This is a genomic window from Streptomyces sp. NPDC045967 (genome assembly GCF_056430495.1).
Genome location: NZ_JBWKLE010000004.1, coordinates 55662 through 282884 on the forward strand (window position 1 = coordinate 55662; position 227223 = coordinate 282884).

Here is a 227223-nt window from a genome sequence, read left to right on the forward strand (position 1 = left end):
ACGCGCGCCAGGTGCGGCCCGAGAGCTTCGGCCAGAACCAGACCGTCGCGGCGAAGAGCAGCACACCGGCGAGGACGGCCAGCGCCAGAACCGTATTACTGGTGAGACCCATGAGCAGTCAGTCGACTTTCTGATGGCAGGACCGGAAATTTCCGACGGAAGAGTGAACCCGCTCCCCGTCGATGTCGTCCTAATGGACGCACCACACCCGGAGGCTGTCGCAGCCTTCGGCCACATGATCTCTCGCGGAGCAACGGGAAGCGATGTCTAGCAGGATAGATGGCGATAAGTCCGGACAGGTTCCGAAGCGGGTCCGCCGAATCCTCCGCGGACCACGACCGGAAGCCGTGCCCGGCCTCGTAGGTACGGCCGTCATGATCGTCGGCCTTCTGGACATCGCGGCGGGCGTCTTCCCGCGGTTCCGGCACAGCCGGATCCACGCCGTCACCGAAGTGCTGCCCGGCTCCCTGGGGCCCTTCGCCGCCGCGCTGTCCATCAGCGCGGGCGTCCTGCTCCTGCTGCTCGCCCACGGCCTCAAGCGCCACAAGCGGCGGGCCTGGCGCGCCGCCGTGGTCCTGCTTCCCGCGGGCGCCGCGGCGCAGTTCATCCACCGGAGCTCGGTCATCGGCGTGGTCATCGCGGCGGTGCTCCTCGCGCTGCTGCTGCGCCACCAGGGCGAGTTCAAGGCCCTGCCCGACCCGCGCAGCCGCTGGAAGGCGCTCGCCAACTTCGTCCTGATGAGCGCCGGTTCCATCGGGCTCGGCCTGGTCATCGTGAACGTCCACCCGGGCAAGGTCGTCGGCGAGCCGGGCCTGTACGAGCAGCTCCAGCACGTGGTCTTCGGGCTGTTCGGCTTCGAGGGCCCCGTGGACTACGCCGGCCGGGTGTCCTGGACCGTCGGCTACTCCCTCGGCGCCCTCGGCATGCTGACCGCGCTGACCACCATCTACCTGGCCTTCCGCCCCGAGCACCCGGCCGCCCGGCTCACCGCGGACGACGAGGCCAAGCTGCGCGGGCTGCTCGCCCGGCACGGCGGCCGCGACTCCCTGGGCCACTTCGCGCTCCGCCGCGACAAGGCCGTCGTCTTCTCCCCCAGCGGCAAGGCCGCCGTGACCTACCGGGTCGTCTCCGGTGTGATGCTCGCCTCCGGCGACCCCATCGGCGACGTCGAGGCGTGGCCCGGCGCCATCGAGCGGTTCATGGAGGAGGCCAAGGCGCACTCGTGGACCCCGGCCGTCATGGGGTGCAGCGAGACCGGCGGCGAGGTCTGGACCCGCGAGACCGGCCTGGACGCGCTGGAGCTGGGTGACGAGGCGATTGTCGATGTCAAAGACTTCTCCCTCTCGGGGCGGGCCATGCGCAATGTCCGCCAGATGGTGAAGCGCATCGAACGCAACGGCTACACCACCAAGGTCCGCCGGGTGAGCGAGCTGACCGAGACCGAGCTCGCACAGGTACGCGGCGCGGCCGAGGCGTGGCGCGGCACCGACACCGAGCGCGGCTTCTCCATGGCCCTGGGCCGCGTCGGCGACCCGGGCGACGGCGACTGCTTCATCGCCACCGCGCACCGCGTCGAGGAGGGTGACACCAGCCCCTTCGGCGACCTCAAGGCCATCCAGCACTTCGTGCCGTGGGGCCGGGACGGCATGTCCCTGGAGCTGATGCGGCGCGACCGCGCGGCCGACCCCGGCATGAACGAGCTGCTGATCGTCGCCTCGCTGGAAGCCGCCCCGGCCCTCGGCATCGAGAAGGTCTCCCTGAACTTCGCGATGTTCCGCTCGGCCCTGGCCCGCGGCGAGAAGATCGGCGCCGGCCCGGTGCTGCGGATGTGGCGCAACCTGCTGGTCTTCCTCTCCCGCTGGTTCCAGATCGAGTCTCTGTACAAGTTCAACGCCAAGTTCCGCCCCCGCTGGGAGCCCCGCTTCGTGGTCTTCCGCACCACCCGCGACCTGCCGCGCATCGGTTTCGCCGCCATGCAGGCCGAGGGCTTCGTGACGCTGGCGCTGCCCCGGCTCTTCGCCGGCCGCCGGCGCCCCAAGCCCGTCCGCACCTGCGCGCACCACCACGTGACGGCGGTCGCCAAGCAGCCGGAGCGCGAGGTCCAGGCAGCCTGACCCCGGCCCGGGCCCCCCGGGGTCCGGCCCGGGCCCCCGGGAGCGGTCCCGGGAACGGCTGAAGGGCGGTCGTGGCCGTCGTGGCGGGGAACCCCCCGCGGCCCGGGGCACCGCCCCCGCCCCTCCGCCGCCGCGGGCGGGGGGCTCTACCCTGAAGCCATGAACAGCAACCGCGGCCCGGCCCCCCGGGGCCAGGTGACAGGCCTGCCCGACTGGGACCGCTGTGCGGTCATGGGCGTCGTCAACGTCACCCCCGACTCCTTCTCCGACGGCGGCCGCTGGTTCGACACCACCGCGGCCGTCAAGCGCGGCCTCGACCTCGCCGCCCAGGGCGCCGACCTCATCGACGTCGGCGGCGAGTCCACCCGGCCCGGAGCCTCCCGCGTGGACGAGGAGGAGGAGCTGCGCCGGGTCGTCCCCGTCGTGCGGGGCCTGGCCTCCGAGGGCGTCACCGTATCCGTCGACACCATGCGCGCGAGCGTCGCCGCCCGGGCCGTCGCGGCCGGCGCGCTGCTGGTCAACGACGTCAGCGGCGGCCTCGCCGACCCCGGCATGATCCCGGCCGTCGCCGCCGCCGAGGTCCCCTTCGTCGTCATGCACTGGCGCGGCTTCAGCGATGGCATGAACAGCCTCGCCGTCTACGACGACGTGCTGGCCGAGGTGACCGCCGAGCTGCGCGCCCGCATCGACGCCGTCGTCACCGGCGGGATCGCCCCCGAGCGGCTCGTCGTCGACCCCGGACTCGGCTTCGCCAAGCACGCCGAACACGACCTCGCCCTCGTCGCGCACCTGCCCGAGCTGCGCGCCCTCGGCTTCCCGCTGCTGGTCGCCGCCTCGCGCAAGCGTTTCCTCGGCCGGGTCCTGGCCGGCGGGGAAGGCGCCGCCCCGCCCCCGGCCCGCGAACGCGACGCCGCCACCGCCGCCGTCTCCGCCCTCGCGGCCCACCAGGGCGCCTGGGCCGTACGGGTCCATGAGGTACGGGCGACGGCCGACGCGGTTCGGGTGGCCCGGGCCGTGGAAGGAGCGCTGTGACCACCGACCGAGAAGGAGCCCTGTGAGCAGAACCGACGTCGAAGCGGTCGAAGAGGTCAACACGGCCTTCTACGAGGCCATGGAGCGGGGGGACTTCGACGCGCTGTCGGCGCTCTGGCTCGAGGACGAGATCTCCTGCGTGCACCCGGGCTGGCCGGTGCTCTCGGGCCGCGGCGAGGTACTGCGCTCCTACGCGCTGATCATGTCCCACACGGAGTACATCCAGTTCTTCCTCACCGACACCAAGGTGACGCTGATCGGCGACACCGCGCTCGTGACGTGTACCGAGAACATCCTCAGCGGCGGCCCCGCCGAGGACGGCGGGGAACTGGGCCCGCTCGTCGGGCAGCTGGTCGTCGCCACGAATGTGTTCCGACGCACATCCGAGGGCTGGCGCCTGTGGTCCCACCACGGTTCACCGGTGCTCACGGAGTCCGACGAGGACGAGGAGGAGGACGTCTCCTGACCCCTTCGGCGGGGCCCGGGGTGTTTCGCAGGTAAATTCGAAGTCGGACGACGCCGACCGCACTCGGCGTAGGCCCATGGCCCCCGGGAGTCCCGGGGCCGGAAGAACCTACGAAAGCAGGAGTGATTCGCGTGGATCGTGTCGCGCTGCGCGGCCTCAAGGCTCGCGGGCACCACGGCGTCTTCCCCCGGGAGCGCGAGGAGGGGCAGACCTTCATCGTCGACCTGGTGCTGCACCTCGACACCCGCCCCGCGGCGGCCGGGGACGACCTGGCGAAGACCGTGCACTACGGGGTGGTGGCCGAGGAGGTCGTCGACGTGGTCCAAGGTGAGCCCGTCGACCTGATCGAGACCCTCGCCGAGCGGATCGCCCAGCAGTGCCTCAAGCACGAAGCGGTGGCTCAGGTGGAGGTCGTCGTCCACAAGCCCGACGCGCCCATCACCGTCCCCTTCGACGACGTGACCGTCACGATCACCCGGAGCCGCGCATGAACAACGGACTGAACGCACAGAGCGACCCCACGGTCCAGCCGGTGCCCGCCTCGGTCGTCGCGACCGTCGACGCGGCGGACACCACGCTGTCGAACCCGAAGTGGGCCGTGATCGCGCTCGGCGCGAACCTCGGCAACCGGCTGGAGACCCTGCAGGGCGCCATCGACGCCCTGGGTGACACCCCCGGCCTGCGGGTCAAGGCCGTCTCCCCCGTCTACGAGACCGAGCCGTGGGGCGTCGAGCCCGGCTCGCAGCCCGCGTACTTCAACGCGGTGGTCAAGGTGCGCACCACGCTGCCCCCGTCCTCGCTCCTGGAGCGCGGCCACGCCATCGAAGAGGCCTTCGACCGCGTCCGCGAGGAGCGCTGGGGCCCTCGCACGATCGACGTCGACATCGTCGCGTACGCCGACGTGGTCTCCGAGGACCCGCTCCTGACCCTGCCGCACCCGAGGGCCCACCAGCGCGCCTTCGTACTGGCCCCGTGGCACGACATCGACCCGGAGGCCCAGATCCCCGGCCACGGGGGCGTCGGCGGCCTCCTGGCCGGAATCGGCCTCACCGGCGTCACGCCGCGCCCCGACCTGGAACTCCGCCTTCCCGAGTAGTCGTTACCCTGTGGACTGCCGCGACCGGCGCGGCGCGGAACGGGGAGCGGGCAAGTGAAGCAACTGAGGCCGGGCGTCCTGGCGGGCATCTTCGCCGTGGCCGGGGTCCTGTCCTGGGCGGGCGCCCGGCTGTGGAACGCGTACGGCACGCTGCCGGGCGTTCCGCTGGCCGCCCCCGTCGTCCTCGGCGTCATCGCCGTCGTCCTGCTCGCCACGGCCCTGTCGCTGCGCGCCCGCCTGAAGGCGCAGCGCGAGCGACGGCCGGGCGCCAAGGGTGTGGAGCCGCTGATGGCCGCCCGCGCGGTGGTCTTCGCCCAGGCCAGCGCGCTGGTCGCGGCGCTCGTCGCGGGCATGTACGGCGGCGTGGGCGCCTTCCTGCTGATGGACGCCCTGGACGTCCCCGCCCGCCGCGACCAGGCCTGGTACGCCGGCTTCTCGGTCCTGGCGGGCGTGGCGGTCGTCGCCGCCGCCCTCTTCGTGGAGCACGTCCTGAAGCTCCCGGAGGACGACGACCAGGACGGGACCCGCCCCGCCGCCGCCTGAGCCCCTCGCCCTAGGCCCTGGCGTCAAAGTCCCGCCTGGCCCGCGCCACTTTGACGACAGGACCTAGCGGGCGATGATGAGGCTCATCGCCTCGTTGCGGGTCGCGGGGTCGCGGAGCTGGCCGCGGACGGCCGAGGTGATGGTCTTGGCGCCAGGCTTGCGGACCCCGCGCATGGTCATGCACATGTGCTCGCACTCGATGACCACGATGCAGCCGCGCGGGTCCAGGATCTCCATCAGGGAGTCCGCTATCTGCGTGGTCAGCCGCTCCTGCACCTGCGGGCGGCGGGCGAACACGTCCACCAGGCGGGCCAGCTTCGACAGCCCGGTGATCTTGCCGTCCGTGGACGGTATGTAGCCGACGTGCGCCACGCCGTGGAAGGGCACCAGGTGGTGCTCGCACGAGCTCATGACTTCGATGTCCTTCACCAGGACCATCTCGTCGTGGCCCAGGTCGAACGTCGTCGTCAGGACCTCCTCCGGCTTCTGGTAGAGGCCCGCGAATATCTCCTTGTACGCCCGCGCCACGCGTGCCGGGGTCTCCCGCAGGCCCTCGCGGTCCGGGTCCTCCCCGACCGCCGTCAGCAGCTCACGGACCGCCGCCTCGGCGCGCTTCTCGTCGAACACGCCGATCGTGCCCTCGTCGCCGGTCAGGGTCACTGGGTCCGTCATTGCTTCCTCGTTCCTGTGAAAGTGCCGCGCCCCCCAGGCTAGAACCTGGGGGGCGCGGCTTCCATTCGGGGTGGACCCGTCCGCCGGCTACTCCGGGCGGTCCTCCGGGGCGACCTCGATGCCCTTCTCCGTGGAGACCGGCGCGGCGGCGGTGCCCGCCGACGTGCCGTTCGCCGCGTTCGTCAGCTGGAGCTCCTTGGGCGAGAGCACCGGCGGGCGGGTGGAAGGGGTGCGGCGGGAGGAGCCGGTCCACGCGGGGCGGGCCGGACGCTTCACGATCGTCGAGAAGATCTCGGCGATCTGCTCCTTGTTCAGCGTCTCCTTCTCCAGCAGCGCGAGGACCAGGTTGTCGAGGACGTCGCGGTTCTCGACCAGGATCTCCCAGGCCTCGTTGTGCGCGGTCTCGATGAGCTTCTTGACCTCTTCGTCGACCAGCGCCGCGACCTCCTCCGAGTAGTCCCGCGGGTGCGACATCTCGCGGCCCAGGAACGGCTCGGTGTTGTCGCCGCCGAACTTGATCGCGCCGAGGCGCTCGGTCATGCCGTACTGCGTGACCATCGCGCGGGCCGTCGCCGTGGCCTTCTCGATGTCGTTCGCCGCGCCCGTGGTCGGGTCGTGGAAGACCAGCTCCTCGGCCGCGCGCCCGCCCAGCATGTACGCGAGCTGGTCGAGCATCTCGTTGCGCGTGGTCGAGTACTTGTCCTCGTCGGGCAGGACCATGGTGTAGCCCAGTGCCCGGCCGCGGGACAGAATCGTGATCTTGTGGACCGGGTCGGAGTTCGGGGAGGCCGCCGCGACCAGGGCGTGTCCGCCCTCGTGGTACGCGGTGATCTTCTTCTCCTTGTCCGACATGATCCGGGTCCGCTTCTGCGGGCCCGCCACGACGCGGTCGATCGCCTCGTCCAGCGAGTGGTTGTCGATCAGCTTCTTGTCCGAGCGGGCCGTGAGCAGCGCGGCCTCGTTCAGGACGTTGGAGAGATCGGCACCCGTGAAGCCGGGCGTGCGCCGGGCGACCGCGCCCAGGTCCACGTCCGGGGCGACCGGCTTGCCCTTCTGGTGGACCTTGAGGATCTCCAGACGGCCCTGCATGTCCGGACGGTCGACCGCGATCTGCCGGTCGAAGCGGCCGGGGCGCAGCAGGGCCGGGTCGAGGATGTCGGGACGGTTCGTGGCGGCGATCAGGATGACCCCGCCCTTCACGTCGAAGCCGTCCATCTCGACCAGCAGCTGGTTGAGGGTCTGCTCGCGCTCGTCGTGACCGCCGCCCAGACCCGCACCGCGGTGCCGGCCGACGGCGTCGATCTCGTCGACGAAGACGATCGCCGGGGCGTTGGCCTTGGCCTGCTCGAACAGGTCACGGACACGCGAGGCACCGACACCGACGAACATCTCGACGAAGTCGGAACCGGAGATCGAGTAGAAGGGGACACCGGCCTCGCCCGCGACGGCGCGCGCGAGCAGGGTCTTACCGGTGCCGGGCGGGCCGTACAGCAGCACGCCCTTGGGGATCTTGGCGCCGACGGCCTGGAACTTCGCCGGCTCCTGGAGGAACTCCTTGATCTCGTGGAGTTCCTCGACGGCCTCGTCCGAACCCGCGACGTCCGCGAACGTGGTCTTCGGGGTGTCCTTGGTGATGAGCTTCGCCTTGGACTTGCCGAAGTTCATGACCCGGGAGCCGCCGCCCTGCATCTGGTTCATCAGGAACAGGAAGACCACGACGATGAGGACGAAGGGCAGGAGCGAGAGCAGCACGCTCAGGAACGGGCTGGTCTTGTCCGGAGTGACGGAGTAGCCGTCCGGGATCTGACCGGCTTCGTACTTGGTCTGGAGGTTCTGGGCGAGCTGTACGCCCTGATCCCCGATGTAGTTGGCCTGGAACTTGGTGCCGTCGTGCTTGCCGAGCTTCTGGCCGTCGCTCAGCTCGATCTTGATCATCTGGCTGTCGCCGGTGGTCAGCTTCGCTGTCTCCACCTGGCCACTGTTGATCGCCTTGATGACCTCGCTGGTGTCCACCGACTTGTAGCCGCCGCCGGAGCCGACGACATTCATCAACACGACCACGGCGAGGACGGCCAGCACGATCCACATGACCGGCCCACGGAAGTATCGCTTCACGTCCATCCATACGGGGCGCAAGGCACCCCGTCCCTCCTGCCCGTAGGTAAATGCTGCTGTGAGTAAAGACTGTTCTTCGGAATGTACCCCTGTATTGTCACCCGCTGCCCCGTGGGACGGCTGACAGACCCGCCTTCCCCTGCTCCAACGGCGGGAATCGCCCCCAGGTTCCCCGGAGCTTCCGGGACCTCCCGGGGGCGCGCTCGGGAGCCGGGTCAGCCGCCGTAGACGTGCGGGGCGAGCGTGCCGACGAACGGCAGGTTGCGGTACTTCTCCGCGTAGTCGAGGCCGTAGCCCACGACGAACTCGTTCGGGATGTCGAAACCGACCCACTTGACGTCGATCGCGACCTTCGCGGCGTCGGGCTTGCGCAGCAGCGTGACGACCTCGAGGGAGGCCGGCTGGCGCGAGCCCAGGTTCGACAGCAGCCAGGACAGCGTGAGGCCGGAGTCGATGATGTCCTCGACGATCAGGACGTGCTTGTCCTTGATGTCGGTGTCCAGGTCCTTGAGGATCCGCACCACGCCGGAGGACTGGGTCCCGGCGCCGTAGGAGGACACCGCCATCCAGTCCATCGTGAGCGGGGTGGACAAGGCACGCGCCAGGTCCGCCATCACCATCACCGCGCCCTTGAGCACGCCGACGATGAGCAGGTCCTTGCCCGCGTACTCCGCGTCGATCTTCGCGGCCAGCTCGGCCAGCTTCGCGTCGATCTCTTCCTTGGTGATGAGCACCGACTGGAGGTCGTTGCCCATGTCCTTCTCGTCCACCCGCATCACTTTCGTTGTCGGCCGGGGCTCCGGGGGTGCCCCCGGAGGACTCAGCCGTGTTTCAGCACCAATCAGCCCTGCCGGATGACAAGTCTGCCACCCTGCCGCTGGGCCTCGACCCGGCCGGGCAGGTTGATGGCGCCCTGACCGCGCCATCCGGTGATGAGGCGGTCGACTTCCTCGATGTGGCGGGCGAAGAGGGATCCCGCGGGCGAGCCGGCGGCGACCACGGCCCTGCGCAGCACCCGGCGGCGGACGGCCGGGGGCAGGGCGTACAGCTTCGCGCACTCCAGCCGGCCGTCCTCGTCCCGTACGCCGCTCTCCGCCTCGGCGGCCCAGGCGTCCAGCGCGTCGGCGTCGTCACGGGAGAGCTGGGCGGTGCGGGCCAGCGCTTCGACGACCCCCTTGCCCAGCGCCTTCTCCAGGGCGGGCAGTCCCTCGTGGCGCAGCCGGGAGCGGGTGTAGGCGGGGTCGATGTTGTGCGGGTCGTCCCAGACGGGGAGGGACTGGACCATGCAGGCCTTGCGGGCGGTCTGCCGGTCGACCTGGAGGAACGGGCGGCGGTAGCGGTGGCCGCGGCCCACTCCCCCGCTGACCTCGGCCATGCCGGACAGCGAGCGGATGCCGGAGCCGCGGGCGAGTCCCAGCAGGACGGTTTCGGCTTGATCGTCCCGGGTGTGGCCGAGGAGCACGGCGGAAGCGCCCAGCCGGTCGGCGGCCTCGTCCAGGGCGCCGTAGCGGGCGTCGCGGGCCGCGGCCTCGGGGCCGCCCTCGCGGCCGACGCGCACGGCGACGGACTCCACCGGGTCGAGGCCGAGGGCGGTCATGCGGACGACGACCTCGGCGGCGCGCAGGTCGGAGCCGGGCTGCAGTCCGTGGTCGACGGTGACGCCGCCGGCCCGGATGCCGAGCTTGGGCGCCTCGAACGCCAGGGCGGAGGCGAGCGCCATGGAGTCGGCCCCGCCGGAGCAGGCGACGAGGACGAGGGGCGGGGCCCCGGTCACGGTGCCGGTACCGGTACCGGTACCCGTGCGGGAGCGCCCGGCGGCCGGGATGCGGGCGTGGCCGGTCAGATCGGTGAGGACGTCGTGGAGTGCGCGGCGGACCGCCAGGCGTATCGCCGCGACCGCAGGATGGGGACCCATGTCCGGTGCCCTTCGATGGAGTTCGGATGCCTCGGAGGCTTCGGGGTGTGGAGCGTCGGGGTGGAGCGGCGGGGTGCTGCCGGGGGCGGCGCCCCGCGGGGCGGGTATGTCACTCAGAGTGCGTCGATGGTGACAGAGCCGAGCCGTTCCCCGAGCATCGCACGCCCTTCCACGGGCCACGGTCCCTCGGACGGGTGATGCTGCTTCCCCCGGAGAGACATGTTCACGCCCCTCGGGTCATCCTTGTTCGCTCCCTTCGCTCCCCTTGCGGTGCACCCGGGTCACCCACTCCGCCGGCCTGGCGATCTCCGACTTCGTCGGCAATGTGTTCGGCGAGGTCCAGACGCGGTTGAAGCCGTCCATCCCGACCTGGTCGACGACGGCGCGGACGAAGCGCTCGCCGTCGCGGTACTGGCGCAGCTTGGCGTCGAGCCCGAGGAGCTTGCGCAGCGTGGCGTCGAGCCGGCCGGCGCCGCTGGCCCGGCGCTGCTGGAACTTCTCCCGGATCTCGGCGACGGAGGGCACCACCTGGGGGCCGACCCCGTCCATGACGAAGTCGGCGTGGCCCTCCAGCAGGGACATGACGGCGGTGAGCCGGCCCAGCACCTCGCGCTGCTCGGGGCTCTGCACGAGCTCGACCAGGGAACGGCCCTCGTCGCCCCGCTCGGCGTCGGGACGGGCGCCGGCGAAGGACTGCGCGGCCTCCCGCAGGCGTTCCAGGATGGTGGCCGGGTCCATGTCGGTGGCCCCGAGGAACGTCTGGATCTCGCCCTCGAGGTGGTCGCGGAGCCACGGGACGGCCGTGAACTGGGTACGGTGCGTCTCCTCGTGCAGGCACACCCACAGCCGGAAGTCGTGCGGGTGCACCTCCAGCTCGCGCTCGACGTGCACGATGTTGGGGGCCACGAGCAGCAGCCGGCCGCCGCCCGTGCCGGAGCCCGGCAGGTCGCGGGTGACCGGCGCGAAGGTCTCGTACTGGCCGAGGACCCGCGAGGCCAGGAAGCTCAGCAGCATGCCCACCTCGACGCCGGTGACCTTGCCGCCGACCGCGCCGAGCACGGCCGCTCCCGGAGTGCCGGCGCGCCGCTCCTGCATCTTTCCGAGGAGCGGGCCGAGCAGTTCGCGGAAGCCCGCCACGTTGGCCTTGACCCAGCCGGCCCGGTCGACGACCAGCACGGGCGTGTCGGGGACGGGCGCCCCTCCGGGTAGGGCGTGGATCATCCGGGTGAACTCGCGCACGTGCCGTTCCGAGGCCCTGGCGTGCTCGCGCAGTTCCGCGACGACGGCCCGTGCCTCGTCCCGGCTGACCTCCGGGCCGGGCCGCACGAGCCGGGTCGCGGTCGCCACCGCGAGGTTCCAGTCGACCATCTCCGCACCACCGATGCTCGTCATGCGTCAACCGTACGTGGACCGGGGCGCGGGCGGACCCCCTACGGCGCGGCCGCGACCGCCGCGGCCAGCTTGTCGAGGCCCTTCTCGGCGGCCGGGCCGTCGGGGCTGTTCGCGGTCAGGAAGGCGAAGGCGAGGAGCCGGCCGGAGCGGTCGACGACGGTGCCGGCGAGGGAGTTCACGCCGGTCAGGGTGCCGGTCTTGGCGCGGAGCAGTCCGGCGGCCGGTGAGCCGCCGGCGTTGCGGGCGCGCAGGGTGCCGGTGAACCCGGCGACGGGCAGGCCGGTGAGGACGGGCCGCAGCTCCGGCCGCTGCGGGTCGGCGGCCTTGGCGAGCAGGCCCGTCAGCAGGCCGGCGGTGACCTTGTCGGCGCGGCTGAGCCCGCTGCCGTCGGCGAAGCGGGAGCCGGAGACCTCGACGCCGAGGGCGGCGAGCCGGTCGGTGACGGCCTTCTCCCCGCCTTCGAAGCTGGCGGGGAGGCCGGAGGCGAGGGCGGTCTGCCGGGCGAGGGCCTCGGCGATGTCGTTGTCGCTGTTGGTCAGCATCCGCTCGACGAGCCCGGCCAGCGGGGTGGAGAGGGTGGCCGCCAGCGGCTGGGCGCCTGCCGGGGCCTTGGCCCGGGCGGGTTCGCCGGTGACCGTGACGCCGCGCTCGGTCAGCAGGGCGGCGAAGGCGCGGGCGGCGTCCCGCGACGGGTCGCCGGTGCGCTGCACCGGCCCGGACACGGAGTCGTCGGGGCGGCCCTCGTCGGCCATCAGGGCGGTGACGGGCGCGATGTTGGGGTTGTCGCCGATGGGGTGGCGCACCGGGCCCGTGTAGAGGCCGTCGTCGTAGCCGAGGGCGACGCTGCCGGTGCCGGCGGCCTTGAGGGCCCGGGCGGCGTCGGCGGCGAGGGCGACGAGGCTGCCGCCCGATCCGGCGGGGCTCTTCTTCCGGGCGGTGAGGGAGGGGTCGCCGCCGCCGACGAGCACCACCTGGCCGGGGGCGGCCCCGGGCACGACGGCGGTCCGGATCCGGTGCTCGGGCCCCAGGGCGGCCAGTGCCGCCGCCGCGGTGGCGATCTTGACGGTGGAGGCGGGGGTCATCGCCTCCCGCGCCCCCGACTCGTACAGCACCTCCCCGGTCGCGGTGTCGACGACGGAGGCGGCGCGGACGGTGCCGAGGGCGGGGTCGGCGAGCAGCGGCCGCAGGGCCGCGGCGAGGCCCTCGGGGGCGGCCGCGGCGGCCTGCCGCGGGACGCCGGGGCCGATGGCTCCGAGCACCCCGGGCGCGCTGGGAGCGGCCTGCGGGAAGGTGCCGGAACCGGGTCTTCCACCGTGATCTGCGCCACCCGTGAGGCCCCAGGAGGCGACCCTGTCCCGCTCGGCCTTACGCTGGCCGGAGTCCCAGGGACCGGAGGCGGTCACCGCTGCCACCGACAGGGCGAGGCCGGCGACGGCCGAACCCGCGATGAGCTGCCACGTCCTGATGAACGGCACCTCGGACCAGCCCCTTTCGCGATCACACATGTGCGTGAGGGACACTTAACCATTGCGTCTTGCCGCGAGCATGGCACCCCACCCGGCTGGGGGTACCACCCGGCGGTGGCTGGGGACGGCTGGGCCGGACGCGCCATTACTCGAAGCGTTTCAGTCTGCTGAAGCTGATCATGGAGGAGCAGGACGTGGAGTTCGACGTCACCATCGAGATCCCCAAGGGTTCGCGGAACAAGTACGAGGTGGACCACGAGACCGGCCGGATCCGTCTGGACCGTCGCCTCTTCACCTCGACCAGCTACCCGGCCGACTACGGCTTCGTCGAGAACACCCTCGGTGAGGACGGCGACCCGCTGGACGCGCTGGTCATCCTGGACGAGCCGACCTTCCCGGGCTGCCTGATCAAGTGCCGCGCCATCGGCATGTTCCGCATGACGGACGAGGCGGGCGGCGACGACAAGCTGCTGTGCGTGCCGGCCTCCGACCCGCGTGTCGAGCACCTGCGCGACATCCACCACGTCTCCGAGTTCGACCGCCTGGAGATCCAGCACTTCTTCGAGGTCTACAAGGACCTGGAGCCGGGCAAGTCGGTCGAGGGCGCCAACTGGGTGGGCCGCACCGAGGCGGAGGCCGAGATCGAGGCCTCCTACAAGCGTCTGGAAGCCTCCGGCGGCCACCACTGACCTCGCGTCGCCGACGCACGGCGGGCGGTATCCCTTCGGGGGTGCCGCCCGCCGTCGTGTCTGCGGGGGCGCTCCCGCCCCGGAAGGGGGCGCGGCGTCGCCGAGGAGGGAACCGTTCCGCATACTGATACCGCAAGTGATCACGGAGCGGGAGGGCGTGTGGCGGAAGCCGATGGGGCGGAGGACCGCAAGCCCCAGTCCGACGAGGCGCACAGCGCCTTCGCACCGCCGCCCGGGATGGAGCCCGAGGTCCCGGAGGACGAACAGCCCACCTCGGAGTTCGCGATGCCGGCGGGCACCGAACCCGCGCGGCCCGGGCCCGAGGGCTCGGCCTTCGCGACCCCGGCCACCTACAGCGCCGCGCACTCCCCGCCCGCCTACACCCCCGGCCAGGGCTTCCCCGTCGCCCGGCTGAAGGAGTCCCCCTGGCAGGACCGGATGCGCACGATGCTGCGCATGCCGGTGGACGTGCGGCCCGTGCCGGACCTGGTGCAGCGCCCGACCGAGGCCGGCCCGGCCGTCGGCCGCGTGCTCGACCTGACCCTGCGCATCGGGGAGCTCCTGCTCGCCGGCGGCGAGGGCGCCGAGGACGTGGAGGCCGCCATGTTCGCGGTGGCCCGCTCCTACGGGCTCGACCGCTGCGAGCCCACCGTCACCTTCACCATGCTGTCGATCACTCACCAGCCCTCGTTGGTGGACGACCCGGTGTCGGCGAACCGGACCGTCCGCCGCCGCGGCACCGACTACAACCGCCTCGCCGCGGTCTTCCGGCTGGTCGACGACATCAGCGCCCACGAGATCGACGTGTCGCTGGAGGAGGCCTACCGGCGCCTCGCCGAGATCCGCCGCAACCGCCACCCCTACCCCGGGTGGATGCTCACGTCCGCGGCGGGACTGCTCGCCGGGGCGGCTTCCACGCTGGTGGGCGGCGGGGTGCTGGTCTTCATCGCGGCGGCCCTCGGGGCGGTCCTGGGCGACCGGCTGGCCTGGCTGTGCGCGGGGCGCGGACTGCCGGAGTTCTACCAGTTCGTGGTCGCCGCGATGCCGCCGGCCGCGATCGGGGTGGCGCTCAACATGACGGGGATCGACGTCAGGGCCTCCGCCGTGATCACCGGCGGGCTCTTCGCGCTGCTGCCCGGACGGGCCCTGGTCGCGGCCGTGCAGGACGGGCTGACCGGCTACTACATCACCGCCTCGGCCCGGCTGCTGGAGGTCATGTACCTCTTCATCGGCATCATCATGGGCGTGCTGGCCGTGCTCTACGTCGGCCTGCAGTTCGACTCCTCCCCGCGGCCGGAGGAGGTCCTGCAGATCCAGCAGCGGCCGCTGATCCAGATCGCCGCCTCGATGGTGCTGGTCTTCACCTTCGCGGTGCTGCTCCAGCAGGAGCGGTCCACCGTGTGGATCGTGACGCTGAACGGCGGGGTGGCGTGGGTGACCTTCGGGGCCCTGCACTACGCGGGCGGTATCCCGCCGGTGCCGTCGACCGCCATCGCCGCCGGTCTGGTCGGCCTGTTCGGGCAGCTCTTCTCCCGCTACCGCTTCGCCTCCGCCCTGCCGTACACGACCGCGGCCATCGGGCCGCTGCTGCCGGGTTCGGCGACGTACTACGGGCTGCTGCTGATCGCCGAGAACCGGCTGAACGAGGGCCTGGCCTCCCTGGTGAACGCCGCGGCCATCGCCCTCGCCATCGCGATCGGGGTCAACCTGGGCTCGGAGGCCTCCCGCCTGTTCATGCGGATCCCGGGCGCGGCCAGCGCCGCCAAGCGCCGCGCCGCCAAGCGCACCCGCGGCTTCTGAGGCGGTGTGACGACGCCCCGGGACCCCCGCACGGGGTTCCGGGGCGTCGAGACGCGTACGCGGCCTTCAGGCGGCTCAGCGCTTGGCGTGGCGGCCGCGCTGGCCCGGGGTCTGGCTGTCGGAGGCGAGCGGGGGCTGCGCGGCGGCCGCCGCCTTGTTCTCCCGGCGCGCCTTCAGCACCTCGAAGACCACGGGGATCACCGAGATCAGGACGATGCCGATGAGGATCGGCTCGATGTTCGTCTTGATGAACTCGATCTGGCCGAGCCAGTAGCCCGCGATGGTGACACCGGCACCCCAGCCGATGCCGCCGATGACGTTGAAGGTCAGGAAGGTGCGGTACTTCATCGAGCCGGCGCCCGCGACCATCGGCGCGAAGGTGCGGATGATCGGCACGAAGCGGGCCAGCACGATGGCCTTGGGGCCGTGCCGGTCCATGAACTCGTGTGCCTTGTCGAGGTTCTCCCGCTTGAACAGCTTGGAGTTCGGGCGGTTGAAGAGCTTGGGCCCGAAGAACTTGCCGATCATGTAGCCGACCTGGTCGCCGATGATCGCGGCGGCCACGATCAGCGTGCAGACCAGCCACAGCGGCTGCTTGATGTACTGGCCGTCCGCGACCAGCAGGCCCGCGGTGAACAGCAGCGAGTCGCCGGGCAGGAACGCGAAGAGTCCCGATTCGGCGAAGACGATGACCAGGATGCCGATCAGGCCGAAGTGCGAGATCAGATAGTCCGGGGACAGCCACTCAGGGCCGAGCGCAATCGTGTACACGGTTTCCGGACTCTCCTGGATCGGGGGGCGTGCCGGGGGCAGGCGGTTGCGGGCAGGGTAAAGGCAGTCTCAATTATCAACGCACGCGACCCCCGCCCGGTTCCAGGGACCGGGCGGGGGTCGCGCAGGGGGGGTCCGCGCTACGCGTTGCGCACCGCGTTGGCCAGGATCGCGTCCCGCAGGTGCGCGGCCAGGCCCGGCCGCAGCGTGTCGTAGAACGCCGTGAAGCGCTCGTCGGCGACGTACATCTCACCGAGGCAGATGTGCGTCTCGTAGGGGCACGCGTAGAACCAGCGGCTGATGTGGAGCCGGTGCTCCTCGGCCAGGTCCATCGCGCGCTCGCCGTCGGCGGGCTCGCCGGCCTCCATCAGGGCGGCGTAGCGGCTGCCCCAGGCGGCGGACTCGTCCTGGATCCGCTGCCAGTCGTCCTTCGTGTACGAGGCGGCCCGGGCCTGCGACTGCGCGTAGGCGTCGGTGTCGCCCCAGCGCTCCCGCACCTCCTGCTCGTACTGCTCGGGGTCGTGGTCCCCGAAGACCTCGAACTTCTCCTCGGGCGTGAGGTTGATGCCCATCTTCTTCGCCTCCATGGCGTGCTCGACGGCCGCGGCCATCTGCTGGAGCCGGGCGATCCGGTCGGTCAGCAGGGCGTGCTGCCGGCGCAGGTGCTCCCGCGGATCCGATTCCGGGTCGTCCAGCAGGACCGCGACCTCTTCGAGGGGGAAGCCGAGCTCCCGGTAGAACAGGATCCGCTGCAGCCGGTCCAGGTCGGCGTCGTCGTAGCGACGGTGACCCGCGTGGCTGCGGCCGCTCGGCGCGAGCAGACCGATCTCGTCGTAGTGGTGCAGGGTGCGCACCGTCACACCGGCGAGACCGGCGACCCGGCCCACGGAATAGCCCATGACCTTCCCTCCTCGCTTCCGGTCCGTTACGCCCCTCACTGTGGAGCCTCACGCCACGTGAGGTGCAAGCCCGGCCGCCTGCCCGCCTCAGCCCATGGCCTTGGTCCCGTCCAGGCTCTCGCGGATCACGTCGGCGTGGCCCGCGTGCCGGGCGAACTCCTCGACCAGGTGCAGCAGCATCCAGCGCATCGAGACCTTGGCGTCCTTGGGGAACCAGGGCGCCGGCGGCAGCGGGAACAGCCCGTCGAGGGAGGGCAGGTCCCGCACGAAGTCCTCCAGCTCCCGCGTGACCCCGTCCCAGAAGGCCAGCACGGACGGGACGGACTCGCCCTCGAGCAGCCGGAAGCCGTCACTCCAGTCGGTCCGTGCGTCGTGCTGCGGGTCGGGCCGCTGCTGCGCCAGCCGCAGCCAGTTCAGCTCGACCTCCGCCGCGTGCTTGAGCAGACCCGACAGGGACAGCTCGCTGGCGCTGGGGCGGCTCGCCGCCTGCTCCTCGCTCAACCCGCGCGCCGCTTCGCGCAGGGCCGCGCGCTGGGCCTCGACGAAGGCGAGGAGCGTGCCGCGCTCGTCGCCGGGGATCTCGGTGGAAATCTGGGTCATGGTCTGCCGCCTCTGGTTCCGCGCCGGTGTACGCCTTGCTGACGAGAACCACGCTACGGACCCTTGCGGTCAGTTCCTGTCCGCTATCGGGCCCTACTTCGGAGCGGACACCTCGTCCGGCCGCAGCACGGGCAGCGCCGTGGCCGGCTTCGGCAGCAGGGCCTTGGAGAGGTCCTGCTTCCCCGTCGGGTCGAGCCCGTACATCGCCTCGTAGATCTTGCGGACCGCCGGTCCCGAGGCGCCCGAGCCGGTGCCGCCCTGGGAGATGGTCATGACGATCGTGTAGTCCTCGGTGTAGGAGGCGAACCAGGAGGTCGTCTGCTTGCCCTGGACCTCGGCGGTACCGGTCTTGGCGTGCATCGGGATCTGCTTCTGCGGCCAGCCGCCGAATCGCCAGGCGGCGCTTCCGTCGGTGGCGACGCCGGCGAGGGCCTGGTCGATGTTGTTCCTGGTCCTGGCGTCCATCGGGAGCTTGCCGCGCTCCTTCGGCGCGATCTCCTGCACCGTGGTCCCGTCGGCGCTGACGATCGCCTTGCCGACGCTGGGCTGGTGGAGCGTGCCGCCGTTGGCGATGGCCGCGTAGACGGAGGCCATCTGGACCGGGGTGACCAGGGTGTCTCCCTGCCCGATCGAGTAGTTGATCGCGTCGCCCTCGCGCATCTGGTTGCCCTGGCGGCAGTTCTCGTAGGCGATCTTCTCGGCGAAGCTGCCGTTCTTCTTGCCGTCGCGGCACCAGGCGTCCTTGTTCGCCTCGAAGAAGTCCTGCTTCCACTTCCGGTCCGGGACCCGGCCGGGGACCTCGTTCGGCAGGTCGATGCCGGTGCGCTTGCCCAGCCCGAACTCGTGGGCCGTTTTGAAGAACCAGTCGTTCGGGTTCTTCTTCGGGTTGATCCCGCCGTCCTTCTTCCACTCCTGGTCGGCGAGCAGGTAGTAGACGGTGTCGCAGGACACCTCCAGGGCCCGGCCGATCGTGATGTCGCCGTGGCCCTGCGACTCGAAGTTCGTGAAGGTCTGGTTGCCGACCGAGTACGAACTGGGGCAGGGATAGCGGTTGTTGAACGGATAGCCAGCGTTGACCGCCGCCGTCGAGGTGACCACCTTGAAGATCGAACCGGGCGCGGCCTGGGCCTGGATCGCCCGGTTCAGCAACGGGTAGTTGGAGTCCTTGGCGGTCAGCGCCGCGTAGTCCTTGGCGGAGATGCCGCCCACCCAGGCGTTCGGGTCGTAGGTCGGGTTCGAGGCCATCGCCACGATGCGGCCCGTCTTGGACTCCATCACCACCACGGCGCCCGAGTCGGCCTCGTAGTTCCTGCGGGTGTTCTTGTCGTAGCCCTTGCGGGCCTCGATCATCGCGCTGTTCAGCTCGCGCTCGGCGACCGCCTGCACCCGGGAGTCGATCGAGGTCACGACGTTCGAGCCGGGCAGCGCCTTGTCGGTCTCGCCCTGGCCGATGACCCGGCCGAGGTTGTCGACCTCGTAGCGGGTGATGCCCGCCTTGCCGCGCAGCTCCTTGTCGTACGTGCGCTCCAGGCCGGAGCGGCCGACCTGGTCGGAGCGCAGGTAGGGGGAGTCGGAGTTCTTGGCCTTGGCGATCTCCTCGTCGGTGACCGGCGAGAGGTAGCCGAGCACCTGGGAGGTGTTGGCCTGGTCGGGTCCGGCGTAGCGGCGCATGGCGGTGGGCTCGGCGGTGATGCCCGGGAAGTCCTCGGCGTGCTCGTGTATCTGCAGCGCCTGCTCGGTGGTGGCCCCGGTGCTGACCGGGATCGGCTGGTAGGGCGAGCCGTTCCAGCAGGGCTGCGGGGTCTTGGCGTCGCAGAGCCGGACCTTGTCGACGACCTCCTGGGGATCCATGCCCAGGACGCCCGCGAGCCGCGTGAGGACGGCCTTGCCGCGGTCCTTCATGGTCAGCAGCTCGGTGCGGTTGGCGGACACCACCAGGTGGGTCGCGTTGTCGGCGAGCGGCACCCCGCGCGCGTCCAGGATCGCCCCGCGCACGGCGGGCTGGACGACCCGCTGGACGTGGTTGTTCTTGGCCTCGTCGGTGTACTCCTGGCCATTGCGTATCTGCAGGTACCAGAGGCGTCCGCCCAGGGTGAGCAGCAGCGAGAAGACCACGATCTGGATGACGACGAGCCGGTTCTGGACCCGAGGGGTCCGGCCGGTCTCCGGTATGTTGCTCAACTTGCACTCCCCCGGGCGGCTCCACGTACGCCCGGCCGAGTCTAGGTCCTGGACCGCGGGAGGTCAGAAGGGGAACCGGCTGCGCCCGTGCTGCACGGAAATCCACTTCTGGGTGGTGAACGCCTCCACCGTGGCCTCGCCGCCCAGGCGGCCCAGGCCCGAGGCCTTCTCCCCGCCGAAGGCGGCCAGGGGCTCGTCCCCGATCGTCGAGTCGTTGACGTGGATCATCCCCGTCTCGATCCGCCGGGCGAAGCGGACGCCGCGCTCCACGTCCCGCGTGTGCACGGCCCCGCTCAGGCCGTAGGGAGTCGCGTTGGTCAGGCGTACGGCCTCGTCCTCGCCGTCGAAGACGACCAGCAGGGCCACCGGGCCGAAGATCTCCTGGCCCATCAGCGGGGAGTCCTCGGGCACGCCGGTCAGCACGGTCGGCTCGACCAGGTTGCCGCGCGTGGATCCCCGCACGAGCGCCTGCGCGCCGGATTCCAGGGCCTGGTCCACCAGCGCGGTCAGGGCGTCGGCCTGGAAGGAGTTGATCAGCGGGCCGATGTGGGTGTCGGCCTCGTGCGGGTCGCCCGTCTTCAGCGCGCGCACGCGGGCCGTGAACTTCTCCGTGAACTCCTCCGCGACGCGGGCGTCCACCAGGATGCGGTTCGCGGCCATGCAGACCTGGCCCTGGTAGACGAAGCGGCTGAAGACGGCCGCGTCCACCGCGTAGTCGACATCGGCGTCGTCCAGGACGACCAGGGCGCTGTTGCCGCTGAGCTCCAGGACGGTCCGCTTGAAGTGGCGGGCGGCGACCGCCCCGACGTGCCGGCCGACCCGGTCGGAGCCGGCGAAGGAGATCACCTTGGGGACGGGGTGGGTCAGGAGCGCGTCGCCGATCTCGGCTATGTCGGTGACCAGGACGTTCAGCAGTCCCGGCGGCAGTCCCGCGTCCTCAAAGATCTTGGCGATGACCCCGCCGCCGACCACGGGAGCATTCTGGTTCGGCTTGATCACCACGGCGTTGCCCAGCGCCAGGGCCGGGGCGGCCGACTTCAGGGCGACCAGGAAGGGGAAGTTGAAGGGGCTGATCACGGTGATCACGCCGACCGGGAGTCTGAGGACCCGGTTCTCCTTGCCCTCGACGGGCGAGGAGAGGATGCGGCCCTCGGGGCGGACGGCGAGCTGCATCGCCTCGCGCAGGAACTCCTTGGCGAGGTGGATCTCGTACTCGGCCTTGGGACGGGTCCCGCCGAGCTCGTCGATCATCGCCTCGACGATCTCCTTCTCGCGCTCCTCGGTGATCCGCAGGGCGCGCTCCAGGACGGCGCGTCTGGTGTAGGGGCTGGTGGCGGCCCACTCGCGCTGGGCGCGCTCGGCGCCGCGGTAGGCCCGGTCCACCTGCTCGACGGTGGCCACCGTGATGGCCGCGAGCTTCTCCCCGTTGTAGGGGTTGACGTCGATGATGTCCCACGAACCGGTACCGGCCAGCCATTCGCCGTCGATGTACTGGTGAGCCAGGTCGCTGAATATGGACATGCCATCCCTTACTGCGAGCGCGCACCCTTGCGCTGCACCGGAGACCGATCGGTCGTCACGCACTGATCAGACGTCATACTACGTACGAATCAAGACAGTTGAAGCAGGCCGCGCAGAAGATCACGGGTCCGGTCCGGGTCGGGGCTGTCGGCCTGCAGTCGCTCCATCGCCCGCTCGTACTGCCCCACTTCCTCGTCCTTGTCCAGGTAGAGGGCGCTGGTGAGCTGTTCCAGATAGACGATGTCCTGCAGGTCGGACTCGGGGAAGCGCAGCAGGGTGAAGGCTCCGCTCTCGCCCGCGTGCCCGCCGAAGGAGAAGGGCATCACCTGGAGTTGGACGTTCGGGCGCTGGGAGAGCTCGATGAGGTGCTCCAACTGGCCGCGCATGACGTCCCGGTCGCCGTACGGGCGGCGCAGGGCGGCCTCGTCGAGGACCGCGTGGAAGACCGGGGCGCTCTCGGAGACCAGGACCTTCTGGCGCTCCAGGCGCAGCGCCACGCGGCGGTCGATCTCGGCGGCGGTGGCGTCGGGCATGCCCCGGCTGACGACGGCGTGGGCGTACGCCTCGGTCTGCAACAGGCCGTGGACGAACTGCACTTCGTAGATGCGGATGAGCGAGGCGGCGCCCTCCAGGCCGATGTAGGTCTGGAACCAGCCGGGCAGCACGTCGCCGTAACTGTGCCACCAGCCGGTCGCGTTGGCCTCGCGGACCAGCCCCAGGAGCGACTCGCGCTCGGCGTTGTCCGTGACCCCGTAGAGCGTGAGGAGATCCTCCACGTCCCTGGCCTTGAAGCTCACCCTTCCCAACTCCAAGCGGCTGATCTTCGATTCGGATGCGCGGATCGAGTAGCCGGCCGCCTCACGGGTGATGCCGCGGGATTCTCGGAGTCGCCTGAGCTGTGAGCCCAGGAGGATGCGGCGCACCACGGAACCGCTCGCTTCTGCGGTCACTAGTACTGCCCTCCCCATCGCAATCGGCATGCGTGCGCGTCGAGGGCCCCCGCACCCCCAGGGCCCGCAGTCTGCCACCAAAACGCATCGGGCCGTACTCGTTCTGTAACGGAATCCCGGCTCGCGGAAAAGAAGTCCGGTACGGCGGGGGAGGAAGAAATGACCAAGAATCGGCACGGGAGGGGACAGGTCCGGCGCGTGCACGTGCATCTGCCCTTGCATCCGGCTGCCCCATTCGGAACGATGGTCCCCGCGCACCTGCGTGCACTTCGCGCCGGCGCCGGACCCACCCCGCAGTTCTCTTTGGACGAGGCCACCACCGCGTCCGCGAATCCCGGGAGTGCCTCGCATGGGGACGAATGGATCGACCATGCTCGAGCCGTTACGGCAGGGGCTTCCCCCGGTCGACCCCGCAGCTGTGTCCGGGTCCGCGTCCTGCGCTCTGCCCGCCCGCCTCGAGGCGGTCCGGGGGGCACGTTCCTTCTGCCGTTCCACGCTGTCGCAGTGGGGCCTCGACGAGCGGTTCGACGACGTCGCGCTGGTCGTCTCCGAGCTGGTCACCAACGCGCTGCGGCACGCCCTGCCCGACGATCCGCGCTGCGCGCGGGGCGGCGAGGCGGAGCCGCCGGTGCGGCTGCACCTGATGCGGTGGAGCACCCGCCTGGTGTGCGCGGTGCGCGACCCGAGCGAGGACCGGCCCGGGGGCACTTTCTCCCCGGAGCGGACGGAGGAGAACTGCGACCTGGAGTCGGGGCGCGGGCTGTTCCTGGTGGACTCCTACAGCGACAGCTGGGGTTGGCACCCGCTCGCGGGCCGGTTGACCGGCAAGGTGGTCTGGGCGCTGTTCCGGCTGCCCGACTGAGCCGGGCGACCGCCCCCGTACACGCCGACCGGCCGGGACCGATCAAGCGATCGGTCCCGGCCGGTGCACGTGCATGGCTGGAAGAGGGGGGCTTCGTCCAGGCGCCCGAGTCAGCCGATCAGTTGATCAGATGGTCGAACTCGCCGTCCTTGACGCCCAGGAGCAGGGCCTGGATCTCGGCCGGCGTGTAGACGAGCGCGGGACCGTCCGGGAAGCGCGAATTGCGCATGGCGACATCGCCGCCGGGCAGCCGCGCGAACTCCACGCAGGACCCCTGGGAGTTGCTGTGTCTGCTCTTCTGCCAGGTCAGCTCAAACAAGGAAGCGAGTTCTGCAGCTGCCATCCCGTTGTACGCGTGGTCCACAGGAAGCCCCCGATAGTGCAGATGTCAACTGCACCGGATCATAGCTGTGTTCATGACCGCATGCATGGGCAGATGCACGTGCACGGGCGGTGTCCCCCTGATCACGGAGTGGTCCGGCCCGGGCGGCTCCCTCAGGTGCGCAGGGCCCGTGACACCTCGTCCAGGGCGCGCAGGAGCTGCTCGCCGGCCTCCCGCAGCAGCCCGGGGCCCAGGCGGCAGCGGCAGCGCCCGGCCGATCACCAGACCCGCGGGCCACGGCGGTGACGCGGACGGCGTGCCGCAGCACCGGCGAACCCGGCCGCAGTTCGGCCCGCACGGCCCGCAGGGCCACCGGCAGCAGCCCCGGCAGGGTGGGCCGGAGCATCGCCTCGGCCGCATCGGCGGTGCGCCCTGATCCGGGCTCCGTCGTCTCCAGTGCGTCGTCCAGCAGGGCGGCGAGCCGGCGCGCGGGACGGCCGCACCCGACCCCGCCCAGCCGGCGTTCCAGGCGCGGGGGTGCGGGTCTGGGGCGGGGCCCCGGCTGCCGTGGTAGCGGGGTGCCTCGCGGAGCCTCGGTTGACGCAGCGGTTAGCGCGGTAGCGGGGCTCGGCGGCCGCCGACGTGGGCGGCGTCCGCCGCTGCCGTGCCGTCCTCCCACCCCGCGTGGTCGCTGGCGCCCCGCAGCCGCGTCGTCGTGGTCCGCGGGAACATCTCCTCCGCCCGGGAGGTCACCGCCACGTCCCGGGCGACCAGCGCCGGCAGGAGATCGGCGCTCCCGCCCACCGCCTGCTCGGCCGTCTCCGCGAGCCGGCGCCCGAACCGGCTGGCGTACGCGAGCAGGAAGGATTGCCTGAAGGTCTTCGTCCGCTTGCGCCCTCCCGCCCGCTGCGCCGCCTCCGCGCGGGTCATCGCCGCCGTGCCCTGCACCAGCAGCGAGGTGTACAGCAGTTCCACCGCCTCCAGGTCGCTCTCGAATCCGACCACCGTCGAGAACTCGAAGTCGCTGTTCCACACCGCCCGGCAGCGGTTGGCGCCGGCCACCGCGTCGAGCAGCACGGCCTTGGCCTCCTCGTACGGCGCCTCGACGCCGATCCGGCAGGCGCCGGGCACCTGCGCCGGGCCCTTCCCGCCGGCGGCGAGCAGCGCCTCGTCCACGGTGTGCCGGGCCATCAGCTCCTGGGCCTTGGCGCTGAGCGCCTCCGCCTCCTCCGGGTAGGTGGTGGCCTCGGCCTTCGCGAGCAGCGCGCGGATCCGGCCGAGCATGCGCGGCTCGATGTGCGCGTGCGCGGCGAGCGCGTCGGACGGATCACCCGGCAGGGGGCCCACCGGTTCGACCGACGGCAGCCGGATCAGCAGCCGGAACACCTCCAGGAAGGCGGTGGCCAGCGTGAACCGGTCCGTCCGCTCCCGCTGCGCGAGTCGCTCGGCGTACGCCCCGTCCTCGCCCCACCACACCTCGGCGTCGGTCCAGCGCTCCGGGAGCCGTGTGTAGCGGCGCGCCTCGGCGGCGATCACGTCCCCGGCGATCCGCAGGTGCCGCTCCTGGAGGTCCCGGCGGACCAGCCGGAGCACGTCGGCGGGCCGCCAGCCCCGCTCCCAGCCCTGCCGTGCGTACGCCTCCCCGCGCGCCAGCAGCTCACGGCCGATCCCGGCCCACCGCTCACCCTCGGCGACCAGCAGGGAGGCGCCGGTGTCCAGCCCGGTGTCGTCCTCGGCGTACAGCGCGGCGGCGAAGGCACGGTCGACGGTCTCGGCAAGCTCTCTCACAGCTCCAGCTTGGCATGTCCGCCGCGCCGCCCGACCGGCCCGCCCGCGCTCCAGGCCGCCGGGCCCGGGAGCCGGACCGCGGGAGCCGGACCGCGGGAGCCGGACCACGGGAGCCGGACCACGGGAGCCGGACCACGGGAGCCGCTGGCCGGGCCCGGGACACGGGCCGCCGGCAACGGCGCACTGTCGGACCCCGGTGGGACACTCGCACCCGTGAGCGAGAACGCCGGCCGCTGGGCCCTGACGGAGGACACCGACGGCCAATGGCACGCCGCCCCCGTGCCGCCCGCCCCCGGCCGCCGGATCACCGTGCGGGACCCGGCGGACGCCATCCGCTCCGCGCCGCCCGCCACCCGCTGGGTCTGGCGGTCCACCGCGGCCGTGTACCCCCGTCTGCTCGCCGCCGGGGTCCGCGTCGAGCGCTGCCACGACATCGAGGACGCCGAGCTGCTGCTCCTCGGCCACGAGGGCCGCTTCGGCGAACCCCGCTCGGCGGCGGCGGCCTGGGCCCGCCTCAGCGACGCCCCCGTACCGCCCGACCCCCCGCAGCGCGCCGCCGTGCCCGCCGCCCAGGACTCCCTGTTCGATCCGCGCCCCGCCACCACCGTCTCCCTCGACGCCCTGCTCGCCGTCCACGCCGACCAGCTGGAACGCCTCGACGCCACGGCCCACCCCGACCGCATGCGCCTGCTCACCGCCGCCGAGTCCGCCGCCTTCCTCGTCGCCGCCGAGATGAACCGCGCGGGACTGCCCTGGCGGGCCGACGTGCACCGCGCCCTGCTGACCGAGCTGCTCGGCGAGAGGTACGCGGGCGGCGGGGAGCCGCGGCGCCTCGCCGAGCTGGCCGACCGGATCTCCGACGCCTTCGGCCGGCGCGTGCGGCCGGACCTGCCGGCCGACGTCATCAAGGCCTTCGCCGAGGCCGGGATCAAGCTGGGGTCCACCCGCCGCTGGGCGATCCAGGAGGTGGACCATCCCGCCGTCGAGCCGCTGCTCGCGTACAAGAAGCTGTACCGGATCTACACCGCGCACGGCTGGAGCTGGCTCGCGGACTGGGTCCGCGACGGCCGGTTCCGCCCGGAGTTCATCCCCGCCGGCACCCTCACCGGCCGCTGGGTGACCAACGGCGGCGGGGCCCTGCAGATCCCCAAGGTGATCCGCCGGGCCGTCGTGGCCGACCCCGGCTGGCGGCTGGTGGTGGCCGACGCCGACCAGATGGAGCCCCGGGTGCTCGCCGCGATCTCCCGCGACCCGGCCTTCATGGAGGTCGCCGGGCGCCCCGAGGACCTCTACACCGCCGTCTCCCGCCAGGGCTTCTCCGGCGACCGGGACAAGGCCAAGATCGCCGTCCTGGGCGCCGTCTACGGCCAGACCTCCGGGGACGGCCTGAAGAACCTGGCCGCCCTGCGCCGCCGCTTCCCCCGGGCCGTGGCGTACGTGGACGACGCGGCCCGGGCCGGGGAGGAGGGCCGGCTCGTACGGACCTGGCTCGGCCGCACCTGCCCGCCTCCGGCCGGTGTCCCCGAGGAGGGCGAAGCCGGCATCCCCCAGGACCGGGAGGACTCCTGGACCCCGAGCTACGCCTCGACCAGCACCCGGGCCCGCGGCCGGTTCACCCGCAACTTCGTCGTGCAGGGCAGCGCCGCCGACTGGGCCCTGCTGCTGCTCGCAGGCCTGCGCCAGACCCTGGCCGGCATGCGGGCGGAGCTGGTGTTCTTCCAGCACGACGAGGTGATCGTGCACTGCCCGGCCGAGGAGGCCGGGGCCGTCGCCGAGGCGATCCGCGCCGCCGGCGACCGGGCCGGCCGGATCGCCTTCGGCGACACCCCGGTCCGGTTCCCGTTCACCACCGCGGTCGTGGAGTGCTACGCCGACGCCAAGGAGCCGGCGGGTCCGCGCACGGAGCCGGCCCCACGGCATTAGTGCTGTGGCTGTGGCGGGGTGAGCAGGTCCTTCAGCGCCACGTCGGCCTCGCGGTCCCGCAGCGCGATCCCGGCCTGCGGACCAACGGCCCCGCCCGGCCCCGCGGCCGGATCCGGCTCGGCGGCGGGCAGGTCCTCCAGCGCCGGGTGCCACTTCTCCGAGGCCACCAGCTCCTTCAACTGGGCCATGGTCAGCGGCGGGTCGGTCCGGCTGACCGGCGCCCCCTTCTCGGCCGGGGCGTTCCACTCCGACGCGTGGATTTCGAAGCCCCCCGGCGTCACGAGCACGGCCCGCCACAGCTTGGTGTCCACCCGGCGGTCCGCGTACTCGTACCCCTGGTGGAGCAGCAGCCTGGAGCCGTCCGGGAGCTGCTCGGTCGTGCAGTCGTCGTACTCCTGGACGTTCTTGTCCCCGCACCCGGTCAGCTCGCGCGCGGTGCTGCCGTGCGGGTCCACGCGGGCGAGGTTCACGCTGACGACCGCCTTGCCCCTGCCGTCGTCGTACACGCCGGAGACGTACGGGGGCTCCTCGGTGCCGCGCGCCGCGGTGCCGGTGAGCTCCCCGGGAGGCAGCAGCTCCCGAAGCACCGCCAGCAGTTGGTCGCCGGTCCCGGCGCCGGGCATCGCGGGGGTCCGGCCGGAACCGCCGCCGGGCGTGGGCGGCGCGACGACGAGCACCGGCCGGGCGCCGTCCCCGGAGCCGCCCGGCAGTCCGCCGGTGTAGGCGCCGGCCGCCGCCGCATCCGGTTCGGGGCACTCCCCGATCGGGCGCTCATGCGCCGACCTGCGGCGCTGGTGCGTCAGGAAGGCCCGCACCAGCTCCGTCTGCGCGTAGGCCGAGGGGTTGTCGATCCGGGAGATCCGCCCCCAGACCAGGTACATCCGCCCCAGGGTCTCCTGCACCAGGTCCTCCGCGAGGTGCGTGTCCCCGCTCGTCAGCAGGCAGGCCGACCGGTAGAGGTGTCCGGACCGCCCTGCCGCGAACTCGCGGAACCCGTCCCTGCGACCCTGCCGCATGCACTCCCCCTCGCGCGCCGCCCCACCCCCGTGACGCGGCGGGGGCGGGAAGATGTTTCAGCCCAGCTCGTGGAAGTAGACGTGGAAACCCTCCCGGACAAAGCCCTCCGCCTCGTACAACCCCTGCGCGACCGCGTTGTCGTACGCCGTCTCCAGCTGCACCCCGGCCACCCCGGCCGCACGGGCCCGGCGCAGCACCTCGCGCAGCAGGGCCCGGCCCGCGCCGGTGCGGCGGCCGGCGGGGGCGACGAACAGGTCGCCCAGGATCCAGATGGGCCGCATGGAGAGCGAGGAGAAGGTCCGGTAGACCTGCGCGAACCCCACCGTCCCGACGCCGGGGGCGTCGGCGAGCAGGACGGTGGACTCCCCCTTCGCGAGGCGCTCGGCCAGGAAGGCACGCGGACGCTCCCCGTCCTGCACGTCCACCCCGTAGAACTCCAGGTAGCCGCGGAAGAGTTCCGCGGCCACCCCCAGGTCCCCCTCGCCCGCGGTGCGTACGGCGACACCGGACTGTGCTGCCTGACCGTTCATTCACATCTCCCTTGATCCACTGGCGCGCGCCGGGACCATTGTGCGGGCAGCGGGCGGCGGCGGCCGGGCCGGCCGAAGTGGTCTCAAAATCTCTTCTGGAAGCGTCTCGCTTCCGGCCAGACTCTTGGCATGGACCAGAGACCGGCCGGCTTCGGGCCGCCACCCGAACCGTTCGAGCCGCGACCCGAGAACGCCGCCACCGGTGGCCGCGGCCCGGTCGGGGGCCGGACGCGAGTCCTCGTGGCGGCGCTGGTCGGCGTCCTGCTCGTCATCGGCGGCGGCGCCTACGTCACGTTCGGCGGCGGCCGGGGCGCCGGCGCCGCGGACCGGGACACCGGGAAGGCGGCGGCGCCGAGCGGCTCCCCGTCCGTCGACCAGGGCGACGGCAAGGGCCCCGGCACCGGGCCCGACGCCTACGACCCCAACGCCGGCATCCGGCCCGGCGAGGCCCGGGTCTGGCTGCGGGACAACCAGACCGAGCTCGCCGGGTCCGGCGCCGCCCAGTACGGCCCGTGGCGGGTGGGCGACGTCGTGGTCAAGGCGATGTACAAGGAGGTCACCGGCTATGCGGTGGCCGACGGCCAAGAGAAGTGGAAGCTTTCGCTCCAGACACCGCTGTGCGGGGTGCCGCGGCACCCCTCCGCCACCGGCAAGCTCGTCGTGGGCGTCAAGGAGAGCGACTCGGACACGGCGCACTGCACCCAGCTCCAGCAGATCGACCTCGCCACGGGGGCGGCGGGCTGGAAGGTTCCGGTGCCGCAGGAGAACCGCTACGACACGGCGCTGGAGTTCGAGATGGCCGTCACCGGCGACACCGTGGCCGTCGCCCGGTCGGCCGTCATGAGCGGTTTCTCGGTCACCGACGGCCGGAAGCTCTTCGGTACGTCCAAGACGAACGGCTGCTCCCCGACCGCGTTCGCCGGGGGCTCGCGGCTGATCGGCCTGCGCACCTGCTTCCCGCCGAAGGAACCCTCCTCGGCCGCGCAGTCGATGGTCGAGGAGCTGGATCCGGCCACCGGCGGCTCCAAGTGGAGCCACACGTTCGACAAGGGCTGGCGCGTCGGCCGGGTGCTGTCCGTGGACCCGCTGGTGGTCGCCGGCTACGACAAGGCCAAGAAGACCTGGGCCGTCACGGCGTTCACGGCCGACGGCAAGCTCCGCTCGCACGGCGAGGCCGCGTTCGGGGTCACCGGCCGGTGCAACGGGTGGGGCAACGCGAGCGGCTACCAGGAGTGCTACGCGGCCGTGGCCGACGCCGACACGCTGTACATCGGCGGCGGCCGGCCCGGCAAGGAGCTGGGCATCGAGGACACCCTCCAGGTGGTCGCCGTCGACCTGAACACGGGCAAGGAGAAGTGGCGTACCGCCGAGCAGCCGGCGGGGCGCACCGTGTGGCCGCTCGCCGTCGAGAACGGCAGGGTCGTCGTCTACGTGGCGCCCGGCGGCGGCACGGCCGGCTCCGTCGTCTCCCTCGCCCCCGCCGACGGCTCGGCCCAGCCCCTGCTGCAGAGCCCGGCGGCGGCGGCCGGGGCGGAGGAGGTCTTCTACGACCACGGGGTCCGCATCGGCTGGGCGGGCGGGCGGCTGTTCCTCCTCAACGGCAGGGTGAACGGCCCGGAGCCCAAGGTCGCGAGCCGCGCGATCCTTTCCTTCGGCCCGTAGTCACGTAGGCACGTAGGCACACAGGGGGAGACGTGCAGGACCCGTACCGGCAGGACCAGAACCCGTACCGGCAGGAGGAGAACCCCTACCGGCAGGCCCCGTTCGGATCGCCGGACCGGCCGCCGCAGGGGCCGCCGCCACCGGCTCGGGCTCCGCGGTCGCACCCGGGAGCCCAGCCCCCGCCCCGCCCCCGCGACGGGCGGCGGCGGACCGTCGTCGGCATCTGCGTGCTGAGTGTCGTGGCGGTCGCCGCCGCCGCCACCGCCGTCGTGTACGGGTACCGCGGCGAGGACCGGCCCGTGGCCGCCGACCCGGCGAAGCCGCTCATCCCGGGCTGGAAGACCGTGGTCAACCCCCGGCACGGCACCGCGTTCGACGTCCCGCCGGACTGGGAGGTCGCCGCCCCCACCGTCTTCAGCGGCTACACCGACCGCAAGAACCCGGACCCCGGCAACGTCCTCATCGGGCACACGGCCCCCGCCTTCCACAAGTCCCAGTGGTGCAGCGTCGACGCGAACGGCGACGGCCGGATCGAGGACGTGAAGCTCGCCTCCACCGGCACCAAGGGCGCCGAAGGCGCCGCGACCACCGCCGAGGTCGCCGAGAAGAACGCCCCGACGTGGGTCTACGCCGCGCACACCCAGCCCGACAAGTCCCTGGTGACCTGGGACAAGCCGGTGCGCTACCGCACGAAGGCCGGCGTCGAGGGCAGCTATGTCAAGGCCCGCTCCGCCGGCGCCCCGCAGCCCAACCGCTGCGCCGGCGACGGCCAGGCCGTGGTCTTCGGCTTCCGCAATTCCAAGGGCGGCTTCGTCGCATGGGACTTCCACGGCCGCACGGGCGTGCCCGGAGCCGTCGGAGACGACGTGATCATGCGCATCCTCAGCACCGTCCGCCTCGCCGGCGACCCGGAGGAGACCGACCCCGCCGCTCCCTGAGCCCGTCGCGGCGACGGCTCGCCCTCCGGTCCGGGTGTGCCGGATTCGGACGCATGCTCTATGTTGCAGGGGCAAAACACGGGGGACTTCGCATGGCGCACGCGCGGGAGCCGCGCCCCGGAGCGGTGGTTGGCGCTCGACGAGCCGAGACTGAGGCAACGGACGACGAATGGCACGGGACTACGACAGCCAGCTTCTGGAATCGGTGGCGGTACGCCGACGCCGGATGAGGGACGCCCTGCTCTTCGGCGCGCAGCGGGCGCGGCGCACGGCGGACGAGCGGCTCGGGAAGCTCTTCGCGGGCATCGCCATCGCGGCCGTCCTGTGCGCGGGCTGCGTCGGCTGGTCCTTCATCCAGCACACGCTCGCGAAGCAGAAGGCCGAACAGCACAGGCAACAGCAGCGCCAGACACAGCCGCTCGGGCAGCCGTCCCCGCAGCAGCCGCCGGCGCAGCAGCCCTCCGGCCCTTCGGGTGCTTCCCCCTCGAAGTCGCCGAAGCCGTCCAAGTCCCCGGCGGCGAAACAGCCCACGCCCACCTCCGCGTCCACGTCCGCGTCCTCGGTGAAGTCGCCGAAACCGACGCCGTCCTAGGCACCGCCGCCGCCCCGGTCGTCCGTGGAAGAAGCAGAGGCGTACGCGTCACGAGGAGTCCACGGTCCGGCGGCGCCACCCCGTCCCCCTTGGCCCGAAAGGTCGCAGACCCGCGATGATAGGTTCCCGTAAGTGGTGAGCACAGCAACGACTTCCCGGGCGCAATTGAGCCGGGTGACCCTGGTCGGAGAGCGGCGCCGGGCCGATGTGGTCCTGCCCTCCGACACTCCCATCGGGCAGCTCCTGCCGGACGTGCTCCACCTCCTCGACGACCGGGTGGCCACCCGTCCGCTGACCCGTCAGCTGATCACGTCGGACGGTTCAGCGCTGCCGCACGAGAGCACGCTCGCGTCGGCCGGCATAGCCGACGGCGCCGTCCTGCGGCTCGTGCGGAGCCACTCCGCGCCGCCCGCCCCGGTGGTCCACGACGTCACCGACCTGGTGGCCGACGATCTCGACCTGCAGGCCTGGCGCTGGCGTCCCGCCGCCCGGCGGGGCAGCGCGGGCGTGGCGACCGTCGCCTTCACCGTGACCGCCGCGCTGCTCGCCCGGCGGGAGTTCGGACTCGAAGCGCTGGCCGGCGCGCTGACCGCGGTCACGATCGCCCTGATGGCGGCCGGGGCCCTCGTCTCCCGGGTCGGGCAGGGCAACCGGGGCCTGGCCACGGCCCTGCTGCTGGCCTCCGGCAGCCTCGGCCTGCTGACCGCGTGGACCGCCGCCGACGCCTACCGGTGGTCGGGCAGCGCGCGGCTCGCCGCCGTCGCCGGGGCCCTCGTCCTCACCCTGGCCCTGCTCGGCTACTTCTCGCCGCTCGGCCGCGGCGGACTCTTCGGCGCCGTGGCCACCGCCGTCATCACGGCCCTGTGGGAAGCGGTCGCGGCCGTCCAGGACGACCCGGCCAAGCTCGGCGCGGTCATGGCCCTGGTCTCCGTGGTGCTGCTCGGCCTGCTGCCGCGGCTCGCCCTGATGGCCTCGGGGCTCACCGCCCTCGACGACCGCCGCTCCGGCGGCGCCTCCGTCAGCCGCCACGACGTGGGCAACGCGCTGGCCGCCACGCACCGCGGGCTCGCCCTCGCCACGATCGCCACGGCCGTCTCGGCCGCGGCCGCCGGCTGGCTGCTGACGCTGGCGCAGAAGCCCTCGGTGTGGACGGTGGCGCTCCCCGCGCTCGTCGCCGTGGTGCTCCTGTCGCGGGCGCGGGCCTTCCCGCTGGTGGCCGAGGTCGTGGCGCTGATCACCGCCGCCGCACTGCTCGTCGTCCGCCTGGTGATGCTGTGGACCGGGCACGGCGGCGGCGCCGGACCGCTCGCCGTCCTGGCCGTGGCGGGGCTGCTGCCCCTGCTCGTGCTCGCGGTGCAGCCGCCCGAGCACGTGCAGGTCCGGCTGCGGCGCACGGCCGACCTCGTCGAGTCGGTGGGCATGGTGGGGCTCTTCCCGCTCGCCGTCGGGGTGTTCGGCGTGTACGGGCAGCTGCTCAACAAGTTCTGAGGAAGAGGGCAGGGGCAGACATGCGACACGGAGACAACTGGCAGGGCGACGTCCTGCGCGACCTCAGGGGCGGGGCGCAGCCTCCCGCCGAGGTTCGGGGCGGCCCGAACCAGCCGGCGCCCGCCCCCGGCGACCCGCACCGGCCGGGCCCCCCTCCCGGTGGCCCGCAGCTGCCGGGCCCCGGTGCGCAGGCCCCCGCCCCGGGCCCCTTCCCGGGCTCCGCCCCGGGCGCACCGGCCGCTCCGGGCGCTCCGGACCCCGGCTACGGCTACCCGCCCCGGGCCGCCGCCCCGGGCGCGCCCGATCCCGCGTACGGGTACCCGCCGCAGGGCCCGGCCGGAGCGGTTCCGCACCCGGCCGGCGCCGTACCGCAGGGCCACCCCCAGCCGCACGCCCCCCAGCCGCACGCCCCTCAGCCGCACGCGCAGGCGCATTCGGGGCCCGCGTACGCCCCCCAGCCGCACGCGCAGACGCACCCCGGGCCCGCGTACGCCCCGGCGGGGCCCCGGCGGTCGGCGCCCGCCCCCGAGTCCCGGCCCGCCGTGGACCGGAAGCTCGCCGGTGCCGGGCGCAGGCCCCGGCACGGTGAGCCGTTCGGCGCCCGCGCCCTGCGCGCCGTACGCAGAACCGTTTCCTCCTCCGCCGCCCGCGAGGTGGCCGAGGCCACCCGGGCCGCCGAGCTGCTCCAGCAGCCCGTGACCACCGGCCGCCAGATCGCCGTCACCTCCATCCGCGGCGGCGCCGGCAAGTCCACGGTCGCCGCCCTGCTCGGCACCACGTACGCGCACTACCGGCAGGACCCCGTCCTCTTCGTCGAGGCCGACCCCGCCCTCGGCTCCCTGCCGATCCGCCTCGGCGCCGAGTCCCTGCGCTGGACCACCGGCGACGTCGCGGACATCGTCGAACCCCAGATGTCGCTGCTCGACGTCACCGGCTACCTGGTGCAGCTGCGCGACAACGCATGGCTTCTGCCCGGCAGCCAGGGCCAGATCGGCGCGATGCTCGACACCCGCTCCTACGAGCGGGCCATGGTCGCGCTCCGCCGCTACTTCGGCGTCACCGTCGTCGACTGCGAGACGCTGCCCGCCGAGGTGGCCCGCGTCGCGCTCTCCGCCTCGCAGGCCCGCGTCCTGGCCGCCCCCGCCACCCTGGACGGGGTCACCAGCACCTACGCGGTCCTCCAGTGGATGCAGGGGCTGCCCCAGCACGTCATGGCGAGCACCGTCGTCGTGCTCACCGAGCAGGCCCCGCACTCCGGGATCGACCTGGCCGAGGCGGCCCGCACCCTCCAGGCGGCCGGGCCGAGCGTCCACGTCCTGCCGTACGACCGGCACCTGGCCGACGGCGGCCGGATCCGTACCGACCTGCTCGCCCACTCGACCCGGCAGACCGCCGCCCGGCTCGCCGCGGACGTCTTCCAGCTCTCCCAGAAGCGCCACTGACGATGAGTACCCGACTGATCCACCGCCCCGCGCGGACCGTCCGCCCCCCGGCGGCGCCCGCGGCCCGCACCATCGAGGCCCCGCCCAACCTCCCCGAGGGGAAGGCGGGCAACATCGCCATGTCGCTGCTGCCCGTGGCCGGGGTCATGTCGTCCGTGGTGATGATGACGGTCGTGCGCAACAGCCAGTTCGCCGCGCTCGGCGCGCTCATCCTGGTCGTCACCATCGTCGGCTCCCTCGCGCTCGTCTTCTCCCAGCGCGGCAAGGCGCAGCGCACCCGCCGCACCCAGCGCGAGGCGTACCTCGCCTACCTGGAGGACCTGCGCGAGGAACTCGCCGCCGAGGAACGCGAACGCGGCGAGCACGCGGACGTGCTCAACCCGCCGCCGCACGCCCTGTACGACATCGTCCGCGACCCCGCCCGGCTGTGGGAGCGCCGCCGCGTCGACGGCGACTTCCTGCGGGTGCGCGTCGGCACCGGCCAGATGCCCGTACGCGACCTGCAGATCGGGCAGCAGGGATCGACCGTCCTGACCCCGCCCGACCAGTTCATGCTCAACGAGGCGTCGGCGCTCACCGCCCGCTTCCGCAACGGCACCGAACTCCCGCTCACCGTCCCACTCGACCGCGTCGGCAACGTCAGCGTCATCGGCCCCCGCGAGGACTGCCTGCGCGTCGCGCGCGCCCTGCTGGTCCAGGCCGCCGCCCTGCACGCGCCCGACGACGTGGCCATCGCCCTCGCCGTGCCCGGCGACCGGCTCGAGGACTGGGAGTGGGCCAAGTGGATGCCGCACCTCCTGGACACCGAGCAGCTCGACGGCCCCGTCGCCGCCCGCCGCATCGCCGCCTCCCCGGCCCAGCTCGCCCGCCAGGTCGGGCCGGAGCTGCGCCGCCGGGCCTCCTACGCCGCCGAAGTGCGCCGGGGACTGTCCGGCAAGGACGCTCTGGCCATGACCTCCCGGCTGCTCGTCGTGACCGACGGGCACGGCGAGGACGCCGTCGAACTGCCCCGCCCCGACGACGCGGTGGGCCTGCGCGACATGGGCGTCACCGTCCTGCACCTGCTGGAGAAGCGGGTGCAGGAGCCCGGACACGTCGGCGTACGGATCACCGTCGACGGCGACCAGGTCCTCATCGAGGACCTCCGCCAGGACGAGCCCATCAGCGCCCACGGCACCGTGGACGAGGTCGGCATCCCCTTCGCCGAGGGCCTGGCCCGGATGCTCGCCCCGCTGCGCCTGTCCGCCGAGTCCCTCATCGACGCCCCGCTCTCCGGACCCGTCGACTTCGCCGACCTGCTCGGCATCGACGACGTGGCCCGCCTCGACCTGCCGGAGCTGTGGGCCCCGCGCGGCGAACGGGCCTTCCTGCGCGTGCCCATCGGCATCAGCGACTCCCGCGAGCCGGTGCTGCTGGACCTGAAGGAGTCCTCCGAACTGGGCATGGGCCCCCACGGCCTGTGCGTCGGCGCCACCGGATCCGGCAAATCGGAACTGCTGCGCACGCTCGTCCTCGCCCTGGTCGCCACCCACCCGCCGGAGGACCTCGCGCTCGTCCTCGTCGACTACAAGGGCGGCGCCACCTTCGCGCCGTTCGCGGACCTGCCGCACGTCGCCGGCGTCATCACCAACCTGGAGAACCAGGCCGGTCTGGTCGAGCGCGTCCACGCCTCGCTCGCCGGCGAGGTCAAGCGCCGCCAGCAGGTCCTCAAGGACGCCGGCAACGTCGCCGACATCGGTGACTACGCCGCGCTGCGCGCCGAACGCCGCCCCGAGCTCGACCCGCTCCCGCACCTGTTCGTCGTCATCGACGAGTTCGGCGAACTCCTCACCGCCAAGCCGGACTTCATCGACCTGTTCCTGTCCATCGGCCGCATCGGCCGCTCCATCGGCGTGCACCTGCTGCTGTCCAGCCAGCGCATCGAGGGCGGCAAGCTCAAGGGCCTGGACACCTACCTCTCCTACCGCCTGGGCCTGCGCACCTTCTCCGCCGACGAGTCCCGCACCGTCCTGGACACCACGGACGCCTTCCACCTCCCGCCGCTGCCCGGGTTCGGCTACCTCAAGGTCGACACCAGCCACTACGAGCGGTTCAAGGCGAGCTACGTCTCCGGCGCCTACCGGGGGCCCGTACAGCGCTCCGAGGAGGACGACAGCGGCCCCCTCGCCCTGGAGTACGAGGCCTTCAACACCCTCTCCAAGCCGGAGGCCACCGGCGCCCAGGAGCCCTCCGCGCGGCGCCGCGAGACCGGCCCGACCGAGATGGGCGTCATCGTCGACCAGCTGCGGGGCGCCGCCGCCCCGGTCCGCCGCATCTGGCTGCCCCCGCTGCCCGACGCGGTCTCCCTGGACGCGGTCGCCGGCCCCCTCGACGTGGGCGCCCGCGGCATGCAGCTCGCCAAGCGGCGCGGCCGGCTCGTCGTCCCCCTCGGCCTGCTCGACGACCCGACGAAGCAGTGGCAGGGCGAGTGGTACCTCGACCTCACCGTCGCGGGCGGCCACGCCGCCGTCATCGGCGGCCCGCAGTCCGGCAAGACCACCCTGCTGCGCACCCTGGTCCTCTCCCTCGCGCTGACCCACACCCCGCAGGAGGTCGGCGTCTACGGCCTCGACCTGGTCGGCGGCGGCCTCCAGGCCCTGTCGGGCCTGCCGCACGTCGGCGGGATCGCCGGGCGCGCCGACCGCGAGCGGGCGGCCCGGACCGTCGAAGAGGTGCGCACCATGCTCGCCCTGCGCGAGGAGGTCTTCCGCGAGCACGGCATCGACTCCGTCGAGCAGCTGCGCACCCTGCACGCGGCCGGGCGGCTGCCCCAGCTGGCCTCCGCCGAGATCGTCCTGGTCATCGACGGCTTCGGTGCGCTGCGCGACGACTTCGAGGAGCTCGACGACGCCGTCGTCGACATCCTCAAGCGCGGTGGCGGCTACGGCATCCACGTCGTGGCGGGCATGCTTCGCTGGAACGACGTCCGCATCGCCACCCAGTCCAACTTCGGCACCCGGGTGGAACTGCGGCTCAACGACCCCAGCGAGTCGAGCATCGAGCGCAAGCTTGCCGAGACCCTGTCGCCCGACGAGCCCGGCCGCGTCCTCACCGACGGCAAGCTCTTCGCACAGGTGGCCCTCCCCCGCACGGACGGGTTGCGCGACACCGCCGAACTGGGCTCGGTGCTGGAGCGCACGGCCCGCACGATCCGCGCCACGTGGAGCGGCGAGGCCGCCCAGCCGGTACGGGTGCTGCCGCACCTGCTGGAGCCGCACCTGCTGCCGGGCCCGGTCGGCGAGCCGAAGCGGGTGCCCATCGGCCTCGACCAGAGCGCCCTGGCGCCCGTCCTGCTGGACCTGTTCCACCACGACCAGCACCTGCTGGTCATGGGCGACAGCGAGTGCGGGAAGACGAACCTGCTGAAGACGATCGCCGGCGGCCTCGTCGAGCGCTACGGCGAGGACGAGCTGGTCTTCGCCGTCATGGACCCCCGGCGCAGCCTGCGCGGGGTGGTCCCGGAGGAGTTCAACGGCGGCTACGCCTACAACACCAAGATGTGCGCCGGGCTGGCCGCGGGCATCGCCACCGAGCTGGAGCGGCGGCTGCCCGACGACAGCGCTCCGCTGGAGGACCTGGAGCCCGGCAGCTGGGGCGGCGGACCGCGCATCGTCGTCCTCGTCGACGACTACGACGTGCTCACCACGGCGGGGCAGTCGCCGCTCGCCCCGTTCGTGCCGTACGTCCCGTCGGCGATGGACATCGGCCTGCACTTCGTCCTGACGCGCCGCGTCGCGGGCGCCTCGCGCGGCATGTACGAGCCGCTGGTGCAGGGCCTGCGCGAGTCGGGGGCCTCGGCCGTCGTCATGGCGGGCGACCGGGGCGAGGGCCAGCTGTTCCCGGGGGTGTACGCCTCCCAGCATCCCGCCGGGCGCGGTGTGCTGATCCGCAGGGGCCAGTCCAACCGCCTGATCCAGACCGTGTACACGCCCGAGTAGGGCCCGCGCCCGCGCAGGGCCTGCATCCGGCCCGTCCCCGACCCGACCCCTCCCTGACACCGGACTGCGAAGGACCGTAGGACCCCATGACCAAGGACGTCATAGCCCTCACGCCGAAGATGCCCGATCCGTGGGCGGTCCTCGCCGGCCTCCTGTCCGGCGGTCCGGACAAGCTGGTGGACACGACGGGCGAGGGGGCGGTCGTGCAGCTCTGCGACGAGCAGGGCCGGCCGCTGGTCTCGGTCGAGGCGCCGCTGCTGGTGCAGGTCGAGGGCGAGGCGGAGCGGCTGCTCGGGGCCACCCCGCCGCGCGTTCCGTTCTGGTGGACCGAGGCAAGGGCCACCACCGGAGTCCCCGACGCCGAGCGGCTCGCGGGGACCTTCGCGGCCCGCCTCGCCGACCTGGCGGGCGGCACCGCCTGGCCTCCGGAGGCGGCGCGCTCGCTGGCCGTGGTCCGCAGCGACGGCGTCAGCGTCGCGCCCACGCCCGCCGCGGCGCAGCCCGCCGTCGACGTGCTGACCCCCCACGTCGCCGTGGTCATCATGGACCGCCCGGTCGTGGCCATGACGGCCTGGCTCTCCGACGCCTTCCGGGCCGCCGCAGCGGCCGAGCGGGGCCTGCAGGTCGTCACCCCGCCCGGCACCCTGCTGTCCCCCGCGGTGCTGGCCACCATGCCGGAGTGGCCCTCGCGGTGGGTCGTGCAGGACGAGCGGGAGGGCTATTACGACGGGCTCTCGGGCGCGGTGCTGCGCTGGCAGGAGGGCATGTTCGCCACCGTGGTGGCCGAGGACGCCACCGCGGACGACCCGCGGACGCCGGTCGCCGCCTCCTATCAGGAGGTCGCGGAGACGGCCGAGCGGCAACTGGCCGTCACCTTCCGCACCATCCACCCCGCGGACGACCGGCTGGTCCTCGGCGGCGCCCTGGAGACGGTGTGGCGCGAGCTGACCGGCGAGCCCCCGGCCGGCTGGGGCACGGCCGAGCCGGCCAACCTTCCCTGGTCCCCCGGCCGGCTGACCGACGTGGCCTTCGCCCGGGCCCCCGAGCCGACGTGGTTCGTCGTGGTGGGCAGCCCCGGGCGGCCGGGCCTGGCGACGGTGCGGATCAGCCGTACGAAGGCGGGCGTCGAGGAGACCGTGACGCTGGCGCTCGGCTACGGCGCCGGCGAGGAACCGCCGCTGGACGCCCTGCCCCGGACCGCCGAGGCCCTGGTCACCCGCCACCGGCTCCAGTCGATGCTCGTACAGCTCCGCAAAGCCCGCCGCGACCTGCTGGTACCGCCCCGTTTCGAGGGTCCGGGCGTGCCGCTGGCCTTCGTACTGGGCGCGGAGGAGGTCCGGGCCATGCCGGACGACCGCGCCCGGCGCACCCCGCTGGCCGAGCAGCCGGTGCGACTGGGGCCGAAGAACCGCCCGGGCTACTACTACCCGCTGCCGGGGGACCCGTCGGACCTGTCGGGGTGGGCGGTCTACGAGCAGCTGACGCGCCATCTGAAGGGTTCGTGAAGGGCTCTGGTGGATGTCATGGGTGCGTCACAACCCGCTCGTGGGCCGTCAGTGCCGCACGGTAACTTGATAGGACTGGACATACTTACGATCGTTCGGTTGTACGGGGGTGTGCTGTGAAGTTCGACATGGGGACGCAGGTCCTGACGAACCTGATGTCGGGGTCGCGTAACTCGAATACGGACCTGGGTTCGCTGATCAAGCAGTTGGTGGCGGCGGCGCAGCCGCTGGAGGGCAAGTTCCAGGGTCAGGGCAAGGTCGCGTTCGACTCGTTCAAGTTGCGTGCGGACGGGATCGCGAAGGAGCTGAACGCCTCGCTGGCGGCGATCCTGGGTGGTCAGTCGGGCATGGAGCAGGCGTTCGGGTCGGGTGACCAGGAGCAGGGCGAGAACGCGCGTCAGACGCAGGGTGCGGCGAACTTCGACGCGGCCCGTTTCCGGGGCCGCTAGGTCTGCTGCTGCGTCTGCTTCTTCTGTTTGGTCTTCTTTCGTCACGTTCACGGGGAGTGTGGTTGTGGTGGCTGGTGGGACGGACCGTCGTGCGTACGACGTGGGTGCCTCGACGGAGGTGCAGGGCGGTATCAAGGCCGTGATCGGCCAGCTGGAGCAGGTGATCGCGGCGCGTGAGGCGCAGGTCGCGGCGGCGATGACGGACTTCGCGGCGGATGGTGTGGCGGATGACTACCACGCCAAGGAGCTGCGGTGGAAGAACGCCTCGCAGGAGGTCAAGAACATCATCCAGCTGCTGAACACGACGTTGGAGAAGAACGACGCGACGGCGCGGCAGACGTTGCAGCGGGCGAAGGCCGCGGTCGACAACATCGGCTGAACAGGCGGCTGAAGTAGCACGGTTGGTTGCTGGTACGGGGGTTGGTTGATGACGTCGTGGGACATCAAGCCGCAGGGCGTGCAAAGCCAGTTGAAGACGGTGGGTACGAACGCCGGTGAGCTGGAGAAGGCGCTGAACGCCCTGCTCACGGCCATGTCGGAGGCGGCGCAGGCGGCGGGGACGGCCGTGCCGGGTTCGGCGTCGGGAATGACTGCGCAGGGCCCGCTGGCCCCGGGTGCGTCATCGGCCCCCAGCGGTGTGCCGTATCTGGCGCCGCAGAAGGCGATGGGCCCGGTCGCGGCAGCGCTGGGCGAGTACCTCACCGCCCGCAAGCCGGAGTTCAAGTCGATGGCGGAGCGGATCGAGGCGTGCATCCTCGGTGCGGTGAAGGCGACGAACGAGTATCTGGAAGGCGACCTCGATCAGGCCAAGGCGGCGCAGGACGCGGCCAGGGCCGTGAATCTCGAGGTGCTGCGCGAGAAGCCGGGGGGCAGGAAGTGAGCGGGGACGCGCCGGTCGATCCGGCGGAGATACCGGTCTTCACCGGGGATCTGGCGACGCTGGACGAGAAGGTCAAGACGATCTCGGCGGGCGGTGCCGCGGTCGCGACGAAGACCTCGGACGTGCACACCAGCTTCGGCGGTCTCCAGGCGTTCTACCAGGCCCCGGAGGCGGACCAGCTGTTCGCGACGACGAAGCCGGTCTCCGATCTGGGGTTGAAGCTCAGCTCCGACATGTGCACCATCGCCGGCGCGCTGGGGACGTACTCCCGTGACGCGGCGCCGGTCATCAAGAAGCTGGAGTCCCTCAAGGCCGAAGCGGTCGCGTTCCGCGAGAAGACCGACAAGGACGACAAGTGGCGTGAAGACGGCGACCTGATCGACGAGAACCTCGAGCGCCGCAACAAGATCGCCGAGGTGTGGGCCGAGTTCCAGGAAGTCGAGCGCGCCGCCTACGGGAAGATCGTCGCCCTGGTCGGCGGCAAGCCGCTGAAGGTCAACGACGGCTCCAACGCCAAGGACATGTACGGCTACGACGCCGAGGCGATGAAGCAGTCCAAGTCCCTGCCCTGGGGTGACGCCGTCGAGGAGTCCATCCCCGCCTGGCAGGTGTGGGAACACGCGTGGGAGTTCGGCAAGGGCGTCGTCGTGGACGGCGTCTGGGGCACCCTCAAGGGCCTCGGCGGCCTGGTCGGCCTCCAGGGCTGGGACGTGTTCAAGCAGTCCTGGACGGGCCTGGCGAAGCTGGGCACCGGCCTGGCCATCACGGCGATCCCGGGTGTCGGCCCGCTCTTCCTCGCCGCCCCCGACGACAAGCTCCCCTCCTGGCTCCGCGACTCGCGCACCGCCATGAAGGAGACCGGCAAGGCGCTGCTCGCCTGGGACCAGTGGGGCTCCAACCCCTCCCGTGCCGCGGGCGCGGTCACCTTCAACGTCGTCACCACGGTGTTCACCGGCGGCGCCGGCGGCGCGGTCTCGGGCGCGGGCAAGGCCGGTGCGGTCGCCAAGACCCTGTCGTTCGCGGGCAAGGCCGGCCGGGCCATCGACCCGATGACCTACATGTTCAAGGGCGCCGGTGCGGGCCTGTCCAAGATCGGCGACGTCATGGCCGGTCTCAAGGGCATGGGCAACATCGAGATCCCGAAGATCGACACGGACGGCGCGTTCGCCCTCCCCGAAGGCTCCCTCAAGCTCTCGGACGGCACGATCCAACTCCCCAAGGGCACGCCGACCCCGGACGGAGCGATCAAGCTCGCGGACGGCACCGTCAAACTCCCGGAGGGCACGACCACGTTCCCGCCCGGCACGGTCAAGCTGCCGGTGGACGGGCCGCCGCGGTTCATGGACATCGAAGGCAACATCTACAAGGCCGACGGCTCCCTCGATCAGAGCGGAACGGCCGCCAGGCAGGAGCCCTCGCCGGAGACGGGCGCGAACGTACCGCGCACCGATGCCCCGAAGGCGGACTCCCCGGCCACGGCCAAGGTCCCGGAGCGCGAACTGGTCGGCGCTGGCGTCCGCGGCGGTGACAACGCCATCCACCTCGGCTCGGACATCTCCGATCCGCTCCACGCCCTGGACAACGGCCCGCGCGGCGTCGACACCACCCCGACGGGCCGAGCCGGCGACGGCACCCCGGGCGGCCACGCCCCGGAGAACATGCCGCGCAACGACCTGAACCCGCCCTCCCGCGGCGGCGACACCCCGTCCCCGTCCGTCCACCCGGACACTCCGAGCACCGGCGCCACCCACCCGGACGGCCCGGGCGGAGGCGGCCGCGAGCCGGGCGGTTCGGGTGGTTCGGGCCACCCGGACGGCCCGACCGCAGGTGGCGCCCATCCCGAAACCCCGGGGGCCGGCGGCCCCGACGACCTCGGCCACAGCGCGGACGATGCCACCACACCCAGCGGCCACGCGGACGACGCCGCAGGCAACGGCACGCGCAACGGCGATGGGGAACCGCTGACGGCGGAGCGGCGCAAGGAGCTCCAGGACGAGCACGTCCGGCTCGCGAACGAAGACCCGGCCTGGTTCCAGAAGCACTACAGGGACGACGGCCACCGCTGGTCCAAGTCCGCAAAGGTGGACGGTGTCGAGCTGCCCATCCTGAAAAAGAACGCCGATGACCAGTGGATCGCCAAGTACGACATGCCCCATGGGCCGAGTGAGATCCGGTACAACCCGAAACCCATGGACACGGGCTCGGTCCCTCCCGTACATCAGGCGGATCTCAACACCGCTGCGGCCAACCGACGGGTGTCAGTGGACCTTTCCAACGCCGAGAAGGCGTTCAAGGAGGATCCGTCTCCGGCGAACCAGGACGCCCTCACAGCGGCCAAGAACGCTTATGACGCGCAGCTTCCCGGAGTTGCGAACAACAGCAAGATCGCGGAGGCGTTGGGCGAGAAAGCGGCAGAGCTGCATGTGGTCCCACGCGAGTTCACGGTCATCGAGCCCATCACGCTCCCGAAGACGCCCAACGGCGCCAACATGTTCGACGCTGCCTACCGGCTCGAAGGCGGCGAATACCTGATCGTGGAGGCCAAGGCACCCAAGGGTGACCTCGACTGGCGGAATGGGCGTGCCGACCCGGAGGACCCCCTCAATCCGCATGTCGGAGATGACGGCGGCGCCCAGGGCATGAGGGTCAAGCAAGGGACCCGGCCGTACATCCGCACGATCCTGGCCGAGATGACCCTTCGAGGCGGGGACGACGCCACGATCGCCGCGGAGCTCCGCACGGCTCTGAAGGAAGGAAAACTGAAATATGTCCTCGTGAAGGCGAACGAACATGGCGCCACCTACGCTGGTGCCAAGCTTGAGTACTTGAAGGTTTAGCGAGAGGAGGGCTTGTGGTCACCCGCATTCCCCGCCACGAGTTCCGTACGGACAACGCCGCCGAGGCCATGGCACCTGTCACCGCCAGCGCCGAGGAAGCGCTGGCAGGGCTCGAGACGTCGGAGGACGACCGCTACGACGCCCTGACACTCGCACTGGCCGCGGCCAAGTGGCACTGTCTGGCGGACCCCGTTGCGGACCGGTTCACGACGTGGGAGGCATGGGTGAAGGCCATGCAGGTGGGCACCGCGCTCTTCACGTCGGGTACGGCTGCGGCCGGTCCGGTCCCCTGCCGCATCGGGGTCAATGGCGAGGTGAAGAATCTGCCGGCGTCGGGACCGCAGGAATATTTGCATGCCGGAAACTGGCTCACCGCCTTCTATCTGGTCGCGATCTGCCGGGAGAACGATCGGGCGAACCAGCTGGCGCAGATCCCGCTCTCGTTCCTCCGGGAGTCCGGCGCCGAGTTCGACGAGTACCTCTACCCATGGGTGGAGACGCTTCAGAACCGGTGGTTCGGGCGGCAGGAGACATGGGACACCCTGGTCCGCGCTGTCAATGGCACGGACCCCGCACACGTGCGCATCGCCGACAAAGAGCTGATGCTCAAAATCCTGTATCCCCCGCTGAATCTCTTCCACCGCTACTTGAGCCAGGAGACCGCGCTCTTCAACGAGGCATTGGTCGAGGCCCTCACCTGGCACAAGGAGTACTGGACCGCGAACGAGGCCCGTTCACGAAGCGGTGAAGGTCTGGTCGCTCTCGGTCCGCTCGCCATCGCCTGTATGGCCCGCGACGCCGGCATGCCGATCGAGGTCGAGTCCGAGTACCTCCCGAAGGAGTTGCTGGAGTTCGGCTGGGCCGGCGAGGTCGACGCCTGAAAGCGAAGGACAAGTGGCATCGCCTCCAAACCCGTGGGGGGCGGGCCTGAGAGCCGGGAGTCGCGGGTCCTGGCCAGTTACTCCCGGCGCTGCGTATGAAAAATGTCCAGCAGGTGATGGTTCAGCCCAGGAACACGCCGGAAACTCTGCTGTGCGAACCGACTTCCTTCGATCTCTGCCCGGGAGGACGCTGATGGCACTTTCTGTTCCGCGTCATGAGTTCCTCCGTGACGACCTCCCGGGCCGTGACCCCGTCCTCAGCGAGGGTGTCGTGTGGGCGGTCGAAGACCTGCGGGAGGCACCCGAAGCGATCGCCGACGCCATGTCCGATGCCCTGCTCCTGGCGCAGGAGCGGAGCGTCCCGGACCCTGCGGCGGCGTGGTGGGAGACGTGGGAGGCATGGGTGGTCGCCATGCAGTGCGGTGCCGCCATGTTCGCGGCGGCGGCCACGACCGACGAGAGCGTCGAATGCCTCATCCACCACGAGAGGCGGTCCCTCCCCGCTTCCGGGCCCCGGTCCTGGGCGCACGCCGGGACCGGGATCAACGTCTTCTTCCTTTCGGTGATCTGCGGCGACAAGGCACGGCTGGACGCGCTCTGCGAGATCCCGCCGCCCCTGCTGCAGGCATCCGAAGCCGAGCTCGACCCGTACGTCCACCCGTGGATGGAGACGCTCCGGTCGTACTGGCTGACCCGTCCGAACCTCGGCGACCAGCTCCTCCAAGCCGCAGAAGGACTGGCGCCGCAGGCCGCTCCGATCGCCGGACCCGAAGTGACCACGCGGATCCTGTGGCCGGTGGTGGACCTCTTCCACCGCTTCGCCACCGCCGACCACGACCAGTTCAACCTTTCGCTCGCCCACGCCCTCACCCTGCACAAGCAGTACTGGACCGCTGACGCAGACCGCGCGCGCGATGCCCACGGGCCGGTCGCGGTCGGCCCGCTCGCGATGGCCTGCCTCGCCCATGACGCGGGCTTCCCCGTCGACGTCGAGTCCGAGTACCTACCGAAACACCTGCTCCAGCGCACGTGGGTCGGCGAGTTCACCACCTGACGAGCCAGGGAGTCCGATCCAGTGATCACAACCATGTGCCGCCAGGACTATCACAAGGACAAGATGGCGGCGGTGGTTCCCGTCATGGAGGAATCACTGGCCGAATCGCTGGAGAGGATCGAGACCTCGCACCAATCCAGGGCGGATGCCGTCATGGAGTCGCTGAACGTCGCCCTCGTTCGCGCCGTCGGGGACCCCGGCGCCGTCATGCTGGAGACCTGGGAGTCCTGGCTGCTGGCCATGCAGGTGCACTCGGCGGTCTTCGCCGCCACCGCTTCCGGCCTGGAAACGGTCACCTGCAAGATCCGCCAGGAGGAGCGCCACCTCCCTACCGCCGGGCCGCAGACCTACCTCAACGCGGAGACCTGGCTCGACGCCTTCCACCTCGCAGTCATCTGCCGTGAGTCAGCGCGCCTCGACATGCTGGCCCGGATCCCGGTGCCCCTGCTGCGCGACTTCGGCGGCGCCCTGGACGAGTACACCTATGCCTGGGTGGAGACCCTCCAGAGCTTCTGGCTCAACCGGGACGACCTGCGCACGCACCTGATCCGCGTCGTGGACCTGAGCGCTCCCGAGCAGGCGCGCGTCGTCGGCGCGGAGGAAATGAGCAAGCTCCGCTACCCGCCGATCATGATGCTCTACCGCTACCTGCGGGGCGATGTCGCCGGTTTCAACGAGGACCTGGCCGACGCCGTCCGCCGGCACAAGGAGTACTGGACCGCCGACGAGGACCGCGCGCACAACATCCTGGGCGTCGTAGCCCTCGCCCCCCTGGCGATCGCCTGCATGGCCAAGTCCAATGGCCTCGCGGTCGAGGTCCAGACCGACTACCTCCCCCAAGCACTCCTCGACTACGCCTGGCGCGGCGAGTTCGACGCATAACGCCGCCCCGCTCGACCACCGGCGACGTGCGGGACGCTCGCACGTGGCCGACACGAAGAGCCGCGCGCTCGCATCACCGGATGACGGCAAGGACGGCAAGGACGGCAAGGACGACGGCAGGCTACCGCCACGGCCGTCGACGACGGGACTCCTCCCTACGCCCTGGTTCAGGCTGTGGGAAACCGGCACATAGGCTGGCGTCGAGCTTGCGTTCCCCAAGACATACCAAGGACACGTGCGTTGGCCCCGATCATCCCCCGTCATCCCTTTCCCACGGAGCACGCGGAAGAGGGCCTCGCCTTTCTCGAGGAGAGCGCGGAGGCATGGACCGGCCGCCTGGAAGGACGCTCCACCAGTCTCGGCTCGGCCCTGAACAGCACGTTCATGGTTGCCCAGGCACGCTGCCTGATGGATCCGCGGGGTGCGATCCATCCCACCTGGGATGCCTGGGTGACCGCGATGCAGGTCGGCTCTGCCGTGTTCGCCGCGGCGACCACGACCGAGACCCACGTCCAGTGCCGCATCGCACACAAGGACCGCACCCTCGAAGCCACCGGCCCGCAGCCCTACGTGACCCCGGCCTCCTGGCTCACCGCGTTCTATCTGGCCGTGGTGTGCCGCGAGCGTGATCGGATCACCGCCCTGTGCCGGGTCCCGCTGTCACTGCTGCGGGAGAACGGCGGCGTTACCCAGGAATTCGAGTACGCCTGGATCGACACCCTCCAGACCTACTGGCTCGGTGGCCCGGACCTCGGTCAGAAGCTGGTGACCGCGATCGACGGGGCCGACCCGGAGACGGTGTCGGACCCGGAGACGGTGGGCCGGTTGTTCTACCCGCCGATGGAGATGTTCCACCGCGTCATCCGCAACGACGAGGCGGGGTTCAACCGTGCCCTCACGGCCGCTCTGCAGTGGCACCAGGAGTACTGGTCCCAGGAGGAACGGTCACACCTGATCTCGGGTCTCGTCGCGCTCGCGCCGCTCGCCATGACCTGCTTCGCCCGAGAAGCCGGCATCTCGATCGAGGTCGAGTCCGACTACATTCCCGCGGTACTGCTGAGCGGCAACTGGCTCGGCGAATTCCCCACGTGACGGACTTTTCCCGGGGTTGAGCAGCACAGGGCACTGAACGTCATGCGGCGCGTGGTGGGAGACGTGGGAGGCATGGGTGGTCGCCATGCAGTGCGGTTCCGCGATGTTCGCGGCGGCGGCCACGACCGACGAGAGCGTCGAATGCCTCATCCACCACGAGAGGCGGTCCCTCCCCGCTTCCGGGCCCCGGTCCTGGGCGCACGCCGGGACCTGGATCAACGTCTTCTTCCTGTCGGTGATCTGCGGCGACAAGGCACGGCTGGACGCGCTCTGCGAGATCCCGCCGTCCCTGCTGCAGGCATCCGGAGCCGAGCTCGACCCGTACGTCCACCCGTGGATGGAGACGCTCCGGTCGTACTGGCTGACCCGTCCGGACCTCGGCGACCAGCTCCTCCAAGCCGCAGAAGCCGGGCCTGGCCGACGCCGTCCGCCGGCACAAGGCGTGCTGGACCGCTGGCAAGGACCGCGGCCACGCATCCTGGCACCGTGGCACTCGCCCCTGGACATCGCCTGAGCGGCGAGTTCGACGCATAGCACCGCAAGCGCACGAAAGGGAGGCCGCGACCAACCGGCTGAAGCCCTGCAATGGCAGACGCCCTGCCGCTTCTGCCTGGCAGTCTCACGTCTCAAGGAAGCGCATCAGCCCTGGGCGGACGGCATCCACCGACACGAGGAAGCCCCTCCCCGGTGATCGCGGAGGGGCCTCCACAGAGCCGCTTCCGGCGGGCCCGGCCCGGTCCTCGGTGTCGGTCGAGTGCGCTCACTCCGCCGATTCGGTGGTTCCGTCCGGGTGGATCAGGAGGCGGATCGCACCGCCGTAGCGGTCGTCGCTGATCGTCGCCCAGGCCGGGCCGCCCATCTGCTGGGCGCGCTGCTGGAGGATGGAGATGATGATCTCTTGAATGTCGACGTAGGGCGGAGCGGTCACGGGTACGCCGTCGATCAGGCCCGCGCTGTGGGAGAAGACGCGGACTTCGGCGGGCGCGTGTGTGGGCTGCATGGTTCGGAACCCTTCAGGAGCCTGCGGCGAACACGCCGCCGGACGGGGAGACCACGGCGTACGTGCCGCGGGAGAGGCGCAGCAGGCTGCCCGACCTGGCCAAGGCGGACAGGGCGTTGCTGACCGACTTCGCCGGGTCCTGGTACGCCCCCCGGGGCAGGGCCAACAGCACGTCCCGGGCGGTGAACGGCCCCGGGAAGGAGGTCACGGCTTCTTCCACGGCCCGCCGCAGGCTGAGCGCGGGCAGCGGGGCGAACGGCGGCACGCCCCCCGAGGCGAGGTCCGGCACGGACCGCAGCTGCGTGTCACGGGACCCTCCGGCACGGAGCCGGTCGGGAGCCGGGGACCGCGGCGCCTCGACGGCGTACTGGTCGATGTGCGCGCTGAGTTCGCCCAGGCAGGCGTGGACGGCGGCCAGTTCCGGTCCGTGCAGGATGTCGGAGCCCGGGGCGCCGCCGTCCGGCGCGGTGCTCAGCACGGCCGTGAGCACCTCGATCCGGCGAATCGATTCGGCAAGCCGGTGCAGCAGGGGCTCGAATATCTCCTGGCGCAGCGCGGACAACGGGTCGTCTGCCGCGAGCTCGACGCTCACCGAACCCGTGAGCCCGTTGGTCGCCGGCCGGTCGGCCAGGTCCTCACCCGCGGCAGTACGCCAGGCCTCCAGGCACCGGCGCAACTCCCCGAGGACGTGGCAGAGTTCCGGCTTGATCCCGGAGGAGGGGATGCGGACCAGGATCGCCGCGATCCGCTCGGTGACCTCCAGCGTCGGGAGGGCTGAGCTGAGCAGGGGACCGAGTACGGCCTTCTGTATGGCTCGGGCCGGATCGTCGAGCGAGAATGTGATCCGTTCGCCTGCCGGGGCCGCCATCGATACCTCGTGTGTGTTGACTCGCTGTTGACCGACCTGCGGCCCTGCCGCCGACCGGTGTGCCTTGCCGTTCACCTGGACGCCCGGCGGATCCGTACGCGTACCCGTGCCCGCCGCCGAGAGGGCGGGCCGTCTCGCCCGGTACCCCTGGAGCGCGTGGAACGCCTGGAGGACGACATCGTCGCCGACGTCCTCCGGGCGCCTCCCACGGTCCGGCCAGGGGGACAGTCGCCCCTGCCCGTCGCCGATGCCGATGCGCCGCCGGATCCACCGCCGGTCCTGCCGGGTGGTGGCCGCCACGTAGCCGCCGGGATCGTCCCGGGCGACCGCTTCCCGCAGGCATTCCGCCCACAGCGGGCAGGAGGAGCAGAGCTGACGGGCCGCATGCGTGAGCGCCTGGCGCCTGCGCGTCTGGAGCGGAGGTCCGGCGACCCGGCCAGCGGGAGTGCTCGTGAGCAGTGGCTGATCGAAGATGTCCGGCCGTCGCTGGCAGGGCAGAAGGGTGGATGCGCCGGCCGCCTGTACGGATGTGGGCGGCGCTGAGCGTGCTGTCGTGACCATAAAAAGTCTCCCCCGAGGTGATCATGACTCGGGGCGACTCTAGAGCAGGCCGATCGTTCAGCCCAAAGTTGTCTCATAGGCGCTGATGTGTATACCGGATAAGGCCATTGATGGTCCATCAGTCAACTAATTATCCGCGTCGACCGCCGGTACTCCGCGTCGGGAAAAGCGCTTCATTCGCCCGATCCGGCGCCGCACCGCGGCGATTCCACCACCCCGGGCGACCAGCACCAGGGTCAGGCCGAGGAAGCCCATCGGAATAGAGGCGGCCGGAAGAACCGTGCCGGCCGCGGACGTGACGAGGAGGACCATGTCCGCGAGCACGACGGTGACGCCACGGCGCCCGGGGTGGGTCTTGGGTATCCAGGCCCCCATCAGGACCATCCCTGCCAGCGCCCAGTACCCGAACACGGTCTGCCCGCCGAACAGCCCGGCCGCCGAGCCGCCGGCGATCTCCGCGGCGGCTGCGAAGTAGCCGGCCACGGCGGCGGTGAACAGCGTCGACGTGAGCGCGAGCAGCAGCTGCCCGCGGCGGCGCATCAGCCAGAGCAGCCCGGCGAGAACGAACATCGCGCATATCGTGATGAACGAGGACATGCTGGTCGAGGCGAGCGCGAAGATGGTGTACCCGCCGGCCAGCGCGAAGACGATCCGGCGGAGCAGCCGCACGGCCCACGCGTCGTCGCGCTCCTGGCGGAGGAAACGACGGACGGAGTCGAGGGAAGGGCGAGGGATCATGCCGGACCGTCCATACCTGGGGCGAGGGGGCGGGTGTCGAGATGCGGACCGGCCGCGGGGCCGGCAACGGAAGCCGGCGCGGGGGTCACGGCCCGAGTGGTCTTGAGTGGCTGCTTGAAACCCACCTGCCAGAGCGGGGTGTGCACGCTCTTCGGCGGGGCCTGCGACTGGGGCGCCTTGACGGCCTCGGCCTCGGCCTGCCCCGGGGCGAATGCCTCGGTGATCTCGTCGATCTGCGCCTTGCGGGCCTCGGGTGATTCGGCCGCGAAGCCCTGCGGATCGATGTAGCGCGGGAGCGTCGGGTCGTTGAACTGCGCGACGGCACGCACCGCGTCGGTCCCGGCCTCGGCCCGGGTCACCTCCGGCCACGCCTGATCGGGCTCGTAGGCGAAGTGGATGTTGCGCAGGCCGACGTTGGGGTTCTTGCAGAGTTCCCCCAGCTCCTGCTGGTGGAGGATCGACCGGGTGTCGGCGCTCTGCCCGAAGACGACGACCCGTCCTTCGGCCAGCCCGGCGTACGTCTTGGAGATGGTGGCCCAGGTTTCTTTGGCGTATCCGGGCTTGAAGCCCGCTTCCTCACCACCCAGGGCCTCGATGACTTCGTCTTCCCAAAGGAACATGTCGTCGAGTTCACGACCGCCTTGCGTCGTCTCCAGCGTCTGTGCCGCCCCGGGATGGGTCTTGCTCTGCTCGGCCGCCCACTCCTCCGCGATGAAGCGCTGCGACAGGAACGAAACCTTCCAGTCGTTCTCCGGCGCGTCCGGGTGCTCGATGCCGTACGACCAGAAAGCGCTGATCGGCTTCGTCCCGTCGGGTGGAGTGAGCTTCTTCGCGTCCCTGGCCAAGGTATCGATGTACTGTCTTTCCTTGGAAATCCAGGACACCCCGTCCTCCGCCGGCATGTCCTCCAGCCCGGCCGCCTCGGCGGCGGCCGAGATGCGCGTCACCACGGAGTCCGGATCGCTTCGCGCCATCAAGGTTGCCTGGTGCCGGGCATTCGCCCTGTGGAGGGCGCCTTCCTCTATGTGCTTCGGTATCGGTTCCGTGCTCACGGCCGTCCGGCCTTCAGGGGACGGGGATAGACCCTCAGCGTCATGTTGGCCACTCCCATGCGAGATCCGTCAGCGGTGCCCGTCGCGGGTGTGATGGTCAGGCTGGCGAGGGCGCCCTCCGGGGCGGCGAGCTCCCAGTAGGCGATGCGATAGGGGCGCTTCTGCTTACGCCGGGTTTCCAATGGCGGGACGACGAAATCTCCGAGCTCCTCCGGGAACGACGGCGAGTCCCAGGCTCCTTCCCAAGCCGGTTCGCCGAGGACCGACGACACGGCGTCGCGATAGAGGGGCCATGCCCGGTCGGCCTCGTCCAGCACCTGCGCATTGCCTTCCCGGCTGTCTGCCGCCTTACCCCACACCCAATGACGCAGGCTCTGCACGGGCGCCCAGCTGCCGCCCTGCGCGTTCAGCGTCATCTCGCCCCCGGTGTCGGTCAGCACGTTGAGCACGTACTCGAACTGGGTCGGCGTCCACCCGAACTGGGCGCACCACATGTCCAGGCCCTTTCCGGGCAGGGGCGGGCCGTTCCAGACCGTCTCCCACTGCACGTCGGCCAGCCCGCGCAGCTCGGTGATGAGTTCCTGCGGGGTCCGGTTCACCGGGGGTTCGAAGGACATGCGGTGGTCTCTCTTTCTCGCGTCTCGTACGTCACAGCCGCCAGCCGGGGCCACCGATCGGACGGGGGTCGGCCGGGCCGTGGAAGGTGAGGGTGATCGTCCCACCCCCCGGGCCCCGGCCCGTCCGGCAGTGCAGGTCAAGCACGATCACCGGGGCGAGCGGGTTGGAGTATCTCCACTGGGCCAGCCGGTAAGGCGCCCGGTGCTCCAGCCGCTCCTCGGCCTCACCCCACCGGCCGGGAGCGGGCGGCTCCGGGAAGTCGGGGCTGTCCCAGGCGCCCGCCCAGCCGGGCGGTCCCAGTGCGGTGGCCATCTGGGCGAGGTGGGCCGCGTAGCGGTCGAGGGCGATCGCCATGACGCCCGAGTCGTCGGACGTCGAGTCCGTCCTGACCCTCCAGGCGGTGTACGACGCCCGGGTGACGGGCCCGCCGGGGATGCCGGAGGAGGCCAGGTGCAGGCGGCCGCCCCGGAGCGTACGCACCCACAGGCCCGACTGGGCCCACAGCGGCTGCCAGTGGAAGCCCGCACACCATGCGGCGCGCTCGGCATCTCCCTCGGGCATCCCGGTCCACACGGCGCGCCAGTCCACCCGCAGGAGCTCGCCGAGTTCGGCGGCGAGCTCCTGCGGCGCGTGGTCGCTGATGACACTTGCCATGTTCGGCACTTCCTAGTGGGATACCCGCCCGCCACCGTCGCGCGGCGGCGGGGGCTGGAACGGCGGCCTCGGCTGAGGCGGCGGCCCCGGCGGGGAGGGCGGCCTCGGCTGGGACGGCGGCCCCGGCTGGGACGGCGGTGTCGGGGGACGCGGGTCGGCCGGCCGCACCACGGGCCCGTCCACGATGGCGACCCGCCCGGTCGGACGCGGTGCCGGCTGGAGTGTCGGGGCCGGGGCCGGCTGAGGTCCGGGCGCGGGCTGCGGCGCGGGCGGGTTTGCCTGCTGAGGCACTGGCGCTTGGGAGCCGCTGACCCGACCACTGCGGCGCCGGGACGGCTCGGCGGGGGGCGTGTCCCCGGACTCCGCGGCCTCGGCCGCCTTCCGCTTCTGCATCTGCTCGTACGCGTCCTGCTGCAGCTCACCGGCCTTCTGCTGGCCCTTGCGCTGGCCCCGCTTGGTGCTGCTCGGAGCGATCCAGCCGCCCTTCTGCAGCCTTCCGCCGAGCGCGACCTTGTCCATGCCGCGGCCGACGTTCCCGCCGATCCGTCCGGCGGTCCGCCCGGTCGCCCGGCCCGCCACCCTGGCCGTGCCGGCGGCGGCATTGCCCGCGAGGCGCTGGCCCTGCGCGCCCAGCTTGCTGCTCACCGAGTTCGCCATGTCGCCGGCGCCGAGGCCGTCCTCCGCGCCCGCAATCTTCGGGCTGTACGTGCCCGAGAGCAGCTTCTTCAGCATCATCACGACGGAGATCGTGACCAGCAGGAGCATCAGCAACTGCATGCCGAGGGATATGCGCGCGGGCAGGATCATCTGGTAGAGCACGAGCAGCACGGTGAGCACGACACCGAATCCGGCGCGCAGCACGAAGCTGTGGATGAACGTCTCCAGCCAGCCCTTGAGGAGCTTCTGCTGGGACGGGTGGATGCCCAGGGTCGCGATCAGTGGCAGCATGATGATCATGATGAGGGTCACGGCGTGCCACAGCAGCGTGAGCGCACTGAGCACGATCACCATGAGACCGACGATCAGTGCGGCGAACACCGAGTAGAAGGAGATCGCGAGCCGGTCACCGGCGTTGTGGCCGGCCCATTCCTCGAAGGAGACCGGGTAGATGAAGTGGTCGCCGCTATCTTTGTTGGCATTCCGGCCACCCGCCATTTCGTAGCGAATGGGGATCCATTTATCCTCGTACTTTTTGAGGGACTTGCCGATCTCCTTGTTGGTCCGGGCCTGGGCCACCAACTGGCGCACCCGGAGGTCCTCACAGCGCGCGCTCCCCTTGACGCCCCAATCACACTCCTTGGTGGAACCCTTCGGGGCGCAGTCCCGGCTCAGGCCGCCTTCGTCGTTCTTGAAGATGCAGTTGTTGCCCGGCTCACCGAACTGGCCCAGAGCCCACGGACGAAAGAGCAGTGTGTCGTACATGGCACAGCTGTTGACGCGCACACCTCGGTTGCGCGCGTTCTCGGGCAGGTCGCACGGGGGCGGCATCGTTCCGGAGAGGCCGCCCAGCACTGCCTCACCGAGCAGGGAATTAGCCTGCGAGATACCGGAATCCGCCTCGTCGATGAACTTGTTGTAGTTGCCGCCGGTGAGCATGACCACTACGGCGACCGTGGTCAACGACGCCCAGCCGACGCCCGACCATGCCTCTCGCATCTCATTCTTGCGCCACTTGCCGAACACCCAGATCCCGGTGAGCGTGATCATGAGGGGTACGGCGGGTATGAAGAGCTTCGTCTTGAGCGTCTCCACGGCGTTGTCGCGCCCCGTGTACAGACCAGAGAGCGGGCTGGGGTTGGAGGCGTACTCCTTGATGGAGATGGCCGTGCGGGTCAGCATCTTGGTGAGGTCGAAGACCGTGTCCGCGATGCCGTTGTTGATGTAGTCCATGATGGAGCAGTTGTCGGCACCATTGCCGTTCAAGCCCAGCCACCCCTCGTCCTGGGAGGCATCTCCGAGACCGCGCATGGTCATGGACCAGTTGAGCCCACGCACGCCGGCGAGCTCGTACATCGTGTAGTTCTCGGCGCCCAGCGGCATGTCGGAGGGCCCGTCGAGGAAGCCCGTCGTGTCGTTGAGGTTCTTGCCGCGTTTGTCTTCCCACTGCTTGACGGCCGGCATGATCGATTCGATCTGGCCGGGGTTGTCCATCTGGTAGTTGTCGTCGCCCGTGAAGGAGCACGAGAAACTGATGGCGTTGGCCGAGTTGGGCACCGCCATGGTCAGGGCGAGCAGCGCGAACACCAGGAACGCGCCGACGCGCACTGCACGCCCGGCCGCCTTCACCCGTTGACGGGGCGAGCGTCGGGCGGAGACATCTCCGCGTGACTTGGCGCTTCGGCGCACGGACATCAACTTCCTTCTGGAGTTGCGCAACGGACGAGTGGCGGGCGGCGATGGGGACTACACGGGGAAGTAGTCCGTCATGAGGCAGCCTTGGACGAGGCCCTCACGCTTGATGTATCCACTCGGGACCTTGCTGTTGAACTCGGCCTTGCACGACGTGATGAGCAGGCCTGAAGCCTTCATTCCCTTTGCGGTGTCGGAGTCGCTGGGTACGACGGCGAAGTCCGCCCCGACCATGGCCATCCCGTCCTCCCCCGCTTCCTCCTTGGCCTTGAGGCCCGCGACGAACTTCTTCATGTCAGAGACGGTCAGCAAGGCAATCGGCTTGCCCCTCTCGGACTCGCAGAACGCCCGCTCCTTCACACCGCCCCCGGATCCCTCGGGCAGTTTCGCGAAAGCCTCCTTGGCGGCCCCGCCCGCCGTCGCCTCCGTCTCCAGGTCCTTGCACACGGCGTACTGGTTGACGAAGCGCTCCATCGAGGCGACGTCCTTCGCCTTCGGCAGGCTCTTTCCGTTGGTTCCCGTGGCCGCCTCCCCCTCCCCGCCGCAGCCCGTCAGGGACACGAGCGCCACGAGAGCGGCTCCGGCGGTGAGGGTCCTGGACATACGCATGGTGTCTCCTTTGGTACGGCGTACGAAAAAATGTCTGCGTGCGGCTGGATCACACCGCGGCAGTCCTCGCCGCCGCCTCCGCCGCGGCGTCCGCGGCCTGCCCGGCCTCCTGCATGAAGGTCCAGTCCCACACGCTGAGCGGCGGGTCGATGCCCTGCCGGGAGGGGCGGGTCGTGCCGTTGGTGTCCGTGGCGGCGAGGATCTCCTTGAAGACCAGGTCCACGGCGACGGTGCCCACCCGCTTGTCGACGTCGCGCTGCAGGCAGACACCGGTACGGAGCTCCTGCAGGGCGGAGACGACCTTGGCGTCGTTCTCCGGGCGTCCCAGCAGCGGCGCCACCAGCGAGGCCTCCTGAGCGGACTTCTGCTTGAACGCGAAGACCGTGTGGATCTGGTTGGCGCCACCGCTGCGGGCCTCGGAGTCCTCGATCTGGACGAGGTCGATGGCCTGCTGCGTGATCAGGACGGTGACCGCCAGGTACGAACGGCCCTGCTTCAGGGCGCGCCGCATCAGGTCGCGGCCGCTCTCGGTCGCGGTGACGACGTACGCCTCGTCGACGAAGAGCGCCTTGGGGCGCAGGCCGATCTCGCCCGTCACCGGGTTCTTCTCGTAGCCGACGTCGAGCATCTGGCTGCCGAGCTCCACGACCGCCATCAGCGCGGTCGCGGCGAGGCGCTCCGCCGGGTTCCAGTTCCGCGGATCCGGGGAGGACGGGGACTGGAAGCCGCGCAGGGTGATGACGGTGCGGCGCTTGCGCATCGCGGACAGGGTCTGCGGGCGCTCGGCGAAGGCCAGTCGCGCGTACGGCAGGGTGCGCAGCTCGGTGAGGAGCATCTGGGCGAGCTTGAGTTCCTTGATGGCTTCGCGGTCACCCGTGGACACCGCGTGGTCGTACGCGTTCACGACCTCGTCGACGACCTGCCACAGCGTCGGCCGCGGCACCTTCTGCTCGGCCTCGCGCGCGGTCAGGCCCTGCTCGGTGGCCTGGCGCATCGCGGAGTTGTACCAGCCGACCACGGTGGCCATGCCCTCGATGACGGGCAGCCGGACGCGCTGGTAGTCCTCGTCGCCGAGGAACCCGCGAAGCATCGACTCGGCGAGCAGCCGGCCCGAGGGGACGTCACGGGCGACCACCCACGGGTCGAGCACGCCGGCCTGGCCCTTGAGGAGGTCGACGACCTCGGTCTCCGCCCAGAACTCCGGGTTGACCGGCTGGAAGCGGCTGTGCTCCGTGCCGAGGAGGCCCGCGTCGGCGTCGTGCGCGAAGGCCGGGTCGTTCACCTGGGAGCCGAAGGCCAGGTAGTAGCAGAGCTGCGCGAAGTCGGTCTTGGGGTCGATGACCAGGCAGCGCACGCCCGACTCCGACTCCTCGTAGAACTTCTGCAGCGCGAGCGAGGACTTTCCGCCGCCGGACGCGCCGACGATGGCCAGGCCACCGCCGTCGTTGCGGGCCGGGCCGACGTGCAGGGAGTAGTGGACGGGCATCTTGCCGGCCCAGCCGACGAGGTTGCCGACCCAGCCGAGCTGCTTGCCCGACCGGTGCTCCGGGTTGTCGCCGAGCTCGGTGCCCGCCGTGGGCAGCCCGGCGCCGAGCTGCTCGACCTCCTGCAGGCGCAGGTACGGCGCGATGGGCAGCTTCGGCGCGTCGCCCGGCAGCTGGGACTGCAGCAGACGCCACTGCTGGCGGGTCGGGCGCAGCAAGGTGACCTTCAGGTCCTGCTTGAACTGCATCTCCAGGATGCGGCGCCGGCGCTCCAGCTCGCCCAGGTCGGGCGCGGAGATGGTGAAGCGGATCTGCGCCTCCATGCCCGGCATCTTGTGCTCGTCGACGTCGTCCAGGAGGTTCTGCGCACGCGTGACCTGGTTGGCGAGCTGGGTACCGGGCGACCGGCCGGAGTTGGCCATGTCGTTCATCTCGTCGACGAGGTTGCCGCTGATCTTCTTCGCCCGGTCCTTGAACTTCAGGTACGGGATCAGGGTGAACCGCATGTCGATCTCGACCGGGAAGTCGACGTGCTGCGACGTGTAGCGCGCCCAGGCGGTGGACTGCCGGAAGCGCGTCTCGGTCGGCCAGCTCGCGGCCACCAGGGTCGTCGTGTAGCTGGTGTGCTGCTCGCCGGTGACCTCGTCGTACTGGTGCAGCACGATGTGCGTCTTGTGGTTCTCGCCGGCGAAGTCGACGACCAGGTCGAACTGGTCCGGCCCCCAGGCGCGGGATCCGAGCACCGGCTCCGGCGGCACGGCGAGGTCGCCGTGGAGCGGCTTGCGGATCAGCCAGACCAGCTCCTCGCGGGCCAGCGGCACACCGTTCAGTCCTTCGAGGCTTTCGTGGACCTCGCGCGCGACCTGGGTCCACTGGGCCAGCAGGCCCGGCGACAGGTACTCGTCGTGGACGCCGGTGGCGGCCGCGGCCGCCTTGTCCGCGGTGCCGCGCAGGCCGGCCGTCAGGCCCGGCTCCTCGACCGGGTCGTCGCCGCCGGGCAGGACCCCGGTGCCGTTCGAGCCGCGCTTCAGGGAGCCCAGCTTGACCAGCAGGATGTTGCGCTCGCGGGTCGCCCCGATGCGCTCCTGGTACTCCGCCTTGCGGAGGTTGTAGGCCTTGTAGTTCTCCGTCGGGTCCCAGGCGACCGTGTTGAGCTGGTCCGCCCACTCCAGGGCGGTGATCGGCCGGTACACCTTGCGGTAGTGGCACTCGACGTTGCGGTCGCCGCGGGCGAGGTTGAGCAGGCCGCGGGCGGGGCCCTCGGCCATCGCCTGGAGTTCGGTGGCGTTGAGGTACTCGTCGATGGCGGTGGGCAGCACGAGGCCGGTCCACACCGATTCCCCGTGGACGAAGACCATGTCGTCGGCGTAGCGGTAGGGCAGCCGCATCTCCTCGCGGCGCGTGGCCTGGCCGCCCTTGTTCCGGGAGCCGCCCGAGTTCTGTGAACCGCCTGAACCCTGGCCGTCCTTGCCCTTTTTGGAGCCGACGGACGCGATGATCATGGCGATCACGAAGAAGGCGACCGCCCCGCCCAGAAGCATCATCATGATCATGAAGGACTCATCCTGCGGTCTCGGAGTGTGCGGTTGCGGCGTGGCCGCGGTACTGCCGCGCGGAGTGCGCCTGGGCCGCGAAAGAGGAACCGTGCTGCGCCGCCGTGGCCAGCGCCTCCTCGTATTGCCGTTGCCAGCGCTGCGAGCCGGGCTGCCAGAGGATCACCTGCCAGCGCAGTAGCTCGGGTTCACGGTCGGCTGCCAGCCCCTGCAGACGCTTGGGCTGGAACCAGTAGTCGCCCAGGACCACCAGCTGCTGGCTGAGGGTGAGGGCCGAGGGCAGCGGCCGGCCCCATACGAAGTAGACGCCGACCGGCGGCCCGATGTAGAGCACCGACGTCACCACCGAAATGCCCAGGAAGGGCAGGAAGGCGGAGAGCGAGAGCAGCAGCACCAGCCACAGGACGGCGAAGCCGAACGCCGCTCCCAGGGCCGGCAGCAGCAGGCCGGGGAGCGGGATGTTGCCCCAGTTCCAGATGCGCTTGGGCCGGTTGAGCAGATCCGTGTGGTCGTAGGCGATCATCGGCTCGGGTGCGTCCGGTGTGTCCTGTGCCATCAGCCGGTCCCCCTCTCTGACTGGTTGCGGGCCGCGAGTCACGGGTGCGGGCCGGACGGTGCCGGCCGCTCCCGGGCTCAGCTCTTGGCGCCGCCGCCACCGCCACCGTTGCCGATCTGGCCACCGAGGGAGATGAGCAGACCGGCGATACCGGTCGCGCCACCGATGATCAGGGCGGCGAGCGCGATCATGCCGAAGCCCTGGAATGCCTCGCGCATGCCGTCGCCGCGCTTCATCGAGAGCAGCATCCGGATGCCGAGGATGAGCAGGGCGCAGATCGCCACGGTGGTGCCGATGCCCATGAGGATCTTCTGGATCTCTCCGAACATGCCGTTGAGGGTGGTGGCCGCCAGGTTCATGGCGCTGTCCTTTCACTGAGGTGCGTGGGAGGGGTGTGGATGTACGTCGGTGGGGCGTGGTCAGGGGGACTTGGGCGCACCGGAGGCGGCGGGTGCGGCGGGGGTGCCTTCACCGGCCGCCGGTTCCTCGGGGGCCGGGGCGGCGGGGCCCGTCGCCCCGGCGTCCGCGCTGCCGCCCGTCGGGTCGAGAACCCCGCCGCGGATGTCCTTGATGAACCAGCCCTGGGCGGTGTTCACCACCGTCAGCCGGTAGGAGCGCTTGACGACCGTGGAGGCGGGGGCGCCCTTCCCCGGGGCCGCCGCGCCGCCCCAGGTGACCGTCACCCGCGCCTGGACCGTCTGGCCCTGCCCATAGGTGATGTCGGCGTTGGGTTCGCTGCCGGCCGGGGCGAGCGCCGCGACCTCCTGCACCTCGGGCGAGGTCAGCACACCGGCGAGGCCCGTGGTCGCCGGCAGACTCGCGTCGGTGGTCGTGAAGCGGGTGAGGCCGGTCGCGTCGGACGCGGCCCATGCCTTGAAGAAGCCCGGCAGGACCTTCACCTTGAGCTGGTCGGAGAGCGTCTGGTCGACGACCTCGTCGTCCTGCTTGACGACCGGCACGGTCCCGCGCGAGGCGAGCGGCATCTCGCCGACGTTGCCCGCGATGCGCAGACCCGATCCGCCGACGGGGTCCTTCACGTACACCGGCACGGAGAGGGTGGTGATGCGGCCGGTCGACAACTTGACCTGGATGCCCAGGTAGCGGCCGTTCGCCCCGTACTCGGGGAGTTCCTCGATCGTCCCGTCCCACTTGGCCTGGCGGACGCTCTGGGTGCCCTGGCCGGTGATGCCGCAGTCGCGGTCCACGCCCGACGAGGTGTAGCGGGTCAGGGATTCGCGGCGCTTGTCGGCGTTCTGCGGCGAGTACGTCATGCAGAGCGTGGCGTACTCCTCCGCGAAGGTCGCCGCGGCGGCGACCGGGAACTCGGTCAGCCGGTAGCGCTGCCGGTCTTCCGCGGACAGGTCGGCGCTCTGCACCGCGACGGACGACTTGCCGATGACCAGGCCCGCGACGCCGCAGGAACCCAGGGCGAAGACGCACGTGGTGATCAGCACGGACGCGCGGACCGCCACATGGGTCCGCCGGCCCTGCGCGGGCAACCGACCGCCGGGGCGCGGCACGTCGAAACCCGCGCCGGCCGCGGTGCGCGCGGGGGTCTTGGACTGCGGTGCGGCGGGGGCGGTGGGACCTGAAGCGGCGGGGGCGGCGGAGGAAGCGGCGACGGGATCGGCAGCCGCCGGCGCGGGCGCGGCGGCCGCGTTGCCGCGCCCCTTCTTGCGGCCTTCGCGCTCGGCCTTCTTCTGCTCGTACGCGGCCTTGCGCTCCGCCCGCTTGGCGTCCTGGGCGGCCTTGCGCTGGTCCTTCTTCGACCCCGCGGACCGCCGGTCCACCTGCGGCGGCAGGACCGGCACGGCCGCTTCGCCGGGCGGAACGGGGCCGGGCCGCGCAGTGCGCACCCAGGCCGCGGCCACCTGCGCGCGGGCATCCGGCGAAGGCTGCTGCTGCGGCGCACCAGCGCCGCCCGGATAGCCGTAGGGAGTGGACGCCTGCGGCTGAGGCTGGGACTGCTGGGACTGCGGAGCCTGCCGCGACTGGCCTTGGTGCGGCTGCTGCGACCGCTGTGCGCCAGCGGGCCATCCGGGGCCGAACTGCCCTTGCTGCCCGGAAGGCTGGCCCCCGTCGACCCCGCCAGCAGAGCTGTTGTGGTCCGTCATCGAGTCCGTCTCTCCCACGCGTGTGATCCCCCTCCGCCGGCCAACGGTTGGCGGGCCCCTGGTGAGGCCAGGTGCGGAACGGCAGTGTGGCAAACGCAGACGACAACGCCTCTCCCCTTTTCCCCGTCGGGAAAGAGTGAGGAAAGCCGAGGAAAGAACGAGGAATCCCCGGAGGCGATTCCCGGAGCCCTGGGACGGACCGGGCCGCCGGGCCCTCCGCCAGAATGGGCGCTCGCGCCCGGGCCACGGGCGACGAGCCGTCCCCCACCCTGCGAAGGACGAGAGTTGAGCGAGCAGTCCGCCCTCCCCCAGGCAACCGCCGACGCGGCGCCCGGACCCGTGACCGAAGCCCGGGATGCCTGGATCGACGGTTACGAGCCCGGCAACCCCTGGCTGTCGAAGCTCTGCCTGCGCACCCCGCAGGGCGTCGTCTCGTACCCCCTGACCCCGCACACGATGCCCGAGCTCTTGGAGGGGCTGGTCATGGTGGCGCAGGCCCAGCAGGGCACGACGGGGATACCCGTGGAGGACGAGCCGGCCGACGACCCCGACGGCAACGGCGGCGGCCAGGACCAGGACCAGGGCGCGAGCATCCACGACGGCCGCGCCGCCCGCATCACGGGCTGGGCCGTGGTCCACGACCTGTGGGAGGAAGGCGACTCCCGGGTCCGCTTCATCATGGGTGCGGTGGTCGTCTGCCTGCTGATACTCGGGTTCGTCCTGTCCTGACCCCATGCCACGATGCCCACACGTGAACCGAGCGAGGAGCTTCAGACGATGCTGACGGAGACATCGGGCCGCACGGCCCAGGACCTGGCCGCCGAGCTGGAGGGCCTGCGCGGCGTGGACTGGGCCGCGGTGTGGGCGGGCCCGCCGCAGGGCGGGTCGCCGGAATGCCGCGCGTGGTGCGCACGCTACGGCTGGGAGCCGAAGACGGCCGATCGCAACCTCGTGGTGCGCAGCGCGGCCGGCGGCAGGTGGACGTTCGAAGCGAACGGCAACTGGCACCCGGTCAGGCGCCTCACCCACTGGGCGTGGCACCTCAATGCCGACGATGCCTCCGAGAACCCCGGTCTCCTGGCCCGCGCTGCCGACGAATGGCCCGAGTTCCTCAAGGCAGCCGAAAGCGTGCTGGGACCTGCCGTATGGCACGGCGCCTGGGACGCACCGGACTTCCCGGAGCCGCCGGAACCGGGGTTCTGGGAGAACCGTGCGTACCGCCTCGAGACCCGTACCCCCTACCGGATGGCTTACTGGAAGCCGGTGGGCGAACACCCCGGTCAGGCACTCATCGTGCTGGTGCAGTCGGTGTCGTTCACGGCGTGGACCGCTGACACGCCTGGTGGTTCACGGATCCGGCTCACCGTGAATGCCCCTGAGGGGTCACGGAGGAGCCGGTGAGACCGGACGCTCCCCCGACCCTGGCAGAGGTGGCCAGGGCGTTCGCCTTCCAAGAGGAACATGCCGCAGCAGAACCGCGCGACCAGCAGGCCGGGGCCGCGATAGCCGGCAGGCTCTACAGCGACTACCTGTCGACGATCGACCCCGAAGCCGAAGGGCCGAAGCCGAGCCTTCTGCAATACATCGAGAATCTCGCGGAGACCGACTCGGTCACCCATGAGGACCGGGGCCCTCACCGTGCGTTCTGGTCCTACCAGTCCGAACTCGAGGGCGTGGACACACCCGTGCCCAACCGCTTCCTGGCACGGGCGTGTGGAGAGTCGCGCGGGCTGCAGGTGCTGGAGGACACCCCCGCCGGGCACCGGCTCAACGGTTACTTCCTCGGCAACGAATACGTGGTGGATGCGCTCGCCCAGCACTTCAACTTCGACCCCGAGGAACTGGACACCGCCCACGGCGCGGCCTGGGACACCCTCTCGGAACGTTTTGCCGAGGCCACCCAGGGTTTGGCGGTCCCCTTCGCCGCCGGGATCGAGCACTGACCGTCGGGTCCGCCACGATACGGACACACCGACCTCACCCATGTACCGAGCAAGGAGCACACGAGGATGCTGACCGAGACGACGGGCCGCACGGCCCAGGACCTGGCCGCCGAGCTGGAGGGCCTGCGCGGCGTGGACTGGGCCGCGGTGTGGGCGGGCCCGCCGCAGGGCGGGTCGCCGGAATGCCGCGCGTGGTGCGCACGCTACGGCTGGGAGCCGAAGACGGCCGATCGCAACCTCGTGGTGCGCAGCGCGGCCGGCGGCAGGTGGACGTTCGAAGCGAACGGCAACTGGGACCCGGTGTTCCGCCTGACCCACTGGGCATGGCGCGTCGCGGCTACTGATGCATCCGAGAACCACGGTCTGCTGGCCCACGCGGCCGAGGAGTGGTCGCAGTTCCTGAGGTCGGCCGAGAGCGCGCTGGGACAGGCGGCCTGGAACGGCAGTTGGGACGCGCAGGACTTCCCGGAGCCGCCGGAGCAGGACTTCTGGCCGGACCGGGCTTACCGCCTCGAGACCCGGACTCCCTATCGGATGGCGTTCTGGAAGCCGGTGGGCGAACACCCCGGACAGGCGTTCTTCGTCCTGAGGCAGTCCGTTTCCTTCACGGCCTGGACCGCCGATGCACCAGGCACCTCCCAGATCCGGTTGTCCGTGCATGCCCCTGACGGCTCGCGGAGGAACCCGTGAGACCGGACGCTCCCCCCACGCGTGACGAGATAGCCCGGGCGATCGTCTTCGAACAAGAGCAGCGTGACGTGGAGCCGGCCACCGAGGCCGCCGGACGGGAGGTGGCGAGCCGTTTCTACCGGGACTGCCAGTCAGCCCAACCGGGTCGGGCCACACCGGATCTGCTGGGGTTCATCAAGCATCTCTCGGAGCAGGAATCCGTCACCAATGAGGACCGGGGCCCCGATCGGGCCTTCTGGTCCTTCAAGTCCCAGCCCGAGGGGGCGGACAGGGCAATCCCGCATCGGTTTCTGGCGCGGGCGTACGGAGAATCACGTGGCCTCCAAGTACTGGAGGACACTCCGGCGGGGAACCAGCTGAATGCCTATTGCCTCGGCAATCCCAACGTGGTGGACGCGCTCGTCGAACACTACGGCGTCGATGCCGACGAACTGGGCACCACCCACGGCATGGCCTGGGACACACTCTCGGACCGGTATGCCGAGGCAACGGAAGGGCTGGTCATCACCTTCGCTGCGGATATCACCGAAGACTCAGTACTCGGCAAGACCGAGATGCCCCAGCTTCTCCGGAACCCCAACGTCGGCATGGAGGGCATCAGGTTCGCGGTCCCGATGCCGCGGCATGAGCACCTGCCACCGGATATCGATGCGTTCATCGCCAACGACCCCGTCCGCTGCCAGCTGCTCATGGGGGACTACGACGCCGCGAAGTCCCCCGAGACATTCGCCATGAAGCTGAACTCCATCGACGTCCCCGAGGACCAGGAGGAGGCGCACGCGGAGATCATCGACCGGCTGTCGACGGCCGACACCTATGAGGAGCTGAACCCGGCGACCCCCGAGGCGAAGCGGCAGAGCGTCCGCACCCATTCCTTCCTTCCCGGCGTGAACGTGAGCCACGGCGTCATCCCCGCCCCCCGCAGCGGCGGCCTCACCAGCCACGGAGCCATCGAGCCGGTGGCCCCGCACATCGCCCCGAAACCCGCCGGGATCGAGCACTGACCGCCCTGCCTGCCACGATGCGGGCGTCTGCACGCATGTACCGAGCAAGGAGCAGAAGAGGATGTTGACCGAGACGACGGGCCGCACCGCCCAGGACCTCGCCGCCGAGCTGGAAGGGCTCCGGGCGATTGACTGGGCATCGGTGTGGGCGGGACCGCCGCAGGGCGGTTCTCCGGAGTTCCGGGCGTGGTGCGAGCGCTACGGCTGGGAACCTCAGACGTTCGACCGCCAGCTGGTGGTGCGGACGCCCACGGGCGGCCGGCTGACCTTCGAATCCGGTGGCTTCTGGAATCCGGTCGAGAGCCTGTCCCACTACGGGTGGCAGGTGAAGGCCGGTACCGCGGAGGAGAACCGCGCCGTCCTCGACCTGGCCGCCGAGACCTGGCCGGAGTACGTGGCAGCGGCCGCCGGGGTCATGAAGGCACCCGCCTGGGCCGGTTCCTGGGACGCCGCCGACTTCCCGGAGCCTCCCGCCCCCGGCTACTGGCCCGACCGGGAGTTCCGGTTGAAGAGCCGCCGCCCGTACCGGTTCGCGTACTGGGGCGGTACGGGGAACGGCGGTGCGGCCGAGCCGTTCATCGTGCTGAGCCAGTCCATCGCGTTCCCCACCTGGGCCGCGGACATGCCGGGCGCGTCGGCGATCTCCCTGGAGGTCCGCCCGCCCGTCGAAGTCCTGCGAGCCCTTCGATGACGGACTCGGCGCCCCCGACCCCTGAGGAGATCACCCGCGCGATCGCCCTCCAGGAGGCGGACCGCGCGGGCAAACCGCGCACCGCGGCCGAGGCCGAAGCGGTGACCGCCCGCATCTACGCGGACTGGCGGACGGCGCACAGCGAGGGCCGCCCCACCCCCGACATCGCCTCGTTCATACGGGACGTCGCCGCGAACCGGTCCGTCACCAACAAGGACCGCGGCGTCACGCGTGCGTTCTGGTCGTGGAAGTCCCAGCCCGAGGGCGCGCCCCGGGTCGTGGACCACCGCTTCCTGGCGCAGGCGTGCGGCGAGAGCCGGTCGTACCAGGTGCTGGAGGACAGCCCCGCGGGGCGGCAACTGGACTCGTACCAGCTGTGGGAGCCCTCCGTGAAGGAGGCCCTGGTCAACGACTTCGCCCTGGACGCGGCGGAGGTCGACGCCCTTGCCCCGGAGGTGTGGGCCACCATTTCGGGGCGCTACGCCGAAGCGGCCGAAGGGCCGGTGGTCGCCTTCTGCGCCGACATCGGGGCCGGCTCGATCCTCGGGAAGGACGAGCTGCCGCGGCTGCTCGCGCACGAGAAGGTCGGCAAGGAGAACGTCGGGTTCCCGCTGCCCGCACCCCGTCACGACCACCTCCCGCCCGAGGTGGACGAGTTGATCGCCAACGATTCACTGCGCTGCCAGGTGCGGATGGAGGACTTCGACGCGCAGAACACCTCGCCGAAGGACTTCGCCGCGCGGCTCGGCGCCCTCGACGTACCCGAGAACCTGCGGGAGGCGCACACGTCCGTGCTCTCCCGGCTCTCCTCGGCCAACAGCTACGACGAGCTGGCCGCACCGGCCGCACCGGAGACGAAACAGCACACCGCGTCCGCGCGGGCCGGTGCCTTCCTGCCCGGTGTGACCGTCCGGCCCACCGCCGCACTGCCCACCCCGCGCGGGCCCTCCACCCACGGTGTGAGCAATCCCCTGGCCGCCGAGGTGGCGCCGAAGCCCCTCGGCATCGCGCACTGACCGGCACCCGGCACCCGGCACCCGCCACCCGCCACCCGTCGAACTTGCAGGACAGTCCCACATGGAGGACCCACCCATGAGCACCACCGCCGACGCGCAGCAGGCGTCCGAGGAAGAGGTGGAGTTCTACTTCGCCGACGTCTTCGTCTTCGTCACCGAATACCTTTCACAGATGGTGCGGCGCCGCGTAAACGGCTCGACCGCCACCTGGTGTCCGCGCTGGTGGGAGCACCCCGAGGCCGGCGCCCGGCTCTCCGCGCTGTGGCTGGCCTGGGAGCACCTGCGGCACGATCCGGCCCTGGGCATGTCCACCTGGTGGCTGCACCACGCCGACCCGCATCTGCGGGTGCTGATGGACGCGGACATGGGCCCCTTCGCGGCCTGCTCGCCCAAGGACGGGCACACGGCCTATCCCTTCGAGCCGCTGCCGGTCGACCCCCACCCCGATGACGCCTGACGCCTGACGCGTCACACCGGCTCACGCATGGCTCCGGCCGAGGACGGCAAAGGCGGCGCACCCGCCCCATGAGCGCGGCCGGTGAGGATTCCGGGAACTTCTTCACCGAGCCTTCGCATGGATGCGCGGACACGACCCGGCCCGAACCAGCGCCGTTTTCCTCACCCTTTCCTCGCCTTTCCTCGCGAGGAAAAGACATGCGTCATCCGCCGTCCCTCCCCCTACCGTGTCCGGGCGACCTGACTGAGGGAGGCCCGGGACGGTGGAGTCACCTGCCGAGAACAAGCGAAGCGCGGCACTTGCCCTGGTGGTACTGGGTGTTCTACTGATCGCCTCGCTGGTGGTGTTCACCGTCTTCGACGGCGAGGACGACACCGAGAACCCTTCCGACGGCAAGGCCCCCGCCACATCAGGGCAGGGCAAGGACGCCGGGGCGACCGGTGGCGGCGGGGGAACCGGCGGTACGGGGCAGCAGGCCGGTGCCAAGGGCGCCGACGGCGTACCGCCCATCATCACGCCGGAGGAACTGGGCGAGGCCCACCGCACCATGGCCGCCTACATGGCCGGCCTGAGCACGTACAAGCACACCGACCAAAACGACAGCTGGGCCAAGCCGTTGCTCGAACTGACGGTCGGCGACAAGCAGATGAAGTCGCTGACCGCCCTTCCCACGGCGAAGGACTGGGGCACCTGCCAGGCCACCCGCTGCTCCTCCGTCGGGAAGGCGACCGTGGTCCGCGACGGCATGATCGCCCAGGATCTCGTCAACGGCGGCGGCAGCCTGGTGTCCAGCGTCGTCTCGCTCACCTCGACCCGTTCCGAGAACGGCAAGCAGACCCGTACGGAGACCAACTCCTGGCTGGTGAGCTCCCGCAAGGAAGCCGGCTCCTGGAAGGTGTCCGCGTTCAACCTGCAGGGCCTGGGCAACGTGGGCGCGTCCGACGAAGCGGGGGAGTGAGACTCGATGGTGGCTCCTGCCGTACTGGCGGCCGCGTCGAAGGCCGCCAGGGTGGCGAAGACGGCCAAGATGGCCGCCCAGGTGGCCGGAGGCCAGGGCGGCGGTGGCGGCGGCAAGAAGAAGGACAACGGCAGGATGCTGCTGCTCGCCGGCCTCGGCGGGCTCCTGCCGATCGGCGCCATCGGCTTCGTCGTGTTCCTCATGCTCGGAGCCCTGATCGGCGGCATCGGGGGCGGCGCCGCCCAGGCGGCCTGCGGCAACTACGCGCAGAACGCGGGCGGGGGCAACACCAGCGACCAGGCGGCCACCAACCCGATCATGCCCGCGGGCAAGATCTACCTGCCCAGCGAGACGGCCCGCAACGAGATACCCCCGCGGATGATGCTCGCGGCGATGCGGGCCTCGGCCCGCTACGAGGGCCTCGACTGGACGATCCTCGCCGGTCAGATGTACCAGGAGACCAAGTACGGCCAGGACCCGTCCGCCGCGCCCGGGGGCAAGAACAGCGCGGGCTACATGGGCCTGCTGCAGTTCGGCCCTCCCGCCTGGAAGGACTACGGCGACGACGGCAACGGTGACGGCAAGAAGGACCTGTACAACATCGATGACGCGGCCTTCGCCGGCGCCAACTTCATCCACGCGCTGAAGGTCGAGACGAAGCCGTGGGAGGCGCTGCTCGGCTACTCCGGGTCGCTGGCGAACAACACCGTCTACCCCCGCGTGGTCCTCACCCAGGCGGCCCGCTACCGCGGCAACCTCACCGGCGACAAGAAGCTGATCGAGGGCTGGTACGCGCACCTGAAGGCCACCGTCGACAAGAACCCCGACTTCCCCACGCTCGGCCGGCAGTCGGACATACCCGCGCCCGTCGACAACAACGCGCAGCCGACCGAGGCGCTGAGCATCGCGACGTCCCCGCCGCGCTCCTGGTCCACCCCGCCCTACCCGGGTGACACCGCACGGACGGACCGGGCCTCGGCACCCCGGAGCGGCCAGGGCGGCGGGGGCAACGTGGCGAGCGCGAACCTGAGCGACCGGATGCAGACCGTCGCCCTCTCCCGTCCGCTGCTCAAACCGGCCGAACCGCCGGCCTCGAACGGCAAGGACTGGCAGTGGCCGTTGAAGGAAGGCTCGTACACGGTCGGCACCCCGTACCACCAGAGCGGCCCCAGCTGGAGCCTCGGCTACCACACCGGACTCGACCTCCAGGCTCCCGCCGGCACCCCGATCTACGCGCCCGCCGACGGCAAGGTCATCAAGGTGACCAGCGGCGGCTCGTACGGCAACGAGACGCACATCGAGCACGCGAACGGGGTCGTCACCCTGTACGCGCACCAGACCAAGGCCATGGTGACCCAGGGCGCCTCCGTCAAGCGCGGCGACCAGATCGGCACCGTCGGCAGCACGGGCAACTCCACCGGCCCGCACCTGCACTGGGAGGTCCGCCTCCCCGGCGTCGACAACCCGTTCGTCCCCGGCCAGGACAACGGCCCCGGCATGATCGACCCGAAGGGCTGGCTGGAGGGCAAGGTCTCGGCCGATCCGGACTACGGCACGGTGCCCGGCGGCGACGGGAGCAAGGGCAAGGACGCCACGTACGCCTCGTGTGCCAAGGACGGCAAGGGCACCGCGGTTCCCCCGGACGGCGCGGGCGTCACCGGCGTACTGCCGGGCGCCGACGACCCGGTGGTGCGTGCCGCGCTCCGCTGGGCGCAGCGCGGCATCGGCCAGCCGTACGTCTGGGGCGCACCGCGGTTGCAGGGTGACAACCCCGTCTCCTTCGACTGCTCCAGCTTCACGCAGTGGATGTACTACCAGGCCAGCGGCGGCAAGATCAACATCGGCTCGGTCACGTACGACCAGGAGGACAACCTCCACGCGTCCAAGGTGGAGCTCAACCAGGCGCAGCCCGGCGACATCATCTTCTTCCGGCCCGGCCCGAACGGTTCCGAGCACGTCGGCGTCGTGTGGGACCCGGCCGGCAAGAAGATCCTCCACGCCCCTCGCAAGGACAAGAACGTCGAGTTCAGCAGCTGGGAATGGCAGGGCCAGATCACCGGCGTGTACCGAGTCCCGATCCCGGCCGGCACCAACCCCGTCGAGGGCGGCGGCGAGCACGCGTAGCGGTCGGCGCAGGACGCCCGACGTCCCGGAATGCACCAGCAGCAACGGAGCGGATACCTCTTCCGTCCCACATCCGCTCCAGCGGAAGGAAAGTCCTGACCATGGCCTCACCCCAGCAGAAGAAGCCCCGCTCCGACGAGGACTGGACGATCGAGATCGCCTGCCTCGTCGGGGGGCTCCTGGCCCTCTTGTGCGGCGCCTGGTTCGCCGCCCGCCTCGGCGCGTCCTTCGGCGGTGAACCGGCGCCGCCGGGCGACCCGTTCTCCTTCGCCGTGGCCCTGGTCACGGGTGACTACTCCTGGCCGCACGGCGCGGCGAACGCCGCCGCGGCCGGCGAGGCCCTGCTGCTCGCCGGCGCCGCCACCGCCGTGTACCGGATCCGCCAGCGCATGCGCAACAAGCCGGACGTCGACGCGGCGGCACGCCACCTGGCCCAGGGCGAGGAGCTCGGCAAGCTCACGATGAAGGGCGCCGCCGCCACCGCCGAGCGTCTGGGCGTGGACAGCCGCTCGCCGGGCGTATTCATCGGCCGCTCCCTGCGGGGACGGCAGCCCCTCTACGGCTCCTTCGAGGACATGCACGTCGACATCTGGGGTCCCCGTACGGGCAAGACGACCCGGCGCGCCATCCCCGCGATCCTCGACGCCCCCGGCGCGGTGCTCGTCACCTCCAACAAGCGCGACATCGTCGACGCCACCCGCGGGCCGCGCGAGGCGCGCGGCCAGGTCTGGGTCTTCGACCCGCAGCAGGTGGCCCAGGAGCCGCCCGCGTGGTTCTGGAACCCGCTGTCGTACGTGACGGACGTCGCCAAGGCCCGCAAGCTGGCCGACCACTTCGCTTCGGGCTCGCGGGACGCCGACGCCTCCACGGACGCGTTCTTCGACCCGGCCGGACAGGACCTGCTCGCCAACCTCCTGCTCGCGGCGGCCACCGCCAAGGCCCCCATCACGCAGATCTACACCTGGCTGGCCAACCCGAAGGACGACACCCCGGAGCGCATCCTGCGCGCCGCGGGACACCTCATGCCGGCCGACTCCCTGTCGGGCGTCATCACCGCCCCGGACAAGCAGCGCAGCGGCATCTACGGCGTCGCCCAGCAGATGGCGTCCTGCCTGGTCAACCCCGAGGTCAACAAGTGGGTGACGCCGCTTGCGGCCACCGACGACCGTCCGGAGTTCGACCCCCGCGCGTTCGTCCGCACCGACTCCACCCTCTTCTCGCTCTCCCGCGAGGGCAGTGACTCGGCGGGCCCGCTGGTGACCGCGTTGACCGTCGCGGTCGTCGAGGCCGCCGAGGAGTACGCCACCACCCAGCGGGGCGGCCGGCTGTCGCGCCCGCTGGTCGGGGTACTGGACGAGGCGGCGAACGTCTGCCGCTGGCGCGCCCTGCCCGATCTCTACTCGCACTACGGCTCGCGCGGCATCATCCTGATGACGATCCTCCAGTCCTGGGCCCAGGGCATCGAAGTGTGGGGCGAGCGGGGCATGGAGAAGCTCTGGTCGGCCGCGAACGTCCGGGTCTACGGCGGCGGCGTCTCCGACACCCGCTTCCTCGGCGACCTTTCCGAGCTGGCGGGCGAGTACGACCTGCGCGAGTTCAGCACGACCCGTGAGTCGGAGTCGTACGGCTGGTCCGGCAACCGCAGCATGAACGAGTCCGTACGCCGCGACCGCGTCCTGAAGGTCTCCGACCTGGGCGCGATGCCCCCCGGCCGGGCCCTCGTCCTGGCCTCCGGCACCAAGCCGGTCCTGGTCGAGACGATCCCGTGGTGGCAGGGCCCGTATGCCAACGCGGTCAAGGCATCCCTGACCAAGCACGACCCCGGCGCCCGCGCCTGACACCGGCGCTGATCACCCGCCTGCTGCCGGGCCGTCCCACTGCATCCTGTTCCCCGGGTCAGTGAGGTACGACCCGGCCGCGCGTGACACCTGGCCGCGAAATAGCAAAACCCCCAGGTCACGGCGAGTGAGTCCTGGGGGTTCTACAGAGCCGCCTTCGGGATTCGAACCCGAGACCTACGCATTACGAGTGCGTTGCTCTGGCCAACTGAGCTAAGGCGGCACCGCTGGTCAGACAAGTATTCCCTCGAAGAGGTGCTCTCATCAGCAGCGGCGCCAAGTCTACAGGCTCCTGAGCGGTGCCCCGAACCACTTTGTTCGAGGGTGGGGGGATGGGTTCGTAGCGGGACAAAGGGGGCGGTCCCGGCTCAGCACTTCCTGCCGTCCTCCGGGGCCTTGCCCTCCAGCAGGTAGCGGTTGATCGCCGTGTCGATGCAGTCGCTGCCGCGGCCGTAGGCCGTGTGGCCGTCGCCGTCGTAGGTCAGCAGGGTGCCCGACTCCAACTGGCCCGCCAGCGCCTGCGCCCACTTGTACGGGGTCGCCGGGTCGCGCGTGGTGCCGACCACGAGGATCGGGGGGGCACCCTTCGCGGCCAGGGGCTTCGCCGTGCCCGTGGCCTTGACCGGCCAGTACGTGCAGTTCAGCGAGGCCCAGGCCAGGCCCGTGCCGAAGACGGGGGACGCCTTCTCGAAGGAGGGCAGGGCCGATCGCACCGCGTCCGGGCCGGTGAACGCAGGGGGCTGGTCCAGGCAGTTGACGGCGGCGTTCGCGGACATCAGGTTGGCGTACGTGCCGTCCGGCGAGCGCTCGTAGTAGCTGTCGGCCAGACTCAGCAGGCTCGCCCCGTCGCCGTCCATCGCCGCGGTCAGCGCCTCCCGCAGCTGCGGCCAGGCGCTCTCGTCGTACAGGGCCGCGATCGCTCCGGTCGTCGCCAGGGCCTCGCCCAGCGGCCGGGCGTCGTCACCCGAGGGCACGGGCTGGGCGTCGAGCTTGCGGAAGAACTCCTTCAGGCGCGCCGCCATCGCCTCCGGCCCGCCCGTGCCCAGCGGGCACTCGGCCTGCTGGGCGCAGTCCTTCGCGAAGGCGGTGAAGGCCGTTTCGAATCCGGCCGTCTGGTCGCGGTTCAGGTCGAGCGCGGGGCGGGAGGGGTCCATCGCGCCGTCCAGCACCAGCCGCCCGACGCGGCCGGGGAAGAGCTCCGCGTACGTGGCCCCCAGGAAGGTGCCGTACGAGGCGCCGACGTAGGTGAGCTTCTCGTCGCCGAGCACCGCGCGCAGCAGGTCCATGTCGCGGGCCGCTTCGACCGTGGAGACGTGCGGCAGGACGGCTCCCGAGCGCGCCTGGCAGCCGGCGGCGAACTCCTTGAAGGCCGCCACCAGCAGCGCCTGCTCGGCCGCGTCGTCCGGGGTCTGGTCCACCTGCGTGTACTTGTCCATCGCCGGTCCGGTCAGGCACTCGACGGGACTGCTGCGGTCCACCCCGCGCGGGTCGAAGGAGACCATGTCGTACCGGGCGCGGACCGGCGCGGGATAACCGATCCCCGCGTATGCCTGCAGGTAGCCGATGCCGGATCCGCCGGGCCCGCCCGGATTGACCACCAGGGAGCCGAGCCGCTTGCCCGGTCCGGTGGCCGGGCGGCGGGCGACGGCGATGTCGACGTCCCGGCCGGAGCCGGGGTCGGCGTAGTCCAGCGGGGCCTTCATCGTGGCGCACTGGAACCCGGGGACACCGCAGTCGCGCCAGGTCAGCTTCTGCTCGTAGTACGGGCGCAGCGCCGCCGGGTCGGCGGACGGCTGCGCCGACCGCGGACCGGCGGACGCGGAGGCCCGCGGTCCCGCCGAGGACCCGCCGGAGGTGCATCCGACGAGCAGCAGCCCGACGGCCGCCATCACGGTCCCGGTGGTACGCAGCACGCGACTGGTGTCCATGCCCGGAGACTACGTCCTGCCGACCGGTGGCAGCCCGCGGCCGACACCCGGGCGGCGGCGCCCCTCGGCGCGGCCCCTGCCGGGCAGGGCAGGGACCGGGAACGGGCCGGGACCGCCTCGAGCCGGGCACCCGGTCCGCCCGTTCGGGTGAGCCGGTCAACCCGGTGTGGACGCGGGGAGCCGGGGGCGGGTGCCGGGGCGGGTCAGCCCGCGCGCAGGGACATGGTCATCGCCTCGACCGCGAGCAGGGGGGCCACATTGCGGTCCAGGGCTTCCCGGCAGGCGATGATCGCCTCGATCCGCCGCAGGGTCCGCTCGGGACCCGAGGCGCGGGCGATCCGGTCGAGGTCCGGCCGTATCTCCTCGTTGGCGATGGCCACGGACGAGCCGAGCTGAAGGGCCAGTACATCGCGGTAGAAACCGGTGAGGTCGGTCAGCGCCAGGTCCAGGCTGTCGCGCTGGGTCCGGGTGCGGCGGCGCTTCTGCCGGTCCTCCAGTTCCTTCATCACGCCCGCCGTGCCGCGGGGCATCCGGCTGCCGGCGCCCGCCTGGGCGCCGAGTGCGGCGCGCAGCTCCTCGGTCTCCTTGCCGTCGACCTCCTCCGCGACCTGCTTGGCGTCCTCCGCGGCGGCGTCGACCAGCTCCTGCGCGGCCTTGAGGCAGCCACCCACGTCGTCGATGCGCAGCGGGACCTTCAGCACGGTGGCGCGGCGGGAGCGGGCGTCCTCGTCGGTCGCGAGCCGGCGGGCCCGGCCGATGTGCCCCTGGGTGGCGCGGGCGGCGGCGGCGGCCACGGCGGGATCGATGCCGTCGCGCCGGACCAGCACCTCGGCCACGGCCGCGACCGACGGAGTGCGCAGGGTCAGGTGCCGGCAGCGGGAGCGGATCGTGGGCAGCACGTCCTCCAGGGAGGGCGCGCAGAGCAGCCACACCGTGCGCGGAGCGGGTTCCTCCACAGCCTTGAGGATCACATTGCCCGCGCCTTCGGTGAGCCGGTCGGCGTCCTCCAGCACGATGACCTGCCAGCGGCCCACCGCCGGGGAGAGCTGGGCCCGGCGGACCAGCTCGCGGGTCTCCTTGACACCGATCGACAGCAGGTCGGTGCGGACGATCTCCACATCCGCATGCGTGCCGATCACGGTCGTGTGGCAGCCGTCGCAGAACCCGCAGCCCGGCTCGCCCCCGAGGGCGCGGTCGGGACTGGTGCACTGCAGGGCGGCCGCGAAGGCACGGGCGGCGGTGGATCGACCCGAACCGGGCGGCCCGGTGAACAGCCACGCGTGGGTCATTCTGGAGGCCTCGGGCAGCGCCTCCCGGTCCGCGACCGCCGTGACCAGGGCGTCGGCATCGCGGGCGGCAGCGGCCAGCTGCTGCTGGACCCGCTCCTGTCCCACCAGGTCGTCCCACACGGGCATCCCGCCCCACCACCTCTCACTTCACTCTGCGTGCACCCATTGTGGCGCGCGGCACTGACAATCCGGTCGCCCCGGCTCAGCGCCGCCGGCGTCGGCCCCGCCCGTCGTCGTCACCCTGCTCGTCCTCCCGGCCGGGGCCCAGCAGCTCGTCCGCCAGCGTCGGCAGATCGTCCAGCGGGGTCTCCTCGGCCCAGTCCGGCCGCGGTCGGCGCGGGCGGCCGTCCTCGTCGAGGACGGGGAGCTCGCGCGTCCGGTCGTCGCCCGCGGAACCGGCGCTTCCGGAGTCGCGGAAGATGCCCGGCGGCACCCGGTCGGCCGGGCTCTCCTCGGGGCGCCGCGCGGTTGGCCGCGAGGCCTGGGGGCGTACGGGGGGCAGCACGGCGGTCTCGTCCGTCGGGCGGGCCGGGCGGACCGGCGGCAGGACGGCCGTCTCGTCCATCGGCTGGACCGGCGGCTTCGACACGTCGACCTTCGGGACGGGGACGGTCTGCGTGATGTCGTCGGGCTGGACCACCCGCCGCAGCGCCGGGGTCTCCAGCGTGACGGCGTCGTCCGGATGCGGACCGTCCGTATCGGCAGCCGGAGCCGCCGGATGGGCAGGAGCCGACGGCGCCGCAGCAGTCATCTCCTGAGACTGAGACTGAGCCGGAGCGGGCGTCGGCGCCGGAGCGGCCGCGGCGGCCGAAGCCGCCGCAGCAGCCGAGGCCCGCGCCGCCGCCTCGGCGGCCGCTGCCGCCGCCAGCCTGCGCGCCTCCTCGGCCTTCAGCAGGGCCTCTTCCGCCCGCCGCTGCTTCTCCAGCCGGCGTTCCTCGGCCTCGGCCCGCAGCCGGGCCTCCTCCTCCGCCTGCCGGCGCCGTCGCTCCTCCTCGGCCGCCCGAGCCTTCTCCTCGGCCTCCGCGCGCAGCCGCTCGGCCTCGGCCCGGGCCCGGGCCTCCTCCTCGGCGCGGAGCCGCTCCTCCTCCGCCAGGCGCGCGGCCTCCGCCTCGGCCTTGATCCGGGCCTCCTCGGCCTCCCGCGCGAGGCGGGCCTCCTCCTCGGCCTTCAGCCGGGCCTCCTCCGCCTTGCGCGCGGCTTCTTCCTCCGCCCTGCGCCGGGCCTCCTCCTCGGCGAGCCGCCGGGCCTCCGCCTGGGCGGCCACCTCCGCCTCGGAGAGCGGGAGCATCCGGTCCAGCCGGTGCCGGACGACGGTGGTCACCGAGTCCGGGTCCTGACCGGCGTCGACCACCAGATAGCGCCCGGGATCGGACGCGGCCAGGGTCAGGAATCCGGACCGCACCCGCTGGTGGAACTCCGCCGGCTCCGACTCCAGCCGGTCCGGGGCCTCCGTGAACCGCTCCCGCGCCGCCTCCGGCGACACGTCGAGCAGCACGGTCAGGTTCGGGACGAGGCCGTCGGTCGCCCAGCGCGAGATCCGCGCGATCTCGGTCGGGGATAGGTCGCGGCCCGCGCCCTGGTAGGCCACGGAGGAGTCGATGTAGCGGTCCGAGATGACCACCGCACCCCGCTCCAGGGCCGGACGGACCACCGTGTCCACGTGCTCCGCGCGGTCCGCGGCGTACAGCAGTGCCTCGGCCCGGTTCGAGAGCCCGGCCGAGGAGATGTCGAGCAGGATCGAGCGCAACCGCTTGCCGACCGGGGTGGCCCCCGGTTCGCGGGTGACGACGACCTCGTGGCCCTTGCCCCGGATCCAGTCGGCCAGCGCCTCCACCTGAGTGGACTTGCCGGCTCCGTCGCCGCCCTCCAGGGCGATGAAGAATCCCGTGGCGGACGGGGCCTGCGCCGGCTCCCCGCCGCGCAGCGCCTCGCGGAGGTCGCGCCGCAGGGGTACGCCGCTGCGGTCGTCGGCCTTGGCGAGGACCACGGCCGCGACGGGCAGCAACAGGGCGCCGACCAGCATCAGGGTGAAGGCGGCGCCGCCGTGTGCGACGACGACCTCGCCGCTGCCCAGCCGGTGCGTCCCGATGACCCCGGCGAGCACCGGGGCGAGGACGGCCCCGAGCGCCACGGCCACCCGGACGACCGCGTGCAGGTGCTCGGTGATCCGGCCCCTGCGGAACTCCTCGGTCTCCTGGTCCAGCAGGGTGTGCCCGGTGTTGGCGGCCACACCCGCGGCGGCGCCGGCGAGCAGCGACAGGAAGAGCCCGGTGGCCGTGTCCGGGACCAGCCCGGTCAGCAGCAGTGCCAGCCCGGTCACCGCTATGGCCAGAGCCAGCAGGCGGCGGCGGGACAGGCCCGGCAGCACCTTGCCGGCCTGGGTGGCGCGGACGCCGACGGCGGTGCCGCCGACCAGCGCGAGGACGAACAGGGCGAAGGCGGCAGGGCCGCCGCCGAGGTCGAAGGCGTGCAGGACGGCCACGGCCACGGCGCAGGACACCGCTCCGGCGACCGCCGCACAGGCCAGGACGAGCACCGGCACGGCCCCCGTACGGCCCTTGTCGGGCTTGTCCCCCGCCTTGGGGGCGCGCAGGCCCTCCAGCGGCGAACGCGGCCGCGGGGTCTTCGACCCGGGCAGCACCAGGGGCAGCAGCAGCGAGACGGAGGCGGCGAACAGGCCGGCGGCCACGTACGAACCGAGCGCGGCCTGGTTCGCGGCGAACCAGTCGACGCCGATCCCAAGGGCCTTGCCGACCAGGGTCGCGGCGAGCAGCACGGCCGCGGCGACCGGCAGCGCCGCGAAAGCCGTACGCAGGCTCAGCCGGCGCAGCGCGTCCAGGTGGTCCGGAAGCGGTCGTACGGTCGCGCCCTCGGGCGGCGGCGCCGGCAGCAGGGCCGGGGCGGCGCTCTCCTTGGCCAAGGTCCACAGCCGCTCCGCGGCGCCGGCGACGAAGACCGTGGCCAGCAGCGCGGTGAGCGCGTGGGCCGGGATCCAGTCGAGCCACAGCGGAGCGACGACGAAGAGCCCGAGCCGGACACCGTCCGCGCCGATCATCGTCCAGCGGCGGTCCAGCCTGCCGCCGGGGGCGAGCAGGCCGGAGAGCGGTCCCAGCAGGACCGCGCCGAAGAACAGGGTGGCGAGGATCCGGACCCCGAAGACGACGGCCACGGCGAGGGCCGCGCCGCGGTAGCCGCCGCCGAAGGCTCCTTCGGTGACGGCGGCCTGCAGGGCCAGCAGCACCAGCACCAGCAGTGCGAGGGCATCACCGATGCCGCTCACGAGCTGGGCGCTCCACAGCCGGCGCAGCCTGGGGGTGCGCAGCAGGGCGCGCAGCGCGCGCTCGCGGGAATCCGCGGCTAGGGCTTCGTCGTAGGTGGGGTTGGCGGGGGCGGTCACGACCGTTGGCTGCTCGGCTCGCGTCATCCGCCCAGCCTATCCGCTGCGCTTGGCAGCTGCGGAGGCCTGTGGACAAGGTCCACTGTGACCCCGCACCCACCTTCCCGGGACTCCGCCCCGGCCCCCGGCGCGGGCCCCGCCGGACAGGTCCGAAGGGACGGCACCGGCTGCGCCGGTCCTCCGGGGCTCTGCCCCGAACCCCGCGCCTCAAACGCCGGCGAGGCTGCATCGCCGACCTTCGCCCGAGGGGCACACCCGAGCCACGCCGGCCGCCGCAGCGCCACCCCCACCCCGCCCCCAAACCCCGGCAAGGCTGCATCACCGACCTTCGCCCGAGGCACAGACCCGAGCCACGCCGACCGCCGCAGCGCCACCCCCACCCCGCGCCCAAACGCCGGCAAGGAGGGACAGGCCGCCCGATGGCGGCAGGGGTCCGCAGGGCCCCGCATGGCGCAGGACCCCGTGCTGAGCGCACGGGGTCCTGTTCGCCTGAGGACGGAAGCCGGAGGCGGCGGTGCACCCCGGCCCGGGTCTGCCCCGGCCCGGGGCGCGGTCAGAGTCGGCCCGGCCGCGGTGGTCAGTCGTCCGTGGTGGTCGTGGCCGTCTTCTTCGCCACCGTCTTCTTCGCGGTCGTCTTCTTCGCGGTGGTCTTCTTGGCCGCCGTCGTCTTCTTCGCGGCGGCCGTCTTCGTCGCCGTCGCCTTCTTCGCCGGAGCCTTCTTGGCCGGGGCCTTCTTCGCCGTCTTCTTCGCCGGGCCCTTGGCCCGCTTCTCCGCCAGCAGCTCGTAGCCCCGCTCCGGCGTGATCGTCTCGACGTCGTCGTCCCGCCGCAGCGTGGCGTTCGTCTCGCCGTCCGTCACGTACGGCCCGAAGCGGCCGTCCTTGACCACCACCGGCTTCTCGCTGACCGGGTCCGTGCCCAGCTCCTTCAGCGGCGGCTTGGCCGCGGCCCGGCCCCGCTGCTTGGGCTGCGCGTAGATCGCCAGCGCCTCGTCCAGCGTGATCGAGAACAGCTGGTCCTCGGTCTCCAGCGACCGCGAGTCCGTGCCCTTCTTCAGGTACGGGCCGTAGCGGCCGTTCTGTGCCGTGATCTCCACGCCCTCGGCGTCCACGCCGACCACCCGCGGCAGCGACATCAGCTTCAGCGCGTCGTCGAGCGTGACCGTGTCCAGGCTCATCGACTTGAAGAGCGACGCCGTCCGCGGCTTGACGGCGTTCTTGCCCGTCTTCGGCGTGCCCTCGGGGAGGATCTCCGTCACGTACGGCCCGTAGCGACCGTCCTTGGCGACGATCTCGTTCCCGCTGACGGGGTCCTTGCCGAGCTCGAACTCGCCGCTCGGCTTGGCGAACAGCTCCTCCGCGTACTCGACCGTCAGCTCGTCCGGAGCCATGTCGTCCGGTACGTCGGCCCGCTGGTGGCCCTCCGCGTCCTTCTCGCCCCGCTCCACGTACGGCCCGTAGCGGCCGACCCGCAGCACGATGCCCGAACCGACCGGGAAGGAGGAGATCTCCCGGGCGTCGATCGCGCCCAGGTCCGTGACCAGCTCCTTCAGACCGCCGAGGTGGTCCCCTTCGGCCGGCACGACCTCGGTCGCGTCCTCGGACCCGAAGTAGAACCGCTTCAGCCACGGCACGGACTGCGCCTCGCCGCGCGCGATGCGGTCGAGGTCGTCCTCCATCTTCGCGGTGAAGTCGTAGTCGACGAGCCGGCCGAAGTGCGTCTCGAGCAGGTTCACCACGGCGAACGACAGGAAGGACGGCACGAGCGCCGTGCCCTTCTTGAAGACGTAGCCGCGGTCGAGGATCGTGCCGATGATCGACGCGTAGGTCGACGGGCGGCCGATCTCGCGCTCTTCCAGCTCCTTGACCAGCGAGGCCTCGGTGTAGCGGGCCGGCGGCTTGGTCGAGTGGCCGTCCGCCGTGATCTCCTCGGCGGCGAGCGCGTCGCCCTCCGCGACCTGCGGCAGGCGCTTCTCGCGGTCGTCGAGCTCGGCGTTCGGGTCGTCCGCACCCTCCACGTAGGCCTTCATGAAGCCGTGGAAGGTGATCGTCTTGCCGGAGGCGGTGAACTCGGCGTCCCGGCCGTCGGCCGCCCGGCCGCCGATCCTCACGGTGACGCTGTTGCCGACGGCGTCCTTCATCTGGGAGGCGACGGTCCGCTTCCAGATCAGCTCGTAGAGCCGGAACTGGTCGCCGGTCAGACCGGTCTCGGCCGGAGTGCGGAAACGATCACCCGAGGGGCGGATCGCCTCGTGCGCCTCCTGGGCGTTCTTGACCTTGCCCGCGTAGACCCGCGGCTTCTCCGGCAGGTAGTCGGCCCCGTAGAGCTGCGTGACCTGCGCCCGCGCCGCGGACACCGCGGTTTCCGACAGCGTGGTGGAGTCGGTACGCATATAGGTGATGAAGCCGTTCTCGTACAGCTTCTGGGCCACCTGCATGGTCGCCTTCGCACCGAAGCCCAGCTTGCGCGAGGCCTCCTGCTGGAGCGTCGTCGTGCGGAACGGGGCGTACGGGGAGCGCCGGTACGGCTTGGACTCGACCGAGCGGACGGCGAACGAGGTGCCCTCCAGCGCGGCCGCCAGCGCCCGCGCTCCCGCCTCGTCGAGGTGCAGCACCTCGCTCTTGAGCTGCCCGTTCGCACCGAAGTCGCGGCCCTGGGCGACGCGCTTGCCGTCCACCGTGTTCAGCCGGGCGATCAGCGTCGAGGGGTCCGACGCGTCGCCGGTGCGCCCGGTGGCAAAGGTTCCGGTCAGGTCCCAGTACTCGGCGGAGCGGAAGGCGATGCGCTCGCGCTCCCGCTCGACGACGAGGCGGGTGGCCACCGACTGCACGCGGCCGGCCGACAGCCGCGGCATGACCTTCTTCCACAGGACCGGCGATACCTCGTAGCCGTAGAGGCGGTCGAGGATGCGGCGGGTCTCCTGGGCGTCGACCATGCGCTGGTTCAGCTCGCGCGGGTTGGCGACGGCGTCGCGAATCGCGTCCTTGGTGATCTCGTGGAAGACCATCCGGTGGACGGGGACCTTGGGCTTGAGGACTTCCTGCAGGTGCCACGCGATGGCTTCGCCCTCGCGGTCCTCATCGGTGGCGAGGAAGAGTTCGTCGGACTCGGCCAGCAGCTCCTTGAGCTTCCTGACCTGGGCCTTCTTGTCCGCGTTGACGACGTAGATCGGCTGGAAGTCGTGCTCGACGTCCACGCCGAGCCGGCGGACCTCGCCGGTGTACTTGTCGGGGACCTCCGCCGCGCCGTTCGGGAGGTCGCGGATGTGCCCGACGCTCGCCTCGACGACGTATCCGGGGCCGAGGTAGCCCTTGATCGTCTTCGCCTTGGCAGGGGACTCGACGATGACGAGTCGGCGGCCGCCCTTTGCGGTCTCGCTAGTCGGGGACAACTTTGCTCTTCTCTCCGGTCGGCACTCGGTCGCTGTACGGCGACGCTGCGGAGTGTGACGGTACAACCCGCCCCCGTGTCAAACGGCACAAGCCCGCAACGGCCACTCGAACGGTAACCCGACAAGTGCCTGTTCTGCCGCCCGGATGCCGCGCCGGGCCCCGCCCGGTCACCGGGCCGAGTGGCCGGGGGGCCGTCTGGCCCCGCCCGCGGCGCCCGCCCCGGACCCCCCTCGCAATCCGCCCCCGCACCGGCTTCCGCATCGGCTCGGCCCCGGCTTCACCAGCGGACCGGGCGGGCCGCGACCCCGGCGTCAGGGCCGGGCCGGGCGCCGCGCCCGGCGCGCCGGCGAGGTCCCGCCGACGGGGAGGGCCGGCGGGACGGCCGTCAAGGGGCGCACGCTTTCGGCCACCGGCGCGTCGTGCCCGCAAGCGCGTCCCCGCCGGGGCCGGCAGAGCGGCTCCGAGCAGCGGGAACGCACCGCCCGCGAAGATCACCGGACCGCTCCCCGAGACCCCTCCCCCTCCCCCGGGCGCTCCCGCGATCGGCCGGGATTCCGCTCGCGCGGGCCGCCCGGGTACGGCGGTGGACCAGGAGGCACGGCCCCGGTTCCGGCTACCGCCCGGGGCCGGTCACGGGCTCCAGGAAGCCCTGCTCGACGAGCATCCGGATCGCCTCCGGCGTCCGGTCCCGCAGGACGACCGGATCCTCCTGCACGAGCTGTGCGATCGCGTCGAGGATCCGGCCCGCGCTCAGTGAGCCGTCACACACTCCGGCGAAGCCCGCCCCGACCGTGTCGACCTTGGTGGCGCGCCGCATGCCGCGGTTCTGCCGCAGTACGACGTGTTCCGGATCCTCCGAGCCCGGCGCGCCGACCTGCTCCTGGACCACCTCGACCGCCAGCTGGAAGTGGGCCTCCAGCAGGGCGGCGTCATCGTGGTCGCGCAGGTAGTCCTGGCGGGCGAAGTGGGCCAGGACGGTGTCGCCGAGCGGCTGCTCCACCGAGTGCGGCCACTCCTCGACCACGATCGACGGCTCGGCCGCGTCCGTCCGGCGCAGGGTGATCCAGCCGAATCCGACGGCCTTCGTCCTGCGGGCCTCGAACTCGTCCAGCCATGCCTCGTACCGCCGCGCGTACTCGGCCGGGTCGGCCCGGTGGTCGCCCGCGTCGCGCAGCCACAGCTCGGCGTACTGCGTCACGTCCTGCACGTCCCGCTGCACGATCCAGGCGTCACAGCCGCGCGGCACCCAGGAGCGCACCCGGTCGTGCCAGTCCTCCCCCTCCACGTGCTGCCAGTTGCCCAGGAACTGCGCGTACCCGCCGGGGTTCAGGTGCTCGCCGGCCTCTTGGACCAACGTCCGGCACAGGTCATCGCCGCCCATGCCGCCGTCCCGGTAGGTGAGGCGGGCGCCGGGGGAGATCACGAAGGGCGGGTTGGAGACGATCAGGTCGTAGGTCGCGTCGCCGACCGGCTCGAAGAGGGATCCCGCGAGCAGCTCCGCCTCCGGCGCCCCGGACAGCGCCAGGGTCAGACGGGTGAACTCCAGGGCCCGGGGGTTGACGTCGGTGGCCGTGACGCGGGTCGCGTGCTGGGCCGCGTGCAGGGCCTGGATGCCCGATCCGGTGCCGAGGTCCAGCGCGGAGCCCACCGGGACGCGGACGGTGATCCCGGCGAGCGTGGTGGACGCCCCGCCGACGCCGAGGACCACGCCCTCCTCGCGGCTGCCGATCCCGCCGGCCCCGCCGACGGCGCAGCCGAGGTCGGAGACGATGAACCAGTCCTCGCCGTCGGGCCCGCCGTACGGGCGCACGTCCACGGTGGCGTGGACCTCGTCGCCCTCCGTCCGCAGCCAGCCGTCGGCGAGGGCCTCCTCGACCGGCAGCGCGCGTTCGGCGTGCACGTAGGGCACGGGCTGCTGGAGCAGGAACAGCCGGACCAGGGTGGCGAGCGCGCCGTCCCCGCCGCCGCGGGTGGCGCGCAGCGCGGGAACCGTCTCGCTGCGGGCGAGCGCTGCGTAGGCGGGGGCGCCGAGCAGGTCGAGCAGCCCGTCGGCGGTGAAGCCGGCGGTCAGCAGGGCGGTGCGCAGCTCGGCGGCGTGGTCGGGCGAGGGAAGGCTGGTGGTACTCACCCCACCATTGTGGCCGCTGGGACCGCCCGATCCGTGCGCCCGCGCGGCGCAGCAGCAAGGTTCACGCACCAGGGGCCCGCGAGATTCCCGCGCCGCAGGCCCGCGAGGTTCACGCACCGGGCGCCCGCGAGGTTCCCGCGCCGCAGGCCCGCGAGGTTCACGCACCGGGCGCCCGCGAGGTTCCCGCACCGGTCGGCCCGCGGGTGCCGGGAGGCGCCGCGGGGCGGCCGGGACGTGCGACGGGGCGGCCGCGTCCCTTCCGGAACGCGGCCGCCCCGGCCGTCGTCAGGCCACCGGCCCGCCGCGCTACTTGGGCGACGGCGAGGGCGCCGTGACCTGGCAGCCCTTCTGGGCGTTCATGGCCTTGTCGAGACCGCCCGCGTTGAGTTGGGCGAGTGCGTCCTTGCCGCCCTTCGTGGCGTCCTCGAGACCGCCCGCGAGCTCCTTGAGCCCCTCGGCGAACTTCGTCTGGTCCTTGGCGTCGAGCGCGTCCATCCTGGCCTTCAGGGCGGCGTAGCCCTTGGCGGTCTCCTCGAATCCGTTGACCGCCGCGTCCAGGGTGGCCTGGCCGTTCTTGACCGGCGGAACTCCCGCCTCGCGCAGGGCGGACCCCATCGTCTTGTACGACTCGGACATGGTCCCGAACGCCGCGGAGTCGGTCTTCTGGACCTCCTCGGGCTTACTGCTCTCCGTCGCCACGCGCTTGATCTCGGCGTTGGCCGCCTCGACCTTGTCCAGTTCGGGCTGCCACTGGTCACAGACCTTCTTGGCCCAGGCGTCGGCCTTCTTGTCCCCGTCGTCCCCACCGCAGCCGGACAGGACGAGCATCAGTACCGCACCGCCCGACAATGCGGCCGCAAGCTTCTTGTTCACCGGATTGGTCCCTTCGAAGGCTCTCGGCCCGGAAGATACACGGCCCCCATCCGGCGACGCACAAAGGCGGACGGACGGCGCGTCAGTCCGCGCCGCCCGTCCGCCGTTCGGTGGTACGGGGCTCCGGGCCGGTCCTGCCGGGCCGGGCCCCTCGCCCCGCGTGCGTGGTGCCTGCGGTCAGGAGACCGTCGCCGGGTCCGGCGACTGGCCCACGCGCTCGGCCGTACCGCCCGCGGGCTCCTCGCCGACGGCGATGCCCCGCCGCTTGGAGATGTACACCGCGCCGATGATGACGCCGATCGCGATGACCGCGACGACCGCCCGTACGGCCGCACTGGTGTCCGGGCCGTAGCTGAACTGCACGACGGCCGGGGCGATCAGCAGCGCCACCAGGTTCATGACCTTGAGCAGCGGGTTGATGGCGGGACCGGCGGTGTCCTTGAACGGGTCGCCGACCGTGTCGCCGATGACGACGGCCGCGTGCGCCTCGCTTCCCTTGCCGCCGTGGTGCCCGTCCTCGACGAGCTTCTTGGCGTTGTCCCACGCGCCGCCGGAGTTGGCGAGGAAGACCGCCATCAGCGTGCCCGTGCCGATGGCACCCGCGAGGAAGGAGCCCAGGGCGCCCACGCCGAGGGAGAAGCCCACGGCGATCGGGGTGAGAACGGCGAGCAGGCCGGGCGTGGCGAGCTCGCGCAGCGCGTCCTTGGTGCAGATGTCCACGACGCGCCCGTACTCGGGCTTCTCGGAGTAGTCCATGATCCCCGGGTGCTCGCGGAACTGGCGGCGCACCTCGTAGACCACGGCGCCCGCGGAGCGGGAGACCGCGTTGATGGCCAGGCCCGAGAACAGGAACACGACCGCGGCGCCCAGGATCAGCCCGACGAGGTTGTTGGGCTGTGCGATGTCCAGGCTGAGGTTCATCTCCCCGGCCTTGGCGCCGACTTCCTTGACCGCGGTGGCGATCGCGTCGTTGTACGAGCCGAAGAGCGCGGCCGCGGCGAGCACGGCCGTGGCGATCGCGATGCCCTTGGTGATGGCCTTGGTGGTGTTGCCGACGGCGTCCAGGTCGGTGAGGACCTGCGCCCCGGCGCCCTCGACGTCCCCGGACATCTCGGCGATGCCCTGGGCGTTGTCGGAGACGGGCCCGAAGGTGTCCATGGCGACGATGACGCCGACGGTGGTGAGCAGGCCGGTGCCGGCCAGCGCGACGGCGAAGAGCGCGAGCAGGATCGACGTACCGCCGAGCAGGAACGCCCCGTAGACGCCGAGGCCGATCAGCAGCGCCGTGTAGACCGCGGACTCCAGGCCGACCGAGATCCCGGCGAGGACGACGGTGGCCGCGCCGGTGAGGGAGGACTTGCCGATGTCCCGGACGGGACGGCGGTTGGTCTCGGTGAAGTAGCCGGTCAGCTGCTGGATGAGGGCCGCGAGCACGATGCCGATCGCGACGGCGACGACGGCCAGGACGCGCGGGTCTCCGGAGTGGTTGGTGATCGCGGCGTTCTCGACGCCGACGAGCTCCTTGTAGGTGCCCGGGAGGTAGGCGTAGACGGCGATCGCGACCAGTACCAGCGAGATCACGGCGGAGATGAAGAAGCCGCGGTTGATGGCGGTCATCCCGCTGCGGTCGCTGCGGCGCGGGGAGACGGCGAAGATGCCGATCATCGCGGTGATCACGCCGATCGCGGGGACGATCAGCGGGAAGGCCAGGCCCAGGTCGCCGAAGGCGGCCTTGCCGAGGATGAGTGCGGCCACCAGGGTGACGGCGTAGGACTCGAAGAGGTCGGCGGCCATTCCGGCGCAGTCTCCGACGTTGTCGCCCACGTTGTCGGCGATGGTCGCGGCATTGCGCGGGTCGTCCTCCGGAATGCCCTGCTCGACCTTGCCGACCAGGTCGGCGCCGACGTCGGCGGCCTTGGTGAAGATGCCGCCGCCGACACGCATGAACATCGCGATCAGCGCGGCGCCGAGGCCGAAGCCCTCCAGCACCTTGGGGGCGTCGGCCGCGTAGACCAGCACGACGCACGAGGCGCCGAACAGGCCCAGGCCGACGGTGAACATGCCGACCACGCCGCCCGTACGGAAGGCGATCTTCATCGCCTTGTGGGAGACCTCGGTCAGGTCCTTGGCGGGCTCCCCCTCGGCGGGGGTGGCCTCGCGTGCGGCGGCGGCGACGCGGACGTTGGCCCGGACCGCGAGCCGCATGCCGATGTAGCCGGTGGCCGCCGAGAAGAGCGCGCCCACGAGGAAGAAGGCGGACCGTCCGGCCCGCTGCGACCAGGTGTCGGCGGGAAGCAGGAAGAGCAGGAAGAACACCACGACGGCGAAGACGCCGAGGGTGCGCAGCTGACGGCCCAGGTAGGCGTTGGCGCCCTCCTGCACGGCGGCGGCGATCTTCTTCATGCTGTCGGTTCCCTCGTCGGCGGCGAGGACCTGGCGGACCAGGATCTGCGCGACGACGAGCGCGGCCAGGGCCACGGCCGCGATGACGATCACGATGAGCCGGTTGTCATCGGTGAGTACTGCGGCTGCCAGATCCGAGGTGCGGTCCGGCGCGATAGGGGTGAAGAGCCCCGTCATTCGTCCTCCTTGACGTGATGAGCTCAAGATGTGGACGGATTGTAAGGAGCGCACCCTGATCAAAACAGTGCGCCGGAAACGGAATTGGCGTGCTCCTGCTCCCCAGCAATAGATCGCGTCACTCCATTACCCTCGAAAGCGGTAATGGGACAAAGGCGTTGACGCCTGATCATCGATCAAGGAAATGAAAAAGGCCCTGCTCAGCAGGGCCTTGATAAAGATCGGAAGATATGAAGGGGCCGGGCGCGCCGTGGATCTAGGGAAGGTCGGCGGCGCCGGCGACGGGCCAGCTCATCCGGATGGTCCCGCCCGATTCCCCACTCGTCACCTCGACGTCGTCGACGAGCCCGCTGATCACCGCGAGGCCCATCTCGTCGTCGTCCCCGGTGTCGGGGTCCAGGACGGCGTCGATGCCGGACACGGCGTCGCCCGCGCTGCCGGCCGGTCCGGGGACGTCGTCGCCGACCTCGATGGAGAACACCTTCTCCTCCTCGGTCAGGACGACCCGGACGGGCGCGGTCAGCCCGTTGCTGCGGTGCAGTCCGACGGCGCGCGAGCAGGCCTCGCCCACGGCGAGGCGGACCTCGTCGAGGGCGGCTTCCTCCACTCCGGCCCGGCGCGCCACGGCGGCCGCCACGAGGCGGGCCGTCCTGACGTGTTCGGGCTGGGCGCTGAAGCGCAGTTCAACGGTGGCCATGCGCGTCCCCCTCGGACTACGGGCGTGCCTTGGCGGGGGGCCGGGCCGTCAGCGGCCCGGTACCCCCGTTGTCCTCGCGGCTCCCTGCCTGCGGGAGCCGTCAGTCGGTGGCGTTGACGGCGTCTTCCACGGACGTGTGGATCGGGAACACCTTGGTCAGACCGGTGATCCGGAAGATCTTCAGGATGCGCTCCTGGTTGCACACCAGACGCAGCGAACCCTCGTGCGCGCGGACGCGCTTGAGGCCTCCCACGAGCACACCGAGGCCAGTGGAGTCGAGAAAGTCCACTCGCTCCATGTCGACAACCAAGTGGTAGCTGCCGTCGTTCACCAACTCGACCAACTGCTCGCGCAGCTTGGGCGCGGTATACACATCAATCTCGCCACCGACCTCTACGACCGTACGGTCGCCGACAGTGCGAGTCGACAGGGACAGGTCCACGGATCCTCCAGCACCTTGCTATCGAGCGGCGCCCCCCAGGGGCCTCCCCACCCGTAGGTAGGCGAGGGATTGGCTGCCGCGATGGCATTCAATCACTTACCGGCAGGCGCGCACGACGCCTTGGGACCATTGTCCCGCACGCCAGTGACACACTCGGTATCAATGGCCAATACTCACCGTCCCGGTCGGCCCACGGCACCCGCGGACCCACGACCCACCCCCGGCACGGTCCTCGACCGGCTGTCACGGGGGTCTTCCCGGTCTGCGCGCATCACTCATACGGAGCACTTGCCCCCGAGGCAGGGGCGTCATGCGGTCTGGCCCGACCGCATCCGAACGGATGTCGTGGCCGCGATCGAGGCGGCCGGGATCGCCCATCCGTGGGAACACCAGGCCGCCGCGGCCGAGCACGCCCTGGACGGCGACTGCGTCGTGGTGGCCACCGGCACCGCCTCCGGCAAGTCGCTGGCGTACCTCGCGCCCGTGCTCTCCGCCCTGGCCGACGGAGCCGAGGCCCCGAACGGCAGGGGAGCCACCGCCCTCTACCTGTCCCCTACCAAGGCTCTGGCGGCCGACCAGCGACGCGCCGTCCGGGCTCTGGCCGCCCCCCTCGGCAACGCGGTCCGCCCCGCCGTGTACGACGGCGACACGCCGGTGGAAGAACGCGAATGGGTGCGCCAGTACGCCAATTACGTCCTCACCAATCCCGACATGCTCCACCACGGCCTCCTGCCGGCCCACCCGCGCTGGTCCTCCTTCCTGAAGGCGCTGCGGTACGTCGTGATCGACGAGTGCCACTCCTACCGCGGGGTCTTCGGCTCCCACGTCGCCCAGGTGCTGCGCCGGCTACGGCGGCTGTGCGCCCGTTACGGCTCCGATCCGGTGTTCCTGCTGGCCTCGGCCACCGCCAGCGACCCGGCGGCGGCCGCCTCCCGGCTGACCGGCAAACACGTGATCGAGATCACCGACGACGCCTCGCCGCGCGGTGAGCTGGTCTTCGCCCTGTGGGAGCCGCCGCTCCTCACCGAGCTGCGCGGCGAGAAGGGCGCCCCCGTACGCCGTACGGCCACGGCCGAGACCGCGGACCTGCTGACCGACCTGGTCGTCCAGGGGATCCGTACGGTCGCCTTCGTGCGCTCCCGGCGCGGCGCCGAGCTGATCTCGGTGATCACCCAGGAGCGCCTCTCCGAGGTGGACCGGTCGCTGGCCCGGCGGGTCGCCGCCTACCGGGGCGGCTACCTGCCCGAGGAGCGCCGGGCCCTGGAGCGGGCCCTGCACTCGGGCGAGCTGCTGGGACTGGCCGCCACGACCGCCCTGGAGCTGGGCGTGGACGTCTCGGGGCTGGACGCGGTCCTGATCACGGGCTACCCGGGCACCAGGGCGTCCCTGTGGCAGCAGGCGGGCCGCGCCGGGCGGGCGGGGCAAGGCGCCCTGGCCGTGCTGATCGCCCGCGACGACCCGCTGGACACCTACCTCGTCCACCACCCCGAGGCACTGTTCCGCCAGCCTGTGGAAGCCACCGTGCTGGACCCGGACAACCCCTACGTCCTCGCCCCCCACCTGTGCGCGGCCGCGGCGGAGCTGCCGCTGACCGAGGCGGACCTGGAGCTGTTCGGCCCGGCGACCGAGGACCTCATCCCCCAGCTGGAAGCGGCGAAGCTGCTGCGCCGGCGGGCCACGGCCTGGCACTGGACCCGCCGGGAGCGGGCCTCGGACCTGACCGACATCCGGGGCGGCGGCGGCCGCCCGGTGCAGATCGTGGAGGCCTCGACCGGGCGGCTGCTGGGCACGGTCGACGAGTCGGCCGCCCACACCGCCGTCCACGAGGGAGCCGTCCACCTCCACCAGGGCCGCACCTACCTCGTGCGGCAACTGGACCTCCAGGACTCGGCGGCCCTGGTCGAGGAGGCGAACCCGCCCTACTCCACCACCGCCCGCGACACCACCTCCATCTCCGTCCTGGAGACCGAGACCGAGATCCCCTGGGGCCCGGCCCGGCTCTGCTACGGCTCTGTCGAGGTCACCAACCAGGTTGTCTCCTACCTTCGGCGCAAACTGATCACCGGCGAGGTGCTGGGAGAGGCCAAACTCGACCTGCCGCCCCGCACCCTGCGCACCCGTGCCGTGTGGTGGACGGTCACCGAGGACCAGCTCGACGAGGCCCGGATCAACCCGGAGATCCTCGGCGGCGCCCTGCACGCCGCCGAGCACGCCTCCATCGGCCTGCTCCCGCTCTTCGCCACCTGCGACCGCTGGGACATCGGCGGCGTCTCCGTGCCGCTGCATCCCGACACCCTCCTCCCGACGGTCTTCGTGTACGACGGCCACCCCGGCGGCGCCGGCTTCGCGGAGCGGGCCTTCCACACCGCCCGCGCCTGGCTGACGGCGACCCGCGACGCCATCGCGGCCTGTGAGTGCGAGGCCGGCTGCCCCTCCTGCATCCAGTCGCCCAAGTGCGGCAACGGCAACGACCCCCTGCACAAGCGCGGCGCGATCCGCCTCCTCACCCGCCTCCTGGCGCAGTCACCTCCCGAGGCGGACCCGCCCGGGCCCGGATCTGCGGGGTGAAGCTCCCCGCGGCCGGGCGGGCCGTCACCTCCGCGACCTCGCCGCGCAGCGCGCAGGCGGCCAGGGTGGCGCCCTGCGCCCGGGCCACCCGCAGCGCCGCCGAGCAGGCCGCCTCGGGCCCGTGCGTCCAGGACGCCGCCGCAGCGAGCGCCGCGAGGTCCGCGGCGGCGGCCGCACGGTGCCGGGCCACGACCGCCTGACCGAGCAGCAGCACCCCGCCGAACACCGCCACCAGCACCGTCGCCACCAGGACCGCCCATACCGTCGCGGAGCCCCGGTCCCGGCTCACGGCGGCGGCCCCACGCTGTCCTCCGCCAGGGCCACCGCCTGAGCCCCGAGGCGTACCGGCAAGCCGCGCGGGCCCGGCGCCGGGGCGGCCACGCGCACCCGCCACAGGTCGCCCTCCCGCTCCAGCTCCACCCGGGCCCCCGACGGCGCGGCGGCCCGCGCCGCCGCCACCGCGACCTCCGCGGGCTCCGACCGGGCCGCCGCCCGGGCGCCCGCCCGGGCGGCGTCGACGCACCGGATCTGCGCGGCCGCCGCCATCAGGGCCCACACCAGCAGAGCGGCGAAGAGCACCAGAGCCGGGATCACCAGGGCCGCCTCCGCCGTCACGAAGCCCCGGTCCCGCGTTTTGCGGCGGGCGGCGAGGGCGTCCTCAGAAGGGCACATCGAGTGCCTTTCCGATGGTCGACTGGAGCGCCGTGGAGACCACTTCGCTCGTCACCACCTTGTACAGAACAGCGGCGAAGGCACAGGCCGCGATCGTGCCCATGGCGTATTCCGACGTGGACATCCCCGTGTCGCCACCGCGACCGCGCAGTGCCGTCCGCATGCGAAACCAGATGATCCTCATGACTGCTCCTCTTGATTTCCGTTGATGAGGTGAGTGATTGATGTGAGAGCGATTGGTGGCGAGCGATTGCTGTGAACGTGATCGATGTGGAAGTGATCGATGTGAGTGATGATGTGAGTAGTTGATTCGAGTGACTGATGTGACGTCAGTGCTTCTCAGTTGTTCGAGAGAAGGCTCGAGGCCATGCCGATCACTACGGGCGCGACCCCGACCGCGAGGAATGCGGGGAGGAAGCACAACCCGACCGGGGCCGTGATGAGCACCGCCGCCCGCTGGGCTCTGGCGCCGGCCTGCCGGGCCCGGTCATCCCGGAGGGCGGATGCGATCCGGGACACCGGCTCCGCCGCGGGAGCCCCCGTCCGAGCGGCCCGCTCCAGGCACTCGGCGAGGGCGCGGGCGCCCGGTATCTCCGCCAACCTGCCCCACCCGTCCCCCGGTTCGCCGCCGAGCCGCAGTTCCGCCCCAGCCCGCGCCAGCCGCTCACCGACGGGCCCGCCGAGCGACTCCCCCACGACCTCCGCGGCCTCCACCGGACCGGCCCCGGCCGCCAGGCAGGCGGCCAACAGATCGGCTGCGAAGGGCAGCTGACGCTCCGCCTCCCGCGGGTCGACTCCGCCCGGCGGACGCGCCCTGCCCTGCCAGCGCCGCAGCCCGAGGGCCGTCAATCCTCCGACGGCCACCCCGGTCACCCCGCCGACGAGCACCCAGCCCGCCAGCAGCGCACCGGCCGGGCCGGCCCAGACGGCCACCGCGCCCCGCCACGCGACGCGACGCACCGGCTCCAGCCGTGCCGGCCGCGCCCCGAGGAGGAGCCAGACCCTTCGGCGGGCCCGCCGCTTCCGCAGTCCCGCCGCCAGCGCCGACACCGCGCACAGGACGGCGAGCGCGAGGCACAGCGCCATCCCCAGCCTGTGGACCGCCGAGCCGTCCATCACCGCTCCCCCGTCCGTACGATCCGCCGGCACCACAGCAGCCCCAGCCCCTCCAGCAGCGCGCCCGCGGCCAGGCATCCCCAGCCGACCGGTGTGTGCAGCAGCACCCGCAGGGGGTCCGCGCCCAGCCCGGTGCCGATCAGCAGCCCCACCAGGGGGAGCAGGGCGAGCACCACCGTCGTGGAGCGCGCGCCCGCCAACTGGGCCCGCAGCGACTCCTCCCGGTCCCGCTCGGCCCGCAGGGCGCCCTCCAGCCGGTCCAGCCCCGCGGCCAGGCCCGCACCGCCGTCCACCGACACCCGCCAGCAGGCGGCCATCCCGGCCAGCCCCTCCGCTCCGGGCTCTCGGGCCGCCAACCGCAGCGCCCCCGGCACGTCCCCGCCGAACGCCGCGGCGGCCAGCACCCCCGTCTCGGCGGCGCCCGGCCCGCCGGGCCCGTCGACCGTCCGGCGTATCGCCGCGGTCAGGGCCTGCCCCGGCTGGGCCCCCGCCCGCAGCTCACCGACCACCGCCCCGCACAGCGCAACAACCCCGGCGGCCCGCGCCGCCCGGGCCCGCTCCCGATCCCGCGTCCGCAGCCACCGCCCGGCCGCCGGCACCGCGACGGCGCCCGCCACCAGCGGGATCACCGACCCGCCGAGCACCGCGACCAGCAGTCCGACGGCGAGCGCCGCCCACTCCCGCCGGCGCGCCGCCCACACCAGCGCCCCGGCCAGCAGGCGCCGGCTGCGGGCCGGACCACGCGGCACCACCGGGCCCCGTCCGGCCAGCACCACCCTGGCGCGCCGGGACACCCGGTCCGGACCGGTCAGCCCCCACGCGGCGGCCACCGCGCACAGCACTCCGGCGAACAGGGGCAACGGCAGCGCCGCCACCGGGCTCACCGGGCACCCCGCAGCAGAGGGCGCAGCCGCTCCCAGCCCCGCTCCCGTACGAAGCCCTTCGCCGACCAGCGCAGAGCCGGCACCGTGACGACCAGTCCGGCCGCACCGCGCTCCAGCACGTGCACCTCGGCCACCCGGCGCCGCCCTTCGCGGTCCCGGACGAGGTGGACCACCAGAGTGAGCGCGGCCGCCAACTGGCTGTGCAGGGCCGCCCGGTCGAGCCCGGCGGCCGTCCCCAGCGCCTCCAGCCGGGCCGGCACGTGCGCGGCCGCGTTGGCGTGGACCGTGCCGCAGCCGCCCTCGTGCCCCGTGTTCAGGGCGGCGAGGAGGTCCGCGACCTCGGGGCCCCGGACCTCGCCGACGACCAGCCGGTCGGGGCGCATCCGCAGGGCCTGCCGCACCAGGTCCGCCAGGGTGACCAGGCCGGCGCCCTCCTGGTTGGCGGGCCGGGTCTCCAGCCGCACCACGTGCGGATGGTCGGGGCGCAGCTCGGCCGAATCCTCGGCGAGGACGATCCGCTCAGCCGGGCCGACCAGCCCCAACAGGGCGCTGAGGAGAGTGGTCTTGCCCGTCCCCGTCCCGCCCGAGACGAGGAAGGAGAGCCTGGCCTCGACCATCTCCCGCAGCAGCCGGTGCCCGCCCGGGGGCAGGGTGCCCGCCGCGACGAGCTCCTCCAGGGTGAACGCCTTCGGGCGCACGACGCGCAGGGAGAGGCAGGCCGATCCGACGGACACCGGCGGGAGCACCGCGTGCAGCCGGGTGCCGTCCGGCATCCGGGCGTCCACCCAGGGCCGGGCGTCGTCCAGCCGGCGTCCTGCCACCGCGGCCAACCGCTGGGCGAGCCTGCGCACGGCCTCGGGGCCCTCGAAGGTCACCGTGGTCAGCTCGAGCCCGCCGCCCCGGTCCACCCACACCCGGTCGGGTGCGGCCACCAGGACATCGGTGACCTCCGGGTCCGCGAGCAGCGGCTCCAGCGGGCCGGCGCCGACCAGCTCGGACCGTAACTCCGCGGCGACGCCGAGCACTTCCGCATCGCCCAGCAGCCGGCCTTGGGCCCGCAGGGCCGCCGCGACCCGCGCCGGTGTCGGCTCCGCCCCGGTTTCGGCGAGCCGCCTGCGCACGGCCTCCAGGAGCACGGCGCTCATGACGGCACCGGCTGGGCGGAGCCCAGCGCGCGCTGCCAGAAGCCGTCGCAGAAGCGGGCCAGCGCGCCCCGCCCCTGCGCCCCCGGCGGTTCTCCTTCGGCCACCCGGCCGGGCAGTCCCACCTCGACCGGCACCTCACCGGCCAGTGGCGCGCCCAGGAGCTCGGCCACCGACTCCGGTTCCAGTCCGCCCGGGCAGCGGCCCCGTACGACGACGCGCACGTCCCGGGCGACCATCCGCACTCCGGCGGCCACCCGGCCCGCCGCGGCCACCGCCCGCAGCTCGCCCGGCACCACGATCAGGACCAGGTCGAGCTGGGCCAGCACCTCGGCCACGGCTTCGTCCACCCTCCGGGGCAGGTCGACCACCACCACCCCGCCCCGGCGCCGCGCGGCGGCCACCACCGACCGCATCGCGGCGGGCGGCACCACGACCCGCTCCCCGCGGTCCCAGCTGAGCACGCGCAGGGCGTGCAGTTCGGGCAGGGACTCCTCCAAGGCTCCCGCGCCGACCCGTCCGCGCGAGGCCGCGAAGGCGGGCCAGCGCAGCCCTTCGGCGCTCTCGCCGCCGAGCAGGACGTCCATCCCGCCGCCCATCGGGTCCCCGTCGATGAGGATGGTCCGCTCGCCGGTGCGGGCGGCGCGCAGGGCCAGGGCGCAGGCGAGGGTGGAGGCCCCGGCGCCGCCGCTGCCGCCGATCACCCCGACGGCCAGCGCGGGCCGCCCGGCGCCCTCCACCACGTCGGCGATGCGGTCGACGAGGCGGCTCTCGGCGTCGGGGAGCGTCAGCACCTCCTCGGCGCCGATCTCCAGGGCCCGCTGCCAGACCAGGGGGTCGTCCACCTCCCGCCCCACGAGGAACACGCCGTCCCGGCGCGGTACCCCCCGCACCCGCCGTGCCGCGTCGTCCCCGATCAGGACGAGCGGCGCGGATTCCCAGCCGACGGCGTCACCGGGCCCACCCGCGCCGTTCGGCTCCGGCACCTCGTGGTGCACGTGCGGCTCGGCGCCCGCGGCGGCGCACAGCCGCAGCAGATCGTCGAGCAGCAGCGGATCCTCGGTGATGATCAGCGGTCGCCCGCCCCCGCCCGGCCCCGCGGACGCGGTCACCTCGACGACGGCCCCGGCCCGGGCCGGCACGGTCTCCGGTGTCCTCCACGACTTCGATCGAGCCACGATCTCCGCCCCCTTCTCCCTGCGATATCCACCACCGCGGACTTCGCGGCCGTAAATCACCGTGCCGCGAACGGGAGAAAGAAGTGGATCTTGCTAAAGAACTGTGGATAACCCGCCACTTGTGGATAACCCGGCCACTCGCCGGGGTGAGTTCCCGAGCGCGCCGGAACCATTACGCAGCGTCACGAGTTTTCGAGGTGAGGGCCGTCGCCAGGGCGGCGCCGTACGAAGGGAGGGCCGAGGAATGATCACTCAGGACCGAAGGCAGGGGGAACGCGAACCGCGTCCGGACATGCGACGACCCCCGCCGGGGGGGAGAGCGGGGGTCGTCCCCACGGTCCGACTCGGGGGGGGAGGAGCCAGACCGGGTTAGCACGGTCGCGAACGATCCGTGACTTCCATGGTGTACCCGAGAGCCCTCTCAGGCAAACCCACGCGCCACACCTTACGCCGAATGGTGGGCGCATATGCTCGGAGCGTGGAAAATGAGCCCTTGCCGCACCCCTCGCCTCGTACCGCAGCCTTCTTCGACCTGGACAAGACGGTCATTGCGAAGTCGAGCACCCTGACGTTCAGCCGGTCCTTCTACCAGGGCGGCCTGATCAACCGGCGGGCGGTGCTGCGCACCGCGTACACGCAGTTCATCTTCCTGGCCGGCGGCGCCGACCACGACCAGATGGAACGGATGCGCGAGTACCTCTCCGCCCTCTGCAAGGGGTGGAACGTGCAGCAGGTCCGGGAGATCGTCGCGGAAGCGCTCCACGACCTCATCGACCCGATCATCTACGACGAGGCCGCCTCGCTCATCGAGGCCCACCACACGGCGGGCCGGGACGTGGTCATCGTGTCGACCTCCGGTGCGGAGGTGGTCGAGCCGATCGGGGAGATGCTCGGCGCCGACCGCGTCGTCGCCACGCGCATGGTGGTCGGCGAGGACGGCTGCTTCACCGGCGAGATCGAGTACTACGCCTACGGGCCCACGAAGGCGGAAGCCGTCCGCGAGCTCGCGCAGTCCGAGGGCTACGACCTCGCCCGCTGCTACGCCTACAGCGACTCCGCCACGGACATCCCCATGCTGGAGGCCGTCGGGCACCCGCACGCCGTCAATCCCGACCGGGCGCTGCGCCGGGAGGCGCTGGCCCGGGAGTGGCCGGTCCTGGTGTTCAACCGTCCGGTGCGGCTGAAGCAGCGGCTGCCCGGGCTGTCGATGCCGGCGCGGCCCGCGCTGGTCGCCGCCGCCGCGGTGGGCGCGGCCGCCGCCACCGCCGGGCTGGTCTGGTACGCGAGCCGGCGCCGGGCCGGCGCGCTCACCGCCGCGGCGGCGACCTCCTAGATGTCCCGATACGCCCGCGCATCGGATGTCCGGTTCAACCCCGATCGCCCAGAAAAGTAAAAACTGCAGCCAGGGCTTTCGCACGGCTCTCAAGCGGAGTACAAATAAAGCAACGGCCCGCGAGACCAAAGAACATCCGAGAGGATCATCTTTAAAACGCAGTAAGGCCCACGGACCGAAGCATGAACGCCGAGCACCCACGCGACGTCGACCCGTCGATTACGGGCCAGCCGCACCAGGTGACGGGCAAAGTTCCCGACCTGATGGGCAACCTTCGAGGACGCTTGGTAACTGGGCGCGAATGCCAGCGGCGACACCACAGCAGTACGGTGTCGCCGCAACCCATGTGTGCGCGGCCGTCCTGGCACGGCCGTCCTGGCACGGCCGTTCTGGCGCTCCCGGCGAAACCGCCCCGGTGACCAGCCCGAGCCGGCGCGCCCGGCGCCCTGCCCCGGCGCCCCGCCTCGGCGCCCTGCGCCCAGGAACCTCAGGCCGCTCCGCGCTGCAGCGCCTCGCAGACCGCGGTCGACTCGCGCACACCGAGTTCGACGGCCCGCCCGCAGTGGGCGATCCAGGCGGCCATGCCCTCCGGCGTGCCGGAGACGTACCCCTCGAAGGCGGCCAGATAGGCGTCCCGCCCCTGCTCCGCGTGGCCGACCTCCGCCGGGCAGATCGCCTTCGGGTCGAGACCGCTGTTGATCAGGACGATGCGCTCGGCCGCCCGCGCGACCAGGCCGTTGTAGGTCGCGAAGGGCCGCAGCGCCAGCAGCTCCCCGTGCACCACCGCGGCCGTGACCAGTGCCGGGGCGCTGCCGCCCGCGATGACCAGGCGGGACAGCCCGTCCAGTCGGCCCGCGACCTCGTCCGCCTCCGGCAGCGGGAGCCGCACGAGCGGCTCCTCCACCGGTTCGCCCGCCAGGCGGGGCCGGCCCACCACGTCGCCGGCCGCCGTGGAACCCGAGGCGACCAGGTGGAGACGCGCCAGCACGCGCAGCGGGGACTGCCGCCAGATGCTCAGGAGCTGCCCGGCCTCCGCCGTGAGCCGCAGCGCCGCGCCCACCGTCAGCGCCTCCGGCTCGGCGCCGAAGTCCGTGCGCCGCCGCACCTCTTCGAGCGCCCAGTCCGCGCCGGACAGGGCCGCGCTCCCGCGGGCGCCGCGCAGCGCGGCCTCCGAGGTGATCTCGCCGCTGCGGCGGCGCATCACCCGGTGCCCGTAGACCCGGTCCACGGCCTTGCGTACGGAATCCACGGACTCGGCGACACCCGGCAGCCCGGTGAGGGCGGCCAACGGGTCAGAAGCGCTACTCATAAGTAGGGAGCCTACGCACTGCGCACCCCCAGCACCGACCCCTCCTTGGAGTGGTCTTCTTCACTCACCTTGACAACGCATCGCACTCGAGCGGCTACGCTTGGTGAACATGAAGATCGCTTTCGTGGGAAAGGGCGGCAGCGGCAAGACCACGCTGTCCTCCCTCTTCATCCGCCACCTCGCCGCCAATGAAGCCCCCGTCGTCGCGGTGGACGCCGACATCAACCAGCACCTGGGCGCGGCCCTCGGACTCGGCGAGGACGAGACGGCCGCACTGCCCGCCCTCGGTGCGCACCTGGCCCTGATCAAGGACTACCTGCGGGGCACCAACCCGCGCATCGCGTCCGCCGAGGCGATGATCAAGACCACGCCGCCCGGCCGGGGCTCGCGCCTGCTGCGGGTCACCGAGGACAACCCGGTGTACGAGGCCTGCGCGCGCACGCTCCTGCTCGACGGGGAGCCCGTACGCCTCATGGCGACGGGCCCGTTCACCGAGGCCGATCTGGGCGTGGCCTGCTACCACTCGAAGGTCGGGGCGGTCGAGCTCTGCCTGAACCACCTCGTCGACGGGCCCGACGAGTACGTCGTCGTCGACATGACCGCGGGCTCCGACTCCTTCGCCTCCGGCATGTTCACCCGCTTCGACGTGACCTTCCTGGTCGCCGAACCGACCCGCAAGGGCGTCTCCGTCTACCGTCAGTACAAGGAGTACGCGCGGGACTTCGGCGTCACGCTCAAGGTCGTCGGCAACAAGGTGCAAGGGCCGGAGGACATCGAGTTCCTCCAGGACGAGGTCGGCGAGGACCTGCTGGTCACGGTCGGGCACTCCGACTGGGTGCGGGCCATGGAGAAGGGCCGGCCGGCCGCCTTCGAGCTGCTGGAGGCGACCAACCGGCTCGCCCTGCAGTCCCTTCAGGACGCGGCGGACGACTCCTACGCCGACCGCGACTGGGAGCGGTACACCGAGCAGATGGTGCGGTTCCACCTGAAGAACGCGGAGAGCTGGGGCAACGCCAAGACCGGGGTCGACCTGGCGGCCCAGGTCGACCCCGGCTTCGTCCTGCGCGAGGGCGCCGCCGAAGAGGCGTCCGAGGCGGGGGCCGAGGAGTCCGAGGCTCTCGTCAGCCCTCGTCCGCCGAGGCCTCAACCCGCTCCTCAGCCGGCGTGACGTCCGCGGGGGCCGCCGGGGCGGGCGGCGGTCCCTCGGCCAGGAACTTCGCCCAGCCCTGCTTGGGTGCCTCGCCGACGTCGAGGGTGCGCATCCACTCCACGACCTTGGGGTCCTGGGCGTCCAGCCAGTCCGCCAGCTCCCGGAACGGCACGCAGCGGACCTCCTTCTGGGTGCACATCCCCTTGATGGACTCCTCGACGGCGCGCATGTAGGTGCCGCCGTTCCAGGACTCGAAGTGGTTGCCGATGATCAGCGGAGCCCGGTTGCCCCGGTAGGCGCGGTCGAACGCCTGGCGCAGGCCGTCGCGCATCTGGTCGCCCCAGTACGCGTGCTGCGAGGGGTCGCCCTGCGAGGTCGTCCCGGACTGGTTGGTCATGAAGTTGTAGTCCATGCTCAGCGTCTCGAAGGCGCGGCCCGGCACGGGGACCAGCTGGAGCGGGATGTCCCAGAGCCCGTCCGTCTTTTTGGGCCAGATCTGCTTGCTGATGCCGCTGGAGTCGTAGCGGAAGCCCAGGTCCTTCGCCGCGAGCATGAAGTTCTTCTGGCCCTCGAGGCAGGGGGTGCGGGCCCCGACGAGCTCCTTGTCGTAGTCGAAGGGCAGCGGCGGCATGTCCTTCAGGCCCGCGTTCGTCTTCCAGCTCTTGACGAAGGACTTGGCCTGGCTGATCTCGCTCTTCCACTCCTCGACGGACCAGGTGCCGACGCCGCCGTCGGGGCCGCAGAAGTGGCCGTTGAAGTGGGTGCCGATCTCGTTGCCCTCGAGCCAGGCGGCCCGGACCTGGGTGGCGGTGTCCTTGATGCCCTGGAGGTCGCCGAAGCCGATGTCCGAGCGGCCGGGCCCGTGCTGCGGGGCGGTGTAGAGGGAACGCTTCTCCTCGGGAAGCATGTACACGCCGCTGAGGAAGTACGTCATCCGGGCGTTGTACTTCTTGCCGACCTCGCGGAAGTGCGAGAACAGCTTCTGGCTGTCCTCGCCGGCCCCGTCCCAGGAGAACACGACGAACTGCGGCGGCTTCTCGCCCGGCGCCAGCTTCGCGGGCTTCCGGACGTTCGGCTGGGTGCCGGTGTAGGCGGTCGAACCGTCGCCGATGAGCCGGTTGACACTGCCGGGGGCGTCCGGGGCCGCGACGCCCCCGCGGGCCTTCTGGGGACCGGAGGCCGAGGACCCGGCGGGCTCCGAGCCGCTGCAGCCGGCGGCTCCCAGGACCAGGGCCGTGGCGACCAGGCCGCCGGCGATCTTCTTCGTGGCGGCGATCATCCGCCCCACCTCTCCCTCGCAGTTCCATCGCAGGACTTCCGCGCCGCAACGTCCCATGCGGTCTGTCGTGGAGAAGGTATGACAAGCCGGACAAAATGCTTAATCACTCTCTAGGGCTAATTCGTGAGCCATTCGCCCGAATTTTCCACCACCCGCCTTTACTCTCCATTACCGTCCATTTACCGAGTGTTGAGAATCCCGCCGCTTCACCCCTCCCAGAGGAGACGGGACCTTATGGCCGCCACCACCTCCCGCCCACCCACCGACCGAGCCCGCTCACCGTTTCGCAAGGACCTGCCGGCCGACCTCTCCGCCTCCGTCGCGGTGTTCCTGATCGCCCTGCCCCTTTCGCTGGGCATCGCCCTGGCCACCGGCGCGCCGCTCCAGGCCGGACTGGTCGCGGCGGCCGTCGGCGGGATCGTCGCCGCTCGGCTCGGCGGAGCCCCGCTCCAGGTGAGCGGACCCGCGGCCGGACTGACCGTCGTCACCGCCGAGTTGATCCAGCGCTACGGATGGCGCACCACGTGCGCCATCACCGTGCTCGCCGGCTGCTGCCAGCTGGGCCTCTCCCTGCTGCGCACCGCCCGGTCGGCACTCATGGTCAGCCCGGCCATCGTGCACGGCATGCTCGCCGGCATCGGCGTCACCATCGCCCTGGCCCAGCTGCACATCGTCCTCGGCGGCACCCCGCAGAGCTCCGCCGTGTCGAACGTCGCCGGGCTGCCGGGCCAGTTGGCCGACCTGCACCCGGTCGCGCTCGGCGTCAGCGTGCTGACGCTGGTCGTCCTGCTCGGCTGGCCGCGGCTGCCCGGACAGGCGGGCCGCGCCCTGCGCAAGGTGCCGCCCGCACTCGCCGCCGTCGCGTCGGCCACCGCCGTCGCCGCCCTGGCCGGGCTCTCGCTGCCCCGGGTCGACCTGCCCTCCTGGCGCAGCCACGCCCTGCCCGAGATGCCCGAAGGGCCCGTGCTCGGGCTGATCGCCGCCGTACTGACCATCACCCTCGTCGGCAGTGTGGAGTCCCTGCTCTCCGCCGTCGCGACGGACAAGCTGATCGCCTCCGAGCGGACCACGGACAAGCGCCCGCCGCGCGTCGACCTCGACCGCGAACTGCGCGGGCAGGGCGCCGCGAACATCGTCTCGGGGGCGCTCGGCGGGCTGCCGATCACGGGCGTGGCCGTCCGCAGCGTGGCCAACGTCAAGGCCGGCGCGGCCAGCCGCAAGTCGTCCATGCTGCACGGCTTCTGGGTCCTGCTCGCGGCCGGACTGCTGGTCCCCGTCCTCGACCTGATCCCGCTCGCCGCACTGGCCGCCCTGGTGATGGCGGTCGGGGTGCAGATGGTGAGCATCACGCACCTGCGCAGCGTCACCCGGCACCGGGAGATCCCGGTCTACGGCACGACCATCGTGGCCGTGGTCCTCGGCGGGGTCCTGGAAGGCGTGGCCATCGGCATCGCGGTGGCCGTCGCCCTGGCCCTGCACCGGCTGGCCCGGACCCGGTTCACGGTGGAGCAGTCGGACACCGGCGGCCACCGGATTCGGGCGCGCGGGCAGTTGACCTTCCTCGCGGTACCGCGGCTGAGCCGGGTGCTGCACCAGATCCCGCACGGGGGCCACGCGGTGATCGAGCTGGACGGCTCCTACATGGACCACGCGGCCTACGAGACCCTGCGCGACTGGCAGGACTCCCACATCGCCCACGGCGGATCGGTGGAGATCACCGGTGCCCGGGCCGACACGTTCGCGTCCTGCGCCCCGGCGGGGCGGGCGCCGCAGCGCGGCGCACACCAGTGCTGCCGCCCCTGGACCCCCTGGCAGAACCACTGCGACCACCGGGCCACCGCGACCGGCACTCGGGAGACCGGGCCCGAGGCCGCTGCGGACACCGGGGCGGCGACCGCTGCGGCGGGGGCCCCGGCGGCGAACCCGGCGCCGGCTCCGCGGCGGCGCGGCGCCGGTCAACTGGCCAGTGGGATCAACGCCTTCCAGCGCGACACCGCGCCCCGCGTGCGGGATGAGCTGGCGCGCCTGGCCCGCGAGGGGCAGCGGCCCTCGCAGCTCTTCCTCACCTGCGCGGACTCCCGCCTGGTGACCAGCATGATCACGGCCAGCGGACCGGGGGACCTGTTCACGGTCCGCAACGTCGGCAACCTCGTCCCGCTGCCAGGGGCCGAGTCCACCGACGACTCCGTCGCCGCGGCCATCGAGTACGCGGTCGACGTACTCGAGGTGGACAGCATCACCGTGTGCGGGCACTCGGGCTGCGGAGCCATGCAGGCCCTGCTGAGCTCCTCCCCCGGCGCGCCCATGACCCCGCTGCGGCGCTGGCTGCGCCACGGGCTGCCCAGCCTGGAGCGGATGGCCAGCCGCCACCACGCCTGGGCCAGGATCTCGGGCCGGCTGCCGGACGACGCCGTGGAGCAGCTCTGCCTGACCAACGTGGTGCAGCAGTTGGAGCACCTGCGGGCCCACGACGCGGTGGCCCGGCGGCTCGCCGAGGGCACGCTGGAGCTGCACGGGATGTACTTCCACGTGGGTGAGGCGCAGGCCTACCTGCTCTCCGAAGGCGAGGACTTCTTCGACTGCCGCGTCTTCGACACGGTGGGACAGAACGCCTGATTCGCGACAGATCTCCACGGGATCGAACCGATACCCTCCGGTATCCGTGCTCCCGTCCGGGCCCCTTTCCGCACCAGCGGCGGCAGGGGGCCCTCGCGCGCACCCGGACGTCGGACGCGCTATAGGTCTAAACCAATTCCCGGCTAGCTCTTGTCACCTGGGCCGCTGACTGATGAGCTATGCCGGGGACACAACGGACACCCTGGGAAAGGGACATGTCGTGAGCAACGAGAGCCTGGCCAATCTGCTCAAGGAGGAGCGGCGGTTCGCACCGCCCGCCGCTCTGGCCTCCGCCGCCAACGTGACACGGGCTGCGTACGCACAGGCCGACGCGGACCGGCTGGGCTTCTGGGCCGAGCAGGCCCGCCGGCTGACCTGGGCCACGGAGCCGACCGAGACGCTCGACTGGACGAACCCGCCCTTCGCGAAGTGGTTCGCGGATGGCAAGCTGAACGTCGCCTACAACTGCGTGGACCGGCACGTCGAGGCCGGCAACGGCGGGCGCGTCGCGATCCACTTCGAGGGCGAGCCCGGCGACAGCCGCTCGATCACCTACGCCGAGCTCAAGGACGAGGTCTCCCGGGCGGCGAACGCCCTGACCGAACTGGGCGTCCAGGCCGGCGACCGCGTCGCCGTCTACCTGCCGATGATCCCCGAGGCGGTCGTGGCGATGCTCGCGTGCGCCCGGATCGGCGCCGCGCACTCCGTGGTCTTCGGCGGCTTCTCCGCCGACGCCGTCGCCTCCCGCATCCAGGACGCCGACGCCAAACTGGTCATCACCGCCGACGGCGGCTACCGCCGGGGCAAGCCGACCGCCCTCAAGCCCGCCATCGACGAGGCCGTCGGCAAGTGCCCGCAGGTCGAGCACGTGCTCGTCGTACGGCGCACCGGCCAGGACACCGCCTTCACCGAGGGCCGCGACATCTGGTGGCACGACGCGGTGGACCGGCAGTCCGCCGAGCACACGCCGCAGCCGTTCGACGCCGAGCACCCGCTCTTCATCCTGTACACCTCGGGGACCACGGGTAAGCCGAAGGGCATCCTGCACACCTCCGGCGGCTACCTCACCCAGACCGCCTACACCCACCACGCCGTCTTCGACCTGAAGCCGGAGACCGACGTCTACTGGTGCACCGCGGACATCGGCTGGGTGACCGGCCACTCGTACATCGTCTACGGGCCGCTCGCGAACGGCGCCACCCAGGTGATGTACGAGGGCACGCCCGACACCCCCCACCAGGGCCGGTTCTGGGAGGTCGTGCAGAAGTACGGCGTCACCATCCTCTACACGGCGCCCACGGCGATCCGTACGTTCATGAAGTGGGGCGACGACATCCCCGCGAAGTTCGACCTGTCGAGCCTGCGCGTCCTGGGCTCGGTCGGCGAGCCGATCAACCCCGAGGCATGGATCTGGTACCGCAAGCACATCGGCGGCGACCGCTGCCCGATCGTGGACACCTGGTGGCAGACCGAGACCGGCGCCATGATGATCTCCCCCCTGCCGGGCGTCACGCAGACCAAGCCCGGCTCGGCGCAGCGCGCGCTGCCCGGGATCAGCGCCACCGTCGTGGACGACGAGGCGCGGGAGGTCCCGAACGGCGGAGGCGGCTACCTGGTCCTGACCGAGCCGTGGCCGGCGATGCTGCGCACCATCTGGGGTGACGACCAGCGGTTCACCGACACCTACTGGTCGCGGTTCGAGGGCAAGTACTTCGCGGGCGACGGCGCCAAGAAGGACGAGGACGGCGACATCTGGCTGCTCGGCCGGGTGGACGACGTGATGCTCGTGTCCGGCCACAACATCTCGACCACCGAGGTCGAGTCGGCGCTCGTCTCGCACCCCTCGGTGGCCGAGGCCGCCGTGGTCGGTGCGACCGACGAGACCACCGGCCAGGCGATCGTCGCCTTCGTCATCCTGCGCGGCAGCGCCTCGGAGACCGACACCCTGGTCGGCGAGCTGCGCAACCACGTGGGCGCCACGCTCGGCCCGATCGCCAAGCCGAAGCGGATCCTGCCGGTCCAGGAACTGCCGAAGACCCGGTCGGGCAAGATCATGCGCCGTCTGCTGCGCGACGTGGCCGAGAACCGCGCGGTCGGCGACGTCACCACGCTCGCCGACTCCTCCGTCATGGACCTGATCCAGAGCAGGCTGCCGTCCGCGTCCAGCGAGGACTGAGCCGCACGGTCGGACGGACCGCCCGGACGGGCTCAGTCGCACGGTCGGACTGAGCCCCCCGGGGGGGAGGAGCGGACCCGAGGGCTGCCGGTGCACAGCGCGCCGGGAGCCCCCTTCCCGTTTAAGGTGAAGATCACCTGATACGACCGCGCGGCCCTGTACCGTAGGAGAGGCGTCACAACGTGGCGTCTTTTTCTCAGGGTGCGCCGGGAAGTCTGGTCGGCAACTGCGTCAAGCATGCCGTCGACCAACCGGAGGTGTCCGACCGTGGCCGCGCCCGACCCCACCGACCAGCGGAGCCGCACGTTCCTCGGGCGGCTCTCGCTGCCCGAGCGGCAGTTCGTCGCCGACGCCCTGCGCACCGAGACCGTCGGCGGAGTCCTGCTCCTGGTGGCCGCCGTCGCCGCCCTCATCTGGGCGAACATCCCCGCGCTGGCGGACAGCTACGAGGCCGTCGGCGACTTCCACCTCGGCCCCGCCTCCCTCGGGCTGGACCTCTCCGTCCAGCACTGGGCCGCCGACGGCCTGCTGGCGGTCTTCTTCTTCGTCGCCGGCATCGAGCTCAAGCGCGAGCTGGTCGCCGGCGACCTGCGCGAGCCCAAGGCGGCCGCCCTCCCGGTCGTCGCCGCGCTGTGCGGCATGGCCGTCCCCGCCGGGGTCTACGCCCTCGTCAACGTCTTCGGCAGCGGATCCATGGACGGCTGGGCCGTGCCCACCGCCACCGACATCGCGTTCGCGCTCGCCGTCCTCGCGGTCATCGGCACCTCGCTGCCCTCCGCCGTGCGCGCGTTCCTGCTCACCCTCGCCGTCGTCGACGACCTCTTCGCGATCGTCATCATCGCGGTGTTCTTCACCAGCGAGATCGACTTCCTCGCCCTCGGTGGTGCGGTCGCCGGCCTCGTGCTGTTCTGGTTCCTGCTGCGCTCCGGGGTGCGCGGCTGGTACGTCTACGTGCCCCTCGCCCTGGTCGTCTGGGGGCTGATGTACAACAGCGGCGTCCACGCCACCATCGCCGGCGTCGCCATGGGCCTGATGCTGCGCTGCACGCGCAAGGAGGGCGAGGAGCACTCCCCGGGCGAGCACATCGAGCACCTCGTACGGCCGCTCTCCGCCGGGCTCGCGGTGCCGCTCTTCGCGCTCTTCTCGGCCGGGGTCCCCCTCTCCGACGAGTCCATCGGCCAGGTCTTCAGCCGGCCCGAGACCCTCGGCGTCGTCCTCGGCCTCGTCGTGGGCAAGGCGGTCGGCATCTTCGGCGGCACCTGGCTGGCCGCACGCTTCACCAGGGCCGAGCTGAACGAGGACCTGGCCTGGCCGGACGTGTTCGCCGTCGCCTCGCTGGCCGGCATCGGGTTCACCGTCTCGCTGCTGATCGGCGAACTCGCCTTCGCCGGGGACCCGGTCCTCACCGACGAGGTCAAGGCCGCCGTCCTCATCGGCTCGCTCATCGCGGCGTTCCTCGCCTGCGTCCTGCTCAAGCTCCGGGACCGGAAGTACCGGGCGCTGACCGACGCCGAGGACCGCGACGAGGACCACGACGGCATCCCCGACGTCTACGAGGAGCACACCCCGGCGTACCACCTGCGGATGGCGAGGATCCACGAGGAGAAGGCCGCCGAGCACCGGCGCAGGGCCGAAGCGGCGGCCGGGTCCAGCATCGAGGGCCACCGTCCGGCATGATCTGACGCAAGGACGGCGTACCGACGCGGCAGACGACTGTAGGGAGAGAGCGATGAGCGCAGTGGACCAAGGGGTGCAAGGAGCCGAACGCACGCTCGGCCAGCTGGTCGCCTCGGCCACCGCCGAGATGTCGGCCCTGGTGCACGACGAGATCGCCCTCGCCAAGGTGGAGATCAAGCAGGACGTCAAGCGCGCGGGCATCGGCAGCGGTGCGGCGGGCCTCGCGGGCGTGCTGCTGCTCTTCTCCCTCCCCGTACTGAGTTTCGCCGCGGCCTACGGCCTCCACAACCTCGGGCTCGGACTCGCCTGGTCCTTCCTCATCGTCGGCGGGGCGTTCTGGCTGCTCGCGGGCCTGGTCGGACTGCTCGCCGTGGCGAAGTTCAAGAAGGTCAAGCCGCCGGTGAAGACCATCGAGTCGGTCAAGCAGACGGCGGCGCTCGTCGGGACCGTCAAGCCGCACCCGCGGCCGTTGAGTGACAAGGCCGTGGGTGTGGCACGCTCGTCCTCATGACAGCACCCCTGCCTGACCCCGGCAGTCCGCCCACCGCCGCCTCGGCGATCCGGCTCGACCTGCCCGGCGGACGGGCGGTGACCCACCGGGACGTCGCCGCCAACGGCGCCCGCTTCCACGTCGCCGAGCTGGGCGACGGGCCGCTGGTGCTGCTGCTGCACGGCTTCCCCCAGTTCTGGTGGACCTGGCGGCACCAGCTGACCGCCCTCGCCGACGCCGGCTACCGGGCCGTCGCGATGGACCTGCGCGGCGTGGGGGGCAGCGACCGCACCCCGCGCGGCTACGATCCGGCCAATCTCGCGCTGGACATCACCGGCGTCGTCCGGTCCCTCGGCGAGCCGGACGCCGCGCTCGTCGGGCACGACCTCGGCGGCTACCTCGCCTGGACCGCAGCCGTGATGCGGCCGAAGCTGGTGCGCCGGCTGGTCGTCTCGTCCATGCCGCACCCCCGCCGCTGGCGTGCGGCGATGCTGTCCGACTTCGGTCAGGCACGGGCGAGTTCGCACATCTGGGGCTTCCAGCGGCCGTTCGTCCCCGAGCGGCAGCTCGTCGCCGACGACGGGGCGCTCGTGGCCGAGCTGATCCGGGACTGGTCGGGGCCGCGGCTGCGGGAGGACGGCGCCGACGAGGAGGCGCTCGCCGTCTACCGGCGGGCGATGTGCATCCCCTCCACCGCGCACTGCTCGGTCGAGCCCTACCGCTGGATGATGCGGTCGATGGCGCGGCCCGACGGCCTCCAGTTCAACCGCCGCATGAAGCGGCCGGTGCGGGTGCCGACGCTGCACCTGCACGGCTCGCTCGACCCGGTGATGCGCACGCGCAGCGCGGCCGGCTCCGGGCAGTACGTCGAAGCCCCGTACCGGTGGCGGCTGTTCGACGGCCTCGGGCACTTCGCGCACGAGGAGGACCCGGTGGCGTTCTCGACCGAGTTGGTGAACTGGCTCAAGGACCCCGAACCGGACCGCTGATCGGTATGACAAACATTCAATTGCCTCGCGCATAGGCCAATTGGCCGCCTCGCACGGGATTACCGACCATGGGGTCCGGGCACAGCTCGGAGTATGGGTTGGACGCACGACCACGGTGACACCGCACACGAACGCCGCTCGGCGACGACGCCGCGCACCCACGGGAGGACCGGCCGCGACGGCCACGACCTCCGCCTCGGGATTCCGCGCATCCTGCGCCGCCGGGCCCTGTGGGTCTCGGCGCGCCTGCGGCATCCGCGGACGTAGGGAGACAGCCGGGGCCCCGGCCCCGGCGGCCCGGTGTCACGGGGCGCAGCCCCGGCTGTACGTCAGGGTGCGCAGCCCCGGCTGTACGTCACAGGGCGCAGCCCTGGCTGTCGACCCGCTGTACGGCGCTCCGGCCGATCCGGATGTCGTCGCGGATCTCGTCCACGGTGAGGGCGTAGCCGGTGTTCGGGTCGTCGAGAGACTTCGCGAACACGACCCCGTACACCTTGCCGTCGGGCGTGAGCAGCGGGCCGCCGGAGTTGCCCTGGCGGACCGTCGCGTACAGCGAGTAGACATCGCGCCGGACGGTGCCGCGGTGGTAGATGTCCGGGCCGTTGGCGTTGATCCGGCCGCGCACGCGGGCCGAGCGGACGTCGTACGCGCCGTTCTCCGGGAACCCGGCCACGATCGCGTCGCTGCCGCTCCCCGCGTCCCGCTCGCTGAACTCCAGCGGCGGGGCCTTCAGCTTGGGCACGTCCAGGACGGCGATGTCGCGCTCCCAGTCGTAGAGCACGACCTTGCCGTCGTAGAGCCTGCCCTCGCCGCCGACCTGCACGGTCGGTTCGCCGACCCCGCCGACGACGTGCGCGTTGGTCATCACCTTGCCGGGCGCGAAGACGAAACCCGTGCCCTCCAGCACCTTGCTGCAACTGGGCGCCGTGCCCACGACCTTCACGATGGACTGCTTGGCCGCCTCGCTGACGGGGCTGAGCGCAAGCGCCGGATCGGGCGCCTTGACCTCGGTGATGGGCTCGTTGGAGAACGGGCTGAACACCTGCGGGAAGCCGCTGCGCGCGAGCGTGGAACTGAAGTCCGAGAACCAGGTGTTCGCCTGGCCGGGCAGCACGCGCGACACGCCGAGGAGCACCTTGGAGTTGCGGACTTCCTTGCCCAGCGTGGGAAGTGACGTCCCGGCGAGCGCGGAACCGATCAGCCAGGCGACCAGCAGCATCGCCACCACGTTGACCAGGGCGCCGCCCGTCGCGTCCAGGGCCCGCGCCGGCGACCAGGTGATGTGGCGCCGGAGCCGGCTGCCCAGGTGGGTGGTGAGGGCCTGCCCGATCGAGGCGCAGACGATGATCACGACCACGGCGATCACGACGACCGTGGTGGACACCTGGGTGCCGTTGTCGGTCACCCGGTCCCAGATCAGCGGGAGCAGGGACACGGCGATGAGGCCACCGCCGAGGAAGCCGATCACCGACAGGACGCCGACGACGAACCCCTGGCGGTAGCCGACGATCGCGAACCACACGGCCGCGAGCAGCAACAGGATGTCCAGCACGTTCACAGGGGCCACCGTCTCACGCGTGCCAGTCGAGCGGGACCCGCCGCGAGCGGTCCCAGGGGCGCTCCCATCCCGCGAAGTGCAGCAGCCGGTCGATCACTCCGGCGGTGAAACCCCAGACCAGAGCCGATGCGACGGTGAAGCCGGGCCCGAGGTGGCCACTGGGGTGCACGGCCGTGACCCGGTGCCGGGGATCCGTGAGATCCGCCACGGGCACCGTGAAGACGCGGGCCGTCTCGGCCGGGTCCACGGCGCCGACCGGGCTCGGCGTGCGCCACCAGCCGAGTACCGGGGTGACCACGAACTCGCTGACCGGGATGTAGAGCCGGGGCAGCACGCCGAAGAGCTGGACGCCGGAAGGGTCCAGTCCGGTCTCTTCCTCGGCCTCGCGCAGGGCTGCGCGCAGCGGGCCGGTGGTGTGCGGATCGCCGTCCTGCGGGTCGAGGGCGCCGCCCGGGAAGGACGGCTGGCCCGCGTGCGAGCGCAAGGTGCCGGCGCGTTCCATGAGCAGCAGCTCGGGCCCGCGCGGGCCCTCGCCGAACAGGACGAGGACGGCGGACTGCCGCCCCCGGCCGTCCTCGGGCGGCAGGAACCGGCTCAGCTGCCGCGGCTCGATGGTCCGGGCGGCCTCGACGAGCGGGTCCAGCCAGGCGGGCAGGCCGTCGGTGGACAGGCTCGTGCCGTCACGCCCGCCGTCCCGGCCGTCGTACGGCGCTTCGCGCGGGTCGGCGTCGGCCCGGCGGTTCTGTGTGGCCCCAGTCATAGGCGTCCCTGTCCGCGTCTCTTCTGTCAACACCGTCTCCCCCACCGCCAAACGCGGTGCGGGTACCGAATCGTTCCTCGGGCCCGGCCCGGCCCCGCCGCGGCGGGGCCGCACCGCCCCGGCCGCCGGTGCGGGCGGCGCTCACGCCGGGTCGGAGCCCAGGGGCGGGGCCGGCAGGCCCGGGTAGTCCGGCGGCGGGGCCAGGCGCTGGCCCGGCTGGCCGCCCTTCTCGTACTTCAGCAGCTTGCGCGCCTTCTCCGGGTCCGTCTCGCCCTCCCCGTACGCCGGGCAGAGCGGGGCGATCGGGCAGGCCCCGCAAGCCGGCTTGCGCGCGTGGCAGATCCGGCGGCCGTGGAAGATCACCCGGTGGGAGAGCATCGTCCATTCGCTCTTGGGGAAGATCGCGCAGATCTCCGCCTCGACCTTCTCCGGTTCCTCCTGCTCGGTCCACTTCCAGCGGCGCACGAGCCGGCCGAAGTGGGTGTCCACGGTGATCCCCGGGACTCCGAAGGCGTTGCCGAGGACCACGTTCGCCGTCTTGCGGCCGACTCCCGGCAGGGTCACCAGGTCCGCCAGCCGGCCCGGTACCTCGCCGCCGAAGTCGTCGCGCAGGGCCCGGGAGAGCCCGAGCAGGGACTTGGCCTTCATCCGGAAGAACCCGGTCGGCCGGATCAGCTCCTCCAGCCGCTCGGGGTCGGCCGCGGCCATGTCCTCGGGGGTCGGATAGGCCGCGAAGAGGGCCGGGGTCGTCTGGTTCACCCGCAGGTCCGTGGTCTGCGCGGACAGCACGGTGGCCACGAGCAGCTCGAACGGGTTGCGGAAGTCGAGCTCCGGATGGGCGTACGGATAGATTTCGGCCAGCTCGCGGTTGATCCGGCGGGCCCGGCGCACCATGGCGAGCCGGGATTCGGGTCGTGGCGCGGACTGCTTCGCGGCCGGTTTCTTGGCCGAACCTTTGCTCTCGGAGGCGGGCGGAGCCGCCCCGGACGCCGCCGCCGGGGCTTGTTCGCCCACAGCTGAATTATGGGTCGCCATCACTCCCGCGGACCCCTTGGCCTGTGCTCTCACCGGCTTATTGGACACCCGGCCAGCCTAAGGCCGGCCGCCGACACCCGCCCGGACCTCAGGTAACACCACTCTGATTGGTCTGCCACCACCCAGCACGCGCGTCCGTCCGGCATCCTTGGTAGTGATTGATCGCACTGTTTGAGCCGTCCGGCAAAATGGGAGACCGGTCCCCTGAGCTGGTCGACATAGGAGAGAAACTCGTGGACGACGTTCTGCGGCGCGCCCCGCTCTTCGCGGCGCTCGATGACGAGCAGGCCGCGGAGCTCCGCGCCTCCATGGGCGAGGTGACGCTCGCACGCGGTGACGCCCTGTTCCACGAGGGCGACCCCGGCGACCGGCTGTATGTCGTGACCGAGGGCAAGGTGAAGCTCCACCGCACCTCCCCCGACGGCCGCGAGAACATGCTGGCCGTCCTCGGTCCCGGCGAGCTGATCGGCGAGCTGTCGCTGTTCGACCCGGGCCCGCGCACCGCCACCGCCACCGCGCTCACCGAGGTCAAGCTGCTCGGCCTCGGCCACGGCGACCTCCAGCCCTGGCTCAACGCCCGGCCCGAGGTCGCGACCGCGCTGCTGCGCGCCGTCGCGCGGCGCCTGCGCAAGACCAACGACCAGATGTCCGACCTGGTCTTCTCCGACGTGCCGGGCCGGGTGGCGCGGGCGCTCCTCGACCTGTCGCGCCGCTTCGGCGTGCAGTCGGAGGAGGGCATCCACGTGGTGCACGACCTCACCCAGGAGGAGCTCGCGCAGCTCGTCGGCGCCTCGCGCGAGACCGTGAACAAGGCGCTGGCCGACTTCGCGGGCCGCGGCTGGCTCCGTCTCGAAGCCCGCGCGGTGATCCTGCTGGACGTGGAGCGGCTCGCGAAGCGGTCCCGCTGACCTTCGGCTCCGTGCAGGGCCCCGCCCGGGTCAGGGCGGGGCCCTTCGCATGCCCGTGAGACGGGGCTGCGAAGGGCCCCGGACTCGAGGACGGGCTGAATCCCGCCGGGGGCGCGGCGATTGGCCCGCCGGGCCGGGCGGGCGGCCGGGCACAGTGGAGGTATGGAGCACAGAGGCCTGGACGCGTACGGGTACTTCGAACGGGAGGGCTCCCTCGGCGCGGTGCGGGGGGAGTTCCGCGGCGTCGTCGCCGCCGCGCGGGAGCGGATCGGCGAGGCGTACGGGCGGCGGCTGCACAGCGCCTACCTCTACGGCTCCGTGCCGCGCGGCACGGCCCGGCCCGGGCGGTCCGACCTCGACCTGCTGATCGTCCTGCACCACGGGCCCGCCGGTGAGGACCGGGACGCCGCCGACGTGCTGGCCCTCGGACTCGACGAGGACTTCCCCGCGGTCGACGGGGTCGGCATCCTGCTCCAGGACAAGGCCACCGTGCTCAGCGAGGAGGAACGGTTCGACCTGGGCTGGTTCCTCGCCTGCCTGTGCACCCCGCTGCTCGGGGCCGACCTCGCCGAGCACCTGCCCCGCTACCGCCCGGACAGCCTGCTCGCCCGCGAGACCAACGGCGACCTGGCCGACCTGCTGCCCGCCTGGCGCACGCGGCTGCGGGAGGCTGCCGCGACGGACGCCTACCGCACGCTGAGCCGGACGGTCGCGCGGCGCCTGGTGCGCACCGGATTCACCCTGGTCATGCCCCGGTGGGGCGGCTGGACCAGCGATCTCGCCGAGTCCGCGGAGATCTTCGGTACGTACTATCCGCAGCGCGCGGCCCAGATGCGGGCCGCGGCCGCCGCGGCGCTGGACCCGGTCGCCGACCCGGCCCTGCTCCGCACGTTCCTCGAGGACCTCGGGCCATGGCTCGCCGACGAGTACACCGCCCGGCACGGCACGAAGACCCGCCGGGCCTGAGGTCCCGGCGGGTCCGGGCGGGTCCGGCCCGATCCGGCGGACCCACCTAGAGCTCGGGGCCGCCCGGGATCAGGCCGTGCTCCTGGAGGTACTCCAGCTGCGCCCGTACGGACCATTCCGCGGCCGGCCACAGGGAGGGGTCCACGTCCGCGTAGACGTGGGCGACGACCGCCTCCGGGGTGGTGAGCCCGTCCTCGACGGCGGTCTCGACCTGGGCGAGGCGGTGGGCGCGGTGCGCCAGGTAGAACTCGACGGCGCCCTGGGCGTCCTCCAGGACCGGTCCGTGCCCCGGCAGGACGGTGTGCACGCCGTCGTCGACGGTCAGCGAGCGCAGGCGGCGCAGGGAGTCCAGGTAGTCGCCCAGGCGGCCGTCGGGGTGCGCGACGACGGTGGTGCCGCGGCCGAGGACGGTGTCCCCGGTCAGGACGGCGCCGTCGGCGGGCAGGTGGAAGCAGAGCGAGTCGCTGGTGTGCCCGGGGGTGGGGACCACCCGCAGCTCCAGGCCGCCGGTCCTGATCACGTCCCCGGCGGCCAGGCCCTCGTCGCCCAGCCGCAGCGCCGGGTCCAGCGCGCGGACCTTGCTGCCGGTGAGCTCCGCGAAGCGGCCCGCGCCCTCGGCGTGGTCGGGATGGCCGTGCGTGAGCAGGGTCAGGGCGATGCGCCGGCCGGCCCGCTCGGCGGTGTCGACGACCGCCCGCAGGTGCGCCTCGTCCAGCGGGCCGGGGTCGATGACCACGGCCTCGGTGGACCCGGGCTCGGCCAGCAGCCAGGTGTTGGTGCCGTCCAAGGTCATCGCGGAGGCGTTGGGGGCCAGGATGTTGGTCGCGCGGGCCGTGGCGGGCCCGGTGGCGACGCGTCCGCGGGGCCGGCCCGGCAGAGCGGCGGCATCGGTCATGAGGGGCCTCCGTGGCGCACTCGCCTGGTGAACTCGTCGTGGCCCGGCCAGCTGAGCACCACCTCGCCGCCCTCGAGGGCGGCCCGGGCCAGTACGGGGGTCAGGTCCTGCGCCCCGGCCGCGGCGAGCGCCTGCGCGGCGCTCCCGTACGGCTCCAGCGAACGCAGGGTGGAGATGGTGGGCGGCATCATCAGCAGCTCGCCCCGGTCGTAGCCGGCCGCGGCCTCGGCCGGTCGGATCCACACCGTCCGGTCCGCTTCGGTGGAGGCGTTGCGGGTGCGCTGGCCCTCGGGAAGGGCGGCGACGAAGAACCAGGTGTCGTAGCGGCGCGGCTCGAACTCCGGGGTGATCCAGCGGGCCCACGCGCCGAGCAGGTCCGAGCGCAGGCGCAGGCCCCGGCGGTCCAGGAACTCGGCGAAGGACAGCTCGCGCGCGACGAGGGCCTGCCGGTCGGCCTCCCAGTCGTCACCGGTGGTGTCGCCCACGACGGTGTCGGGGGTCTCCCCGGCGAGCAGCACGCCCGCCTCCTCGAAGGTCTCGCGCACGGCGCCGCAGACGATGGCCTGGGCGGTACGGGCGTCCGTGCCGAGGCGGCGGGCCCAGTCGTCCTGCCCGGGGCCGGACCAGCCCACCTGGTGGTCCTCGTCGCGCGGGTCGACCCCACCGCCGGGATAGGCGTACGCGCCTCCGGCGAAGGCCATGGAGGCCCGGCGGCGCAGCATGTGCACGACGGGGCCGGCGGGGGTGTCGCGCAGCAGCATCACCGTGGCGGCGCGGCGGGGGGCCACCGGGGTGAGGTGTCCGTCCGCGAGGGCGCGGATGCGGTCGGGCCACTCCGGGGGGTACCACTGGCCTCCGGCGGGGGGCTGCTGATAACCGTGCTGACCTTGGGGCATGGCCGGATGCTACGGGGATCCGGCTCGATGTTCGAGGGGGTCGGCCCCGGACCCCGCCGATGGCCCGGGCGGGGCCGGACCTTCCCCCGCCCGGGCGCGTACGGGCGGGGGCGGGAACCCGCCGGTGTCCGGGGCGTGCGCACTTCCCGCCAGGGGTCAGGCGTCCGGGGTGAGTTCCACCTGGACTTCGACCTCCACCGGGGCGTCCAGCGGGAGGACCGCGACGCCGACCGCGCTGCGGGCGTGGACGCCCTTGTCGCCGAGGACGGCGCCCAGGAGTTCGCTCGCGCCGTTCAGCACGCCCGGCTGGCCCGTGAAGTCGGGGGCCGAGGCGATGAAGCCGACGACCTTCACGACGCGCGCGATCCGGTCGAGGTCACCCATGACCGACTTGACCGCGGCCAGGGCGTTCAGCGCGCACGTGGCGGCCAGCTCCTTGGCCTGCTCCGCCGAGACCTCGGCGCCGACCTTGCCGGTGACCGGCAGGCTGCCCTTGACCATCGGGAGCTGGCCCGAGGTGAAGACGTACGCCCCCGACCGCACGGCCGGCTGGTAGGCGGCCAGCGGCGGGACGACCTCGGGGAGGGTCAGGCCGAGTTCGGCGAGCTTCGCCTCGACGACGCCGCTCATGCCTTCTCCCGCTTGAGGTAGGCCACCAGCTGCTCGGGGTTGTTCGGCCCGGGCACGACCTGGACGAGCTCCCAGCCGTCCTCGCCCCAGGTGTCCAGGATCTGCTTGGTGGCGTGGACCAGCAGCGGGACGGTCGCGTATTCGAACTTCTTGGTCATGGGAGCGAGGGTAGTGCCTGCGGTCGGGAGCGAAGGAATTAGGCTCGGACGCTGTGAGCAGGCTCCAGGTGGTCAGCGGCAAGGGCGGCACCGGCAAGACCACGGTCGCCGCGGCACTCGCGCTCGCCCTCGCACGCGAGGGCAAGCGGACTCTTCTCGTGGAGGTCGAGGGCAGGCAGGGCATCGCACAGCTCTTCGGTACGGAGGCGCTCCCCTACGAGGAGCGGAAGATCGCCGTCGCGCCCGGCGGCACCGGTGAGGTCTTCGCCCTCGCCATCGACGCCGAGCGGGCGCTGCTGGATTACCTCCAGATGTTCTACAAGCTCGGCTCCGCGGGGCGCGCGCTCAAGAAGCTCGGCGCCATCGACTTCGCGACGACCATCGCCCCCGGCCTGCGCGACGTCCTGCTGACCGGCAAGGCGTGCGAGGCGGTGCGGCGCAGGGACAAAGCGGGCCGGTACGTCTACGACCACGTGGTCATGGACGCGCCGCCGACCGGGCGGATCACCCGGTTCCTGAACGTCAACGACGAGGTGGCGGGCCTGGCCCGGTTCGGGCCGATCCACCACCAGGCGCAGGCCGTCATGAAGGTGCTCAAGTCGCCCGAGACGGCTGTGCACCTGGTCACCCTGCTGGAGGAGATGCCCGTCCAGGAGACCGCGGACGGCATCGCGGAACTGCGCGGGGCCGGGCTGCCGGTCGGCCGGGTCGTGGTCAACATGGTGCGCCCGCACCACCTCGACGAGGACACGCTGCGGGCCGCCGCCGAGGACCACCGGGCCGGGGTGGCCCGGGCGCTGTCCCGGGCGGGCCTGGGCGGTGCGCGCCGCGGCGGGCTGGCCGAGCGGCTGGTGGACCCGCTGCTCGCGCAGGCCGCCGAGCACGCGGGGCGGGTGGAGCTGGAGCGCGCACAGCGTGCGGTACTGGCCGGGCTGGAGGTGCCGACGTACGAACTCCCGCTGCTGGGCGCGGGGGTGGACCTGGCCGGCTTGTACGAGCTGGCCAGGGAACTGCGCAAGCAGTCGGTGGGCGAATGAGCGAGGGGGTGGACATCGTGGGCCTGGACATTCCGCCGCGGTTGGCGGTCGACGGGCTGCTGGACGACCCGCGGACCGGGATCATCGTGTGCTGCGGTGCGGGCGGGGTCGGCAAGACCACCACCGCCGCGGCCCTCGGTGTACGGGCGGCCGAGCGGGGCCGGAAGGTGGTCGTGCTGACCATCGACCCGGCGCGGCGCCTGGCGCAGTCGATGGGGATCGACTCGCTGGACAACACCCCGCGCGCGGTGGCGACCGTGGGGACCGGCGGCGGCCGGCTGCACGCCATGATGCTGGACATGAAGCGGACCTTCGACGAGATCGTCGAGGCGCACGCGGACCGCGACCGGGCCGAGGCGATCCTGGCCAATCCCTTCTACCAGTCCCTGTCGGCCGGGTTCGCGGGCACGCAGGAGTACATGGCGATGGAGAAGCTGGGTCAGCTGCGGGCCCGGGATGACTGGGACCTGATCATCGTGGACACCCCGCCGAGCCGGTCCGCGCTGGACTTCCTGGACGCGCCGAAGCGGCTCGGGTCCTTCCTGGACGGCAAGTTCATCCGCGTGCTGATGGCTCCGGCGAAGGTGGGCGGCCGGGCGGGGATGAAGTTCCTGAACGTCGGCATGTCGATGATGACGGGCACCCTGAGCAAGTTGATGGGGGCCTCGCTGCTGAAGGACGTACAGACCTTCGTGGCCGCGATGGACAGCATGTTCGGCGGTTTCCGCACGCGCGCGGACGCCACCTTCCGGCTGCTGCAGGCTCCCGGTACGGCCTTCCTCGTGGTCGCGGCCCCCGAACCGGACGCCCTGCGCGAGGCGGCGTACTTCGTGGAGCGGCTGGCCGCGGAGAAGATGCCGCTGGCCGGTCTGGTGCTCAACCGGGTGCACGGCAGCGGCGCCGACCAGCTGTCCGCCGAGCGGGCCCTGGCCGCCGCGGAGAATCTTGAAGAGGGCGGCATTGTCGATCAGGAGCCCGGGAAAGCTGGGTTTCGTGACCCCGGCTTCGACGGCTCCCCCGCCCCCGACGTGGACGAGATCACGGCAGGACTGCTGCGGCTGCACGCCGAGCGGATGCAGGTGATCGCGCGCGAGCAGCGCACGCGTGACCGCTTCACCTCACTGCATCCCGAGGTGGCGGTGGCCGAAGTGGCGGCCCTGCCCGGCGATGTGCACGACCTCGCCGGGCTTCGGACCATCGGTGAACGACTCGCGGCCGGTGTTCCGGCCGGAGCATAGGTGTTCGGCGTCCGTACGACGTGGTGGTCGGGTGATCTACCCGGCCGCCGCGTACGTCTCGTAGGGAACGTCGATCTCCTCGTCGGCATCCATGGTGAGGATGCCCGTGCTGCGCTCGTACTCCGTGCGGGCGGTCTCGAGCAGCCGTCGCCACGAGGTGACGGTGGGACGCCTGCGCAGCAGCGCTCGGCGTTCCCGCTCGGTCATTCCGCCCCACACTCCGAACTCGACACGGTTGTCGAGCGCGTCGGCCAGGCACTCGGTCCGCACCGGACATCCGGTGCACACCGCCTTGGCCCTGTTCTGTGCCGCTCCTTGAACGAACAGTTCATCCGGATCGGTAGTGCGGCAGGCTGCCTGCGCACTCCAGTCGGTAACCCAGCCCATCCCGGCGCCGTCCTCTCCCGAATCGAGGCTCCCCCACGGCGGCAGCGGCATATTCACCGCTGCCAGTTGAGGACGTTACGGAAGGCGGGCACAGTGCAACACCCCCGTCGGGCCCAATCTTGAATGGTCCGAACGGACTATGGGTGAGCGTGAGATCACTCGACGGAGTGATCGCGCGACATGCCCGACCATTCCGGCGATTCGGGTGAAATCACCGAGTCGCCAGAGAGGTGCCCTCAACGCCGGGGGCGGGATTCGGACATGAGTCCACCCCATTCGGGAAGGGTGAAAATCAAGCCGGGGGGTTGATGTCGGGCCGCGCCGCTGTGACAGTTGAGGACAGCTTAGGCCAAGGCATTCGCGCGTGTCCGGCGAATCAGAACGTAGGCTGCCCCCCATGGGAAAGAAGCGCTCGGGCGGCGGGCTCACGGGGAGCCAGCAGGCCGCCAAGTTCCTCGGGGTGTCCGTTCTCTCCGGAGTCGTGCTGGCCGGCATGGCGATTCCGGCGGCAGGCGCCCTGGGGCTCGCGGCCAAGGGCACGGTCGAGGGATTCGACGAGATCCCGGCCAATCTCAAGACCCCGCCGCTGAGCCAGCGGACCACGATTCTGGACTCCGAAGGTGGCTTGATCGCCACTGTCTATTCGCGTGACCGCCAGGTGGTCCCCCTCACGGCGATCTCCCCGTACATGCAGAAGGCGATCGTCGCCATCGAGGACTCGCGTTTCTACGAGCACGGCGCGGTCGACCTCAAGGGCATCCTGCGCGCGGTCAACCGCAACGCCCAGGAGGGCGGCGCCGCACAGGGCGCCTCCACGCTCACGCAGCAGTACGTGAAGAACGTGTTCGTCGAAGAGGCCGGCGACGACGAGACCAAGGTGCGCGAGGCCCAGGAGAAGAGCCTCGGCCGCAAGATCCGCGAGTTGAAGTACGCGATCCAGGTCGAGGAGGAACTCGGGAAGAAGAAGATCCTCGAGAACTACCTCAACATCACGTACTTCGGCCAGCAGGCGTACGGAATCGAATCCGCGGCCCAGCGCTACTTCAGCAAGCCGGCCAAGGACCTGGCCCTGGAGGAGTCCGCGCTGCTCGCGGGCGTCGTCCAGTCGCCGAGCCGCTACGACCCGGTGAACGACTCCCAGGAGGCGATGAAGCGGCGCAACATCGTCCTGCAGCGGATGGCCGACATCAAGGACGTCTCCCAGGCGGAGGCGGACGCGGCGAAGGCCAAGCCCGTCGTGCTGAAGGTGACCCGGCCCAAGAACGGCTGCATCACCGCGGTCAAGGGCGCGGGCTTCTTCTGCGACTACGTCCGCAACACGTTCCTGGCCGACGCCGTCTTCGGCAAGACCCGCGAGGAGCGGGCGAAGGTCTGGAACCAGGGCGGCCTGACGGTCCGCACCACCCTGGACCCGCAGTCCCAGGACGCGGCCAACGAGTCGATCAAGGACCACGTCAACCAGGACGACTCGATCGCGACGGCCGTGACCATGGTCCAGCCGGGCACGGGCCGGGTCCTGGCGATGGGCCAGTCGAAGCCGTACGGCTTCGGGAAGAACGAGACGCAGATCAACTACTCCGTGGACAAGCGGATGGGCGGCTCGAACTTCGGCTTCCAGGTCGGCTCCACGTTCAAGCCGTTCATCGCGGCCGCCGCCATAGAGCGGGGCATGCCGGCGTCCAAGGTGTACCCGGCGCCGAACAAGATGGACTACCCGAGCCCGGTGCTGAAGTGCGACGGCACCAACTGGCTCAACCTGCCGCTGTCGAACGGGAAACTGCAGACGGCCGAGAACGAGACCGAGGACGAGGTCGGCCCGTACGCCCTGCGCACGGCGATGGAGAAGTCCATCAACACCTACTTCGTGCAGATGATCTCGGAGATCGGCCTCTGCCCGGTGATGGAGATGACGCAGAAGCTCGGCGTGGTCTCGGCCAACGGCGAGAAGCTGGTGGAGTCCCCCGCGATCGCGCTCGGCTCCGCCGAGCTCTCCCCCCTGACGATGGCCAACGCCTACGCGACCTTCGCCAACCGCGGTGTCTACTGCACGCCGGTCGCCATCGAGTCGATCACCGACGCGCACGGCAAGGCGCTCGCCGTGCCGAAGCCCAAGTGCGACCGGGCGATGGCCGTGGAGACCGCCGACACCATCAACACGCTGCTGCGCGGAGTGGTCGACTCCGGCACCGGTGAGCGGGCCGGCCTGACCGACCGCGACAGCGCCGGCAAGACCGGTACGACGGACTCCCGACACAACGCCTGGTTCGTCGGCTACACCCCGAACCTCTCGGGCGCGGTGTGGGTCGGCTCCGGCGGCGCGAAGAAGATCACGATGGAGAACATCGAGATCGGCGACCGGTACTACGAGAAGGTCTTCGGCGGCGGTCTGCCCGGCCCGATCTGGAAGGACGCGGTCACCGGCGCGCTGGCCGGCCGTGAGGCCCCCGTCTTCACCACCGTCGGCATCCCCGAGCCGCTGCTCCCTGGCGGCAGCAACGGCGGGCGCCCGGCCACCAACCCGAGCAAGCCCGGCAAGCCGAACCGGCCCGGTGGCGACAACAAGCCCGGCGGACGCCCGGGCGGCACCGACGGCGGGACGACGGGCGGCGCCACGCCGGAGAACCCGTTCCCCGGGATCTCGCTCCCGCCGGGCATCATCGGCGGCCGCGACGGCCAGTAGGCGGCACGTACGACGAGAGGGGCCCCCGACCGGTATCCGGTCGGGGGCCCCTCTCGGCATCCGCCCGCGGCTCAGGCGAGCTGCTGCTTGACGACGGCGGCCACGCGCCCGCCCTCGGCCAGCCCGGCGACCTTCGGGTTCACGATCTTCATGACGGCGCCCATGGCCCGCGGCCCCTCCGCGCCCGCCGCCCTGGCCTCCGCGACGGCCTGCGCCACGATCGCGACGAGTTCGTCGTCGGTCAGCTGCTTCGGCAGGTAGGTGTCGAGGAACTCGCCCTCCGCCGTCTCCCGTGCGGCCTGCTCGGGACGGCCCCCCTGGCCGAACGCCTCCGCCGCCTCGCGGCGCTTCTTCGCCTCCTTGGCGATCACCTTGAGGACTTCTTCGTCGGAGAGGACACGGGCCTCCTTGCCCGCGACCTCCTCCTTGGTGATCGCGGCGAGGGTCAGCCGCAGCGTGGACGCGTGCAGCTCTTCGCGCGCCTTGATGGCGGTCGTGAGGTCTTCCTGGAGCCTGGCCTTGAGCGTGGTCATGCCCTTGAGTCTGCCACCTGCGGGGGCGGCGGCGCCCGCGGGTTTTGCGCGTCTGCGACGATGGGACCATGCGTGCGCGTTACGGAGTCCCCCTGAAGGCAGCTGCCGGAATCGCCGCGGTGGGGGCCGCGGGCGTGGCCTATGCCGCCGGCTTCGAAGCCAGGTCCTTCCGGCTGCGCCGGGTCACGGTGCCCGTCCTGCCCCAGGGCATGCGCCCTTTGCGCGTCCTGCAGGTCTCGGACATCCACATGGTCGGCGGGCAGCGCAAGAAGCGCGCCTGGCTCCAGGCCCTGGCGGGCCTGCGCCCCGACTTCGTCGTCAACACCGGCGACAACCTCTCCGACACCGAGGGCGTCCCCGAACTGCTCGACGCGCTGGGCCCCCTGATGGACCTTCCCGGCGTGTACGTCTTCGGGTCGAACGACTACTACGGGCCCCGGCTGCGCAACCCCGGCCGCTACCTCCTCGAGAAGGCCCAGGGCCGGCACGGGCTGAACGGCAACAAGCCGGTCGTCGGGGCCGTGCACAACCCCTGGGAGGAGATGCGGGACGCCTTCGACGCCGCGGGCTGGCTGAACCTCACCAACACCCGGGCGCGGTTGAAACTGGACGGCCTGGAGCTGGCCTTCACCGGGCTGGACGACCCGCACATCAAGCGCGACCGGTACGAGCGGGTGGCGGGTGGCCCGGAGCCCGACGCCGACTTCTCGATGGCCGTCGTGCACGCCCCGTACCTGCGGGTCCTCGATGCCTTCACCGCCGACCGCTACCCGCTGATCCTCGCCGGGCACACCCACGGCGGGCAGCTGTGCATCCCCTTCTACGGGGCGCTCGTCACCAACTGCGACCTGGACACCGAGCGGGTGAAGGGCCTGTCCGCGCACGAGGCGGGCGGCCACCGGGCGTACCTGCACGTCTCGGCCGGCTGCGGCACCAACCGGTTCACCCCGGTCCGCTTCGCCTGTCCGCCGGAAGCCACCCTGCTGACCCTGGCGCCCAAGGCGTAGGGCGGGCGGATGCCCGGTATGACCCGGTGCCCAGCGCCTCGTCCCGGCGGTCTTGCGCGCCCTGATCTGCGCGGCCGCGGTGACGGGGGTGGCCATCGAGTGCGCGTACGGCAGCCTGCCGGTCGTGCTGAGCTTCTTCACCATCTGGACCAACATCGCGGGTGGCGGTCGTCTTCGGCGTCCGCGCCGTCCGCGCCCGGCAGGGCAGGCCGGACACCCGCCCCCTCCTCCGGGGCGGGGTCCTGATCTTCATCCTGATCGCCGGGCTCACGAGCCGGTACCCGTACCCCTTCCTCGACGCGGCCCGGTACGGCTACGGCCGCGTCGCCCTGAACGCGGCCGTCCTGGGTGTCCTCTTCGCCGCCCTCGGCCTCGCCCTGGTCGCGTTGGACCGCCGCCGCCCGGTACCCGCCCCGGCGGTGTGCCCACCACGCGAAAACCGGATTTCGTCTCCGGCCGAGGGTCCGCTAAAGTAATCGATGTCGCCAGGGCAGCAAGCGCTGCGAGGGTGACGATCGGGGTGTAGCGCAGCTTGGCAGCGCGCTTCGTTCGGGACGAAGAGGTCGTGGGTTCAAATCCCGCCACCCCGACTTCGCAAGACCAGGTCGAGGGCCTGATCCGCATCGCGGATCAGGCCCTTCCTGTCGTTTCCGCGTGCCCGTCCGCCGGTTCGGGCGCATCCGAGCCCGAGGTCCGAGGTCCGTGTCTTCTTCCCCCGCGTCCGGGTCCGTGCTGCTGTGCGGCATACGCCGGGCGGTCCGGTCCCTCCGGTTGTCGCCCCGCGAACTGCGGACCGAGGTGCTCGCCGGCCTGGTCGTCGCACTCGCGCTGATTCCCGAGGCGATCTCGTTCTCGATCATCGCCGGGGTGGATCCGGCGATCGGGCTGTTCGCCTCGTTCACCATGGCCGTGGTGATCTCCGTGGTGGGCGGCCGGCCGGCGATGATCTCCGCCGCCACCGGCGCGGTCGCCCTGGTCATCGCCCCGCTGAACCGGGAGCATGGGCTGGGCTACCTGATCGCCGCGGTGATCCTGGCCGGCGTCTTCCAGATCGTGCTCGGCGCGCTGGGCGTGGCGAAGCTGATGCGGTTCATCCCGCGCTCGGTGATGGTGGGCTTCGTCAACTCCCTCGCCATTCTCGTCTTCATGGCCCAGGTGTCCGAGATGAGCGGCGTGCCTTGGGCGGCCTACGCGCTGTTCGCCGCCGGACTGGCGCTGCTGGTGCTCTTCCCCCGGATCACGAAGGCGGTGCCCGCGCCGCTCGTCTCCGTCGTCGCGCTCACCGCGATCACCGTGGCCGCGGGCATCGCCGTCCCGACCGTGGGCGACAAGGGCGCGCTGCCGTCGGCGCTGCCCGTGCCGGGCCTGCCGGACGTGCCGTTCACCCTGGACACGCTGGCCCTCATCGCCCCGTACGCACTGGGCATGGCCCTCGTCGGGCTGATGGAGTCGCTGATGACGGCGAAGCTGGTCGACGAGATCACCGACACCCGGTCCTCGAAGACGCGGGAGTCCATCGGCCAGGGCGTCGCCAACATCGTCACCGGATTCTTCGGCGGCATGGGCGGCTGCGCGATGATCGGCCAGACGATGATCAACGTGAAGGTGTCCGGGGCCCGCACCCGGCTGTCGACCTTCCTCTCCGGAGTCTTCCTGATGGTGCTGTGCATCGTCTTCGGCCCGGTCGTCTCCGACATCCCGATGGCGGCGCTCGTCGCGGTCATGGTCATGGTGTGCCTGGCGACCTTCGACTGGCACTCGATCGCGCCGAAGACCCTGCGGCGGATGCCCGCCGGGGAGATCACCGTCATGGCCGTCACCGTCGTGTGCGTGGTCCTCAGCCACAACCTGGCCGTCGGCGTGGTCGTCGGCTGCGTCACCGCGATGGTCGTCTTCGCCCACCGCGTCGCGCACCTCGCGCACGTCACCTCCGTCCTCGATCCGGACGGCGGGCAGGTCGTCCACCACGTGACCGGCGAGCTGTTCTTCGCCTCCTCCAACGACCTCGTCGGGCAGTTCGACTACGCCGGCGACCCGGACCGGGTGGTCATCGACCTCTCCCGCGCCCACGTGTGGGACGCCTCCTCGGTGGCGGCCCTGGACGCGATCGAGCACCGGTACGCCCAGCGGGGCAAGACCGTGCGGATCACCGGGCTGAACGAGGCGAGCGCCCGCCTCCACGAGCGGCTCAGCGGGGAGCTCACCGGCGGGCACTGACGCCTCACCGACGCTCGCCTCTGCCTCGCCTCCACTCGGCTTCCGCTCGGCCGCCGCTCGCCCCCCGCCCTACGGCTGCCGGAGCGCGGCGAGTTCCTCGCGGACCAGGGTGAGGAACCCGGCGGTCGGTCCGGGCGGCACGCCCCGGGCCTCGGCCGCCGCGTCGAGGTGGGCGAGGACCGCCGCCACCGTGGGGAGGGCGCCGACCGGGCGGAGCAGCCACAGCCGGCCCACCGGGCGGGGCGGTAGGCCGAGGGCGGCGAGGGCGGTGTCGGTCTCCTCGTCGAGGTCGCGCAGGTCGGCGGCGGGGAGCGGGGCGCAATCCACGCCGGTGATGTGCCCGTGGCCGTCCAGCGAGGTGTCCACCCCCCAGTGCGTGGAGCGGTCCGGGATCCAGGTGCGGGCCGCCGGGGGCCAGACGTACGGGAGGAACGCCCAGCGCAGTTCCTCCGGTGCGGGCTCCCAGCCGAGCGCCTCCAGCTCCCGGACCTCGGGCAGCCGGTCCGGTTCCAGTTCGCTGCGGCCCGTGCGGCGCAGCGCGAGCGGGTGCGGTGTTCCGTACTCGTCCCACGACATGCGGGCACGGTATCCGGACCGGCCGGGCCGACCCGGTCCTCACACGCTGAAGCCGACCTCCGCCGGCGGCTCGCCCGGCCAGGAGAGCACGGTCGGGGCGGGCGGGGTCCGGGCCAGGACGGTGCCGCGCGCGACGACGTACCGGGGCCGGACCTGACGGCGGATCGCCTCCTCGGGCGTCGGGGCCGGGAGCAGGACGAAGGACGCGGGTGCGCCCTCCGTGATGCCGTACTCCCCCCGGGACAGGCCCAGGACCCGCGCCGCACGGTCCGTCACCATCGAGAAGGCCAGCGGGATCTCCTGCGCGCCGGTCAGCTGGGCGGCGTACAGGCCCACCAGGGCGGTCTGGAGCGGGTTGCCGGTGCCGAGCGCGTTCCAGGGGTCCATGACGTCGTCGTGGCCGAAGGCCACGTTGACCCCCGCCGCCAGCATCTCCTTCACCTGGGTCAGCCCGCGCCGCTTGGGATAGGCGTCGAAACGGCCCTGGAGGTTGAGGTTGGCGAACGGGTTGGAGACCAGGTTGATGCCCGAACGGGACAGCAGCCGCTGGAGTTTGTAGCTGTAGGCGCCGTTGTAGGAGCCCATGGCCGTCGTGTGGGAGGCCGTGGCGCGCTCGCGCAGGCCCGTGCGCAGCGCCAGGGTGGCCAGTACCTCCACGAAGCGGGACTGCTCGTCGTCGATCTCGTCGCAGTGCGCGTCCAGGCGCAGCCCGTGCTCCTCGGCCAGCGCGAAGGCGGTGTGCAGCGAGGCGACGCCGTCCTCGCGGGTGTCCTCGAAGTGCGGGATGGCGCCGACCACGTCCGCGCCGCGCCGGACGGCTTCGCGCAGCAGCGCCTCGCCGTCCGGGAAGGAGACGATCCCCTCCTGCGGGAAGGCCGTGATCTGCAGGGTCATCACGTCCCGGACCCGGTCGCGCACCTCCAGCAGCGCGTCGAGCGCGGTGAGCGCCGGATCGGTCACGTCGCAGTGGGTCCGAACGTGCAGCACGCCCTGCGCGGCCTGCCAGCGCAGCACCTCGGTGGCGCGGGCGACGACGTCCTCGCGGGTCAGGCTCCGCTTGCGCTCGCTCCAGCAGGCGATGCCCTCCCAGAGGGTGCCGGAGGCGTTGGGGCGCGGTTCGCCGGCCGTCAGGGCCGTGTCGAGGTGGATGTGCGGTTCGACGAAGGGCGCGGTGAGCAGTGAACCGCGGGCCTCGATGAGGGTTCCGGTGGCGGGCGGCTCCTTCTGGTCGTCGTACGGGACCACCCGCGCGATCCGGCCGTCCTCGGCGACCTCCACGTCGGACAGCGTGTCGGACGGGCCGTGAGCGTGCAGCAGCCGGGCACCCCGGAGGATCATCCGCATGCGGCCAGCGTACGCATGCGGCCCGCACGGGGCGGAGGTAAGGGTTCCGTCGTGCACCCGTCCGGAGCAGTCGCCGGCCCGGCGCGGCGTGTGGCAAGAATGGGGGCATGACCAGCGATACCGATCTGACCACCGGCGAGAACACGAGCGCGGGCGCGGGCCCGGCCGCGGGAGCCGGCGCGGCCCCCGCCGACGGGATGCCCGCCTGGGAGAAGCGGTTCCGGGCGCCGCGCGTCGGACTGCCCGAATGGGCCGAGGACGCCCCGGACCGATCGCTCTTCGTCTCCAACGCGACCGGGACCTTCGAGCTCTACGCCTGGGACCGGGCGACCGGAACCCAGCGGCAGGCCACCGACCGCCCCAACGGCACCACCGACGGCACGCTCTCCCCCGACGGCGAGTGGATCTGGTGGTTCTCCGACACCGACGGCGACGAGTTCGGCACCTGGGTGCGCCAGCCCTTCGCGGGCGGCCCCGACGAGCCGGCCACCCCGGGGCTGGAGCCCTCCTACCCCGCCGGGCTGGCCATCGGCCGGGACGGCACGGCCGTCGTGGGCCGCTCCACCGACGAGGACGGCACGACCATCCACGTGGTCCGGCCGGACGGCTCCGCGCCCTCCGTGATCTACCGGCACCGGGAGTCGGCCGGGGTCGGCGACCTGTCCCGGGACGGGACCCTCGTCGCCGTCGAGCACACCGAGCACGGCGACGCCCTGCACTCGGCGCTGCGCGTGGTCACCCTCGACGGGACCACCGTCGCCGAGCTGGACGACTCCCGGGGCGGCACCGAGGACCTGGGCCTGGAAGTCCTGGGCTTCGCGCCGGTCGCGGGCGACACCCGGCTGCTGGTCGGCCACCAGCGGCGCGGCCGGTGGGAGCCGATGGTGTTCGACGTGGCCACCGGCGCCGAGGAGGAGCTCGCGATCGATCTGCCGGGCGATGTCAGCGCCGAGTGGTACCCGGACGGTTCCGCCCTGTTGATCGCGCATGAGTTCGAGGCGCGCAGCGAGCTGTGGCGCTACGACCTCGCCGCGCGCGAGCTCGTCCGCGTGGACACCCCGCCGGGGACGGTGTCGGGCGCCACGGCGCGGCCCGACGGGACGGTGGAGTACCAGTGGTCCTCGGCTGCGGAGCCCCCGGCCGTACGGTCCACCTCGGGCGCGACCGTCCTGGACCCGCCCGGCTTCCGGGCGCCCGGCTCGGTGCCCGTGGAGGACGTATGGGTGGAGGGCCCCCGCGGGCGGATCCACGCCCTCGCGCAGCGGCCGGCCGGCCACGGCGACGGCCCCTTCCCGACGGTCTTCGAGATCCACGGCGGTCCGACCCACCACGACAGCGACGCCTTCGCGGCGACCCCGGCCGCCTGGCTCGACCACGGCTTCGCGGTCGTGCGGGTCAACTACCGCGGCTCGACGGGCTACGGCCGCGCCTGGACGGACGCCTTGAAGCACCGGGTCGGCCTGATCGAGCTGGAGGACATCGCGGCGGTCCGCGCATGGGCGGTGTCCTGCGGACTGGCGGACCCGGCCGCGCTCGTCCTCTCCGGTGGCTCGTGGGGCGGCTACCTGACGCTGCTCGGCCTGGGCACGCAGCCCGACGCCTGGGCGGTGGGCCTGGCGTCCGTGCCGGTCGCCGACTACGTGACGGCCTACCACGACGAGATGGAGGCGCTGAAGTCCCTGGACCGCACCCTCTTCGGCGGCACGCCGGAGGAGGTGCCGGACCGCTTCGCGGCCTCCTCGCCGCTGACTTACGTCGACGCGGTGAAGGCTCCCGTGCACATCGCGGCCGGCGTCAACGACCCGCGCTGCCCGATCCGGCAGATCGACAACTACGTCGACCGGCTCGCGGCGCGCGGCGCGGAGCACGCGGTGTACCGCTACGACGCCGGGCACGGCTCGCTGGTCGTGGAGGAGCGGATCAAGCAGGTCCGCATGGAGCTGGAGTTCGCGCTGAAGCACCTGCCCCGCTAGGCCCTGTCGTCAACGTCCCGCCTGGCCCGCGCCACTTTGACGACAGGACCTAGTGCTGGGGCCGGAAGGGTTCGCCGGGCCGCGATGTCCGGTGCGGTGCATCGCAGGGCGGAGGGCCGCGGCTCGTACTGGACGTACTCGCGCGGTCCGACGACGCGGCGGGGCGCCGTGCCGGGCGCCGCGACGCGGTGAACCATTTCCGGACACAGCACTGGCGCCCCCGCCGGACCTCATCCGGTGCACCCCCCGTACGGTGGTGGGGTGCACCGGTTTCTCCTGACCCCGCGATGGTGGGGGATCAACGTCTTCGTCGCGCTCGCCGTCCCCTTCTGCCTGTTCATGGGGTCCTGGCAGCTCGACCGGTTCGAGGACCGCGTCGACAGCCACCGCGAGGCGAACTCCGTGCGTCCCGCGGAGCAGACGGCCGCGCCGCTGGACTCGCTGCTCCCGGTGGACAAGAGGACCTCCGGGCGGCTGGCCTCCGCGGCCGGTGAGTACGGCGATCAGCTGCTGGTCCCCGAGCGGCGGCTGGACGGCGAGAGCGGCTTCTACGTCCTGACCCTGCTGAAGACGGACTCCGGCAAGGCCGTCCCGGTGGTCCGGGGCTGGCTGCCGGGGGCGGCCGATCCGGCCAGGGCCCCGGCGGCGCCGGCCGGCCGGGTCGAGGTCACCGGCGCGCTCCAGGCCTCGGAGAACTCCGGCACCAAGGGGGTCCACTCCCAGGGCGGCCTGCCGGCCGGGCAGCTCGGGGTGATCGGGGCGGCCTCGCTGGTCAACCTGGTCCCCTACGACCTGTACGACGCCTGGCTGACCGTGCAGACCCCGTCGGACGGCATGACCCCGGTGCCCGCCGCGGCCCCCACCAACACCGGGCTCGACCTGAAGGCCTTCCAGAACCTCGGCTACACCGGCGAGTGGTTCGTCTTCGTCGCCTTCGTGCTCTTCATGTGGTTCCGCCTCTACCGCCGCGAGGTGGAGACCCTGCGCGACGCAGAAGCCGGGCTGCTGCCCGCGGCGCCGGCGGCCGAGCGGGTCTGACCGCGGCACCCGTCCGGCCCTGGGCCCGCCGGGCGACCGCGCCCGGTCACGGCGCCGGCGCCGGCGCGTCCACCGGGATGGCACCCGTGCGGTACACCGTCCCCCCGCAGGCCTCGGTAATCGTCGTCCGCGTGACCGGGGCGCCCGTCGGGGGCGTGTGGGACACGGCGACACCCGGCGCCTCCGGGGGCGTCGCACTCGTCTCCGGTTCGACGACGGGCGTGTCGGCGGACTGGCCCTGCGGCGGCTTCGTCCCCGCGTCCGGGCTGGCCGTGGCGCACGGTTCGGCCGGCGGCACCCAGGCGAAGCGCACCTCATAGGCCGAGTTGGGCGGGAGCACGAGCACCGGTGCCTCCGGCGACGGATCGGGCAGCAGCCCGCTCGCCGGGTCCCCCGCCGTGTGGCCGACCACGGCGACGCCCGAGCCGGGACCGGTCGGGGCGCCCGCCGCGGCGGCCGCCGTCACGGTGTCCGGGCCGGTGACGGCGCAGCCCAGCGGCGAGACGTTGGTGACCTTGAAGCTGCCGTAGATCTTGCCGTCGGCCTCCGGGGTGCGGGCCGAGCCCACCACCCCCAGCTGCTCGGCCCCGCACCCGGGCACGCCCGAGGCGGCCGCCGGCGGTTGGGGGCCGTTGCCGCCGCCCACGGCCGTGCCGGGGTCGGCGCCGCTGCTCGTCGGGCCGGCCGTGACGCCGCCCGTCGGGGAGCCGCCGGCCGCCCGGTCCGGCTCGCCGGTGGTACCGCCCGCCTCGGGCGCGCCACCACCGGAACGGGTGGCCCTGGGGTGGCTGCCGGACCCGTTCTGGTGCGGGTCGGAGGATGCGGCGCCGGGCTTCCCGCCGGCCTCCGCGCCGTGCCCGGCCATCGCCGAACGCCCGGTGCCGGTGTCCGGGCCGGCCGTCAGGTGCAGGGCGGCCGGGACGGCGGCCGAGGCGAGCAGCGCGACGGCCGCGGCGCCCACGATCGCCTGCCGTTTCAGCCTCCGGCGGGCGGGGACGGCGCACCGCAGCCGCTCCAGTGCGCCATCGGCCGGCTCCAGGCCCTCGACGGCGCCGCGCAGCAGGCCCCGCAGCGCCTCTTCGTCGCCCGCGCCGCCGGGTGCGGTCTGGTCGTCCCTCATGACTGCGCAGCCTCCATCGCCACCCGCAGCGCGGCAATCCCCCGCGATCCGTACGCCTTCACCGAGCCGAGCGACACCCCGAGCGTCTCCGCCACCTGGGCTTCCGTCATGTCCGCGAAGTACCGCAGCACGAGCACCTCTCGCTGGCGGCGCTGGAGTCCGCGCATCGCTTTGATCAGATCGTCCCGCTCCAGCCGGTCGTACGCGCCCTCCTCGGCGCTCGCCATGTCCGGCATGGGCTTCGACAGCAGTTTGAGGCCGAGGATGCGCCGGCGCAGGGCGGAGCGGGAGAGGTTCACGACGGTCTGGCGCAGGTAGGCCAGCGTCTTGTCGCGGTCACGGACCCGGTTGCGGGCCGAGTGCACGCGGATGAACGCCTCCTGGACCACGTCCTCGCAGGAGGCGGTGTCGTCGAGGAGCAGCGCGGCGAGGCCCAGGAGGGAGCGGTAGTGCGCCTGGTAGGTCTCGGTGAGGTGGTCGACGGTGGTGCCCGCCACGACCTCGGTCACGGCCTGCGCCCCGGACGTTCCGGGCGCTCCGACCGCCCCGGGCGCTCCTGCCGTCCCGGCCGACTCAACGCTGTCGCGCGGCGAGGGCACACGGCCGCCCCGGTTCGGTACGGCGGCCCGGAAGGGCAGCTCGGAGGACCCGGCCGGCGGGACGGGGACGATCACGGGAAGACCGCCGCCGGGCGCGCGTGAACCCCGGGGCGGCGGGGTGAACCCGCTGCGCGCCGGTGGGACGGCCAGTTCGAGCAGTGCCTCTGCCACGCCTGTAGGACACGCGTCCCCCCGTCAGGGTTGTACGCGCGAGGCGACCGCCACAGCAACATCCCCATTGCCCTCATGCGTACCCGCTCTTCCCGAATGCCCTGTCCATCGAGACGGCAGTCGGGCCATCACCTTGATCGAGGGATCTGCACCGATCCTACAAAGCGAACTACGCACATTCACCTGCGATCAGTTCCGCGATCTGAGCGGCGTGCAGGGCCGCGCCCTTGCGGAGGTTGTCGGCGCACACGAAGAACTCCAGCGCGTGCCGGTCGTCGAGCGAGACCCGCACCCGCCCCACCCAGGCCGGATCCGTTCCGGCGGCGTCCGCGGGGGTCGGGAACTCGCCGGCCGCCGGGTCGTCCACGAGGACCACCCCGGGCGCGGCGTCCAGGATCTGCCGGGCGTGCGCGGCGTCCACCTCGTTCTCGAACCGGGCCCGCACGGTCAGGGAGTGCCCGGTCAGCACGGGCACCTGCACGCAGGTCACCGCGACCGGCAGCCCGGGCAGGTCCAGGATCCGGCGCGTCTCGTGCCGTACCGCCAGTTCATGGGAGGACCAGCCGTCCCCGCGCAGTTCGCCGGACCAGGGCACGACGTTGAGGGCGAGCGGAGCCGCGAAGGGGCCGGTGTCCTCGCCCACGGCACGGCGCACGTCCCCGGGCTGCTCGCCGAGGGAGGTCCCGGCGACCAGCGACAGCTGGCGGCGCAGCGCCTCGGAGCCGGCCCGGCCGGCGGCGCTCGCGGCCTGGTAGGAGGAGACGGACAGCTCCGTCAGGCCGTACTCGGCGTGCAGCGCGCCCACGGCCGCGATCATCCCGGCGGTCACGCAGTCGGGGGTGGCCACGATCCCGCGCGGCCGGATCCGTACGGCGTGCGCGTTGACCTCGGGCACCACCAGGGGCACCTCGGGGTCCTCGCGGAAGGCGGCGGACCGGTCGACGACGACGGTGCCGCGCGCGGTGACGACGGGCGCCCACCGGGCCGAGACCTCGGCCGGGGTCAGGAAGAGTGCGACGTCGCCCGGACCGAGGCCGTCGAAGGCGTCCTCGGTGAGGGCGATCACCTCGGTCTCCTCCGCGCGGACGGCCAGCCTGCGGCCGGCCGAGCGCGCGGAGGCGATCAGGCGGATGTCGCCCCAGACGTCGGCCCGCTGGGACAGCATCTGGAGCAGTACGGTGCCGACCGCTCCGGTCGCCCCGACCACGGCGAGCGCCGGGGGGGAGGACCGGGCGCCGGTCATCGTCCGGTGCCTCCGTAGACGACGGCCTCGTCGCTGTCGGAGTCCAGGCCGAAGGCGGTGTGCACCGCGCGGACGGCCTCGTTGACGTCGTCCTGCCGGGTCACGACCGAGATGCGGATCTCGGAGGTGGAGATCAGCTCGATGTTGACACCCGCGTCGGACAGCGCCTGGAAGAAGGAGGCGGTGACGCCCGGGTTGGTCTTCATCCCGGCGCCGACGAGCGAGATCTTGCCGATCTGGTCGTCGTAGCGCAGCGAGTCGAAGCCGATCTGGCCCTTCGCCTTCTCCAGGGCGTCGATGGCCTTGTGGCCCTCGGTCTTGGGGAGCGTGAAGGAGATGTCGGTCAGACCCGTCGAGGCCGCCGACACGTTCTGCACGATCATGTCGATGTTGATCTCGGCGTCCGCGATGGCGCGGAAGATCGCCGCGGCCTCGCCCGGCTTGTCCGGGACGCCGACGACCGTGATCTTGGCTTCGGAGACGTCGTGGGCGACTCCGGAGATGATGGCGTGCTCCACCTGCTCGTCCCCTTGCGGATTCTCGTTGCTGACCCAGGTGCCCGGCAGTCCCGAGAAGGACGAGCGGACGTGGATCGGGATGTTGTATCGGCGTGCGTACTCGACACAGCGGTGCAGCAGCACCTTCGAACCGGAGGCGGCCAGCTCCAGCATGTCCTCGGAGGAGATCCAGTCGATCTTCCGGGCCTTCTTCACCACGCGCGGGTCGGCGGTGAACACGCCGTCCACGTCGGTGTAGATCTCGCAGACCTCGGCGTCCAGCGCCGCGGCGAGCGCGACGGCCGTGGTGTCCGAGCCGCCGCGGCCGAGGGTGGTGATGTCCTTGGAGTCCGCGGACACGCCCTGGAAGCCGGCGACGATGGCGATGTTGCCCTCGTCCAGCGCGGTGCGGATACGGCCCGGCGTGACATCGATGATGCGCGCTTTGTTGTGGACCGAGTCGGTGATCACGCCTGCCTGGCTGCCGGTGAACGACTGGGCCTCGTGGCCCAGGTTTTTGATCGCCATGGCCAGCAGGGCCATGGAGATCCGCTCTCCGGCGGTCAGCAGCATGTCGAATTCGCGTCCGGCAGGCATCGGGGACACCTGCTCGGCGAGATCGATCAGCTCGTCCGTCGTGTCGCCCATCGCGGAAACCACGACGACCACCTGGTGGCCGTTCTTCTTGGCATCCACGATCCGCTTGGCGACGCGCTTGATGCCCTCGGCATCGGCTACGGAGGAGCCTCCGTACTTCTGCACGACAAGGCCCACGTGCGCTCCTCGCTCAGTCCGTCTCATTGCTGGTGCAGTGTAACGAGCGGCCGGGATCCGACCGCCTCGTGCCACATCATGAGACGTGAAGATCAGATGACGGGTTGCCCGGAGCGGGCCCTCATGCGCGGCCGAGGCCGCCGAGCTCCTGGGCCATCACCTCTCCCGCCTGCTCCGCGAGGTCCTCCTCCGTCAGGTCCTCGTCGGTGTCCAGGCCGTCCAGCGCGGCGAGCGGCTGGTCCAGGCGGACGTGGGAGATCAGCGACTGGAGGGCGCGCAGGGTGGCCGAGGCCGTCGGGCCCCAGTTGGTGAAGTAGGAGAACTGCCACCACCACAGCGCCTCGGTGATCCGGCCCGCCTGGTGGTGGATGAGTCCGTGCCGCAGGTCGGCGACCACCTCGGCCAGGTCGTCGGAGATCCGGTGCGCCACCGGGGCCTTGCGCGGCTCGTAGGGGTCGAAGACCTCGGAGTAGACGTCGACCGGCTCCAGCATGACCGCGAACCGCTCGCGCAGGTCGTCCACGTCCGGCTCGGGGCCGAGGTCGGGCTCGTAGCGCTCTTCGGGCAGCACGTCCTGGTACGCGCCCAGCCGGCCGCCCGCCAGCAGCAGCTGGGAGACCTCCAGCAACAGGAACGGCACCGCGCTGTCGGGGTCCTCGCCCTTGGCCACCTCGGTGACCGCGACGATGAAGGACTCGATCTGGTCCGCGATCGAGGCCGCGAAATCGTCCGGGTCCTGGCCCAGTGCGTGCAGCGTTGCGTCAGACATCGAGAAGTCGCCTTCCTTCAAAGGCCCGCCCGAGCGTGACCTCGTCCGCGTACTCCAGATCTCCCCCGACGGGGAGCCCGCTGGCCAGGCGGGTGACCTTCAGGCCCATGGGCTTGATCATGCGGGCGAGGTAGGTGGCGGTGGCCTCGCCCTCCAGGTTCGGGTCGGTGGCCAGGATCAGCTCGGTCACCTCGCCGTCTGCCAGGCGCGCCAGCAGCTCGCGGATCCGCAGGTCGTCGGGGCCGACGCCCTCGATCGGGCTGATCGCTCCGCCCAGGACGTGGTACTTGCCCCGGAACTCGCGGGTCCGCTCGATCGCGACGACGTCCTTCGGCTCCTCCACGACACAGATGACCGTGGTGTCGCGGCGCGGGTCTCGGCAGATGGTGCACCGCTCCTCCTGCGCCACGTTCCCGCAGACCGCGCAGAACCGGACCTTGTCCTTCACCTCGAGCAGCGCGTGCGCGAGGCGGCGGACGTCGGTGGGCTCGGTCTGCAGGATGTGGAAGGCGATCCGCTGCGCGCTCTTGGGCCCGACGCCGGGCAGCCTGCCCAGTTCGTCGATCAGGTCCTGGACCACGCCTTCGTACAACGGACTGCCTTCTTTCGTTCGCGGGAGGGGTCGCGGGGAGGGGTACTAGAACGGGAGGCCGGGGATGCCGCTGCCGCCGCCCAGCCCCTGGGCCAGCGGGCCCAGCTTCTGCTGCTGGAGGGCCTGGGCGTTCTCGTTGGCCGCCTGGACGGCCGCGACCACCAGGTCGGCGAGCGTCTCGGTGTCCTGCGGGTCCACGGCCTTCGGGTCGATCACCAGGGCGCGCAGCTCGCCGGAGCCGGTCACCGTCGCCTTGACGAGACCGCCGCCGGCCTGGCCCTCGACCTCGGCCCCGGCCAGTTCCTCCTGGGCCGCGGCGAGGTCCTGCTGCATCTTCTGGGCCTGCTGGAGCAGCTGCTGCATGTTGGGCTGGCCACCACCGGGAATCACGGTTCACTCACTCCGTAGCATCGGTCCAAGCCCGGGACAGCTTGGTCAATCCGAGCCTACGTGCTCCCCGGGCCCCGCGCCCTACGCCGTGAGGACCAACTCTTTCGAGTGAGAGACCGGACGTACGCGTACCTGCTGGAGCCCTCCTTGCGGGCGGAAATCCCGGGATTCGTCGCCCACCGCGCCGCATTCGAAGGTAGGAAGAGCATGCGCATCATTGCGCACACGCGCACCACCACACGTCAGCGCAGGCAGAGGGAGTGCCGGGTGAGCCAGCCGGAGATGCAGCCCGAGGGGCCACCCCGGGATCCCCGGGAGCCCCGGGAGGAGGGCAGCGGACCGATGGCGCCGGGCGATCTGACCGGGCGCCCGTTCCCCCTCGGGGACTGGGGCGAGCCTGCCGAGCGGCTCGACGAGCTCTACCGCCGCGTCGAGGCCGATGCGCTGCGCACCGCCGAGTGGTATCTGTCCGACCGGGCGTGGAAGCGCCGGGGGGCGCGGGTGCTGCGCATCGGCGCGGCCCTCGGCGCCGTCACGGGTGCCGCGCTGCCGCTGGTGGAGCTGACGGGGGCGGCGCCGCGCGCGTCGGCGTACGGTTTCCTCTCGCTGCTGCTGGCGGCGGCCTGCCTGGCCTGCGACCGGTTCTTCGGCCTCACCTCGGGCTGGATGCGGGACGTGGCCACGGCGCAGGCGGTGCAGCGCCGCCTGCAGACCCTCCAGTTCGACTGGGCCTCGGAGAACGTGCGGGAGGTGCTCGGGCCGACGGAGGGCACGGCGAGCGAGGCCGCCGAGCGGTGCCTGACGGTGCTGCGGCGCTTCTCGGAGGACGTGACGGAGCTGGTGCGCTCCGAGACCGCGGAGTGGATGGTGGAGTTCAGCTCCGGGCCGGCTCCCCTGGTCATGCAGTCCCTGGGCGCGGGCGGAGGCCGACCGGACGCCTACGTCCCGCCGGCGCGTTTCCCGCTCCCGCCGGGCACCCGCCCCAACATGCCCCGGCAGCGGCCCCCGGAGCAGCCGCGCTGACGCGGCGCGGCCGCCTCGGGGGCGGGGCCCGGACCGGGGCCCGCCCGTCCCGCACCGCCGGCGGTGACCGGCGGCTCCTGCGTCCCCGTCTCAGCTGAAGATGATCATGGACCCCTGGCCCAGGCTGCGCGTCGCGGCGGCGTGCAGCCCCAGCCACACGTGCCGCTCCCGGGCGAAGGGACTGGTGTCGTACGGGATCGGCCCCGCGGGCTCCTCCAGCGACGTCGGCCTGCCCGGCGGAGCCGGCGCGGCGGGCGGGTTCCCGGGGTCTATCCCGATGGCCGGGCCCACCACCAGGAGCTCCCGCAGCAGGCCCTGGGCGGACCCGAGCGGCCCGCCGCCGGCCAGCAGCTCCTCGTTCGCCAGCGGAACCGCGAAGTCGACCGGTACGTAGGCCCCGGCGTGGTCGTAGTGCCACACCAGGTGCGACTGCTGCGCCGTCGGCTCGAACATCTCCAGCAGCTGCTCGTAGTCCCCGCCCAGCTCGTCGACCGGGGTCACCGGCAGCCCGCAGATCTGGAGCAGGTAGGCCCGCCGCAGGAAGTGCAGGGCGTCGTAGTCGAAGCCGGCGACCGGGGCCACGTCCCCGCTCAGGCCCGGCATGTAGGCGAAGACCGGCACGGTCGGCAGCCCGGCCTCGCCCAGGGCCTTGTCGTAGGAGGCGATCTCTTCCGCGAAGGGGTTGTCGGGGCTGTGGCACAGCACGTCGACAAGGGGGACAAGCCACAGGTCACAGGCCACGCGGGCTCCGATCAGTCGTTGGCGCCGATGCCGCCAGCGTAGTGCGCCGGACACGCTCCGCGAAGGGGTGCGCAGAACCGGGCCCGAGCCGGGGCGGAACCGGCCGGAGCCGGGCTCCGGCTCAGGTCACTGGAGGCGGGCCGCCCACTCCAGGCCGTGCTGGTTGTAGCCCTGCACGAGCCGGCGTATCTCGTCCGCGTCGGCGAGGGTCACCGCGTCCACCAGGTCGCTGTGCTTGTCCCACAGCGACGCCCGCAGCCGCTGCGGGTCGCGTTGGAGGTGGGGCACGGCGAAGACCCAGCACTGCACGCGGATGCGGTGCAGGAACTCCGCGATGTAGGTGTTGCCGACCAGCTCGCTCAGCTCCCGCCAGAAGCGCAGGTCGTAGCCGATCAGCACTTCGAGCGAACCGCTCTGCGCGGCCCGGCGCGCTTCTTCGGCCCGGCGCCGTACGGACACCAGCAGCTCGCCGGCAGCGACGGCGGCGCCGCGCTCGGCGAGCCGGCGGAAGATCCCGTCCACGACCAGCGAGCGGGCTTCGATCATTCCCCGGAAGTCGTCCACGGAGAAGACCCGCACGCGGAAGCCGCGATGCTGGACCAGCTCGAGCAGGCCCTGCGCCGAGAGGTCCACCAGCGCCTCGCGGACGGGGGTCGCCGAGACCTCGTACTGCTCGGCGATCTGCTTGACGGTGAACTCGGTCCCCGGCGGCAGGCGTCCCGCGAGCACCTCGTCACGCAGCGCGTCCGCGATCTGCTGGCGAAGTGTGTTGCGGGTGACAGCGCCGCTGCCTGGCATAGGGGTCCGTCTCCTTAGGTGAACTCCGGACACCTTAGGCCAGGCAGCGAGGCTGAAATAGAGCGGTCGCGGATCGGTATGCGAAGGAGCCGTCCGCTATCCGGACGTGGTGTGGCGGTCGGCGACCGTGAGCGCCTCGTCCAGCAGCGCCAGCCCTTCCTTCGCCTCGGCCTCCGTGATCGTGCAGGGCGGCACGACGTGGGTGCGGTTCATGTTCACGAACGGCCACAGCCCGGCGGCCTTGCAGGCCGCCGCGAATTCGGCCATCGGCGCGTTCGCCGCGCCCGAGGCGTTGTACGGGACGAGCGGCTCGCGCGTCTCCTTGTCGCGGACGAGCTCCAGGGCCCAGAACGCGCCCAGCCCGCGGACCTCCCCGACCGAGGGGTGCCGCTCGGCGATCTCGGCGAGCGCCGGGCCGATCACCTGCGCGCCGAGGCGGGCCGCGTGCTCGACGACGCCCTCCTCCTCCATCGCGCCGATCGTGGCGACGGCGGCGGCGCAGGCCAGCGGGTGTCCGGAGTACGTCAGTCCGCCCGGGTAGGGGCGGGTGGCGAAGGTCTCGGCGATGGCGGCGGAGATGGCGACGCCGCCAAGCGGCACGTACCCGCTGTTCACGCCCTTGGCGAAGGTGATGAGGTCGGGGGTGACGCCCCAGTGCTCGGCGGCGAACCACCTGCCGGTGCGGCCGAACCCCGACATGACCTCGTCCAGGATGAAGACGATGCCGTGGCGGTCGCACAGCTCGCGCACGCCCGCGAGGTAGCCGGCCGGCGGGGTCATGATGCCGGCGGTGCCGGGGACGCTCTCGAGGATGACCGCCGCGATGGTCTGGGGGCCCTCGAAGGCGATCGTGTCGGAGAGGTGGGCGAGGGCGCGCTCGCACTCCTCGGCCTCGGTGGCGGCGTGGAAGGCGGAGCGGTAGAGGAACGGCCCCCAGAAGTGGACGACCCCGGCGGCGGCGGTGTCGGAGGGCCAGCGGCGCGGGTCGCCGGTGAGGTTGATCGCGGCGGCGGTGGCGCCGTGGTAGGAGCGGTAGGTGGAGAGCACCTTCTGCCGGCCGGTGTGCAGCCGGGCCATCCGGACGGCGTTCTCGACGGCCTCCGCGCCGCCGTTGGTGAAGAAGATCTTGTCCAGATCGCCCGGGGTCCGCTCGGCGATGAGGCGTGCGGCCTCGGAGCGGACGTCGACGGCGAATCCGGGCGCCAGCGTGCAGAGCCGGGCGGCCTGCTCCTGGACGGCGGCGACGACCTTGGGGTGCTGGTGGCCGATGTTGGTGTTGACCAGCTGGGAGGAGAAGTCGAGGTAGCGGTTGCCGTCGTAGTCCCAGAAGTACGACCCCTCCGCGCCGGCCACGGCGAGCGGGTCGATCAGTGCCTGGGCCGACCAGGAGTGGAAGACGTGCTTGCGGTCGGCGTCCTTCACTGCGGCGAGGGTGTGCGAGGTGGCATGAGGGGTCATGACGTCACGCTAGGAGTGTGCAGGTGGGAAGGGACATCGGCGGACTGTATGGGCGTGGGGGGACGGTCTCGGCAGTCTGTCTGCCGTCCGTCCCCGCTTCCCGGCATTGACAGCCTGCTGTCATTGCGACAGCCTGTTGTCATCGAGCACGTCGCAGCAGGTCCTGAACGTCCACGCCGGAGGCGATTTCCGATGAACGAGACCCCGCGCAAGCCCGTCCACCTCGCCGTATACGACACGTACGCGGACTGGGAGACCGGCCACACCACCGCGCACCTGACCCAGCGCGGGCACGAGATCCGCACGGTGGCCGTCGCCGCCGAGCGGCCGGTCACCACGATGGGCGGCGTACGCATCCAGCCGGACCTGTCGCTGGCGGACCTGCGGCCGCAGGACTCCTCGCTGCTGATCCTCACCGGCGCCGCGCTCTGGGACACCGGCGAGGAGCTCGCGCCGTTCGCGGCGAAGGCCCGGGAGTTCCTGGACGCCGGCGTCCCGGTGGCGGCGATCTGCGGAGCCACGGCCGGTCTGGCCCGGGAGGGACTGCTGGACGGCCGCGCCCACACCAGCGCGGTCTCCTTCTACCTCGCGCAGCAGCCGGGCTACGGGGGCGCGGAGACTTACGTCGAGGCCGACGCGGTGACGGACGGCGACCTGATCACGGCGGGACCGACGGAGCCGGTCGCCTTCGCCCGCGAGGTCTTCGCCCGGCTGGGCGTGTACGAGCCGGACGTACTGGACGCCTGGTACCGCCTGTTCCACGACTCGGACCCCAGCGCCTACCCGGTCCTGGAGGCGGCGGCGGAGGCGGGCGGTGCTTGACCGGGAGCAGGAGGCGAAGGCCCCGCGGAAGCCGGAGCCGCGGCGCGGGCCAGTGGCCCCGCGGAAACCGGAGGGCGCCCGGCCGCAGCCGGAGGGCGCCCCACCGGAGCGGGAGGGAGTCCCGCCGGAGCCGGAGGGGGCCCGGTCGGAGCCGGAGGAGGCCACGCCGGGACCGGAGGGGACTGCGCCCGAGCCGTTGCCGCCGCGGGACCGTCAGGACCTGCTGAGCCGGACCGCCCTCGGCGTGTTCCGCCTCAACGGGCAGTTCCTCGCCGTGTCGGAGGAGCTGGCCCGCCCGGCCGGCCTCACCGCGGCGTGGTGGCAGGTGCTGGGCGCCGTCCTGCGCGAGCCGCTCCCCGTCGCGGGCATCGCCCGGGCCATGGGCATCACGCGGCAGAGCGTCCAGCGCGTCGCCGACCTGCTCGCCGCCGAGGGGCTGGCGCAGTACGTCCCGAACCCGGCCCACCGCCGTGCCAAACTCCTGCGCCCGACGGAAGCGGGCCGCGCGGCGATCGCCCGGATCGCCCCGGGGCACGCCGCCCTGGCCGCCCGCCTCGCGGAGGAACTGGGCGACGCCGCGTTCGCGGAGACCGTCCGCGTCCTGGACCGGCTGTCCAGGGCCCTGGACGCCCTCGCGGAGCCACCGCCGGACGCCTAGCGGCCGCGGGGCGGGGCGGGGCGGGGCGGGGCGGGGGCTCACGCTCCGCCGAGGGCGTCCAGTTCCTCGCCGATGGCGGCCCGCAGGCCCTCGTGGCGCTCGCTCAGGGCGTACCGCGCGTCGCGCCAGTACTCCTCGCCGTACCGCCAGACGGGCATCCGGACGAGGTCGGCGGGCTCCCAGTCGTACCGCGGCCAGACGTGGGCGTGCAGGTAGGGGTCGGTGTTGCCGAGGATCTCGATGTTCACCCGGCGAAAGGCCGGGTCGAGCCGGCGGCAGGCCCGTTCGACGGCCTCGGCGAGCCGCTCCATGTCGGTGAGGTACGCGGCCCTGCGCGCCCGGGGCAGGTCGGAGAGCCGGGTCACGGCGGCGTCGTCGGTGAGCAGGACGCAGTAGCCGGGCAGGAACTGCCGGTCCCCGATCACGGCGAAGCCGGCGTCGAGCCGGCGCAAGAGGGTCGGGTTGCGCCCGCGGTGGGCACTGCCGACGCGGTCGTGCCGCCAGTCCGTTTCCATCATCCGCCGACCCTAACGGACCGGCTCGGGCGGCGAGTTCGGCTCCGGTCGGGCCCCGCTCCCCCTGCCCGTCCCCCGGGGCCGGTCCGTCCGGCGGGGTAGCGGCGTCGGGCGCGTAGTACCTGAGGGGGACCTCCGGATATCCCCTTGGGCGGCGACGCGCCGGGGACCGCCACCGGCCTACGGTGGGCGCATGACCGAGACCGCCACCGGGGGGACAGCCCGGACACCGGAGATCCGCATGGCATCGGGGGTGGTGGAGACCCTGCGCCAGGACCTCTTCACCGACGCCCTCGCCTACCGGCCCCTGCCCTTGGCGGAGACGCCGGGGCGCATCGCGCGGCGGCTGCCGCGGGCGGTACGCCGCTTCGCCCCGTGGCGGCGGTACGCGGCCGTGGCGGCGCTGGCGCTCCTCGCCCTGATGATCACGAGCACCACGCAGTCGGGCCACTTCGGCGAAGGCGGCAGGTTCGCCATGGGGCTCGTGGCCGCGGCCCCGGTCCTCATGACGCTCGTGCGGCCGGTGGCCGCGTGGTGGGCGGCCGTGGCGATGACGCTGGTGCTGGCCGTGATCGGCGGGGGCGCGGACTGGCCGTGGAGCCCGGGTTCCTTCTTCTCGTACGTCACGGTGATGGTCCTCGTCACCCTGCGGACCGGCCCCCGCGTCGCGGCATGGATGTGGACGCTCACCCTCGCGCTCGGCTTCGCGATGTCGGTGGTGCTGGGCAACGGCTACGCGACCGGCCTGCCGCAGATGGCCGTGGCCTCGGCCATCGCGCTGGCGGTCGCCAGCAGCATCCAGATACGCCGCTCCGCGAGGGCGGAGGTGAGCGCGCAGCAGGAGGTCACGGCCGTCGAGCGCGACAAGCGCACGCTGCTGGAGGAGCGGACCACCATCGCGCGGGAGCTGCACGACGTCGTCGCCCACCACATGTCGGTGGTGGCGATCCAGGCGGAGGCGGCGCCGTACCGCGTGAAGAACCCGCCGCCGGAGCTGGAGGCGGCCTTCGCCACCATCCGCGAGAACGCGGTGGCGGCCCTGACGGAGCTGCGCCGCGTGCTGGGCGTGGTGCGCTCCGCGGACTATGAGGCTCCGGACGCCCCGCAGCCGACGCTGGCCTCGCTGGACGGGCTGCTGGCCAATGTGCGCGAAGCCGGGCTGGACGTGGACAAGACGGTGACGGGCGCGGTGCGCGAGCTGCCGCAGGGGGTGGAGCTGTCGGCGTACCGCATCATCCAGGAGGCCCTGAGCAACACGCTGCGGCACGCGCCGGGCGCGACGGCCTCGGTGGAGGTCTCCTACGTGCTCGGCGGCCTGGGGATACGGGTCGTCAACGGGCCGGCGACCGGTGATGTGCGGCCCTCGCCGGGCGCCGGGCACGGGATCACCGGGATGCGGGAGCGGGTGGCCATGCTGGAAGGGCAGATGACGGCCGGCGCCACGGCGGCGGGCGGGTACGAGGTGGCGGTGTTCCTGCCGGTGCCGCACCGGGCCGGGCCCGCGGCCGCTCCCCCGCAGGAGACGGGCACGGCCGGGACGGAGCCGGTATGACGATCAGGGTGCTGATCGTGGACGACCAGATGATGGTCCGGGAGGGGTTCTCCGTCCTCCTGAACGCCATGGACGGCATCGAGGTCGTCGGCGAGGCCGTCGACGGCCGCGAGGCCATCGCGCAGGTGGCGGCGCTGCGGCCGGATGTGGTCCTGATGGACATCCGGATGCCGCGGATGAACGGGCTGGAGGCGACGCGCGAGATCGTGGCGGCCGACACGGAGGCCAAGGTGCTGGTCCTGACGACCTTCGACCTCGACGAGTACGTGTACCAGGCGCTGCGGTCCGGGGCGTCGGGGTTTCTGCTCAAGGACGCGTCGGCCCGTCAGCTGGCCGACGGCGTACGGGTGGTGGCGGCGGGCGAGGCGCTGCTGGCGCCGTCGGTGACCAAGCGGCTGATCTCGGAGTTCTCCAAGCTCTCCGAGACGCCGCGGGCCGCGGACCCGGCGGGCTTGAGCGAGTTGACGGAGCGGGAGAAGGAGGTGCTGGTACTGATCGCGCAGGGGCTGTCCAACGGGGAGATCGCCGGCCGGTTGATCGTCGCCGAATCCACCATCAAGACCCATGTGAGCCGGATCCTGGTCAAGTTGGGTCTGCGCGACCGCACGCAGGCGGCTGTGTTCGCCTACGAGACCCGGCTGGTGACCCCGTCGTAGGGTGCGGGGATGGCCTTTGATCCGTGGGATGCCGCGTTCGTCGCCGATCCGTACCCGGCCTACCGGGAGTTGCGGGAGCAGGGGCGGGCGCTGTGGTGCGAGGCGACCGGGCAGTGGCTGGTGCCGCACCACGCCGATGTGAGCGCGCTGCTGCGGGACCGGCGGCTGGGGCGGACCTACCTCCACCGGTTCGGCCACGAGGAGTTCGGGCGGGAGGCGCCCCCCGCGGAGCACGAGCCCTTCCACGTGCTCAACGACAACGGCCTGCTGGACCTCGAGGACCCCGCGCATGCGCGGGTGCGCCGGCTGGTCGCGAAGGCGTTCACCCCGCGCACGGTGGAGCGGCTGGTGCCCGCGGTGCGGCGGATGGCCGGGGAGCTGGTGGGCCGGCTGCTCGCGGACGGGGGCGGGGACCTGCTCACCGTCGTCGCCGAGCCGCTGCCCGTGGCGGTGATCGCCGAGCTGCTGGGCGTGCCGGAGGTGGACCGGGGGCTGCTGCGGCCCTGGTCGGCGGACATCTGCGGGATGTACGAGCTCCGGCCCGACGAGGAGACGGCCCGGCGGGCGGTGCGCGCGAGCGTGGAGTTCAGCGCGTACCTGCGCGAGCTGATCGCCGAGCGGCGCGCACGGCCCGGCGAGGACATGGTCTCCGCCCTGATCGCCGCCCACGACGAGGAGGGCAGGCTCAGCGAGCAGGAGATGATCTCCACCTGCGTGCTGCTGCTGAACGCCGGGCACGAGGCCACCGTCAACACCACGGTCAACGGCTGGTGGGCGCTGTTCCGCCATCCCGGGCAGCTGGCCGCGCTGCGCGCGGATCCGCGTCCCGAAAAGTTGTCCACAGCTGTGGATGAACTCATGCGCTTCGACACGCCGCTCCAGATGTTCGAGCGCTGGGTCCTCGACGACATCCGGATCGGGGACACCGAGATCCCCCGCGGGGCCGAGGTCGCCCTGCTCTTCGGGTCCGCCAACCGGGATCCGGCACGGTTCCCCGACCCCGACGTGCTGGACCTCGCCCGGGCCGACAATCCGCACCTGGCCTTCGGGGCCGGGATCCACTACTGCCTGGGGGCGCCGCTCGCGCGCCGCGAGCTGGAGGCGTCCTTCGGGGCGCTGCTGGCGGAGGGAGTCCCGCCGCTGCGGCTCGTGGAGGAGCCGCGGTGGCGCGACGGCTACGTCATCCGCGGGCTGGAGCGGCTGCTCGTGGCGTTCTAGTGCTGTGACCGAGGTCCCGGTGGGCGGCCCCGTGAGGCCCCCGGCCCCCCGGCGGAGCCGGGGGTGGGGCCTTCACCGCGGCACGGTGAGCGCCCACGCCGACGGATGCAGGGTCCATGTGCGCCGCCGGACCGGCCCGGTCATCGCCGCGTCGGCCCGGTAGCGGAAGTCGGTGCCCGACACCGAGACCGTCTTGGCCCGCGCCGACACCGCCGGGCCCGCGCCGCCGCCCGTACGGACGACGACCTCCGCGAGGCCGCCGTCCTCCCCGGTGGTCACCGTGACGTCCTCCACCGGCCGGTCCACGTCCGCCAGCAGCACCCCGTCCGCCTCCACCCGCAGCCGCAGCCGGCCCGCGGCCCCGAAGACCGCCGGGGCCCCGGCCGCCGGGCGGACGAGGGTCCGCACCAGCGAGCGGTAGGCGCTCCACACCGACGGCCCGGCCGAGGGCCCGGCGGCGGCCGTCCGCAGCGGCGGGATGCGCAGCGACCGCAGGACGACGCCGTCGCTGTCGTCCACCAGCAGGTCGCACATCCGCACCGCGCCCTCCAGCACCGCCCGCGCCGCCGCGACCGCCGACAGCGGCACGCCCAGCGCCCCGGCCAGCGCCAGCGACCCCGCGGAGCCCACCGGCACCAGCGAAACGGCCCCCTCCGCCAGCCCGCGCTCCCGGTGCAGCAGCCCCACGGCGCGCACCAGGGCCCGGTCGTCGCCCACGACCACCAACCGCCGATGACCCCGGCGGGCCAGTGCCCGCGCGAATTCCTCCTGCGAACCCGGGAGGCAGATTTTCGCTGCCGCGCCCGCTGACAACACATCCTTCGCGATCCGCACGGACTCGCCGTCAAGACGGCGGGCGACCGGGTCGACGAGCACGAGCAGGCCGCCTACCGGCGCGCCCGCGTGGCTCATGGTGGGCTCTGGAGCCGACACCTCGGTCCTTCCTCGGGTAGCATCTTTGTGCAAGAGGCCCTTGCGCTATTGCGCCAGGGCCTTCGTCTATTCCGGGGTACCGGTCCGACGGCTCAGCCTGCGGTGTACATCGTCGTACGCCCCCTGACCTTGGACATGCCCCATCCGGAAGAGGTGTACGCCTGTGCCCGCTCTTGTGCTGCTCGGAGCTCAGTGGGGTGACGAGGGCAAGGGAAAGGCCACCGACCTGCTCGGTGGATCCGTCGACTACGTAGTGCGTTACCAGGGTGGCAACAACGCCGGCCACACGGTCGTCGTCGGCGACCAGAAGTACGCACTGCACCTTCTCCCTTCCGGCATCCTCTCCCCCGGATGCACCCCGGTCATCGGTAACGGCGTCGTCGTCGACCCGGCCGTCCTGCTCTCCGAGCTGCGCGGTCTGAACGAGCGCGGCATCGACACCTCCAAGCTGCTCATCAGCGGCAATGCGCATTTGATCACGCCGTACAACGTCACCCTCGACAAGGTCGGCGAGCGCTTCCTCGGCAAGCGCAAGATCGGTACGACCGGCCGCGGCATCGGTCCGACCTACGCGGACAAGATCAACCGCATCGGCATCCGCGTCCAGGACCTCTACGACGAGTCGATCCTGACCCAGAAGGTCGAGGCGGCCCTCGAGGGCAAGAACCAGCTCCTCGCGAAGCTGTACAACCGCCGCGCGATCGACGCCGCCGCGATCGTGGAGGAGATGCTCCAGTACGCGGAGCAGATCAAGCCCTACGTCGCCGACACCACCCTGATCCTCAACAACGCGCTGGACGAGGACAAGGTCGTGCTCTTCGAGGGCGGCCAGGGCACCCTGCTCGACGTCGACCACGGCACGTACCCCTTCGTCACCTCCTCGAACCCGACCGCGGGCGGCGCCTGCACCGGTACCGGTGTCGGCCCGACGAAGATCAGCCGCGTCATCGGCATCCTGAAGGCGTACACGACCCGCGTCGGCGCCGGCCCGTTCCCGACCGAGCTGTTCGACCAGGACGGTGAGGACCTGCGCCGCATCGGCGGCGAGCGCGGCGTGACCACCGGCCGTGACCGGCGCTGCGGCTGGTTCGACGCGCCGATCGCGCGCTACGCGACCCGCGTGAACGGCCTGACGGACTTCTTCCTCACCAAGCTGGACGTGCTGACCGGCTGGGAGCAGATCCCGGTGTGCGTGGCGTACGAGATCGACGGCAAGCGCGTCGAGGAGCTCCCCTACTCGCAGTCCGACTTCCACCACGCGAAGCCGATCTACGAATACCTCCCCGGCTGGTCCGAGGACATCACCAAGGCCAAGACCTTCGAGGACCTGCCGGCGAACGCCAAGGCGTACGTGAAGGCCCTCGAGGAGATGTCGGGCGCCCCGATCTCGGCGATCGGCGTCGGCCCCGGCCGCACGGAGACGATCGAGATCAACTCGTTCCTCTAGGCGGCGCCGGGACCCGTCCCGGAACCGGAGGGGCGGTGCACCGTACGGCGCACCGCCCCTCCGCCCGTCAGGTCGACTGGTCGAAGCCGAGGCGGTCCACGCCCGGGTCGCCCGGCGCATCAGCCCGGGCCGTGACGGCCGTGCGGTCGGCAAAGGCTGCGGAAGGTTGCCCCCCTGCCCTGTGACGCCAGGGGTTTGCGCGACGCCCCTGCGGGTGCGTCCGGGCCTGCCGCCTGGCGGCCGTGCCCGCAAGGTGCGTGTGTGTCCGAGCTACGGCAGCGCCCCGGGTCCGGCCTTGACGGCCGGGCCCGGGGCGCTGGTGACGGCTGCTTCTACTTGGTCTCGTAGTAGCCGAACATGTCGACGATCAGGTCCGTGGGCTCCCAGCCCTGGTTCCAGAAGTCGACGACGCCCGTGGTGCCGGCGCTGGCCTGGACCAGGTTCGGGACGGTCTTGCCGGCCGTCCAGTTCAGGGTCGAGGCGGTGGGACGCACGGGGTTGACCGCGGTCTCGTTCCAGTAGTCCTCGATGCGGTTCGGGTCCGGGGCGACCGACAGGAAGCCGGCGCCCTGGGTGTTGGTGACCGTGGTGTTGAGCACGTAGCCGGCGATGCCGGGCTCGTCGCCGGAGATCTCCAGGGCGAAGTACTGGCGACCCGGCAGCTCGCCGTAGATCGGGCTCTCGGGGTCACGGCTGTCGATCAGCCGGCCCGGCGCCAGCGGCATGTACGCGCCGTTGCTCGCCTTGCTGTAGTAGCCGACGACGTCGACGATCACGTCGGTCCCGGCCCAGGCGCCGTTGCGGACGCTGATCTTGCCATCGGCGCCGACCGGCACGATCACCGAGTTGGCGACGGTCTGACCGGCGCTGAAGTTCACGCTGGACGTGGACGGAGCCGTCTGGCCGCTCGGGAAGACCGTCAGGTGACCGGTCTCCTTCGGGTTGGTGACGGTGACGTTCAGCGCCACCGCGCTGATGCCCTGGGGCACCCCGCGCAGACCGCTGATCTGCGTGCTGAAGACCGCCTGGCCGGCGACCTGGCCCCTGGCCGTGCCGAGGCCCTCGCGGGAGTCGACGAAGCGGGTCGGCGTCATCGACGCGTAGCCGCTGGACGCCGACCGGGTGAAGTAGCCCGTGACGTCCGCGAGCAGGTCGATCGACTCCCAGCCGCCGTTGAACAGCTCCACGTAGCCGTCCTTGCCGACCGGCACGATGACCAGGTTCGGCACGGTCTGACCGGCCTCGAAGTTGACGTTCGAGGTGATCGGCTGCTCGTGGCCCGAGCCGAAGACGGTGACGTGCCCGGCCTGCGTGGTGTTGGTGGCGGTGACGTTGAGGACGACCGCGGTCACGCCCGCCGGGATGCCGCCGTTGCCGCCGACCTTCAGGTGGGCGGTGCCGCGCGCCGGAACCTTGGCCTTGGCGGCGCCGATACCGCTGCGGGTGTCCAGCAGACGGGTCGGGCCGTACGGCGTGAAGTCCGAGCCCGCGGTCAGGATCTGGAAGTCGTTGACGACCTCGGCCTGGTTCGCGGTGTCCTTCACGGTGACCTTGACGGTGTACTCGCCGAGCTCCGCGTAGGCGTGCTCGTTCGTCAGCGTGGTGGACCCACCGGCGGTGGTCGTGTCCTTGGTGCCGTCACCCCACTCGATGGTGACGGCGAGCGTGGCGGGCGCGCTGACGATCTCGGTGTTCAGCGTGAGCCCGTGCGCGGTCCTGGTCTCGGCGTTCAGGACGATCGCCAGGTCCGGGTTGCCCGCGGCGGCGTCCGCCGACTGGGCGGTGGCGGCCTTGCCCTCGGCCGCGGCCAGGCTCTTGCGGACCGAGCGGTCGGCAGGGCTGGAGAACTTCTTGAAGCTCGACGCCGCGGCCTTGTCCAGGTCGACGGCGGAGGCGGCCGCGCGGCTGACGGCCGACGCGCCCGGGTCGGCCGCGTGGGCCATTCCGGGGATCAGACCCGCTCCGGCGGCTATGAGTGCGGCGGATACTACGAGACGGCGACTGCGCACCGATTCCCCCATTTTTGAACGTGCTCAGGATGTATCGGGTGCAGCCTACATAGCTTAGGGGGCGGGTTCAGCCGGGTATTCGGGCGGGGTGCGGTGAGCCGCACCGGTTCTGCCCCGGCCTGTCCCGTTCTAGGCAGATGCCGCAGGTCCCGCCGCTACCAGGCCAGTTGGGCGATCTCCTCGGCCACCACCGCGCACGCGTCCGCCGCCGGGTCGATGAGGGGGAAGTGCCCCACCCCGTCCAGCAGGGTCAGGCCCACCGTCTCCCCCGCCTGCGCCGCCGCGGCCACGTACGAATCCGCCACCGCGGGCGGGACCACGATGTCCTCCCGGCCCTGGACCACGGCCGTCGCGATGCCCGTCGGGAGCAGCGCCGCCGGATCGGCGGAGGGGAGGCGGTCGGCGAACTGCCCCGGCCCGCCCAGCAGCTGCGCGCAGGCGCCCCCGCACACCCCGAGCTCCTGCGCCACCGCGAAGTCCGCGATCGGGGCCAGCGCCACCACCCCGCGCAGCACCGGCGCGGCGGGCAGCCGCCAGGGGGAGCCGTACGGGAGCACGTGCCGGGCCGCGCCCCACAGCGCGAGGTGGCCGCCGGCCGAGTGGCCGGTCAGGACCACCCGGCGCAGGTCGGCCCGCGGCAGCGCGGCCGCGGCGAGGCGCGGGAGCGCGTCCAGCGCGGCGGCGACGTCGTCGAAGGTCTCCGGCCAGCGGCCGGCGACCGGCCCCTCGCTGCCCTGGCGAGGGAGGGAAGGTCCGCGCCGGTACTCGACGTTGGCGACCGCGAACCCCTGACGGGCCAGGAAGTCGGCGAACGGGGTGACGTGCTGCCGGTCGTAGGGGGCCCGCCACGCACCGCCGTGCAGTACGACGACCAGGGGCGCCCGCCCCGCGCGCCCCGTGCCGCGCGGGGCGTAGAAGTCGACGACCTGGTCCGGGTGTTCCCCGTACGCGGCGGTCGCGTCCGGCGCGACCGCCGGGTGCGAGAAGGCCGAGGCGGCCTCGGCGGCGTCCCGTTCCACTGCGGCGGGGTCCGTCATCGGCTCAACCTCTCGGTAACGCGTGGGACAGCGGGGACAGATGTTCCGGTGGTCCGGCAGAGCGGGACCGTATCAGTCTGGAACGCGCCGTTCCGTGCGGGGCCCGGGATATGCCGGAGCGGGCGGAGCCGCAGCCCCGCCCGCCCGGTTGGTGTGACGTTTCGCTAAGGAGTCACCCGAAAATGCGACCCAGCGTCCGGGCCGCCCGCTCCGCGTCGGCGAATCCGACGTAGAGCGGGGTGAAGCCGAACCGCAGGATGTCGGGGGCGCGGAAGTCCCCGACGACGCCGCGCGCGATCAGCTCCCGCATCACCTCGCGGGCGCTCCCGGTGCGCAGCGACACCTGGCTGCCGCGGTGTGCGTGCTCGGCCGGGGTGACCGACTCGACCCGGCCCTGCGGGACGTACTGCGCCACGCAGGCGAGGAAGAAGTCGGTCAGGGCGAGGGACTTGGCGCGCACGGCGTCGACGGACACGCCCTCCCAGACGTCGAGCGCCGCCTCCAGGGCCAGCATGGACAGGATGTCCGGCGTGCCGACGCGCCCGCGCCGCGCGCCGTCGGCCGGGCTGAACTCCGGCGTCATGGCGAAGGGGTCGGCGTGCCCGTTCCACCCGGGGAGGGGGGAGTCGAAGGCGGCCTGGTGGCGCTCGGCGATGTACAGGTACGCGGGGGCGCCGGGGCCGCCGTTGAGGTACTTGTACGTGCAGCCGACCGCGAGGTCCACGCCGTGTTCGTCGAGGCCCACGGGGAGCGCGCCCGCGGAGTGGCACAGGTCCCACACCGTGACCGCGCCGGCGGCGCGGGCCGCCGCCGTCAGGCCCGGCAGGTCGTGCAGCCGGCCGGAGCGGTAGTCGACGTGGTTGAGGAGCACCACGGCGGTGTCCTCGCCGATCGCCGCCGCGGCGGCGGACGGGTCGACGGGGACCACCTCGAGGCCGGTCATCCTGGCCGCCGACGCGGCGATGTAGCCGTCGGTGGGGAAGGTGGCGGCGTCCACCAGCAGCCGCCGGCGGCCCGGCTCCGCGAGGCGGGCCGCGCCGACCAGGGCCTTGAAGAGGTTGACGCTGGTGGAGTCGCCGACCACCACCTGCCCGACGGCCGCGCCGACGAGGGGGGCGAGCTTGTCCCCGATCCGCTCGGGGGCGGTCCACCAGCCGCTCTCGTCCCACGAGCGGATGAGGAGCTCGCCCCACTGCCGGCGGACGACGTCGGCGGTGGCGTCGGCGACACCGGCCGGGAGCGCGCCGAGGCTGTTGCCGTCCAGGTAGACGACTCCTTCGGGGAGCGTGAACCGCTCGCGGAGCTTGCCGAGCCCGTCGGCGGCGTCCAGCGCCTCGGCCCGGGCCTGGAGGTCGGGTATCCGGTCAGACATGGCTGCGGGCCGTCCACAGCTCCGGGAATACGTTCTTCGCGGCGCGCTTCTCCAGCCAGGTCACGCCGGCCGAGCCGCCCGTGCCCGTCTTCGCGCCCATCGCGCGGCGGGTGGCCACGAGGTGGTCGTTGCGCCAGCGCCAGACCAGCTCGGCGACATCGGTGAGGACCTCGCCCAGCCGGTGCAGGTCCAGGTGCTCGTCGGGGGTGGCGTACAGCGCCGTCCAGACGGCCTCGACCTCCGCCGAGGGCTCGTAGCGCTGCGAGAGGTCGCGGTCCAGGACCTCCGCCGGGACCGGCAGGCCGCGGCGGGCCAGCAGCCGCAGCACCTCGTCGTAGAGGCTGGGCTCGTGCAGGGCCTTCTCCAGCTCCGCGTGGACGCGCGGGGCACCGCGGTGCGGGACCAGCATGGAGGCGGACTTGTCGCCGAGCAGGAACTCCATCCGGCGGTACATCGCCGACTGGAAACCGGAGCCCTCGCCGAGGGCCGAGCGGTAGGAGTTGAACTGGCCCGGAGTGAGCTGGGCGAGCGGGCGCCAGGAGGCGTTGAGCGCCTCCAGTTCGCGGAGGGATCGTTTCAGCGCGTCCATCGCGACCGGGACGCGGTCCTCGCGCAGGGCCTTGGCGGCGGTTTCCCACTCGTGGACGATCACGGTGAACCACAGCTCCATGACCTGGGTCGTGACCAGGAAGACCATCTCGCCCGGGTCGTCCGAGCGGAGGTGCTGGAGGTGGGTGAGGACGTCCGCCTGGACGTAGTCCTCGTACGGGGTCGTGCCGGCGAAGTCGAGGTTCGGGGTGTCCGAACCGGCTCCGGAGGCATCAAGGGTGTTCGACATCGCTGTCTCCTCGACACGTGCTTCCGGGTAGCGGTCCGCTCCTTCCGTGAGGCAAGTGGAGCCCCGGTCCCCTGCCCGCATCATAGGACGCGGTCGGGCCGGGGCTCCAGCGGGGAGTGGTGCACGTCACAGCACCGGCGGGCCGCTCAGCCCTGGAGGGCGTCCGCCGCCGTCGGGGAGGAGTCGCGCAGGAAGGTCGAGCAGCGTTCGTGCTCCTCCTTCTCGCCGATCGCCTCGGCGGCGCGGGCCAGGGCGTTCAGAGCGCGCAGGAAGCCGCGGTTCGGCTCGTGCTCCCACGGCACCGGGCCGTGGCCCTTCCAACCGGCCCGGCGCAGGGCGTCGAGGCCGCGGTGGTAACCAGTGCGGGCGTACGCGTACGACTCCACCGCGCGACCGGCCTCGAAGGCCTCGTCGGCGAGGGTCGCCCAGGCGAGGGAGGAGGTGGGGTGCGCGGCCGCCACCTCGACCGCGGGGGTGCCCGACGCCAGGGCCTCACGGCCGGGCTCGTCGGGGAGGTGGGTGGGGGCGGGGCCCCCGAGCAGGTTCTGGTGAATGGACATGCCCCCAGTCTGGGGCATCGCGGGCCACCGCGGCCGAAGGGCCCGGCCCGCCGTCGTGGGACGGCGGGCCGGGCCCTTCGGTGGGAACGGCGCACGGGTACCCGCGGGGGCGTACCCGCGGGAAGGGACGCGCGGCGGCGCCTACTCCAGCTTGGTGCCCGTGGAACGCAGGTTGGCGCAGGCCTCGGTGACGCGTGCGGCCATGCCGGCCTCGGCGGCCTTGCCCCAGGTGCGGGGGTCGTACTTGGACTTGGTGCCGACCTCGCCGTCGACCTTCAGCACGCCCGCGTAGTTGGTGAACATGTGGTCCACGACGGGGCGGGTGAACGCGTACTGGGTGTCGGTGTCGAGGTTCATCTTCACGACGCCGTTCTCCAGCGCGGTGGCGATCTCCTCGGCCGTGGAGCCCGAACCGCCGTGGAAGACGAAGTCGAACGGCGAGGACTTGCCGTACTTCTCGCCGACACCGGCCTGGAGGTCCTTCAGGAGCTCGGGGCGCAGGACGACGTTGCCCGGCTTGTAGACGCCGTGCACGTTGCCGAAGGAGGCGGCCAGCAGGTAGCGGCCCTTCTCGCCCAGGCCCAGGGCCTCGGCGGTGCGGATCGCGTCCTCGACGGTGGTGTAGAGCTCGTCGTTGATCTCGTGGCTGACGCCGTCCTCCTCGCCGCCGGTCGGGGTGATCTCGACCTCGAGGATGATCTTCGCGGCGGCGGCCTTGGCGAGCAGCTCCTGGCCGATGGCCAGGTTGTCGGCCAGGGTCTCGGCGGAACCGTCCCACATGTGCGACTGGAAGAGCGGGTTCAGACCCTTGGCGACGCGCTCGGCGGAGATGTCGAGCAGCGGACGGACGTAACCGTCCAGCTTGTCCTTGGGGCAGTGGTCCGTGTGCAGCGCGACCGTGATGTCGTACTTGGCGGCGACGATGTGCGCGAACTCGGCCAGGGCGACGGCGCCGGTGACCATGTCCTTGTTGTACTGGCCACCCAGGAACTCCGCACCACCGGTGGAGATCTGGATGATGCCGTCGCTCTCGGCCTCCGCGAACCCGCGCAGCGCGGCGTGCAGGGTCTGGGACGAGGTCACGTTGATGGCCGGGTAGGCGAACTTGCCTGCCTTCGCCCGGTCGAGCATCTCGTTGTAGACCTCGGGGGTTGCGATGGGCATCTGTCCGCTCCTTGGATGTGCGGGGAGTGTGCTTATTGCGGGCCCTGACCTGGGGGCGACGTCATCGTCGCACCCATCTTTCCAGACTCCGTCCGACACTCCACCCCCGCTGTCCGCCAGGACGGCCGGAACCCGCCGGGATGTTTCACGTGAAACATCCCGGCCCTGCGGAAAACCGCAGGTCAGGGCAGTACCCCGACCCTGCGGGGACCTTCGGCCCCCCGTGTTCCGCGGCCGCGTCCGCGGGCCGGTGGCTAGGAGAGGCCGAGGTCTCCGAGGCGGTAGCCGGTGAGGTACGGCAGGCCCGCCTCGGCGATGGCGTCCGCCGCGCCGCGGTCGACGATCGTGGCGACGGCCACGACCTCGCCGCCGGCCTCGCGGACCGCCTCGACGGCGGTCAGCGGGGACCCGCCGGTGGTGGAGGTGTCCTCGACGACCAGGCAGCGCTTGCCCTTGACGTCGGTGCCCTCGATGCGGCGCTGCATGCCGTGGGCCTTCTGCGCCTTGCGCACGACGAAGGCGTCCAGCCGCCCGCCGCGGGCGGCCGAGGCGTGCAGCATCGAGGTCGCGACCGGGTCGGCGCCCAGGGTCAGGCCGCCGACGCAGTCGAAGTCGAGGTCGGCGGTGAGGTCGAGCATGACCTGCCCGACCAGGGGGGCCGCCTCGCCGTCGAGCGTGATCCGGCGGAGGTCGATGTAGTAGTCGGCCTCCAGGCCCGAGGAGAGGGTCACCTTGCCGTGCACGACGGCCTTGTCCTTGATCTGCTGCAGAAGCTCATCGCGTGTGCCTGACGGCATGACTTCGTTGACGTCGCTCATGCCCCCGAGCTTAATTCGGCTCTACGGCAGCCGCCGCCACGTCCAGGTCGTGGAGACCTCCAGCGGGTCGACGGGCGTGACCAGGCGCGGATGGGTGTTCAGCCCGTTCGGCGGGCCGGACTGAGGTTCGACGCAGACGGCCTCGGCCTCCTCGTCGTACACGACCACCCATTCCTCCCGGCTGGTCACCTTGAGCTCGAGCGCGCCGGGCCAGGTGAGGGTGACGTCCACGCCCTGCGGCATGCCGAAGCAGTCGTCCCAGGGACCGGGCTTCGGGTCGATGCGGCGGCCGGTGGGGAGGTGGTCGTCGCCGCGCTCCTCCTGCCACTCGGGCGCGAAGTCCAACGCCACGTCCTCGCCGGTGCCGAGGCCGGCGCCGAGGTTGCGGCGGAACCAGGGGTGCCAGCCCGCCTGGGCCGGGAAGGAGTCGCCGTACGTCTCCACGCCCAGGGAGAGCGTCAGCGCGTCGGGGGTCAGCTCGAAGCTTTGGGTGACCCGGCCGGGCCACGGCCAGGGGTCGGCGAGGTCGAAGACGAACGCGGCCTCGGTGTCCGTGAGCCGTCCCCGGCGCCAGGCGGTGTCGCGGCCGAAGCCGTGGATGGCGTGCGGGGGGTGGTTCAGGGGCAGTTCGTGGACGACCCCGCCGTCACGGAACCGCCCGTTCGCCGTGCGGCCGCACCAGGGGACCATCGGGAAGGCCCCGAAGTGCGCGCCTTGGCGCAGCAGCTCGGTCCCATCGACACGCAGACTGCTGATCCGGCAGCCGTTTTCCTGGTCGATGGTCAGCTCGGCGCCGCCGGCGCTCAGTTGCGTACTCATGCGGTCGAGCGTAGTAGGGCTCAGCGGCGGCGGCGCAGGGCGCGGCCGATGACGACCGCCGAGGCCAGGGCGAGGGCGGCGGCGGGAGCGAGCCAGCGCACGCTGTCACCGGCGGTGGTGGCGGCGGGCGCGGGGACGGGGGCGTACCGGCCGCGCGGCGGCGCGTGGTCCACCTCCTCCGCGCTGCGGCCGATCATGGTGCGGCGGGCGTGGGCGGCTTCCGCCGGCGGCCTCGGGAGACCACCGAGGTCGTCGAGGCCGTCCGGACCGCCGGCCAGGAAGGGGTCCAGCGAGGGGTCCAGGGACGGCGGGGGCACGTCGGTGTCGAAGACCGAGGCGGTGACCTCGGTGACGTCCTCGTCCTCGGCTCCGCCGGATCCGCCGGGGCCGTCGGCTTCGTCCTCCTCCGCGTCCGCCACGGGATCGCTCACCTCCCCCGCACCGGCGCCGACCGCGGCCCCGGCGTCCGTGCCGTCACCGGCGGACTCGCCGGCCACGGTCTGGGCACCGAGTGCGTCACCGACGGCGGACTGCCCGGCGGCTGCCCGGCCGCCGGGCGCGTCACCGGCGGACTCCCCGTCACCAGCGCCTCCGGCGTCCCCCGCGGGCTCCTCCCGGGACGCCTCCGCGAGGCGTTCGGCGGCCTGGTCCAGCAGTCGGCGCACGGCGCCGGCGGTGGCCTCGGGGGTGAAGGCGGCGGCGCGCCCGTCGGCGGTGCCTCCGGCGGTGAAGTCGAGCCGCGTCCCGTCCTCCCCTTCCGGGGTGAGCCGCACCGCGAGGGCGACTTCCACCGCGCCGCTGCCCCGGACCTCCGCGCCCTCGCCGTCGACGGAGAAGTGGCCCGGTTCCCGCTCGGTGACGCGGAAGGCACCCCGGTAGGTCACGGTGTGCCCGCCGACCCGTACCTTCAGCCGGCCGGAGAGCGGCCCGGCCGCGGCGCCGGCGTCCTGCTGGAGCCCCGGCACGCACCGGGCCGTCCGCACGGGGTCGCGCAGCACGGCGCGGAGACGGTCTGCCGGTACCGGAACGAACACCTGATGCTCCATGCGGTCGAGCCTACCGACGCGGACCGCACCGGTCACGAATACCGCGGGTGCGGGAGGGTCGACGGCGGAAGTCCCGGCAAGCGGGTGCGCTCCGCGTCGCGTCCGGCGTCCTGGAGCGCGGACGTCGACAGCGAGCGCAGCGCGGGCGCGTCGGGGTGCACCCTCAGCGGGGGAGGCTGCTCCCGGGAGGCCAGGACGAACCCCCAGTCCTGCGGCGGCGCACCGCTGCCGCCGAGGGGGGTCCGGTCGGGTCCGGCGGCGAAGCCGGAGAGGCGGCCGCCCGCGCTGTAGGGCGAGGTCCGCAGGCCGGCCGCGCGCAGGGTGGACTCCACGGTCCAGTAGGTGCGCGGGCGCGTGGCCATCGGTCCCGCGTGCACCGCGATCCGGCCCCCGGGCCGCAGGGCACGGGCGGCGAGCCCGTAGAACTCCTGCGAGTACAGCTTCGTGCTGGGGGTGATGCCGGGGTCGGGCAGGTCGGAGACGATCACGTCGAAGCGGTTCCGGGAGGCCGGACCGCGCAGCCAGCGGAAGGCGTCCTGCGTGACCACGCCGAGGCGCGGGTCCTGGTACACCCCGGCGTTGAGCGCGGAGAGCATCGGGTCGCTCCGGGCGAGCTCGACCACGCCGGGGTCGAGTTCGACGACGGTGACGGAGGCGACGTCGCGGTAGCGCAGCACCTCGCGGGCGGCGAGCCCGTCCCCTCCGCCGAGGACCAGGACCCTGGTGTGCGGGCCGGTCATGGCGGGGTGGACGAGGGCCTCGTGGTAGCGGTACTCGTCATAGCCGCTGACCCGCAGCCGGCCGTCGAGGTAGAGGTCGAGGGAGCGCGGCGAGCCCGTCCCGGGGCCGGTGAGCACCAGTTCCTGTACGCCGGTCTGCACGGCGACCCGCACCTCGTCCCCGTAGACGGCGCCGCGGGCGAACCGCTCGAAGTCGTCGGCGAGGACGGTCGCGCAGGCGAGGACGGACAGCACCGTCACGTTGGCGGCGACCAGCGTCCAGCGGGCGCGACGGCTCAGGTCCCGGCGGAACAGCCAGAGCACGAGCCCGCCGCCGACGACCGCGTTGACCGTTCCGGTGAGCATGGCGCCGGTGAGCTGGCCGAGCACCGGCAGCAGCAGGAACGGGAAGGCCAGGCCGCCGGCCAGGGCGCCCACGTAGTCGGCGGCGAACAGGTCGGCGACGGCCCCTCCCGCGTCCTGTCTGCGGATGCGCTGGATGAGGGACATCAGGAGCGGGATCTCCGCGCCGATGAGGACGCCGATGGCGAAGGAGAAGGCGACGAGCAGCAGCTGGGATTCACCCAGCCAGACGAAACTCGCGTACAGCGCCAGGGCCGACAGCCCGCCGAGCAGCGCGAGCCCCGCCTCGATGGCGGCGAAGCCGAAGGCGGGCCGGTGCCGCAGCCGTTTGGCGAGCAGGGAGCCGACGCCCATGGCGAAGACCATGACGGACAGCACGACCGACGCCTGGGTGACGGAGTCGCCGACGAGGTAGGAGCCGAGCGCGAGCAGCTCCAGTTCGTACACGAGCCCGCAGGCGGCGCAGACGAACACGGTGGCCAGCACGAGGAACCGGCCGGTCCGGGGCCGTACGGGCAGGGCGGCGGCCTGGACGGCCGCCGCACCCCGCGGCTCCGGAGCCGGGAGGACCCGTCGCGGGACGGAACGGTCGATCATGCAGCGAACCGTACGTCACCGCCCACTCCGACCCCGTCACCCACATGGGTTCAAATGGCGTACCCGTTCGGCTGGTTGGCGTAACCGCGCGGCCCTTCTCACGCCCCTGGACCACCGGTTGTCCGCGGTCACCCCGGCGCGTCAGAGCATCGCGTGCGACTCCAGGATGGGTGGCGCGGAGGCGGCCGCGCTCGTGCGCACGCCCACCCGGGTTCTGGTGGCCACGAGTTGACCCTCCTGCGGGTAGGCGTGCCAGGTACGCCAGCGCACCTGGCCCTCGTAGTGCTGCGCCAGCATGGCGGTGAAGGCGTGCGGGCTGCCCGGGAAGGTGCCCGCCAGTCCGTTCGGGTGATCGGCGACCAGTGCGAGCAGTTCCTGCGCCCGGCCCGCGAACGAGCCGCGGGACAGGGTCTCGACCCGGGCGGCGAACTCGTACTCCCAGTCGCCCACCCGCTTGGCCACCCCGAGCGGCAGCGGCGTACTGCTGCCGGGCATGCAGGCGACCGTCTCCGAGCAGAGCACCTCGCCCACCTCCAGGAGCACCTGGTGAGAGGCCCCGAGCAGGCGCAACTCGACCTTCGCGCCCGACAGTTCGAGGTTCAGTACGGCCAGGGCGGGCAACCGGTCCCGACCCAGGGCCCAGGCGAGATCGGCGGCACGCGTGTCGGTGTACGTGGTCTGGAGGGTCGTGAGCATGAGTCGGCTCCGCAAACGCGCGAGGGAGAGGGGCCGGGGCCCGCCAGCGGTAGTCAACGGGTGGGGGACACCGGCACGGGTCCACAGGAAGTCCAGGGAGGTCCGAGGACTGGTCTACTCAACCGAGGGAATCATGAAAGGCACGGCGCCCACAGCGCTTTTACCCAACTTGAAGGGGTTTACATCCCCCCGGGGGCTACCCAGTTCACGTGTTCAACCGTGTGCCTCCGCGCGTCGCGGTGCGTGCGCGCGGGAGAGGGCGCCCGGCGGAAACCAGACCGCCGGGCGCCCTCGTCCACGCGGCGCCAGCTGCCCCGTGTCAGCTGGAGCCGCACCCCCCGCCGCCGCCGCAGGAAGACGACGAACCGCAGGAGGAAGACGAACCACAGGAGGACGACGAGCCACAGGAGGACGACGAGCCGCTGCTGCCGCTTCCGGCCCACCAGCCGCCGCTCGAACCAGAACCCGAACCGGACCCCGAACCGAAACCGGCCCCCGCAAACCCCTGGCGGAACGACCGGATTGCCATGGTCACGACAAATCCGACGACCGCGAGCCCGAACAGCCCGAACACCACGAAGACGAACACCATGCCCGCCCCCTCTCTCACGCCCCGGTCTTCCCGGGGGGACGGGATCCCCGCGTCCCGTGTGCAGGGGGGATGCCCGCAGGCCACGCGGCCCAAAGCACACTTGAGCAACTCCAGAGGTTCCCCTCAGGATGGCGCCCATGAGCGCACCCGTGAGCAGCGACCGCCCCTTCCTCAACCGCCGGCTGGCGGCCTTCGGCACCACGATCTTCGCGGAGATGTCGGCGCTGGCCGCCCGCACCGGCGCAATCAACCTGGGCCAGGGCTTCCCCGACACCGACGGCCCCGCCGAGATCGCCGAGGCGGCCTCCCGCGCCGTCCTCACGGGTCTCGGCAACCAGTACCCGCCCGGCCCCGGCGTCCCCGAGCTGCGTGTCGCGATCACCGCGCACCAGCAGCGCTTCTACGGCCTCGACCACGACCCCGACACCGAGGTCCTGGTCACGGCCGGCGCCACCGAGGCCATCGCCGCCACGCTCCTGGCGCTCCTCGAACCGGGTGACGAGGTCGTCGCCCTGGAGCCGTACTACGACTCGTACGCGGCCTGCATCGCCATGGCCGGCGCCGTGCGCGTGCCCGTCACCCTGCGGCCGCACGCCGGCGCCTTCGCCCTCGACCTGGACGAACTGCGCGCCGCCGTCACCCCGCGCACCCGCCTGCTCCTGCTGAACACCCCGCACAACCCGACGGGCACGGTCCTCACCCGCGAGGAGCTGGCCGCCGTCGCCGCCCTCGCCGTGGAACGCGATCTGCTGGTCGTCACCGACGAGGTCTACGAGCACCTGGTCTTCGAGGGCGCCCACACCCCCCTCGCCGGGTTCCCCGGCATGCGCGGGCGCACGGTCACCATCTCCTCCGCGGGGAAGACGTTCTCGTTCACCGGCTGGAAGGTCGGCTGGGTGATCTCGTCCCCGGAGCTGGTGGCGGCGGTCCGCTCGGCGAAGCAGTTCCTCACCTACGTCGCCTCCGGCCCCTTCCAGTACGCGATCGCCCACGCCCTCGCCCTGCCCGACACGTACTACGAGGGCTTCCGCGCCGACCTGGCCGCCAAGCGCGACCTCCTCGCCGGCGGACTCGCGGCCGCCGGCTTCGAGGTCTACCGCCCGCAGGGCACGTACTTCATCACCACCGACATCACCCCGCTCGGCGAGAAGGACGGCCTGGCCTTCTGCCGCGCCCTGCCCGAGCGCTGCGGGGTGGTGGCGATCCCCAACCAGGTCTTCTACGACGACACGTCCGCCGGGGCCACCCAGGTCCGCTGGGCGTTCTGCAAGCGGACCGATGTCCTCCAGGAAGCGGTGTCCCGCCTGCGCCGGCTCTAGTGCCGGGGCCGGAAAGGCGGTGAACCCTTCCGGGCACAGCACTGGCTCCGGGCGGGCGGCGGCGTCGTTTTCCAGGTGTGTGCTTGCGGGGCGGGCGAGGCCGGTGTGAAGCTGGCCGCCTGGAACGTGCCCGAAGCTCTCATCCGTCGGATGAGCGTCCTCACGAAGAGCGGGAAAGTCGGGATACATGGCAACGGGCAGGGTCTCGGCGTCCGCGTCGCCCCTGGAGATGCGCGCCGTCAAGGCGGTGCGCGCCGCCGCACCGGCGTCGGTGATCGCGCTCGGGGTGTTCGCCGCCGTCCGCGGCGCCGGGGTGCTGGTCCTCACCCTGGGCTCCTGGTGGGCCGGGAAGGACCCGCTCCGGGTCCTCGGCCGGTCCTGGGACTCCGTCTGGTACCTGGGGATCGCCGCCAACGGCTACGGGCGCACCCAGATGTGGCCGAGCGCCACCACCGGCACCGGGTCCATCCAGAGCGACTACGCCTTCTTCCCGCTCTACCCGGCGCTGATCAGGCTGGTCGGCTCCCTGCTGCCCGGCGGACTGCTGCCGGCCGGGATCCTCGTCGCCTGGATCTGCGCCGCCCTCGCCGCCGTCGGCGTGTACCGGATCGGCGCGTACGTGACCGGACCGCGCGCCGGACTGCTGCTCGTGGGCCTGTGGGCGGCGCTCCCGCATGCGGTGGTGCTGAGCCTGGCCTACACCGAGGCGCTGCTGGCGGCGCTCGCCGCCTGGGCGCTCTACGCCCTGCTGCGCGAGCGCTGGCTGTGGGCGGCCGGGCTCGCCGTGCTCGCGGGGCTGACCCGGCCCACCGGGCTGGCGGTCGCCGCGGCCGTCTCGGTGGCCGCCCTGCACGCGATCCTCACCCGCCGCTCCCGGGCGCCCGAGGTGTGGGCGGCCGGACTGCTGGCCCCGGCGGGCTGGGCGGCGTACGTCGTGGCGGTCGGGGCGCAGATGCGCGATCCCCTCGGCGGGTACTTCGCCGTGCAGCGGCGCTGGGGCTCCCGCTTCGACTTCGGCGCCGGGGCGCTGCGCTCCGCCGAGCAGGTGCTGACCGGCGGGCACGTACCGCTGGCCACCACCGTGACGGTGGTCCTGCTCGCGGCGGCCGGGCTGCTGGCGGTGCTGCTGCTCCTGGACCGCACCCCGCTGCCGCTGCTCGCCTACACGGCGATCCTGCTGCTGATCGCCTACGGCGGGGCCGGCTTCTTCGAGTCGAAACCCCGGTTCCTGCTCCCGGCCTTCCCCCTGCTGCTGCCGGTGGCGGCCGTCATAGCGAGAGCCCGGCCGCGCACCGCGGTCGTGGTGACCGCGGTGCTGGCCGGGCTCTCCTACGGCTACGGGCTGTACCTGCTGCTCGTGGCCCGCGTACCGCTCTAGGTATCCAGGACCTAGAGGGCACTGCCCTGGTCGTCGCCCGTGTCGTCGCCGTCCGTGGAGTCGATCTCCTTCTCCAGGCCGAGCTGCTCGACGAGCCACTTGTCGAACTCGATGGAGGCGCGGACCCAGCTGACCGTGGAGGACACGAAGTGCTCCAGGGAGACGCCGGTGCCGATCAGCATCTGCGCCTCACCGATCAGCCGGACCGAACCGTCGTCGTGCGTGTGGCTGTAGACCTTCGGCCACAGGGTGCGGCGGTTCCAGTCGTCGATCGACTCGAGCAGCTGCGGCTTCTCCTCGATCTTGTGCGGACGGTCGTAGAAGGTCCGCACGGAGAAGACCTGCTGCTCGTCCTCGCCGCGGAACATGAAGTACGTGCGGAACTCCTCCCACGGCGCCGCGAGGTCACCCTCGTCGTCGACGACGTACTTGAGCTCCATCTGCTCCAGCAGCTGCTTGACCAGATCCTGGTCGGGGACGACGGGGCCCGCCGGTCCTGTGGCCTGCGGATCGGGCTGCTGCCCTCCGAAGTTCGGAATCGAGGCCGGGTCGATGCTCACCGTGTACTTCCCTTCGTGCGGATACCTTCATCCTCCCCCATGCCGCCCACCCCGTGTCCAGCCCGACGGCACACGATCCGCTCCGGGCGGACACGCGGGGGCGGCGGACACGGCGGCGGCGGACACGGGAGGCGGCCGCGGGGCTCAGAGCGCCTTGCCGACCAGCAGTTCTTCGCCGGCGACGTCGACGCGCACCGTGTCGCCGTCCCTGACCTCGCCGGACAGGATCTCCTTCGCGAGGCGGTCGCCGATCGCCGTCTGGATCAGCCGGCGCAGCGGCCGTGCCCCGTACGCGGGGTCGTTGCCCTTGTCCGCCAGCCAGGCCAGCGCTTCGGGGCTCACCTCCAGGATCAGGCGCCGGTCCGCCAGCCGCTTGGCGAGGCGGCCGATCTGGAGCTCGGCGATGTGCGCCAGCTCCTCGCCCGACAGCGCGGAGAAGACCACCAGGTCGTCCAGGCGGTTGAGGAACTCGGGCTTGAAACTCGCCCGGACCACGTCCAGGACCTGCTCCTTCTTCTGCTCCGGCGGGGTGACCGGGTCCATCAGGAACTGGCTGCCCAGGTTGGAGGTCAGCACCAGGATGGTGTTGCGGAAGTCAACGGTGCGGCCCTGTCCGTCCGTGAGGCGGCCGTCGTCGAGGACCTGGAGCAGGATGTCGAAGACCTCCGGGTGGGCCTTCTCCACCTCGTCGAGCAGGACCACGGAGTACGGGCGGCGGCGGACGGCCTCGGTGAGCTGGCCGCCCTCCTCGTAGCCGATGTAGCCGGGCGGGGCGCCGACGAGACGGGCCACGGAGTGCTTCTCGCCGTACTCCGACATGTCGATGCGGATCATGGCCCGCTCGTCGTCGAAGAGGAAGTCGGCCAGCGCCTTGGCCAGCTCCGTCTTGCCGACGCCCGTCGGGCCGAGGAACAGGAAGGAGCCGGTCGGCCGGTCGGGGTCGGCGATGCCGGCCCGGGTGCGGCGCACGGCGTCCGAGACGGCCCGCACGGCCTCGCCCTGGCCGATCAGGCGCCGGCCCAGCTCGTCCTCCATGCGCAGCAGCTTCTGGGTCTCGCCCTCGAGCAGGCGGCCGGCCGGGATGCCGGTCCAGGCGCCCACCACGTCGGCGATGTCGTCGGGGCCGACCTCCTCCTTGACCATGGTGTCCTTCGACACCTCGGCCTCGGCCTCGGTGGCCTCCGCCAGCTCCCGCTCCACGGTGGGGATCTCCCCGTAGAGGAGCTTGGAGGCGGTGTCGAAGTCGCCGTCGCGCTGCGCGCGCTCGGCCTGGCCGCGCAGGTCGTCCAGTCGCTCCTTGAGCTCACCGACCCGGTTGAGGGACTGCTTCTCCTTCTCCCACCGGGCGGTCAGCCCGCGCAGCTCCTCCTCGCGGTCGGCCAGGTCCTTGCGGATCTTCTCCAGGCGTTCGAGCGAGGCCGGGTCGGACTCGTTCTTCAGCGCCAGCTCCTCCATCCGCATCCGGTCCACCGACCGCTGCAGCTCGTCGATCTCCAGCGGGGAGGAGTCGATCTCCATGCGGAGCCGGGACGCCGCCTCGTCGACGAGGTCGATGGCCTTGTCCGGCAGGAAGCGGGAGGTGATGTAGCGGTCGGAGAGTGTGGCGGCGGCGACCAGGGCGCTGTCGTTGATCTGCACCTTGTGGTGCGCCTCGTAGCGCCCCTTCAGCCCGCGCAGGATCGCGATGGTGTCCTCGACGGACGGCTCGGCGACCAGCACCTGTTGGAAGCGCCGCTCCAGCGCCGGGTCCTTCTCGACGTGCTCGCGGTACTCGTCGAGGGTCGTCGCACCGACCATCCGCAGCTCGCCGCGGGCCAGCATCGGCTTGAGCATGTTGCCGGCGTCCATCGCGGAGTCCCCGCCGGCGCCCGCGCCGACGACCGTGTGCAGCTCGTCGATGAACGTGATGATCTGGCCGTCGCTCGACTTGATCTCCGCCAGGACGGTCTTCAGCCGCTCCTCGAACTCGCCGCGGTACTTCGCTCCGGCGACCATGGCGCCGAGGTCCAGGGCGACCAGCCGCTTGTTCTTCAGCGACTCCGGCACGTCCCCCTTCACGATGCGCTGCGCCAGGCCCTCCACCACGGCGGTCTTGCCCACGCCGGGCTCGCCGATCAGCACCGGGTTGTTCTTCGTACGGCGCGAGAGCACCTGCACGACGCGGCGGATCTCGTGGTCCCGGCCGATGACCGGGTCGAGCTTGCCCTCGCGGGCGGCCGCCGTGAAGTCCGTGCCGAACTTCTCCAGCGCCTTGTACTGACCCTCGGGGTCGGGGGTGGTCACCCGCCGTCCTCCTCGTGCGTTTCGGAACGCCTCCAGCAGCTTCTTCGCGCCGGCGCCCTGGGCGGAAAGGACCTCCCCGGCCGCGCCGCCCTTGGCGGCGGTGGCGATGAGGAGGTGTTCGGTGGAGAGGTAGTCGTCCCCCAGCCTGCCCGCCTCGGCGTCGGCCTCGGCCAGGACGGCGAGCAGCTCGCGGGTGGGCTGCGGGGGCGCGACCGTGGAGCCGGTGACGCTCGGCAGGGCGGCCAGCAGCCGCTCCGCTCCGGCGCGCACGGCGGCCTGGTCGGCGTCGCAGGCCGCGAGCAGGTCGGTGACGTTCTCGTTGTCCTCGCCGGCGAGGAGCGCCAGCAGCAGGTGCGCGGGGGTCAGGTCGGCATGGCCGTCCTTGACGGCCCGGCTGGTGGCCGCGTTCAGCGCGTCCCGGCTCTTGTTGGTCAGCTCGGCGTCCACGGGTGCTGCTCCTCTCTGGGGGGACAGGACTATGACATAAACAACCTATGCAAAGTTGAGTCTATTCCACTCAAGGCAGTCGGCTCAAGGCAGCCGGCGGCGCTCGGGGACGCCCTGCCCCGTACCCTTCGGGCCATGTCCCATGACGTTCTCCACCCGACGCCCGAGTACCTCGCCTTCTGGCGGGAGCGGCACGTCTGCACGCTGACCACCCCGCGCCCCGACGGCACGCCGCACGTGGTGCCGGTGGGCGTGACGTACGACCCGGAGGCCGGGCTGGCCCGGGTGATCAGCAACCGGCACAGCAAGAAGGTCCGCAACGTCCTGGCGGCGCGGCCGGGCGCGGCGCGGGTGGCGGTCTGCCAGATGGAAGGGCGCCGCTGGGCCACCCTCGAGGGGGCCGCGGTGGTCCGCGCGGACGAGGCGTCGGTGGCCGACGCGGTGGCGCGCTACGCGGAGCGCTACGGGCGCACGCCCTCGCCCAACCCCGACCGGGTGGTCATCGAGATCACCCTGGACCGGGCGATGGGCCGCGCCTGATCCGGTCCGTATCCGGACGGACCCGGACACCACAACGGCGCCATCGTGGTCAGGTCCACGATGGCGCCGTTGTGTGGGGGAAGCACCTGAGCGATCTGCAACGACGGGGGAATCGCTTCAGGCACTGCGGGGGGTGGCGGTGGTGGCGTCGGGCTCGAACAGCTGGTGGTCGCGCTGGTCGAGGTTGACGAAGACCATTCCGTAGCGCACCTCGCAGCGGACGGGCTGCGGCGCGCCGCGGGGACGACGCAGGCAGCGGTAGGCACGTACGTCCTCGTCCTCCTCGCGCACGATGACGATCGGCTGTCCGAACAAGGTGACCATCAACGAGTCGCCCGTGTGGGGGATGGCCGTGGCGAGGTCGATGAACTGCCAGCCCGAGCGGTAGGCAGAGGCCATTTCGCGGCGGAAACCGCGGTCGTCGGGGGTCATCAGGAGACCTTCGCCGGTGTGGTGTTCCAGCCGAGATCAGCGGGAGCCGTGTTCCAGCCCAGATCGGTCTTGCCTACCGATTCGACGGGCGTGCTCGTGCTGGTGCCGGTGTCGGCCTGAACGCTTCCCGCGTCGCCGTTGAACGCGACGACTGCCCCATGGACCGTAACGACGGAGAAAACAACGGCAAGCACCGAGCGAAGCATTCTCTTATACATGGTCGGCTTCGTCCTCACTTGATGGAATCCTCTCCCCCGCGTGACTGACGATGGCTCATTCAGGCACGTCAGTGCCACAGGGACGATGCATCATGTTCTTACATGTTCAGGACCCTGGGGGGTGGAGATTTGCCCAAGAGCGACACAAACCCGACACATCCCCACCCGGTCACAGCCATGTGCCCCGAGGGATCGCGCCTCTACGCAGCCGCGCTCAGCACCGGCCGCGTCTCCCGCGGCGAGGTGGAGAACGCCCCCTGCCTGCTGGAATTCGCTCTGCTGAGGCCCGACCCGGATGACGCGAACCAACTGCGCGCGGTTCCACCCTCCGTTGCCCTGACCCAGCGGCTCCATCCGCTCGAGCGCGAAATCCGGGACCGCAGACGCAGTGCGGTGGACCTTGCCGACGCGTTCGAGCCGTTCCTCACCATCAGCGCCCAGAGCCCGGCGACCACTCACGCCATCACCGTGCTGGAGGGTTTCGAGCAGATCAACGCGGCCCTGGACCTGGCCACCGCCGAGTGCCACACCGAGGCGCTGACCGTCCAACCGGGTGGCGCCCGGCCCAGCTTCATCCTCACCGAGGCACTGGAGCGCGCCGCACCGCTGCTCAACCGGGGGGTGAGCATCCGCACGCTCTACCAGCACACGGTACGGCACAGCCAGGGCACCCTCGCCTACGTGGACCGGATCTCCACGGGCAAGGCGGAGATCCGCACCCTGGAAGAGCTCATAGAGCGCCTCATGATCTTCGACCGGACCGTGGCCTTCATCCCGGCCAGCGACGACCGCACGGTGGCGCTGGAGCTGCGCCACCCCGGGCTCGTCGACTACCTCATCAAGGTCTTCGAGCAACTGTGGCGCCGAGCCGTGCCGTTGACCGAGGAAGTGACTTACACGCACGCCCCGGACGGCGTCTCGGGCGTCCAGCGCACCATCGCGCAACTGCTCGTCGAGGGGCACGTGGACGAGGCCATCGCGCGCCGCCTGGGGATGAACGTACGCACCTGCCGGGCCCACATCGCCAAGCTGGCCGCCTACCTGGGCAGCGGCAGCCGTGCCCAACTGGGCTTCCTCATCGCCCAGTCCGGCATCCTCGACACCCCGGAGCACCGGCAGCACTGAGCCCACCCGGCGCGGGCGCCGCCGGACGCCAACGCCGGCGGGCCCGGGGCGCACCCACGGCCGCCGCCGACGGGCGCCGGGCGGGTACCCACTGCCGCCGGAGACAAACGGAAGGCCCCCACCCGTTACCGGGCAGGGGCCTCGCAGATAGCGGCGCTGGCTGAAAACCGCCGATCCGCCGGGGATCCGCCGCCGTCAGTCCACCGGGCGCTTGGGTCGCCAGACGACCAGGGCGTTGCCCGGCTGCGGAGGCTGGTAGGGAACCAGGTCGCGCCGGTAGGAGGCATGCACCTGGGCCTCGCGGGCCCGCAGCGTGGCCGCCGCGCCGTCCACCGCCGCCGAGAGTTCCGCCACCCGCTGCTGGAGCGCCGCCACCTGGTTCTCCAGCTCGATGATCCGCTTGATGCCCGCCAGGTTGATGCCCTCGTCCTGCGACAGCGCCTGCACCGTGCGGAGCAGTTCGATGTCGCGGGCGGAGTAGCGCCGGCCGCGCCCGGCCGTGCGGTCGGGGGAGACCAGGCCGAGGCGGTCGTACTGGCGGAGGGTCTGCGGGTGCAGGCCCGAGAGCTGGGCGGCCACCGAGATCACGTAGACCGGGGTCTCATCGGTGAGCTGGTAGCCCCCGCCCAGGCGGGAGGACTGTCGTCGGTGGCCGTCCATGGTCATGCTCCCTTCGCGGACTCGAACAGCGCGCTGCGCGGGTCCAGCGACTCCGTCGCATCGCGGTACATCTCCAGCGCCTCGCGGGCCTTGTCCGACAGCTCGGTCGGGACCGCGACCTCCACCGTCACCAGCAGGTCGCCGCGGGTGCCGTCCTTGCGGACCGCCCCCTTGCCGCGGGCCCGCATGGTGCGGCCATTGGGGGTGCCCGGCGGCAGCTTCAGCGTCACCTGCGGGCCGTTCAGGGTCGGGACCCTGATGTCGGCGCCCAGCGCCGCCTCGGCGAACGTCACGGGGACGGTCACCGTCAGGTTGTCGTCCTTGCGGCCGAACACCGGGTGGGAGCCGACGTGCACGACGACGTAGAGGTCACCGGCGGGACCGCCGCGCTCACCCGGCGCGCCCTTGCCGCGCAGCCGGATCCGCTGGCCGTCGGAGACGCCCGCCGGGATCCGGACCTGCATGGTGCGCGAACTGCGGGCCCGACCACTGCCCTTGCAGACCTCGCAGGGGGTCTCCGCGATCAGGCCGCGGCCCTTGCAGTCCGCACAGGGGTCGGTCAGCGAGAAGCCTCCGCCGCTGCCCCGGGAGACCTGCCCGGTGCCGACGCAGGTCGGGCACACACGGGGCGTGCCGTTCTTGTCGCCGGTGCCCGAACACGCCTTGCAGGGCGCCTGCGAGGACATCCGCAGCGGGACCGTGGCCCCGTCCACCGCCTCCGTGAAGGAGAGGGTGACCTCCGACTCGATGTCCTGACCGCGGCGCGGCTGGGTGCGGGTGCCCGCACCGGGGCCCGCGCCGCGGTTGAACAGGCCGCCGAAGACATCGCCCAGGCCGCCGCCGAAACCGCCGGCGGCGCCGCCCGGCTGCTGGCCGCCGAAGAGGTCCCCGAGGTCGAAGTTGAACGAGCCGCCGGCCCCGCCCGGCCCGGCGCGGAAGCCGCCGTTGCCGAACAGGGCGCGCGCCTCGTCGTACTCCTTGCGCTTCTTGGCGTCGCCGAGGATGTCGTTCGCCTCGGAGATCTCCTTGAAGCGCGCCTCGGCCGAGGCGTCGCCCTTGTTGGCGTCCGGGTGGAACTCGCGTGCGAGCTTCCGGTACGCCTTCTTGATCTCGGCCTCGGTGGCGTCCTTCTGGACACCGAGGACCTTGTAGTAGTCCTTCTCCACGAAGTCCTTCGTGCTCATCCCCGGTGTCCCTCCTCTCGTACCGCTACTGGTTCAGCTTCAGCCCTCGTCGGGGGCATCCGCGTCCTTGGCCGACGGCGTCTCACCCTCCGCGGCCGCCCCCTCCGAGCCGGACTTGGGGGCCGCACCCGGCTGGGGCTCGGCCACCGCGACCCGGGCGGGGCGGATCGTGCGCTCGCCGATCCGGTACCCCGGCTGCAGAATCGCCACGCAGGTCGTCTCGGTGACGTCCGGCGCGTACGAGTGCATCAGGGCCTCGTGGATCGTCGGGTCGAAGGGCTCGCCCTCCTTGCCGAACTGCTGCAGCCCCATCTTGGCCGCGGCGGTCTCCAGCGATTCAGCCACCGACTTGAAGCCGCCGACCAGCTCGCCATGCTCCCGCGCCCGGCCGATGTCGTCCAGGGTCGGGAGCAGTTCCGTCAGGAGGGACGCGACCGCGATCTCCTTGACGGCGATCCGGTCCCGCTCAACCCGGCGGCGGTAGTTCTGGTACTCCGCCTGGAGCCGCTGGAGGTCCGCGGTGCGCTCACCGAGCGCCGTACGGGCCTGGTCCAGCTGCGCGAGCAGTGCCGCTTCCTGACCGGCGGCCTGAGTGTTCGCGTCCCCGGCCGGGGCCGCCGCCTCCTCCGTGGCGGAGTCGGCGGCCTTCGGCTCGTCGGGCGTGCCGTCGACGGGGACGTCGGGCTTCTCCTCGAAGCCCGGGGTCTCCTCCGACATCAGGCAGCGCCACCCTTCGGCTTCTCGTCGTCGACGATCTCGGCGTCGACGACATCGTCATCGGCCTTGGCCTGCGCCGCGTCGTCCGCACCGGCACCCGCGGCGCCCTGGGCGGCCTGGGCGTCGGCGTAGATCGCCTGGCCGAGCTTCTGGCTGACCGCGGCGAGCTTCTCCGTCGCGGTGCGGATCTCGGCGGTGTCCTCGCCCTTGAGCTTTTCCTTCAGCTCGGTGACGGCGGCCTCGACCTCGGCCTTGACGTCGGCCGGGACCTTGTCCTCGTTGTCCTTGACGAACTTCTCCGTCTGGTAGACGAGCTGCTCGCCCTGGTTGCGGGACTCGGCCGCCTCCTTGCGGCGCAGGTCCTCCTCCGCGTACTGCTCGGCCTCCTGGCGCATGCGGTCGACCTCGTCCTTGCCGAGCGAGGAGCCGCCGGTGACGGTCATCTTCTGCTCCTTGCCCGTGCCAAGGTCCTTGGCCGTGACGTGCATGATGCCGTTCGCGTCGATGTCGAAGGAGACCTCGATCTGCGGGACGCCGCGCGGGGCCGGCGGCAGGCCGGTCAGCTCGAACATGCCGAGCTTCTTGTTGTACGCCGCGATCTCGCGCTCACCCTGGTAGACCTGAATCTGCACGGACGGCTGGTTGTCCTCGGCCGTCGTGAAGATCTCCGACCGCTTGGTCGGGATGGTCGTGTTGCGCTCGATGAGCTTGGTCATGATGCCGCCCTTGGTCTCGATGCCGAGGGACAGCGGGGTCACGTCGAGGAGCAGGACGTCCTTGACCTCACCCTTGAGCACACCGGCCTGGAGGGTGGCGCCGATGGCGACGACCTCGTCCGGGTTGACGCCCTTGTTGGCGTCCTGACCGCCGGTGAGCTCCTTGACGAGCTCGGCGACGGCCGGCATGCGGGTGGAGCCGCCGACCAGGACCACGTGGTCGATCTCGGACAGCTGGATGCCGGCGTCCTTGATGACGTTGTGGAACGGGGTCTTGCAGCGGTCGAGCAGGTCCGCGGTGAGCTGCTGGAACTGCGAGCGCGTGAGCTTCTCGTCCAGGTGCAGCGGGCCCTCGGCGGAGGCCGTGATGTAGGGCAGGTTGATCGTCGTCTCCGTGGAGGAGGACAGCTCGATCTTCGCCTTCTCGGCCGCCTCGCGCAGACGCTGGAGGGCCATCTTGTCCTTGGACAGGTCGACGCCGTGGCCGTTCTGGAACTGCTTCACCAGGTAGTCGACGACGCGCTGGTCCCAGTCGTCGCCACCGAGGTGGTTGTCACCGTTGGTGGCCTTGACCTCGACGACGCCGTCGCCGATCTCCAGGAGCGACACGTCGAAGGTGCCGCCACCGAGGTCGAAGACGAGAATGGTCTGGTCGTCCTTGTCGAGGCCGTAGGCCAGGGCGGCGGCCGTCGGCTCGTTGACAATACGCAGGACGTTCAGGCCCGCGATCTCGCCGGCCTCCTTCGTCGCCTGGCGCTCGGAGTCGTTGAAGTAGGCCGGGACGGTGATGACCGCGTCCGTGACCTTCTCGCCCAGGTACGCCTCGGCGTCGCGCTTCAGCTTCTGCAGGATGAAGGCGCTCATCTGCTGCGGGTTGAAGTCCTTGCCATCCAGGTTGATCTTCCAGTCAGTGCCCATGTGGCGCTTGACGGAGCGGATGGTCCGGTCCACGTTCGTGACCGCCTGGCGCTTGGCCACCTCGCCGACGAGGACCTCGCCGTTCTTGGCGAAGGCGACGACGGACGGCGTGGTCCTGGCGCCCTCGGCGTTGGTGATGACGGTGGGCTCGCCGCCTTCCAGAACGCTGACGACGGAGTTAGTGGTGCCCAGGTCGATGCCGACCGCACGTGCCATTTCGATTCCTCCAGCTGACTTGAGTGGAACAGACTCAAGGATGCCGCATCGTCGCTCGTGCGTCAACAGAGCTGAGTCGACTCGACTCAACCTTTAGCCCTTGCTTACGCGCAACCCTGCAACTCCCCGGGCGATCCCGGCGGCGCCCGCCGCCCCCGCCGCACCCGAACGGGTCACCCCCGCCGCGCGGCACCCCGCCGCCGCCGGAGGCATCCGGCACGGTGCTGGCATGCCGCTGCTGCCCACCCTCCCCTCGCCGCGGACCCGGCCGTCCCGCCGCGCCTGGCCGGCGAGGCCCCCGGCCAAACGGGTGCTCGACCTCGCCGGCGCCCTGCTCCTGCTCGCGCTGACCGCCCTGCCGCTCGCGCTGGCCGCCGGTCTGCTGTACGTGACCCAGGGCGGCCGGGTCCTGGTCCGGGAGCCGGCCGCCGGGCGGGCCGGGCGGCCCTTTCGGACCTGGCGCCTGCGCACCGACGGCGCGGGCGGCGTCGGCGAAGCCGTGGAGCGGTGCGCCCTCGACGCCCTGCCGCAGCTGATCAACGTGCTCAAGGGGGAGATGTCGCTGGTCGGGCCGCGCCCGGGGCCCCGTACCGACCGGCCCGAGCGGCTCCTCGTACACCCCGGAATGACGGGCCTGTGGCAGGTCAGCGCGCGCTCGGACCTACCGTGGGAGGAGATGCCCCTGCTCGACCTGCATTATGTGGAGAACCACTGGCTCGGGATGGACCTGGCGATCCTGGCGCAGACCCCACGGGCGGCCTACCGACATAGGCAGCCCTGAGCGACACAGATCACCGCACGCTCAGCTACATTGCGGCGTCGGGAATGGGTAACCTCAAGCCTTGACTTCATAAGTTACCGCTTAGTAAGTGCCGCCCGAGGAGCCCTCCCATGCAACTCGCCGCGATCATCGTGTCGCTGGTCCTGACCGTGGTCGGCGTCGCGCTGCTCGCCCGAGCCGTGGCGCAGATCTACCGCTTCGTGAAGCTCGGCCAGGCCGTTCCGGCCGGCAGCCGCACGGACGACCCGAAGGCCCGAACGCTCACCCTGGTCCGGGAGTTCCTGGGCCACAGCCGGATGAACCGCTGGGGCATCGTCGGCTTCGCCCACTGGTTCGTCGCGATCGGCTTCCTGACCCTGCCGCCCACCCTCGCGCAGGCCTACGGGCAGCTCTTCCAGGCCGACTGGACGCTGCCGGTCATCGGCGGCTTCCTGCCGTTCGAGATGTACATCGAGTTCATCGGCCTGATGACGGTCGTGGGCATCCTCGTCCTCATCGCGATCCGGCTGCTCAACCTGCCCTCCCGGGCGGGACGCAAGTCGCGCTTCACCGGCTCGAAGGCCTGGCAGGCGTACTTCGTCGAGTACATCATCCTGACCATCGGCCTCGCCATCCTCGCCCTGCGCGGCCTCGAGGGCGCGATCCACCACGTGGACGGCTACGACCCGGCGTACTTCGTGTCGTACCCGCTGGTGCTGGCCTTCGAGGGGCTCTCGCTCGGCACCCTGCAGAACGCCATCTACTTCACCGCGATGATCAAGATCGGCACCTCGCTGGTCTGGATGATCGTGGTCTCGCTCAACACCAACATGGGCGTCGCCTGGCACCGCTTCCTCGGCTTCCCCAACATCTGGTTCAAGCGGAACGCCGACGGCTCGACCGCGCTCGGCGCCCTCCAGCCGATGACCAGCGGTGGCAAGGAGATCGACTTCGAGGACCCGGGCGAGGACGACAACTTCGGCGTCTCCCAGGTCGAGCAGTTCTCCTGGAAGGGCATCCTCGACTTCTCCACGTGCACCGAGTGCGGCCGCTGCCAGTCGCAGTGCCCCGCCTGGAACACGGGCAAGCCGCTGTCCCCCAAGCTCCTGATCATGTCGCTGCGCGACCACGCGCACGCCAAGGCCCCGTATCTGCTGGCCGGCGGCGGCAAGGACATGGAGGGCAACGAGAAGGCCACGGCGGAGCAGCTGAAGGACGTCCCGGCCTCCGCCATCGCCGAGGCCGAGCGCCCGCTCATCGGCACCGCCGAGGAGAACGGCGTCATCGACCCGGACGTGCTGTGGTCCTGCACCACCTGCGGCGCGTGCGTGGAGCAGTGCCCCGTCGACATCGAGCACATCGACCACATCGTCGACATGCGCCGCTACCAGGTGATGATCGAGAGCGCGTTCCCGTCGGAGGCGGGCACGATGCTCAAGAACCTGGAGAAGAAGGGCAACCCCTGGGGCCTGGCGAAGAAGCAGCGCGTCGAGTGGACCAAGGAGGTGGACTTCGAGGTCCCGATCATCGGCAAGGACGCGGAGGACCTCTCCGAGTTCGACTACCTCTACTGGGTCGGCTGCGCCGGCGCCCTGGAGGACCGGGCCAAGAAGACCACCAAGGCCTTCGCGGAGCTGCTGAACATCGCGGGCGTCAAGTTCGCGATCATGGGCGGCGACGAGAAGTGCACCGGTGACTCGCCCCGCCGCCTCGGCAACGAGCCGCTGTTCCAGCAGCTCGGCCAGGAGAACGTGGCCATGCTGAACATGGCCTTCGGCGAGGACGACGAGGACCCGTCGACGAAGAAGCCCAAGTCGGCGAAGCGCATCGTCTCGACCTGCCCGCACTGCTTCAACACCATCGCGAACGAGTACCCGCAGCTGGGTGGCGAGTACGAGGTCATCCACCACACGCAGCTGCTCCAGCACCTGATCGACGAGGGCCGGCTGACGCCGGTGACGCCGGTCGACGGTCTGATCACCTACCACGACCCCTGCTACCTGGGCCGCCACAACAAGGTCTACACGCCGCCGCGCGAGATCATGTCGGCCGTGCCGGGGCTGCGCCAGCAGGAGATGCACCGCCACAAGGAGCGGGGCTTCTGCTGCGGCGCCGGTGGCGCGCGGATGTGGATGGAGGAGCGGATCGGCAAGCGCATCAACAACGAGCGCGTCGACGAGGCGCTGTCCCTGAACCCGGACATCGTCTCCACCGCCTGCCCGTTCTGCCTGGTCATGCTCACCGACTCGGTGAACGGCAAGAAGAACGAGGGCAAGGCCAAGGAGTCCGTGCAGGTCGTGGACGTGGCGCAGCTGCTGCTGGAGTCGGTGAAGGCGCCGGAGCCGGTGGCGGTCGCTGAGCCGGAGGGCGAGGCCGAGGCCGAGGCCGAACCGGTGGCGGTCGAGGCCGCACCGGTGGTGGTCGAGACCGGGGCGAAGGCGGCTGCGGGATCTCCGGAGGCTGCTGAGGGCGCTGAGCCTGCTGAGGGCGCTGAAACCACCGAGGCGAAGCCGGAGGAGGCCAAGTAGGCCATCGCGCCTGCGCGACCCCTCCGCACCGCACGGCCCCGCACCGCACACGGAAACGGCCGGTCCCCCAGGGGGCCGGCCGTTCGCCGTGCGGGGCGGGCGCGCGGGGCCGCCCCGTCCCCTAGGGGATGTCACAGGTCAGCCGCAAAGGCACCCATTTACGGCCGCCCGTCCACGGAGCGCGACGGGACCGGGTACTTTCGATCACGTGGCTGGATTCAGGATCGGACGCGGCCGGGACAACAACCGCACCCCGCAACAACCTCCGCGGCAGCAGCCGTACGGGCAGCAACCGCCTCCGTACGGCCGGCAGCCCTACCCTCCCGCGGGCCCGCCGCCACAGCAGCAGTGGCCGCAGCCGGACGCCGGGGGCCACGGCGAGCCCGAGTACTTCGACCCGTACGGACAGCAGCAGCCCCCGCGGGCCCCGTACGGCCACGGGGACCAGGGCGGCGGGCACGGGAGCCAGGGCGGTCACGGTGGCCACGGGGGCTACACCGACGACAACCCGGGCCACACCCAGATGTTCGCCGTCGGCGAGGACCCGTACGGCCAGGGCGCGACGTACCAGGCGGGCGCTTCCACAGCGGCCCCGTCCGGCCCGCGACTGCCGTGGAAGGAACTGCTGCGCGGCATCGTGACGCGCCCGGGCGAGACCTTCTTCCGGATGCGCGACTACGCCGTCTGGGGGCCGGCCCTGACCGTGACCTTCCTCTACGGCCTCCTCGCGGTCTTCGGCCTCGACGACGCCCGCCAGGACGTCATCAACGCGACGCTCCCCCAGGCCGTGCCGATCGTCCTCTCGGCGGGCGCGGCCTTCGTGATCTGCGGCCTGCTGCTCGGCGCGGTCACCCACACGCTGGCCCGCCAGCTCGGCGGCGACGGCGCCTGGCAGCCCACCGTGGGCCTGTCCATGCTGGTCATGTCGCTGACGGACGCCCCGCGCCTGCTCTTCGCCGTCTTCCTCGGCGGCGACAACGGCCTGGTCCAGATCCTCGGCTGGGTCACCTGGGTGGCGGCGGGCGCCCTGTTCACGTCGCTGGTCAGCAAGTCCCACGACCTGCCCTGGCCCAAGGCCCTGGGTGCGTCCGCCATCCAGCTGATCGCCCTGCTGTCGATCATCAAGCTGGGCACGATCTAGCCGGCCGGCCCGGCGGTACACCGGCGACACGCGGGAGGGCCCGCCGCGCACCATCTGCGCGGCGGGCCCTCCGTGCGTCGTCTACGCGTCGAGGACCTGGCCCTCGCGCCGCACGACCGGCGGCTCGACCGACCAGGGGAAGTTGATCCAGTCGTCGGTCTTCTTCCACACGTACTCGCACTTCACCAGCGAGTGCGACTTCTCGTAGATCACGGCCGACCGGACCTCGGCGACGTGCCCGAGGCAGAAGTCGTGGACGAGCTTGAGCGTCTTGCCGGTGTCGGCGACGTCGTCGGCGATCAGCACCTTCTTGTCGGTGAAGTCGATCGCCTCGGGCACCGGCGCCAGCATGACCGGCATCTCCAGGGTGGTGCCGACGCCCGTGTAGAACTCCACGTTCACGAGGTGGATGTTCTTGCAGTCGAGCGCGTAGGCCAGCCCTCCGGCGACGAACACCCCGCCGCGGGCGATGCTCAGGATGATGTCGGGCTCGTACCCGTCGTCGGCGATCGTCTGCGCGAGCTGCCGCACGGCCCGCCCGAACCCCTCGTAGTCGAGGTTCTCGCGTACTACGTCACTCATGCCTCGTGCCTCACCTGGGTGCGGTGGAAGTTCTGGAAGGAGCGCGAGGCGGTCGGCCCGCGCTGTCCCTGGTACCGGGAGCCGTACCGGTCGCTGCCGTACGGGAACTCCGCGGGCGAGCTGAGCCGGAACATGCAGAGCTGCCCGATCTTCATGCCCGGCCAGAGCTTGATCGGCAGCGTGGCGAGGTTCGACAGCTCCAGGGTCACGTGGCCCGAGAACCCGGGGTCGATGAACCCGGCGGTCGAATGCGTCACCAGACCGAGGCGGCCCAGGCTGGACTTCCCCTCCAGTCTGGAGGCGATGTCGTCGGGCAGCGAGACGACCTCGTACGTGGAGGCGAGCACGAACTCCCCGGGGTGGAGGATGAAGGCCTCGTCCCCCTCCGGCTCGACCAGCCGGGTCAGGTCCGCCTGCTCGATCGCGGGATCGATGTGCGCGTAGCGGTGATTCTCGAACACCCGGAAGAACCGGTCGAGGCGTACGTCGATGCTGGAGGGCTGCACCATCGACTCCTCGAACGGGTCGATGCGAACCCGTCCGCTGTCGAGCTCGGCCCGGATGTCTTTGTCAGAGAGAAGCACGTCCCGAGGATACGCAGAGCGCGCGGGCCACCCCCAATCGGCAGCGGCCCCCGCGCGCCCCGGCCCGGCCTAACGCCTGACGGCGCCACCCACGGGCACGGCCTGCCTCAACCGCGCGCACCGCGGACACCGCAACAGCCGCCCGGGCCCGATCCGGCCGGCACCGAGGTGCTGCAGCGGGAAGGAGGCGGTACTGAACACGTGCCCTTCGGCACAACGGACGACGGTGTGCTCCATCGAGTCCCTTTCCCCAACGAGCCGTACTGCTACGAATCGCCACATTAGGGGATGATCGAGACTTCACTCCAGCCGCCGCTCCGCCCCCACACGGTACGCCCCAACTCCCGCCCCCGGACGCCCGGGTACACCCCCCACACGCCGCCGCCCCCGGGGCGGATTCACCGGGGGTCGATCATGGGGTACAGTGGACAACGCTACCGATCCAGGCAACTGGACGGTTATGCGGATGTAGTTTAATGGTAGAACATGAGCTTCCCAAGCTTATAGCGCGGGTTCGATTCCCGTCATCCGCTCCACAGCAAAGCCCCAGGTGAGCGACCTGGGGCTTTCGCGTTGCCCGGACCTTTCTCTTGGTCTCGTGCCAGATCCGTGCCAGATGCCTTGGGCGCATGATCTCCACCCGCTTGTGGATCCCTGCGGCAACTTCCCGCTGACGCTCCAGGTTGGAGTGCTGGTAGATCATGGCCGCCTTCTCAGACGACTGGCCGGCCCGCACCATCGTGTCCTTCAGCGTCGCACCGGACTGGGTGGAGAGGGTGTGCCCGGTGTGACGAAGGTCGTAAAGCGTGAAGCCCCCGGCAGTCCCACCTTCTTCCGGGCTTTCTTCCACTTCCGTCCACAGGTCGTCCGGCGAAAGGGGGCGCCCCGCTCCCCCACGAACAGCCGCCCGTCCGGCTTTTGCTCCGCGTACGGATACATGTGGAGCTTCAGATCACCCTTCATGAAGTCCGGCAGGACGATGACCCGCTTGCCTGCCTCGGACTTGGTCTCGCCGGAGGCCCGCTTGTAGGTGTTCGGCTCGGGCTCAGCGGACCGCACACAGACTCCGACGTTCGCGGATCGGATGGGGTGACGGGGGGTGGCGCTGGAGCTGCACGAGGTCGCGCCACTGTCGTGCCAGTACGAGCGAGTAGCACCGGTCAACGACGGCCATCAGAGTCGGGCACGGTTGCTACACCGCAGACGATTCTCCAGGTCAGCGTCATGATCCGCGCGTCATCCGCTCGTGAACAAGGACCAGGTCGCAGACCAGGGCCGTCGTCGTTGCCCAGACCTCTGCCACACTTCCGCGCCCTCCGCGTACCTCAAGTCCCGCCGAGGCGTGGGCAGATGACCTCCACGGCCTGGTGTCGCCCTCGACGCGGCGGCCGGGGTTCAGTTCCCCGTCGGCCGTCGGCGCCGAAGGGCGTCCCGTCGGCGTGCCACGTAGCGGAGCAGGGACCAGATCGCCGCGGCGTTGACGAGGGCGCTGATCAGGACCGCGCCGTGGAAGCCGACGTCGGACCACATGTCGAACTTGCCGTCGAGGGAAGTGTCCGGTGCCACCCAGTCCGAGGGGCGCGGCGCGGACTCCGGCACGAACTCCGTGGGCAGCGGCTCGGGAGGCGGCTGCGGGCCCTCGTGGATCGGCCCCACGACCGGGGCCGGCTCGTCCAGGGCATCCGCGGCGGGTCCGAACGTGCTCAGGAGCAGGAGGCTGACCGGCGCGGTGGCGAGGATCGGCCAGATTCCGAAGAACCCGATGTCGCCCATCCGGCTGCCGACCTCGACGTAGACCAGCATCGCGGCCACCAGGGCCAGGTATCCACCGGGCACCCACATCTCGGGCCTCGACCAGCGCCGCACCATTTCGTTCCCCGTCCCGTTCCGCTTCGTTCGACCTGCGCCCAGTCTCGAAGCTGCCGAGGAACTCCACCTGAGTACGCCTACTCATCCTGCTCGCCCCTTTGGCGGGCGTTCCCGCCAAAAGGGCTTTCCGATAAAGCCATTGCCCGCGGATTTCGGTGGAGGAGCGGGCTCACCGAACGACGGGTGCCGGATCGGCGGCCTCTCCGTCTGCCCGGGGCGCGGCGTCCGAGCCGGGTCCGAACCCCCTGACGAGCAGCCACCCGGCCAGTGCCAGTTCCCAGGCGAACACCGGGAGCGCGGCGGCCGCCCCCGCCGCGGAGAGCTGCTCGTAGGCACCGAACATCACGGCGACGGCCGAGGCGCAGATCAGTGGCCCGCCGATCAGACCGAGCACGGCGATGAAGCGGGGTACGAGCCGTGCGCGGTACGCCAGGTACGCGAGCAGGACGGTGTTCAGGCCGAGGGCGATGTTGGGCCCGAGCAGGAACGTCCAGTCGTGCACGGCCACCAGCGCGGCATCGGCGCCGTCCGCCGCCCCCGCGTCCCGCCGCAGGGTGACGAGTGCCAGCACCGCGACGATCCCGACGGCGATGACGGCCGCCTCCAGCAGCCGCCCGAAGGCGTACCCGAGCGCGAGCCCCTCACCGTGGCGCCGCAGGACGGGGAACAGCGCCGCGCCGGTACCGGCCACCGCCACCACCAGCACCACCTCGCAGACCACCCCGAGCAGCGCCATCGTGTCGGCGCCCGGCGCGAGCCGGCCGTCCGCGGCGCCCAGGAGGGGGCGGTACAGGATCGCCCCGGCTATCGCGGCGGCCTCGGTCAGCAGGAACAGCGACCCCGCGGCCACCGCGGTTCTCCGGTCAGGACTCATCTTCTCTGTACCCCTCGCTCGGCAGTGGTGTACGCCGTACACCTCGGCCCGACCCTAGGTGTACGGCGTACACTCGTCAAGGAGAGAGGCCGTCGGAGAGGGAAGGGGCCGAACCGGAAATGACCCGGCAGGAAGCCAGCCGCACGCAACGGATCCCGCTGAACCGGGACCGTGTCCTACGCGCCGCCGTCGCGCTCGCGGACACCACGGGCATCGACGCGCTCAGCATGCGCAGGCTGGCGCAGGAGCTGGACGTCGTACCGATGGCCCTCTACAAGCACGTGGCCAACAAGGAGGAGCTGCTCGACGGCATGGCCGACGCCGTCGTCGGCGAGATCGACCCGCCGGCCGCGGGCCGCGACTGGCAGCGCGTGGTCCGCGGGCGGATCCTCTCGGCCCGGCGGGTCCTGCTGCGCCACCCCTGGGCGGTCCGGGTGATCGAGTCGCGGACCGGCCCCACGCCGGCGGTGCTCGCGTACCTGGACTCGATGGCCGGGATCTTCCGGGACGGCGGCCTCTCCGCCGACCTCACGCACCACGTCATGCACGCGATGGGCAGCCGCCTCCTCGGCTTCAGCCAGGAACTGTTCGACACCTCGGGCCCCTCCGGCCCGCCGGACCCCGGGCTGGCGGCGCACTACCCGAACATCGCGGAACTGGCCGCGACGGCCGCACACGACGGGGGCTCCACGGTCGGTGGCGGCTGCGACGACCAGTTCGAGTTCGAATTCGCCCTGGACCTCCTCCTGGACGGCTTCGAAAACCTCCGCCGCCAGGGCTGGACGTCCGCGCGGCAGGCGTAGCGGGCGCCGGGGATTCCCGGTGGCGTGACCTGGGCCACCGTTCTCACAGCTCGCCGCGGCCGCCCGCGCCGGCCTGCGCTCACCGTTCCCCGCCGGCGCGAAGCCGTGCGCACCATGGCGTACGGGCGCCGCTCCGCACCCCACCGCACGCCCCGTTTTCGGAGAGCTGCGGCCGCGGTGCGGTGATATCTGTGTCGGCGGTCTGAGAATTCAATCGGCCTCGCGGGGAGGATTTCTGCCGTGCCGCGGAACAGGGAAATGTTCAACGTACGGACAGCACCTCGGCGTGCTACTGTCGATCTCAGTTGCAGTTTTGGTACCCAAAATCTTCAGGTGCCTTCGGTCGGCCTCCGCGCCGGCCGGAAGCACTTTGTATTTTCCGGATCATTTTCCGGTCGGGGCATCATCGCGGCGACACGGTGCCCGCATGGTGTGGGTTCCGGCGCACAGCCCCGAAGGAGAAATGACATGGCTACTGGCACCGTGAAGTGGTTCAACGCCGCCAAGGGATTCGGCTTCATCGAGCAGGACGGTGGCGGCCCCGACGTGTTCGCCCACTTCTCGAACATCGCCGCCCAGGGCTTCCGCGAGCTGCTCGAAGGCCAGAAGGTCGCCTTCGAGATCGCGCAGGGCCAGAAGGGCCCGACGGCCGAGAACATCGTTCCCGCCTGACGCTGACGCACGATTCGTAGCTGGGGCCCGCATCCCTCGGGGTGCGGGCCCCAGCTGCACGTGTTCCGCGCGGGCTCCCGCCCGCGGAACGCGGATTTTCAGGGCAGCGGCCGCTTCGCAGCCGCGCCCTTCGGCCGCCGTTCCGGGTTTCACCTCCGGCTGACGTGGCTCTTCCCAGCGCCTGCGCCCGTACAGATTTCCTGTAGGCCGCATTCGCTTCGCATTTCCACTCGGCCCGTTCCAGTGATTCCCGGCGCTGTTCCTCCGCTACGGGAATTCCTTGATACGTGCCGGTATCAAGGAAGGTTCTCGATGAACCCCACACGTACGAACCAGCGCTCCTCCCGCACCCGCGGCCGCACCGGCGGCCCCTCCTTCGGCGCGGGCTCCGCCTCGCCCCGTGGCGGCCGCTCCGGCGCGCCCGCCGCCGGCCGCTCCGGAGGTCCGAGCCGCTCGGGCGGCGGTTATGGACGCCGGCCCGCCGCGGTGCAGGGCGAGTTCGCCCCGCCGAAGACGATCACTCCCGCGCTGCCCGCCGTCGAGTCGTTCGCCGACCTCGACATGCCCAAGGAGCTGCTGGCCGCCCTCGGCACGCAGGGCGTGACCGTGCCCTTCCCGATCCAGGGCGCCACCCTGCCCAACACCCTGGCGGGCCGTGACGTCCTCGGCCGCGGCCGCACCGGCTCCGGCAAGACGCTGGCGTTCGGCCTCGCCCTGCTGGCCCGCACCGCCGGGCAGCGCGCCGAGCCCCGCCAGCCGCTCGCCCTCATCCTCGTCCCGACCCGCGAGCTGGCCCAGCAGGTGACGGACGCGCTCACCCCCTACGCCCGCTCCGTGAAGCTGCGGCTGACCACCGTCGTCGGCGGCATGTCGATCGGCAAGCAGGCCGGCGCGCTGCGCGGCGGCGCCGAGGTCGTCGTGGCCACGCCGGGCCGGCTGAAGGACCTCATCGACCGTGGTGACTGCCGCCTGAACCAGGTCGGGATCACCGTCCTCGACGAAGCGGACCAGATGGCCGACATGGGCTTCATGCCCCAGGTCACCGCCCTCCTCGACCAGGTGCGCCCCGAGGGCCAGCGGATGCTGTTCTCGGCCACCCTGGACCGCAACGTCGACCTGCTGGTGCGCCGCTACCTGACCGACCCGGTCGTGCACTCGGTGGACCCCTCGGCCGGTGCCGTGACGACGATGGAGCACCACGTGCTGCACGTCCAGGGCGCCGACAAGCAGCGGACGACGACGGAGATCGCGGCGCGCGAGGGCCGGGTCATGATGTTCCTGGACACCAAGCACGCCGTCGACCGCCTGACCGAGCACCTGCTCAACAGCGGAGTACGGGCCGCAGCGCTGCACGGGGGCAAGTCCCAGCCGCAGCGCACGAAGACCCTCGCCCGGTTCAAGACCGGCCACGTCACCGTGCTGGTCGCGACGAACGTGGCGGCGCGCGGCATCCACGTCGACAACCTCGACCTCGTCGTGAACATCGACCCGCCGACCGACCCCAAGGACTACCTCCACCGCGGCGGCCGTACCGCCCGCGCCGGTGAGTCCGGCAGCGTCGTCACCCTGGTCACCCCGAACCAGCGCCGCGACATGACCCGCCTGATGACCGCCGCCGGGATCACCCCCCAGACGACTCCGGTCCACTCGGGCGAAGAGGCCCTGCACCGCATCACCGGCGCCCAGGCCCCCTCCGGGGTCCCGGTCACGATCACCGCGCCGGTGACCGAGCGGGCCCCGCGCGGCGGCGCCGCCGGCGGCCGCCGCAGGCCCGGGTCGGCCGCCCGCCGCACGGGCGCGCGCAGGCCCGCCTTCGACGCGGCGGTCTGACCGGATGCCCGCCGACACTCCGGAGGCGAGCGGTCCGCAGGTCTGGGACGACATGACGGTCGAAGTGGCCCTGGCCGTCATGGCCAGTGCCCGCACCGACCGTCTGCTCGTCACCGACGGGGACGGCCTGTGCAGCCGACCGGTCACCCGGACCCTGCTCACCGCCGTCCGCGCGGGCGACGCGTACACCGACCGGGTCCGGCTGCGCGACGTCCTCGGCGACCGCCGGTTCGACGCCCCGCCCGGCACCGACGAACGGGGTCGCCCCCCGGGCGTCCTCGCCCTTGCAGGCTGACCCGCCCCATCCGCGGTCCGGCCCGGCCCCTTCTCCCTTCCTGTGAGGCAACATGCGCTGCGTCATCGCCCGTTTCCCGTTCGACCTGACCAAAAGCGGTGTCCTGGAGTCGATGAAGGGCGTCAAGCCCGAGGAGGTCTCCGGCGAGTCCGTGATCATCGGCCGCCGTACCTACCCCGTCAAGCAGGTCGGCCAGGTCATCACCGGCCAGGACCGGCGCGACTTCAGCGCCGGTGAGGTCGTCCGGGCCATGCTCCGGCTCGGCTTCACCTGCCGGGGCCTTCCCCAGGCGGCCGCGCCGGTGCGGGTGCTCACCCCGCTCCAGCAGGCTTCCGCGATGCTCGGCGCCCCCGTGGCCGTCTGACCGACGCACGGGCGCGAGCCGCCACCGCTCCAGCACAGAGGGCCCGACCGGCACACGCCGGTCGGGCCCTCTCGCGTTCCCGGCCTGCCGTACGGCGCGGGGCGGGGCACGGACTGCGATCAGCGGGCGCGACTAGCTCTGACCAGCACACACGAAAATCTATGTCGGCCGAAGTAGACATTGGGTCCTGGCGCGGCTATGGTTTCTCTCGTAGCCAAGGAACAGCAAGCCCGGGCAGAGATGAACTGCCGGGAAGCAGTACGCAGTACAAGCAGGTGCAGTTCGCAGGACGGTGCGGTGGTGGAGTTCCGAAGCCAGGTTTTTTCAGGACGGCGACGGGACTGACGACCGGACCGGGTGGCCCGCAGTCATCAGGGGCCGCCACGAGCAGTACAGCAAGTGCAGTTCGCGGTACCCAGCAGTGAAGTCAGTGAGCGGTACCTCGGTGAAGGCGTCGGCTGCGGGCGCGCGCACCGGGAAGTTCGGCAGTGGGGTTCTAAGCCAGAGCAGATGCAGGATGGGCGACGGGGCTGGCTGCCGGAGCGTGGCGCTGGGACAGGCCACGGAGCAGTACGCATCACCAGTAGTACGCAGTAGAGCAGTACCAGCAGTACGCAGTACCCGTAGTAGGCAGTACCAGCAGTAGAGCAGTACCAGCAGTACCGAAAGTCCCGCTCGGTGAGCGGTGAGCAACGAGGGAAGAACGGAGGAGCAGGCGCCATCAGGATCGCCCGGGTCGAACGCTGAGCCCGGGTACCGCAGGACATCGATAGTGAGGTGGTCTCCGGTCAAGCAACCGCGATCCCCGCTATCCCGGCAGCATCCAGGTCGGGTCAGCGGAAACACGAGGTCGGCGCAGTAACAAGAGCCGACAGATGGTGTAGTAGTTCCTTCGGGGCCCTGGTGCCGTACGGCACCAGGGCCCCTCCATGCGTCCATGAGAGAGGTTCAATGACAGCAGACGATTCGTTCGGCCGTCTCGACGACGACGACTACCCGGCGTACACCATGGGCCGGGCCGCCGAGATGCTCGGCACCACCCAGGGCTTCCTGCGCGCCCTCGGCGAGGCCCGCCTCATCACCCCGCTCCGCTCCGCCGGCGGTCACCGCCGCTACTCCCGCTACCAACTGCGCATCGCGGCACGCGCCCGGGAACTCGTCGACCAGGGAACCCCGATCGAGGCCGCCTGCCGCATCATCATCCTCGAGGACCAGCTCGAAGAAGCGCAGCGCATCAACGCCGAGTACCGCCGCGCCGCCGAGGCGTCCGCCCCGCCGGCCGCGGACTGAGGCACCCGCGCGCCCGGTTCAGCGCAAGGTGAGCGGGGTCTCGGATTCGGCGCGGGTCAGTTTGTGCGGATTGCGGACGTAGTAGAGGCCCGCAATGCGGGCGGCCTCCACCCGGATCGCCATGATCCCGTCCAGCTCCCCGTCCACGTGCACGACGAGTGCGGGACCGCCGTTGACCACCGTGAGGCCCACGGTCAGCGGGCGCCGGTTCTTGCCGAGGCCGCCGATCATGAAGCGGGCCACCTTGTCGGCGCCGGTGACGGGCCGCCGCGCGGCCTGCTTGATACCGCCGCCGTCGCTCAGCAGGACGACCTCGGGGGCCAGTACGTCCAGGAGGCCCTGGATGTCCCCGGTCGTCAGGGCGCGCTGGAAGGACTCCAGAGCCGCCCGGGTCTCGCTCGCGGAGGCCGCCTCGCGCGGGCGTCGGGCGTCGACGTGCCGGCGGGCGCGGTGTGCGATCTGCCGCACGGCCGCCGGGGTCTTGTCCACGGCGGCAGCGATCTCGTCATAGCCGACGTCGAAGACCTCGCGGAGGACGAAGACGGCCCGCTCCGTCGGCGACAACGTCTCGAGGACGAGCATCAGCGCCATCGACACGCTCTCGGCGAGCTCGACGTCCTGGGCCACGTCCGGCGCGGTGAGGAGCGGTTCGGGCAGCCAGGGGCCGACGTACGTCTCCTTGCGGCGGGTCATCGTGCGCAGTCGGTTCAGCGACTGGCGGGTCGTGATCCGCACCAGGTAGGCGCGCTGGTCGCGCACCTGGTCCAGATCCACGGCCGCCCACCGCAGCCAGGTCTCCTGGAGGACGTCCTCTGCGTCCGCCGCCGAGCCGAGCATCTCGTAGGCGACCGTGAACAGCAGGTTGCGGTGGGCGACGAAAGCCTCCGTCGCCGGATCGGCGGCCCCCACGTTCATACCCGGATCCCCCCGTGGCCCTGCGCCCCGGCAGCCGGCGTCCCAGCGGCCTGCGCCCCGGCCCGCCGTGCCGCGAGCAGCTGCTCCCGCTTCTCGTCCTTGGTCCACCAGGTCCGCCTGCCGGGCCGGCGCGCCTCGTAGCCCAGTTGCCACGGGATGCCCCTGCAGATGAACTCCTTGACCACGGCGGCCGGGCGGCCGGCGAAGGAGAACTTCTTCGCGGTGTCGTCCTTGGCCGTGAGCTGGAGGAGGCCGGCGCGACGCCCCAGGCTGAGGCACTGGCTGACGAACCCCACCTCGATCCGCGCCGGCTGCCTGCCCGCGAGCCGGCTGAGCACCGTCTCCGCGGCCTGCGGGCCCAGCTGCACGGCCGCCTGGCAGCTCATCCGCAGCGGCAGGTCCGACGGGGCCGCCGCATCCCCGGCCGCGACGATGCGTTCGTCGTCCACGCTGGTCAGCGTCTCGTCCGTGAGCAGGCGGCCCAGGGCGTCGGTGGTCAGCCCGCTGCGCGCAGCCAGGTCCGGTACGCCGAACCCCGCGGTCCACAGCGTCACCGTGCTGCGCAGCTCGCGCCCGTCGGCGAGCCGGACGGCGTCGGGCGTCACCGCCGTCACCTTCGCGTCGGGGCCTTCGAGCACGCTCACGCCGAGCGCGGCCAGTCGCGCGGCCACCCGGCGCCGGCCCCGCGGGTGCAGGGACGGGCCGAGCACCCCGCCGCACACCAGGGTCACGGCGACACGTCCCTGTTCGGCCAGTTCGGCGGCGGCCTCGATGCCCGTCAGGCCCCCTCCGACCACCGTCACCGGGGCGTTCGCGGGAGCGGCTGCGACGAGCGCGCGCAGCCGCCGGGCCTCTTCCAGAGCGGTGATGGGGCGAGCGTGCTCGGCCGCTCCGGGCACGCCCGGGACGGCGCCGGCGCTGCCCACCGCGTAGACCAGGTAGTCGTAGCCGAGCGTCTCCCCGCCCGAGAGCGTGACGCCGCGCGCGGCGGCGTCGATCCGCGTCACGGTGTCGACCACGAGGGCGACACGGGGGGCGAGGACCTTGCGGTACTCGACGACCGCGTCGTGGGAGCCGGCCACCACCTGGTGCAGGCGGATCCGCTCCACGAAGGCGGGCCGAGGGTTGACGAGCGTCACCCGCACGTCGTCGCGCCCGGTCAGTCGGTTGGCGGCCATGACCCCGGCGTACCCGCCGCCGATCACGACGACCCGGGTGTACTCGGACCCGGGGTGCCCGGTGCGTCGTCCACTGTTCTCGCTCACGGTGTCTCCTCCGCCTGAAAGGGTTCGGCATGAGGACACCGCGGCACCGCCGGTTGTGACAGGTTGTGCTCCAGATCACGTCGCGTCGTCGGATTCGGCTTTCCGGCGGTCCGCTCTCGGCGCCTGCGGATCGGCGGGGAAGAGGTGCGGGGGCGGCGGGGGCGGCGGATGGCCGGCCGGGTCCGGGGGGAAGGGAACGGCGGCCGGCGGAGCGGGCTCCGGTGGAGGGGTCTGGGTCATGGGGACTCCCGTGGTGTTTCGTTCGTACGGCGCTTCGGCAGGGCCGCCGGGCCGCCCCCGCCGGCAGCCCCTTACGGCCGCAGCTTGCTGAAGCCGACCTCGAAGCGTTCCACCGACACGATCCGCTGGCCTTCCCGCCGGGCCGTCTCCTCGCGGACCCGGGCGGCCGGCTCCTCGCTCTCCTCCAGGGTCCGCTCGTCGTCCCACAAGGTCAGCGACGTGGCCTTTCCGGAGGCGCGGTCCACGAGGTAGTAGACCCCTCGGAAGCCGGGAAGGTCCTGGACCTGCCGGACGATCTCCTCCGTCTGCGCACTCAGGTCCCCCTCCGCGGGAACCGGTGATCCCTGATAGGTGCTCAGCCTCGCGAACATCTGCCGCAGTCCTTTCCTCGGTCCCCCCGACCAGCCTCCACCGGCAGGTCACGCGCCGCATGCCGAGCGGCGCCACAATGGGGAGGTGCCGTACATCGCCGTCACCGCGCTGAGCCATACCGGGCTCGTACGTGATCACAACGAGGACAGCCTGGTCATCGGGCCGTGGACCCTGTGCGGGACCGCGACGGAGAGCCCGCAGACGCTCGTGTTCCCCCTCGGCCGGCCGCTCCTCGTCGCCGTCGCCGACGGGCTCGGCGGCCAGCCGGCCGGCGAGGTGGCCAGCGAGCTGGTCGTGCGCGAGCTCTCCCTGCTCAGCTCCTCGCTGGCGGGCGGTGAGGCCGTCCGCGGGGCCCTGGAGGTCTGCGACCGCGCGGTTTACGCGGCGGCCGAGGGGCGGCCGGACCTGACCTCCATGGGGACCACGGTCGCCGGTGTCCTCGTACTGGAGGACACGCTGCTGTCCTTCAACGTCGGTGACAGCAAGGTGTTCCGGGCGACCGCGGACGGACTGCGCCAGCTCAGCGTGGACGACAGCCCGCCGCCGGCGCCGGGGCACCGCACCACCTCGGCCGTCACCCAGGTGCTGGGCGGCAGCCGCGAACGCAGACCGGTCACGCCGCACGTGGCGGAGTTCCCGCTGTCCACGGGCGACCGCTACCTGGTGTGCAGCGACGGGCTGACCGACCCGGTGCCGGAGGAGGCCATCGCCGGCCTGCTCCGGGTCCACGACGACGGGAAGGCCGCCTTCGAGCTGTGGAAGGCGGCCATCGAGGCCGGGGGGCCGGACAACATCACGCTCGCGCTCATCCGGATCGGTGAGTGAGGCCGGTCCTGCGACGGGGCGTTCCGCGGCCCGGTCCGTTCCCGACCGGCCCGCTCACCCGCCCGGACAGGCCCTCAGGCGCCCCGGGGGACGACGAAGCCGGTCAGCCGGGCGGAGCCCGGCGCGAGGGACCGCCAGGCTCCCGGACCGGCCAGGTCGAGCACCGCGATCGCGGACGTCGGGAACTTCGTACGGACCTGCTCCAACGTGCGGGCGTCCCCTTCGCCGGCGAGCAGCAGGACCAGCTCCTGCGCGCCCGGGTTGTGCCCGACGAGCAGCACCGTCCCCACCTGCGCGGGGGTCTCCCGTACGAGGTCCAGCAGCTCCTCGGCGTCGGCCCCGTAGGCGCGTTCCTCGTACTCCACCGGCCCGGGGAGCCCGGCTTCGGCCGCGACGAGCTCCCAGGTGCGGCGGGTGCGCAGCGCGGGCGAGCACACGACGCGGTCGGGCACGCAGCCGCTCTCGCGCAGCCAGCGGCCCGCGGCCGGGGCGTCGCGCAGGCCGCGGGGACCGAGCGGGCGCCGGGCGTCGGGCACGTTTGGCGGCCAGGCGGACTTGGCGTGTCGCAGGACGACCAGCCGCCGGACGGTGCCCGCTTCCGTCATGGGCGCCTCACGTGTGCAGGCGGCTGTTGGGGCCTTCCCGGTCGCCGGCGGTGTCGTCATTGAACCAGTAGTCCCCGGCGGCCAGATAGCGGAAGGAGTGCGCGCTCTCGGGCGGCAGCTCGACCGTGACGGCCCGCTTCCCGTCCTTGCGGGGCTTGAGCGTGTGCGCCCCGGGCTGCCAGTCGTTGAAGTCGCCGACCACGCTCACCGGCCCGGGCGGCGTGTCCGCCGGAAGGACGAAGGTGACCTCGGTGCGGTCCTTGCGCAGCTTGCGCTCCAGCATGGAAAGGCTCCTGACTGCGGAGGCGGACGGGATCCCGCCCATCCTCGGGGCCGGACGGGCGGCCCGCATGCCGACGCCTCCGCGGGTGCCCGGGGGATCACCCGTCCACCACGGTGCGCGGTCCGGCGGGGCCCGTCGGCGGCCGGGCACGGACCGGACGGAAAGGCGGCCGGGTCGCAGGGGGCCGGACGGGTGATCCGGCCGGTGGTGCCCGCGGTGGTGCGGGGGCGCGGCGCGGCGCACCCCGCACCTCGAGCGCTCCGGTCGCGCGATGGTCCCCGGCCCGTTCTCCTGGAGCCATGGAAGGCACGGCGTGCCCATGAGGGAGCCGCACTCCGGCGAAAACGGTCCCGCGCCGCCCGAGCCGGACGGGCTGCGCGATTTGCTCCGCAGCCCCGGCTATCCCAAGGTGCTGGTCTTCTGCGCGCTCACCGGCATCCCGGTGTCCGTCGCCGCCTTCTGGTTCCTCGCCGGGCTCCGCGCAGCGGAACGCGCGCTGTGGGCCGACCTCCCGCAGGCGCTGGGCCACGACGGTCCGCCCTGGTGGTGGCCGTTTCCCCTGCTGCTCGTGGCGGGCGTGCTGGTCGGTCTCGTCGTCACCCACCTCCCCGGCGGCGGAGGCCACGTACCCGCCGCCGGCATGCACATGGGGGCCTCATCGCCGGCCGCGCTGCCCGGGGTGCTGCTCGCCGCGGCGGCGAGTCTGCCGCTCGGCGCCGTCCTCGGCCCCGAGGCCCCGCTGATCGCCCTGGGCAGCGGGCTGGCGCTGCTGTTCCGCGACCTCGCGCAGGCGCCGGCGACTCCGCAGAACACCGCGCTGCTGGGCGCGGCCGGGGCGGCGGCGGCCATCTCCGCGATCTTCGGCAATCCGGTGGTGGCGGCGGTGCTGCTGATCGAGGTGGCGGGTGTGGGCGGGCCGCGGCTGTTCGCCGTCATGCTGCCCGCCCTGCTGTCCAGCGGGGTCGGGGCGCTGGTCTTCACGGGCTTGGGGCACTGGACCGGGCTGGGGACGGGCCAGCTGTCGCTGGACCTGGGCGCGTCGGTGCCCGGCCTGGACGTGGCCGACGTCCTGTGGTCGCTGGCCGTCGCCGCGGTTGTGGCCGTCGCGCTGCACCCCGTAAACGTCGGGGCCCGGGCGGTGGCCGCGTACGTCCGGGTGCGGCCCGTCGTACGGACCGTGCCCTGCGCCCTCGGCGCCGCGGCCTGCGCCGCGGTCTACGCGCTGGTCACCGGGCGGTCGCCCGGAGAGGTGGCCTCCTCGGGCCAGGCCGCCCTGGGCGCCCTCGCCGCAGACCCGCGGGCCTGGGGCAGCGGCGCGCTCCTCGCCGTGCTGGCCCTCAAGGGCGCCGCCTACGCGCTGTGCCTCGGCAGCCTGCGCGGCGGCCCGGTGTTCCCCGCGCTCTTCCTCGGAGCCGCCGCGGGCGTCCTCCTCGCGCCCCTGCCGGGTCTGGGCGTCGTCCCCGCGATGGCGGCGGGCATGGCCGCGGCCGCGGCGGCCACCCTGCGGCTGCCGGTGAGCAGCGTGGTGCTGGTGGTACTGGTCCTCGGCAGCGCCGCCATGATGCCCGTGGTCATCCTGGCGGCCGTCGTCGCGTTCCTCGTCACGGAACTCCTGCCGCCCGGGCGGCCGGTGGGCGGGTGACAGCGGGCGGCGTCCCGGACGCCGCGCCCCGGCGGGGACCGCTATACCCAAAATCTGTCGCCGCCACACCTCATCATTAATATGAGTTTCGCGTCACGAATTTCGCCCGGTCGGCCCGCGGGGCGAAATACCGCTGCTCACCGCACCCTCTGTGTTACGGTGATTCCAGTTGCAGTTGTGGTTCCCAGAGCAGTTCTTTTTTACCGGTAATCTTTCCGGCGGGGCAATCATCACAGCGACGCCGGAATCGCACGGTGCGATTCCGGGCACTGCCCCGAAGGAGAATTTCAGATGGCATCCGGTACTGTTAAGTGGTTCAACGCGGAAAAGGGCTTCGGCTTCATCGAGCAGGAGGGTGGCGGCGCGGACGTCTTCGCCCACTACTCCAACATCGCGTCCTCCGGCTTCCGTGAGCTCCAGGAAGGCCAGAAGGTCACCTTCGACGTCACGCAGGGCCAGAAGGGCCCGCAGGCCGAGAACATCGTTCCCGCCTGACGTCGACACACACACCGGGGCCGGGGCCCGCACCGAGAGGTGCGGGCCCCGGCCTCGTCGTCGTCGTCGGCGCCCGGGCTTGCTAGAGTCCCGCCCATGTCGACCCCTGACGACCTGCTCATCGACCTCGCCGCCATGGTCGAGTCGGAGCAAACCAATCAGATGTCCCTGACCGTCGTGGTGCACGGCGCCGTCATCACCGGCCGTCTCGCCCCCGAAAGCGTCTGGCGCCAGCGCGTCGCCGAGGTCCTCCAGGACTCCGACCAGCTCGCCCCGTTCGCCGCGGTGTTCCGAGAATCCGGCGGCCCGGCGGGCCGGACCCCTCCCCCCGCCGACGGCACCCCATCCCACCTGCACTTCCACGTGGCGCGCATCCTCCAGGGCACCCTGGGGATCCCCGAGACCGGCGGCATGTACCGGATCGCCGTCAAGGACGTCAGCGCCTGGACGGTGGGCGACTTCAGCTACTCGGACAGATGACGCCCTGACATCCTCATTCCCGGGCGAGCGCCCCGCCCTGGCCGTGCGGCCGGGGCGGCGGCGCCGTGCGGGCCATGTGTGCGGGCCCGTGTGTGGCGTGCGGTCCGTGCGGCCGTGTGGTGCCGTGCGTCCGTGTGGGCGACCCGCCGACAGCTCGCCGGCATGCGGTTCCGGGGGATAATCCAAGTGGGGTACGCACCCATCTGGACGGGTATATCCCCTGGGACAGTGCGACAGTAGGACGCGTGCGAGAGCTCGGGACATCGCGACGACGTATCCCCCGGGCCCCTTCGGGGGCCGGGGGCCGCCGGTCGGAGGAGCGCAGCGCCATGCACCACACGAACCTCACAGACGTCGGAACCCACGAGGCCAGGGCCCTGTCCGTGGCCCTGTTCCGCAGGCTCGCCGAGCTGGAGGAGGGCAGCGCGGAGTTCAGTTACGTCCGCAACACCCTGGTCGAGCTGAACCTCAGCCTGGTCAAGTACGCCGCCCGCCGGTTCCGCGGCCGCAGCGAGCCGATGGAGGACATCGTCCAGGTCGGCACGATCGGTTTGATCAAGGCCATCAACCGGTTCGATCCGGAGCGCGGGGTGGAGTTCACCTCGTTCGCGATGCCGACGATCACGGGCGAGATCAAGCGGTTCTTCCGGGACACGAGCTGGGCCGTAAAGGTCCCGCGCCGGCTCCAGGAGCTGCGGATCGACGCGGCCAAGGCGCACGACGCGCTGGAGCAGACGCTGGGCCGCGAGCCCACGGACTCCGAACTCGCCGGGCAGCTGCACGTCACCCCGGAGGAGCTCGCGGAAGGCCGCAAGGCGGCGTCCGCCTACTCGGCGCGCTCCCTGGACGCCCCCGCCCAGGAGGAGGGCGACCGGGACTCGGGCGCCGACCGGCCCTCCCTCGGCGAGGAGGAGGCTGCCTACGACCGGATCGAATGCCTGGAATCCCTCAAGCCGATCCTGGCGTGCCTGCCGGAGCGCGAGCGGACCCTGCTCTCCCTGCGGTTCGGGCAGGAGCTGACGCAGTCCGAGATCGGGGACCGGCTGGGCCTGTCCCAGATGCACGTGTCGCGGCTGCTGACCCGCACTCTGGAGCGGCTGCGCACCGGCCTGCTCACCGACGCCCTCGTCGACGGCGAGGACCCCGCCGGGGACCGGGCCCGACCCGCGCAGCGGGTCGAGACCGCCTGAGGAGCACCGGGACGCCCTGCGGGGCATCGGGCGAACCGGACGACCGCGGACCGGACGACCTAAGGGGCGTCCACGGAGCGGAGGGGCGGCGGGACCTCCAGCCAGACGACCTTGCCCGGTCCACCGTCCGGCGAGGGGACGGCGCCCCAGTCGCGCGCCAGCCGTCCCAGGACGATCAGGCCGTGGCCTCCCGGCAGGGTGCGGTCACCGGGGGGCCGCCGCCTCGGGAGGTCAGGGTTGTCGTCGCTGACCTCCACGCGCAGTCGCTCGGGGGTGTGCCGCAGGACCAGCTCGCGGGGACCGCCTCCGTGCAGGCAGGCGTTCGTGACCACCTCGGAGACGAGCAGCAGCACGTCGTCGACGGACTCCGGCCCTCCGGGCCACTGCCAGTCCGCCAGCGCCCGGCGGGTGAAGTCCCGGCACCGTCCCACGACACCGGTCGTGGCGCCGCCGAGAACGAGCCTCCGCGTCTGCTCGGCCACAGGGCCTCCCGTCTCCGCGCCTCCGCGCCGCATGTACCCCTACCCAGGGCTGCCAATCCTAGGGCGGCCGTCGGCTCTCGATCTCCCCCATTGTTTCGCTTGATGGAAAAATCCTTCCGACACACGGAAAAAGACCTCCGTCCGGGCGCCTGGCGGTGTGACGCCGGGACAGATGCGACCGTCTATTCCACATCGTGGACAACTATTCTCGTTACATGAACGCAGAAGCCCACGATCCCGCCGCCCCGACGGACTCCGCGAAGGAGGCCGTGAAGGACGCCGACCGACGGCATGTCTTCCACTCCTGGTCGGCGCAGGAGCTCATCGACCCGCTCGCCGTCGCCGGGGCCGAGGGCTCGTACTTCTGGGACTACGACGGCAACCGGTACCTCGACTTCTCCAGCGCCCTCGTCTTCACCAACATCGGCTACCAGCACCCGAAGGTCACCGCGGCCATCCAGGAGCAGGCGGCGCGGCTGTGCACCGTCGCCCCCGGCTTCGCGGTCGACGTCCGCTCCGAGGCGGCGCGGCTGATCGCCGAACGCACGCCCGGCGACCTGGACAAGATCTTCTTCACCAACGCCGGGGCCGAGGCCGTGGAGAACGCCGTGCGCATGGCCCGGCTGCACACCGGCCGGCCCAAGGTGATGTCCGCCTACCGCTCCTACCACGGCGCCACCTCCACCGCGATCAACCTGACCGGTGACGCCCGCCGCTTCGGCAACGACACCGCCACGGCCGGCGTCGTGCACTTCTGGGGCCCCTTCGCCTACCGCTCGCCCTTCTACGCGGCCGACGAGGCCGAGGAGTGCGAGCGGGCCCTGCGCCACCTCGAGGACACCATCGTGTTCGAGGGCCCGCAGTCCATCGCCGCGATCATCCTGGAGACCGTCGGCGGGGCTCCCGGCGTCCTGGTGCACCCGGCCGGCTACCTGCGCGGCGTCCGCGAACTCTGCGACCGCCACGGCATCGTCTTCGTCCTCGACGAGGTCATGGTCGGCTTCGGGCGCACCGGCCGCTGGTTCGCCGCGGAGCACTGGGACGTCGTCCCCGACCTGCTCTGCTTCGCCAAGGGCGTGACCAGCGGATACGTGCCGCTCGGCGGGGTCGCCATCTCGGCCGCCATTGCCGAGACCTTCGCCCGCCGGCCCTACCCGGGCGGCCTGACGTACTCCGGGCACGTCCTGGCCTGCGCCGCCGCCGTGGCGACGATCAACGTCATGGAGGAGGAAGGCGTGGTCGAGCGGTCCGCCCGTACCGGCGCCGAGCTGCTCGGCCCCGGGCTGCGCGCGCTCGCCGAGCGGCACCCCTCGGTCGGGGAGGTCCGGGGTCTGGGCACGTTCTGGGCCCTGGAACTGGTGCGGGACCGGGCCACGCGTGAACCGCTGGTGCCGTACAACGCCTCCGGGGCGGACAACGCGCCGATGGCGGCCTTCGGCGCCGCCTGCCGCAAGGGCGGGCTCTGGCCGCTGCTCGCCGGCAACCGCGTCCACGTCGCACCGCCCTGCACCATCTCGGCCGAGGACGTCTCCAAGGGGCTGGAAATCCTCGACGAGGCCCTCTCGGTAGCGGACGCCCATATGGCCTGACCTGCACATCTGTGGGGTCGCCCAAGTCCTGGGTGCCGGTGTTCGGATGATCCGTACGGTGGTTGACCCGCCATTCACATGCTGCAATCCGTGCGTACGAACAAGCACCTACGGACCGGGATGCACGTCAGTCCCGGGGCGGTCCCACGGGGCCGAACGGCGGGGAGCGGGCCGACCGCTGGACGCCGGGCGTACGGGATCCAGGCAACCGGACTCCGTGTTCCCGTATCCGAAGGAAGACAAGCATGAGCAAGCACGTCCTCGCGCAGAACCAGTACGGCAAGGCCGAGAACCGCATCGTCAAGGTGACCCGGAAGGGCGGCGACGGCTCGTGGCACGAGATCCGCGATCTCAACGTGTCGGTCGCGCTCCGCGGTGAGTTCCGCGACGTCCACCTCACGGGCGACAACGCCAACTGCCTGCCGACCGACACCACCAAGAACACGGTGTACGCCTTCGGCAAGGAACACGGAATCGAGTCCCCCGAAGCCTTCGGCATCCTGCTCGCCAAGCACTTCGTCTCCTCCCAGCAGCCGATCCGCGAGGCGCAGATCCGCATCGAGGAGTACGTGTGGGACCGGATCCCGGTCCCGACCCGCAAGGAGCAGCACTCCTTCGTCCGCAAGGGCCAGGAGGTGCGCACCGCGCAGATCACCTACAGCGAGACGACCGGCCTCCAGGTCATCTCGGGCCTGAAGGACCTGACGGTGATGAACTCGACGAACTCCGAGTTCCACGGGTACATCAAGGACAAGTACACGACCCTGCGGGAGGCGTACGACCGCATCCTGGCGACCAAGGTCACCGCTCGCTGGGCGCACTCCGCGCTGGCCGCCGACGACCCCTCCCACGACTGGGACCAGTCGTACAGGAAGGTCCGCAAGAACATGCTGGAAGCCTTCGCGGAGACGTACTCCTACTCCCTCCAGCAGACCCTGCACCAGATGGCCGAGCGCGTCCTCGACCACTGCCCCAAGGTCAACGAAGTCCGCCTGAACCTGCCCAACAAGCACCACTTCCTCGTCGACCTCGAGCCCTTCGGCCTCAAGAACGACAACGAGGTCTATTTCGCGGCGGACCGGATGTACGGCCTCATCGAGGGCACCGTCCACCGCGACGGTGTCCAGCCGGTGATCGCGACCTCCGACTGGATCGTCGCCTGACACCTTCCGTTTGCCGCTCCGTTCGGCCCGGACCGCTCTACGGGGTCCGGGCCGTTGCGCTGCGGGGACGAGTTCCAGCCGCTCTTCCGGTTCGGTAGCCGAAACGAACCCTTGTGCCGATCGCCGCACCCAAGGAGGCTGTGCTGCCGACTGGTTGACGACGAGGTGCGAGGGGGCGGGTAGTCCATGCCGCGGGCGATCAGGGAATGGCGGGGCTGGACGGGCGCGGCCCCCTTCTGGCTGAACTCCTTCCTGCTGCTCCTGGCCCCCTTCACCGCCGTCACCCTCTTCGGCCAGCTCGGTGTGATCGCGGCCCTGGCCGCGCTGGGCGGCCTCGCCCGCCATCTGTGGTGCGGGGACTACGGCCACCCGGCGGTCCACCTCGCCGCGGTCCTGATGGGTGTCGCGACGGCGACGCTGGTGACCACCTGAATCACCCGTTCGGGCGCACCCCCCTCCGCCCCGCCGCGGCGCGGCCGGACCGGCCCCGATCCGTGCGGACATCCGGATCGGGAACGCGACACGCCGTGACGTCCTGTCAGTCTTCCGTGTTGCACCGGGTGCCGGCGGGCAGGGGAGAGGTCCACTGCCCACATGAGCCGGCCGCCCGAGCCGGACCGGAGGGACCCGCATGCGCCGCGCCAAGTCGGTCGTCACCGCGCTGACGGTGGTCTTGCTGGCCACCGGGATCGCCGTGCTGCAGCGCACCGAGGGCGCGGACCCCTCGGTCGCCGCCACCGACGACGCGCTGCCCTCGCGGGCGCTCGGGCTTTCCGACCACCGGCGCCTGGCCCGCCAGCGGGAGCTGCCCGGGGGCGACGACTCCGCGGACGGCCCCCGGTCCCCGAGGACGACGGCGGGCCCGTTGCGGCCGATCACGGGGCCGCTGCGGGATGCGCGGCCGCTGCGGCTGCGCGTGCCGGGTCTCGGTATCGACGTACGGGTGACCCGGGCTCCCGGAGGGTACGACGGGCCCGGGTCGCCGGCCGGGGACCGGGGAGCCGGCCCGAGCGCCGGGCAGGACGGGCACGCCGGGCGGGGCGGGCATCCCCGACCGGGCCGGTCCGGTGACGTCGCGTGGCACAGCGGGGGTCCGGCGCCCGGCGCCGCCGGTACCGCGGTGATCGGCGGGCCCGGCCTGGACCTCTCCGGGCTCCGGCCGGGCCGGACCGTCGAGGTCACCCGGGACGACGGCCGGACGGCCGTGTTCACCGTCATCCGGGTCTCCCCCGGCCCGTCGGGGGAGAGCGACGGCGGAGCCGGGCGGCCCCGACTGCGGCTGATCGGCGGTGAGAGCTCCGTACTGGCCCGGCTCACCGGGCAGCGCGGCAGCCGCTGACCGACCGGGCCCCGCCGTCGCGCCGTCCCGGCGTCGTCCCACCGGGTCGCAACCCCGCCGTCCCGGCAGGGCACGCACCGCGTTCCTCCGGTCGGCCTGTTCGTTCCGCCGGTCGGGCGCTTTCGGCACGCGGACCGCAAGCCGCCCGGCGTGTCGGGGCACACCCCTCGCATGAGCGGGAGGCAGCACGTGCGCGCGGCCCTGACCAGGGCCCTGACGAAGGCCCTGACCGTGGCCTGCGTCGTGCTGCTGTGCGTCTTCGGCGCCGGGCCGGCCGCGGCGATGGTCGCCGAGTCCCGCCCCTCCTCCAGTGCCCCCGTCGAGCCCGCCGAGGGCCAGTCCGATCCGGCCGCCGAACCCGAATCGCGGGCGGCCGTACGGGCGATGGCGCGCGGGCTGCCCGGCGGACGGCGGGCTGCGCTGCCGGTGTTTCACGTGAAACATGCCGAGGAGCCGCCCGCGGTCGCGCCCGTGGGGCGGACGGCCGGGCCGCCGTCCGCGCGCGCGGTGCGGAGTGTGGTCCTGCGCTGCTGACCGGGCCGGAACTCCGACAGCAGCGCAGTCTCCCCACACCCCCTCGACCACGTGAGGTTCCGCCATGCCCATCGACGCGTACGCCGCCCTGAACGCCATGATCCGTGCCGAAGCCACCCGCTTCACGCCGTCGCCGGTCCGCCACAGCACCGACCCGGCCGTGTCGCAGAAGACCACGCGCCCGGTCCCCGAGCCCGAGAGCGAACACCAGCGGACCGCCCCTGCGGACTCCGCCGCGTAGGAACTCCGAGGAGCGCCGGTTCCCCCGCCCTCGCAACGGAGCGTGGTCACGTGAGGTTCGACCACGGTCACGGGAACCGGCGCCACCACCAGTCCGCGCCGGACGGCTGCCGCGCCGCCTCGGCCGAACGTCCCGGCCGGACCCGGCCGAAAGGACGGTCCGGTGGGCTCCTCGGGCTCAATCCTCGCGCGTGTAGTAGCGGTAGAACGCGGCGAGCCCTACACCCATGCCGACGAAGAGGCCGACCACGGCGGCCCTCAGCACACTGGAGCCGGTCAGGCTGTGCAGGAAGCCCGCGGCGGCGCCCGTGAACACTCCGTACGCGGCCGCACGGACCTCGCGCTGCAGCCGGGGCCCGACCCGGCCCAGGGCGAACAGGACACCGGCGAAGAGCGCGCCGCACAGGATCCCGAAGAAGACGTTGCCCGCGTCCACCGGCCCCGTCTGGCGCTCGATGAAGGCGGCCCAGACCCCGTAGACGAGCCCGGCGAGCACGGCCCGGGTGAGGGCGTCCCTGGTGGTGCGGTGGGTGGCCGCCGCGGTCGGACGGTGGTGGCGCCGCCCGGAGGCGGTGGATGCCGCGTGTGCCATGACGGGCTCCTCTCTCCCCCTCAGGGCACACCCTGCGTCCCGGCCCGGCAACCCGATCAACCGTGCGGGCCGGTCAGGCGGGCCGATCAGGTGGGCCGCACCGCCACCGCGTCGACCTCGAAGAGCATGCCGGGCAAGGCGAGCGCGGCCACCCCGACCAGGGTCTGCGCGGGCAGCTCGGTGCCCCAGATGGCGTGCAGCTCCTCGAGCAGGACGGCCAGCTTCTCCTGGTCGTGGTCGACGATGTAGGTGCCGAGGCGGACCACGTCGGCGGGGCCGAGCCCGACCGCGGCGAGGGCGGTGCGGAGGTTGGCGAAGGCTCGCGCGACCTGTCCGGCGAAGTCCTCGCGGACGACGTGCCCGCTCTCGTCGGATCCGTACTGGCCCGCTATGAAGACCTGCTCCCCCGGGGCGGAGACGACGTGGCTGTAGCCGTAGGCGGTCGGGGTGTGGAGTCCTGCCGGGTCGGTGATGCTGCGCGTCATGTCGAAGCTCCTGGGTTTCCGTCGCCGTGCGTGTTCCGTTGCCGTGCGTGTTCCGTTGCCGTGCGTGCGGGGTGACGGGTGCGCGCGGGGGCGGCTACCGCGCGGCGAGCCAGGCGCGGAGCCGCTCGGGGGCGTCGGGGGCCTGCCGTTCGGCCTGCCGCCGGATTCCGTCGAGGTCCTGCGCCGCCAGGGCCGTGCGCCAGGCCAGTTCGGCCCGGCCCATGGCCTGTGCGATGGCGCAGGCGGGGGCGCCGGCCTCCGCCTCCCGGTCCGGCCCCCCGGGCCCCTGCCCCCTGATCTCGGTGCACCGGAAGGCCTCGTCGGGACCTTCCACGGCGGCGACCACGTCCATGAGGGAGATGTCGGCGAGCGGGCGGGCCAGGCGGAACCCGCCGCGGGGGCCCGGGGTGGAGACGACGATGCCCGCCCGGGCCAGCGCCTGGAGCTGCTTGTTCAAGTAGGCCGCGGGCAGGTCGTGCCACGCGGCCAGCCGCGCCGCCGACACCGCCCGGTCCGGCCCGCTCCACGCCAGGTTGACGCAGCTGTGCAGCGCCCACTCGACGCCGTCGCTCATCTTCATAATCTGGATATTAGATGTCCAGGTTTTCACCCGCAAGGGGGACCGGCGCGACCCACCCGCAGCAACATCCCTCGCGCCGCACGCGGGCCGGACCTTCCCTGGTGACGTGCGCACCATCCTGTCGGCGGTACTGATCGTGCTCGTGGCCCTCCTGGTGCCCGCGAGCGCCGTCGCGTACTGGACCGACCGCGACCTGGGCGACGCCGACCGCTACACCGCCGCGATGGCCCCGCTGGCCACCGACCCGGCCGTCCAGGGCGTCGTCGTCGCCCAGGCGACCCGCGGCCTCGCCGGGCAGATCGACGCGGGCCCCTTCCAGAGCGGAGTCGACGCCCTGCTCGGCGAAGCCCTGCGCTCCTTCGCCGGTTCCGAGGCCTACCGCACCGCCTGGGACGCGGCCAACCGGGCCGCCCACGCCGCCTTCCTCACCGCGCTCACCACCGGCCACGGCGACGCCGTCACCATCGACCTGGAGCCCGTCATCGCCCACGTCAAGGGAGAACTCGTCGCCGAGGGGGTGCCGTTCGCCGACCGTATCCCGGTGACCCACGTGACCGTCGAGGTCATGGAATGGGACAACCTCGGCGCGCTCCGGAAGGGGTTCCGCATGCTCCAGATCGCGGGGATCTGGCTCCCCGTACTGACCGTGGCCCTGGCCGCGGCGGCCGTCGCCGTCGCCGTCCGCCGCCGGCGGGCCGTGATGGCCACCGGGTTGGGGCTCGCGGTGGGAGCCGCACTGCTGTGGATCGCCGTGGGCGTCTGCCGCCGGATCACACTGGACGACCTGCCCGTCGACATCGACCGGCAGGCCGCCGGAGCGGTGTACGACGCCCTGACCGCTTTCCTGCGCACCACCGCGTGGGTGGTGCTGGCGGTCGGGCTCGCCGCCGCGCTGGGCGCCTGGCTGGCGGGCCGGCTGCGCCGCAGCCCATAAGCTCGGAAGGTACCAACGTAGGCAGAACGACGCAGAAGAGCCCAGAAGAACCGATTCTCGAGCGGCGGCACGGAAGCGGAATGAGCACCGAACGCACCGACCACATACCGTCCGGTCGAGGGCGGTCCCACCCCCTGGCCCCGCCCGCGTGGCTGCTCGGCGGACTGCGGCCGAGCAGCGCACCGATCCCCTGGGCCGCCGCGGCCCGCGCGGCGGTCGCGCTGTCCGTCCCGCTCGCCGTCGGATTCGCCCTGGACGAGCCCGAGTACGGCGCGCTCGTCTCGATGGGCGCCCTGTCCGGGGTCATCGGCGACACCGCCGACTCCTACCGCATGCGGATCCTCAACATCGCCGTCCCGCAGTTCTTCGGCGCCGTGGGCGTCACGCTCGGCACCCTGGTCTTCGGGCACGGCTGGCTGGCCGTCGCGGCCCTCACCTTCGTCGCCCTGGTGTCCGGGATGATCTCCTCGATCGGCACGGTCGCCTCCGTCTCCGGACTGCTGCTCCTGCTCAACGCCGTGGTCGGGGCCGGGCTTCCGCTGCCGCGGCCCTGGTGGACGGCGCCCCTGCTGCTGACCGCGGGCGGCCTGTTCGTGCTCGCGCTGACCCTGCTCGGCTGGCCCCTGCGCGGCCGGCTCCCGGAGCGCACGGCCGTCGCGGCCACCTACCGCGCGCTCGCGGACTCCCTCGAGGCGGCCGGCGGCCCGGCGCCCGTCTACGAGGAGCGGCGCCGGCAGGTCACCCAGTCCCTGAACCACGCCTACGACCTGGTGCTGGGCCGCCGTGCCCGGGAGCACGGCCGCAGCCCCTCGATGGTGCGGCTGCTGGCCCAGCTCAACGTGGTGATCCCGCTGGTGGAGGCCGCGCCCGCCGCGCACCTGCGCGACCGGCCGCTGCCGCCCGACATCCCGGCGGCCGTACGCCGGCTCGCCGACGCCGTCGAAGAGGGCCGCACCGGGGTCCCCCTCCTCCAACTGCCCGCCCCGCACACCCCGTCCGAGCGGGCCGTCGACTCGGCCCTGCGGCACGCGGCCGACGTGGTGTACCTCGCCGAACCGGACCTGAACAACGTCGACGACCGGCTCGGCCGGCCCGCCGCCCTGCGCGTCCGGCTCCGGCGGACGGTGCGCGACATGGTGTTCTCCCGTGCCTCCTGGCGCTACGGGTTGCGGCTCGCGCTGTGCATCGGGCTCGCGCAGTCGCTCGTCTCGCTGATCGAGGTCGAACGCTCCTACTGGGTCGCGCTGACCGTCACCTTCGTCCTCAAGCCCGACTTCGGCTCGGTGTTCTCGCGGGCCGTGCTGCGCGCGCTGGGCACCGCGGCCGGGCTGGTGATCGCCGCCGCGGTGCTGGCCGAGGTCCCGCGCGGCTGGTGGGACGTACCGGTGATGATGGTGCTCGCCGCCCTCATCCCCGTCTTCTCGGCCAAGGGGTACGCCTTCCAGACCGCCGCGATCACCCCGGTGATCCTGCTGCTCTCGGACCAGCTCAACCACCACGGCTTCGACCTGGTCCGGCCGCGCCTGCTGGACAGTCTGATCGGCTGCGCCATCACCCTCGTCGCCGGCTACCTGCTGTGGCCCGAGAGCTGGCACGCGCGGGTCGGGGACCGGCTCGCCGACACGGTGGAGGACGCCGCCCGCTACCTGGAGCGCGCCTTCGCGCCGCTGCCGGACGGGGCCTCGCTCGCCCAGGCGCGCACCCTCCGCGTCCAGGCCCGCAGGCGGATCTACCGGGAGCTTTCGGGCGTGCGCAGCGAGTTCCAGCGGGCCCTGACCGAGCCACCGCCGACGGGCGCCCGGGCCGCCGCCTGGTGGCCGCTGGTGGTGGCCGTCGAGCGCATCGTGGACGCGACCACCGCCGCCCGGGTCCGGGCCAACCACGGCGCGCCTCCCCCTACGGCGGGGGAGGTGGAGTCCCTCGCGGGTCAGCTGCGCGACCTGGCCGGGCGGGTACGCGACAGCACCCTCCCGGTTCGGGCCGACCCGGAGCCCGCGGACGACCGGCCGGACGTCCTCGCGCCGGTCCGCCAGGAGGTCGCCTCGGCCCGCGCCCTCGCCGGGCCCGGCCCCTGACCGTCCCCTGTCCGGGCGCCTGTCCGTCGCCCGGATGGGTCCGCGCCCCGGGCCTCCCGGACCGCGGCGGGAGAGCATCGGTACATGCACCGCGCCCCGGCCGTGATGGTCCTCGCCGCCGCCCTGGCGGCCCTGGCCGGATGCGCCGATGTGGAGGGCCTGCGCAGCCAGGGCGAGCTCGGCACGGTCCACGCGCCGAAGACCCTGTGGAGGGACATCCGCCCCTCCCCGCCCGATCCGGGCCAGCAGCCGGGCACGGCCGCCGTGGTGCCCGGGCTGCCCAAGGCGTCCGCGGCGGGCCTGCGCGGCATGGACGCACTGGACGTCGTACGCGCCGACGTCGCCTCCGCCACCGCCCAGGACGGCGGAACGGGGCGGCTCGTCGACCCCCGCGCGGTGAAGCGGCTCGCGCTCTGCACCGGGGCCCCCGGCGGCGGCCCCGGCTGCCCGGTGCGCCCCGGAGTACTGCACGACCTCACGGGCAACGGCCGGGAGGAGCTGATCACGGCCCTGGACCTCGACGGCCGGCTCAGCGAACTGCGCGTCTACACCGTCCGGGACGACGGCCGCATCGCCCGGGTGCTGACCCGGCGGGCGGTCCTGGAGGGCGTCGAGGTCGCCGCCGAGCACCTCGCCGTGCGCGAACCCACCTCGAACCCGCGGTACGTGGCGGTCTCCGACTACGAATGGGACGCGAAGGCCGGCGTCATGAGCCTGTCGCAGCTGACCCTCGACGACTGCCCGGCCCTCACGGACCTCCCCCTGGGCGGGGACGGGTCGCGATGCGCGCGCTGAGCAGCCTGCGCTGGAAGATCGCGCTGACCACCACGGCCGTGTGCTGCATGGTCGCCGCCGCACTCGGGGTCCTGGTGCACAACGTGGTCGCCCGGCAGATCGTCGGCGAGGTCCGCGCGAAGGCCGAGGCGGACCTGGACCACGCCCTCGGCCACTACGAGTACGGCACCTCCCACGGCGACGTGGACGTCGCCCTGGACCCGCCCGGCCTGCCGCGGCCGCTGCGCGACCTCGTCGCACGCGGGGACACCGGCAGCATGGTCGGCCGCCGCGGGGGCGAGCCCGTCATGTGGGCGGCCGCGCCCGCCGACGAGCACGCCCTCGCGATCTGGATTCCGTACGGGGACACCCGTGGCCGACTGCGGGAGATCGACACCGCGATCCTCGCCTCGGCGGCCCTGGCGGCCGGGGTCGTCGCACTGGCCGGTCTGTTCCTCGCCGGCCGGATCAGCCGGCGGCTCGCGACCACCGCCGCCGTGGCCCGCCGGATCAGCTCCGGGGACCTGGACGCGCGGGTGAACTTCCCCGCCGACGGCGCGGACGGGAGCGGGGAGGGGCGCGCACGGCGCCCCGTGCGCTCGCGGGACGAGGTGCGGGACGTGGCGCAGGCCCTGGACTCGATGGCGGAGTCGCTCCAGGAACGGCTGGAGGCGGAGAAGCGGTTCACGGCGGACGTCGCGCACGAACTGCGCACCCCGCTCACCGGCTCGCTGGCGGCGGCCGCGCTGCTTCCGGACGGCCGGCCCAAGGAGATGATCAACGACCGGCTCAAGGCCCTGCACCTGCTCACCGAGGACCTGCTGGAGATCTCCCGGCTGGACTCGGGCGTCGAGCGGGCCGAGCCGGCCCGGGTGGAGCTCGGCCGGGCGGTGCGACGGGCGGTCGCCGGGAGCGGGTACGAGGCGACGGTACGGGTCCTGCGGGACGCGGTGGTGCTCACCGATCGCCGCCGCCTGGACCGGATCCTCGCCAACCTGCTGGTCAACTCGCACAAGCACGGCCGGCCGCCGGTGGAGGTGACGGTGGAGGGACCGGTGGTGGTGGTGCGCGACCACGGTCCCGGCTATCTGCCCGAGCTGATCGAGCAGGGCCCCAAGCGGTTCCGCACCGGCGACCCGGGCCGCGGCCGGGGCCACGGGCTGGGGCTGACGATCGTGGCCGGCCAGGCGGCCGTGCTGGAGGTCGCCCTGACCTTCGCCAACGCTCCCGACGGAGGCGCGGTGACCACCCTCAGGCTGCCCGTCGGGCGACTGCCGGACGGGGACTGAGGGCGGCCACCGGCCGGTTCAGACGCCGATGCCCTTGCCGTCCTTGCGCCAGACCGAGACGACGGCCGGGCGGACGAGCCGGCCCGGTCCGTCGGGCCACGTCGACTGCGGCTTCTCGACCGAGGCCCCGTCGATCTCGCCCGGGTGCTGGACGGCGACCAGGACCCGCTTGTCCTGGATCACCGGACCGCAGGTCTCGGCGCCGCGCGGGACGGTCAGGAACTGCTTCAGCTCCCCGCGGCGCTCACCGGCCGTCGCCACGCCGAACAGGCCGTCGTGGGAGCCGAGCTGGTTGCCGTCGGTGGAGATCCACAGGTTGCCGTGCGGGTCGAAGGCGACGTTGTCCGGGCAGGAGATGGGGCTGACCCTCTCCTTGGGGAAGCCCGCGAAGTAGGTCGCCGGGTCGTTCGGGTCACCGGCGACGAGGAACAGCCGCCAGGCGAAGCCGTCGCCGGCCGGGTCGTCGAAGTTCTCGGCGAGCTCCAGGATCTGGCCGTGCTTGTTCAGGTTGCGCGGGTTGGCCTCGGTGGCGCCTTCCTTGCCGGGCTTGCCGCGGTCGGTGTTGTTGGTCAGCGCGACGTAGACGCGGCCGGTGCGCGGGGACGGCTCGACGTCCTCGGGGCGGTCCATCTTGGTGGCGCCCACCTTGTCGGCGGCCTGGCGGGTGAAGACGTACACCTCCTCGGCCGTCATGCCCTCGACGTGCGAGACGTTGCCCGTGGCGAGCTTGATCCAGACGCCGGAGCCGTCGAACGCGCCGTCGGAGGGCAGGGCGCCGGAGCCGTCGAGTTCGGCGGCCGGGGTGTCACCGGTGAGCTTGGCGACGTAGAGGGTGCCCTCGTCGAGGAGGGTGAGGTTGTGCTCCTTCGCCGCGCGCGAGCCGCCCTTCTTCATCCGCTTCGAGGAGACGAACTTGTAGAAGTAGTCGAAGCGCTCGTCGTCGCCCATGTAGACGACGGGGCGGCCGTCCTCGGTCAGCCGGGGCTGCGCGGCCTCGTGCTTGAAGCGGCCCAGTGCGGTGCGCTTGCGCGGGACGGAGTCCGGGTCGTACGGGTCCAGTTCGACCACCCAGCCGAAGCGGTGCGACTCGTGGGGCTCCTGGGCCACGTCGAAGCGCTTGTCGAAGCGCTCCCACTTGCGCTCGGTGGCGCCGGTGGTCATGCCGTACCGCTTCAGGCGGGCCGCGGCGGTGGGGTCGGTGACCTGGCCGGCGTTGGCGAAGTACTGGTTGAAGTTCTCCTCCCCGTGCAGGGTGGTGCCCCACGGAGTGGTGCCCCCGGCGCAGTTGTTGAGGGTGCCGAGCACCTTGGTGCCGGTCGGGTCGGCCGAGGTCTTCAGCAGGGCGCCACCCGCGGCCGGACCGGTCATCCTGAACTCGCTGGTGGCCGTCAGGCGGCGGTTGAGTTCGTGGCGGGAGACCGCGGTCAGCCTGCCGCTGCGGTGGTCCTCCTGGACGACGACCACGGACAGGCCGTGCGCGGCCCAGGCGATCTCGACCTGTTCGCGGGTCGGGTTGGCCGGGTCGTAGCCCTTGAACATCAGGTTCTCGTCCGTGTACTCGTGGTTGGCCACGAGCAGCTGCCGGCGCTCGTAGTCGCCGCCGAGCGGGAGCAGGCTGAGGAAGTCGTTGTTGTAGCCGAACTGACCGGCCTGCGCGGCGGCCGTCTGCCGGTCGGCGTTGAAGCCGGGGGCGCCCTTGAGGATCGGGTCGCCCCAGCGGATGACGACGTTCTGCTCGTGCCCCTCGGGGACGGTGACCCGGTCGGCGGTGTTGGGGGCGACGGGCTTGAAGCGCAGGCCGCGGGCGGCCTCGCCGTTCCCGGCGGCGCCGGCGGCGGCCCCCTCGGCCGGGGTGGCGTGGGCGGACTGGCCGGGGCCGCCGAGCGTGACGGCGCTGCCGGCGGCGGTGGCGACCGTGACGACGGCGGCCGTGCGCAGCATCGAGCGGCGGGAGTACGCGCGGGCGATGATGTCGCCCGCGTACTCGTTGTCACTGGTGTTGGGTACCTCGTGGAAGCATGCGTCACCGCAGCGGTAGCGGCAGGTGAGGGCGGAACGGCCGCCCCCATGCGGGTTGCCGATGAGCGGCAGGAGCTTGCGCACGAGTGTCCTCCGGTAGCTGCGTGGGCGCCGACAACGTGTCGGGACGATCCAGCGGCGACGCTAGGGCCAGGTGGCGCCGCAGCGGCGGCGCGCGGATGAACGATCGGTGAACCGGGTGCGTCGGGGCGGGAGTTCGCCCTGCGGGTGCGCGGTGCGGGGGCCGGACGCCACGAAAGGCGCCCCTCCCGAAGATCCAGCCGGGCGGCCGATAACCTTACGTGTCCACTCTGGGCAGGGATCAACCGCGCAGCACGGACAAATGACGCACGCACTCATGCGAAAGGCCTGGCCCATGGGTATTCGGAGCTTGTTGCGCAAGGTGTTCGGACGGTCTGCGGAACCGGTACCGGAAACGTCGGGCACGCCCTCGGCGGCCCTCCCGAGCCAGGCGGAACGCACTCCCCTGGACGCGGCGGCCGAGTTGGTGGCCGCCTCCTTCGACAATCCGACCGTTCCGCCGCAGTCCGCGCCGCGGGACCGGGAGGCGGGCACGGTCCTGACGGCCCCGGCCCCGGACCCGTCGCCGGTGGCGGACCCGACGGTGCCGGAGGCCCGCCGGCCGTCGTCGCCGACGGGCGGGCAGCCGGAACCGGCGGCCGCCGAGCCCGAACCGACTCCGAAGCCCGAGCCGGAGCCGGCCGCCGCCGAGGTGGAGCCCACGGCCGAGGCCGAGCCCACCGCCGAAGCCAAGGCGGAGCCCGCCGAGCCGGAGCCGGTCGCCGCCGAAGCCGAGCCCGAGGCTGAGGCCGCCGTTGAGCCTGAGGCCGCCGAGGCCGAGGCCGCTGTTGAGCCCGAGGCCGAAGCGGAGGCCGAGCCCGAGGCTGCTGCCGAGGCGGAGCCTGCCACTGAGCCCGAGGCTGAGGCCACCGAGGCGGAGGCCGAGCCCGGGGCCGCCGCTGCGGCGGAGCCCGAGGCTGAGGCCAAGGCCGAGCCCGAGGCCGCCGCCGAGGTTGCAACGGAGGCCGAAGCCGAGGCTGCTGCCGAGGCGGAGCCCGAGACTGAGGCCAACGCCGAAGCCGAGCCCGAGCCCGCCGCCGAGCCCGAGCCCGCCGCCGAGGCCGAGCCGGTCGGTGTCGACGCCGAGGCCGGTGCCGACGGCCCCGCTCTCGCCGCCGCCGCGGTGCGGCGCCGCGCGCCCGGGGTCGCCGCCGCGTACAAGGCGGCCGGTCAGGTGCTCCGGAGCAAGGGCAGGGCCGGGGCGCGCGCCACGGTGTACCTCGTCCTGGACCGGTCCGGATCCATGCGCGGGTTCTACAAGGACGGCAGCGCCCAGTACCTCGCCGACCACACCCTCGCCCTCGCCGCGCACCTCGACGAGAAGGCCACCGTTCACACAGTGTTCTTCTCCACGGAGCTGGACGGCACCGCCGACCTCGACCTCGACGGCCACGACGAGACCTGGGTCGAGACCCGCCACGCCGAGCTCGGCCGGATGGGCCGCACCAGCTACCACGTCGCCGTCGAGGCCGTCGTCGCGCACTACCGCGAGCACGGCGGCGAGGGCCCGGCCCTGGTCGTCTTCCAGACCGACGGCGCCCCGGACAACCGGCAGCCCGCCAAGGTCGCCCTGGCCGAGGCGGCCACCACCGCCCCCGGCCTCCACTGGCAGTTCGTCGCGTTCGGCGACCACGACAACAAGGCGTTCGACTTCCTGCGCAAGCTGGACGCCGAGAACGCCGGCTTCTTCCACGCCGGCCCCGCCCCGCGCGAGCTGACCTCCGCGGCCCTCCTCAAGGGCATCCTGGAGCGCTTCTAGCCGGAAACGACCGAAGGGCCCGGGATCATCCGATCCCGGGCCCTTCGTCACATCCGGTCCGGCAGGACCTAGCGCGCGGCGTCCGGGTGGACGGCCTCCGCGACCGGCTTGGCGTCGGCGGCCTTGGTCTCCACGGGCTTGCGCAGCGCGATGTTCAGCTCGCGCAGGCGGGCCTCCTCCAGCACCGTCGGCGCGCCCATCATCAGGTCCTGCGCGTTGCCGTTCAGCGGGAAGGCGATGGTCTCGCGGATGTTCGGCTCGTCGGCCAGCAGCATCACGATGCGGTCCACGCCGGGGGCGATGCCACCGTGCGGCGGGGCGCCGAGCCGGAACGCGCGCAGCATGCCCGCGAACTCGCGCTCGACGGTCTCGGCCTCGTAGCCCGCGATCTCGAAGGCCTTCAGCATGACCTCGGGCTCGTGGTTGCGGATGGCGCCGGAGGACAGCTCGATGCCGTTGCAGACGATGTCGTACTGCCACGCCAGGATGTCCAGCGGGTCCTTCTCCTCCAGGTCCTTCATCCCGCCCTGCGGCATGGAGAAGGGGTTGTGGGAGAAGTCGATCCGGCCGGTCTCCTCGTCCTTCTCGTACATCGGGAAGTCGACGATCCAGCAGAACCGGAAGACGTTCTCCTCGAACTGCCCGGCCCGCTTGGCGGCCTCGACGCGCACACCCGACATGATCTTGGAGACCTCGTCGAACTCTCCCGCGCCGAAGAACACCGCGTGGCCGGCGGCCAGACCCAGGCGCTCGGTGAGGACCTTGACGTTGTCCTCGGTGAGGAACTTGGCGATCGGGCCGGTCAGGGCGCCGTCCTCGCCGACGCGGACCCAGGCCAGGCCCTTGGCGCCCAGCGAGATCGCGTACTCGCCGAGGCCGTCGAAGAACTTGCGCGGCTGCGCGGCGGTGTCGGGGACCGCCAGGGCCCGCACGTGCTTGCCGGCGAACGCCTTGAACTCCGAGCCCTCGAACACATCGGTGATGTCGACGAGTTCCAGCTTGGCGCGCAGGTCGGGCTTGTCGTTGCCGTACTTCAGCATCGACTCGCGGAACGGGATCCGCGGGAAGGGGGAGGTGACCTCGCGGCCGTTGCCGAACTCGGTGAAGAGCTCGGTCATCAGGCGCTCGATCGGCTGGAAGACGTCCTCCTGCTCGACGAAGGACATCTCCACGTCGAGCTGGTAGAACTCGCCCGGCGAGCGGTCGGCGCGGGCGTCCTCGTCGCGGAAGCACGGCGCGATCTGGAAGTAGCGGTCGAAGCCGGAGATCATCAGCAGCTGCTTGAACTGCTGGGGGGCCTGCGGCAGGGCGTAGAACTTGCCCGGGTTCAGGCGGGACGGGACGACGAAGTCACGGGCGCCCTCGGGGGAGGTCGCGGTGAGGATCGGGGTCGCCATCTCGTTGAAGCCGAGGGCCACCATCTTCGAGCGGATCGACGCGATGACCGCCGAGCGCAGCATGATGTTGCGGTGCATGCGCTCGCGGCGCAGGTCGAGGAAGCGGTACTCCAGGCGCCGCTCCTCGTTCACCCCGTCGTCGGTGTTGATCGTGAAGGGCAGCGGGCCGGCCGCGCCGAGCACCTCGACCTCGGCGGCCTCGATCTCGATCTCACCGGTCGGCAGCTCCGGGTTGATGTTCTCGGCACCGCGCGAGACCACCTTGCCGTCGACCCGGATCACCGTCTCCTTGGAGAGCTTGTCCAAGGCCGCGGCGGCAGCGGTGCCGGGACGGGCCACGAGCTGCGTGATGCCGTAGTGGTCACGCAGATCGATGAAGAGGATGCCGCCCAGGTCTCGACGGTTGTGCAGCCAGCCGCTCAGCCGGACGTCGGCGTTGACGTCAGAGGCGCGGAGCTCGCCGCAGGTGTGGGACCTGTACCGATGCATCAGTCATCCAGTTCTTCGCGATACCAGGGTGGATTCAACCCTCACAAGGTTACCGTCCGGGCGGGGGGCGGGGCGGGCACGCCCGCCGGGCCCCCGCGAGCGCCCCCGTGCCCGGCCGAAGAGGCACGAGTGAGGGATGACCTGTAAAGATGACCGGGTGCGCACCGAGGACGTCCTGGCCGCCGTCGCGACGGGTCTGTGGCGATGGGACAACGCCTCCGGGACGGTCACGCTCGACGGCGAGGCCGCCCGGATCCTCGGGCTGCCCGCCGAGCCCGTGGTGCTGCCGGAGGTCGCCGTACGGTCCCGCTTCCACCCGGTCGACTGGAACGAGATCAACGGCATCGTCACCCTCGCCGTCGCCGAGGGCACGCTCGCCGAGGCCCGGCTGCGGATCATGGACGAGGACGGGCGGGTCCTGCGGACCGTGCGCAGCCGCTCCAAACCGGTGGAGAACCGCCTCGCCGACGGCCGCGTCGACTACGAGCTGATCGGCACCATCCAGGAGGTCGCCGAGCCGCAGCCCGGCACCACCGCCGTGCACACCCCGATCACCGGCGACTGGCGGCGCTCCCGCGAGGCCTTCCTGCTGGACGCGGGCCGGGCACTGGCCGAGGCCCGTTCCACCGCCGAGGTGCTGCGGGTCGCGGCCTCCCTGTCCATGCCCGGCTTCAGCCCCGACGGGCTGGCCGTCTTCGGCGCGGCCGGCGACCGGCTGTCGATCATCGGGCACCACGGGCACGACGTCGGGGACGAGGCCCCCTTCGCGGACATGCGGCTGGAGACGGACTACCCGGCCGCGGAGGTGGTCCGCACCGGACGGGCGATCTACCTCCCCACCCCGGAGGACTACAAACGGCGCTTTCCGGTCACCTGGCCCCTCGCCGAGCCCTTCGGACGGGTGTCCTGGGCCTTCCTGCCCCTGATCGTCGCCGGACGCACGATGGGCGCCTGGATGGCCGCCTTCAAGCACCCGGTGTCCTTCACCCCCGACGAGCGCTCCGTCCTGACCACCGTGGCCCGGATGCTCGCCCAGGCGCTCCAGCGGGCCGGGGTGACCGAATCCGAGCGGGAGCTCACCACCGGGCTGCAGCGGTCGATGATGCCGCAGCTCGGCCCCGAGATCCCGGGCATGCGGATCGCCGCCCGGTACGTGCCGACCGGCGGCGGGCTCCAGGTCGGCGGCGACTGGTACGACATGATCCCGCTGCCGTCGGGACGGTTCGCGCTGGTCATCGGCGACGTCCAGGGCCATGACGTGCGCGCGGCCGGGCTGATGGGCCAACTGCGGATCGCGGTGCGGGCGTACGCCTCGGAGGGCCACCGGCCCGACGCGGTGCTCTCGCGCGCCTCCCGCTTCCTGGCCGGGCTGGACTCCGCGCAGGACTCCGACGGGGACGACGACCCGGACTTCCAGAGTCCCCGGTTCGCGACCTGCCTGTACGTGGAGTGCGACCCCCGGACGGGCATGCTGGAGGTGGCCCGCGCGGGCCACCCCGACCCCGCGGTCCGCATGCCCGACGGCACGGTCCTGATGCGGTCCACCGCGGGTGGGCTGCCCCTCGGCATCGTCCCCGACACCGACTACCCGACCACCCGGTTCACCCTGGAGCCGGGCGAGACGATGATGCTGTGCACCGACGGGCTCATCGAGACCGGCGGACACGACCTCGACACCGGCTGGGCCCGGCTGCGGGCCGTCCTGGAGTCCGACGCGCACGATTCCGAGTCCCTGGAGAAGCTCGCCGACCTGCTGGTGCAGGCCGTGCACGGGCCGTCCTCGCACCACAGCACCGGCCCGCTGGCCGACCGCCGCGAGGACGACATAGCCGTCGTGCTGCTGTGCCGGGAGGGCGGCGGCTGCGGCTGCGGCGCCACGGCCGGGCACCCGGCCCGTCCGGCCCGCCGCACCATGCTGACCGTGGCCCAGGCCGAGCCGGAGCGGATCGCGGGCGCCCGACGGCAGGTCCGGGAGCTGCTGCACGACTGGGCGGACCCCGACCAGGTGGACTCGGCGGTGCTCATGGTCTCCGAGATGGTGACGAACGTGCTCACCCACACCGACGGGGACGCGCTGCTGGTCGCCGAGGCCGTGGGCGAGCTGGGCGAGCGCCGGCTGCGCATCGAGGTCGCGGACGGCAGTGACGAGCTCCCGCACCGGCGGCAGCCGGGCGAGATGGCCTCCAGCGGCCGCGGGGTCCTGCTGATGGAGATGCTGGCCGACTCCTGGGGCGTGGACCCGCGCGGCGAGGGCAAGTCGATCTGGTTCGAGCTCAGGGAACGCTCCAAGCGGCCCGACTCCTCCGAGGGGCCGGACGCCGTTCATGACTAGTTGCGGGCGTACGAGCCGAGGCCGACGAGGCAGTAGACGTACTCGTTGATGACCGCGCCGTTGAGGGTGTAGCGGTGGGAGAAGGCGTACTGCGTCTTCGGGTAGTCGTCGCAGCGGTCCATGTCGGAGGTCATCGGGATGCTGCCGATGACCCGGTAGTGGGCGTCGGAGGCCGAGCAGGGCACCTCCTCCACGTTGTCGACGCGCTGGGCCGTCGTCGAGTCGGGCAGGGTGCCGTTGAGGCAGGTGCCGCGGTCGTACGGGGTGGGGGCGGCCTCCTGCGTCGGCTCGGGCTCCCCGGTGGGCGCGGTCGGCGCGGCCGGGGCCTCGTAGGTCGGCGGGGCCGGGGCGTAGGAGGGGCTGTACGAAGGGCTGTACGAAGGGCTGTAGGACGAGGCCGAAGGGGAGGGCGTCGCGGAGCCGGCGGCCTTGCCGTCGCCGTCGTCGCCCGAGCCGACGGCGAAGGCGCCGATCAGCACGGCCGCGAGGAGCCCGCCCGCCACCAGGCAGCCGACGGCGGCGGGCCGGCCGCCGCCCGTCCGGCCGGGGGGAACGGGCGGAACGGCCGCTGCGGCGAAGGGATTGCCACCGCCGGACCGGGCCGCTGCCGCCGGCGCCGGTCGCGCGAAGGGGTTCCCGCCGCCGGCCGGGGCCGGTCGCGGAGCCTGCGTCGGGGTCGCGGTCACTGCCGGTGTCGGCGTCTGCGTCGGCACGGGCGCCGTCCGCGGCCCCGACCCGGCGGGCGCCGCGATCCTGACCCGCACGGGCAGTTCGCCACCGCCGTGCGGAACCCGGACGAGTTCGCCGTCCCGGGTGGCGGACGGGATGCGCAGACGGGCCGGCCCGCTCGGGAGCGTGACCGTGAGAATCACCCCGTGGACCGCCTGCTGCGGAGTGATCGTGACGTCGACTTCCTCCGAAGACACAACTGCTCCTCAAAGCCGGGGCGTGCCGGGACGGGTCTCCTCGGATTGTGGCCCCGCCACCTCGGCGGACGCAGCCGTTCCGTCAATGCGCACGCACGGCGGCCCCGCTGCCCGAGGGGACGGGAAGCGGGGCCGCGAGCGGGGTGGCGCCAGGGCCTGGACGACAGGCCCCGGACGACGGGGTCTAGGAGTGCTGCTCCGCCGACTTCGTCCGCTCCCGGGCCGTGGTCGGGACGGTGCCCAGCCGGCCGGCCTGGAAGTCGTCGAATGCCTGCTGGAGCTCGTGCCGGCTGTTCATCACGAACGGCCCGTAGTGCGCCATCGGTTCGCGGATCGGGCGCCCGCCGAGGAGGACGATCTCCAGGGCCGGGGCGTTGGAGTCCTGCGACGCGTCGGCCCGCACCGTGAGCGAGCCGCCCTCGCCGAAGACGACCGTCTGCCCGGTGTGGGCGGGCCTGCGGTCCTCGCCGACCGCGCCGCGCCCGGCCATGACGTACGCCAGGGCGTTGAAGTCCTCGCGCCACGGCAGGGTGATCTGCGCGCCGGGGGTGACGGTCGCGTGGATCATCGTGATCGGGGTGTGGGTGATGCCGGGGCCTTCGTGGCCGTCCAGCTGGCCCGCGATCACGCGGAGCAGCGCGCCGCCGTCCGGGGTGGTGAGCAGCTGGACCTGGCCGCCGCCGATGTCCTGGTAGCGCGGGGGCATCATCTTGTCCGAGGCCGGCAGGTTCACCCACAGCTGGAGGCCGTGGAACAGGCCGCCGGACACGACGAGGGACTCCGGCGGGGCCTCGATGTGCAGCAGGCCCGACCCGGCGGTCATCCACTGCGTGTCACCGCCGTTGATGACTCCGCCGCCGCCGTTGCTGTCCTGGTGGACGAAGGTTCCGTCGATCAGGTAGGTGACGGTCTCGAAGCCGCGGTGCGGGTGCCACGGGGTGCCCTTGGGCTCGCCCGGGGCGTACTCCACCTCGCCCATCTGATCCATCATGATGAACGGGTCGAGGTGCTGGTAGTTGATCCCCGCGAACGCGCGGCGCACCGGGAACCCCTCACCCTCGAACCCACCGGGAGCGGTGGTGACAGCCAGCACCTTGCGCGGGGTGACCGCGGTCGGCTCGGCCACGCGCGGGAGCGCCAACGGGTTCTCAACAGTCACTGCGGGCATGGTCAGGACCTCCTTCTGCGTCGAGTTTAGTTGAAACTCGAACTTTCTGCCACACCCGCGCTCAACGGAGGGGAGCCCGCGGGAATTCCCGCGCGGCGGCCAACCCCGGCGCGCGATCCCGCGTCCTACCGGTCGTGATCGATTTGTTCGGCGCCGACGACACGTCGGGCAGTGGGGAGCAGGGGGAGGACCGCAGGCCGGGCCCCTGGTGGCGGCACGTCCTCTTCGCCCTGGGCGTCACCGCGTGCGGGCTCGCCCTCGGCTGGGCCGCATCGGCCTTCCGCCTGGGACCCGCCGAGTACGGCATACCCGAGGCCGCCCCCGGCTCCCCCTGGGCCCTGCTCGCCGTGTGCGGCGCCGCGGGGCTGGTCGTGGCCGGGCTGCTGCGCGGGACCGCGGCGCGGATCCCCGTCTACGCACCGGGCCGGGTGGCCTTCGCCCTCGTCTTCATGGGGACCCGGCTCGTCCTCGGCTTCCGACCGGAGCCGGGACCGCTGGCCGCGGGGGCCGCCGCGGCGGTGCTGGCCGCCGTCGCATGGGCCGGGTACGCCGCACTGACCCACCACCGCGCCGGCCGGCCGGCGGCGGGCCGGAGTCCGCGGACGCCCTGAGCCGGGCGGGCGGCCGGCTGGCCGCTCAGCCGTACATGCGGCGCATGGCGTAGTCGACCATCTGCTCGACCGCCTTCGCGTCGAAGACCATCCGGTGGTCGCCCTCCATGTCGAGGACGAAGCCGTATCCGGTGGGCAGCAGGTCGATCACCTCCGCGCCGGTGATCACGAAGTACTTGGACTCCTTGCCGGCGTACCGGCGCAGCTCCTTGAGCGTGGTGAACATCGGGATGACCGGCTGCTGCGTGTTGTGCAGCGCCAGGAACCCCGGGGTGTCGCCGCGCGGGCAGTAGACCTTGGAGGTCGCGAAGATCTGCTGGAAGTCCTCGGCGGAGAGCGACCCGGTGGTGAAGGCCCGGACCGCGTCCGCGAGGGAGGGCGGTGACGGCTCGGGGTACAGCGGTGCCTGCCCGTAGCCCTGCGCGGGCTGCTGCGGGGCGTACTGCTGCTGGGCGCCCGGGTTCTGGTCGTAGCCGTACATGGGCCGAAGCCTACCGAGGCCGGGGGCACCGGGGCCGCCGAGTTCCGGTCAGCGGACCTTCAGCCCCGCGACGAAGCCGTTCCAGGCCGCCGCGGAGATGACGATGACCGGCCCGTCGCGACGCGTGGAGTCCCGGACGGGCACGAGTCCTTCAAGGCCGTCGGCCACCTCGACGCAGAGGCCCTCAGTGGCCGTGCTGTAGGTACTCTTCCGCCATGCGAGTGCGCTCACGTCGACGTGCGTGGTTGCCATTGCCGTAGTCCTCCGCTGCCGCCTCGATCATCTCCAGAGACGCCTTCGGCGGCAGAGCGGCCGCTCGGAGGCGGTTGTACGCCTGCTGGTACTGCCTCACGATGCCCGGATCGTCGATGATCTGGCCGCTGTACATGCCCTCCGTGTACATGACCGGGGAAGCGTCGCTGAAGCTCATCAGGAACGTCGATCCCATCATGAACGGATGCGCCCCGGCGTTACACGGGAGGATCTGTGGAATGTAGCGGCGACGCCGCGCCACGGTCGCCACGTGGGCCAACTGCTCCGCCATGAGCTGGTCTCCGACGATGGGCTGCCGAAGGATCGACTCGTGGAAGACGACCCAGGACACCGGCCCTTCGGGCTCTTCGAAGACCCAGGCGCGGGCACGGCGCGCATCGACCTTCCGCTGGACCACCGCTTCGTCGTCCCCGGGGTTGAAGGTGTGGATGATTTCCCGGATGTAGGGCTCCAGTTGCAGGGGGCCGGGAATGAGCATGGGTGACCATTCCTCGATGTCCCGGGCATGTGCCTCCATCTCAACGGCGTCCGCGAAGTAGGGCGCGTGCAGGCTGGCCCGCGCATTGCGGACGTCTTCGCACCGCCGCGCGAAGAAGCCGTCGGTCTTCAGCACCCGGTCGACGTGCCGGGCCAGGTCCAACGGCATGCGCCGATGCCCCCGCTCGATCTCGCTGAGGTAGCTGCCGCCGTAGAAGCTGCCCTCGACTGTCTGTCCGAGCGTGAGGCCCGCCGCTTCCCGCTTCCACCGCAACTCCTTGCCGTAGAAAGCCGGGACGCTTGCCGACCCGTCGATCTCCTTGCGTGCGGCCACTGTCGCCCGCCCTTCCACACCTCGCACTGTGGAACAAAAATCCTTCCCAAGCTACGCCGACCCGCGCCAGCCTGTGAGCAGTTCGTCACAGTCAGTCCCCACAGGAAGGCACTGCCATGGGCAGCCACCCCCACGACCACGAAGCCGCATCGGCCCTGGACAGCCTCCGCGCAGCCCTCGCGGCCCACGGGATCACCCTCCCCTCCCTCGACCTCCACCTCCCCTCCTACGCCGGGCGGTACGACTCCCCGCCCCTGATCAGCCTCGGCAACTGCAACCCGGCCACCGCCCGGCGACTGGTCGAAGCCCTGGCCGGCGGACGGTGAACGACCTCACCATCCGGATGGTCGCCACGCCCGGGGCCGTCCCCCTGGCCCGCCACGCCGTGCGCGAGCACCTCGGGACCGCCGCCTCGGCCGACGCCGAGCTCTGCGTCAGCGAACTGCTGGGCAACGTGATCGCCCACGTCGGCGACGGCACGCCCGTCACCCTGCGGATCACCGGAAGGGCAACCCGTACGCGGGTCGAGCTCACCGATCCCGACCCGCGCGTATGGCCCGTACTGCGGCGGGCGGGCGACGCCGACGAGTCGGGGCGCGGGCTCGCGCTGCTCGACGCCGTGGCGCTGCGGTGGGGGGTCCTCCAGGGCGTGCGGACCAAGACCGTCTGGTGCGAGCTTGACCCTGGTCACAGTGGGCCCGGAAGGGTTGCCGTTATTACCGGTGGGTAGCATCATGACATTACCGATTGGTATGTACGAGGAACCTGTCTCCCCGAGCCTTAACGGAGCCGTCGCCATGGGGCACTACAAGTCGAATCTCCGCGACATCGAGTTCAACCTCTTCGAGGTGCTCGGCCGCGACAAGCTGTACGGCACCGGTCCGTTCGAGGAGATGGACTCCGAGACCGCCAAGAGCGTCCTGTCCGAGGTCACCCGCCTCGCCGAGAACGAGCTGGCCGCCTCCTTCGAGGACGCCGACCGCAACCCGCCGGTCTTCGACCCGGCCACCAACACCGCGCCCGTCCCGGCCTCCTTCAAGAAGAGCTACGAGGCCTTCATGGACTCGGAGTACTGGCGCCTGGGCCTGCCGGAGGAGATCGGCGGCACCACCTCGCCCCGCTCCCTCATATGGGCCTACGCGGAGCTGCTGCTCGGCTCGAACCCGGCCGTCTGGATGTACTCCTCCGGCCCGGCGTTCGCCGGCGTCCTCTTCGAAGAGGGCAACGAGGCGCAGAAGAAGATCGCGCAGCTCGCCGTCGAGAAGCGCTGGGGCTCCACCATGGTCCTCACCGAGCCGGACGCCGGCTCGGACGTGGGCGCCGGCCGCACCAAGGCGATCCAGCAGGACGACGGCTCGTGGCACATCGAGGGCGTCAAGCGCTTCATCACGTCCGGTGAGCACGACATGGAGGAGAACATCCTCCACTACGTCCTCGCCCGCCCCGAGGGCCACGGCCCGGGCACCAAGGGCCTGTCGCTCTTCCTCGTCCCGAAGTTCCACTTCGACTGGGAGACCGGCGAGCTGGGCGAGCGCAACGGCGTCTACGCGACCAACGTCGAGCACAAGATGGGCCTGAAGGCCTCCAACACGTGCGAGATGACCTTCGGCGACCAGCACCCCGCCAAGGGCTGGCTGATCGGTGACAAGCACGACGGCATCCGCCAGATGTTCATGATCATCGAGTTCGCCCGGATGATGGTCGGCACGAAGGCCATCGCCACCCTCTCCACCGGCTACCTCAACGCGCTGGAGTACGCCAAGGAGCGCGTGCAGGGCCCGGACCTGGCCAACTTCATGGACAAGACGGCGCCCAAGGTCACCATCACGCACCACCCCGACGTACGCCGCTCCCTCATGACGCAGAAGGCGTACGCCGAGGGCATGCGCGCCCTGGTGCTGTACACCGCCTCCGTCCAGGACGCGATCCAGCTCAAGCAGGCCGCGGGCGAGGACGCCTCCGCCGAGACGGGCCTGAACGACCTGCTCCTGCCGATCGTGAAGGGCTACGGCTCGGAGAAGTCCTACGAGCTGCTCGCCCAGTCGCTGCAGACCTTCGGCGGTTCCGGTTACCTCCAGGAATACCCGATCGAGCAGTACATCCGGGACGCCAAGATCGACACCCTCTACGAGGGCACCACGGCGATCCAGGGCCAGGACTTCTTCTTCCGGAAGATCGTCCGCGACCAGGGCGCCTCCCTGAACGTCCTCTCCGAGACGATCAAGAAGTTCCTGGCCGAGGCCGTCGGCGGCGAGGAGCTGGCCCCGGCCCGCGACGCGCTCGCCAAGGCCGCGGTCGACCTCGAGGCCATCGTGGGCCAGATGATCGTCGACCTCACCGCCACCGGCGAGGACGTCAAGAACATCTACAAGGTCGGCCAGAACACCACCCGCCTGCTGATGGCCTCCGGCGACGTGGTCGTCGGATACCTGCTGCTCAAGGGTGCCGCCGTGGCCGCCGAGAAGCTCGCCACCGCCTCCGCCAAGGACGTGCCGTTCTACACCGGCAAGATCGCCGCCGCGAAGTTCTTCGCGGCGCAGGTCCTGCCCGGCGTCTCCGTCGCCCGCTCGCTCGCCGAGAGCGTCGACAACTCCCTCATGGAGCTCGACGAAGCGGCGTTCTAGCCCGCCCCGCACCACCGGCCGGGTCTCCTGTCCACAGGGGGCCCGGCCGCTCGCTTACCAGCGGGTTCTTCCGTTCTCGGTGGTTCATGGGACGCTCGTACGTATGAGTCCACAGGAGCAGCACAGCAGGGGGTACTCCGTCCCGACCGGGCGGCCGTACGCCCTGAAGGAGCTGCAGGCCGGCCTGGGCAGCCTCGGCGACCACCTGCGCGACCTGTACGACGGCGCGCACCCCGCCGAGTACGACGGCATCGCCGACGCGCTGTACATCGCCTTCCGGACGGCCGCCGGACTCGCCCCCGCCAGGAGCTACACCGGCTGCCCCGAGCACCCCAACGGCGCCCTCGACCCCGAGGCCCCCGACGGCTGGGGCCGCTGCCTCATCTGCAACGACCGGCGCCGGCTCGGCCGGCGCCTGCAGGGCGGCCGGCCCGCCGGCCCCGCGCCCGCGACCGAGCAGCGGCGCCTCGGCTATCCCGTACCGGACGGCCCGTACACCCTCGAATCGCTGCGCGCCCACCTGCGCACCGTCGAGGACCAGCGCTTCCACCTCTCCCTGTCCTCGCCCCCCGAGGACTTCGTCCGGATCGCCGACGACCTGCACCGCGCCTTCATCGTCGCCCGCGAGCTGTCCCGGCCCCGCAACGCCTCCGGCTGCTCCGAGCACCCCGGCGCGCCCATCGACCCCGACGCACCGCCCGGCGAGGGCTGTATCTTCTGCGCCGGACGCAAGAGACGCGCGCAGCGCTCCGCGCAGACCCCGGAGATGCTCCCGCGCATCCGCCGGGGCGAGCGCAGGCAGCTCCAGCGCCGGTTCGAGCGTCCGCCGGGCTGAGAACCGGCGGGACCGCGGACCATCCGCCCCGCGGTCCCGGTCCCCCGGCCATCCGCCGCAGCCCGGCCAAGGCGAACACGACCGTCGTTAAGGTGAACCACATGACCTCTCCCGCCCGCTTCGACCGCGGCCACACCGACGATCTGATGACCTTCCTGACGGCCAGTCCGTCGCCGTACCACGCCGTGGCCAACGCGGCCGAGCGGCTGGAGAAGGCAGGTTTCACTCAGTTGTCGGAAACGGACGCCTGGGACGCGGGGACCGGAGGCAGGTTCGTCCTGCGCGGCGGCGCCCTCATCGCCTGGTTCGTCCCGGAGGGAGCCGGCGCCCACACCCCCTTCCGGATCATCGGCGCGCACACCGACTCCCCCAACCTGCGGGTCAAGCCGCTGCCCGACACGGGCTCCCAGGGCTGGCGGCAGATCGCCGTCGAGATCTACGGCGGCGCCCTGCTCAACACCTGGCTCGACCGCGACCTCGGCCTGGCCGGGCGGCTGACCCTGCGCGACGGCTCCGAACGGCTGGTCAACGTGGACCGCGCGCTGCTGCGCGTACCCCAACTGGCCGTCCACCTGGACCGATCGGTGAACACCGACGGGCTCAAGCTCGACAAGCAGCGGCACATGCAGCCGATCTGGGGCCTGGGCGAGGTCCAGGAGGGCGACCTGATCGCCTTCCTGGAGGAGGAAGAGGGCCTGGAACGGGGCTCGGTGGCCGGCTGGGACCTGATGGTCCACTCGATCGAACCGCCCGCCTACCTCGGCCGCGACCGCGAACTGCTGGCCGGCCCGCGGATGGACAACCTGCTGTCGGTGCACGCCGGCGTCGCGGCGCTGGCGGCGGTCTCCACCGCGGGCGGACTGGACCACATCCCCGTACTGGCCGCCTTCGACCACGAGGAGAACGGCTCGCAGTCGGACACCGGCGCGGACGGACCGCTGCTGGGCAACGTGCTGGAACGTTCGGTCTTCGCCCGCGGCGGCTCCTACGAGGACCGCGCGCGGGCCTTCGCGGGCACCGTCTGCCTGTCCTCCGACACCGGCCACGCCGTGCACCCCAACTACGGTGAGCGGCACGACCCGACGCACCGCCCGCGGGCCAACGGCGGCCCGATCCTGAAGGTCAACGTGAACCAGCGGTACGCGACCGACGGCAGTGGGCGCGCGGTGTTCGCGAGCGCCTGCGAGCGGGCCGGGGTGCCGTGGCAGACCTTCGTCTCCAACAACTCGATGCCCTGCGGCACCACGATCGGCCCGATCACGGCGGCCCGGCACGGCATCCAGACCGTCGACATCGGCGTCGCGATCCTGTCGATGCACAGCGCCCGCGAACTGTGCGGCGCCGACGACCCGTACCTCCTCGCGAACGCCCTGGTCGCCTTCCTCGAGGGCTGACCCCCGGGAAGGCGACCGTGCGGGTCCCGGCCCGATCCGGGAAGACGCGCCCTGCGCCGCGCCCTTACGCCTCCTCGTCCATCCCGGCGAGGACGAGGGGCAGCCGGGCGGCCCCGCCGGCGGCGACGCGCACGGGCACGCCCCAGTCCTGCTGGTGGACGTGGCAGGCCGGGTACTCGTTGTCCGGATCGTCGTCGCAGGACGCCGCCATCGCGGAGACGTGCAGGACGCCCTCGCTGACCTCCGGGTTCAGCGCGAGCTCCCGGAACAGGTCGGTCCCCGCGCCCTCGCCCGCCGTGAGCAGCCCGGGCGGGGTCGAGGAGACCAGCAGCCGGGTGGACGGCCCGTAGCGGGTGTCGAGCT

At 72.1% G+C, this 227223-nt stretch carries 206 protein-coding genes, 3 tRNA genes and 6 pseudogenes (2 of these 215 running past the window's edge); 101 read left to right on the top strand and 114 right to left on the bottom strand.

Annotated features, from left to right (window positions below; genetic code table 11):
- Positions 1–112: the start of an alpha/beta hydrolase gene (locus tag AC07FY_RS10235; RefSeq protein WP_479003363.1), read on the bottom strand. The gene continues 998 nt to the left of window position 1, outside the view; the window shows 112 of its 1110 coding nt (coding positions 1–112); its start codon is at positions 110–112; its stop codon lies off the left edge, out of view.
- Positions 113–263: 151 nt separating this feature from the next.
- Between AC07FY_RS10235 and AC07FY_RS10240 the strand changes: the two genes are divergently transcribed.
- From AC07FY_RS10240 to AC07FY_RS10265, 6 genes are all read left to right on the top strand, one after another.
- The gene (locus AC07FY_RS10240) at positions 264–2114 is read left to right on the top strand and encodes a phosphatidylglycerol lysyltransferase domain-containing protein (protein WP_479003366.1); all 1851 of its coding nucleotides are present in this window, start codon (positions 264–266) and stop codon (positions 2112–2114) included.
- Positions 2115–2273: 159 nt separating this feature from the next.
- Entirely contained in the window at positions 2274–3146 is an 873-nt protein-coding gene (gene folP / locus AC07FY_RS10245) for a dihydropteroate synthase (protein WP_479003369.1), read from the top strand.
- A 22-nt stretch (positions 3147–3168) separates the two neighbouring features.
- Entirely contained in the window at positions 3169–3612 is a 444-nt protein-coding gene (locus AC07FY_RS10250) for a nuclear transport factor 2 family protein (protein WP_479003372.1), read from the top strand.
- 131 nt (positions 3613–3743) lie between these two features.
- Positions 3744–4103 (top strand): dihydroneopterin aldolase, encoded by a 360-nt coding sequence (gene folB / locus AC07FY_RS10255; protein WP_069920812.1) that lies wholly within the window; start codon positions 3744–3746, stop codon positions 4101–4103.
- Complete coding sequence (gene folK, locus AC07FY_RS10260) at positions 4100–4708, top strand: 2-amino-4-hydroxy-6-hydroxymethyldihydropteridine diphosphokinase (protein ID WP_479003375.1); 609 nt, start codon at positions 4100–4102, stop codon at positions 4706–4708. The genes folB and folK overlap by 4 nt, the downstream gene beginning before the upstream one ends.
- Positions 4709–4762: 54 nt before the next feature.
- Complete coding sequence (locus AC07FY_RS10265; RefSeq protein WP_479003378.1) at positions 4763–5251, top strand: DUF3180 domain-containing protein; 489 nt, start codon at positions 4763–4765, stop codon at positions 5249–5251.
- Between the two features lie 63 nt (positions 5252–5314).
- On the opposite strand, the gene folE is transcribed toward AC07FY_RS10265, so the two are convergent.
- The 6 genes from folE to dacB all read right to left on the bottom strand — a co-directional run bounded on the left by folE (position 5315) and on the right by dacB (position 12850).
- Positions 5315–5923, bottom strand: a complete 609-nt coding sequence (gene folE / locus AC07FY_RS10270; RefSeq protein ID WP_479003380.1) for a GTP cyclohydrolase I FolE — start codon at positions 5921–5923, stop codon at positions 5315–5317.
- 87 nt (positions 5924–6010) lie between these two features.
- Positions 6011–8044, bottom strand: coding sequence for an ATP-dependent zinc metalloprotease FtsH (gene ftsH / locus AC07FY_RS10275; protein ID WP_479003383.1), 2034 nt, complete (start codon positions 8042–8044; stop codon positions 6011–6013).
- Between the two features lie 209 nt (positions 8045–8253).
- Positions 8254–8814: a hypoxanthine phosphoribosyltransferase gene (hpt, locus tag AC07FY_RS10280; RefSeq protein WP_243339812.1), complete on the bottom strand. Its 561-nt coding sequence runs from the start codon at positions 8812–8814 to the stop codon at positions 8254–8256.
- Between the two features lie 65 nt (positions 8815–8879).
- Positions 8880–9953 carry a tRNA lysidine(34) synthetase TilS gene (gene tilS / locus AC07FY_RS10285; RefSeq protein WP_479003386.1) on the bottom strand — a complete coding sequence of 358 codons (1074 nt, stop codon included), beginning with the start codon at positions 9951–9953 and terminating at the stop codon, positions 8880–8882.
- Between the two features lie 237 nt (positions 9954–10190).
- Positions 10191–11345, bottom strand: a complete 1155-nt coding sequence (locus tag AC07FY_RS10290; protein ID WP_479003389.1) for a zinc-dependent metalloprotease — start codon at positions 11343–11345, stop codon at positions 10191–10193.
- 38 nt (positions 11346–11383) lie between these two features.
- Positions 11384–12850: a D-alanyl-D-alanine carboxypeptidase/D-alanyl-D-alanine endopeptidase gene (gene dacB / locus AC07FY_RS10295; RefSeq protein ID WP_479003392.1), complete on the bottom strand. Its 1467-nt coding sequence runs from the start codon at positions 12848–12850 to the stop codon at positions 11384–11386.
- 155 nt (positions 12851–13005) lie between these two features.
- Between dacB and AC07FY_RS10300 the strand changes: the two genes are divergently transcribed.
- Together AC07FY_RS10300 and AC07FY_RS10305 are read left to right on the top strand one after the other, a co-directional pair.
- Positions 13006–13500 (top strand): inorganic diphosphatase, encoded by a 495-nt coding sequence (locus AC07FY_RS10300; RefSeq protein WP_329390831.1) that lies wholly within the window; start codon positions 13006–13008, stop codon positions 13498–13500.
- A gap of 159 nt (positions 13501–13659) precedes the next feature.
- On the top strand, positions 13660–15300 hold the full coding sequence (locus AC07FY_RS10305) for a threonine/serine exporter family protein (RefSeq protein ID WP_479003395.1): 1641 nt from the start codon (positions 13660–13662) through the stop codon (positions 15298–15300).
- 105 nt (positions 15301–15405) lie between these two features.
- On the opposite strand, the pseudogene AC07FY_RS10310 reads toward AC07FY_RS10305, so the two are convergent.
- From AC07FY_RS10310 to AC07FY_RS10335, 6 genes and pseudogenes are all read right to left on the bottom strand, one after another.
- Positions 15406–16071 (bottom strand): annotated as a pseudogene (locus AC07FY_RS10310) (DedA family protein); the annotation flags it as partial.
- Positions 16072–16211: 140 nt separating this feature from the next.
- Entirely contained in the window at positions 16212–16970 is a 759-nt protein-coding gene (locus AC07FY_RS10315; RefSeq protein ID WP_479003399.1) for a MerR family transcriptional regulator, read from the bottom strand.
- 87 nt (positions 16971–17057) lie between these two features.
- Positions 17058–17570 (bottom strand): DinB family protein, encoded by a 513-nt coding sequence (locus AC07FY_RS10320; protein ID WP_479003402.1) that lies wholly within the window; start codon positions 17568–17570, stop codon positions 17058–17060.
- A gap of 99 nt (positions 17571–17669) precedes the next feature.
- Positions 17670–19751 (bottom strand): annotated as a pseudogene (gene mrdA, locus AC07FY_RS10325) (penicillin-binding protein 2); the annotation flags it as partial.
- Between the two features lie 63 nt (positions 19752–19814).
- Positions 19815–21272 (bottom strand): aldehyde dehydrogenase family protein, encoded by a 1458-nt coding sequence (locus tag AC07FY_RS10330; RefSeq protein ID WP_479003405.1) that lies wholly within the window; start codon positions 21270–21272, stop codon positions 19815–19817.
- An 89-nt stretch (positions 21273–21361) separates the two neighbouring features.
- Positions 21362–22240: a helix-turn-helix domain-containing protein gene (locus tag AC07FY_RS10335; RefSeq protein WP_479003408.1), complete on the bottom strand. Its 879-nt coding sequence runs from the start codon at positions 22238–22240 to the stop codon at positions 21362–21364.
- 352 nt (positions 22241–22592) lie between these two features.
- Between AC07FY_RS10335 and AC07FY_RS10340 the strand changes: the two genes are divergently transcribed.
- Positions 22593–23084, top strand: coding sequence for an ATP-binding protein (locus tag AC07FY_RS10340; protein ID WP_479003410.1), 492 nt, complete (start codon positions 22593–22595; stop codon positions 23082–23084).
- 118 nt (positions 23085–23202) lie between these two features.
- Here the strand turns inward: AC07FY_RS10340 and AC07FY_RS10345 are convergent, their stop codons facing one another.
- Together AC07FY_RS10345 and AC07FY_RS10350 are read right to left on the bottom strand one after the other, a co-directional pair.
- Positions 23203–23448: a DUF397 domain-containing protein gene (locus AC07FY_RS10345; RefSeq protein WP_479003413.1), complete on the bottom strand. Its 246-nt coding sequence runs from the start codon at positions 23446–23448 to the stop codon at positions 23203–23205.
- Positions 23449–24015: 567 nt separating this feature from the next.
- Positions 24016–25194 carry a DUF2786 domain-containing protein gene (locus tag AC07FY_RS10350; protein ID WP_479003415.1) on the bottom strand — a complete coding sequence of 393 codons (1179 nt, stop codon included), beginning with the start codon at positions 25192–25194 and terminating at the stop codon, positions 24016–24018.
- 213 nt (positions 25195–25407) lie between these two features.
- Here AC07FY_RS10350 and AC07FY_RS10355 point away from each other — a divergent pair, with 213 nt between their 5' ends.
- Positions 25408–27117 (top strand): bifunctional 3'-5' exonuclease/DNA polymerase, encoded by a 1710-nt coding sequence (locus AC07FY_RS10355; protein ID WP_479003418.1) that lies wholly within the window; start codon positions 25408–25410, stop codon positions 27115–27117.
- 746 nt (positions 27118–27863) lie between these two features.
- On the opposite strand, the pseudogene AC07FY_RS10360 reads toward AC07FY_RS10355, so the two are convergent.
- Both AC07FY_RS10360 and AC07FY_RS10365 read right to left on the bottom strand, forming a co-directional pair.
- Positions 27864–28133, bottom strand: a pseudogene (locus AC07FY_RS10360) (sigma factor); the annotation flags it as partial.
- 57 nt (positions 28134–28190) lie between these two features.
- On the bottom strand, positions 28191–28664 hold the full coding sequence (locus AC07FY_RS10365) for an N-acetyltransferase family protein (protein ID WP_479003421.1): 474 nt from the start codon (positions 28662–28664) through the stop codon (positions 28191–28193).
- Positions 28665–28793: 129 nt separating this feature from the next.
- Here AC07FY_RS10365 and AC07FY_RS10370 point away from each other — a divergent pair, with 129 nt between their 5' ends.
- From AC07FY_RS10370 to AC07FY_RS10445, 16 genes and pseudogenes are all read left to right on the top strand, one after another.
- Entirely contained in the window at positions 28794–30326 is a 1533-nt protein-coding gene (locus AC07FY_RS10370; protein WP_479003424.1) for an outer membrane protein assembly factor BamB family protein, read from the top strand.
- Positions 30327–30358: 32 nt separating this feature from the next.
- Positions 30359–31264: a DUF8017 domain-containing protein gene (locus AC07FY_RS10375; protein ID WP_479003426.1), complete on the top strand. Its 906-nt coding sequence runs from the start codon at positions 30359–30361 to the stop codon at positions 31262–31264.
- A 169-nt stretch (positions 31265–31433) separates the two neighbouring features.
- Positions 31434–31757 (top strand): annotated as a pseudogene (locus AC07FY_RS10380) (hypothetical protein); the annotation flags it as partial.
- A 231-nt stretch (positions 31758–31988) separates the two neighbouring features.
- Positions 31989–33344: a type VII secretion integral membrane protein EccD gene (gene eccD / locus AC07FY_RS10385; RefSeq protein ID WP_479003428.1), complete on the top strand. Its 1356-nt coding sequence runs from the start codon at positions 31989–31991 to the stop codon at positions 33342–33344.
- Positions 33345–33364: 20 nt separating this feature from the next.
- Positions 33365–34786: a MinD/ParA family ATP-binding protein gene (locus AC07FY_RS10390; RefSeq protein ID WP_479003431.1), complete on the top strand. Its 1422-nt coding sequence runs from the start codon at positions 33365–33367 to the stop codon at positions 34784–34786.
- A 2-nt stretch (positions 34787–34788) separates the two neighbouring features.
- Positions 34789–38763, top strand: a complete 3975-nt coding sequence (gene eccCa / locus AC07FY_RS10395; RefSeq protein ID WP_479003434.1) for a type VII secretion protein EccCa — start codon at positions 34789–34791, stop codon at positions 38761–38763.
- An 86-nt stretch (positions 38764–38849) separates the two neighbouring features.
- Entirely contained in the window at positions 38850–40268 is a 1419-nt protein-coding gene (locus AC07FY_RS10400; RefSeq protein WP_479003437.1) for a DUF6177 family protein, read from the top strand.
- Positions 40269–40384: 116 nt separating this feature from the next.
- Positions 40385–40717, top strand: coding sequence for a hypothetical protein (locus AC07FY_RS10405; protein ID WP_479003440.1), 333 nt, complete (start codon positions 40385–40387; stop codon positions 40715–40717).
- A 67-nt stretch (positions 40718–40784) separates the two neighbouring features.
- Positions 40785–41096, top strand: a complete 312-nt coding sequence (locus AC07FY_RS10410) for a pore-forming ESAT-6 family protein (RefSeq protein WP_446594877.1) — start codon at positions 40785–40787, stop codon at positions 41094–41096.
- A 48-nt stretch (positions 41097–41144) separates the two neighbouring features.
- Positions 41145–41597, top strand: a complete 453-nt coding sequence (locus AC07FY_RS10415) for a DUF6507 family protein (protein WP_479003443.1) — start codon at positions 41145–41147, stop codon at positions 41595–41597.
- On the top strand, positions 41594–44434 hold the full coding sequence (locus AC07FY_RS10420; protein WP_479003445.1) for a hypothetical protein: 2841 nt from the start codon (positions 41594–41596) through the stop codon (positions 44432–44434). Before AC07FY_RS10415 ends, AC07FY_RS10420 begins: the two co-directional genes overlap by 4 nt.
- A gap of 14 nt (positions 44435–44448) precedes the next feature.
- Positions 44449–45315, top strand: a complete 867-nt coding sequence (locus AC07FY_RS10425) for an immunity 49 family protein (protein WP_479003448.1) — start codon at positions 44449–44451, stop codon at positions 45313–45315.
- Positions 45316–45508: 193 nt separating this feature from the next.
- The gene (locus AC07FY_RS10430; protein ID WP_479003451.1) at positions 45509–46369 is read left to right on the top strand and encodes an immunity 49 family protein; all 861 of its coding nucleotides are present in this window, start codon (positions 45509–45511) and stop codon (positions 46367–46369) included.
- Between the two features lie 21 nt (positions 46370–46390).
- The gene (locus tag AC07FY_RS10435) at positions 46391–47251 is read left to right on the top strand and encodes an immunity 49 family protein (protein WP_479003454.1); all 861 of its coding nucleotides are present in this window, start codon (positions 46391–46393) and stop codon (positions 47249–47251) included.
- Positions 47252–47491: 240 nt separating this feature from the next.
- The gene (locus AC07FY_RS10440; protein ID WP_479003456.1) at positions 47492–48343 is read left to right on the top strand and encodes an immunity 49 family protein; all 852 of its coding nucleotides are present in this window, start codon (positions 47492–47494) and stop codon (positions 48341–48343) included.
- A gap of 70 nt (positions 48344–48413) precedes the next feature.
- Positions 48414–48857: pseudogene (locus tag AC07FY_RS10445) on the top strand (immunity 49 family protein); the annotation flags it as partial.
- Between the two features lie 246 nt (positions 48858–49103).
- Here AC07FY_RS10445 and AC07FY_RS10450 read toward each other — a convergent pair.
- The 12 genes from AC07FY_RS10450 to AC07FY_RS10505 all read right to left on the bottom strand — a co-directional run bounded on the left by AC07FY_RS10450 (position 49104) and on the right by AC07FY_RS10505 (position 62517).
- Positions 49104–49343: a hypothetical protein gene (locus tag AC07FY_RS10450; protein WP_479003459.1), complete on the bottom strand. Its 240-nt coding sequence runs from the start codon at positions 49341–49343 to the stop codon at positions 49104–49106.
- A gap of 13 nt (positions 49344–49356) precedes the next feature.
- Positions 49357–50772, bottom strand: coding sequence for a WhiB family transcriptional regulator (locus tag AC07FY_RS10455; RefSeq protein WP_479003462.1), 1416 nt, complete (start codon positions 50770–50772; stop codon positions 49357–49359).
- A gap of 126 nt (positions 50773–50898) precedes the next feature.
- Complete coding sequence (locus AC07FY_RS10460) at positions 50899–51510, bottom strand: hypothetical protein (RefSeq protein WP_479003465.1); 612 nt, start codon at positions 51508–51510, stop codon at positions 50899–50901.
- Positions 51507–52484 (bottom strand): hypothetical protein, encoded by a 978-nt coding sequence (locus AC07FY_RS10465; RefSeq protein WP_479003468.1) that lies wholly within the window; start codon positions 52482–52484, stop codon positions 51507–51509. The genes AC07FY_RS10460 and AC07FY_RS10465 overlap by 4 nt, the downstream gene beginning before the upstream one ends.
- Positions 52485–52558: 74 nt before the next feature.
- Positions 52559–53179 (bottom strand): hypothetical protein, encoded by a 621-nt coding sequence (locus tag AC07FY_RS10470; RefSeq protein WP_479003470.1) that lies wholly within the window; start codon positions 53177–53179, stop codon positions 52559–52561.
- A gap of 31 nt (positions 53180–53210) precedes the next feature.
- Positions 53211–53834 carry a hypothetical protein gene (locus tag AC07FY_RS10475; RefSeq protein WP_479003472.1) on the bottom strand — a complete coding sequence of 208 codons (624 nt, stop codon included), beginning with the start codon at positions 53832–53834 and terminating at the stop codon, positions 53211–53213.
- A 12-nt stretch (positions 53835–53846) separates the two neighbouring features.
- A complete protein-coding gene (locus tag AC07FY_RS10480; RefSeq protein ID WP_479003475.1) occupies positions 53847–56099 on the bottom strand; it encodes a hypothetical protein in 2253 nt (750 codons plus the stop codon).
- Positions 56100–56237: 138 nt separating this feature from the next.
- On the bottom strand, positions 56238–56792 hold the full coding sequence (locus AC07FY_RS10485) for a hypothetical protein (RefSeq protein ID WP_479003477.1): 555 nt from the start codon (positions 56790–56792) through the stop codon (positions 56238–56240).
- Positions 56793–56841: 49 nt separating this feature from the next.
- A complete protein-coding gene (locus AC07FY_RS10490; protein WP_479003480.1) occupies positions 56842–59829 on the bottom strand; it encodes an ATP-binding protein in 2988 nt (995 codons plus the stop codon).
- A gap of 7 nt (positions 59830–59836) precedes the next feature.
- A complete protein-coding gene (locus tag AC07FY_RS10495) occupies positions 59837–60385 on the bottom strand; it encodes a hypothetical protein (RefSeq protein ID WP_479003483.1) in 549 nt (182 codons plus the stop codon).
- A 77-nt stretch (positions 60386–60462) separates the two neighbouring features.
- Positions 60463–60744 carry a hypothetical protein gene (locus AC07FY_RS10500; protein WP_479003486.1) on the bottom strand — a complete coding sequence of 94 codons (282 nt, stop codon included), beginning with the start codon at positions 60742–60744 and terminating at the stop codon, positions 60463–60465.
- A gap of 60 nt (positions 60745–60804) precedes the next feature.
- Positions 60805–62517 (bottom strand): conjugal transfer protein, encoded by a 1713-nt coding sequence (locus tag AC07FY_RS10505; RefSeq protein ID WP_479003489.1) that lies wholly within the window; start codon positions 62515–62517, stop codon positions 60805–60807.
- Between the two features lie 267 nt (positions 62518–62784).
- Here AC07FY_RS10505 and AC07FY_RS10510 point away from each other — a divergent pair, with 267 nt between their 5' ends.
- From AC07FY_RS10510 to AC07FY_RS10560, 11 genes are all read left to right on the top strand, one after another.
- Complete coding sequence (locus AC07FY_RS10510) at positions 62785–63228, top strand: hypothetical protein (protein ID WP_479003491.1); 444 nt, start codon at positions 62785–62787, stop codon at positions 63226–63228.
- A 48-nt stretch (positions 63229–63276) separates the two neighbouring features.
- Entirely contained in the window at positions 63277–63900 is a 624-nt protein-coding gene (locus AC07FY_RS10515) for a hypothetical protein (protein ID WP_479003494.1), read from the top strand.
- A gap of 29 nt (positions 63901–63929) precedes the next feature.
- Positions 63930–64442 (top strand): hypothetical protein, encoded by a 513-nt coding sequence (locus AC07FY_RS10520; protein WP_479003497.1) that lies wholly within the window; start codon positions 63930–63932, stop codon positions 64440–64442.
- Positions 64443–64508: 66 nt separating this feature from the next.
- Entirely contained in the window at positions 64509–65132 is a 624-nt protein-coding gene (locus AC07FY_RS10525) for a hypothetical protein (protein WP_479003500.1), read from the top strand.
- A 68-nt stretch (positions 65133–65200) separates the two neighbouring features.
- A complete protein-coding gene (locus AC07FY_RS10530; RefSeq protein ID WP_479003503.1) occupies positions 65201–66136 on the top strand; it encodes a hypothetical protein in 936 nt (311 codons plus the stop codon).
- Between the two features lie 61 nt (positions 66137–66197).
- Positions 66198–66827 carry a hypothetical protein gene (locus AC07FY_RS10535; protein WP_479003506.1) on the top strand — a complete coding sequence of 210 codons (630 nt, stop codon included), beginning with the start codon at positions 66198–66200 and terminating at the stop codon, positions 66825–66827.
- Positions 66824–67843 carry a hypothetical protein gene (locus AC07FY_RS10540; RefSeq protein WP_479003509.1) on the top strand — a complete coding sequence of 340 codons (1020 nt, stop codon included), beginning with the start codon at positions 66824–66826 and terminating at the stop codon, positions 67841–67843. The genes AC07FY_RS10535 and AC07FY_RS10540 overlap by 4 nt, the downstream gene beginning before the upstream one ends.
- Positions 67844–67919: 76 nt before the next feature.
- Positions 67920–68300 carry a DUF4913 domain-containing protein gene (locus AC07FY_RS10545; RefSeq protein WP_479003512.1) on the top strand — a complete coding sequence of 127 codons (381 nt, stop codon included), beginning with the start codon at positions 67920–67922 and terminating at the stop codon, positions 68298–68300.
- 262 nt (positions 68301–68562) lie between these two features.
- Positions 68563–69258, top strand: coding sequence for a hypothetical protein (locus AC07FY_RS10550; protein WP_479003515.1), 696 nt, complete (start codon positions 68563–68565; stop codon positions 69256–69258).
- A 6-nt stretch (positions 69259–69264) separates the two neighbouring features.
- Positions 69265–71382: a peptidoglycan DD-metalloendopeptidase family protein gene (locus AC07FY_RS10555; RefSeq protein ID WP_479003518.1), complete on the top strand. Its 2118-nt coding sequence runs from the start codon at positions 69265–69267 to the stop codon at positions 71380–71382.
- A gap of 101 nt (positions 71383–71483) precedes the next feature.
- Entirely contained in the window at positions 71484–73220 is a 1737-nt protein-coding gene (locus AC07FY_RS10560) for a type IV secretory system conjugative DNA transfer family protein (protein ID WP_479003521.1), read from the top strand.
- Between the two features lie 149 nt (positions 73221–73369).
- Here AC07FY_RS10560 and AC07FY_RS10565 read toward each other — a convergent pair.
- The 10 genes from AC07FY_RS10565 to bldG all read right to left on the bottom strand — a co-directional run bounded on the left by AC07FY_RS10565 (position 73370) and on the right by bldG (position 89946).
- Positions 73370–73443: transfer RNA gene (locus tag AC07FY_RS10565), tRNA-Thr, on the bottom strand.
- A gap of 145 nt (positions 73444–73588) precedes the next feature.
- Positions 73589–75148, bottom strand: coding sequence for an alpha/beta hydrolase (locus tag AC07FY_RS10570; RefSeq protein ID WP_479003524.1), 1560 nt, complete (start codon positions 75146–75148; stop codon positions 73589–73591).
- Positions 75149–75351: 203 nt separating this feature from the next.
- Entirely contained in the window at positions 75352–76563 is a 1212-nt protein-coding gene (locus AC07FY_RS10575; protein WP_479003527.1) for a DNA polymerase III subunit delta', read from the bottom strand.
- A gap of 76 nt (positions 76564–76639) precedes the next feature.
- A complete protein-coding gene (gene tmk / locus AC07FY_RS10580) occupies positions 76640–79861 on the bottom strand; it encodes a dTMP kinase (protein WP_479003530.1) in 3222 nt (1073 codons plus the stop codon).
- 550 nt (positions 79862–80411) lie between these two features.
- Entirely contained in the window at positions 80412–83225 is a 2814-nt protein-coding gene (gene topA / locus AC07FY_RS10585; protein WP_479003533.1) for a type I DNA topoisomerase, read from the bottom strand.
- A gap of 614 nt (positions 83226–83839) precedes the next feature.
- Positions 83840–85354, bottom strand: a complete 1515-nt coding sequence (locus AC07FY_RS10590; protein WP_479003536.1) for a DUF7059 domain-containing protein — start codon at positions 85352–85354, stop codon at positions 83840–83842.
- Positions 85355–85660: 306 nt separating this feature from the next.
- On the bottom strand, positions 85661–86227 hold the full coding sequence (locus AC07FY_RS10595) for a small secreted protein (RefSeq protein WP_479003539.1): 567 nt from the start codon (positions 86225–86227) through the stop codon (positions 85661–85663).
- 177 nt (positions 86228–86404) lie between these two features.
- Positions 86405–88807 carry a sodium-translocating pyrophosphatase gene (locus AC07FY_RS10600; protein ID WP_479003541.1) on the bottom strand — a complete coding sequence of 801 codons (2403 nt, stop codon included), beginning with the start codon at positions 88805–88807 and terminating at the stop codon, positions 86405–86407.
- Between the two features lie 256 nt (positions 88808–89063).
- A complete protein-coding gene (locus AC07FY_RS10605) occupies positions 89064–89504 on the bottom strand; it encodes an ATP-binding protein (RefSeq protein WP_479003543.1) in 441 nt (146 codons plus the stop codon).
- A gap of 100 nt (positions 89505–89604) precedes the next feature.
- Positions 89605–89946 (bottom strand): anti-sigma factor antagonist BldG, encoded by a 342-nt coding sequence (gene bldG, locus AC07FY_RS10610; RefSeq protein WP_069920854.1) that lies wholly within the window; start codon positions 89944–89946, stop codon positions 89605–89607.
- Between the two features lie 81 nt (positions 89947–90027).
- Here bldG and AC07FY_RS10615 point away from each other — a divergent pair, with 81 nt between their 5' ends.
- Positions 90028–92514, top strand: coding sequence for a DEAD/DEAH box helicase (locus AC07FY_RS10615; RefSeq protein ID WP_479003546.1), 2487 nt, complete (start codon positions 90028–90030; stop codon positions 92512–92514).
- Here AC07FY_RS10615 and AC07FY_RS10620 read toward each other — a convergent pair.
- The 7 genes from AC07FY_RS10620 to ssd form a co-directional block, all read right to left on the bottom strand.
- Positions 92450–92803 (bottom strand): Rv3654c family TadE-like protein, encoded by a 354-nt coding sequence (locus AC07FY_RS10620; RefSeq protein WP_479003548.1) that lies wholly within the window; start codon positions 92801–92803, stop codon positions 92450–92452. The genes AC07FY_RS10615 and AC07FY_RS10620 overlap by 65 nt on opposite strands.
- On the bottom strand, positions 92800–93186 hold the full coding sequence (locus AC07FY_RS10625) for a TadE family type IV pilus minor pilin (protein ID WP_479003550.1): 387 nt from the start codon (positions 93184–93186) through the stop codon (positions 92800–92802). The genes AC07FY_RS10620 and AC07FY_RS10625 overlap by 4 nt, the downstream gene beginning before the upstream one ends.
- Entirely contained in the window at positions 93173–93370 is a 198-nt protein-coding gene (locus AC07FY_RS10630; RefSeq protein ID WP_479003553.1) for a DUF4244 domain-containing protein, read from the bottom strand. Before AC07FY_RS10630 ends, AC07FY_RS10625 begins: the two co-directional genes overlap by 14 nt.
- A 155-nt stretch (positions 93371–93525) precedes the next feature.
- A complete protein-coding gene (locus tag AC07FY_RS10635; protein ID WP_479003555.1) occupies positions 93526–94302 on the bottom strand; it encodes a type II secretion system F family protein in 777 nt (258 codons plus the stop codon).
- Complete coding sequence (locus tag AC07FY_RS10640; RefSeq protein ID WP_479003558.1) at positions 94302–95186, bottom strand: type II secretion system F family protein; 885 nt, start codon at positions 95184–95186, stop codon at positions 94302–94304. The genes AC07FY_RS10635 and AC07FY_RS10640 overlap by 1 nt, the downstream gene beginning before the upstream one ends.
- A complete protein-coding gene (locus tag AC07FY_RS10645; RefSeq protein WP_479003561.1) occupies positions 95183–96331 on the bottom strand; it encodes a TadA family conjugal transfer-associated ATPase in 1149 nt (382 codons plus the stop codon). Before AC07FY_RS10645 ends, AC07FY_RS10640 begins: the two co-directional genes overlap by 4 nt.
- Complete coding sequence (ssd, locus tag AC07FY_RS10650) at positions 96328–97470, bottom strand: septum site-determining protein Ssd (protein WP_479004506.1); 1143 nt, start codon at positions 97468–97470, stop codon at positions 96328–96330. Before ssd ends, AC07FY_RS10645 begins: the two co-directional genes overlap by 4 nt.
- A gap of 490 nt (positions 97471–97960) precedes the next feature.
- On the opposite strand from ssd, the gene AC07FY_RS10655 reads away from it, so the two are divergent.
- Positions 97961–98839 (top strand): HAD family hydrolase, encoded by an 879-nt coding sequence (locus AC07FY_RS10655; RefSeq protein WP_479003564.1) that lies wholly within the window; start codon positions 97961–97963, stop codon positions 98837–98839.
- A 487-nt stretch (positions 98840–99326) separates the two neighbouring features.
- On the opposite strand, the gene AC07FY_RS10660 is transcribed toward AC07FY_RS10655, so the two are convergent.
- The gene (locus tag AC07FY_RS10660) at positions 99327–100148 is read right to left on the bottom strand and encodes a Fic family protein (RefSeq protein WP_479003567.1); all 822 of its coding nucleotides are present in this window, start codon (positions 100146–100148) and stop codon (positions 99327–99329) included.
- A 109-nt stretch (positions 100149–100257) separates the two neighbouring features.
- On the opposite strand from AC07FY_RS10660, the gene AC07FY_RS10665 reads away from it, so the two are divergent.
- Entirely contained in the window at positions 100258–101316 is a 1059-nt protein-coding gene (locus AC07FY_RS10665) for an ATP-binding protein (protein ID WP_479003569.1), read from the top strand.
- Here AC07FY_RS10665 and AC07FY_RS10670 read toward each other — a convergent pair.
- Positions 101270–102577 carry a polysaccharide deacetylase family protein gene (locus AC07FY_RS10670; RefSeq protein WP_479003572.1) on the bottom strand — a complete coding sequence of 436 codons (1308 nt, stop codon included), beginning with the start codon at positions 102575–102577 and terminating at the stop codon, positions 101270–101272. The two genes, AC07FY_RS10665 and AC07FY_RS10670, sit on opposite strands and share 47 nt — an antisense overlap.
- A 234-nt stretch (positions 102578–102811) precedes the next feature.
- Between AC07FY_RS10670 and AC07FY_RS10675 the strand changes: the two genes are divergently transcribed.
- The 6 genes from AC07FY_RS10675 (at position 102812) to AC07FY_RS10700 (ending at position 110792) form a co-directional block, all read left to right on the top strand.
- Complete coding sequence (locus AC07FY_RS10675) at positions 102812–105193, top strand: SulP family inorganic anion transporter (RefSeq protein ID WP_479003575.1); 2382 nt, start codon at positions 102812–102814, stop codon at positions 105191–105193.
- Between the two features lie 172 nt (positions 105194–105365).
- Positions 105366–107369 carry an acetate--CoA ligase gene (acs, locus tag AC07FY_RS10680; protein ID WP_479003578.1) on the top strand — a complete coding sequence of 668 codons (2004 nt, stop codon included), beginning with the start codon at positions 105366–105368 and terminating at the stop codon, positions 107367–107369.
- Between the two features lie 237 nt (positions 107370–107606).
- Positions 107607–109046, top strand: a complete 1440-nt coding sequence (gene nhaA, locus AC07FY_RS10685; RefSeq protein ID WP_479003581.1) for a Na+/H+ antiporter NhaA — start codon at positions 107607–107609, stop codon at positions 109044–109046.
- Positions 109047–109098: 52 nt separating this feature from the next.
- Positions 109099–109557, top strand: coding sequence for a phage holin family protein (locus AC07FY_RS10690; protein WP_479003584.1), 459 nt, complete (start codon positions 109099–109101; stop codon positions 109555–109557).
- The gene (locus AC07FY_RS10695) at positions 109554–110525 is read left to right on the top strand and encodes an alpha/beta fold hydrolase (protein WP_479003587.1); all 972 of its coding nucleotides are present in this window, start codon (positions 109554–109556) and stop codon (positions 110523–110525) included. Before AC07FY_RS10690 ends, AC07FY_RS10695 begins: the two co-directional genes overlap by 4 nt.
- 93 nt (positions 110526–110618) lie before the next feature.
- Entirely contained in the window at positions 110619–110792 is a 174-nt protein-coding gene (locus AC07FY_RS10700) for a hypothetical protein (protein ID WP_479003589.1), read from the top strand.
- A gap of 88 nt (positions 110793–110880) precedes the next feature.
- On the opposite strand, the gene AC07FY_RS10705 is transcribed toward AC07FY_RS10700, so the two are convergent.
- The 3 genes from AC07FY_RS10705 to nth all read right to left on the bottom strand — a co-directional run bounded on the left by AC07FY_RS10705 (position 110881) and on the right by nth (position 113857).
- Positions 110881–112083 carry a MarP family serine protease gene (locus AC07FY_RS10705; protein WP_479003591.1) on the bottom strand — a complete coding sequence of 401 codons (1203 nt, stop codon included), beginning with the start codon at positions 112081–112083 and terminating at the stop codon, positions 110881–110883.
- A gap of 13 nt (positions 112084–112096) precedes the next feature.
- On the bottom strand, positions 112097–112843 hold the full coding sequence (locus AC07FY_RS10710; RefSeq protein WP_479003594.1) for an NUDIX hydrolase: 747 nt from the start codon (positions 112841–112843) through the stop codon (positions 112097–112099).
- 141 nt (positions 112844–112984) lie between these two features.
- The gene (nth, locus tag AC07FY_RS10715) at positions 112985–113857 is read right to left on the bottom strand and encodes an endonuclease III (RefSeq protein WP_479003597.1); all 873 of its coding nucleotides are present in this window, start codon (positions 113855–113857) and stop codon (positions 112985–112987) included.
- 254 nt (positions 113858–114111) lie between these two features.
- On the opposite strand from nth, the gene AC07FY_RS10720 reads away from it, so the two are divergent.
- Together AC07FY_RS10720 and AC07FY_RS10725 are read left to right on the top strand one after the other, a co-directional pair.
- On the top strand, positions 114112–114786 hold the full coding sequence (locus tag AC07FY_RS10720) for a Crp/Fnr family transcriptional regulator (protein ID WP_003981529.1): 675 nt from the start codon (positions 114112–114114) through the stop codon (positions 114784–114786).
- A gap of 162 nt (positions 114787–114948) precedes the next feature.
- Positions 114949–115752 (top strand): nucleotidyltransferase domain-containing protein, encoded by an 804-nt coding sequence (locus AC07FY_RS10725; protein ID WP_479003600.1) that lies wholly within the window; start codon positions 114949–114951, stop codon positions 115750–115752.
- Between the two features lie 46 nt (positions 115753–115798).
- On the opposite strand, the gene AC07FY_RS10730 is transcribed toward AC07FY_RS10725, so the two are convergent.
- The 4 genes from AC07FY_RS10730 to AC07FY_RS10745 all read right to left on the bottom strand — a co-directional run bounded on the left by AC07FY_RS10730 (position 115799) and on the right by AC07FY_RS10745 (position 118331).
- On the bottom strand, positions 115799–116647 hold the full coding sequence (locus AC07FY_RS10730; RefSeq protein WP_479003602.1) for an MBL fold metallo-hydrolase: 849 nt from the start codon (positions 116645–116647) through the stop codon (positions 115799–115801).
- Positions 116644–117543, bottom strand: coding sequence for an NUDIX hydrolase (locus AC07FY_RS10735; RefSeq protein WP_479003603.1), 900 nt, complete (start codon positions 117541–117543; stop codon positions 116644–116646). The genes AC07FY_RS10730 and AC07FY_RS10735 overlap by 4 nt, the downstream gene beginning before the upstream one ends.
- Positions 117544–117699: 156 nt before the next feature.
- Positions 117700–118173: a RidA family protein gene (locus AC07FY_RS10740; RefSeq protein WP_479003605.1), complete on the bottom strand. Its 474-nt coding sequence runs from the start codon at positions 118171–118173 to the stop codon at positions 117700–117702.
- On the bottom strand, positions 118170–118331 hold the full coding sequence (locus AC07FY_RS10745; protein ID WP_007264966.1) for a Sp36 family protein: 162 nt from the start codon (positions 118329–118331) through the stop codon (positions 118170–118172). Before AC07FY_RS10745 ends, AC07FY_RS10740 begins: the two co-directional genes overlap by 4 nt.
- Positions 118332–118384: 53 nt before the next feature.
- On the opposite strand from AC07FY_RS10745, the gene bagA reads away from it, so the two are divergent.
- Both bagA and bagB read left to right on the top strand, forming a co-directional pair.
- Positions 118385–119368, top strand: coding sequence for an ATPase BagA (bagA, locus tag AC07FY_RS10750; RefSeq protein WP_479003607.1), 984 nt, complete (start codon positions 118385–118387; stop codon positions 119366–119368).
- Positions 119365–120606 carry an ATPase BagB gene (gene bagB / locus AC07FY_RS10755; RefSeq protein WP_479003609.1) on the top strand — a complete coding sequence of 414 codons (1242 nt, stop codon included), beginning with the start codon at positions 119365–119367 and terminating at the stop codon, positions 120604–120606. The genes bagA and bagB overlap by 4 nt, the downstream gene beginning before the upstream one ends.
- 36 nt (positions 120607–120642) lie before the next feature.
- Here bagB and AC07FY_RS10760 read toward each other — a convergent pair whose 3' ends face one another.
- A complete protein-coding gene (locus tag AC07FY_RS10760) occupies positions 120643–120993 on the bottom strand; it encodes a WhiB family transcriptional regulator (protein ID WP_257559391.1) in 351 nt (116 codons plus the stop codon).
- Positions 120994–121390: 397 nt separating this feature from the next.
- Between AC07FY_RS10760 and AC07FY_RS10765 the strand changes: the two genes are divergently transcribed.
- Positions 121391–123673 (top strand): transglycosylase domain-containing protein, encoded by a 2283-nt coding sequence (locus tag AC07FY_RS10765; RefSeq protein WP_479003612.1) that lies wholly within the window; start codon positions 121391–121393, stop codon positions 123671–123673.
- Positions 123674–123744: 71 nt separating this feature from the next.
- Here the strand turns inward: AC07FY_RS10765 and AC07FY_RS10770 are convergent, their stop codons facing one another.
- Entirely contained in the window at positions 123745–124206 is a 462-nt protein-coding gene (locus AC07FY_RS10770) for a GatB/YqeY domain-containing protein (protein WP_479003614.1), read from the bottom strand.
- Positions 124207–124274: 68 nt separating this feature from the next.
- Between AC07FY_RS10770 and AC07FY_RS10775 the strand changes: the two genes are divergently transcribed.
- From AC07FY_RS10775 to AC07FY_RS10790, 4 genes are all read left to right on the top strand, one after another.
- Positions 124275–125213 (top strand): metallophosphoesterase, encoded by a 939-nt coding sequence (locus AC07FY_RS10775; protein WP_479003616.1) that lies wholly within the window; start codon positions 124275–124277, stop codon positions 125211–125213.
- Positions 125214–125374: 161 nt separating this feature from the next.
- A complete protein-coding gene (locus AC07FY_RS10780; RefSeq protein WP_479003618.1) occupies positions 125375–125689 on the top strand; it encodes a Pr6Pr family membrane protein in 315 nt (104 codons plus the stop codon).
- A 40-nt stretch (positions 125690–125729) separates the two neighbouring features.
- Positions 125730–125803 (top strand) — tRNA-Pro (locus tag AC07FY_RS10785).
- A 112-nt stretch (positions 125804–125915) separates the two neighbouring features.
- The gene (locus tag AC07FY_RS10790; protein ID WP_479003620.1) at positions 125916–127430 is read left to right on the top strand and encodes a SulP family inorganic anion transporter; all 1515 of its coding nucleotides are present in this window, start codon (positions 125916–125918) and stop codon (positions 127428–127430) included.
- A 69-nt stretch (positions 127431–127499) separates the two neighbouring features.
- Here the strand turns inward: AC07FY_RS10790 and AC07FY_RS10795 are convergent, their stop codons facing one another.
- Together AC07FY_RS10795 and codA are read right to left on the bottom strand one after the other, a co-directional pair.
- Positions 127500–128006 (bottom strand): DUF5956 family protein, encoded by a 507-nt coding sequence (locus tag AC07FY_RS10795; protein ID WP_479003623.1) that lies wholly within the window; start codon positions 128004–128006, stop codon positions 127500–127502.
- A 39-nt stretch (positions 128007–128045) separates the two neighbouring features.
- A complete protein-coding gene (gene codA, locus AC07FY_RS10800) occupies positions 128046–129350 on the bottom strand; it encodes a cytosine deaminase (RefSeq protein WP_479003625.1) in 1305 nt (434 codons plus the stop codon).
- A gap of 197 nt (positions 129351–129547) precedes the next feature.
- Here codA and AC07FY_RS10805 point away from each other — a divergent pair, with 197 nt between their 5' ends.
- Positions 129548–131323, top strand: coding sequence for a S9 family peptidase (locus tag AC07FY_RS10805; protein WP_479004509.1), 1776 nt, complete (start codon positions 129548–129550; stop codon positions 131321–131323).
- Positions 131324–131584: 261 nt separating this feature from the next.
- Entirely contained in the window at positions 131585–132361 is a 777-nt protein-coding gene (locus AC07FY_RS10810; RefSeq protein ID WP_479003628.1) for an SURF1 family protein, read from the top strand.
- Positions 132362–132407: 46 nt separating this feature from the next.
- Here the strand turns inward: AC07FY_RS10810 and AC07FY_RS10815 are convergent, their stop codons facing one another.
- The 7 genes from AC07FY_RS10815 to AC07FY_RS10845 form a co-directional block, all read right to left on the bottom strand.
- Positions 132408–133481: a hypothetical protein gene (locus AC07FY_RS10815; protein WP_479003631.1), complete on the bottom strand. Its 1074-nt coding sequence runs from the start codon at positions 133479–133481 to the stop codon at positions 132408–132410.
- Positions 133478–134251 carry a SigE family RNA polymerase sigma factor gene (locus AC07FY_RS10820; RefSeq protein WP_479003634.1) on the bottom strand — a complete coding sequence of 258 codons (774 nt, stop codon included), beginning with the start codon at positions 134249–134251 and terminating at the stop codon, positions 133478–133480. The genes AC07FY_RS10815 and AC07FY_RS10820 overlap by 4 nt, the downstream gene beginning before the upstream one ends.
- Before the next feature lie 169 nt (positions 134252–134420).
- On the bottom strand, positions 134421–135494 hold the full coding sequence (locus AC07FY_RS10825) for an aspartate-semialdehyde dehydrogenase (protein ID WP_479003637.1): 1074 nt from the start codon (positions 135492–135494) through the stop codon (positions 134421–134423).
- On the bottom strand, positions 135491–136765 hold the full coding sequence (locus AC07FY_RS10830; protein ID WP_479003640.1) for an aspartate kinase: 1275 nt from the start codon (positions 136763–136765) through the stop codon (positions 135491–135493). The genes AC07FY_RS10825 and AC07FY_RS10830 overlap by 4 nt, the downstream gene beginning before the upstream one ends.
- 121 nt (positions 136766–136886) lie before the next feature.
- On the bottom strand, positions 136887–137534 hold the full coding sequence (locus tag AC07FY_RS10835; RefSeq protein ID WP_479003642.1) for a DUF5063 domain-containing protein: 648 nt from the start codon (positions 137532–137534) through the stop codon (positions 136887–136889).
- On the bottom strand, positions 137527–138126 hold the full coding sequence (gene recR / locus AC07FY_RS10840; RefSeq protein WP_479003645.1) for a recombination mediator RecR: 600 nt from the start codon (positions 138124–138126) through the stop codon (positions 137527–137529). The genes AC07FY_RS10835 and recR overlap by 8 nt, the downstream gene beginning before the upstream one ends.
- Positions 138127–138171: 45 nt before the next feature.
- Positions 138172–138516, bottom strand: coding sequence for a YbaB/EbfC family nucleoid-associated protein (locus AC07FY_RS10845; RefSeq protein WP_479003648.1), 345 nt, complete (start codon positions 138514–138516; stop codon positions 138172–138174).
- A gap of 267 nt (positions 138517–138783) precedes the next feature.
- On the opposite strand from AC07FY_RS10845, the gene AC07FY_RS10850 reads away from it, so the two are divergent.
- Positions 138784–139539, top strand: coding sequence for an SLATT domain-containing protein (locus tag AC07FY_RS10850; protein WP_479003651.1), 756 nt, complete (start codon positions 138784–138786; stop codon positions 139537–139539).
- Positions 139540–139629: 90 nt separating this feature from the next.
- Here the strand turns inward: AC07FY_RS10850 and AC07FY_RS10855 are convergent, their stop codons facing one another.
- The 3 genes from AC07FY_RS10855 to AC07FY_RS10865 form a co-directional block, all read right to left on the bottom strand.
- Positions 139630–140280: a hypothetical protein gene (locus AC07FY_RS10855; RefSeq protein WP_479003654.1), complete on the bottom strand. Its 651-nt coding sequence runs from the start codon at positions 140278–140280 to the stop codon at positions 139630–139632.
- Positions 140281–140406: 126 nt separating this feature from the next.
- Positions 140407–141078 carry a GntR family transcriptional regulator gene (locus tag AC07FY_RS10860; RefSeq protein WP_479003656.1) on the bottom strand — a complete coding sequence of 224 codons (672 nt, stop codon included), beginning with the start codon at positions 141076–141078 and terminating at the stop codon, positions 140407–140409.
- A gap of 96 nt (positions 141079–141174) precedes the next feature.
- On the bottom strand, positions 141175–142536 hold the full coding sequence (locus AC07FY_RS10865) for an aminotransferase class III-fold pyridoxal phosphate-dependent enzyme (RefSeq protein ID WP_479003659.1): 1362 nt from the start codon (positions 142534–142536) through the stop codon (positions 141175–141177).
- A 192-nt stretch (positions 142537–142728) separates the two neighbouring features.
- Between AC07FY_RS10865 and AC07FY_RS10870 the strand changes: the two genes are divergently transcribed.
- Positions 142729–143358 carry a DJ-1/PfpI family protein gene (locus AC07FY_RS10870; RefSeq protein ID WP_479003662.1) on the top strand — a complete coding sequence of 210 codons (630 nt, stop codon included), beginning with the start codon at positions 142729–142731 and terminating at the stop codon, positions 143356–143358.
- Between the two features lie 196 nt (positions 143359–143554).
- Positions 143555–144016 carry a MarR family winged helix-turn-helix transcriptional regulator gene (locus AC07FY_RS10875; RefSeq protein WP_479003665.1) on the top strand — a complete coding sequence of 154 codons (462 nt, stop codon included), beginning with the start codon at positions 143555–143557 and terminating at the stop codon, positions 144014–144016.
- Between the two features lie 38 nt (positions 144017–144054).
- Here the strand turns inward: AC07FY_RS10875 and AC07FY_RS10880 are convergent, their stop codons facing one another.
- Positions 144055–144531 (bottom strand): HIT family protein, encoded by a 477-nt coding sequence (locus tag AC07FY_RS10880; RefSeq protein ID WP_479004512.1) that lies wholly within the window; start codon positions 144529–144531, stop codon positions 144055–144057.
- A 193-nt stretch (positions 144532–144724) separates the two neighbouring features.
- Here AC07FY_RS10880 and AC07FY_RS10885 point away from each other — a divergent pair, with 193 nt between their 5' ends.
- From AC07FY_RS10885 to AC07FY_RS10895, 3 genes are read left to right on the top strand one after another with little or no spacing between them, the layout of a single operon-like run.
- The gene (locus tag AC07FY_RS10885; protein WP_479003668.1) at positions 144725–146083 is read left to right on the top strand and encodes a sensor histidine kinase; all 1359 of its coding nucleotides are present in this window, start codon (positions 144725–144727) and stop codon (positions 146081–146083) included.
- Positions 146080–146739, top strand: coding sequence for a response regulator (locus AC07FY_RS10890; RefSeq protein ID WP_479003671.1), 660 nt, complete (start codon positions 146080–146082; stop codon positions 146737–146739). Before AC07FY_RS10885 ends, AC07FY_RS10890 begins: the two co-directional genes overlap by 4 nt.
- A gap of 9 nt (positions 146740–146748) precedes the next feature.
- Entirely contained in the window at positions 146749–147957 is a 1209-nt protein-coding gene (locus tag AC07FY_RS10895; RefSeq protein ID WP_479003674.1) for a cytochrome P450, read from the top strand.
- 72 nt (positions 147958–148029) lie between these two features.
- On the opposite strand, the gene AC07FY_RS10900 is transcribed toward AC07FY_RS10895, so the two are convergent.
- Entirely contained in the window at positions 148030–148869 is an 840-nt protein-coding gene (locus AC07FY_RS10900; RefSeq protein ID WP_479004515.1) for a diacylglycerol kinase family protein, read from the bottom strand.
- 184 nt (positions 148870–149053) lie between these two features.
- On the opposite strand from AC07FY_RS10900, the gene AC07FY_RS10905 reads away from it, so the two are divergent.
- Positions 149054–150337 carry an adenylosuccinate synthase gene (locus AC07FY_RS10905; protein ID WP_479003677.1) on the top strand — a complete coding sequence of 428 codons (1284 nt, stop codon included), beginning with the start codon at positions 149054–149056 and terminating at the stop codon, positions 150335–150337.
- Positions 150338–150669: 332 nt separating this feature from the next.
- Here AC07FY_RS10905 and AC07FY_RS10910 read toward each other — a convergent pair whose 3' ends face one another.
- The 12 genes from AC07FY_RS10910 to AC07FY_RS10965 all read right to left on the bottom strand — a co-directional run bounded on the left by AC07FY_RS10910 (position 150670) and on the right by AC07FY_RS10965 (position 162967).
- The gene (locus AC07FY_RS10910) at positions 150670–152280 is read right to left on the bottom strand and encodes a hypothetical protein (RefSeq protein ID WP_479003680.1); all 1611 of its coding nucleotides are present in this window, start codon (positions 152278–152280) and stop codon (positions 150670–150672) included.
- Between the two features lie 221 nt (positions 152281–152501).
- Positions 152502–153383: an alpha/beta hydrolase gene (locus AC07FY_RS10915; RefSeq protein WP_479003683.1), complete on the bottom strand. Its 882-nt coding sequence runs from the start codon at positions 153381–153383 to the stop codon at positions 152502–152504.
- A gap of 172 nt (positions 153384–153555) precedes the next feature.
- Positions 153556–154755 (bottom strand): kynureninase, encoded by a 1200-nt coding sequence (gene kynU / locus AC07FY_RS10920; RefSeq protein WP_479003685.1) that lies wholly within the window; start codon positions 154753–154755, stop codon positions 153556–153558.
- Complete coding sequence (locus tag AC07FY_RS10925; protein WP_479003687.1) at positions 154748–155593, bottom strand: tryptophan 2,3-dioxygenase family protein; 846 nt, start codon at positions 155591–155593, stop codon at positions 154748–154750. The genes kynU and AC07FY_RS10925 overlap by 8 nt, the downstream gene beginning before the upstream one ends.
- 146 nt (positions 155594–155739) lie before the next feature.
- Positions 155740–156153, bottom strand: a complete 414-nt coding sequence (locus AC07FY_RS10930) for a DUF3151 domain-containing protein (RefSeq protein ID WP_479003690.1) — start codon at positions 156151–156153, stop codon at positions 155740–155742.
- Between the two features lie 141 nt (positions 156154–156294).
- A complete protein-coding gene (gene fbaA, locus AC07FY_RS10935) occupies positions 156295–157317 on the bottom strand; it encodes a class II fructose-bisphosphate aldolase (protein WP_479003693.1) in 1023 nt (340 codons plus the stop codon).
- 254 nt (positions 157318–157571) lie between these two features.
- Entirely contained in the window at positions 157572–158135 is a 564-nt protein-coding gene (pyrE, locus tag AC07FY_RS10940) for an orotate phosphoribosyltransferase (RefSeq protein ID WP_479003695.1), read from the bottom strand.
- 21 nt (positions 158136–158156) lie between these two features.
- Complete coding sequence (locus AC07FY_RS10945) at positions 158157–158954, bottom strand: aldose epimerase family protein (RefSeq protein WP_479003698.1); 798 nt, start codon at positions 158952–158954, stop codon at positions 158157–158159.
- Between the two features lie 20 nt (positions 158955–158974).
- Entirely contained in the window at positions 158975–160000 is a 1026-nt protein-coding gene (locus AC07FY_RS10950; protein WP_479003701.1) for an SRPBCC family protein, read from the bottom strand.
- A gap of 32 nt (positions 160001–160032) precedes the next feature.
- A complete protein-coding gene (locus AC07FY_RS10955; RefSeq protein WP_479003704.1) occupies positions 160033–161679 on the bottom strand; it encodes a polyamine aminopropyltransferase in 1647 nt (548 codons plus the stop codon).
- A 141-nt stretch (positions 161680–161820) separates the two neighbouring features.
- Positions 161821–162375, bottom strand: a complete 555-nt coding sequence (locus tag AC07FY_RS10960) for a DUF2617 family protein (protein ID WP_479003706.1) — start codon at positions 162373–162375, stop codon at positions 161821–161823.
- Between the two features lie 319 nt (positions 162376–162694).
- Complete coding sequence (locus tag AC07FY_RS10965; protein ID WP_479003709.1) at positions 162695–162967, bottom strand: hypothetical protein; 273 nt, start codon at positions 162965–162967, stop codon at positions 162695–162697.
- A gap of 137 nt (positions 162968–163104) precedes the next feature.
- Between AC07FY_RS10965 and AC07FY_RS10970 the strand changes: the two genes are divergently transcribed.
- Together AC07FY_RS10970 and AC07FY_RS10975 are read left to right on the top strand one after the other, a co-directional pair.
- Positions 163105–164286 carry a pyridoxal phosphate-dependent aminotransferase gene (locus AC07FY_RS10970; protein WP_479003712.1) on the top strand — a complete coding sequence of 394 codons (1182 nt, stop codon included), beginning with the start codon at positions 163105–163107 and terminating at the stop codon, positions 164284–164286.
- A gap of 187 nt (positions 164287–164473) precedes the next feature.
- Entirely contained in the window at positions 164474–165664 is a 1191-nt protein-coding gene (locus tag AC07FY_RS10975) for a hypothetical protein (protein WP_479003715.1), read from the top strand.
- Between the two features lie 11 nt (positions 165665–165675).
- Here the strand turns inward: AC07FY_RS10975 and AC07FY_RS10980 are convergent, their stop codons facing one another.
- Both AC07FY_RS10980 and clpB read right to left on the bottom strand, forming a co-directional pair.
- A complete protein-coding gene (locus AC07FY_RS10980) occupies positions 165676–166224 on the bottom strand; it encodes a type III secretion system chaperone family protein (protein WP_479003718.1) in 549 nt (182 codons plus the stop codon).
- A 144-nt stretch (positions 166225–166368) separates the two neighbouring features.
- Complete coding sequence (gene clpB, locus AC07FY_RS10985) at positions 166369–168954, bottom strand: ATP-dependent chaperone ClpB (protein ID WP_479003721.1); 2586 nt, start codon at positions 168952–168954, stop codon at positions 166369–166371.
- 135 nt (positions 168955–169089) lie between these two features.
- Between clpB and AC07FY_RS10990 the strand changes: the two genes are divergently transcribed.
- Positions 169090–169494, top strand: coding sequence for a pyridoxamine 5'-phosphate oxidase family protein (locus AC07FY_RS10990; protein WP_479003724.1), 405 nt, complete (start codon positions 169090–169092; stop codon positions 169492–169494).
- Positions 169495–169611: 117 nt separating this feature from the next.
- Here the strand turns inward: AC07FY_RS10990 and AC07FY_RS10995 are convergent, their stop codons facing one another.
- Positions 169612–169926, bottom strand: a complete 315-nt coding sequence (locus AC07FY_RS10995; RefSeq protein WP_479003726.1) for a (2Fe-2S)-binding protein — start codon at positions 169924–169926, stop codon at positions 169612–169614.
- The gene (locus tag AC07FY_RS11000; protein WP_479003729.1) at positions 169926–170162 is read right to left on the bottom strand and encodes a hypothetical protein; all 237 of its coding nucleotides are present in this window, start codon (positions 170160–170162) and stop codon (positions 169926–169928) included. The genes AC07FY_RS10995 and AC07FY_RS11000 overlap by 1 nt, the downstream gene beginning before the upstream one ends.
- 84 nt (positions 170163–170246) lie before the next feature.
- Here AC07FY_RS11000 and AC07FY_RS11005 point away from each other — a divergent pair, with 84 nt between their 5' ends.
- Positions 170247–171269, top strand: a complete 1023-nt coding sequence (locus AC07FY_RS11005; protein WP_479003732.1) for a helix-turn-helix transcriptional regulator — start codon at positions 170247–170249, stop codon at positions 171267–171269.
- Between the two features lie 195 nt (positions 171270–171464).
- On the opposite strand, the gene AC07FY_RS11010 is transcribed toward AC07FY_RS11005, so the two are convergent.
- From AC07FY_RS11010 to dnaK, 4 genes are read right to left on the bottom strand one after another with little or no spacing between them, the layout of a single operon-like run.
- Positions 171465–171929 (bottom strand): heat shock protein transcriptional repressor HspR, encoded by a 465-nt coding sequence (locus AC07FY_RS11010; protein WP_479003735.1) that lies wholly within the window; start codon positions 171927–171929, stop codon positions 171465–171467.
- A gap of 2 nt (positions 171930–171931) precedes the next feature.
- Positions 171932–173113, bottom strand: coding sequence for a molecular chaperone DnaJ (gene dnaJ, locus AC07FY_RS11015; RefSeq protein ID WP_479003738.1), 1182 nt, complete (start codon positions 173111–173113; stop codon positions 171932–171934).
- Between the two features lie 39 nt (positions 173114–173152).
- Positions 173153–173830, bottom strand: coding sequence for a nucleotide exchange factor GrpE (grpE, locus tag AC07FY_RS11020; protein ID WP_479003741.1), 678 nt, complete (start codon positions 173828–173830; stop codon positions 173153–173155).
- A complete protein-coding gene (gene dnaK, locus AC07FY_RS11025; protein WP_479003744.1) occupies positions 173830–175680 on the bottom strand; it encodes a molecular chaperone DnaK in 1851 nt (616 codons plus the stop codon). Before dnaK ends, grpE begins: the two co-directional genes overlap by 1 nt.
- Before the next feature lie 229 nt (positions 175681–175909).
- Here dnaK and AC07FY_RS11030 point away from each other — a divergent pair, with 229 nt between their 5' ends.
- The 3 genes from AC07FY_RS11030 (at position 175910) to AC07FY_RS11040 (ending at position 180109) form a co-directional block, all read left to right on the top strand.
- Positions 175910–176461, top strand: coding sequence for a sugar transferase (locus AC07FY_RS11030; protein WP_479003747.1), 552 nt, complete (start codon positions 175910–175912; stop codon positions 176459–176461).
- Between the two features lie 110 nt (positions 176462–176571).
- Positions 176572–178968: a heterodisulfide reductase-related iron-sulfur binding cluster gene (locus AC07FY_RS11035; protein ID WP_479003749.1), complete on the top strand. Its 2397-nt coding sequence runs from the start codon at positions 176572–176574 to the stop codon at positions 178966–178968.
- A 208-nt stretch (positions 178969–179176) separates the two neighbouring features.
- Positions 179177–180109, top strand: a complete 933-nt coding sequence (locus AC07FY_RS11040; RefSeq protein WP_479003752.1) for a Yip1 family protein — start codon at positions 179177–179179, stop codon at positions 180107–180109.
- Positions 180110–180190: 81 nt separating this feature from the next.
- Here the strand turns inward: AC07FY_RS11040 and AC07FY_RS11045 are convergent, their stop codons facing one another.
- The 3 genes from AC07FY_RS11045 to AC07FY_RS11055 all read right to left on the bottom strand — a co-directional run bounded on the left by AC07FY_RS11045 (position 180191) and on the right by AC07FY_RS11055 (position 181557).
- On the bottom strand, positions 180191–180691 hold the full coding sequence (locus AC07FY_RS11045) for a phosphoribosyltransferase (protein ID WP_479003754.1): 501 nt from the start codon (positions 180689–180691) through the stop codon (positions 180191–180193).
- Positions 180688–181275, bottom strand: coding sequence for a dCTP deaminase (dcd, locus tag AC07FY_RS11050; protein WP_479003756.1), 588 nt, complete (start codon positions 181273–181275; stop codon positions 180688–180690). Before dcd ends, AC07FY_RS11045 begins: the two co-directional genes overlap by 4 nt.
- A 69-nt stretch (positions 181276–181344) precedes the next feature.
- A complete protein-coding gene (locus AC07FY_RS11055; RefSeq protein ID WP_079154239.1) occupies positions 181345–181557 on the bottom strand; it encodes a hypothetical protein in 213 nt (70 codons plus the stop codon).
- A 180-nt stretch (positions 181558–181737) separates the two neighbouring features.
- Here AC07FY_RS11055 and AC07FY_RS11060 point away from each other — a divergent pair.
- Positions 181738–181811, top strand: a tRNA-Gly gene (locus AC07FY_RS11060).
- Between the two features lie 83 nt (positions 181812–181894).
- On the opposite strand, the pseudogene AC07FY_RS11065 reads toward AC07FY_RS11060, so the two are convergent.
- The 3 genes and pseudogenes from AC07FY_RS11065 to AC07FY_RS11075 all read right to left on the bottom strand — a co-directional run.
- A pseudogene (locus AC07FY_RS11065) lies at positions 181895–182370 on the bottom strand (tyrosine-type recombinase/integrase); the annotation flags it as partial.
- Positions 182371–182670: 300 nt separating this feature from the next.
- Positions 182671–183144, bottom strand: a complete 474-nt coding sequence (locus AC07FY_RS11070; protein WP_479003759.1) for an SCO4225 family membrane protein — start codon at positions 183142–183144, stop codon at positions 182671–182673.
- Between the two features lie 169 nt (positions 183145–183313).
- Positions 183314–184018 (bottom strand): DUF4386 domain-containing protein, encoded by a 705-nt coding sequence (locus AC07FY_RS11075; protein ID WP_479003762.1) that lies wholly within the window; start codon positions 184016–184018, stop codon positions 183314–183316.
- A gap of 119 nt (positions 184019–184137) precedes the next feature.
- Here AC07FY_RS11075 and AC07FY_RS11080 point away from each other — a divergent pair, with 119 nt between their 5' ends.
- From AC07FY_RS11080 to AC07FY_RS11105, 6 genes are all read left to right on the top strand, one after another.
- Positions 184138–184821 (top strand): TetR/AcrR family transcriptional regulator C-terminal domain-containing protein, encoded by a 684-nt coding sequence (locus AC07FY_RS11080; protein WP_479003764.1) that lies wholly within the window; start codon positions 184138–184140, stop codon positions 184819–184821.
- A gap of 468 nt (positions 184822–185289) precedes the next feature.
- Complete coding sequence (locus tag AC07FY_RS11085; RefSeq protein WP_479003767.1) at positions 185290–185493, top strand: cold-shock protein; 204 nt, start codon at positions 185290–185292, stop codon at positions 185491–185493.
- A 312-nt stretch (positions 185494–185805) separates the two neighbouring features.
- A complete protein-coding gene (locus tag AC07FY_RS11090) occupies positions 185806–187323 on the top strand; it encodes a DEAD/DEAH box helicase (RefSeq protein ID WP_479003770.1) in 1518 nt (505 codons plus the stop codon).
- Positions 187324–187327: 4 nt separating this feature from the next.
- Positions 187328–187618, top strand: coding sequence for a CBS domain-containing protein (locus AC07FY_RS11095; protein ID WP_479003773.1), 291 nt, complete (start codon positions 187328–187330; stop codon positions 187616–187618).
- Positions 187619–187670: 52 nt separating this feature from the next.
- The gene (locus AC07FY_RS11100; RefSeq protein WP_479003776.1) at positions 187671–187982 is read left to right on the top strand and encodes an SCO5918 family protein; all 312 of its coding nucleotides are present in this window, start codon (positions 187671–187673) and stop codon (positions 187980–187982) included.
- Between the two features lie 951 nt (positions 187983–188933).
- A complete protein-coding gene (locus tag AC07FY_RS11105) occupies positions 188934–189272 on the top strand; it encodes a MerR family transcriptional regulator (protein WP_479003779.1) in 339 nt (112 codons plus the stop codon).
- A gap of 18 nt (positions 189273–189290) precedes the next feature.
- Here AC07FY_RS11105 and AC07FY_RS11110 read toward each other — a convergent pair whose 3' ends face one another.
- The 3 genes from AC07FY_RS11110 to AC07FY_RS11120 form a co-directional block, all read right to left on the bottom strand.
- Positions 189291–190187 carry an RNA polymerase sigma-70 factor gene (locus tag AC07FY_RS11110; RefSeq protein ID WP_479003781.1) on the bottom strand — a complete coding sequence of 299 codons (897 nt, stop codon included), beginning with the start codon at positions 190185–190187 and terminating at the stop codon, positions 189291–189293.
- Positions 190184–191365, bottom strand: coding sequence for an NAD(P)/FAD-dependent oxidoreductase (locus AC07FY_RS11115; RefSeq protein ID WP_479004518.1), 1182 nt, complete (start codon positions 191363–191365; stop codon positions 190184–190186). The genes AC07FY_RS11110 and AC07FY_RS11115 overlap by 4 nt, the downstream gene beginning before the upstream one ends.
- A gap of 398 nt (positions 191366–191763) precedes the next feature.
- Complete coding sequence (locus AC07FY_RS11120) at positions 191764–192063, bottom strand: hypothetical protein (protein WP_479003783.1); 300 nt, start codon at positions 192061–192063, stop codon at positions 191764–191766.
- Positions 192064–192148: 85 nt separating this feature from the next.
- Between AC07FY_RS11120 and AC07FY_RS11125 the strand changes: the two genes are divergently transcribed.
- Positions 192149–192889 carry a PP2C family protein-serine/threonine phosphatase gene (locus AC07FY_RS11125; protein WP_479003784.1) on the top strand — a complete coding sequence of 247 codons (741 nt, stop codon included), beginning with the start codon at positions 192149–192151 and terminating at the stop codon, positions 192887–192889.
- Positions 192890–192963: 74 nt separating this feature from the next.
- Here AC07FY_RS11125 and AC07FY_RS11130 read toward each other — a convergent pair whose 3' ends face one another.
- Together AC07FY_RS11130 and AC07FY_RS11135 are read right to left on the bottom strand one after the other, a co-directional pair.
- A complete protein-coding gene (locus AC07FY_RS11130) occupies positions 192964–193494 on the bottom strand; it encodes a SixA phosphatase family protein (RefSeq protein ID WP_479003787.1) in 531 nt (176 codons plus the stop codon).
- Between the two features lie 7 nt (positions 193495–193501).
- Positions 193502–193777, bottom strand: a complete 276-nt coding sequence (locus AC07FY_RS11135; protein WP_479003790.1) for an isoamylase early set domain-containing protein — start codon at positions 193775–193777, stop codon at positions 193502–193504.
- Positions 193778–194096: 319 nt separating this feature from the next.
- On the opposite strand from AC07FY_RS11135, the gene AC07FY_RS11140 reads away from it, so the two are divergent.
- The 4 genes from AC07FY_RS11140 (at position 194097) to AC07FY_RS11155 (ending at position 197584) form a co-directional block, all read left to right on the top strand.
- Positions 194097–195419: a chloride channel protein gene (locus AC07FY_RS11140; protein WP_479004521.1), complete on the top strand. Its 1323-nt coding sequence runs from the start codon at positions 194097–194099 to the stop codon at positions 195417–195419.
- Between the two features lie 291 nt (positions 195420–195710).
- Positions 195711–195914, top strand: coding sequence for a cold-shock protein (locus AC07FY_RS11145; protein WP_030011983.1), 204 nt, complete (start codon positions 195711–195713; stop codon positions 195912–195914).
- Between the two features lie 96 nt (positions 195915–196010).
- On the top strand, positions 196011–196394 hold the full coding sequence (locus tag AC07FY_RS11150; protein ID WP_479003793.1) for a hypothetical protein: 384 nt from the start codon (positions 196011–196013) through the stop codon (positions 196392–196394).
- A gap of 329 nt (positions 196395–196723) precedes the next feature.
- Positions 196724–197584 (top strand): SigB/SigF/SigG family RNA polymerase sigma factor, encoded by an 861-nt coding sequence (locus AC07FY_RS11155; RefSeq protein WP_479003796.1) that lies wholly within the window; start codon positions 196724–196726, stop codon positions 197582–197584.
- A 59-nt stretch (positions 197585–197643) separates the two neighbouring features.
- On the opposite strand, the gene AC07FY_RS11160 is transcribed toward AC07FY_RS11155, so the two are convergent.
- Positions 197644–198066, bottom strand: a complete 423-nt coding sequence (locus AC07FY_RS11160) for an ATP-binding protein (RefSeq protein ID WP_479003799.1) — start codon at positions 198064–198066, stop codon at positions 197644–197646.
- Positions 198067–198281: 215 nt separating this feature from the next.
- Between AC07FY_RS11160 and AC07FY_RS11165 the strand changes: the two genes are divergently transcribed.
- From AC07FY_RS11165 to AC07FY_RS11190, 6 genes are all read left to right on the top strand, one after another.
- The gene (locus AC07FY_RS11165; protein WP_479003802.1) at positions 198282–199655 is read left to right on the top strand and encodes an aminotransferase class III-fold pyridoxal phosphate-dependent enzyme; all 1374 of its coding nucleotides are present in this window, start codon (positions 198282–198284) and stop codon (positions 199653–199655) included.
- A 245-nt stretch (positions 199656–199900) separates the two neighbouring features.
- A complete protein-coding gene (gene pucL, locus AC07FY_RS11170; RefSeq protein WP_479003805.1) occupies positions 199901–200818 on the top strand; it encodes a factor-independent urate hydroxylase in 918 nt (305 codons plus the stop codon).
- Positions 200819–201004: 186 nt separating this feature from the next.
- Positions 201005–201250, top strand: a complete 246-nt coding sequence (locus AC07FY_RS11175; RefSeq protein WP_362295151.1) for a hypothetical protein — start codon at positions 201005–201007, stop codon at positions 201248–201250.
- A gap of 199 nt (positions 201251–201449) precedes the next feature.
- A complete protein-coding gene (locus tag AC07FY_RS11180) occupies positions 201450–202157 on the top strand; it encodes a class F sortase (protein ID WP_479003807.1) in 708 nt (235 codons plus the stop codon).
- 171 nt (positions 202158–202328) lie between these two features.
- A complete protein-coding gene (locus tag AC07FY_RS11185) occupies positions 202329–202691 on the top strand; it encodes a hypothetical protein (protein WP_479003809.1) in 363 nt (120 codons plus the stop codon).
- Positions 202692–202755: 64 nt separating this feature from the next.
- Positions 202756–202932, top strand: a complete 177-nt coding sequence (locus tag AC07FY_RS11190; protein ID WP_479003812.1) for a hypothetical protein — start codon at positions 202756–202758, stop codon at positions 202930–202932.
- Positions 202933–203109: 177 nt separating this feature from the next.
- Here AC07FY_RS11190 and AC07FY_RS11195 read toward each other — a convergent pair whose 3' ends face one another.
- The 3 genes from AC07FY_RS11195 to AC07FY_RS11205 all read right to left on the bottom strand — a co-directional run bounded on the left by AC07FY_RS11195 (position 203110) and on the right by AC07FY_RS11205 (position 204582).
- The gene (locus AC07FY_RS11195; protein WP_479003814.1) at positions 203110–203523 is read right to left on the bottom strand and encodes a hypothetical protein; all 414 of its coding nucleotides are present in this window, start codon (positions 203521–203523) and stop codon (positions 203110–203112) included.
- An 86-nt stretch (positions 203524–203609) separates the two neighbouring features.
- Positions 203610–204008, bottom strand: coding sequence for a RidA family protein (locus AC07FY_RS11200; protein WP_479003817.1), 399 nt, complete (start codon positions 204006–204008; stop codon positions 203610–203612).
- Positions 204009–204102: 94 nt separating this feature from the next.
- Positions 204103–204582: an RrF2 family transcriptional regulator gene (locus AC07FY_RS11205; RefSeq protein WP_479004524.1), complete on the bottom strand. Its 480-nt coding sequence runs from the start codon at positions 204580–204582 to the stop codon at positions 204103–204105.
- 112 nt (positions 204583–204694) lie between these two features.
- Here AC07FY_RS11205 and AC07FY_RS11210 point away from each other — a divergent pair, with 112 nt between their 5' ends.
- The 4 genes from AC07FY_RS11210 (at position 204695) to AC07FY_RS11225 (ending at position 209660) form a co-directional block, all read left to right on the top strand.
- Positions 204695–205522, top strand: a complete 828-nt coding sequence (locus AC07FY_RS11210; protein WP_479003820.1) for a hypothetical protein — start codon at positions 204695–204697, stop codon at positions 205520–205522.
- Positions 205523–205602: 80 nt separating this feature from the next.
- Positions 205603–207597 carry an FUSC family protein gene (locus tag AC07FY_RS11215; protein ID WP_479003823.1) on the top strand — a complete coding sequence of 665 codons (1995 nt, stop codon included), beginning with the start codon at positions 205603–205605 and terminating at the stop codon, positions 207595–207597.
- An 84-nt stretch (positions 207598–207681) separates the two neighbouring features.
- Positions 207682–208392: a hypothetical protein gene (locus AC07FY_RS11220; RefSeq protein ID WP_479003825.1), complete on the top strand. Its 711-nt coding sequence runs from the start codon at positions 207682–207684 to the stop codon at positions 208390–208392.
- The gene (locus AC07FY_RS11225; protein ID WP_479003827.1) at positions 208380–209660 is read left to right on the top strand and encodes a sensor histidine kinase; all 1281 of its coding nucleotides are present in this window, start codon (positions 208380–208382) and stop codon (positions 209658–209660) included. The genes AC07FY_RS11220 and AC07FY_RS11225 overlap by 13 nt, the downstream gene beginning before the upstream one ends.
- Positions 209661–209678: 18 nt before the next feature.
- Here AC07FY_RS11225 and AC07FY_RS11230 read toward each other — a convergent pair whose 3' ends face one another.
- Complete coding sequence (locus AC07FY_RS11230) at positions 209679–211763, bottom strand: PhoX family protein (RefSeq protein ID WP_479003830.1); 2085 nt, start codon at positions 211761–211763, stop codon at positions 209679–209681.
- A 292-nt stretch (positions 211764–212055) separates the two neighbouring features.
- Between AC07FY_RS11230 and AC07FY_RS11235 the strand changes: the two genes are divergently transcribed.
- Entirely contained in the window at positions 212056–213519 is a 1464-nt protein-coding gene (locus tag AC07FY_RS11235; protein ID WP_479003833.1) for a VWA domain-containing protein, read from the top strand.
- A 68-nt stretch (positions 213520–213587) separates the two neighbouring features.
- Here the strand turns inward: AC07FY_RS11235 and aspS are convergent, their stop codons facing one another.
- Positions 213588–215405, bottom strand: a complete 1818-nt coding sequence (gene aspS, locus AC07FY_RS11240) for an aspartate--tRNA ligase (protein WP_479003836.1) — start codon at positions 215403–215405, stop codon at positions 213588–213590.
- Between the two features lie 157 nt (positions 215406–215562).
- Between aspS and AC07FY_RS11245 the strand changes: the two genes are divergently transcribed.
- A complete protein-coding gene (locus AC07FY_RS11245; RefSeq protein ID WP_479004527.1) occupies positions 215563–217737 on the top strand; it encodes a SpoIIE family protein phosphatase in 2175 nt (724 codons plus the stop codon).
- Here AC07FY_RS11245 and AC07FY_RS11250 read toward each other — a convergent pair.
- Together AC07FY_RS11250 and AC07FY_RS11255 are read right to left on the bottom strand one after the other, a co-directional pair.
- The gene (locus AC07FY_RS11250) at positions 217734–218663 is read right to left on the bottom strand and encodes an LppU/SCO3897 family protein (RefSeq protein ID WP_479003839.1); all 930 of its coding nucleotides are present in this window, start codon (positions 218661–218663) and stop codon (positions 217734–217736) included. The genes AC07FY_RS11245 and AC07FY_RS11250 overlap by 4 nt on opposite strands.
- Before the next feature lie 184 nt (positions 218664–218847).
- Positions 218848–219831, bottom strand: coding sequence for a pirin family protein (locus AC07FY_RS11255; RefSeq protein WP_479003842.1), 984 nt, complete (start codon positions 219829–219831; stop codon positions 218848–218850).
- A gap of 134 nt (positions 219832–219965) precedes the next feature.
- Here AC07FY_RS11255 and AC07FY_RS11260 point away from each other — a divergent pair, with 134 nt between their 5' ends.
- Entirely contained in the window at positions 219966–220442 is a 477-nt protein-coding gene (locus AC07FY_RS11260) for a hypothetical protein (RefSeq protein ID WP_479003844.1), read from the top strand.
- Between the two features lie 25 nt (positions 220443–220467).
- Here the strand turns inward: AC07FY_RS11260 and AC07FY_RS11265 are convergent, their stop codons facing one another.
- Genes AC07FY_RS11265 through AC07FY_RS11275 form a run of 3 tightly spaced genes read right to left on the bottom strand, consistent with a single transcriptional unit; the run spans position 220468 to position 222007 of the window.
- Entirely contained in the window at positions 220468–220923 is a 456-nt protein-coding gene (locus AC07FY_RS11265) for an SseB family protein (RefSeq protein ID WP_479003847.1), read from the bottom strand.
- Between the two features lie 48 nt (positions 220924–220971).
- The gene (locus AC07FY_RS11270) at positions 220972–221175 is read right to left on the bottom strand and encodes a DUF397 domain-containing protein (protein ID WP_479003849.1); all 204 of its coding nucleotides are present in this window, start codon (positions 221173–221175) and stop codon (positions 220972–220974) included.
- Positions 221108–222007 carry a helix-turn-helix domain-containing protein gene (locus AC07FY_RS11275; RefSeq protein ID WP_479003852.1) on the bottom strand — a complete coding sequence of 300 codons (900 nt, stop codon included), beginning with the start codon at positions 222005–222007 and terminating at the stop codon, positions 221108–221110. Before AC07FY_RS11275 ends, AC07FY_RS11270 begins: the two co-directional genes overlap by 68 nt.
- 116 nt (positions 222008–222123) lie before the next feature.
- Here AC07FY_RS11275 and AC07FY_RS11280 point away from each other — a divergent pair, with 116 nt between their 5' ends.
- From AC07FY_RS11280 to AC07FY_RS11300, 5 genes are all read left to right on the top strand, one after another.
- Positions 222124–222333: a hypothetical protein gene (locus AC07FY_RS11280; RefSeq protein WP_479003855.1), complete on the top strand. Its 210-nt coding sequence runs from the start codon at positions 222124–222126 to the stop codon at positions 222331–222333.
- A complete protein-coding gene (locus tag AC07FY_RS11285) occupies positions 222330–222737 on the top strand; it encodes an ATP-binding protein (protein ID WP_479003858.1) in 408 nt (135 codons plus the stop codon). The genes AC07FY_RS11280 and AC07FY_RS11285 overlap by 4 nt, the downstream gene beginning before the upstream one ends.
- A 67-nt stretch (positions 222738–222804) precedes the next feature.
- On the top strand, positions 222805–224631 hold the full coding sequence (locus AC07FY_RS11290; protein WP_479004530.1) for an acyl-CoA dehydrogenase: 1827 nt from the start codon (positions 222805–222807) through the stop codon (positions 224629–224631).
- A gap of 103 nt (positions 224632–224734) precedes the next feature.
- On the top strand, positions 224735–225466 hold the full coding sequence (locus tag AC07FY_RS11295) for a hypothetical protein (protein WP_479003861.1): 732 nt from the start codon (positions 224735–224737) through the stop codon (positions 225464–225466).
- 101 nt (positions 225467–225567) lie between these two features.
- Complete coding sequence (locus tag AC07FY_RS11300) at positions 225568–226860, top strand: M18 family aminopeptidase (RefSeq protein WP_479003862.1); 1293 nt, start codon at positions 225568–225570, stop codon at positions 226858–226860.
- Positions 226861–226924: 64 nt separating this feature from the next.
- Here AC07FY_RS11300 and AC07FY_RS11305 read toward each other — a convergent pair whose 3' ends face one another.
- Positions 226925–227223, bottom strand: the 3' portion of a protein-coding gene (locus AC07FY_RS11305; RefSeq protein ID WP_479003865.1) for an NHL domain-containing thioredoxin family protein. The gene runs 1546 nt beyond the window's last position; the window shows 299 of its 1845 coding nt (coding positions 1547–1845); its start codon lies off the right edge, out of view — the gene reads right to left on this strand; the stop codon is at positions 226925–226927.

Excerpts from the sequence above, each read along its gene's own strand:
- AC07FY_RS10955 (WP_479003704.1), bottom strand. The coding sequence starts at position 161,679 with ATGATCGACCGTTCCGTCCCGCGACGGGTCCTCCCGGCTCCGGAGCCG.
- AC07FY_RS10630 (WP_479003553.1), bottom strand. The coding sequence starts at position 93,370 with ATGAGGATCATCTGGTTTCGCATGCGGACGGCACTGCGCGGTCGCGGT.
- AC07FY_RS11035 (WP_479003749.1), top strand. The coding sequence starts at position 176,572 with ATGCAACTCGCCGCGATCATCGTGTCGCTGGTCCTGACCGTGGTCGGC.
- AC07FY_RS10805 (WP_479004509.1), top strand. The coding sequence starts at position 129,548 with ATGCCCGCCTGGGAGAAGCGGTTCCGGGCGCCGCGCGTCGGACTGCCC.
- AC07FY_RS11150 (WP_479003793.1), top strand. The coding sequence starts at position 196,011 with ATGTCGACCCCTGACGACCTGCTCATCGACCTCGCCGCCATGGTCGAG.
- AC07FY_RS10865 (WP_479003659.1), bottom strand. The coding sequence starts at position 142,536 with ATGACCCCTCATGCCACCTCGCACACCCTCGCCGCAGTGAAGGACGCC.
- AC07FY_RS11205 (WP_479004524.1), bottom strand. The coding sequence starts at position 204,582 with ATGAGCGACGGCGTCGAGTGGGCGCTGCACAGCTGCGTCAACCTGGCG.
- AC07FY_RS11085 (WP_479003767.1), top strand. The coding sequence starts at position 185,290 with ATGGCTACTGGCACCGTGAAGTGGTTCAACGCCGCCAAGGGATTCGGC.
- AC07FY_RS10670 (WP_479003572.1), bottom strand. The coding sequence starts at position 102,577 with ATGATCGCCGCCACGAAGAAGATCGCCGGCGGCCTGGTCGCCACGGCC.
- AC07FY_RS11070 (WP_479003759.1), bottom strand. The coding sequence starts at position 183,144 with ATGGTGCGGCGCTGGTCGAGGCCCGAGATGTGGGTGCCCGGTGGATAC.
- AC07FY_RS11010 (WP_479003735.1), bottom strand. The coding sequence starts at position 171,929 with ATGGACGGCCACCGACGACAGTCCTCCCGCCTGGGCGGGGGCTACCAG.
- AC07FY_RS10690 (WP_479003584.1), top strand. The coding sequence starts at position 109,099 with ATGAGCGCAGTGGACCAAGGGGTGCAAGGAGCCGAACGCACGCTCGGC.
- dacB (WP_479003392.1), bottom strand. The coding sequence starts at position 12,850 with ATGTGTGATCGCGAAAGGGGCTGGTCCGAGGTGCCGTTCATCAGGACG.
- folP (WP_479003369.1), top strand. The coding sequence starts at position 2,274 with ATGAACAGCAACCGCGGCCCGGCCCCCCGGGGCCAGGTGACAGGCCTG.
- AC07FY_RS11005 (WP_479003732.1), top strand. The coding sequence starts at position 170,247 with ATGTTCAGGACCCTGGGGGGTGGAGATTTGCCCAAGAGCGACACAAAC.
- folE (WP_479003380.1), bottom strand. The coding sequence starts at position 5,923 with ATGACGGACCCAGTGACCCTGACCGGCGACGAGGGCACGATCGGCGTG.
- AC07FY_RS10885 (WP_479003668.1), top strand. The coding sequence starts at position 144,725 with ATGACCGAGACCGCCACCGGGGGGACAGCCCGGACACCGGAGATCCGC.
- codA (WP_479003625.1), bottom strand. The coding sequence starts at position 129,350 with ATGCGGATGATCCTCCGGGGTGCCCGGCTGCTGCACGCTCACGGCCCG.
- AC07FY_RS10950 (WP_479003701.1), bottom strand. The coding sequence starts at position 160,000 with ATGGAGCATCAGGTGTTCGTTCCGGTACCGGCAGACCGTCTCCGCGCC.
- AC07FY_RS10860 (WP_479003656.1), bottom strand. The coding sequence starts at position 141,078 with ATGCCAGGCAGCGGCGCTGTCACCCGCAACACACTTCGCCAGCAGATC.
- AC07FY_RS10655 (WP_479003564.1), top strand. The coding sequence starts at position 97,961 with ATGGTGGGCGCATATGCTCGGAGCGTGGAAAATGAGCCCTTGCCGCAC.
- AC07FY_RS11145 (WP_030011983.1), top strand. The coding sequence starts at position 195,711 with ATGGCATCCGGTACTGTTAAGTGGTTCAACGCGGAAAAGGGCTTCGGC.
- dnaJ (WP_479003738.1), bottom strand. The coding sequence starts at position 173,113 with ATGAGCACGAAGGACTTCGTGGAGAAGGACTACTACAAGGTCCTCGGT.
- AC07FY_RS10240 (WP_479003366.1), top strand. The coding sequence starts at position 264 with ATGTCTAGCAGGATAGATGGCGATAAGTCCGGACAGGTTCCGAAGCGG.
- tmk (WP_479003530.1), bottom strand. The coding sequence starts at position 79,861 with ATGACGCGAGCCGAGCAGCCAACGGTCGTGACCGCCCCCGCCAACCCC.
- tilS (WP_479003386.1), bottom strand. The coding sequence starts at position 9,953 with ATGGGTCCCCATCCTGCGGTCGCGGCGATACGCCTGGCGGTCCGCCGC.
- kynU (WP_479003685.1), bottom strand. The coding sequence starts at position 154,755 with ATGTCTGACCGGATACCCGACCTCCAGGCCCGGGCCGAGGCGCTGGAC.
- AC07FY_RS10330 (WP_479003405.1), bottom strand. The coding sequence starts at position 21,272 with ATGTCCATATTCAGCGACCTGGCTCACCAGTACATCGACGGCGAATGG.
- AC07FY_RS11135 (WP_479003790.1), bottom strand. The coding sequence starts at position 193,777 with ATGCTGGAGCGCAAGCTGCGCAAGGACCGCACCGAGGTCACCTTCGTC.
- AC07FY_RS11300 (WP_479003862.1), top strand. The coding sequence starts at position 225,568 with ATGACCTCTCCCGCCCGCTTCGACCGCGGCCACACCGACGATCTGATG.
- AC07FY_RS11200 (WP_479003817.1), bottom strand. The coding sequence starts at position 204,008 with ATGACGCGCAGCATCACCGACCCGGCAGGACTCCACACCCCGACCGCC.
- AC07FY_RS10340 (WP_479003410.1), top strand. The coding sequence starts at position 22,593 with ATGCTCGAGCCGTTACGGCAGGGGCTTCCCCCGGTCGACCCCGCAGCT.
- AC07FY_RS10745 (WP_007264966.1), bottom strand. The coding sequence starts at position 118,331 with ATGACCAAGAAGTTCGAATACGCGACCGTCCCGCTGCTGGTCCACGCC.
- AC07FY_RS10555 (WP_479003518.1), top strand. The coding sequence starts at position 69,265 with ATGGTGGCTCCTGCCGTACTGGCGGCCGCGTCGAAGGCCGCCAGGGTG.
- AC07FY_RS11215 (WP_479003823.1), top strand. The coding sequence starts at position 205,603 with ATGAGCACCGAACGCACCGACCACATACCGTCCGGTCGAGGGCGGTCC.
- AC07FY_RS10470 (WP_479003470.1), bottom strand. The coding sequence starts at position 53,179 with ATGTCCTTCGAACCCCCGGTGAACCGGACCCCGCAGGAACTCATCACC.
- AC07FY_RS10660 (WP_479003567.1), bottom strand. The coding sequence starts at position 100,148 with ATGAGTAGCGCTTCTGACCCGTTGGCCGCCCTCACCGGGCTGCCGGGT.
- AC07FY_RS11185 (WP_479003809.1), top strand. The coding sequence starts at position 202,329 with ATGAGCGGGAGGCAGCACGTGCGCGCGGCCCTGACCAGGGCCCTGACG.
- aspS (WP_479003836.1), bottom strand. The coding sequence starts at position 215,405 with ATGCATCGGTACAGGTCCCACACCTGCGGCGAGCTCCGCGCCTCTGAC.
- pucL (WP_479003805.1), top strand. The coding sequence starts at position 199,901 with ATGAGCAAGCACGTCCTCGCGCAGAACCAGTACGGCAAGGCCGAGAAC.
- AC07FY_RS10890 (WP_479003671.1), top strand. The coding sequence starts at position 146,080 with ATGACGATCAGGGTGCTGATCGTGGACGACCAGATGATGGTCCGGGAG.
- AC07FY_RS10635 (WP_479003555.1), bottom strand. The coding sequence starts at position 94,302 with ATGGACGGCTCGGCGGTCCACAGGCTGGGGATGGCGCTGTGCCTCGCG.
- AC07FY_RS11180 (WP_479003807.1), top strand. The coding sequence starts at position 201,450 with ATGCGCCGCGCCAAGTCGGTCGTCACCGCGCTGACGGTGGTCTTGCTG.
- AC07FY_RS10765 (WP_479003612.1), top strand. The coding sequence starts at position 121,391 with ATGGGAAAGAAGCGCTCGGGCGGCGGGCTCACGGGGAGCCAGCAGGCC.
- AC07FY_RS10400 (WP_479003437.1), top strand. The coding sequence starts at position 38,850 with ATGACCAAGGACGTCATAGCCCTCACGCCGAAGATGCCCGATCCGTGG.
- AC07FY_RS10995 (WP_479003726.1), bottom strand. The coding sequence starts at position 169,926 with ATGACCCCCGACGACCGCGGTTTCCGCCGCGAAATGGCCTCTGCCTAC.
- nhaA (WP_479003581.1), top strand. The coding sequence starts at position 107,607 with ATGCCGTCGACCAACCGGAGGTGTCCGACCGTGGCCGCGCCCGACCCC.
- AC07FY_RS11295 (WP_479003861.1), top strand. The coding sequence starts at position 224,735 with ATGAGTCCACAGGAGCAGCACAGCAGGGGGTACTCCGTCCCGACCGGG.
- AC07FY_RS10880 (WP_479004512.1), bottom strand. The coding sequence starts at position 144,531 with ATGGAAACGGACTGGCGGCACGACCGCGTCGGCAGTGCCCACCGCGGG.
- AC07FY_RS10900 (WP_479004515.1), bottom strand. The coding sequence starts at position 148,869 with ATGAGCCACGCGGGCGCGCCGGTAGGCGGCCTGCTCGTGCTCGTCGAC.
- AC07FY_RS10600 (WP_479003541.1), bottom strand. The coding sequence starts at position 88,807 with ATGACGGGGCTCTTCACCCCTATCGCGCCGGACCGCACCTCGGATCTG.
- AC07FY_RS10455 (WP_479003462.1), bottom strand. The coding sequence starts at position 50,772 with ATGGTCACGACAGCACGCTCAGCGCCGCCCACATCCGTACAGGCGGCC.
- AC07FY_RS10910 (WP_479003680.1), bottom strand. The coding sequence starts at position 152,280 with ATGGCCCACGCGGCCGACCCGGGCGCGTCGGCCGTCAGCCGCGCGGCC.
- AC07FY_RS10320 (WP_479003402.1), bottom strand. The coding sequence starts at position 17,570 with ATGACCCAGATTTCCACCGAGATCCCCGGCGACGAGCGCGGCACGCTC.
- grpE (WP_479003741.1), bottom strand. The coding sequence starts at position 173,830 with ATGTCGGAGGAGACCCCGGGCTTCGAGGAGAAGCCCGACGTCCCCGTC.
- AC07FY_RS10365 (WP_479003421.1), bottom strand. The coding sequence starts at position 28,664 with ATGAACGGTCAGGCAGCACAGTCCGGTGTCGCCGTACGCACCGCGGGC.
- AC07FY_RS10615 (WP_479003546.1), top strand. The coding sequence starts at position 90,028 with ATGGCATTCAATCACTTACCGGCAGGCGCGCACGACGCCTTGGGACCA.
- AC07FY_RS10525 (WP_479003500.1), top strand. The coding sequence starts at position 64,509 with ATGCTGACCGAGACGACGGGCCGCACGGCCCAGGACCTGGCCGCCGAG.
- AC07FY_RS10605 (WP_479003543.1), bottom strand. The coding sequence starts at position 89,504 with ATGGCCACCGTTGAACTGCGCTTCAGCGCCCAGCCCGAACACGTCAGG.
- AC07FY_RS10415 (WP_479003443.1), top strand. The coding sequence starts at position 41,145 with ATGACGTCGTGGGACATCAAGCCGCAGGGCGTGCAAAGCCAGTTGAAG.
- AC07FY_RS10815 (WP_479003631.1), bottom strand. The coding sequence starts at position 133,481 with ATGAGGGACGACCAGACCGCACCCGGCGGCGCGGGCGACGAAGAGGCG.
- AC07FY_RS10930 (WP_479003690.1), bottom strand. The coding sequence starts at position 156,153 with ATGTCCATTCACCAGAACCTGCTCGGGGGCCCCGCCCCCACCCACCTC.
- AC07FY_RS10535 (WP_479003506.1), top strand. The coding sequence starts at position 66,198 with ATGTTGACCGAGACGACGGGCCGCACCGCCCAGGACCTCGCCGCCGAG.
- AC07FY_RS10540 (WP_479003509.1), top strand. The coding sequence starts at position 66,824 with ATGACGGACTCGGCGCCCCCGACCCCTGAGGAGATCACCCGCGCGATC.
- AC07FY_RS11280 (WP_479003855.1), top strand. The coding sequence starts at position 222,124 with ATGGGCAGCCACCCCCACGACCACGAAGCCGCATCGGCCCTGGACAGC.
- AC07FY_RS10430 (WP_479003451.1), top strand. The coding sequence starts at position 45,509 with ATGGCACTTTCTGTTCCGCGTCATGAGTTCCTCCGTGACGACCTCCCG.
- AC07FY_RS10490 (WP_479003480.1), bottom strand. The coding sequence starts at position 59,829 with ATGATCATGATGATGCTTCTGGGCGGGGCGGTCGCCTTCTTCGTGATC.
- AC07FY_RS11095 (WP_479003773.1), top strand. The coding sequence starts at position 187,328 with ATGCCCGCCGACACTCCGGAGGCGAGCGGTCCGCAGGTCTGGGACGAC.
- AC07FY_RS10475 (WP_479003472.1), bottom strand. The coding sequence starts at position 53,834 with ATGGCAAGTGTCATCAGCGACCACGCGCCGCAGGAGCTCGCCGCCGAA.
- AC07FY_RS11115 (WP_479004518.1), bottom strand. The coding sequence starts at position 191,365 with ATGGCCGCCAACCGACTGACCGGGCGCGACGACGTGCGGGTGACGCTC.
- AC07FY_RS10290 (WP_479003389.1), bottom strand. The coding sequence starts at position 11,345 with ATGACGAGCATCGGTGGTGCGGAGATGGTCGACTGGAACCTCGCGGTG.
- AC07FY_RS11110 (WP_479003781.1), bottom strand. The coding sequence starts at position 190,187 with ATGAACGTGGGGGCCGCCGATCCGGCGACGGAGGCTTTCGTCGCCCAC.
- AC07FY_RS10770 (WP_479003614.1), bottom strand. The coding sequence starts at position 124,206 with ATGACCACGCTCAAGGCCAGGCTCCAGGAAGACCTCACGACCGCCATC.
- AC07FY_RS10990 (WP_479003724.1), top strand. The coding sequence starts at position 169,090 with ATGTCCCATGACGTTCTCCACCCGACGCCCGAGTACCTCGCCTTCTGG.
- AC07FY_RS10495 (WP_479003483.1), bottom strand. The coding sequence starts at position 60,385 with ATGGCACAGGACACACCGGACGCACCCGAGCCGATGATCGCCTACGAC.
- AC07FY_RS10560 (WP_479003521.1), top strand. The coding sequence starts at position 71,484 with ATGGCCTCACCCCAGCAGAAGAAGCCCCGCTCCGACGAGGACTGGACG.
- AC07FY_RS11225 (WP_479003827.1), top strand. The coding sequence starts at position 208,380 with ATGCGCGCGCTGAGCAGCCTGCGCTGGAAGATCGCGCTGACCACCACG.
- AC07FY_RS11140 (WP_479004521.1), top strand. The coding sequence starts at position 194,097 with ATGAGGGAGCCGCACTCCGGCGAAAACGGTCCCGCGCCGCCCGAGCCG.
- hpt (WP_243339812.1), bottom strand. The coding sequence starts at position 8,814 with ATGCGGGTGGACGAGAAGGACATGGGCAACGACCTCCAGTCGGTGCTC.
- AC07FY_RS10665 (WP_479003569.1), top strand. The coding sequence starts at position 100,258 with ATGAAGATCGCTTTCGTGGGAAAGGGCGGCAGCGGCAAGACCACGCTG.
- AC07FY_RS10500 (WP_479003486.1), bottom strand. The coding sequence starts at position 60,744 with ATGAACCTGGCGGCCACCACCCTCAACGGCATGTTCGGAGAGATCCAG.
- AC07FY_RS10315 (WP_479003399.1), bottom strand. The coding sequence starts at position 16,970 with ATGGGCTATTCCGTGGGCCGGGTCGCCGGTCTCGCCGGTGTGACGGTG.
- AC07FY_RS11270 (WP_479003849.1), bottom strand. The coding sequence starts at position 221,175 with ATGGCAACCACGCACGTCGACGTGAGCGCACTCGCATGGCGGAAGAGT.
- AC07FY_RS10735 (WP_479003603.1), bottom strand. The coding sequence starts at position 117,543 with ATGCCCCAAGGTCAGCACGGTTATCAGCAGCCCCCCGCCGGAGGCCAG.
- AC07FY_RS11045 (WP_479003754.1), bottom strand. The coding sequence starts at position 180,691 with ATGAGTGACGTAGTACGCGAGAACCTCGACTACGAGGGGTTCGGGCGG.
- AC07FY_RS10775 (WP_479003616.1), top strand. The coding sequence starts at position 124,275 with ATGCGTGCGCGTTACGGAGTCCCCCTGAAGGCAGCTGCCGGAATCGCC.
- AC07FY_RS11120 (WP_479003783.1), bottom strand. The coding sequence starts at position 192,063 with ATGTTCGCGAGGCTGAGCACCTATCAGGGATCACCGGTTCCCGCGGAG.
- AC07FY_RS10730 (WP_479003602.1), bottom strand. The coding sequence starts at position 116,647 with ATGACCGATGCCGCCGCTCTGCCGGGCCGGCCCCGCGGACGCGTCGCC.
- AC07FY_RS10970 (WP_479003712.1), top strand. The coding sequence starts at position 163,105 with ATGAGCGCACCCGTGAGCAGCGACCGCCCCTTCCTCAACCGCCGGCTG.
- AC07FY_RS11220 (WP_479003825.1), top strand. The coding sequence starts at position 207,682 with ATGCACCGCGCCCCGGCCGTGATGGTCCTCGCCGCCGCCCTGGCGGCC.
- AC07FY_RS11090 (WP_479003770.1), top strand. The coding sequence starts at position 185,806 with ATGAACCCCACACGTACGAACCAGCGCTCCTCCCGCACCCGCGGCCGC.
- AC07FY_RS10835 (WP_479003642.1), bottom strand. The coding sequence starts at position 137,534 with ATGTCTGACGCAACGCTGCACGCACTGGGCCAGGACCCGGACGATTTC.
- AC07FY_RS10915 (WP_479003683.1), bottom strand. The coding sequence starts at position 153,383 with ATGACGGACCCCGCCGCAGTGGAACGGGACGCCGCCGAGGCCGCCTCG.
- AC07FY_RS10925 (WP_479003687.1), bottom strand. The coding sequence starts at position 155,593 with ATGTCGAACACCCTTGATGCCTCCGGAGCCGGTTCGGACACCCCGAAC.
- AC07FY_RS10370 (WP_479003424.1), top strand. The coding sequence starts at position 28,794 with ATGGACCAGAGACCGGCCGGCTTCGGGCCGCCACCCGAACCGTTCGAG.
- AC07FY_RS11100 (WP_479003776.1), top strand. The coding sequence starts at position 187,671 with ATGCGCTGCGTCATCGCCCGTTTCCCGTTCGACCTGACCAAAAGCGGT.
- AC07FY_RS10545 (WP_479003512.1), top strand. The coding sequence starts at position 67,920 with ATGAGCACCACCGCCGACGCGCAGCAGGCGTCCGAGGAAGAGGTGGAG.
- pyrE (WP_479003695.1), bottom strand. The coding sequence starts at position 158,135 with ATGAGCGACGTCAACGAAGTCATGCCGTCAGGCACACGCGATGAGCTT.
- AC07FY_RS10335 (WP_479003408.1), bottom strand. The coding sequence starts at position 22,240 with ATGGGGAGGGCAGTACTAGTGACCGCAGAAGCGAGCGGTTCCGTGGTG.
- AC07FY_RS11055 (WP_079154239.1), bottom strand. The coding sequence starts at position 181,557 with ATGTGGCGATTCGTAGCAGTACGGCTCGTTGGGGAAAGGGACTCGATG.
- AC07FY_RS10515 (WP_479003494.1), top strand. The coding sequence starts at position 63,277 with ATGCTGACGGAGACATCGGGCCGCACGGCCCAGGACCTGGCCGCCGAG.
- AC07FY_RS10895 (WP_479003674.1), top strand. The coding sequence starts at position 146,749 with ATGGCCTTTGATCCGTGGGATGCCGCGTTCGTCGCCGATCCGTACCCG.
- bagB (WP_479003609.1), top strand. The coding sequence starts at position 119,365 with ATGAGCGAGGGGGTGGACATCGTGGGCCTGGACATTCCGCCGCGGTTG.
- AC07FY_RS11175 (WP_362295151.1), top strand. The coding sequence starts at position 201,005 with ATGCCGCGGGCGATCAGGGAATGGCGGGGCTGGACGGGCGCGGCCCCC.
- fbaA (WP_479003693.1), bottom strand. The coding sequence starts at position 157,317 with ATGCCCATCGCAACCCCCGAGGTCTACAACGAGATGCTCGACCGGGCG.
- AC07FY_RS10465 (WP_479003468.1), bottom strand. The coding sequence starts at position 52,484 with ATGGCGCGAAGCGATCCGGACTCCGTGGTGACGCGCATCTCGGCCGCC.
- AC07FY_RS10725 (WP_479003600.1), top strand. The coding sequence starts at position 114,949 with ATGGAGCACAGAGGCCTGGACGCGTACGGGTACTTCGAACGGGAGGGC.
- AC07FY_RS10795 (WP_479003623.1), bottom strand. The coding sequence starts at position 128,006 with ATGTCGTGGGACGAGTACGGAACACCGCACCCGCTCGCGCTGCGCCGC.
- AC07FY_RS10945 (WP_479003698.1), bottom strand. The coding sequence starts at position 158,954 with ATGAGTACGCAACTGAGCGCCGGCGGCGCCGAGCTGACCATCGACCAG.
- AC07FY_RS11290 (WP_479004530.1), top strand. The coding sequence starts at position 222,805 with ATGGGGCACTACAAGTCGAATCTCCGCGACATCGAGTTCAACCTCTTC.
- AC07FY_RS10695 (WP_479003587.1), top strand. The coding sequence starts at position 109,554 with ATGACAGCACCCCTGCCTGACCCCGGCAGTCCGCCCACCGCCGCCTCG.
- AC07FY_RS10485 (WP_479003477.1), bottom strand. The coding sequence starts at position 56,792 with ATGCGTATGTCCAGGACCCTCACCGCCGGAGCCGCTCTCGTGGCGCTC.
- AC07FY_RS10965 (WP_479003709.1), bottom strand. The coding sequence starts at position 162,967 with ATGGTGTTCGTCTTCGTGGTGTTCGGGCTGTTCGGGCTCGCGGTCGTC.
- AC07FY_RS11165 (WP_479003802.1), top strand. The coding sequence starts at position 198,282 with ATGAACGCAGAAGCCCACGATCCCGCCGCCCCGACGGACTCCGCGAAG.
- AC07FY_RS11265 (WP_479003847.1), bottom strand. The coding sequence starts at position 220,923 with ATGTACGGCTACGACCAGAACCCGGGCGCCCAGCAGCAGTACGCCCCG.
- AC07FY_RS11030 (WP_479003747.1), top strand. The coding sequence starts at position 175,910 with ATGCCGCTGCTGCCCACCCTCCCCTCGCCGCGGACCCGGCCGTCCCGC.
- AC07FY_RS11130 (WP_479003787.1), bottom strand. The coding sequence starts at position 193,494 with ATGACGGAAGCGGGCACCGTCCGGCGGCTGGTCGTCCTGCGACACGCC.
- AC07FY_RS10675 (WP_479003575.1), top strand. The coding sequence starts at position 102,812 with ATGGCCGCCACCACCTCCCGCCCACCCACCGACCGAGCCCGCTCACCG.
- AC07FY_RS10450 (WP_479003459.1), bottom strand. The coding sequence starts at position 49,343 with ATGCAGCCCACACACGCGCCCGCCGAAGTCCGCGTCTTCTCCCACAGC.
- AC07FY_RS10870 (WP_479003662.1), top strand. The coding sequence starts at position 142,729 with ATGAACGAGACCCCGCGCAAGCCCGTCCACCTCGCCGTATACGACACG.
- AC07FY_RS10825 (WP_479003637.1), bottom strand. The coding sequence starts at position 135,494 with ATGACCGGCGCCCGGTCCTCCCCCCCGGCGCTCGCCGTGGTCGGGGCG.
- AC07FY_RS10460 (WP_479003465.1), bottom strand. The coding sequence starts at position 51,510 with ATGATCCCTCGCCCTTCCCTCGACTCCGTCCGTCGTTTCCTCCGCCAG.
- ftsH (WP_479003383.1), bottom strand. The coding sequence starts at position 8,044 with ATGGACGTGAAGCGATACTTCCGTGGGCCGGTCATGTGGATCGTGCTG.
- AC07FY_RS11190 (WP_479003812.1), top strand. The coding sequence starts at position 202,756 with ATGCCCATCGACGCGTACGCCGCCCTGAACGCCATGATCCGTGCCGAA.
- AC07FY_RS11155 (WP_479003796.1), top strand. The coding sequence starts at position 196,724 with ATGCACCACACGAACCTCACAGACGTCGGAACCCACGAGGCCAGGGCC.
- AC07FY_RS10625 (WP_479003550.1), bottom strand. The coding sequence starts at position 93,186 with ATGTGCCCTTCTGAGGACGCCCTCGCCGCCCGCCGCAAAACGCGGGAC.
- AC07FY_RS10960 (WP_479003706.1), bottom strand. The coding sequence starts at position 162,375 with ATGCTCACGACCCTCCAGACCACGTACACCGACACGCGTGCCGCCGAT.
- AC07FY_RS11080 (WP_479003764.1), top strand. The coding sequence starts at position 184,138 with ATGACCCGGCAGGAAGCCAGCCGCACGCAACGGATCCCGCTGAACCGG.
- AC07FY_RS11105 (WP_479003779.1), top strand. The coding sequence starts at position 188,934 with ATGACAGCAGACGATTCGTTCGGCCGTCTCGACGACGACGACTACCCG.
- AC07FY_RS11255 (WP_479003842.1), bottom strand. The coding sequence starts at position 219,831 with ATGCCCGCAGTGACTGTTGAGAACCCGTTGGCGCTCCCGCGCGTGGCC.
- acs (WP_479003578.1), top strand. The coding sequence starts at position 105,366 with ATGAGCTATGCCGGGGACACAACGGACACCCTGGGAAAGGGACATGTC.
- AC07FY_RS10570 (WP_479003524.1), bottom strand. The coding sequence starts at position 75,148 with ATGGACACCAGTCGCGTGCTGCGTACCACCGGGACCGTGATGGCGGCC.
- AC07FY_RS11235 (WP_479003833.1), top strand. The coding sequence starts at position 212,056 with ATGGGTATTCGGAGCTTGTTGCGCAAGGTGTTCGGACGGTCTGCGGAA.
- AC07FY_RS10390 (WP_479003431.1), top strand. The coding sequence starts at position 33,365 with ATGCGACACGGAGACAACTGGCAGGGCGACGTCCTGCGCGACCTCAGG.
- folK (WP_479003375.1), top strand. The coding sequence starts at position 4,100 with ATGAACAACGGACTGAACGCACAGAGCGACCCCACGGTCCAGCCGGTG.
- AC07FY_RS10975 (WP_479003715.1), top strand. The coding sequence starts at position 164,474 with ATGGCAACGGGCAGGGTCTCGGCGTCCGCGTCGCCCCTGGAGATGCGC.
- AC07FY_RS10645 (WP_479003561.1), bottom strand. The coding sequence starts at position 96,331 with ATGAGCGCCGTGCTCCTGGAGGCCGTGCGCAGGCGGCTCGCCGAAACC.
- AC07FY_RS10700 (WP_479003589.1), top strand. The coding sequence starts at position 110,619 with ATGGGTTGGACGCACGACCACGGTGACACCGCACACGAACGCCGCTCG.
- AC07FY_RS11075 (WP_479003762.1), bottom strand. The coding sequence starts at position 184,018 with ATGAGTCCTGACCGGAGAACCGCGGTGGCCGCGGGGTCGCTGTTCCTG.
- AC07FY_RS10740 (WP_479003605.1), bottom strand. The coding sequence starts at position 118,173 with ATGAGCGGCGTCGTCGAGGCGAAGCTCGCCGAACTCGGCCTGACCCTC.
- AC07FY_RS11195 (WP_479003814.1), bottom strand. The coding sequence starts at position 203,523 with ATGGCACACGCGGCATCCACCGCCTCCGGGCGGCGCCACCACCGTCCG.
- AC07FY_RS10760 (WP_257559391.1), bottom strand. The coding sequence starts at position 120,993 with ATGGGCTGGGTTACCGACTGGAGTGCGCAGGCAGCCTGCCGCACTACC.
- AC07FY_RS10575 (WP_479003527.1), bottom strand. The coding sequence starts at position 76,563 with ATGCCCGTGTGGGACGACCTGGTGGGACAGGAGCGGGTCCAGCAGCAG.
- eccCa (WP_479003434.1), top strand. The coding sequence starts at position 34,789 with ATGAGTACCCGACTGATCCACCGCCCCGCGCGGACCGTCCGCCCCCCG.
- AC07FY_RS10710 (WP_479003594.1), bottom strand. The coding sequence starts at position 112,843 with ATGACTGGGGCCACACAGAACCGCCGGGCCGACGCCGACCCGCGCGAA.
- dnaK (WP_479003744.1), bottom strand. The coding sequence starts at position 175,680 with ATGGCACGTGCGGTCGGCATCGACCTGGGCACCACTAACTCCGTCGTC.